This window comes from Luteimonas sp. A501 (assembly GCF_054052085.1).
In genome coordinates this window covers 278,294-503,443 of sequence record NZ_JBSVRI010000002.1, presented here as the reverse complement: position 1 = coordinate 503,443, position 225,150 = coordinate 278,294, and the positions used below count along the sequence as shown (strand labels likewise).

At 68.6% G+C, this 225,150-nt stretch carries 207 protein-coding genes, 3 tRNA genes and 2 pseudogenes (2 of these 212 only partly in view); 81 read left to right on the top strand and 131 right to left on the bottom strand.

The window, feature by feature from the left end; all coding sequences use genetic code 11:
• From smc to ACW7G5_RS08830, 3 genes are all read right to left on the bottom strand, one after another.
• On the bottom strand, positions 1-884 hold the 5' portion of the coding sequence (smc, locus tag ACW7G5_RS08840; protein ID WP_457003685.1) for a chromosome segregation protein SMC. Its footprint begins 2,629 nt before the window's first position; only the first 884 of its 3,513 coding nucleotides appear in the window; it begins with the start codon at positions 882-884; its stop codon lies beyond the left edge, outside the window.
• A gap of 143 nt (positions 885-1,027) precedes the next feature.
• Positions 1,028-3,265, bottom strand: coding sequence for an LVIVD repeat-containing protein (locus tag ACW7G5_RS08835; RefSeq protein ID WP_457003683.1), 2,238 nt, complete (start codon positions 3,263-3,265; stop codon positions 1,028-1,030).
• Between the two features lie 130 nt (positions 3,266-3,395).
• Positions 3,396-5,660, bottom strand: a complete 2,265-nt coding sequence (locus ACW7G5_RS08830; RefSeq protein ID WP_457003681.1) for a winged helix-turn-helix domain-containing protein — start codon at positions 5,658-5,660, stop codon at positions 3,396-3,398.
• 181 nt (positions 5,661-5,841) lie between these two features.
• On the opposite strand from ACW7G5_RS08830, the gene ACW7G5_RS08825 reads away from it, so the two are divergent.
• A complete protein-coding gene (locus ACW7G5_RS08825; RefSeq protein ID WP_457003680.1) occupies positions 5,842-6,783 on the top strand; it encodes a DNA ligase in 942 nt (313 codons plus the stop codon).
• Here ACW7G5_RS08825 and ACW7G5_RS08820 read toward each other — a convergent pair.
• Entirely contained in the window at positions 6,780-7,895 is a 1,116-nt protein-coding gene (locus tag ACW7G5_RS08820) for an ABC transporter ATP-binding protein (protein ID WP_457003678.1), read from the bottom strand. The two genes, ACW7G5_RS08825 and ACW7G5_RS08820, sit on opposite strands and share 4 nt — an antisense overlap.
• A gap of 110 nt (positions 7,896-8,005) precedes the next feature.
• Here ACW7G5_RS08820 and ACW7G5_RS08815 point away from each other — a divergent pair, with 110 nt between their 5' ends.
• Both ACW7G5_RS08815 and pgl read left to right on the top strand, forming a co-directional pair.
• Complete coding sequence (locus ACW7G5_RS08815; RefSeq protein ID WP_457003676.1) at positions 8,006-9,385, top strand: GH1 family beta-glucosidase; 1,380 nt, start codon at positions 8,006-8,008, stop codon at positions 9,383-9,385.
• Between the two features lie 56 nt (positions 9,386-9,441).
• The gene (pgl, locus tag ACW7G5_RS08810; protein WP_457003674.1) at positions 9,442-10,179 is read left to right on the top strand and encodes a 6-phosphogluconolactonase; all 738 of its coding nucleotides are present in this window, start codon (positions 9,442-9,444) and stop codon (positions 10,177-10,179) included.
• 30 nt (positions 10,180-10,209) lie between these two features.
• Here the strand turns inward: pgl and ACW7G5_RS08805 are convergent, their stop codons facing one another.
• The 8 genes from ACW7G5_RS08805 to ACW7G5_RS08770 form a co-directional block, all read right to left on the bottom strand.
• On the bottom strand, positions 10,210-13,320 hold the full coding sequence (locus ACW7G5_RS08805) for a discoidin domain-containing protein (RefSeq protein WP_457003672.1): 3,111 nt from the start codon (positions 13,318-13,320) through the stop codon (positions 10,210-10,212).
• Between the two features lie 101 nt (positions 13,321-13,421).
• Positions 13,422-14,258, bottom strand: coding sequence for a carbohydrate ABC transporter permease (locus ACW7G5_RS08800; RefSeq protein WP_457003670.1), 837 nt, complete (start codon positions 14,256-14,258; stop codon positions 13,422-13,424).
• On the bottom strand, positions 14,255-15,133 hold the full coding sequence (locus ACW7G5_RS08795) for a carbohydrate ABC transporter permease (RefSeq protein ID WP_457003668.1): 879 nt from the start codon (positions 15,131-15,133) through the stop codon (positions 14,255-14,257). The genes ACW7G5_RS08800 and ACW7G5_RS08795 overlap by 4 nt, the downstream gene beginning before the upstream one ends.
• The gene (locus tag ACW7G5_RS08790; protein ID WP_457003667.1) at positions 15,123-16,418 is read right to left on the bottom strand and encodes a sugar ABC transporter substrate-binding protein; all 1,296 of its coding nucleotides are present in this window, start codon (positions 16,416-16,418) and stop codon (positions 15,123-15,125) included. Before ACW7G5_RS08790 ends, ACW7G5_RS08795 begins: the two co-directional genes overlap by 11 nt.
• Before the next feature lie 6 nt (positions 16,419-16,424).
• Positions 16,425-18,116, bottom strand: a complete 1,692-nt coding sequence (locus ACW7G5_RS08785) for a glucoamylase family protein (RefSeq protein ID WP_457003665.1) — start codon at positions 18,114-18,116, stop codon at positions 16,425-16,427.
• Between the two features lie 15 nt (positions 18,117-18,131).
• Positions 18,132-21,179, bottom strand: a complete 3,048-nt coding sequence (locus ACW7G5_RS08780; protein ID WP_457003663.1) for a TonB-dependent receptor — start codon at positions 21,177-21,179, stop codon at positions 18,132-18,134.
• Between the two features lie 63 nt (positions 21,180-21,242).
• A complete protein-coding gene (locus ACW7G5_RS08775) occupies positions 21,243-22,283 on the bottom strand; it encodes a LacI family DNA-binding transcriptional regulator (protein WP_457003661.1) in 1,041 nt (346 codons plus the stop codon).
• Between the two features lie 135 nt (positions 22,284-22,418).
• The gene (locus ACW7G5_RS08770; protein WP_457003659.1) at positions 22,419-22,718 is read right to left on the bottom strand and encodes a YciI family protein; all 300 of its coding nucleotides are present in this window, start codon (positions 22,716-22,718) and stop codon (positions 22,419-22,421) included.
• Between the two features lie 426 nt (positions 22,719-23,144).
• On the opposite strand from ACW7G5_RS08770, the gene ACW7G5_RS08765 reads away from it, so the two are divergent.
• From ACW7G5_RS08765 to ACW7G5_RS08755, 3 genes and pseudogenes are all read left to right on the top strand, one after another.
• The gene (locus tag ACW7G5_RS08765) at positions 23,145-23,999 is read left to right on the top strand and encodes a segregation and condensation protein A (RefSeq protein ID WP_457003657.1); all 855 of its coding nucleotides are present in this window, start codon (positions 23,145-23,147) and stop codon (positions 23,997-23,999) included.
• A gap of 27 nt (positions 24,000-24,026) precedes the next feature.
• Positions 24,027-24,767: pseudogene (gene scpB, locus ACW7G5_RS08760) on the top strand (SMC-Scp complex subunit ScpB); the annotation flags it as partial.
• A gap of 38 nt (positions 24,768-24,805) precedes the next feature.
• Positions 24,806-26,359: a pseudouridine synthase gene (locus ACW7G5_RS08755; protein ID WP_457003655.1), complete on the top strand. Its 1,554-nt coding sequence runs from the start codon at positions 24,806-24,808 to the stop codon at positions 26,357-26,359.
• 6 nt (positions 26,360-26,365) lie between these two features.
• Here the strand turns inward: ACW7G5_RS08755 and ACW7G5_RS08750 are convergent, their stop codons facing one another.
• Both ACW7G5_RS08750 and ACW7G5_RS08745 read right to left on the bottom strand, forming a co-directional pair.
• Positions 26,366-27,163 (bottom strand): amidohydrolase, encoded by a 798-nt coding sequence (locus tag ACW7G5_RS08750; RefSeq protein ID WP_457003653.1) that lies wholly within the window; start codon positions 27,161-27,163, stop codon positions 26,366-26,368.
• A gap of 77 nt (positions 27,164-27,240) precedes the next feature.
• On the bottom strand, positions 27,241-28,386 hold the full coding sequence (locus ACW7G5_RS08745) for a pyridoxal phosphate-dependent aminotransferase (protein ID WP_457003651.1): 1,146 nt from the start codon (positions 28,384-28,386) through the stop codon (positions 27,241-27,243).
• A gap of 77 nt (positions 28,387-28,463) precedes the next feature.
• Here ACW7G5_RS08745 and ACW7G5_RS08740 point away from each other — a divergent pair, with 77 nt between their 5' ends.
• The 19 genes from ACW7G5_RS08740 (at position 28,464) to ACW7G5_RS08650 (ending at position 44,846) form a co-directional block, all read left to right on the top strand.
• Positions 28,464-28,949 (top strand): DUF3293 domain-containing protein, encoded by a 486-nt coding sequence (locus ACW7G5_RS08740; RefSeq protein WP_457003649.1) that lies wholly within the window; start codon positions 28,464-28,466, stop codon positions 28,947-28,949.
• Positions 28,950-28,985: 36 nt separating this feature from the next.
• On the top strand, positions 28,986-29,630 hold the full coding sequence (gene ccmA, locus ACW7G5_RS08735; RefSeq protein WP_457003647.1) for a heme ABC exporter ATP-binding protein CcmA: 645 nt from the start codon (positions 28,986-28,988) through the stop codon (positions 29,628-29,630).
• On the top strand, positions 29,630-30,298 hold the full coding sequence (gene ccmB / locus ACW7G5_RS08730) for a heme exporter protein CcmB (protein ID WP_457003986.1): 669 nt from the start codon (positions 29,630-29,632) through the stop codon (positions 30,296-30,298). Before ccmA ends, ccmB begins: the two co-directional genes overlap by 1 nt.
• Positions 30,299-30,323: 25 nt before the next feature.
• A complete protein-coding gene (locus tag ACW7G5_RS08725) occupies positions 30,324-30,998 on the top strand; it encodes a TetR/AcrR family transcriptional regulator C-terminal domain-containing protein (protein WP_457003645.1) in 675 nt (224 codons plus the stop codon).
• A gap of 135 nt (positions 30,999-31,133) precedes the next feature.
• Positions 31,134-32,156, top strand: a complete 1,023-nt coding sequence (locus ACW7G5_RS08720; RefSeq protein ID WP_457003643.1) for a DmsE family decaheme c-type cytochrome — start codon at positions 31,134-31,136, stop codon at positions 32,154-32,156.
• Between the two features lie 26 nt (positions 32,157-32,182).
• The gene (locus tag ACW7G5_RS08715; RefSeq protein WP_457003641.1) at positions 32,183-34,717 is read left to right on the top strand and encodes an MtrB/PioB family outer membrane beta-barrel protein; all 2,535 of its coding nucleotides are present in this window, start codon (positions 32,183-32,185) and stop codon (positions 34,715-34,717) included.
• Between the two features lie 26 nt (positions 34,718-34,743).
• On the top strand, positions 34,744-35,565 hold the full coding sequence (locus ACW7G5_RS08710) for a c-type cytochrome (protein WP_457003639.1): 822 nt from the start codon (positions 34,744-34,746) through the stop codon (positions 35,563-35,565).
• Between the two features lie 82 nt (positions 35,566-35,647).
• Positions 35,648-36,091: an azurin gene (gene azu / locus ACW7G5_RS08705; protein WP_457003637.1), complete on the top strand. Its 444-nt coding sequence runs from the start codon at positions 35,648-35,650 to the stop codon at positions 36,089-36,091.
• Between the two features lie 164 nt (positions 36,092-36,255).
• Positions 36,256-37,020: a heme ABC transporter permease gene (locus ACW7G5_RS08700; protein ID WP_457003635.1), complete on the top strand. Its 765-nt coding sequence runs from the start codon at positions 36,256-36,258 to the stop codon at positions 37,018-37,020.
• Complete coding sequence (ccmD, locus tag ACW7G5_RS08695) at positions 37,017-37,193, top strand: heme exporter protein CcmD (protein ID WP_457003633.1); 177 nt, start codon at positions 37,017-37,019, stop codon at positions 37,191-37,193. Before ACW7G5_RS08700 ends, ccmD begins: the two co-directional genes overlap by 4 nt.
• Positions 37,190-37,678, top strand: a complete 489-nt coding sequence (gene ccmE, locus ACW7G5_RS08690) for a cytochrome c maturation protein CcmE (protein ID WP_457003631.1) — start codon at positions 37,190-37,192, stop codon at positions 37,676-37,678. The genes ccmD and ccmE overlap by 4 nt, the downstream gene beginning before the upstream one ends.
• Positions 37,679-39,607 carry a heme lyase CcmF/NrfE family subunit gene (locus ACW7G5_RS08685; RefSeq protein WP_457003629.1) on the top strand — a complete coding sequence of 643 codons (1,929 nt, stop codon included), beginning with the start codon at positions 37,679-37,681 and terminating at the stop codon, positions 39,605-39,607.
• Complete coding sequence (locus tag ACW7G5_RS08680) at positions 39,604-40,194, top strand: DsbE family thiol:disulfide interchange protein (protein WP_457003627.1); 591 nt, start codon at positions 39,604-39,606, stop codon at positions 40,192-40,194. Before ACW7G5_RS08685 ends, ACW7G5_RS08680 begins: the two co-directional genes overlap by 4 nt.
• On the top strand, positions 40,191-40,670 hold the full coding sequence (locus tag ACW7G5_RS08675) for a cytochrome c-type biogenesis protein (protein ID WP_457003625.1): 480 nt from the start codon (positions 40,191-40,193) through the stop codon (positions 40,668-40,670). Before ACW7G5_RS08680 ends, ACW7G5_RS08675 begins: the two co-directional genes overlap by 4 nt.
• Complete coding sequence (locus tag ACW7G5_RS08670; protein ID WP_457003623.1) at positions 40,670-41,743, top strand: tetratricopeptide repeat protein; 1,074 nt, start codon at positions 40,670-40,672, stop codon at positions 41,741-41,743. The genes ACW7G5_RS08675 and ACW7G5_RS08670 overlap by 1 nt, the downstream gene beginning before the upstream one ends.
• A gap of 81 nt (positions 41,744-41,824) precedes the next feature.
• Positions 41,825-42,940 (top strand): homoserine O-acetyltransferase MetX, encoded by a 1,116-nt coding sequence (gene metX, locus ACW7G5_RS08665; protein ID WP_457003621.1) that lies wholly within the window; start codon positions 41,825-41,827, stop codon positions 42,938-42,940.
• 82 nt (positions 42,941-43,022) lie between these two features.
• Positions 43,023-43,634, top strand: a complete 612-nt coding sequence (locus tag ACW7G5_RS08660; RefSeq protein ID WP_457003619.1) for a cysteine dioxygenase — start codon at positions 43,023-43,025, stop codon at positions 43,632-43,634.
• A gap of 52 nt (positions 43,635-43,686) precedes the next feature.
• Positions 43,687-43,773: transfer RNA gene (locus tag ACW7G5_RS08655), tRNA-Leu, on the top strand.
• Between the two features lie 275 nt (positions 43,774-44,048).
• The gene (locus ACW7G5_RS08650) at positions 44,049-44,846 is read left to right on the top strand and encodes an NRDE family protein (protein WP_457003617.1); all 798 of its coding nucleotides are present in this window, start codon (positions 44,049-44,051) and stop codon (positions 44,844-44,846) included.
• 12 nt (positions 44,847-44,858) lie between these two features.
• Here the strand turns inward: ACW7G5_RS08650 and ACW7G5_RS08645 are convergent, their stop codons facing one another.
• The 7 genes from ACW7G5_RS08645 to ACW7G5_RS08615 form a co-directional block, all read right to left on the bottom strand.
• Positions 44,859-45,263 carry a hypothetical protein gene (locus tag ACW7G5_RS08645; protein WP_457003615.1) on the bottom strand — a complete coding sequence of 135 codons (405 nt, stop codon included), beginning with the start codon at positions 45,261-45,263 and terminating at the stop codon, positions 44,859-44,861.
• Positions 45,264-45,515: 252 nt separating this feature from the next.
• A complete protein-coding gene (locus ACW7G5_RS08640; protein WP_457003613.1) occupies positions 45,516-45,980 on the bottom strand; it encodes a hypothetical protein in 465 nt (154 codons plus the stop codon).
• 11 nt (positions 45,981-45,991) lie between these two features.
• Complete coding sequence (locus ACW7G5_RS08635; RefSeq protein WP_457003611.1) at positions 45,992-46,192, bottom strand: PspC domain-containing protein; 201 nt, start codon at positions 46,190-46,192, stop codon at positions 45,992-45,994.
• A complete protein-coding gene (phaC, locus tag ACW7G5_RS08630; protein ID WP_457003609.1) occupies positions 46,189-47,253 on the bottom strand; it encodes a class III poly(R)-hydroxyalkanoic acid synthase subunit PhaC in 1,065 nt (354 codons plus the stop codon). The genes ACW7G5_RS08635 and phaC overlap by 4 nt, the downstream gene beginning before the upstream one ends.
• Position 47,254: 1 nt before the next feature.
• On the bottom strand, positions 47,255-48,652 hold the full coding sequence (gene phaE, locus ACW7G5_RS08625; RefSeq protein ID WP_457003984.1) for a class III poly(R)-hydroxyalkanoic acid synthase subunit PhaE: 1,398 nt from the start codon (positions 48,650-48,652) through the stop codon (positions 47,255-47,257).
• Positions 48,653-48,711: 59 nt separating this feature from the next.
• Complete coding sequence (locus tag ACW7G5_RS08620) at positions 48,712-49,344, bottom strand: CDP-alcohol phosphatidyltransferase family protein (RefSeq protein ID WP_457003608.1); 633 nt, start codon at positions 49,342-49,344, stop codon at positions 48,712-48,714.
• Positions 49,345-49,584: 240 nt separating this feature from the next.
• Positions 49,585-51,459, bottom strand: coding sequence for a 3-hydroxybutyrate oligomer hydrolase family protein (locus ACW7G5_RS08615; RefSeq protein WP_457003606.1), 1,875 nt, complete (start codon positions 51,457-51,459; stop codon positions 49,585-49,587).
• Positions 51,460-51,562: 103 nt separating this feature from the next.
• On the opposite strand from ACW7G5_RS08615, the gene ACW7G5_RS08610 reads away from it, so the two are divergent.
• Together ACW7G5_RS08610 and ACW7G5_RS08605 are read left to right on the top strand one after the other, a co-directional pair.
• Entirely contained in the window at positions 51,563-52,396 is an 834-nt protein-coding gene (locus ACW7G5_RS08610; protein ID WP_457003604.1) for a 3-hydroxybutyrate dehydrogenase, read from the top strand.
• A 21-nt stretch (positions 52,397-52,417) separates the two neighbouring features.
• On the top strand, positions 52,418-53,089 hold the full coding sequence (locus ACW7G5_RS08605; RefSeq protein WP_457003603.1) for a response regulator: 672 nt from the start codon (positions 52,418-52,420) through the stop codon (positions 53,087-53,089).
• Positions 53,090-53,098: 9 nt separating this feature from the next.
• Here ACW7G5_RS08605 and ACW7G5_RS08600 read toward each other — a convergent pair whose 3' ends face one another.
• From ACW7G5_RS08600 to ACW7G5_RS08590, 3 genes are all read right to left on the bottom strand, one after another.
• On the bottom strand, positions 53,099-53,587 hold the full coding sequence (locus ACW7G5_RS08600) for an NUDIX hydrolase (RefSeq protein ID WP_457003601.1): 489 nt from the start codon (positions 53,585-53,587) through the stop codon (positions 53,099-53,101).
• A gap of 52 nt (positions 53,588-53,639) precedes the next feature.
• Positions 53,640-56,984, bottom strand: a complete 3,345-nt coding sequence (locus ACW7G5_RS08595; protein WP_457003599.1) for a hybrid sensor histidine kinase/response regulator — start codon at positions 56,982-56,984, stop codon at positions 53,640-53,642.
• A gap of 118 nt (positions 56,985-57,102) precedes the next feature.
• Positions 57,103-59,376 carry a TonB-dependent receptor gene (locus ACW7G5_RS08590; RefSeq protein ID WP_457003597.1) on the bottom strand — a complete coding sequence of 758 codons (2,274 nt, stop codon included), beginning with the start codon at positions 59,374-59,376 and terminating at the stop codon, positions 57,103-57,105.
• 168 nt (positions 59,377-59,544) lie between these two features.
• Here ACW7G5_RS08590 and ACW7G5_RS08585 point away from each other — a divergent pair, with 168 nt between their 5' ends.
• Positions 59,545-60,948, top strand: a complete 1,404-nt coding sequence (locus ACW7G5_RS08585) for a GntP family permease (protein ID WP_457003595.1) — start codon at positions 59,545-59,547, stop codon at positions 60,946-60,948.
• A 42-nt stretch (positions 60,949-60,990) separates the two neighbouring features.
• Here ACW7G5_RS08585 and ACW7G5_RS08580 read toward each other — a convergent pair whose 3' ends face one another.
• The 5 genes from ACW7G5_RS08580 to ACW7G5_RS08560 form a co-directional block, all read right to left on the bottom strand.
• Positions 60,991-61,410 carry a helix-turn-helix domain-containing protein gene (locus ACW7G5_RS08580; protein ID WP_457003593.1) on the bottom strand — a complete coding sequence of 140 codons (420 nt, stop codon included), beginning with the start codon at positions 61,408-61,410 and terminating at the stop codon, positions 60,991-60,993.
• Positions 61,411-61,532: 122 nt separating this feature from the next.
• The gene (locus ACW7G5_RS08575) at positions 61,533-63,662 is read right to left on the bottom strand and encodes a peptidase domain-containing ABC transporter (protein ID WP_457003591.1); all 2,130 of its coding nucleotides are present in this window, start codon (positions 63,660-63,662) and stop codon (positions 61,533-61,535) included.
• Entirely contained in the window at positions 63,659-64,912 is a 1,254-nt protein-coding gene (locus ACW7G5_RS08570; protein WP_457003589.1) for an HlyD family secretion protein, read from the bottom strand. The genes ACW7G5_RS08575 and ACW7G5_RS08570 overlap by 4 nt, the downstream gene beginning before the upstream one ends.
• A gap of 8 nt (positions 64,913-64,920) precedes the next feature.
• Entirely contained in the window at positions 64,921-67,653 is a 2,733-nt protein-coding gene (gene lanKC / locus ACW7G5_RS08565; protein ID WP_457003587.1) for a class III lanthionine synthetase LanKC, read from the bottom strand.
• Positions 67,654-67,747: 94 nt separating this feature from the next.
• Positions 67,748-67,933, bottom strand: a complete 186-nt coding sequence (locus ACW7G5_RS08560) for a hypothetical protein (protein ID WP_457003586.1) — start codon at positions 67,931-67,933, stop codon at positions 67,748-67,750.
• Positions 67,934-68,453: 520 nt separating this feature from the next.
• Between ACW7G5_RS08560 and ACW7G5_RS08555 the strand changes: the two genes are divergently transcribed.
• On the top strand, positions 68,454-70,223 hold the full coding sequence (locus ACW7G5_RS08555; protein WP_457003584.1) for a DUF1800 domain-containing protein: 1,770 nt from the start codon (positions 68,454-68,456) through the stop codon (positions 70,221-70,223).
• Between the two features lie 11 nt (positions 70,224-70,234).
• A complete protein-coding gene (locus tag ACW7G5_RS08550; RefSeq protein ID WP_457003582.1) occupies positions 70,235-71,794 on the top strand; it encodes a DUF1501 domain-containing protein in 1,560 nt (519 codons plus the stop codon).
• A gap of 273 nt (positions 71,795-72,067) precedes the next feature.
• On the opposite strand, the gene pnp is transcribed toward ACW7G5_RS08550, so the two are convergent.
• The 3 genes from pnp to truB all read right to left on the bottom strand — a co-directional run bounded on the left by pnp (position 72,068) and on the right by truB (position 75,737).
• A complete protein-coding gene (gene pnp / locus ACW7G5_RS08545) occupies positions 72,068-74,176 on the bottom strand; it encodes a polyribonucleotide nucleotidyltransferase (RefSeq protein WP_457003580.1) in 2,109 nt (702 codons plus the stop codon).
• Between the two features lie 125 nt (positions 74,177-74,301).
• Positions 74,302-74,562, bottom strand: a complete 261-nt coding sequence (rpsO, locus tag ACW7G5_RS08540; RefSeq protein ID WP_457003578.1) for a 30S ribosomal protein S15 — start codon at positions 74,560-74,562, stop codon at positions 74,302-74,304.
• Positions 74,563-74,747: 185 nt separating this feature from the next.
• Positions 74,748-75,737, bottom strand: coding sequence for a tRNA pseudouridine(55) synthase TruB (gene truB / locus ACW7G5_RS08535; RefSeq protein WP_457003576.1), 990 nt, complete (start codon positions 75,735-75,737; stop codon positions 74,748-74,750).
• Between the two features lie 115 nt (positions 75,738-75,852).
• Between truB and ACW7G5_RS08530 the strand changes: the two genes are divergently transcribed.
• Complete coding sequence (locus ACW7G5_RS08530; protein ID WP_457003575.1) at positions 75,853-76,185, top strand: hexameric tyrosine-coordinated heme protein; 333 nt, start codon at positions 75,853-75,855, stop codon at positions 76,183-76,185.
• 637 nt (positions 76,186-76,822) lie between these two features.
• On the opposite strand, the gene rbfA is transcribed toward ACW7G5_RS08530, so the two are convergent.
• The 4 genes from rbfA to ACW7G5_RS08510 form a co-directional block, all read right to left on the bottom strand.
• On the bottom strand, positions 76,823-77,185 hold the full coding sequence (gene rbfA, locus ACW7G5_RS08525; RefSeq protein WP_457003573.1) for a 30S ribosome-binding factor RbfA: 363 nt from the start codon (positions 77,183-77,185) through the stop codon (positions 76,823-76,825).
• Entirely contained in the window at positions 77,185-79,761 is a 2,577-nt protein-coding gene (gene infB / locus ACW7G5_RS08520; RefSeq protein ID WP_457003571.1) for a translation initiation factor IF-2, read from the bottom strand. The genes rbfA and infB overlap by 1 nt, the downstream gene beginning before the upstream one ends.
• Before the next feature lie 97 nt (positions 79,762-79,858).
• The gene (gene nusA / locus ACW7G5_RS08515; protein ID WP_457003570.1) at positions 79,859-81,370 is read right to left on the bottom strand and encodes a transcription termination factor NusA; all 1,512 of its coding nucleotides are present in this window, start codon (positions 81,368-81,370) and stop codon (positions 79,859-79,861) included.
• A gap of 8 nt (positions 81,371-81,378) precedes the next feature.
• Positions 81,379-81,993, bottom strand: a complete 615-nt coding sequence (locus tag ACW7G5_RS08510) for a ribosome maturation factor RimP (RefSeq protein WP_457003982.1) — start codon at positions 81,991-81,993, stop codon at positions 81,379-81,381.
• 373 nt (positions 81,994-82,366) lie between these two features.
• Between ACW7G5_RS08510 and ACW7G5_RS08505 the strand changes: the two genes are divergently transcribed.
• Both ACW7G5_RS08505 and ACW7G5_RS08500 read left to right on the top strand, forming a co-directional pair.
• Positions 82,367-82,930: a DUF1190 domain-containing protein gene (locus tag ACW7G5_RS08505; protein WP_457003568.1), complete on the top strand. Its 564-nt coding sequence runs from the start codon at positions 82,367-82,369 to the stop codon at positions 82,928-82,930.
• On the top strand, positions 82,930-84,117 hold the full coding sequence (locus tag ACW7G5_RS08500; RefSeq protein WP_457003566.1) for a glutathionylspermidine synthase family protein: 1,188 nt from the start codon (positions 82,930-82,932) through the stop codon (positions 84,115-84,117). The genes ACW7G5_RS08505 and ACW7G5_RS08500 overlap by 1 nt, the downstream gene beginning before the upstream one ends.
• Positions 84,118-84,191: 74 nt before the next feature.
• On the opposite strand, the gene ACW7G5_RS08495 is transcribed toward ACW7G5_RS08500, so the two are convergent.
• From ACW7G5_RS08495 to prmB, 31 genes and pseudogenes are all read right to left on the bottom strand, one after another.
• Positions 84,192-84,268: transfer RNA gene (locus ACW7G5_RS08495), tRNA-Met, on the bottom strand.
• Between the two features lie 77 nt (positions 84,269-84,345).
• Positions 84,346-85,794, bottom strand: a complete 1,449-nt coding sequence (gene nuoN, locus ACW7G5_RS08490; protein WP_457003564.1) for an NADH-quinone oxidoreductase subunit NuoN — start codon at positions 85,792-85,794, stop codon at positions 84,346-84,348.
• Positions 85,795-85,822: 28 nt separating this feature from the next.
• Entirely contained in the window at positions 85,823-87,334 is a 1,512-nt protein-coding gene (locus ACW7G5_RS08485; protein WP_457003563.1) for an NADH-quinone oxidoreductase subunit M, read from the bottom strand.
• A 13-nt stretch (positions 87,335-87,347) separates the two neighbouring features.
• Positions 87,348-89,408, bottom strand: coding sequence for an NADH-quinone oxidoreductase subunit L (nuoL, locus tag ACW7G5_RS08480; protein WP_457003561.1), 2,061 nt, complete (start codon positions 89,406-89,408; stop codon positions 87,348-87,350).
• Positions 89,409-89,421: 13 nt separating this feature from the next.
• Positions 89,422-89,745, bottom strand: coding sequence for an NADH-quinone oxidoreductase subunit NuoK (nuoK, locus tag ACW7G5_RS08475; protein ID WP_343255756.1), 324 nt, complete (start codon positions 89,743-89,745; stop codon positions 89,422-89,424).
• Positions 89,745-90,398 (bottom strand): NADH-quinone oxidoreductase subunit J, encoded by a 654-nt coding sequence (locus ACW7G5_RS08470; protein WP_457003559.1) that lies wholly within the window; start codon positions 90,396-90,398, stop codon positions 89,745-89,747. The genes nuoK and ACW7G5_RS08470 overlap by 1 nt, the downstream gene beginning before the upstream one ends.
• A 3-nt stretch (positions 90,399-90,401) precedes the next feature.
• On the bottom strand, positions 90,402-90,890 hold the full coding sequence (gene nuoI / locus ACW7G5_RS08465) for an NADH-quinone oxidoreductase subunit NuoI (protein ID WP_457003557.1): 489 nt from the start codon (positions 90,888-90,890) through the stop codon (positions 90,402-90,404).
• Positions 90,890-91,999: an NADH-quinone oxidoreductase subunit NuoH gene (gene nuoH / locus ACW7G5_RS08460; RefSeq protein WP_457003555.1), complete on the bottom strand. Its 1,110-nt coding sequence runs from the start codon at positions 91,997-91,999 to the stop codon at positions 90,890-90,892. Before nuoH ends, nuoI begins: the two co-directional genes overlap by 1 nt.
• Positions 91,996-94,242, bottom strand: a complete 2,247-nt coding sequence (gene nuoG, locus ACW7G5_RS08455) for an NADH-quinone oxidoreductase subunit NuoG (protein ID WP_457003553.1) — start codon at positions 94,240-94,242, stop codon at positions 91,996-91,998. The genes nuoH and nuoG overlap by 4 nt, the downstream gene beginning before the upstream one ends.
• The gene (gene nuoF / locus ACW7G5_RS08450; protein WP_457003551.1) at positions 94,239-95,585 is read right to left on the bottom strand and encodes an NADH-quinone oxidoreductase subunit NuoF; all 1,347 of its coding nucleotides are present in this window, start codon (positions 95,583-95,585) and stop codon (positions 94,239-94,241) included. The genes nuoG and nuoF overlap by 4 nt, the downstream gene beginning before the upstream one ends.
• A 14-nt stretch (positions 95,586-95,599) precedes the next feature.
• Positions 95,600-96,127 carry an NADH-quinone oxidoreductase subunit NuoE gene (nuoE, locus tag ACW7G5_RS08445; RefSeq protein WP_457003549.1) on the bottom strand — a complete coding sequence of 176 codons (528 nt, stop codon included), beginning with the start codon at positions 96,125-96,127 and terminating at the stop codon, positions 95,600-95,602.
• Positions 96,124-97,422, bottom strand: a complete 1,299-nt coding sequence (locus ACW7G5_RS08440) for an NADH-quinone oxidoreductase subunit D (RefSeq protein WP_457003980.1) — start codon at positions 97,420-97,422, stop codon at positions 96,124-96,126. The genes nuoE and ACW7G5_RS08440 overlap by 4 nt, the downstream gene beginning before the upstream one ends.
• A 2-nt stretch (positions 97,423-97,424) precedes the next feature.
• Positions 97,425-98,213 (bottom strand): NADH-quinone oxidoreductase subunit C, encoded by a 789-nt coding sequence (locus ACW7G5_RS08435; protein WP_457003547.1) that lies wholly within the window; start codon positions 98,211-98,213, stop codon positions 97,425-97,427.
• Complete coding sequence (locus ACW7G5_RS08430) at positions 98,206-98,793, bottom strand: NuoB/complex I 20 kDa subunit family protein (RefSeq protein WP_343278365.1); 588 nt, start codon at positions 98,791-98,793, stop codon at positions 98,206-98,208. The genes ACW7G5_RS08435 and ACW7G5_RS08430 overlap by 8 nt, the downstream gene beginning before the upstream one ends.
• A complete protein-coding gene (locus tag ACW7G5_RS08425) occupies positions 98,784-99,140 on the bottom strand; it encodes an NADH-quinone oxidoreductase subunit A (protein ID WP_343278366.1) in 357 nt (118 codons plus the stop codon). Before ACW7G5_RS08425 ends, ACW7G5_RS08430 begins: the two co-directional genes overlap by 10 nt.
• 87 nt (positions 99,141-99,227) lie before the next feature.
• Positions 99,228-99,312: transfer RNA gene (locus ACW7G5_RS08420), tRNA-Leu, on the bottom strand.
• Positions 99,313-99,367: 55 nt separating this feature from the next.
• Entirely contained in the window at positions 99,368-99,811 is a 444-nt protein-coding gene (gene secG / locus ACW7G5_RS08415; RefSeq protein WP_457003544.1) for a preprotein translocase subunit SecG, read from the bottom strand.
• A gap of 25 nt (positions 99,812-99,836) precedes the next feature.
• Entirely contained in the window at positions 99,837-100,589 is a 753-nt protein-coding gene (tpiA, locus tag ACW7G5_RS08410) for a triose-phosphate isomerase (RefSeq protein ID WP_457003543.1), read from the bottom strand.
• A gap of 79 nt (positions 100,590-100,668) precedes the next feature.
• Positions 100,669-101,622 carry an isopenicillin N synthase family dioxygenase gene (locus ACW7G5_RS08405; RefSeq protein WP_457003541.1) on the bottom strand — a complete coding sequence of 318 codons (954 nt, stop codon included), beginning with the start codon at positions 101,620-101,622 and terminating at the stop codon, positions 100,669-100,671.
• 166 nt (positions 101,623-101,788) lie between these two features.
• Complete coding sequence (gene glmM, locus ACW7G5_RS08400) at positions 101,789-103,174, bottom strand: phosphoglucosamine mutase (protein WP_457003539.1); 1,386 nt, start codon at positions 103,172-103,174, stop codon at positions 101,789-101,791.
• Positions 103,171-104,067, bottom strand: coding sequence for an acetyl-CoA carboxylase, carboxyltransferase subunit beta (gene accD, locus ACW7G5_RS08395; protein ID WP_457003538.1), 897 nt, complete (start codon positions 104,065-104,067; stop codon positions 103,171-103,173). Before accD ends, glmM begins: the two co-directional genes overlap by 4 nt.
• A gap of 46 nt (positions 104,068-104,113) precedes the next feature.
• The gene (trpA, locus tag ACW7G5_RS08390; RefSeq protein ID WP_457003536.1) at positions 104,114-104,953 is read right to left on the bottom strand and encodes a tryptophan synthase subunit alpha; all 840 of its coding nucleotides are present in this window, start codon (positions 104,951-104,953) and stop codon (positions 104,114-104,116) included.
• Positions 104,950-106,164, bottom strand: coding sequence for a tryptophan synthase subunit beta (gene trpB / locus ACW7G5_RS08385; RefSeq protein ID WP_457003534.1), 1,215 nt, complete (start codon positions 106,162-106,164; stop codon positions 104,950-104,952). The genes trpA and trpB overlap by 4 nt, the downstream gene beginning before the upstream one ends.
• A complete protein-coding gene (locus ACW7G5_RS08380; RefSeq protein ID WP_457003532.1) occupies positions 106,157-106,849 on the bottom strand; it encodes a phosphoribosylanthranilate isomerase in 693 nt (230 codons plus the stop codon). The genes trpB and ACW7G5_RS08380 overlap by 8 nt, the downstream gene beginning before the upstream one ends.
• Position 106,850: 1 nt before the next feature.
• Entirely contained in the window at positions 106,851-107,678 is an 828-nt protein-coding gene (gene truA / locus ACW7G5_RS08375) for a tRNA pseudouridine(38-40) synthase TruA (RefSeq protein ID WP_457003531.1), read from the bottom strand.
• A 51-nt stretch (positions 107,679-107,729) separates the two neighbouring features.
• Positions 107,730-109,658 (bottom strand): type IV pilus assembly protein FimV, encoded by a 1,929-nt coding sequence (locus ACW7G5_RS08370; protein WP_457003529.1) that lies wholly within the window; start codon positions 109,656-109,658, stop codon positions 107,730-107,732.
• A gap of 85 nt (positions 109,659-109,743) precedes the next feature.
• Positions 109,744-110,760, bottom strand: a complete 1,017-nt coding sequence (locus ACW7G5_RS08365) for an aspartate-semialdehyde dehydrogenase (protein ID WP_457003527.1) — start codon at positions 110,758-110,760, stop codon at positions 109,744-109,746.
• A 142-nt stretch (positions 110,761-110,902) separates the two neighbouring features.
• Entirely contained in the window at positions 110,903-111,652 is a 750-nt protein-coding gene (locus ACW7G5_RS08360; protein ID WP_457003525.1) for a sulfurtransferase, read from the bottom strand.
• A gap of 9 nt (positions 111,653-111,661) precedes the next feature.
• Positions 111,662-112,642: a 2-hydroxyacid dehydrogenase gene (locus tag ACW7G5_RS08355; RefSeq protein WP_457003523.1), complete on the bottom strand. Its 981-nt coding sequence runs from the start codon at positions 112,640-112,642 to the stop codon at positions 111,662-111,664.
• A complete protein-coding gene (gene aroC, locus ACW7G5_RS08350; protein ID WP_457003978.1) occupies positions 112,635-113,744 on the bottom strand; it encodes a chorismate synthase in 1,110 nt (369 codons plus the stop codon). The genes ACW7G5_RS08355 and aroC overlap by 8 nt, the downstream gene beginning before the upstream one ends.
• Before the next feature lie 136 nt (positions 113,745-113,880).
• A pseudogene (gene prmB, locus ACW7G5_RS08345) lies at positions 113,881-114,795 on the bottom strand (50S ribosomal protein L3 N(5)-glutamine methyltransferase); the annotation flags it as partial.
• A gap of 107 nt (positions 114,796-114,902) precedes the next feature.
• On the opposite strand from prmB, the gene ACW7G5_RS08340 reads away from it, so the two are divergent.
• The 3 genes from ACW7G5_RS08340 to ACW7G5_RS08330 all read left to right on the top strand — a co-directional run bounded on the left by ACW7G5_RS08340 (position 114,903) and on the right by ACW7G5_RS08330 (position 118,281).
• Positions 114,903-115,550 carry an SCO family protein gene (locus ACW7G5_RS08340; RefSeq protein ID WP_457003521.1) on the top strand — a complete coding sequence of 216 codons (648 nt, stop codon included), beginning with the start codon at positions 114,903-114,905 and terminating at the stop codon, positions 115,548-115,550.
• Positions 115,547-116,392 carry an archaetidylserine decarboxylase gene (asd, locus tag ACW7G5_RS08335; RefSeq protein ID WP_457003520.1) on the top strand — a complete coding sequence of 282 codons (846 nt, stop codon included), beginning with the start codon at positions 115,547-115,549 and terminating at the stop codon, positions 116,390-116,392. Before ACW7G5_RS08340 ends, asd begins: the two co-directional genes overlap by 4 nt.
• 71 nt (positions 116,393-116,463) lie before the next feature.
• On the top strand, positions 116,464-118,281 hold the full coding sequence (locus ACW7G5_RS08330; RefSeq protein WP_457003519.1) for a DEAD/DEAH box helicase: 1,818 nt from the start codon (positions 116,464-116,466) through the stop codon (positions 118,279-118,281).
• A gap of 168 nt (positions 118,282-118,449) precedes the next feature.
• Here ACW7G5_RS08330 and ACW7G5_RS08325 read toward each other — a convergent pair whose 3' ends face one another.
• Positions 118,450-118,626, bottom strand: a complete 177-nt coding sequence (locus tag ACW7G5_RS08325; protein WP_343275823.1) for a hypothetical protein — start codon at positions 118,624-118,626, stop codon at positions 118,450-118,452.
• Positions 118,627-118,982: 356 nt separating this feature from the next.
• Between ACW7G5_RS08325 and ACW7G5_RS08320 the strand changes: the two genes are divergently transcribed.
• A complete protein-coding gene (locus ACW7G5_RS08320; RefSeq protein WP_457003517.1) occupies positions 118,983-120,164 on the top strand; it encodes an NAD(P)/FAD-dependent oxidoreductase in 1,182 nt (393 codons plus the stop codon).
• Positions 120,165-120,194: 30 nt separating this feature from the next.
• Here the strand turns inward: ACW7G5_RS08320 and ACW7G5_RS08315 are convergent, their stop codons facing one another.
• The 6 genes from ACW7G5_RS08315 to ACW7G5_RS08290 all read right to left on the bottom strand — a co-directional run bounded on the left by ACW7G5_RS08315 (position 120,195) and on the right by ACW7G5_RS08290 (position 124,610).
• A complete protein-coding gene (locus tag ACW7G5_RS08315; protein ID WP_457003515.1) occupies positions 120,195-120,827 on the bottom strand; it encodes a hypothetical protein in 633 nt (210 codons plus the stop codon).
• Positions 120,828-120,878: 51 nt separating this feature from the next.
• Entirely contained in the window at positions 120,879-121,778 is a 900-nt protein-coding gene (locus ACW7G5_RS08310; RefSeq protein WP_457003514.1) for a hypothetical protein, read from the bottom strand.
• Positions 121,775-122,149, bottom strand: coding sequence for a DUF6164 family protein (locus tag ACW7G5_RS08305; protein WP_457003512.1), 375 nt, complete (start codon positions 122,147-122,149; stop codon positions 121,775-121,777). The genes ACW7G5_RS08310 and ACW7G5_RS08305 overlap by 4 nt, the downstream gene beginning before the upstream one ends.
• An 86-nt stretch (positions 122,150-122,235) precedes the next feature.
• On the bottom strand, positions 122,236-122,856 hold the full coding sequence (locus ACW7G5_RS08300) for an HD domain-containing protein (protein WP_457003510.1): 621 nt from the start codon (positions 122,854-122,856) through the stop codon (positions 122,236-122,238).
• Positions 122,844-123,695 carry a spermine/spermidine synthase domain-containing protein gene (locus ACW7G5_RS08295; protein ID WP_457003509.1) on the bottom strand — a complete coding sequence of 284 codons (852 nt, stop codon included), beginning with the start codon at positions 123,693-123,695 and terminating at the stop codon, positions 122,844-122,846. Before ACW7G5_RS08295 ends, ACW7G5_RS08300 begins: the two co-directional genes overlap by 13 nt.
• 105 nt (positions 123,696-123,800) lie before the next feature.
• On the bottom strand, positions 123,801-124,610 hold the full coding sequence (locus tag ACW7G5_RS08290; protein ID WP_457003507.1) for a hypothetical protein: 810 nt from the start codon (positions 124,608-124,610) through the stop codon (positions 123,801-123,803).
• A gap of 129 nt (positions 124,611-124,739) precedes the next feature.
• Here ACW7G5_RS08290 and ACW7G5_RS08285 point away from each other — a divergent pair, with 129 nt between their 5' ends.
• Positions 124,740-125,060: a hypothetical protein gene (locus tag ACW7G5_RS08285; protein WP_457003505.1), complete on the top strand. Its 321-nt coding sequence runs from the start codon at positions 124,740-124,742 to the stop codon at positions 125,058-125,060.
• Positions 125,061-125,070: 10 nt separating this feature from the next.
• Here the strand turns inward: ACW7G5_RS08285 and ACW7G5_RS08280 are convergent, their stop codons facing one another.
• The gene (locus tag ACW7G5_RS08280) at positions 125,071-125,334 is read right to left on the bottom strand and encodes a DksA/TraR family C4-type zinc finger protein (RefSeq protein ID WP_457003504.1); all 264 of its coding nucleotides are present in this window, start codon (positions 125,332-125,334) and stop codon (positions 125,071-125,073) included.
• Positions 125,335-125,486: 152 nt separating this feature from the next.
• Here ACW7G5_RS08280 and ACW7G5_RS08275 point away from each other — a divergent pair, with 152 nt between their 5' ends.
• Positions 125,487-126,899, top strand: a complete 1,413-nt coding sequence (locus ACW7G5_RS08275) for a mechanosensitive ion channel domain-containing protein (RefSeq protein ID WP_457003503.1) — start codon at positions 125,487-125,489, stop codon at positions 126,897-126,899.
• 232 nt (positions 126,900-127,131) lie between these two features.
• A complete protein-coding gene (locus ACW7G5_RS08270) occupies positions 127,132-127,350 on the top strand; it encodes a hypothetical protein (protein WP_457003501.1) in 219 nt (72 codons plus the stop codon).
• 25 nt (positions 127,351-127,375) lie between these two features.
• Here the strand turns inward: ACW7G5_RS08270 and ACW7G5_RS08265 are convergent, their stop codons facing one another.
• From ACW7G5_RS08265 to ACW7G5_RS08240, 6 genes are all read right to left on the bottom strand, one after another.
• Positions 127,376-127,843 (bottom strand): hypothetical protein, encoded by a 468-nt coding sequence (locus ACW7G5_RS08265; RefSeq protein ID WP_457003499.1) that lies wholly within the window; start codon positions 127,841-127,843, stop codon positions 127,376-127,378.
• A gap of 2 nt (positions 127,844-127,845) precedes the next feature.
• Complete coding sequence (locus tag ACW7G5_RS08260; RefSeq protein WP_457003497.1) at positions 127,846-129,159, bottom strand: TIGR03862 family flavoprotein; 1,314 nt, start codon at positions 129,157-129,159, stop codon at positions 127,846-127,848.
• A 5-nt stretch (positions 129,160-129,164) separates the two neighbouring features.
• Entirely contained in the window at positions 129,165-129,509 is a 345-nt protein-coding gene (locus tag ACW7G5_RS08255; protein WP_457003495.1) for a zinc ribbon domain-containing protein YjdM, read from the bottom strand.
• Positions 129,510-129,626: 117 nt separating this feature from the next.
• Entirely contained in the window at positions 129,627-130,889 is a 1,263-nt protein-coding gene (gene ubiM, locus ACW7G5_RS08250) for a 5-demethoxyubiquinol-8 5-hydroxylase UbiM (protein ID WP_457003493.1), read from the bottom strand.
• 67 nt (positions 130,890-130,956) lie between these two features.
• Positions 130,957-131,238, bottom strand: a complete 282-nt coding sequence (locus ACW7G5_RS08245; protein WP_457003492.1) for a hypothetical protein — start codon at positions 131,236-131,238, stop codon at positions 130,957-130,959.
• Positions 131,239-131,916: 678 nt separating this feature from the next.
• A complete protein-coding gene (locus ACW7G5_RS08240; RefSeq protein ID WP_457003490.1) occupies positions 131,917-134,046 on the bottom strand; it encodes a M13 family metallopeptidase in 2,130 nt (709 codons plus the stop codon).
• Between the two features lie 192 nt (positions 134,047-134,238).
• Between ACW7G5_RS08240 and ACW7G5_RS08235 the strand changes: the two genes are divergently transcribed.
• From ACW7G5_RS08235 to ACW7G5_RS08210, 6 genes are all read left to right on the top strand, one after another.
• Complete coding sequence (locus ACW7G5_RS08235; protein WP_457003488.1) at positions 134,239-134,850, top strand: mechanosensitive ion channel domain-containing protein; 612 nt, start codon at positions 134,239-134,241, stop codon at positions 134,848-134,850.
• 143 nt (positions 134,851-134,993) lie between these two features.
• Positions 134,994-135,548 carry an NADPH-dependent FMN reductase gene (locus tag ACW7G5_RS08230; RefSeq protein WP_457003486.1) on the top strand — a complete coding sequence of 185 codons (555 nt, stop codon included), beginning with the start codon at positions 134,994-134,996 and terminating at the stop codon, positions 135,546-135,548.
• A 42-nt stretch (positions 135,549-135,590) separates the two neighbouring features.
• Positions 135,591-136,142 carry a peroxiredoxin gene (locus ACW7G5_RS08225; RefSeq protein WP_457003484.1) on the top strand — a complete coding sequence of 184 codons (552 nt, stop codon included), beginning with the start codon at positions 135,591-135,593 and terminating at the stop codon, positions 136,140-136,142.
• Positions 136,143-136,467: 325 nt separating this feature from the next.
• The gene (locus ACW7G5_RS08220) at positions 136,468-138,147 is read left to right on the top strand and encodes an EAL domain-containing protein (protein WP_457003482.1); all 1,680 of its coding nucleotides are present in this window, start codon (positions 136,468-136,470) and stop codon (positions 138,145-138,147) included.
• Positions 138,148-138,283: 136 nt separating this feature from the next.
• On the top strand, positions 138,284-138,934 hold the full coding sequence (locus ACW7G5_RS08215) for a class I SAM-dependent methyltransferase (protein ID WP_457003480.1): 651 nt from the start codon (positions 138,284-138,286) through the stop codon (positions 138,932-138,934).
• 246 nt (positions 138,935-139,180) lie between these two features.
• Positions 139,181-139,489 carry a hypothetical protein gene (locus ACW7G5_RS08210; RefSeq protein WP_457003478.1) on the top strand — a complete coding sequence of 103 codons (309 nt, stop codon included), beginning with the start codon at positions 139,181-139,183 and terminating at the stop codon, positions 139,487-139,489.
• Positions 139,490-139,555: 66 nt separating this feature from the next.
• Here the strand turns inward: ACW7G5_RS08210 and sstT are convergent, their stop codons facing one another.
• Complete coding sequence (sstT, locus tag ACW7G5_RS08205; RefSeq protein ID WP_457003477.1) at positions 139,556-140,842, bottom strand: serine/threonine transporter SstT; 1,287 nt, start codon at positions 140,840-140,842, stop codon at positions 139,556-139,558.
• 138 nt (positions 140,843-140,980) lie between these two features.
• On the opposite strand from sstT, the gene ACW7G5_RS08200 reads away from it, so the two are divergent.
• The 4 genes from ACW7G5_RS08200 (at position 140,981) to ACW7G5_RS08185 (ending at position 144,106) form a co-directional block, all read left to right on the top strand.
• A complete protein-coding gene (locus tag ACW7G5_RS08200; RefSeq protein WP_457003475.1) occupies positions 140,981-141,253 on the top strand; it encodes a DUF6522 family protein in 273 nt (90 codons plus the stop codon).
• 49 nt (positions 141,254-141,302) lie between these two features.
• A complete protein-coding gene (gene azu, locus ACW7G5_RS08195) occupies positions 141,303-142,025 on the top strand; it encodes an azurin (RefSeq protein WP_457003473.1) in 723 nt (240 codons plus the stop codon).
• Between the two features lie 166 nt (positions 142,026-142,191).
• Entirely contained in the window at positions 142,192-143,259 is a 1,068-nt protein-coding gene (locus ACW7G5_RS08190) for an alpha/beta hydrolase (RefSeq protein WP_457003471.1), read from the top strand.
• Positions 143,260-143,383: 124 nt separating this feature from the next.
• Positions 143,384-144,106 (top strand): DUF1428 domain-containing protein, encoded by a 723-nt coding sequence (locus ACW7G5_RS08185; RefSeq protein ID WP_457003470.1) that lies wholly within the window; start codon positions 143,384-143,386, stop codon positions 144,104-144,106.
• A gap of 51 nt (positions 144,107-144,157) precedes the next feature.
• Here the strand turns inward: ACW7G5_RS08185 and ACW7G5_RS08180 are convergent, their stop codons facing one another.
• From ACW7G5_RS08180 to ACW7G5_RS08150, 7 genes are all read right to left on the bottom strand, one after another.
• Positions 144,158-144,685 (bottom strand): cytochrome b, encoded by a 528-nt coding sequence (locus tag ACW7G5_RS08180; protein ID WP_457003468.1) that lies wholly within the window; start codon positions 144,683-144,685, stop codon positions 144,158-144,160.
• A gap of 143 nt (positions 144,686-144,828) precedes the next feature.
• Positions 144,829-145,773, bottom strand: coding sequence for an aldo/keto reductase (locus tag ACW7G5_RS08175; protein WP_457003976.1), 945 nt, complete (start codon positions 145,771-145,773; stop codon positions 144,829-144,831).
• Between the two features lie 37 nt (positions 145,774-145,810).
• Positions 145,811-146,662, bottom strand: coding sequence for a DODA-type extradiol aromatic ring-opening family dioxygenase (locus ACW7G5_RS08170; RefSeq protein ID WP_457003466.1), 852 nt, complete (start codon positions 146,660-146,662; stop codon positions 145,811-145,813).
• Positions 146,663-146,825: 163 nt separating this feature from the next.
• A complete protein-coding gene (locus ACW7G5_RS08165) occupies positions 146,826-147,356 on the bottom strand; it encodes a hypothetical protein (RefSeq protein WP_457003464.1) in 531 nt (176 codons plus the stop codon).
• A 78-nt stretch (positions 147,357-147,434) separates the two neighbouring features.
• On the bottom strand, positions 147,435-147,986 hold the full coding sequence (locus ACW7G5_RS08160) for a YaeQ family protein (RefSeq protein ID WP_457003462.1): 552 nt from the start codon (positions 147,984-147,986) through the stop codon (positions 147,435-147,437).
• Between the two features lie 43 nt (positions 147,987-148,029).
• Positions 148,030-148,269 carry a hypothetical protein gene (locus ACW7G5_RS08155; RefSeq protein ID WP_457003461.1) on the bottom strand — a complete coding sequence of 80 codons (240 nt, stop codon included), beginning with the start codon at positions 148,267-148,269 and terminating at the stop codon, positions 148,030-148,032.
• 147 nt (positions 148,270-148,416) lie between these two features.
• Entirely contained in the window at positions 148,417-149,004 is a 588-nt protein-coding gene (locus ACW7G5_RS08150) for a lipocalin family protein (protein ID WP_457003459.1), read from the bottom strand.
• Between the two features lie 142 nt (positions 149,005-149,146).
• Between ACW7G5_RS08150 and ACW7G5_RS08145 the strand changes: the two genes are divergently transcribed.
• Positions 149,147-149,485, top strand: coding sequence for a YkgJ family cysteine cluster protein (locus ACW7G5_RS08145; RefSeq protein ID WP_457003457.1), 339 nt, complete (start codon positions 149,147-149,149; stop codon positions 149,483-149,485).
• Positions 149,486-149,528: 43 nt separating this feature from the next.
• Positions 149,529-149,672, top strand: a complete 144-nt coding sequence (locus tag ACW7G5_RS08140; protein WP_457003455.1) for a hypothetical protein — start codon at positions 149,529-149,531, stop codon at positions 149,670-149,672.
• A gap of 7 nt (positions 149,673-149,679) precedes the next feature.
• Here ACW7G5_RS08140 and ACW7G5_RS08135 read toward each other — a convergent pair whose 3' ends face one another.
• From ACW7G5_RS08135 to ACW7G5_RS08120, 4 genes are all read right to left on the bottom strand, one after another.
• Positions 149,680-150,579, bottom strand: a complete 900-nt coding sequence (locus ACW7G5_RS08135; RefSeq protein ID WP_457003453.1) for an acyltransferase — start codon at positions 150,577-150,579, stop codon at positions 149,680-149,682.
• A 325-nt stretch (positions 150,580-150,904) separates the two neighbouring features.
• On the bottom strand, positions 150,905-153,427 hold the full coding sequence (locus tag ACW7G5_RS08130) for a diguanylate cyclase (protein WP_457003451.1): 2,523 nt from the start codon (positions 153,425-153,427) through the stop codon (positions 150,905-150,907).
• A 27-nt stretch (positions 153,428-153,454) separates the two neighbouring features.
• Positions 153,455-153,673: a hypothetical protein gene (locus tag ACW7G5_RS08125; protein WP_457003449.1), complete on the bottom strand. Its 219-nt coding sequence runs from the start codon at positions 153,671-153,673 to the stop codon at positions 153,455-153,457.
• 80 nt (positions 153,674-153,753) lie between these two features.
• Entirely contained in the window at positions 153,754-154,314 is a 561-nt protein-coding gene (locus ACW7G5_RS08120; RefSeq protein WP_457003447.1) for a DUF2799 domain-containing protein, read from the bottom strand.
• Between the two features lie 208 nt (positions 154,315-154,522).
• Here ACW7G5_RS08120 and ACW7G5_RS08115 point away from each other — a divergent pair, with 208 nt between their 5' ends.
• Genes ACW7G5_RS08115 through ACW7G5_RS08105 form a run of 3 tightly spaced genes read left to right on the top strand, consistent with a single transcriptional unit; the run spans position 154,523 to position 157,619 of the window.
• Positions 154,523-155,323, top strand: a complete 801-nt coding sequence (locus ACW7G5_RS08115) for an N-formylglutamate amidohydrolase (protein WP_457003445.1) — start codon at positions 154,523-154,525, stop codon at positions 155,321-155,323.
• Entirely contained in the window at positions 155,320-156,561 is a 1,242-nt protein-coding gene (locus ACW7G5_RS08110; RefSeq protein WP_457003443.1) for a flavohemoglobin expression-modulating QEGLA motif protein, read from the top strand. The genes ACW7G5_RS08115 and ACW7G5_RS08110 overlap by 4 nt, the downstream gene beginning before the upstream one ends.
• Positions 156,558-157,619 (top strand): ATP-grasp domain-containing protein, encoded by a 1,062-nt coding sequence (locus ACW7G5_RS08105; RefSeq protein WP_457003441.1) that lies wholly within the window; start codon positions 156,558-156,560, stop codon positions 157,617-157,619. Before ACW7G5_RS08110 ends, ACW7G5_RS08105 begins: the two co-directional genes overlap by 4 nt.
• A gap of 108 nt (positions 157,620-157,727) precedes the next feature.
• Here the strand turns inward: ACW7G5_RS08105 and ACW7G5_RS08100 are convergent, their stop codons facing one another.
• From ACW7G5_RS08100 to ACW7G5_RS08090, 3 genes are all read right to left on the bottom strand, one after another.
• The gene (locus ACW7G5_RS08100) at positions 157,728-158,402 is read right to left on the bottom strand and encodes a DUF6404 family protein (RefSeq protein WP_457003439.1); all 675 of its coding nucleotides are present in this window, start codon (positions 158,400-158,402) and stop codon (positions 157,728-157,730) included.
• A gap of 33 nt (positions 158,403-158,435) precedes the next feature.
• Positions 158,436-158,903, bottom strand: a complete 468-nt coding sequence (locus ACW7G5_RS08095) for an RDD family protein (protein ID WP_457003437.1) — start codon at positions 158,901-158,903, stop codon at positions 158,436-158,438.
• A gap of 82 nt (positions 158,904-158,985) precedes the next feature.
• Positions 158,986-159,603 (bottom strand): phosphoesterase, encoded by a 618-nt coding sequence (locus ACW7G5_RS08090; protein WP_457003436.1) that lies wholly within the window; start codon positions 159,601-159,603, stop codon positions 158,986-158,988.
• A 215-nt stretch (positions 159,604-159,818) separates the two neighbouring features.
• Between ACW7G5_RS08090 and ACW7G5_RS08085 the strand changes: the two genes are divergently transcribed.
• On the top strand, positions 159,819-160,442 hold the full coding sequence (locus tag ACW7G5_RS08085) for a hypothetical protein (protein WP_457003434.1): 624 nt from the start codon (positions 159,819-159,821) through the stop codon (positions 160,440-160,442).
• On the opposite strand, the gene ACW7G5_RS08080 is transcribed toward ACW7G5_RS08085, so the two are convergent.
• Positions 160,439-162,013: an N-acyl-D-amino-acid deacylase family protein gene (locus tag ACW7G5_RS08080; protein WP_457003432.1), complete on the bottom strand. Its 1,575-nt coding sequence runs from the start codon at positions 162,011-162,013 to the stop codon at positions 160,439-160,441. The genes ACW7G5_RS08085 and ACW7G5_RS08080 overlap by 4 nt on opposite strands.
• 114 nt (positions 162,014-162,127) lie before the next feature.
• Between ACW7G5_RS08080 and ACW7G5_RS08075 the strand changes: the two genes are divergently transcribed.
• Entirely contained in the window at positions 162,128-164,059 is a 1,932-nt protein-coding gene (locus ACW7G5_RS08075; protein WP_457003430.1) for an alpha/beta hydrolase family protein, read from the top strand.
• 47 nt (positions 164,060-164,106) lie between these two features.
• Here ACW7G5_RS08075 and ACW7G5_RS08070 read toward each other — a convergent pair whose 3' ends face one another.
• From ACW7G5_RS08070 to ACW7G5_RS08055, 4 genes are read right to left on the bottom strand one after another with little or no spacing between them, the layout of a single operon-like run.
• Positions 164,107-164,667: a DUF3228 family protein gene (locus ACW7G5_RS08070; RefSeq protein WP_457003429.1), complete on the bottom strand. Its 561-nt coding sequence runs from the start codon at positions 164,665-164,667 to the stop codon at positions 164,107-164,109.
• 11 nt (positions 164,668-164,678) lie between these two features.
• Positions 164,679-165,557 (bottom strand): pseudouridine synthase, encoded by an 879-nt coding sequence (locus ACW7G5_RS08065; protein WP_457003428.1) that lies wholly within the window; start codon positions 165,555-165,557, stop codon positions 164,679-164,681.
• A 25-nt stretch (positions 165,558-165,582) separates the two neighbouring features.
• Entirely contained in the window at positions 165,583-166,626 is a 1,044-nt protein-coding gene (locus tag ACW7G5_RS08060; protein WP_457003426.1) for a S66 peptidase family protein, read from the bottom strand.
• Positions 166,627-166,642: 16 nt separating this feature from the next.
• A complete protein-coding gene (locus tag ACW7G5_RS08055) occupies positions 166,643-167,011 on the bottom strand; it encodes a hypothetical protein (protein WP_457003425.1) in 369 nt (122 codons plus the stop codon).
• A gap of 104 nt (positions 167,012-167,115) precedes the next feature.
• On the opposite strand from ACW7G5_RS08055, the gene ACW7G5_RS08050 reads away from it, so the two are divergent.
• Positions 167,116-168,276: a DUF3667 domain-containing protein gene (locus tag ACW7G5_RS08050; RefSeq protein ID WP_457003423.1), complete on the top strand. Its 1,161-nt coding sequence runs from the start codon at positions 167,116-167,118 to the stop codon at positions 168,274-168,276.
• Here the strand turns inward: ACW7G5_RS08050 and ACW7G5_RS08045 are convergent.
• From ACW7G5_RS08045 to ACW7G5_RS08035, 3 genes are all read right to left on the bottom strand, one after another.
• The gene (locus tag ACW7G5_RS08045; protein WP_457003421.1) at positions 168,213-168,872 is read right to left on the bottom strand and encodes a DUF1989 domain-containing protein; all 660 of its coding nucleotides are present in this window, start codon (positions 168,870-168,872) and stop codon (positions 168,213-168,215) included. The two genes, ACW7G5_RS08050 and ACW7G5_RS08045, sit on opposite strands and share 64 nt — an antisense overlap.
• On the bottom strand, positions 168,869-169,624 hold the full coding sequence (gene gntA / locus ACW7G5_RS08040; RefSeq protein WP_457003420.1) for a guanitoxin biosynthesis heme-dependent pre-guanitoxin N-hydroxylase GntA: 756 nt from the start codon (positions 169,622-169,624) through the stop codon (positions 168,869-168,871). The genes ACW7G5_RS08045 and gntA overlap by 4 nt, the downstream gene beginning before the upstream one ends.
• Positions 169,625-169,790: 166 nt before the next feature.
• Positions 169,791-170,534, bottom strand: a complete 744-nt coding sequence (locus ACW7G5_RS08035; protein WP_457003418.1) for an outer membrane protein — start codon at positions 170,532-170,534, stop codon at positions 169,791-169,793.
• Between the two features lie 315 nt (positions 170,535-170,849).
• On the opposite strand from ACW7G5_RS08035, the gene ACW7G5_RS08030 reads away from it, so the two are divergent.
• Positions 170,850-172,166: a M14 family zinc carboxypeptidase gene (locus tag ACW7G5_RS08030; protein WP_457003416.1), complete on the top strand. Its 1,317-nt coding sequence runs from the start codon at positions 170,850-170,852 to the stop codon at positions 172,164-172,166.
• Positions 172,167-172,179: 13 nt separating this feature from the next.
• Here the strand turns inward: ACW7G5_RS08030 and ACW7G5_RS08025 are convergent, their stop codons facing one another.
• The 5 genes from ACW7G5_RS08025 to ACW7G5_RS08005 form a co-directional block, all read right to left on the bottom strand.
• Positions 172,180-172,467: a hypothetical protein gene (locus tag ACW7G5_RS08025; RefSeq protein WP_457003414.1), complete on the bottom strand. Its 288-nt coding sequence runs from the start codon at positions 172,465-172,467 to the stop codon at positions 172,180-172,182.
• 93 nt (positions 172,468-172,560) lie between these two features.
• Positions 172,561-173,397 (bottom strand): hypothetical protein, encoded by an 837-nt coding sequence (locus ACW7G5_RS08020; protein ID WP_457003412.1) that lies wholly within the window; start codon positions 173,395-173,397, stop codon positions 172,561-172,563.
• Between the two features lie 89 nt (positions 173,398-173,486).
• Positions 173,487-174,110, bottom strand: a complete 624-nt coding sequence (locus ACW7G5_RS08015; protein ID WP_457003410.1) for a YbhB/YbcL family Raf kinase inhibitor-like protein — start codon at positions 174,108-174,110, stop codon at positions 173,487-173,489.
• A gap of 397 nt (positions 174,111-174,507) precedes the next feature.
• On the bottom strand, positions 174,508-175,296 hold the full coding sequence (locus ACW7G5_RS08010) for a lipoate--protein ligase family protein (RefSeq protein WP_457003409.1): 789 nt from the start codon (positions 175,294-175,296) through the stop codon (positions 174,508-174,510).
• Complete coding sequence (locus ACW7G5_RS08005) at positions 175,293-175,637, bottom strand: biotin--protein ligase (protein WP_457003407.1); 345 nt, start codon at positions 175,635-175,637, stop codon at positions 175,293-175,295. The genes ACW7G5_RS08010 and ACW7G5_RS08005 overlap by 4 nt, the downstream gene beginning before the upstream one ends.
• 159 nt (positions 175,638-175,796) lie before the next feature.
• Here ACW7G5_RS08005 and ACW7G5_RS08000 point away from each other — a divergent pair, with 159 nt between their 5' ends.
• The 3 genes from ACW7G5_RS08000 to trmY all read left to right on the top strand — a co-directional run bounded on the left by ACW7G5_RS08000 (position 175,797) and on the right by trmY (position 178,282).
• Positions 175,797-176,519 carry an rRNA pseudouridine synthase gene (locus tag ACW7G5_RS08000; RefSeq protein ID WP_457003405.1) on the top strand — a complete coding sequence of 241 codons (723 nt, stop codon included), beginning with the start codon at positions 175,797-175,799 and terminating at the stop codon, positions 176,517-176,519.
• 212 nt (positions 176,520-176,731) lie between these two features.
• Entirely contained in the window at positions 176,732-177,670 is a 939-nt protein-coding gene (locus tag ACW7G5_RS07995) for a PLP-dependent cysteine synthase family protein (RefSeq protein WP_457003403.1), read from the top strand.
• A gap of 18 nt (positions 177,671-177,688) precedes the next feature.
• A complete protein-coding gene (gene trmY / locus ACW7G5_RS07990; protein WP_457003401.1) occupies positions 177,689-178,282 on the top strand; it encodes a tRNA (pseudouridine(54)-N(1))-methyltransferase TrmY in 594 nt (197 codons plus the stop codon).
• A gap of 154 nt (positions 178,283-178,436) precedes the next feature.
• Here trmY and ACW7G5_RS07985 read toward each other — a convergent pair whose 3' ends face one another.
• The 4 genes from ACW7G5_RS07985 to ACW7G5_RS07970 all read right to left on the bottom strand — a co-directional run bounded on the left by ACW7G5_RS07985 (position 178,437) and on the right by ACW7G5_RS07970 (position 180,808).
• On the bottom strand, positions 178,437-178,907 hold the full coding sequence (locus tag ACW7G5_RS07985; RefSeq protein WP_457003399.1) for a DUF1456 family protein: 471 nt from the start codon (positions 178,905-178,907) through the stop codon (positions 178,437-178,439).
• A 53-nt stretch (positions 178,908-178,960) separates the two neighbouring features.
• Complete coding sequence (locus ACW7G5_RS07980; protein WP_457003397.1) at positions 178,961-179,662, bottom strand: DUF5666 domain-containing protein; 702 nt, start codon at positions 179,660-179,662, stop codon at positions 178,961-178,963.
• A gap of 81 nt (positions 179,663-179,743) precedes the next feature.
• A complete protein-coding gene (locus ACW7G5_RS07975; RefSeq protein ID WP_457003395.1) occupies positions 179,744-180,337 on the bottom strand; it encodes an extracellular catalytic domain type 1 short-chain-length polyhydroxyalkanoate depolymerase in 594 nt (197 codons plus the stop codon).
• Between the two features lie 57 nt (positions 180,338-180,394).
• Positions 180,395-180,808 carry a hypothetical protein gene (locus ACW7G5_RS07970; RefSeq protein ID WP_457003394.1) on the bottom strand — a complete coding sequence of 138 codons (414 nt, stop codon included), beginning with the start codon at positions 180,806-180,808 and terminating at the stop codon, positions 180,395-180,397.
• 172 nt (positions 180,809-180,980) lie between these two features.
• Between ACW7G5_RS07970 and rlmF the strand changes: the two genes are divergently transcribed.
• Positions 180,981-181,958, top strand: a complete 978-nt coding sequence (rlmF, locus tag ACW7G5_RS07965) for a 23S rRNA (adenine(1618)-N(6))-methyltransferase RlmF (RefSeq protein WP_457003392.1) — start codon at positions 180,981-180,983, stop codon at positions 181,956-181,958.
• A 17-nt stretch (positions 181,959-181,975) separates the two neighbouring features.
• Here rlmF and ACW7G5_RS07960 read toward each other — a convergent pair whose 3' ends face one another.
• Positions 181,976-182,353 carry a YajD family HNH nuclease gene (locus ACW7G5_RS07960; RefSeq protein WP_457003390.1) on the bottom strand — a complete coding sequence of 126 codons (378 nt, stop codon included), beginning with the start codon at positions 182,351-182,353 and terminating at the stop codon, positions 181,976-181,978.
• Positions 182,354-182,583: 230 nt separating this feature from the next.
• Here ACW7G5_RS07960 and ACW7G5_RS07955 point away from each other — a divergent pair, with 230 nt between their 5' ends.
• Together ACW7G5_RS07955 and fabR are read left to right on the top strand one after the other, a co-directional pair.
• Positions 182,584-184,134: a hypothetical protein gene (locus ACW7G5_RS07955; RefSeq protein WP_457003388.1), complete on the top strand. Its 1,551-nt coding sequence runs from the start codon at positions 182,584-182,586 to the stop codon at positions 184,132-184,134.
• A gap of 70 nt (positions 184,135-184,204) precedes the next feature.
• Complete coding sequence (gene fabR, locus ACW7G5_RS07950; protein ID WP_457003386.1) at positions 184,205-184,876, top strand: HTH-type transcriptional repressor FabR; 672 nt, start codon at positions 184,205-184,207, stop codon at positions 184,874-184,876.
• Between the two features lie 90 nt (positions 184,877-184,966).
• Here the strand turns inward: fabR and ACW7G5_RS07945 are convergent, their stop codons facing one another.
• The 7 genes from ACW7G5_RS07945 to ACW7G5_RS07915 form a co-directional block, all read right to left on the bottom strand.
• Complete coding sequence (locus ACW7G5_RS07945; protein WP_457003384.1) at positions 184,967-186,388, bottom strand: hypothetical protein; 1,422 nt, start codon at positions 186,386-186,388, stop codon at positions 184,967-184,969.
• A gap of 228 nt (positions 186,389-186,616) precedes the next feature.
• Positions 186,617-187,042: a hypothetical protein gene (locus ACW7G5_RS07940; protein ID WP_457003383.1), complete on the bottom strand. Its 426-nt coding sequence runs from the start codon at positions 187,040-187,042 to the stop codon at positions 186,617-186,619.
• A gap of 143 nt (positions 187,043-187,185) precedes the next feature.
• Entirely contained in the window at positions 187,186-188,217 is a 1,032-nt protein-coding gene (locus tag ACW7G5_RS07935) for a helix-turn-helix domain-containing protein (protein ID WP_457003381.1), read from the bottom strand.
• Positions 188,218-188,328: 111 nt separating this feature from the next.
• Positions 188,329-188,520 carry a hypothetical protein gene (locus tag ACW7G5_RS07930; RefSeq protein ID WP_457003379.1) on the bottom strand — a complete coding sequence of 64 codons (192 nt, stop codon included), beginning with the start codon at positions 188,518-188,520 and terminating at the stop codon, positions 188,329-188,331.
• Between the two features lie 89 nt (positions 188,521-188,609).
• Positions 188,610-189,563 carry a glutaminase gene (locus ACW7G5_RS07925; RefSeq protein WP_457003377.1) on the bottom strand — a complete coding sequence of 318 codons (954 nt, stop codon included), beginning with the start codon at positions 189,561-189,563 and terminating at the stop codon, positions 188,610-188,612.
• Between the two features lie 25 nt (positions 189,564-189,588).
• Positions 189,589-191,202: a hypothetical protein gene (locus ACW7G5_RS07920; protein ID WP_457003375.1), complete on the bottom strand. Its 1,614-nt coding sequence runs from the start codon at positions 191,200-191,202 to the stop codon at positions 189,589-189,591.
• Positions 191,144-191,671 (bottom strand): hypothetical protein, encoded by a 528-nt coding sequence (locus ACW7G5_RS07915; protein WP_457003374.1) that lies wholly within the window; start codon positions 191,669-191,671, stop codon positions 191,144-191,146. The genes ACW7G5_RS07920 and ACW7G5_RS07915 overlap by 59 nt, the downstream gene beginning before the upstream one ends.
• 145 nt (positions 191,672-191,816) lie before the next feature.
• Here ACW7G5_RS07915 and ACW7G5_RS07910 point away from each other — a divergent pair, with 145 nt between their 5' ends.
• A complete protein-coding gene (locus tag ACW7G5_RS07910; RefSeq protein ID WP_457003372.1) occupies positions 191,817-193,826 on the top strand; it encodes a hypothetical protein in 2,010 nt (669 codons plus the stop codon).
• A gap of 118 nt (positions 193,827-193,944) precedes the next feature.
• On the opposite strand, the gene ACW7G5_RS07905 is transcribed toward ACW7G5_RS07910, so the two are convergent.
• From ACW7G5_RS07905 to ACW7G5_RS07880, 6 genes are all read right to left on the bottom strand, one after another.
• Positions 193,945-194,784 (bottom strand): amidohydrolase family protein, encoded by an 840-nt coding sequence (locus ACW7G5_RS07905; protein ID WP_457003370.1) that lies wholly within the window; start codon positions 194,782-194,784, stop codon positions 193,945-193,947.
• A gap of 178 nt (positions 194,785-194,962) precedes the next feature.
• Positions 194,963-195,667, bottom strand: a complete 705-nt coding sequence (locus ACW7G5_RS07900; protein ID WP_457003368.1) for a class I SAM-dependent methyltransferase — start codon at positions 195,665-195,667, stop codon at positions 194,963-194,965.
• Positions 195,668-195,834: 167 nt separating this feature from the next.
• Positions 195,835-196,110, bottom strand: coding sequence for a hypothetical protein (locus tag ACW7G5_RS07895; RefSeq protein ID WP_457003366.1), 276 nt, complete (start codon positions 196,108-196,110; stop codon positions 195,835-195,837).
• Positions 196,111-196,312: 202 nt separating this feature from the next.
• Positions 196,313-196,804 (bottom strand): hypothetical protein, encoded by a 492-nt coding sequence (locus ACW7G5_RS07890; RefSeq protein WP_457003365.1) that lies wholly within the window; start codon positions 196,802-196,804, stop codon positions 196,313-196,315.
• 53 nt (positions 196,805-196,857) lie between these two features.
• Positions 196,858-197,763 (bottom strand): restriction endonuclease, encoded by a 906-nt coding sequence (locus ACW7G5_RS07885; protein ID WP_457003363.1) that lies wholly within the window; start codon positions 197,761-197,763, stop codon positions 196,858-196,860.
• A gap of 122 nt (positions 197,764-197,885) precedes the next feature.
• Entirely contained in the window at positions 197,886-198,476 is a 591-nt protein-coding gene (locus tag ACW7G5_RS07880; RefSeq protein ID WP_457003361.1) for an NADPH-dependent FMN reductase, read from the bottom strand.
• Between the two features lie 252 nt (positions 198,477-198,728).
• Here ACW7G5_RS07880 and ACW7G5_RS07875 point away from each other — a divergent pair, with 252 nt between their 5' ends.
• The 4 genes from ACW7G5_RS07875 (at position 198,729) to ACW7G5_RS07860 (ending at position 202,745) form a co-directional block, all read left to right on the top strand.
• Positions 198,729-199,892, top strand: coding sequence for a threonine aldolase family protein (locus ACW7G5_RS07875; RefSeq protein WP_457003359.1), 1,164 nt, complete (start codon positions 198,729-198,731; stop codon positions 199,890-199,892).
• A gap of 107 nt (positions 199,893-199,999) precedes the next feature.
• Positions 200,000-201,166: a Fic family protein gene (locus ACW7G5_RS07870; RefSeq protein ID WP_457003357.1), complete on the top strand. Its 1,167-nt coding sequence runs from the start codon at positions 200,000-200,002 to the stop codon at positions 201,164-201,166.
• Between the two features lie 65 nt (positions 201,167-201,231).
• Complete coding sequence (locus ACW7G5_RS07865) at positions 201,232-201,798, top strand: hypothetical protein (RefSeq protein ID WP_457003355.1); 567 nt, start codon at positions 201,232-201,234, stop codon at positions 201,796-201,798.
• Positions 201,738-202,745 carry a tetratricopeptide repeat protein gene (locus ACW7G5_RS07860; protein ID WP_457003353.1) on the top strand — a complete coding sequence of 336 codons (1,008 nt, stop codon included), beginning with the start codon at positions 201,738-201,740 and terminating at the stop codon, positions 202,743-202,745. Before ACW7G5_RS07865 ends, ACW7G5_RS07860 begins: the two co-directional genes overlap by 61 nt.
• A 139-nt stretch (positions 202,746-202,884) precedes the next feature.
• Here the strand turns inward: ACW7G5_RS07860 and ACW7G5_RS07855 are convergent, their stop codons facing one another.
• Complete coding sequence (locus ACW7G5_RS07855; protein ID WP_457003351.1) at positions 202,885-203,268, bottom strand: hypothetical protein; 384 nt, start codon at positions 203,266-203,268, stop codon at positions 202,885-202,887.
• Positions 203,269-203,529: 261 nt separating this feature from the next.
• Between ACW7G5_RS07855 and ACW7G5_RS07850 the strand changes: the two genes are divergently transcribed.
• Positions 203,530-204,489 (top strand): HNH endonuclease, encoded by a 960-nt coding sequence (locus ACW7G5_RS07850; RefSeq protein ID WP_457003345.1) that lies wholly within the window; start codon positions 203,530-203,532, stop codon positions 204,487-204,489.
• Positions 204,490-204,524: 35 nt separating this feature from the next.
• Here the strand turns inward: ACW7G5_RS07850 and ACW7G5_RS07845 are convergent, their stop codons facing one another.
• The gene (locus tag ACW7G5_RS07845) at positions 204,525-208,076 is read right to left on the bottom strand and encodes a methylmalonyl-CoA mutase family protein (RefSeq protein WP_457003343.1); all 3,552 of its coding nucleotides are present in this window, start codon (positions 208,074-208,076) and stop codon (positions 204,525-204,527) included.
• A 138-nt stretch (positions 208,077-208,214) separates the two neighbouring features.
• On the opposite strand from ACW7G5_RS07845, the gene ACW7G5_RS07840 reads away from it, so the two are divergent.
• Positions 208,215-209,582, top strand: a complete 1,368-nt coding sequence (locus tag ACW7G5_RS07840) for a serine hydrolase domain-containing protein (protein ID WP_457003342.1) — start codon at positions 208,215-208,217, stop codon at positions 209,580-209,582.
• 49 nt (positions 209,583-209,631) lie between these two features.
• Here the strand turns inward: ACW7G5_RS07840 and ACW7G5_RS07835 are convergent, their stop codons facing one another.
• Positions 209,632-211,776 carry a C1 family peptidase gene (locus ACW7G5_RS07835; protein ID WP_457003340.1) on the bottom strand — a complete coding sequence of 715 codons (2,145 nt, stop codon included), beginning with the start codon at positions 211,774-211,776 and terminating at the stop codon, positions 209,632-209,634.
• A gap of 152 nt (positions 211,777-211,928) precedes the next feature.
• Here ACW7G5_RS07835 and ACW7G5_RS07830 point away from each other — a divergent pair, with 152 nt between their 5' ends.
• The 3 genes from ACW7G5_RS07830 to ACW7G5_RS07820 all read left to right on the top strand — a co-directional run bounded on the left by ACW7G5_RS07830 (position 211,929) and on the right by ACW7G5_RS07820 (position 216,169).
• Positions 211,929-213,563 (top strand): phospholipase D family protein, encoded by a 1,635-nt coding sequence (locus ACW7G5_RS07830; protein ID WP_457003339.1) that lies wholly within the window; start codon positions 211,929-211,931, stop codon positions 213,561-213,563.
• Positions 213,564-213,802: 239 nt separating this feature from the next.
• The gene (locus ACW7G5_RS07825; protein ID WP_457003337.1) at positions 213,803-214,906 is read left to right on the top strand and encodes a Glu/Leu/Phe/Val dehydrogenase dimerization domain-containing protein; all 1,104 of its coding nucleotides are present in this window, start codon (positions 213,803-213,805) and stop codon (positions 214,904-214,906) included.
• A 105-nt stretch (positions 214,907-215,011) separates the two neighbouring features.
• Positions 215,012-216,169 (top strand): isovaleryl-CoA dehydrogenase, encoded by a 1,158-nt coding sequence (locus ACW7G5_RS07820; protein ID WP_457003335.1) that lies wholly within the window; start codon positions 215,012-215,014, stop codon positions 216,167-216,169.
• Positions 216,170-216,221: 52 nt separating this feature from the next.
• Here ACW7G5_RS07820 and ACW7G5_RS07815 read toward each other — a convergent pair whose 3' ends face one another.
• A complete protein-coding gene (locus ACW7G5_RS07815; protein WP_457003333.1) occupies positions 216,222-219,035 on the bottom strand; it encodes a S8 family serine peptidase in 2,814 nt (937 codons plus the stop codon).
• Positions 219,036-219,180: 145 nt separating this feature from the next.
• Here ACW7G5_RS07815 and ACW7G5_RS07810 point away from each other — a divergent pair, with 145 nt between their 5' ends.
• The 6 genes from ACW7G5_RS07810 to ACW7G5_RS07785 all read left to right on the top strand — a co-directional run.
• Positions 219,181-220,356 carry a thiolase family protein gene (locus ACW7G5_RS07810; protein ID WP_457003332.1) on the top strand — a complete coding sequence of 392 codons (1,176 nt, stop codon included), beginning with the start codon at positions 219,181-219,183 and terminating at the stop codon, positions 220,354-220,356.
• 136 nt (positions 220,357-220,492) lie between these two features.
• Positions 220,493-220,834 carry a hypothetical protein gene (locus ACW7G5_RS07805; protein WP_457003330.1) on the top strand — a complete coding sequence of 114 codons (342 nt, stop codon included), beginning with the start codon at positions 220,493-220,495 and terminating at the stop codon, positions 220,832-220,834.
• Between the two features lie 123 nt (positions 220,835-220,957).
• Positions 220,958-221,350 carry a hypothetical protein gene (locus ACW7G5_RS07800; protein ID WP_457003328.1) on the top strand — a complete coding sequence of 131 codons (393 nt, stop codon included), beginning with the start codon at positions 220,958-220,960 and terminating at the stop codon, positions 221,348-221,350.
• A gap of 91 nt (positions 221,351-221,441) precedes the next feature.
• Positions 221,442-223,049: a carboxyl transferase domain-containing protein gene (locus ACW7G5_RS07795; RefSeq protein WP_457003325.1), complete on the top strand. Its 1,608-nt coding sequence runs from the start codon at positions 221,442-221,444 to the stop codon at positions 223,047-223,049.
• Between the two features lie 50 nt (positions 223,050-223,099).
• Positions 223,100-224,794 (top strand): Hsp70 family protein, encoded by a 1,695-nt coding sequence (locus tag ACW7G5_RS07790; protein WP_457003323.1) that lies wholly within the window; start codon positions 223,100-223,102, stop codon positions 224,792-224,794.
• A protein-coding gene (locus ACW7G5_RS07785; protein WP_457003322.1) for a hypothetical protein crosses the window boundary here: on the top strand, positions 224,791-225,150 show its 5' portion. Its footprint extends 1,068 nt past the window's final position; the window shows 360 of its 1,428 coding nt (coding positions 1-360); it begins with the start codon at positions 224,791-224,793; its stop codon lies off the right edge, out of view. The genes ACW7G5_RS07790 and ACW7G5_RS07785 overlap by 4 nt, the downstream gene beginning before the upstream one ends.

The following is a 225,150-nucleotide window of genomic DNA, read 5'->3' as shown; positions in this document are numbered from 1 at the left end:
TCGTAGCCCGCGGCCTGGGCGCGGTTGAGGGCCTCCATCGCGTCCTCGCGCTCCACGCGGCCTTCTTCAAGCGCGCGCTCGGCCTCGCGCTGCTCGGCGATCAGCTGCTGCAGGCGGGTTTCTTCCTGCGACAGCCCCTCGCGCAGCCGCGACAGCTTCGCATCCAGCGCCCGGAATTCCAGCGCCTTCCACTCGGCCTCGCGGATCCGGCGTTCGGCCTGGATGGCGGTGTACTGCTCGGCCTGCCGCGCCTGCCGCGCGAGATGACCCAGCTGCTTGCCGACCTCCTCACGCAGGTCATTGAGACGATCGAGGTTTTCGCGGGTGTGGCGGATCCGGGTCTCGGTTTCCTTGCGCCGCTCCTTGTACTTGGAGATGCCGGCGGCCTCCTCCAGGTACACGCGCAGATCCTCGGGCCGGGCCTCGATGATCTGGCTGATCATCCCCTGCTCGATGATCGAATAGCTGCGTGGCCCCAGGCCCGTGCCCAGGAACAGGTCGGTGATGTCGCGCCGGCGGCACTTGGCGCCGTTGAGGTAGTAGTTGCTCTGGCCATCGCGCGAGACCAGGCGCTTGACCGAGATCTCGTTGAAGGCCGCGAACTCGCCGGTGATGGTGTGGTCACTGTTGTCGAAGATCAGCTCGACGGTGGCCTGCGAGACCGGCTTGCGCGAGGTCGAGCCGGAGAAGATCACGTCGGTCAGCGAATCGCCGCGCAGGCGGCTGGCCGAACTCTCGCCCATCACCCAGCGCACGGCGTCGATGATGTTCGACTTGCCGCAGCCGTTGGGGCCCACCACGCCGGTCATGTTGGTCGGCAGGTGGAGCGTGGTCGGATCGACGAATGACTTGAAGCCGGAGAGCTTGATCGTGGACAGGCGCATGCGGCGGTCGGTTGCCTCGGCGGCACACGGGCGGGCCGTGGCGGCGGTCGGTTTCGGGGAAATGCAGCGGGAATGCGGCCCGGAGGCAGCAGCACCGCAGTATAGCGGCACCCGGCTGGGCCGGATGCCGCTACCCCCAAGCCTCAGAAGACGACGTACAGGCTGACCCCGGCGAACGCCTGCAGTCCGGTGACACGGATGTAGTGGAGGCCCGGCTCCGGCGCCTGGATGCGCAGGCCACGGCCGCTGGTCGAACCATCGGCGGCGCCATCCTCCGGCACCGCCTGGTGGCGGGACTCGATGCGCAGCTGACCACTGCCACCACCACCGCCCCTGAGCACCGTCAGGTTGCGCACGCCGGCCGGCACCCGGACGGCGAACAGGAACGAATCGCCTTCCGCACCGGACAGGCCCCGCACCGTTTCCCCGGCGCGCAGCAGCCGGGCATCCGGACCCAGCACGTGGACGCCGGTGTCGCCGCCCAGGGCCAGGAGGCGCTGGTCTCCGGTGGCCAGCAGGCGCTGCGGCGCGGCACCGCCCAAGGACGTCAGCTTCCGCAGCTCCGGGCTGGTGGGATCGCTGACGTCAAGCTCATGCAGGCCTTCCGCGTCCGCGAACCACACCAGTTCGCCGGCCTGGGCCACGCGGGTGTAGTCCCCCAAGCCGCTGCCCGGGGAGTAGCGCCCGATCACCTCGGGCGCCGCCGGATTGGCGATGTCGACCACGCGCAGGCCCTCTCCGCAGGCGAGGTAGGCCAGGTCCATGGCCTCGTCGACGGCGAGATCGAAGGCCGCGCCGCAGCCGTCGTCGACGTGGGCAAGCTGCCGCGGCGCCCCACTGCCGGACACGTCGAAGACGATCATGCCGCCCGAGTATCCGGATTCGATTTGCGCGCCCTGGGCCATGTAGAGGTAGCCATTGCCGGCATGCAGGCGGTACGGCTGGTTGGCGAGCGGGATCTCCGACAGCAGCGCCGGCGCGCCGGGCTTCGCGATGTCGACCGTCGCCAGCCCGCCTTCATTGGTCCAGCGGCCGACCCAGGCACGGGTTCCTTCGATGGCGATGGTCGCGGCGAACTGGTACGGAAGCCGCGAGACCTCCTTCGGCCCACCCTGCGCGCCGAGATCCACCGCCACCAGCCCGTAGCCCCAGGCCGCCATCCAGGCGATGTCGCCCGCCATGGCCATCTGTTCGAAGCTGCGGCCCTCCAGCAATTTCGGCAGGCCGGCCTCCACGCGCGCCAGCGGCGCCAGCGTATCCGGGTCGTTGACCGTCAGGCCGTAGTTCGCCTGCAGCAGCACCGTCTTTCCGTCATGGATCGCGGCGTCCACGGCGCGGACGCCGCCGGGGAGCCAGCCGGTGGCCACCAGCTGCGGCTTGCCGGGCTGGCCGACGTCCAGCGCATGCATGAGATCGGTGCCGGTCTGCAGCAACATGCCCTGTTCGCCCAGCGGCACGGCCCGCCTGCCGGCGAAGGCATCGATCGTGGACTGTGCCACCGCCTGCGGCGCGTCCGGGTCGGCCACGTTCCAGATCCCCATCCCGGGCCCGTAGCCGAAGCTGTAGACATGGTCGCCCAGGCGGGCGCCGGCGGTAGCGGCGGGAATCTCGATCGAGCCACGCTGGGCCATGCCCGCGGCCGTGTCGAAGACCGACAGGTTGTTGCCGATGCCGACCGCGGTCTCCGGGCCGCTGACGACCCGGAATGTGTCGAGGCCGTCCAGGCCGTGGCTCGACGCCACCACCGGGGCTCCAGGCGCGGACACGTCGTACAGGGTGTAGACCGTATTGCCCAGCCAGCCACGACCGCTGGCGTGGATCGTGTCGCCGTGGACCGCCAGGTCCGTGAACTGGGCCGGGAGGCTGCCCACGGCGCTGGCCGCGAAGACCGGCGCCTCCGGATCGTCGAGCTTGCCGACCAGCAGCCCGTGGCCATCGTCGAACAGATAGAGATGGTCGTTGGCCGTGGTCAGGCCGAGGGCGCGCAGCGTGCGATCGCTGTCGAGGTAGGCCTCGTCATCGCGCACCAGGCGCGGGACCCGCGGGTCGGCCAGTGACCAGGTGGCGACGCCGCTGCGACCGTTGTCGCCGCGCCAGCTGGCATAAAGGTGGTCGCCCACGCGCACCAGGCCGTTGATGGGGCCACCCACGGCGTCCGAGGTGTCCAGCCGCACCGGTCGATCAGGTCGGGCGTAGTCCCAGGTCGCGATCACGCGGCCCGTCGGGACGTAGGCAAGCGCGCCGGAAACGACCGGGGCAGCCGCGATCCCGCCGCCGCGCAGCAGGTTGAGCGTGAGCGGCTCGGCGGCTTCGGCGCCCGCGGCAAGGGTGCAGGCCATGGCAGCCGCAAGCGCGGCAGTGAGAAACGGGTTCGGCTTCACGTACGGATCCTCTGTCTTGCTGGGGTGGATCACCGACCTTGGGACCCGACCTGCTGCCGGACACTCCAGACGCATGACTGTTACATGATCATTGCGCTTGAAATCAGACACTTGCGGGCGAAATCCACCGTCATCCGGCGATCGCGGCAGCGACCCGCACCTGCAGCTCCGCCAGCGACGGGACGGCGGGCGCCCAGATCGCCACGCGCCCCGCGAGCGCCGCGGCCTCGGCCTGCCGCCCCTGCTCCAGCAGCCAGTCGGCGTAGGCGAGTACGACGTCGGCGATGTCGGACGGCACGCCCTCGCGCTCGGCCAGTGACAGGGCGTCGGCAAATGCGGCGTCCACCTCGGCTGCTGGCCGTCCCGCCTGCTGCACGCCCAGTGCGCGCCGCAGCCGGTCGGGCACGAACGCCCCCAGATCGGCCTCCGCCGCCATGCGCACCGGCCGATCGAGACGCAGCGCGGCCTGCTCGCGGCGCAGCAGCAGCCAGGCGCGGGCCTCCGGATGCACGCCGACGGGAACGGCGGCGAGGGCCGCATCAGCCAACGCAAGGGCCTCGTCCGGCCGTTCGCGGTCGAGGGCCAGCGCAACCTCGTGCCGCGCCGCCTCGAGCTGCAGCGTGAGACCGGGGCCTGGCGGGCCACGGCTCGCGAGGATGTCCGCCGCCTCGTCCAGCCGGCCGGCGACCCGCAGCGCCCCCGCCCGCGCCTGCAGCAGCGCCCGCGCCTGCGCCGGGTCGGCGACGCGGTCGCGCAGCGCCAGGCCGCGCCCGCTTGCCGCCAGCGCCTGCTCCACCCGCAGCAGGCCGAGTTCGGCGTCGGTGCGCGCTGCCAGCACGGTCGCCAGTTCGTTCACCGCCCCCATTGCCGAAAACGCCTGTTCGGCTTCGTCCAGGAAGGCCAGGGCCTGGGCCGGCCGGCCGCGATCGGCTTCGAGGATGCCCATGTTGGCGTCGACCCTCGCGACCGCCAGGGCATCGCCGGTCCGCTGCAGCGTCACTCGGGCACGGCCGAAGTCGGCCAGGGCCGCGTCGAAGCGTTCGTCCATCGCGTACACCACCGCGCGCCCGCTGAGGGCCTGGCCGAGCTCGGCCGGGTACTCCGCGGCCAGCGCGATCGCGGTGTCATACGCCGCCTCCGCCTCGTCAAGCCGATCCAGGCGCAGCAGCATCGCGCCGCGCGCGTTGAACACCTGCGCGCGGAACACCGGATCGGGCACGGCATCCTCTTCCAGCAGGCGCTCCAGGCGCGCCAGGCCCCGCGCGTGTTCGCCGGCGCGGAAATCCACCCGCGCCAGCTGGTACTGCAGCCGCGGCTGTGCGCGCTGCAGCTCGGGCGCGGCAAGCAGGATGCCGCGTGCGGCCTCGAGCTCGTTGGCCAGCATCGCCGCTCGCGCACGCTGCAGGCGCTCGGCCAGGTCCGTGGCCTCGGCATCCGCCAGCGCCGTTCCGCCGAGCCTCGGGGCCAAGCGGTCGACCGCCAGGCGCGCGGCTTCGAGCAGGTCGCCGGCCTCTCCGGCCGCGGCGTGGGTCATGCCCCCGCCGTCCCCTGCAGTCAGGCGGACACGCCACGCCGCGCCGTTCCGCGCCACCTCGCTTTCCACCCGCCAGCCGCGTCCCATCATGGCGCGGAACTGGGCGGGCCCGTCGCCCCCCTCGCGTGCGTCCGCCGCCAGCGCCGACTCACTCGACAGCACCACGAGGCCGCTGCGCCGCAGCCGGTCGCCGAGGTAGTCCATCAGGCCAAGCCGCACCCAGGCGACATCGTCGCCGTCCTCCACGCGGGTCGGCAGCACCAGCAGCGCGTCCTGCACCGGCACCGTCGCCCCACTGCCGACGACAACCGCGTCCAGCGGTCCTGCATGAGGTCGCTGGCGCGTCGCCCACCATGCCGTGGCCGCGAAGACCGCCAACAGGAGGAGCGCGAACGATCCGACAGCCCACCGTTGGCGTAGCCGGCCGGAATCGCCCGGGCGGGGCGGGTCCGGCGGCGGAGGTCGAGGGGGCGGCTCCATGCTGGCCGGAACGGGAACGGGAACGGGAACGCGAACGGGAACGGGGGCCGGTGTCGGCGTGCCCTGTTCGACGTCCACCTGCATCATCCAGCGGAAACCGTAGCGCGGCACCGTGCGCACGGTGTGCTGGGACTGGCCGTCGTCGCCGACCGCCCGCCGCGTGCGCACCATCACCTGCCCGAGCTGGGCATCGGACACGTCGGCGCGGCGGAACACCGCCCGCACCAGTTCGTCGCGCGACACCGCGCGGTCGCGGTGGGCGATGAGGCACAGCAGGCACTCGTACACGCGCGCCTGCAGCACCACCGGCTCTCCGTCGCGCCGAAGTTCGCGCGTGGCCGTGTCCAGCAAGTGGCGCCCGAAGCGGTAGCGCGGGCTCATGGGTTCGATCGGATCTGCACGCTGCGATGATCGCCGATTCGACGCCCCTTGGCCGGATCCCGGCGCAGTACCCGGCATCGTCACGGGCAACTCACCGATGCAGGCTTGGCCGTCGCGCCGATATGCAGGGTGGGCACGAGGCGGGAGGCTGGCCTGCCTTTCCCGAGGATGGACCATACCGATGACCACGGCTCCGGCACTTAGAGCAGGCGTGTTCCTTCGCGGCGCGCTCGCCTGCGCATGCATGTCCGCACCGGCCTTCGCCCCCACGGCCATTCACGCGCAGCCAGCCGATCTCATGCACGCCGCGCCCGCGGTGCTTGCGCCCGGCGCGATACCTGCCGGGCCCATTGCGGACTACTGGCTGAGCGAAAAGCTCGACGGCGTCCGCGGGCGCTGGGACGGTCGGCGGCTGTGGACGCGCGGTGGCCTGCCGGTGGACGCGCCGCCCTGGTTCACCGCGGGCTGGCCAGAGGAGCCGATGGACGGCGAACTGTGGCTGGGCCGCGGCCGCTTCGAGGAGGCCAGCAGCCTGGTACGCAATCCGCCGGCCGATGACGCGCCGTGGCGCGCGATGCGCTTCCTCGTGTTCGACCTGCCGGCCCACGCCGGTCCCTTCGAGCAGCGGGTCCAGGCCATGCGCGCGCTCGCCGGCCCGGAAACTCCCCCTTGGCTGCGGCCGGTGGCGCAGTCAAGGGTCACTGACGACAAGCAGCTGCAGGCCCGCCTGCGCGCTGTGCTCGACGCCGGCGGCGAGGGCCTGATGCTGCAGCACCGTGACGTCCACTACATGCCCGGCCGCAGCGACGGCCTGCTGAAGCTCAAGCCGCACGACGATGCCGAAGCGCGCGTGGTCGCGCATCTGCCAGGCCGCGGCAAGTACGCCGGCATGGTCGGTGCCCTGCTGGTGGAGCGCGAAGACGGCGCGCGTTTCCGCCTCGGCAGCGGCCTCAGCGACGCCGAGCGCGACGTGCCGCCGCCACTCGGCAGCCTGGTGACCTATCGCTACAACGGCCTGACCATCAATGGATTGCCGCGCTTCGCACGCTTCATGCGGCTGCGCGAGCCGCCGCCCGATGCCGGCCCCGAGCGCCAGGCAGGCGCGCTCCCTCGACTGGATTAGCGCTGCAATCGGCGTCCGTCGCCGATATCGAAGAAGTGCAGGTGGGCGACTGCGACCCGGAGGGACAGTGACTCGCCCGGACGTGGCAGGTCGCCGGGCGGCAGCCGCGCCACCAGCGCATGCCCGCCCAGGTCCAGGTTCACGAACACCTCGCTGCCCACCGGCTCGACCACTTCCACCAGCGCTTCGAAATTGGCGTCGCCACTCCCAACGGCTTCCACGCCGGCCGGGGCGTCCGCCCGCATCAGGTGCTCGGGCCGCAGGCCCATGTCCAGTTCGCGGCCCTCCCAATCGCCGGGCACCTGCAGCCCGGGCAGCGGTACGCGCAGCTCGCCATCGGCCAGCAGCGCGGGCGCGTCGCCAACCGACACCAGCCGACCGCGAATGACGTTCATCGCCGGACTGCCCAGGAACGTGGCCACGAACAGGTTCGCCGGCCGCTCGTACAGGGCCATGGGCGTGTCGACCTGCTGGATGCGGCCGCCGTCGAGCACCACGATGCGCTGGCCCAGGGTCATCGCCTCCACCTGGTCATGGGTGACGTAGACCATGGTGGTGCCGAGGCTGCGGTGCAGCCGCGCGATCTCCACCCGCATCGCCGCGCGCAGGCGGGCGTCGAGGTTGGACAGCGGCTCGTCGAGCAGGAATACCTGCGGCTGCCGGACCAGTGCGCGCCCGAGTGCCACGCGCTGGCGCTGGCCGCCGGAAAGCGCTGCCGGCTTGCGCTCCAGCATGTCCTCCAGCCCCAGCGTCTTCGCCGCGCCCGCAACCCGCTCCGCGATCGCCGCCTTGTCCATGCCGCGCAGCTTCAGGCCGAAGGCCAGGTTCCCGGCCACGCTCATGTGCGGGTACAGGGCGTAGTTCTGGAACACCATGGCGATGTCGCGGTCGCGCGGCGCGACGTCGTTGACCACCCGCTCGCCGATGGTGATCGTTCCGCCGTCGACCGTCTCCAGGCCGGCGATCATCCGCAACAGGGTCGACTTGCCACAGCCGGAAGGTCCGACCAGCACAAGCAGCTCGCCGTCGCCGGCCTCGAAGCTTGCGTCGTGGACGGCGATGAAGCCGTCGGGATAGACCTTGCGGACGTGTTCGAGCCTGACCTGCGCCATCGTCACTCCGGGTTTCCCCGTCATGCGGCTGCGGGGCCTGTGCGTTATCCTCGCAATGTAACCGTTTTCAACGCATTCCTGCGCGCCGATCCGCCCGGAGCCCCTTGTCCATGTCCGACTCCACTGGTCCTGCAAGAGACCTCGTTTTCCCCGAAGGCTTCCTCTGGGGTGCCGCCACCGCGGCCCACCAGATCGAAGGCTCGCCGCTGGCCGACGGCGCCGGCGCCAGCATCTGGACGCGCTTCGCGCACACGCCGGGCATGACCCTCAACGGTGATACCGGCGACGTCGCCTGCGACCATTACAACCGCTGGAAGGACGACGTCGCGCTGATGCGCGAACTCGGGCTCAAGGCCTATCGCTTCAGCGTGTCGTGGTCGCGCATCCATCCCGAGGGCATCGGCCGCGTCAACCGGAAGGGCGTGGATTTCTATTCGCGCCTGGTCGACGAATTGCTGGCCCACGACATCGAGCCGCTGGCCACGCTGTTCCACTGGGACCTGCCGGCGGCGCTCGACGATCGCGGCGGCTGGCTCAATCGCGACTGCGCCGACTGGTTCGCCGAATACGGCACGACGCTCTACCGCGCGCTCGACGGCCGGGTGAAGAAGTGGGCCACGATCAACGAGCCCTGGGTGGTCACCGACGGCGGCTACCTGCACGGCGCGTTGGCGCCCGGCCACCGCAGCCGCTACGAAGCACCGATCGCCGCGCACAACCTGATGCGCGCGCACGGTGCCGCGGTGCAGGCCTATCGCGCCGAAGGCAAGCACGAGATCGGCCTGGTGGTGAACATCGAGCCCAAGTATCCGGCCAGCGATTCGCCCGAGGACGCCGCCGCCGTGCGCCGCGCGCATGCCTACATGAACGAGCAGTTCCTGCATCCCGCCCTGCTCGGCCATTACCCGCCGGAGCTGAAGGAGATCTTCGGCGACGCCTGGCCGGACTGGCCGGCTGAGGACTTCGAGCTGATCCGGCAGCCGCTGGACTTCGTCGGCATCAACTACTACACCCGCAGCGTCACCGCCGCCGGCGACAGCTACCCGCTGAAGACCGCCGTGGTGCGGCAGCCGCTGGGCACCTATACCGAGACCGGCTGGGAAGTGTTCCCCCAAGGCCTGACCGACCTGCTGCTGTGGTTCAAACAGACCTACGGCGACCTGCCCGTCTACATCACCGAAAACGGCGCCGCCTTCTTCGACCAGACGGTGGCCGAGGGCGGGCGCATCCGCGACCCGCTGCGCATCGACTACCTGCGCAAGCACATCACCGCGATCCGCGAAGCGATCGACGCCGGGGTGGACGTGCGCGGCTACATGGCGTGGTCGCTTCTGGACAACCTGGAGTGGTCGCTCGGGTATTCGAAACGCTTCGGCATCGTGCATGTGAACTACGGCACGCAGGAACGCACGCCCAAGGACAGTGCGCGCTGGTATTCCGACGTGATCGCCAGCAACGGGCGCACGCTCTCCGATCCGCTCCCTTACTAGACGACCCTGGCGCCCGGCATGCATGCATTTTCCAGCCAGCGCCACGGAGCCGCGGGATGAGTGCCACCGGCGCCAACGGAGGTATCCAGCTGCGCGCCGGGGTCGAGTTCCAGGCATTCCAGGACAGCACGCAGTGGGCGTGGGCTGCGGCCGTGACCCTTGCCGCGGCCCTGCGCCGCAGCCTGGAATCCGAACCCAGGACGCGGCTGCTGCTTTCCGGTGGCCGCACGCCGGGACCGGCCTACGCCGCGCTCGCTCGCGCGCCGCTGGACTGGGACCGGGTCGATGTCGCCCTGGTCGATGAACGCTGGCTGCTGCCCGACGAACCCGCCAGCAACGCGCGCCTGGTCCGGGAGTCGCTGCTCGTCGATCACGCCGAGGCCGCGCGCTTCGAGTCGATCACCCGGCCCGGGCGAAGCATCGAGGAAGCGGTGACGATCGCGAACATGCATGCCGCGCATCCGGCCGGCATCGTCGTGCTGGGCATGGGCGAGGACGGCCACGTCGGCTCGCTGTTCCCGAACATGATCGGGCTTGCCGACGCCCTCGCCTCGCCCCGATCCTACGTTGCCGTCGATGCCACCGGCTGCCCGGGCGCCGGTCCATGGACGCGCCGGGTGAGCCTGACGCCCGCGGGGCTGGCCCCGGCGCACACGCGGCTGTTGCTGATCCGCGGTGCCCGCAAGCGCGAGCTCCTCGACCGCGTGCTGGCCGGCGACGACCCGATGGAATTTCCGGTACGCATGGCCTTCCTCACGCCCGGCGCGACGCTGCGGATCCTCTGGTGTCCGTGAAACGTCGGGCCCTGCCGATGCCGGGCCGCTTCAGGACCCGCTACCTGCGCCGCTGATCTCGATCCGCGCCGGGACCTGCATGATGCGCAGTTCGCCGGCCTCCCACGTGGCCGGGCGTCCATCAATCGCGGTGGCTCCCGGCGCGCCATCGGCCCACGGCCAGGGCAGCACCAGCCCGCCAGGCGGCAGCTCGAGCCCGTCCTCCACCTCCAGCACCAGCACGTCCTCCGCGCGTCGCAGCGAATAGGCGAGCGTGCCCTGCGGCGTGCGCAGGCCGCGCACGGCGACGCCCTGGTCCAGCCATTCCGCGGGCACGCCGGCAGCAAGCACCAGGCTGTCATCCGACTCACGCGCATAGGCGAACATGTCCAGCGCCGAACGCACGAAGTCGGACGCCACCCACGCATGCGGCAGGTCGCCAAGGAAGAACGGCTTGCGCGGCGTCGGCGTCACCACTTCGGCCCACTGGTTCCAGGCCGGCGGCGCGCGATCGTCAAGGAACCACTGCGCAGCTTCCCAGGCACGTTCGCGCCAGCCCAGGCGCACGAAGGCGCCGACGTTGCGCCATTCGTAGGGCGTGTAGTCCTTCCATTCGCGATCGCCGTCGCGGCGCTGGACGAATTCGCGCCAGTAGCGTCCGAAGGTGTTGCGCACCCGATCGGCGGGCAGGTTGGCGAGCTCGCCGCCGGGCGCTAGCGCGATCGTGGTCGAGGTGGCATCGAAGTCGCCAAGTTCGGCCGCACCAGGCAGGAAATCGATGCCATGGCGGGTCGCGGCGGCGTCCAGTGACGCCAGCAGGTCAGCGCGGAAACGGTCGCGCGACGCCGCCATGCGCGCCGCGTCGGCATCCTTGCCCAGCGCCTGGGCTACCTGCACCGCGTCCTTGTAGCCACGCAGCGCCCAGAAATTGTCCCAGTACGAGTGCATCGGCTTGGCCGAATAGCCTTCGTGGCTGATCGAGGCCGGCATCATTCCGAAGAACGCGGGATCGAGGGCGCGGTTGGCTTCGGTGCGTTCGCTCAGGGCCAGCACCTCCATGTATTCGTAGGCGGCCAGCACGTGCGGCCACATGCGTTCGAGGAAGGCGTGGTCGCCGGTGTAGCGCCAGTACTCGGCGATGTTGAAGATCAGCTCGCCGTGGCTGTCGTTCTCCGGGACCGGGTCGCTGCCGCGGTCGTCGACGCAGCAGGGCACCTTGCCGTTGTCGAACTGGAAGGGTGCATACCACTCCACGTAATCCCGCACGGCGTCGGCGCGCCCCATCCGCAGCAGCCCTTCGGAAATCATCGCGCCGTCGCGGATCCAGCTGCGCGAGTACGAGCGCGTTCCCGGCTGCAGCCGCGGACCCACGCGCGAAATGAGCATGTGCGCGAGCGCGGTGCGCAGGCTGTCCGCCAGCGCCCGCCCCTGCGGCGGCAGGTCCAGCTGCACCTGGTCGAGCCTGCCGCGCCAGTCCGCCGCGACCCGGTGCTGCAGCTCCTCCGCATCCCACCAGCGCCGCGCCGGGCCGCTGCCGCCGGTCATCGGCACCATCACGTCGACGCTGCCGACTTCGCCCGGGCCCAGCTTCATGCGGTAGACCAGCGCCGCCGAGGCAAGGCCCGTCGGGTCGTCGACGACGCGCATGGTTGACGGCAGCTTGCCGGCGGCGAGGTGCTGCACGACATCGCCGGCGTCGAAGGCCGAGGCGAAGGAAACCGTGGGCACCTGTTTGGCGAACACCCGCGGCACGCCGGCCACCGACACCATTCCGCCGTCCACCGCGATGCCGCTGATCCGGCTGACGCCACCGAGGGTGTTGAGGAATTGCGTCGGCGGGTTCACCTGCAGTGGTCGCGCGGCGAGCGCGAGCTGAAGCTCCTGCGCACGTCCCGTGGTGTTGGCCAGGTGGTAGCGCAGCACCAGCTGCGAGCGCGCCGCATCGCCGGCAGCGAACGCGGTGACCCGCAGCGAAAAACCATCGTGCCGCCAGTCCACGCTCGGGATCGGCAGGTAGCCGTCCTGCAGCGACTGCCGTGGCGTGGCGTCCGCCCAGGAGACCAGGCGGCCGTCGGCGATCACGAAGGGCTCGATGCTGAAGCCGGCGCGGGCCACTTCAACCGCCCCGTCTTCGCCGATGAGCCCCTGCTGCAGTCCGCCGTCGAGGCCGAGGATGGTCCAGTACGGCTGCTCGCCGCTGAAGCCGCGCGGATAGCGGCCGCGCGGCAGGTCGGCGGCCACCGCGCGCACGAAATCGTTCGGATGGGCGCTGAAGTCGAGCGGCTTGAGCGTGGCTTCGGCCAGCCCGAATTCCTGGCCGGCCCCGGCCAGGAGATCCAGGGCGACATAGCGCGCTTCGGACTCCGGCAGCGCGATCCAGTCCCGGCCGCCATCGCTGCCGCTCACCTGGCGCGCTTCGTGCCAGGCCATGCCGTCGGCAGACATCTGGATGCGGTAGCGCGAAGCCTGCGCCGCAGGCAGCCAGTCCAGAACCAGGCCGCCCAACTCGCGGACGCTGCCGAGATCGAGCACCAGGCGCTGCCCGCCGGTGACCACCGGGGCGCGCCAGGCGCTGGCGGGATCGCCGTCGACCGTGGCAGCGGCGTCTCCCGCGGTGCTGAGCGCAGTCGCGGCCAGGGGGCTGTCGTCGTTTGGTGCCAGCTCGCTGAAGACGAGTTCGTCGAAGCACACTGAGCCGCGGCCGCCGACGCGGTTGTAGACCACGAACTCCAGCTTGGCGCTGGCGCGCAGCACGGGATCCGGATCCGGGCCCCAGGCTTTCACGATGTGCCGCGCCTTGTAGTGCACCGGCGTCCAGTCCGACGGCGGTTCCTGCCCGCTGTGGTTTACCCACCACACGTTGTCACCACTGGCATCGACGAGCTTGAATTGCAGGTCGTTGGCGGGCGCGTCCCCACGCAGGCGCAGGTCGAAGCGGTAGTTGCCGGGATACTCCAGCGGCAGCGCGCGCTGGATGCCGGCGTGGCCGGAGACGCCGTTGAAGTCGTAGTCAAGACACAGCCCACGACCTTCTTCGCCATCGATGGCGCGGATCTCCGCGTCGACCTGGTCGGATGCCACCACGCTCCATGCCCGCGGCTCATCGAAGCCGTCGAGCAGGCGCGTGGTCAACGCTTCCTGGGCAAACGCCGGCGTCGCCATGGACCCGCCTGCCAACGCCGCCAGCGCCATCAGCACTGCTCCGGCCGTGCCCCACCAAGGCCGCCGATTTCCGCTCCGCACCGCCATCGCGCACATCTTCCTCATCCCTTTACGCTACCCATGAGCAGCCCCTGCATGTACCAGCGCTGCAGCCCCAGGAACAGCAGCAGCACCGGCAGCACCGTGACCACGGCGCCGGCCATCATCATCTCCACGTCCATGATGTGCTCGCGCGACAGCGCTGCGAGCGCCACCGGCAGCGTGTACTGCTGCTGCTCGGCCAGCACGATCAGCGGCCACATGAAGTCGTTCCACGCCGCCATGAAGGTGAAGATCGCAAGCGTCACCAGCACCGGCTTCAGCATCGGCAGGACCACCTGCACGAAGATGCGCATCTCGCCGGCGCCGTCGATGCGCGCGGCCTCGACCAGTGCATCGGGAATCGAGCGTGCGTACTGCCGCACCAGGAAAATACCGAACACGCCCGCCAGGGCCGGCACCACCACCCCGCCCAGGCTGTTCACCAGGCCGAGCTCCTTCATCAGCAGGAACAGCGGCAGCATCGCCACCTGCGCCGGCACCACCAGCGCCGCCAGCAGTACCTGGAACAGGCGCTCGCGGCCGCGGAAGCGGAGCTTGGCGAAGGCATAGCCGGCCGCGGTGTTCACCACCAGCGAGCCGAGCGTGATCGCCAGCGACACCGCCAGGCTGTTGGCGAAGGCGCGGCCGAAGCCGGTGCGCGCGAACAGCTCGCGGTAGTTGTCGAGCGTGGTCGCGGCGGGCAGCAGCGGCGGCGGGAAGCGGCTGGCTTCGCCCATCGGCATGAACGACACCGAGACCATCCACGCCAGCGGCGCCAGCGCGAGCAGCGCGAACAGCACCAGCGCGCCGTTGACCACCAGCGTGTCCAGGCGCGTGCCGCCGACCGGCCGGCTCATACCAGGTCCCGGCGGCGCCCGGCGCGCAGCAGCAGCGTGGTCACCCCCAGGATCACCAGGAACAGCATGAACGCCACCGCCGAGGCGCGCCCGAGGTTCCACCATTTGAAGCCTTCCTCGAACATGAGGTAGAGCACGCTTACGGTCGACTGCAGCGGGTCGCCACGGGTCATCACATAAGGCTCGGCGAAGAGCTGGAAATAGCCCGACACCGTGATCACCGCCACCACCAGCAGCACCGGCCCCAGCGATGGCAGCGTGATGTGCACCAGCTGCCGCCAGGTGGAGGCGCCGTCGATGCGCGCGGCTTCGTAGAGCTCGCGCGGGATCGCCTGCAGGCCGGCGAGCAGGATCACCATGTTGTAGCCGAAGTTCTTCCAGACCGCGAAGCCGATGATCGTCGGCATCGCCCACAGCGGGTCGCCCAGCCAGTCGACCGGACCGATGCCGATGTGCCCGAGCGCCCAGTTCACCAGGCCGTAGCTGGTGTGGAACAGGTAGCGCCAGATCACCGCCACCGCGACCAGGGTGGTCACCACCGGGGCGAACAGCGCGGTGCGGAAGAACGCTTTGCCGCGCGCGAGCTGCGAGTCGAGCAGCAGGGCCGCGGCAAGCGACACCGCGATCGACAGGGGGACGCCGACCACCACGAAGTACGTCGTGTTCCACAGCGCCTTCCAGAATATCGGCGTGCGCAGCAGGTCGATGTAGTTGTCGAGCGCGACGAAGCGCAGGTTCGCCGGGTCGGCCAGTGCGTAAAGGTCGAAGTCGGTCAGGCTCAGCAGCAGTGCCGAAGCCACCGGCAGCGCGAAGAACAGGCCCAGCACCAGCAGCGCCGGCGCCACGAAGATCCAGCCCGCAGCGTCAGCGCGCATCGCCGCCCTCCTGCGCCAGGATCCAGCGGCGCTTGGCGAGGATGGCGTCGACGCTGGCATCCAGCTCGCGCACGGCCTGGTCCTGCGCCAGCCCGCCACGCACCACGCGTTCGGTCACCAGGCGCATTTCCTGCGCGATGCGCTCCCACTCCAGCACCTTGGGCGTGGGCCGCACGCGTTCGAGCTGGTCGCGGAAGGCGGCCGCCAGCGGATCGCCGGCGAGATCGGGATGCTCCCAGGCGCTGCGGCGCGGCGGCAGGTTGCCGCTGAGGGCGTGGAAGCGGCGCTGCACGTCGGGCCGCGAGAGGTATTCCACCAGCAGCCACGCGGCATCGCCATGCGTGCCGCCGCGCGGCAGCACCAGGCTGGTTCCGCCCGCGATTCCGGCACCGGGGCCATCGGGGCCCGGCAGCGGCATCGTCCCCCATTGGTCGGCAAGCTCCGCCGGCGCGCGCCTGCGGAACTCGCGGATGTTCCATGGCCCCGACAGGTAGAAGGCGTTGAAGCCGCGGAAGAACTCGTCCCAGACGTTGGAGATCTGGGTTTCCGACAGCACCGGCGCCCAGCCCTCATCGAACATCCGCACATAGAACGCCAGCGCGCTGCGGAAACCCGGGCTGTCGAAGTTGCCGCGGGTGCCCTGCTCGCGCAGCAGCGGGTCGGGCTGCTGCAGGGCAAGCGACAGCTGCGGCTCGAACTCGTTGAGCGGCAGCAGGATCGCGTAGCGCCCCGGGCCGACGTGGCGCTTCACTGCGGCCATCGCCGCGGCCCATTCATCCCAGTTGCGTGGCAAGGCGGCGACACCCGCCTCGCGCAGGATGTCCTTGCGGTAGAACAACAACCGGGTATCGACGTACCACGGCACGCCGAACACGCGGTCGTCGACCACGTTGGTGTCCCAGATACCCGGGAAGTAATCGTCAGTGACGATTGCATCGGAGGCGTCGATACGCGCCTGCAGGGGCTCCAGCGCGTCGAGCGCCGCGAACTCCGGGATCCAGGTGTTGCCCAGCTGCAGCAGGTCGGGCATGGCGTCGGCGGCATAGGCGGTCAACAGCTTTTCGTGCGCCGCGCTCCAGGGAATCGCCTGCAGCTCCACGCGTACGTGCGGATGCTCACGCCGGAAGCCGGGCAGCAGTTCCGCGACCAGCTCTGCCTCACGGCCCATCGCCCAGAAGCGGATCGTGGTCGTGTCCCCGTCGGCCGGGCGCGCGCAGCCCGTCACCAGGCTGGCCACTGCCGCCAACGACAGGACGATGGCAAGGCCGGCGCGAAGGCGTGGCATCCCCGGTCAGTCCGCGAGCGACGGAGACGGCGCACGCGCCGGCACATCGCGGCGGCCTTCCGCTGGCGCACCGGCATCCGAAGTGCTGTCGCCCACCGCGTCCCCGCCGGTGGCGCCCGCGCTGTCCCCGGCGGCCGCTTCAGGCGTCTGCGCCTGCGCGTCCTTCCGGGCCTCGGCCTCATCCTGCGCCTGCTGCTCCGCCAGCCAGCCACCGGTGAAGCCCGCGCGCTCCAGTCCGGCGCGGATATAGGGATTGCGCTTCATCACGTTCCAGACGAATTCGCGCCTGTGGTTGGCGATGCCGATCAGGATCGGCCCCTGGTCGATGCCGATGTAATCGCTGGCCACCCAGCCCTTGCCGGGGACGATGCGCCCGGTCTTGAGCGGGATGTCGTAATCGAAGCTCGGATTGAACGAGTCCAGGAAGCCGTAGCTGGAATAGAGGTACTCACCATGCTGCTCGACCAGCGCCTGCGTGGCCGGGATCACCAGCTCGGGCGCGAAGGGCAGCGAGGCGATCGCCGCGGTGGGCGCGATGGTGCCGTCGTCGAAGGCGACCGCGATGCCCGCCCCGCGGGCACTGTAATGGCGGAACTCGCGCATCACGCCCTCGTATTCCTGGTCGGTGCGCTGCGGCCCGTCGCTCGCCGTCAGGCCCCAGATGTCGGCGCCGTAGCCCTTCCAGCCCATCGGGTTCTCGATCGCGTACGAGCGCTGGGCGTAGGTCGCGCGCCGCGAATTCTCGAAATAGTCGATGCCGCGGCCGCGCATGTAGGCGTCGCGGATGCCGCGGAAGTCGATCCAGGCATGCGTGTACTGGTGGCCGAACTGCGGCGCGAAGCTGAGGTACTCCTGGCCCTGGAAGATGCCCCAGCTGTCGTCGTAGGTGCGGGTCCATGCCTCCCAGGCCTCCGGCCCGATCGGATGCGTGGGCGAGGCCAGCGCCAGGATGTAGACCAGCATCGCCTCGTCGTAGCCGGTCCAGTCGTGCTCGATGAAGCCACGTTCGGGATACCAGCCCATCGAGATCAACGGCGGGCGCTGCTGCAGCCAGGGCCACTCGATGCGCCGGTAAAGCTCGTCGGCGACCTCGCGGATCCGCTGCTCGCGCGGATCGTCGCCGTCGTAATAGCTTTGCGCGAACAGCACGCCCAGCATCATCAAGCCGGTGTCGACGCTCGACAGTTCCACCCAGGGCTCGTAGCGATGGCCGGTACGCATGTCGAGGAAGTGGTAGAAAAACCCGCGGTGCCCGATGGTGCCGGTCTCTTCCGGCCCCTGCGGCGATTCAAGCAGGAACTCCAGCGTCAGCAGGGTCCGGTCCACTGCCTGCCGCCGGCTGATCCAGCCGTTCTCGATCCCGATCGGATACGCCGTCAGCGCGAAGCCGATCGCCGCCACGCTGGCGAACGGCCGCGACGGGAAGCGGTCGGGCGTCATGCCGTTGCGCTCGTCGGTGGTATCCCAGAAGAACTGGAAGGTGCGCTTCTCGATGTCGTCGAACAACGGCGGCAGCTGTCCGGCCGCCGCCGGCGCCACGGCATCGGGTGGTGGTGCGGTCACCACCACCTCCTCGATCGGCCCCGGCCGCGGCGGTGATACCTCGGGCTCCGGCGCGTCCCGCCCGCAGCCTGCGAACAAAAGGACGGCGAGCAAGGGCCCGACGTACTTCAAACGATGGAATGAAACGGATCGCATTGCCTTGATTGGCTCCTACCAGTCGAAGCCAAGGGACAGCTTGAACATCCTCGGCGGCCACACGGTGCCGTTGCCGCTGCGCCGACCGAATTCCGGGTTCGGATTCCCCGGGTCGCCGCGGCTCGTGTTGTAGTCGAGGTAGTTCTGCCAGTTGAACACGTTGATGAAGTCGCCACGGACACGGAACCTGATGTCGGTCCCGGTCTCCCACACCTTCTGTATGGCGACATCGAACTGCTTGAAGCCGATCGAACCATCCGGGATGAACTCGTCGAAGTAGCAGTTGCCGGGAGCGTCGACGTTGTAGCAGTTGACCGAATCCTTTGGCGACGGGCTCGCCAACGTCAGCTTGCTGGAGAAGGTGACTCCGGCCCACTCCGCGATGCCGGTCGCGACCAGGCGGTGCCTGGGCACGCCGACCGCCGTCAGGAACCGCTGGCCGTCCAGGCCGGGACCATCGAAAAGGTAGTGCTCGTCCCCATTGGCCGTATTGAAGCGGTTCTCCTTCGCGTCGCTGTAGGTGTACGCAACGGTCACGCCCCAGGGCGAATCACGGCTGAATGGTTTGTCGAGCGAGAACAGCAGCGAGTTCAACTTCGTCTCGATGCCGTTGTCGGCGATGACCAGCGTGCCGTAGCCCGGGATCGGCTGGCCCCAGGGCTGGCCGCCCCAGGTCGCATCCGGATTGGCGGGGTCGCGGAAGCTGCCGTCCGGCCAGCGGTTGCCCAGGGTGAACAGGATGCCCTCGTAGCTGCGCACATGGGACAACGTGGTCGACGTGTTCCAGTCATGGCCGCCCAGCGTGAAGCTGTTGCGGATGCCGACGCTGAGCTGGTCCGAGTACGGCGTCTCCAGATCGTTGTTGATCAGGTTGACCTCGGCGCCCAGGTTGGGACTGTCCGCGACCAAGGCGTAGAGGTTCTGGATATCGTAGTAGGACGGATCCCATTCCAGGCAGGTCGGTCCGGCTGCCGAGCAGTCATGGTCCGGGGTATTGAAGAAATAGGTGTAGCCGGGAAAGGTGTTCTTGGTCTGTTCCAGCGCGAGGTAGTCGAACAGAGTGCGGTCATAGGACCGCCCGACACCGCCGAACAGCACGTGGCGCTGGTCGGCAAAGAGGTCATACGAGAATCCCAGCCGCGGCGCCCAGTTGTCCTTGTCCGGCTTCCGGTTGCGGCCGTTGCTGATGTAATCCTCGATGTCGTAATCCACGTTCGGGCCCTGCAGATTGGGCCATGCCCTGAGCGCGGCCGCAAGATCCGCGGGAGTGACGAAGTCCTCGAACGCCGGCGTTTCCTCGTAGTCGTAGCGGAGGCCCATGTTGAGTATCAGCTTGTCGTTCACCTGCCAGTCGTCCTGCAGGTAGATGCCGAACTGCCTGTTGTTCGACCTCACCGCGCGGTCCTCGCCGCCAAGTGGCGCGCCAAATTCCACTTGCCAGGGCACGAACGCATCGACACTGGTGCGTCCCGCCTCCAGGTTTTCGTAGTAGTCCATCCGGTACTGGGCGTTGTAGGGCAGCTGCTCCAGTGATTCGACATCCACCGACTTCAGCTTGATGCCTGCCTTGAGCGTGTGCGCCTCGAATCCGGTGAACGTGAAATCGTTCTGCAGCGAATAGCCCTTCTGTCCCTTGTTCTGGTAATCGCGGCCGCCCCCAAGGTTGAGGATGGTGCTGCCGTCCTCGTTGACCAGTGTGTTGCGGATGTCCAGGCCCGGGCCGATGGTGATCGGGCGCGGACTCCAGAAATCATCCTCGGACGTCAGGTGGAAATCGTTGATCCAGCTGTCACCGGTCCACTGCCAGCGCAAGTCGATGCGGGTGCTGTCGTTGGTCTTGCTGGTGCCGTACGAAGGTGTGTTCGGGCCGTCGCCGATCCCCTGCAGCTCCTCTTCGTCGCGGCGCCTGACCGACAGGTCGACCATGTGGTCGTCGTTGACGTACCAGGTGAGCTTGCCGAAGTACATGTCCTGCTGGAACGGGGCGGTGTACGACCCGAGGTTGGCCGCGAGCTCCGGCGTCAGGTGCGCGGGATTGAACGCCGTGTCGCCGATGCGAACGTCGCGCGGGCGCTCGATTTCCTTGGCTTCGTAGGTGACGAAGAAGAACAGCCGGTCCTGGATGATCGGACCGCTGAACGCGACGCCGTACTGCTCCTCGCTCGAGGGAACCTTCGCGCCGTCCGCCTCCTCGCGCAGGGTCTTCGAGCGCCAGGTGTCGGAGGTGTAGTCCCGGAAGAAGCTGCCTTCGAACTCGTTGCCGCCCGAGCGCGTCACCGCGGTGATGGCGGCGCTGCTGATCTGGTCGTACTCGGCCTTGTAGTTCGAGGTGATGACCTTGTACTCGCCGATCGCAAGCTGCGGGAACGGGTTGCCGCTGGTGGAATCCTGGCCGCTGACACCGCCCTTCAGCACATAGTTTTTCTGGCCCACGCCGTCGATGAAGACGTTGATGCCATTCGAACTCTGGGATCCGCCGCGCAACTTGCTGGAGCCATCGGAGCCGGTTTCGAAAATCATGCCCGGCACGGTGTCGGCAAAGGCGAGGAAGTTGCGCGACGCCTGGGGGAGCGCCTCGATCTGCCGCTGCGAGACGTAGGTCGCGACTTCGGAGGTGCGCGTTTCAATCATGGGCGGGGCGGTGACGACGACGGTGTCGAACTCCGTCGCCTCGCCGGAGGGGGCGGCTTCGGCCAGGCCACCGGCGCGCAGGTCCAGCGTCGCTGTCTGGCCAATGCGCAGGGACACTTCCTGGCTGCTGGCCTCGCCACCGGCGACCACGTCGACCCGGTACGGACCCGGCGGCAGGCCGCCCAGGCTGTAGCTGCCGTTGCTGGCCTGCACGCTGCGCGTCAGGCCCGTCGCGGTATTGGTGGCCGTCACCGTGGCTTCGGTCGCGGGAGCCGAATCGACCAGGACCTGGCCGCGCAGCGTGGCGCCGGTCGATTGGGCCATGGCCGGCGCGGACAGCAACATCGCGGCCGCAAGCGCGCAGCACAGCAGGCTGCGCCTCGGTGAAAGGACCGGGTGTCGGCTCCGCGGATGGTTGTGGTTCGATTTCATGCGTGTCCCCTCCCAGGGCGGTCTCACGATGGGCGGCCGGGGATCGCGGCCGTCTCCGGATGTTCAGGAACTGTCACGGGCAGCGGTGTGAATACGCGTGGTCCCGGTGGACGCGCGCACTACGAGGCTGGGCGAGAGCGCTGCCGGTGGCGGTGCCGCAGCCGTGGCCGCGGAACCCGTCTGCAGACGCCCGATCAGCGTCTCCAGCGCCCTGCCCCCAAGTTCGGCGATGTCCACCCGCATCGTGGTGAGCGCGGGCTGGACATGGCGTGCCAACGGGATATCGTCGAAGCCTGCAAGCGCAATGTCAGCAGGCACCTCCACGCCGGCATCGACGAGTCCGCGCATGCAGCCGACCGCCATTGCGTCATTGGCTGCGAACACGGCGTCGGGACGGCAGCCTCCGGCGAGCAGTTGGCCGGAAGCACGGAGCCCGGACGCCTCACTGAAGTCCCCTGCCAGCACGTGGGGCGTGCTGCCGGGAAGGCTGGCGGCCAGTTCGTCCTCGTAGCCGCGCCGGCGTTCGCGGGCATCATGGTTGTCCGCGGGGCCGGAAACGAAGGCGATCCGGCGACGGCCGCCGGCAACCAGGTGCCGGACCATGGTGCGCGCGCCGCCATAGCCGTCCACGCCCACGCCCGGCCGCGTGCCTCCGGGGTCTACGGTGTTGATCAACACGGCGGGCAGCGCCGGCGTGAGGTGACCGGCCAGGAATCGCGAGCCTTCGTCGGTCGGCGCCATCACCAGCACGCCGTCGACGCGGCCACGCATCGCCTGCAGCGCCGCGCCCTGCTCCGTCGGGTCGCCATGGTCGCTGGATACCAGCAGGTGCAGGCCGTTGGCGCGCGCCACCTGGCCAATGCCGCGGATCAGCTCGGAGAAGAACTCCCCGTGCAGGTCGGGAAGCACCACGCCCACGGTGTGCGTGCGCCGGCTGCTGAGGGCACGCGCGGCCTGGTGCGGGGCATAGTCGAGCTCTCGCGCCACCCGGAGCACGCGCTCGCGCACCGCCGCGGCAACGTTGCCGTGGCCATTGATGGCGCGCGACACGGTGGCCACCGACACCCCGGATTCGCGCGCGACGTCCTTGATCGTGACCGCCATCGATCCTCACTCTTTCCTGGACGGGATCAAATGTAAACGTTTACATCCGCTCGCCGCAAAGGCCGCGCATGCTGCGCCACGGCAGTTTTCCAATCCGGCCGCCCGCGCAGCGAACCGTGCGCACGCGGCCGTTGTTCAGGGCAGCACGCGCCGGAACGGGCGCACTTCGACGCTTTCGTAGACCCCGGCGGCGACATAGGGATCGGCATCGGCCCAGGCCCGGGCCTCCTCGAGCGACTCGAAGCCCGCGATCACGATGCTGCCGCTGAAGCCGGCGGGACCCGGATCTTCGGAATCGATCGCCGGGCACGGGCCGGCCACGAGCAGGCGGCCTTCGTCACGCAGCGCGTGCAGGCGCGCAAGGTGCGCTTCGCGCGCGGTGGCGCGCCTGTCCAGCACGTCGGGACCGTCACGCCCTTCGATCGCATACCACATCAATCCGGCTCCACTCGCGGCAATGGCCGCCATCCTAGCCGCAACCGGCGATGAAGCCACGGCATCGGCGGGCTGGACAATCGATATTCCCTGCCCGTACCCTGAGCCGCGGTTCCGGATGCCGGAACGCAGGGGCGGTGCGATCCCTGCCCGTCCTGCCCCCACCGGCCCGCCCACGACTTCACTGCCACCACGCGCCGCCACGGCCCTGCCGTCGCGCCCGGGCGGAGTGGTCGGGCTGCACTACCCGCGGCTTTCGCTGCACAGACGTATTCCGCGGTTCCATATCGGGGCCGGGTGCGTGACGTCCCACAGTTCCAGTGGCCCGGAGGGGGCCGCGACCCGATGACCCAAGCCGGTTCAGACACCGCCGCCATATCCGCGCCCGACGCCCCCGCGTCCGGGAGCCGACCGCTGCAGCAGGAAATGCCGCTGGCGATGGTGCATGGCCAGCCAGTGCTGCAGGTGCCGCAGGACCTGTACATCCCGCCGGACGCGCTCGAGGTCATCCTCGAAGCCTTCGAGGGCCCGCTCGACCTGCTGCTGTACCTGATTCGCCGCCAGAACCTCGAGATCCTCGACATCCCGGTGGCCGAGATCACCCGCCAGTACGTCGCCTACATCGACGTGATGCAGGAGCTGCGATTCGAACTGGCCGCCGAATACCTGGTCATGGCCGCGATCCTGGCCGAGATCAAGTCGCGGATGCTGCTGCCGCGGCCTCCGGCGGATGAAGGCCTGGAGGACGACCCGCGCGCGGACCTGGTCCGCCGGCTGCAGGAATACGAGCGCTTCAAGCAGGCGGCCGAGGACATCGACACCCTTCCCCGCCTGGACCGGGACACCAGCGTTGCCAGCGCGCACGTCCCCGAGCGCGCCGAAGTGCGGCTGCCGCCAGCGGTGGACCTGCGCGAGATGCTGATGGCCCTGCACGACGTGCTCAAGCGCGCCGAGCTGTTCACCGGCCACGCCATCAAGCGCGAGGCGCTGAGCGTCCGCCAGCGCATGGGCGAGCTGCTCGCCCGCCTGGAGGACGGGGCCTTCCACCGTTTCGAGCAACTGTTCGAAGCGCGCGAAGGCCGGCTGGGCGTGGTGGTCACCTTCCTGTCGATCCTCGAGCTCGCCAAGGAGCAGTTGCTCGAGGTGGTGCAGGAGGAAGCCCTCGGGCCGATCTACGTCAAATCGCTGGCCCTGGTCCGCGAGGACGACCGGCCGCTGGAGTTCTCCAGCGAGTTCGACGACGACGGCATCGCCGCGAACAATGACGACGCGGCACGCTGACACGCCGCATTCCGCAACAGGACGCACATGGATCCACAACTGATCAAACGCATCGTCGAGGCCGCGCTGCTGGCCAGCAGCCAGCCACTCACCGTGGTGCAGCTCAACGGCCTGTTCCCGCTGGACGAGCCCGCACCGGATGGTGGCGTGGCACAGGCGCTCGAGGCGCTGCGGGAAGAGTCCGCGATGCGCGGCGTGGAACTGGTCGAGGTCGCTTCGGGTTGGCGCTACCAGGTGCAGGCCGACGTCCACGCCTGGGTCGCGCGGCTGTGGACCGAGCGCCAGGTGAAATACACCCGCGCCACGCTCGAGACCCTGGCGCTGATCGCCTACCGCCAGCCGATCACCCGCGGCGAGATCGAACAGGTCCGCGGCGTGGCCACCAACAGCAATATCATCAAGGCGCTGGAAGAGCGCGAATGGATCCGCGTAGTCGGCCACCGCGACATGCCGGGCCGGCCCGAGCTCCTCGGCACCACCAAGGGCTTCCTCGACTACTTCGGCCTCAAGCGCCTGGACGAACTGCCGCCGCTGTCGGAGCTGAAGGATTTCGGCGAACTCGAGCCGCAGCTCCGCTTTGAGCCGCAAGCAAACGACGAAGACGGCGCGATGCCGGTCGGCGACATCAACGCGGGGCACGATGGTGCCGGCGCGGAAGCAACGAAAGAACAAGAAGCAGAAACACCAACCGAACCAGACGCAGACGCCGTGGACCCCACCGAATCTGCATCCTCCCTGCCGCAAGACGCGGCACAACAAGAAGATGCCCTCGCCGTTGACGGCGACAGCATCGGAGTGGAACAGGAATGACCGAAGACAAGACGGGCGGCCGCAAGCTGTCGCTCAAGCGCACCACCGACACGGCCACCGGAGCCGAAGCCCCCCGCATGGAGGAGCGCCTGCACAAGGTGCTCGCACAGGCGGGCCTGGGCTCGCGCCGCGCGCTGGAACAGCGAATCTCCGAGGGCCTGGTCAAGGTCAATGGCGAGGTTGCCCAAGTCGGCATGAGCATCGGCGGCGGTGACCGCGTCGACCTCGACGGCCGCAGCTTCGTTGCCAGCGCGCTGACCGAGCCGGCGCGCGTGCTGCTCTACAACAAGCCCGAGGGCGAAGTCACCACGCGCGAGGACCCCGAAGGCCGGCCCACGATCTTCGACTCCCTGCCCGCGCTGAAGGGCGCGCGCTGGATCGCGATCGGCCGCCTCGACATCAACACCACCGGCCTGCTGCTGCTCACCACCGACGGCGAGCTGGCCAACGCAATGATGCACCCCTCGTTCGAGATCGAGCGCGAGTATGTCTGCCGCGTGCGTGCGCCCGAAGGCCACGAGACCGTGCCGGAAAGCAGCGTCGACCAGCTGCGGCGCGGCGTCGCGCTGGAGGACGGCCCGGCGAAGTTCGATGACATCAAGCGCATCGGCGGCACCGACTCCAACGAGTGGTTCCAGGTGCTGCTGAAGGAAGGCCGCAACCGCGAAGTGCGCCGCCTGTGGGAATCGCAGGGCTGCCAGGTCAGCCGCCTCAAGCGCGTCCGCTACGGACCTGTCGAGCTGCCGCAGCCGCTGCTGCGCGGGCAGTCGCAGGAGCTGGTGGATGACAAGGTCCAGGCCCTGCGCAGCAAGCTCGGACTCGAGGACGGCGCACCGGCCGCACTGACCCTGCTGCCGGTGATCGGCCAGCGCCGGGCGGCCAAGTCCACCGTCCAAGTGGGTGGCGAGCACCGCAGCCAGGGCTATGTCGGCGGCCACAGCACGGCCGACGAAGGCCGCGAGCTGCGGCGTTTCGACAACGTGCGCGAGGACCGCGGCCGTCGTGGCGGCGGACCGCGCAAGCCATCCGGCGGCCTCACGGTCACGGGCGAGGCAGCCGCGCGACAGTCGAACAATCCGCTCAAGCAGCGCAAGGACAAGCGCGCCCTGCCCGAGGGCAACCCGGCCGCGTTCCGCAGCTGGTACGTGCCCGATGGCGTCGACACCGGCCCGACCGGGCACCGCAACGCCGGTCCGGGCGCAGGCAAGCCTGCCGGCCGCAAGCCGGCCGGCGGCGGACGCCCGGGTGGCGCGGGCAGACCAGCACGCGCGGGGAATCCCTATGGCAAGGCACCGTCGTTCCCCTCCGATCACGCAACGCCAGGCGCCGGCCCTCGTGGCCCGGGCGCAGGTCGCGCTGGACGTCCCGGCGGGGCTGCCGGTGCGGGCAGGCCTGGCGGCCCTGGCAGGCCCGGTGGCGGCAAGCCGGGCGCTGGACGGCCGGCGGGTGGACGCCCGGGCGGCGGTCGCCCCGCAGGCGCGGGTCCTGGCGGCAATCGCGGCCCCCGCGGCGGCGGCGGCGGCGGCGGTGGCGGGCGACGCGGCGCCTGAGAAAGGTCAGCCGGTCGCGAGGCTGAAGGCGTCGCCGTCAAGCAGCGCCGGGAAGTGTTCGCGATGGGCAGCCAGCGTGTCGGCAAGGAGGGTCGTGGTCACCACGACCTCCTCGTCCGCGCATTCGCTGAGCGGCGCGCCTAGGAAGTCGATTACCGCGCTGTCGCCGCTGTAGGCCAGGCCGTTGCCGTCACGCCCCACGCGGTTCAGGCCGGCCACGTAGCACAGGTTCTCGATCGCGCGCGCGCGCAGCAGCGTCTTCCAGGCATAGGCGCGCGCCGCCGGCCAGTTCGCCACGTACAGCTGCAGGTCGAACGCGGGCCGACCCTCGGCATCCAGCGTGTTGCGCGCAAACACCGGAAAGCGCAGGTCGTAGCAGACCAGCGGATTGATCCTCCAGCCTCTGAGTTCAACCACCAGGCGTTCGCGACCCGCGGCATAGCGCTCGTGTTCGCGCGCATAGGTGAACAGGTGCCGCTTGTCGTAATGCTGCAGCCCGCCGTCGGGCGCGGCCCAGATCATGCGGTTGTAGACATCGCCGCCCACGCGCAGCTGCACGCTGCCCGACACCACCGCGCCCAGCGCCTGCGCCTGGTCGCGCATCCACTGCACGGTCGGCCCGTCCATGCCTTCGGCCTGGTCGATGGCGTCGTTGCTGAAGCCGCTGGTGAAGGTTTCCGGCAGCAGCACCAGGTCGGTGATGCCGCGCAGCGATGCGATCAGACCGCCGTAATAGTCGCGGTTGCCGGCGGGGTCGTGCCAGAGCGTTTCGCCCTGGACCAGGGAAATGCGCAGGTTGTCCATGGGGCGATCTTAGTCTGCCCGGACGCCGCGGGCGACGATGGCCGCAACGTGGCCTGCGGTCGCAGCTATAGCTGCTCCTACAGCTGGGTGAGGCGTTCGATGGCCGCATCCAGCGTCGGCTGCACCTTGGCGAAGCACAGTCGCGCCAAGCGCTGCCCGGGCGGCGGGGTTTCATAGAACGGCGACAGCGGGATCGATGCCACGCCGTGCTCGATCGTCAGCCAGCGACAGAATTCGACGTCCGCAAGATCGCTGACTTCGGAGTAGTCGACCAACTGGAAGTAACCGCCGGGCACCGGCAGCGGCCGCAGACGCGTGCCCAGCAGCTGTTCGCGGAACGCGTCGCGCTTGGCCTGATAGAAATCGCCCAGTCCGAGGTGGTGCTCCGGTTCCTCGCGCAGCATCTCCGCGAACGCATGCTGCGCCGGCGCGAAGCTGCAGAACACGTTGTATTGGTGCACCTTGCGGAACTCGAGCGACAGCCCCGGCGGCGCGATGCAGTAGCCGAGCTTCCAGCCGGTGCAGTGGTAGGTCTTGCCGAAGCTCGATACCACGAAGGCGCGCTCGCGCAGCGCCGGATAGCGCAGCGCGGACTCATGGCGTGCGCCGTCGAAGACGATGTGCTCGTAGACCTCGTCGGAAATGAGCCAGACGCCGCTGTCCTCGACGATGGCCGCAAGCTCGGCCATGTCGTCGGCAGTCAGCATCGCGCCGGAAGGATTGTGCGGCGAGTTGACGATCAGCATGCGCGTCTTCGGACCGATCGCGGCCCGCACCCGCGCCCAGTCGGGGGCGAACGTGGCCGGATCAAGCGGCACGTGCACGGCGCGCCCGCCGGCCAGGTCGATCGCCGGCTCGTAGCAGTCGTAGGCCGGGTCCAGCACCACCACTTCGTCGCCGGCGCGGACCACCGCGTGGACGGCGTTGAAGATCGCCTCGGTGGCGCCGCTGGTCACGGTGACCTCGGCGTCCGGGTCCGGGCGATACCCGTACAGCGCCGCGGTCTTGTCGGCGATCGCCTCGCGCAGCGCGGCCACGCCGGTCATGGGCGGATACTGGTTGTGGCCGGCGCGCATCGCGCGGTCGACGGCATCGACCAGGCGCGCCGGGACCTCGAAATCGGGGAAGCCCTGCCCGAGATTCACGGCACCGTGTTCCGCCGCGAGCTGCGACATCAAAGTGAAAATGGTCGTCCCCACCTTCGGGAGTTTGGTGCCCGGCATCGCATCCTCCGCATCCGGCCGCCTGCCGGTGGAGCCGTGAGTTTACGCAGGCCTCCGACTCGCGTTAAATCCCGGATATGTCGAAGCCCCTGCCCCCCGTCTCCGACGCCGACGCCGAGCGCCTTGCCGTCGCGTACCTGCAGGCGGAATACCGCTGGGCGCGCGATGGTGACTGGCACGACATCCGCGTCGGCCTGCCGGCCCCGGGGCTGGAGCTGCTCCACCCCCAGGTGCGGAGCTTCGGGCTGCTGTCGGCCTGGAATCCGTTTTCGCAGCCGCGCGCCGAAGCCTCCAACCGGTTCGAGGATGCCGCACTCGAGGCCGAACTCACCGGGCGTGGCCTGGAGCACCTCCCCGCATTCTCCTCCGCGACCAACCGCAGCTGGCGCGAACCCGGCTGGGTGATCTTCGACATCGGCAGCGACGAACTCGACGCCCTCGCCCAGCGCTTCGGCCAGCTCGGCGCCCTGTGGTGGCTGCGCGGCGATCCGGTGCGCCTGCGCATGCAGGCGAAACGGCCGGCACAGCCCGGGCCCGCAGCCGCGGCCGACTGGCTAGAATAGCGACCCTCCGGTCGCCGTCGCGGCCCGTGCCGCACGATGCCCCCAGCCGCCAGCCCAGCACCCGCCCTGCTCTCCGCCCAGGCCCTGCGTTTCACGCGCAATGAGATGCCGGTGTTCGGCCCGGTCGATTTCGAGGTTGGTGTCGGTGAGGCACTCCTGGTCCAGGGCGAGAACGGCGCCGGCAAGACCACGCTGCTCAAGGTGCTGGCAGGGCTGCTGCGTGCCGACGGCGGCGCGATCCGCTTCCAGGGCCAGCCCGCGCTGCCGGCGCTGCGCGCGCGGGTGATCGGCTATCTCGGGCACCTGCCCGGGCAGAAGGCCGATCTCAGCGCGCTGGAAAACCTGCGGTTCCTGTGCGGCCTGCATGGCAGCCGCCCCGGCATGTCGCTTGAAGATGCGATGGCGACCGTCGGCCTGGCCGGTTACGAGGACGCACTCGCACGCCAGATGTCGGCCGGACAGCGCAAACGCCTGTCGCTGGCGCGGCTGTGGCTGTCGCCGGCGCCGCTGTGGCTGATGGACGAGCCCTACGCCAACCTCGACCTCGAGGGCATCGAACTGGTGAACCGGATGGTGCAGGCCCACCTGCGCGAAGGCGGCGGCGCCATGGTCACCACCCACGGTGCCTATGCCGCGCCTCCCGTACGCACCCGGCTGCTGCAGCTGGAGCGGCCGTCGTGATGTGGTCGGCCGCGCGCGCGCTTGCCAGCCGCGACCTGCAGCTGCTGTGGCGCAGGCGCGGCGATGCCCTGCAGCCGGCGCTGTTCGCGCTGCTGGTGCTGGTGCTGTTTGCGCTGGCGCTGGGCAACGACCGGGCAATGCTGGCGCGGGTGGCACCGGGCGCGCTGTGGGTGGCGGTACTGCTCTCCGGGCTGCTCGCACTGGACACCCTGTTCCGCAGCGACGCCGAGGATGGTTCGCTTGAACAATGGCTGCTGGCGCCGGTGCCGCTGGCCTGGCTGGTTCTGGTTCGCGTGGCCACGCACTGGCTGACCACGGCCCTGCCTCTGCTGCTGGCGATGCCGCTGCTGGCCGAGCTCATGGCGCTGCCGCGCGCGCACTGGCCCGTGCTGTTCGCCGCGCTCGCGCTGGGTACGCCATTGCTGGCGCTGCTGGGCGCGGTGGTCGCAGCGCTCACCGTGGGCATGCGTCGCTCCGGGATCCTGGTCGCGCTGCTGGCGCTGCCGCTGTACGTGCCGGTACTGGTGTTCGGCGCCGGCAGCGTCACTGCCGCCGCCCAGGGCTTCGATCCCGTGGGCGGCCTGTTGCTGCTTGCCGCGGGGCTCGTCGCAGCGATCGTTCTGGCCCCACTCGCCGCCGCCGCGGCGATACGGATCGCACTGGCCTAGGCATGGCGACCGGAACCAGGCCATGGTGAATCCACCGCCCCCGCCATCCGACGATGTGGCGCAGGTCCCGGGCCGCAAGCCCCGGCCGGACCGGCCGACGGGACGCGCGAAGGTACGCGCGGACCGCTTCCTCGAAGTGGGCACCGAAGTCTTCATGGAAAAGGGCTACCGCAACGCCCGCCTGTCGGACATCGTGGCCCGCGCAGGTGGTTCGCTGTCAACGCTCTATGGTGCCTTCGGCGACAAGGAGGGCCTGGCACACGCGGTCATGGAGCGCAGCATCCGCTCGTTCGGCGAAGGCCTCGACATCCTCGACGATCCCGCTCTCACGCCTGCCGACGCGCTGCCGGCTGCCGCCGAGCGCCTCGCCGTGGAAATGCTTTCGCCGGAACGCACCGTCAGCCATCGCATCATCATCGGCGAGGGCCTCGCCTTCCCGGAGCTTCGCGACTGGTTCTTCGAGCATGGCGTGGAGCCGGCGCATGCTCGCCTGGCGGATTATTTCGCCCGCCAGGCGAAGGCGGGAACGCTGGCGGTCGAATGCCCCGAGGAAGCTGCGAACCAGTTCTACATGATGGTCTTCGGCGGCACGATCATCCGCAGCATCAACGGCATGCGCACGCCCGCGGATCACTCGACGGTGCGTGCCGAGGCGCGGTCCGCTGCCCATATGTTCCTTCGCGGCGCCCTCCCCCGCTGAGTTGGTGTGCAGTGCAGCTTGACGAAAGCTGAACGCCAGACAACACTCCTGTAACGCCGGTTACACGCCAGCCGATTTCACGTCGGGCCAGCCAAAGGGAGAGAGAGGGCGATGCGGGTTTTCATCGGAAGTCTGTTGGCACTCGCTGCGGCCGTCCTGCTAGGCGCCGGTTTCCTGGCACCGGTCGCGGCACAACAGGCTCCCAAAAGCAGCCTGCCTTCGACGCATTTCGGAAGCGAGCAGCCGGTATCGCCGCACGGCTTCAACGCCGCCCCGGGCTTCGCCAACGCCCCGGTCGCGCGCAATCCCGACAGCCCGGATGCGCGTGCCGTGGGCGAGGCGGTCTGCACCGCCTGCCACACCCGGGAGACCACGAACTTCGCGCATACCGTCCACGCCTTGGGCATGAGCGCGGCCCTGGCTGCCGATCCCGGCACGGCGACCTGCGAGTCCTGCCATGGCGGCGGCTCGCGCCACATCGAATCGCCCACCACGCCGGGCTCGATCATCGCCTTCACCAAGGACGGAGGCACCGACGTCGACACCCAGGCCGCCAGCTGCCTCGGCTGCCACTCCGGCGGCCAGCGCGACCAGTGGGCGGGCTCGGTGCACCAGCGCAACGATCTGTCGTGCAGCGACTGCCACAACCCCATGGCGAAGTTCTCATCCGAAGGGCTGCTGGCCAAGCCATCGATCAGCGAGACCTGCGCCGGCTGCCACCAGGACGTGCGCCAGCAGTTCAACCGCCGCTCGCACATGCCGCTGCCCGAAGGCCAGATGAGCTGCGCCGACTGCCACAACCCGCACGGCACCATCAATGCCAGCCTGCTCAAGACCGATACGGTCAACGAGACCTGCTACCAGTGCCATGCCGAAAAGCGCGGGCCGATGTTGTTCGAGCACGCGCCGGTGCGCGACAGCTGCCTGAACTGCCACACCCCGCACGGCTCCAACCAGCAGGCGCTGCTGGTGGCACCGGTGCCCTTCCTGTGCCAGCAGTGCCACTCGCACGTGCGCCATCCGAACGACCTGCACACCGGCACCTCGCTGGCCGGCCAGCCCGGAGCGGATGAGCGCCTGATTGCGCGCGGTTGCATCAGCTGCCATTCCCAGGTCCACGGATCCAACCATCCCTCGGGTCCACGGCTGCACAAATAACGGCATCGACGCGCAGGAGGTCCGACATGAACCCAGGTAACCGCCGCATCGCACGTCACCACCCGCTATGGCTTGCCCTGCTCGGCGCGCTTGTCTTCCCTGCGCTTGCCCAGGACAGCGGCGTCGGCGTCGACCTGCAGCTCGGCAACGCCATCGATCCCGACGGCATGGCGCAGTACGGCTGCAACGCCGACGGCATGAGCTGGCTCAGCGCCGAGCGCAAGCGTACGCCGAGCGGCCACCTGTATCCCTGCGTCCCCGACTTCGGCCAGCCGCGAGAGCTTTCCGGCGGCTGGCTGTTCTCCGGCACCCTCGGCATCGGTTACATCGACATCAATGACGAGCGCAACACCAACTGGCTGCGCTTCAACAACTGGTCCGACGGACTGGTCGCCCGCCTGGCACTGGCGTATACCCGCCCGACCGACGGCAGCCACGCCGAAATCCGCGGCGCCCGCGTCAACTCCGACAACCAGTTCATCAAGGCGACCTGGGGCCGCGCCGGCCACTACCGCCTCGAAGCTTTCGCACGCAGCCAGCCCAACGTCACCAGCGGCGCGGCGCGTTCGATCTGGGACGGCGTTGGCAGCGATTACCTGGCGCTGAAACCCGGCCTGACGCCGGCGGGCAGTACCCATGCCGAAGTTGACGCGGTCTCCGCAGCTGCCATGCCGCAGGTGCTCAAGGTGGTGCGCGACAAGTTCGGCATGTCCGGCAATTACATGTTCAGCCGCCAGCTCACCGCCTATTTCGGCGCCAGCCACGAGCAGCGGGAGGGCGCGCGCCCGTTCGGCGGCGCGTTCTTCTTCGCCTTCATCTTCCCTGGTTCCGGTGGCGTGTACGAAACCCCGCGCCCGATCGACGACAGCACCTTCAACGTCAACGCCGGCCTGCGCTACGCCAGCAACGAATGGAACTTCGACGTCGGCTACAGCGGCTCGATGTTCCGCACCGGCAACCGCCGCTTCAGCTATGAAGTGCCGTTCGCGTTCCCGTCGCTGGTCCCGGGCTTCGGCAATTACCCGCTGACCGTGGGGGAGTTCGCCTACGAGCCGGAGAACGACTACCACAACCTCAAGGCAACCGCGACGCGCAAACTCGAGGGCAACGGCCAGTTCTCCGTGACCGCCTCGTTCTCGACCTCGCGGCAGGACGACCAGCTGCTGCCGCCGATGAACTGCGCCAGCGGTGACCAGTTCGGCCTGACCGTGCCACCGTTCGCCTTCAACTGCTCCGACTGGAACACGACCGCGGCGCTGTCGCAGCGCAGCGCCGACCTCAGCATCGACAGCACCCTCGTCAACGCGCGCCTGGTGATGCAGCCGGCCGAGCGCGTGACCATGCAGGGCAACCTCAAGTTCCACCGCCAGGACTACAAGGGCGACTATTTCGCCTACAACCCGCTGACCGGCCAGTACGGCTACATCGCGGAAAACGGCGCCCAGGGCAGCTCGGTGCCGCTGGAAATGGGCGTCTGGGACCCGGTGTTGTTCCCGAGCGTGATCACGCGGATCCGCAACCTGCCGCTGGACAAGGACATCCTCGAGGGCAGCTTCGGCGTCGACTGGCGGGTGAACGACAAGAACACCCTGGGCGCCTCACTCGGCTTCACGCGCACGGACCGCGATCACCGCGAGGTCGAGCGCCAGGAGGACATGCTGGTCAAACTCACCTGGAGCAGCCGCGCGATCGAGGACGTGACCCTGCGCGCCAACTATTCCTATCTTGATCGCGAGGGGCGCGACTACAACTACGACCCCTACCATTTCACCTATTCGATGGACCTGCCCGGATTCATCGACGACGGCAACATCTGGCCGCATACCCTTTCCGAACTGCGCAAGTACGACGTCGGCGGCCGCAAGCAGCACAAGGCGACCCTGATCACCACCCTGGCCCTGCCGCGCAACCACACGCTGTCAGGCACGCTGCGCGGCGACTGGAACGATTACGACGCCGAATTCGGCCGCCAGGACTACGACAGCCTCGGCGCCAGCCTGTCGTGGGACTGGCAGCCCGACGAGCGCACCACGGCGAACGTCTTCCTCGGCTACGACCGTTCCGAGCTTGGCATGGCCAACATCAACGAGATCGCGGCATTCGGCAACGACCCGGATCTTGGAGGCGACACCTACATCGACGCCGGCCGCTGGTGGGTCGACGACGACCAGCGCAACTACTACGCCGGCATCAACTTCAGCCGCCAGTTCGACCGCAGCCACCTCGAACTCGGCTGGAACTACGCCGATTCACGCGGTCAGACCGGCTATCGCTTCAACTCCCCCGATGCACTGGCCTACCCGGCCATGGCCGCGGCCGCGGGCAACGGCTTCGCGCCGATGGTGCATCGGACCAACACCTTCACCCTGTCGTGGGCGATCCCGATCAGCGAACGGGTCGGCCTGCGCCTGTTCGACACCTACGAGACCGGGCGCATGGCGGACTGGCACTACTTTGGCCTTGACCAGAGCCTTGTGAGCGCGAACCGCGTCTACCTCGACAGCGGCCCTTCAAGCTATTCCGTGAACATGGTCGGAGCCCTGCTGGAGGTGAAGCTGTGAACGCGCGCGCGAGGATGGGCGGACTGATGCTTGCAGCGGCGGTGGTGATGGCCACCGCGGCCGGCGCCCTGGCACAGGATGCGTCTGCGCCAACCGCATCGGCGCCGGCGGAACCGGTGGCGGACGAACCCGCACCGGAAGCGGTGGCCGCCGCCGTGGAGAGCATGCCGGAAGCCGTGACACCGCATTATTTCGACCTGCGGCGGATCACACCGATCAGCGGCGACCCGGCGCGCGGCCAGGCCCGTTCGGAGCTGTGCGCCGCCTGCCACGGACCGGACGGCATTTCCGTCGTGCCCCTGTACCCCGACATCGCCGGCCAGCGTGCCGACTACATGTACTGGCAGCTCGTCAAATTCAAGGACACCGGTTTCGGCGACAGCGTGATGGCGGCGATCGTGGCCGAACTCGGCGAAGAGGACATGCGTGACCTCTCGATCTACTACGCCGGGCTCCCTGCGGCAGGCCCGCCTGCGGCCGCGACCGAAGGACCCGAACCCGGGCCTGACGCCGAAGTGCCTGATCCCGCCCTGCTCGCGCGGGGCGAGCGACTCTACCTTTCCGGCGACCCGGCGGCCGGTATTCCGCCGTGCCAGGCCTGCCATGGCGAGGACGCACGCGGGCATCCGGACGCCTACAAGGTCGACGCCGCAGGCTTTACGCCCTATGCCGCCTACCCGTCCCTGCGCGGCCAGCGCAACGCCTACCTGATGGCGCGCATTGCCGAATACCAGGAAGGCAAGCACACCAGCCTGACCACCGATTTCATCATGAGCGGCGCCGCCCACCACCTCGACCAGGACAGCGTGCAGGCCGTGGCGGCATGGCTGTCATCGCTTCCGCGTTGACCCAGGTCAGGGCGCGTTCGGTGTCCGGGGGTATCATGTAATGGCAGTTACACACCATCCCCGCACTCCCTGGAGTCTCACCATGCTTCGCAAGATCCTCTTCGCTTCCGCCCTCCTCCTCGGCGCCCCCGCTGCCATGGCCGCGACCTGTGCGGTCGATATCGAAGGCAACGACGCAATGAAGTTCAACGTCGCCAACATCGACGTCAGCAAGAGCTGCAAGGACTTCACCATCAACCTCAAGCACACCGGCCAGCTGCCGAAGGTCGCCATGGGCCACAACGTGGTGATCGCCGCCACGTCGGACATGAAGGGCATCGACGCCGACGGCATCAAGGCCGGCGCGGCCGCGGACTACGTCAAGGCCGGCGACAGCCGCGTCATTGCGCACTCGAAGCTCATCGGCGGTGGCGAAAGCACTTCGGTGACCTTCCCGGTCGCCAAGCTCGGCGCCGGCCCGAATTCGTTCTTCTGCAGCTTCCCCGGCCACTCGGCGCTCATGAAGGGCACCATTACCCTGAAATAAGGCGCCGCCGGGTACCTTCGCGGAACGACGCGATGCCGTTCCGCGTGCTTGGCCCGGGGGGCCAAACCTGAAAGAATGGCCTGTCTGGCGAAGGCCCGGCAGGCCCTTTGAGCCGGCGAATCGCGGGCCAGCCCCACCTCCTCCCAGCGGAAACGATGTCCGACATGAATCCGGTGATCCGCTGGTTCCATCAACTCGGCTCACCACCCTCTTTTGACCGCTTTGCCGCCAGATGGTCTCCCTGGGGCTACGCGCTGGGCGCACTGGTGATGGCCTGGGGCGTGTACGGAGCGCTGTTCCAGGTGCCCGCCGACTACCAGCAGGGCGACAGCTTCCGCATCCTGTACATCCATGTGCCCGCGGCCTGGATGAGCCTGCTCGTGTTCGGGCTGATGGCGCTCTACTCCGCGATCGCGCTGATCTGGCGGATCAAGCTCTGCGAGATCCTGGCCATGGCCTGCGCGCCGATCGGCGCCGCCTTCACCGTCGTCACCCTTGTGACCGGTTCGATCTGGGGCAAGCCCATGTGGGGTACCTGGTGGGACTGGGATCCGCGGCTGACCAGCCAGTTGGTGCTGCTGTTCCTCTACCTGGGCGTGATCGGGCTCTACCAGGCCATCGACGACCGCCGCACCGCCGCGCGCGCCGCGGGCCTGCTGGCCCTGGTCGGCGTGGTGATGCTTCCGATCATCCGCTACTCGGTGGTGTGGTGGAACTCGCTGCACCAGGGCCAGACCATCCGCGTGTTCGGCGAGTCCTCGATGGACCCGAGCATGATGCCGCCGCTGGTGTGGATGCTGATCGGCACCAAGCTCTGGTTCGCCGGTTCGCTGCTGGCGCGCGCACGCGCCGACAACCTGCAGCGCGAGGGCGGCAAGGACTGGGTCCGCCGGCTCGCCGCGGCGGCCAAGGCCGGGGCGCACGCATGAGCTATCGAGAATATGTCATCGCCGCCTACGCGGTGTTCGCCCTGATGCTGGCCTGGGACTTCATTGCCCCGCGCCTCGCCATCGCACGCCAGCTGCGCGCCGCGCGTCGGCTTGCCGCGCGCAAGGCCGCGCGCCCCACCCGACCCGACCGTTCCACGGAGCTTGGCCGATGAACCCCACCCGCCGCCGACGCCTCTGGTTCGTGCTCGCTATCGTCGCCGCCTCCACGCTGGTCGCGGTGCTGGTGGCCATGGCCCTGCAGCGCAATGTCGCCTACCTGTTCACTCCGGCCGAAATCCTCGACGGCCGCGCCGGCACCGACGTGGCCTCGGGGCAGGCCCGCTTCCGCCTCGGCGGCATGGTTGCCGACGGCTCCCTCGAACGCACGCCCGGCTCGATGGAAGCGCGCTTCATGGTCAGCGACGGCGATGCGCTGATGCCGGTGGTGTATTCGGGGATCCTCCCGGACCTGTTCCGCGAGAACCAATCGGTGGTCGCCACCGGCCGCATGCGCGCCGACGGCACGTTCGTCGCCGAAGACGTGCTCGCCAAGCACGATGAGACCTACGTGCCCAAGGAAGTGGCCGACAAAATGGGTCTGGCGCACGAGAAGCACAACGTCGACGTGCCCGCGCAGCAGCCCGAAGGCGCCCTCTAGGTGCTGCCCGAGATCGGCCAGGCGGTTCTCGCGCTGGCGCTGGTACTCGCGGTCCTCCAGGGCATTACCGGCCTCGTCGGCGCGGCCCGCGGACGCGAGGACCTGGCCGCGGTCACGCGGCCGGCGGCGCTCGCGCAGCTGGTGCTGGTCCTGGCCGGGTATGTGCTGCTGACCCTGGCCTTCGTAATGCAGGATTTCTCGGTCAAGTACGTGGCCGACAACTCCAACTCGCTGCTGCCGCTGGTCTATCGCTATACCGCGGTCTGGGGCGCTCACGAAGGCTCGCTGCTGCTGTGGGCGCTGATGCTGGCGGTATGGAACGCGGCGGTCGCCATGGCATCGGGCCGCATCCCGTGGAGCTTCCGGGCGCGCGCGCTCGGCGTGATCGGCCTGGTCGCGGTCGGCTTCCTGTCGTTCATGGTCTTCACTTCCAATCCGTTCGAGCGCCTGCTGCCGGCGGTCGCCGAGGGGCACGACCTCAACCCGCTGCTGCAGGACCCGGGGATGATCATCCACCCGCCCCTGCTGTACATCGGCTACATCGGCTTCGTGGTGCCGTTCGCATTCGCGATCGCGGCGCTGCTGGAAGGCGCGGTGGACGCGCGCTGGCTGCGCTGGTCGCGGCCGTGGACCAACGTCGCCTGGGCCTTCCTCACCGTCGGCATCGCCATGGGCAGCTGGTGGGCCTATTACGAACTCGGCTGGGGCGGCTGGTGGTTCTGGGATCCGGTCGAGAACGCCAGCTTCATGCCCTGGCTTGTGGGCGCGGCGCTGATCCATTCGCAGGCGGTCACCGAGAAGCGCGGCAGCTTCGGCAGCTGGACGATGCTGCTTGCGATCGCGGCGTTCTCGCTGTCGCTGCTGGGCGCGTTCCTGGTGCGCTCGGGCGTGCTGACCAGCGTGCACTCCTTCGCCGCCGACCCTTCGCGCGGCCTCTTCATCCTCGTGTTCCTTGGCGTGGTGATCGGCGGCGCGCTGCTGGTCTACGTGACCCGCGCGCCGCGCCTGGCGCAGGGCAAGCCCTTCGCGGCCTCCTCCCGCGAGACCCTTCTGCTGGTGAACAACCTGCTGCTGGCATCCGCCTGCGCGATGGTGCTGCTGGGCACCCTGTACCCGCTGATCGCCGACGCGCTGGACTTGGGCAAGGTTTCGGTCGGGCCGCCCTACTTCGGCACCCTGTTCCTGGTGTTGATGGCTCCGCTGGTGATGCTGGTGCCGTTCGGGCCGCTGACGCGCTGGCAGCAGGAACAGGCCTCGAAGCCACTGGCGATGCTTGCGCCCTGGCTCGGCCTGGCCGTGCTTCTGGGCGTCATCGCCTGGTTCAAGGCGCCGCAGGGCGCTCTCAAGACCGGCCTCGGCGTGGGCGCCGCGGCCTGGGTCGCACTGGGCACTCTGCGCTTCGCGTGGACGCGCGTGCGTGCCAAGGGCCGCAGCTTCACTCCGGAAATGCTGGGCATGGTGCTGGGCCACCTCGGCGTAGCGGTGTTCGTGCTGGGCGCGATGCTGGTCGAGGCGCAGAACGTGCTGCGCGAAGTGCCGATGTCGCCGGGCGAGACCCAGACCATCGGCCGCTATGCGTTCCGCTTCGACGGCGTCGAGCAGGTGCCGGGACCGAACTACATGGCCGACCGCGGCCTGGTGCAGGTGTTCCGCGACGACAAGCCCCTGGTGCTCCTGCATCCCGAGAAGCGCGCCTACGCCAGCGGCGGCCAGGTGATGACCGATGCCGGCATCCACGCCGGCGTCCGCGCCGACATCTTCGTTGCCCTGGGTGAGCCGCTGGGCGGCGACGCCTGGGCAGTCCGCCTGCACATCAAGCCCTTCATCCGCTGGATCTGGGCGGGAGCGCTGCTGATGGCATTGGGCGGCCTGGTCACCGCCTGCGACCGACGTTTCCGACTGCCGTTGAAGAAGGAAGAGGCGCGATGAACGCGCCGCTGCCTCCCGGTGCCGATGCCGACGGCGGTAGCCGCAAGCTCCTGACCGTGGCCCTGTTCGGCGGATTCCTGCTGCTGCTGGTGTTGCTGGGCTGGGGCGTGAGCCGCTCCGATCGCCCCGATCGCGAATCCCTGCCCTCGCCGCTGATCGGCAAGCCCGCGCCCGAGTTCTCGCTGCCGGTGCTGCACGATCCCAGCTACCGCGTCGGTACCGCGGAGCTGCAGGGCAAGCCCTATCTGATGAACGTCTGGGGCAGCTGGTGCCCGGCCTGCCAGGTCGAGCACCCGGTGCTGGCGCGCTACGCGGAAACAAAGAGGATCCGCGTGGTCGGCTACAACTGGAAGGACGAGCCCGAGGACGCGCTGCGCTGGCTGGAGCAGTTCGGCAACCCGTACTGGGTCGTGGTCACCGATTACGAAAGCAACGCTGCGATCGAATGGGGCATCTATGGTGCGCCCGAGACCTTCCTGGTCGACGCCGACGGCATCGTGCGCTGGAAGCACGTGGGCCCTGTGACCGACGAAATCATCGACACCGTGGTTGCACCGATGGTCGAAGCCATGGAGGCCGGCGGATGAACATGCGCATGACGCTTGCCGGCGGGCTGCTGGCGCTGCTGCTGGTCGCACTGTCGCTGGCACTGGTGCCCGTACCCGTTTCGGCGCAGGCCACGCGCTCTGCGCAGCCCCTCGAGTTCCGCGATCGCGCCGAAGAACGGCGCTTCCACGAGCTGACCCTCGAGCTGCGCTGCGTGATGTGCCAGAACCAGTCGCTGGCCGACTCCGACGCGCCGATCGCGCACGACCTGCGCCGCGAAGTCTTCAACCTGATGCGCGAAGGCCGCAGCGACGCCGAGATCAAGACCTTCCTGGTCGATCGCTACGGCGAGTTCGTGCTCTATCGCCCGCAGTTCGGCGGCGGCACGCTGCTGCTGTGGCTGGGACCGGGGATCGTGCTGCTTGGCGGTGCCGTGGTCCTGGTGGTGGTGGTGCGCAAGCGCGCGGCCCGCAACCGCGTCGCGCTGGATCCCGTCGACGACGGACAGGAGTGGTAATGACCGTTGTCTTCATGCTTGTCGTGCTGTTCGGGTCACTCGTGGCCACCGCAATGGTCGCCGCGCCGCTGCGCCGCGATTCGCCGCGCACCTGGCTCACCGTGCTGGCCGTGGTTCCCCTGCTTTCAGTCGGCCTGTACCAGCTCCTGGGCACGCCCGCCGCGCTTGATCCGGCCGCGCGTGCGCCGGTGGCGATGGCCGGCGGCGACGCGGCCCACGCCGATCCCGCCGAATTCGCCGAAGCCGTGAACCAGCTGCGCGCCGAGCTCGAACGCAATCCCCGACAGCCGGAAGGCTGGGCGCTCCTCGCCCGCTCGCTGTCGGTGCAGGGCGATGCGGCCGGCGCGCGGGACGCGTATGCAAAGGCGCTCGAGCTGGTCCCCGACGAGCCGGCGCTGATGGTCGAGTTCGCGCAGGCCAGCGCCCAGGCCCATCCGCAGCACCTGTTCGAAGACGATGCGCTGGTCCTGCTGCAGCGCGCCGCAACGCTGCAGCCATCCAACCAGCGCGCACGCTGGTTCATAGGCGTTGCCCAGCGCCAGCGCGGCATGGACGCGGAAGCGGTCGCAACCTGGGAAGCCATGCTGGACGAGGTCGACCCCGCCACCGCCGCCAGCCTGCGCACGCAGATCGCCGATGCGCGCGCGGCAGCGGGCCTGCCCCCGGCAACCGCGGCCGCCGCCACGCCGCCAGTCGCAACTGCTGCGGGCCAAGGCTCGGAGGGGGCATCATCCGGCGGCCTGCGCGTGCGCATTTCGCTCGCCCCCGGGCTCGCGGAACGGCTCGGCGGCCAAGGCATCGTGTTCGTCATGGCGCGTGACCCCGATGGTCCGCCGATGCCGGTGGCCGCCGAACGCCATCCCGTGTCTGCGCTGCCGCTGGACATCGTGCTCGACGACGCCGACAGCCCGATGCCGACGCAGCTTCTGTCGCAGCTCGACGCCGCCCTGGTTTCAGCGCGCATCTCCGCGTCCGGCACCGTCGAACGCAGTGCCGGCGACATCGAATCCGCGCCCGTCCGCGTCTCCCTGCCAAATGCCGCGGTGATCGAGCTGGTTCTCGGCGCGGAGTGACCCGCGCTTGACGTGCCGGACATCCCTGGATGGGACCCGTACCGCCCGACACGCGCGGCGGCGGCCGTTAAACTTGCGGCCATGACCGAATTCATCCCGCCCGGCACGCGCTTCATCGACCTCCCCTCGCCATTCGCCATGAAGCGTGGGGGCGAGCTGTTGCACGGACGCATCGCCTGCGAGACCTGGGGCACCCGCAACGCCGCGGGCGACAACTCGATCCTCATCCTCGCCGGCCTGTCGCCGGACGCGCACGCAGCCGCCAGTGCCGACAACCCGGCGCCCGGCTGGTGGGAGGCCATGCTTGGGCCGGGCAAGGCGATCGACACCAACCGCTGGCACGTGGTCTGCATCAACGCGCTCGGCAGTTGCAAAGGTTCAAGCGGCCCGGCGTCGATCGATCCCGCCACCGGTCGGGCCCATGGCCTGTCGTTCCCCGACGTCGCCATCGAGGACATTGCCGACAGCGCCGCGCACGTGGTGCATGCGCTCGGCATCGAGCGCCTGGCCTGCGTAATCGGCAACTCCATGGGCGGCATGGCGTCGCTGGCGCTGCTTGCGCGCCACCCGGGCATCGCCCGCAGCCACGTCAACGTCTCCGGCGCCGCGCGCGCGCTGCCGTTTTCGATCGCGATCCGCTCCCTGCAGCGCGAGGCCATCCGCCTGGACCCGCACTGGAACAACGGCGACTACAGCGAAGAACGCTATCCCGACAGCGGCATGCGCATGGCGCGCAAGCTCGGCGTGATCACCTACCGTTCGGCGCTGGAATGGGACGGCCGCTTCGGGCGCGTGCGCCTGGATTCCGACCGCCGCGACGACGAAGACCCCTTCGGCCTCGAGTTCGAGGTCGAAAGCTACCTGGAAGCGCATGCGCGACGCTTCGTGCGCAACTTCGATCCCAACTGCTATCTGTACCTCAGCCGCTGCATGGACTGGTTCGATATCGGCGAATCCTGTGGCGGCACCACGGCGGAAGGGCTTGCGCGCATCCGCGTCGAGCGTGCGCTGGCGATCGGCGTCCACACCGACATCCTGTTCCCCCTGCAGCAACAGGAAGAGATCGCCGACGGCCTGCGCGCCGGCGGCGCCGATTCGACCCTGTTGCCGCTGGAGTCGCCGCAGGGTCACGACGCCTTCCTGGTCGACTTCGCGCGTTTCTCCCCGGCGATCGGCGACTTCCTGGGTGGGCTCTGAGCCCGCGCACCGCGCCTGCGGAACACGCCGCGCATGCTGCAGCGCGGCGACCCGCCAGCCCCGGGCGTCGTACACTCGGGCCATGACCCAGCCCAGCGAACGCGCCCCCGACGCGCTGCCCGACATCGATTTCCCCGGCCGCGAGCTGCTGGTCGCCGGCATCGACGAAGCAGTCGGCGCGGGCGACGGCCATGCGGTCACTGCCGCGCTGCGCAAGTTCATGTGCGGGGTGATCCGCGATCCCGCGGTGCGCCTGCCCGCCTTCATCCATGAACCGGTCACCGACCACTACGCCCGCCGCGAGCTGTACCGCAGCGCCAGGCACGGCTACAGCGTGGTCGCAATGACCTGGGGGCCGGGCCAGGGCACGCCGATCCATGACCATGCCGGCTGCTGGTGCGTGGAGGGCGTCTGGACAGGCGAGCTGGAGATCAACCAGTACGAGCTGCTCGAGCGCGACGGCGAACGCTTCCGCTTCCGCTCCGCGGGCGGGATCCAGGCTGGCCCGGGCAGCGCCGGCAGCCTCATTCCGCCGCACGAATACCACACCATCCGCAACGCCGACCCGGATGCGATCGCGATTTCCCTGCACGTCTACGAGGCGCCGCTGGAGCTGTGCTCGCGCTTCGAGCCTGTCGCCGGCGAGTGGTACGCGCGCCGCGACAATGCGCTGCACACCGACGTGGCCGCCTGAGCGACGCAGGCGTACCGGCAGGCGGCACGCAGCCGCTATACTTGCCGCCCGCGCCGAAGTGGCGGAATCGGTAGACGCAGCGGATTCAAAATCCGCCGGCCTTAAAACCGTGTGGGTTCGAGTCCCACCTTCGGCACCAGATACTGCTTGTGCGCGTTCCACGAGGTGCAGCCCACGGCCTTCAGGGAGGGGTAGGAATTTTCCTACCCTGATTCGGGACGCACGCCGATACCGGCAAACCTTGCTTGCGGCGATCCTGTGCTGACCGGCAGCACAGCGCACCAACGGATGGAGCGCCGCCTACACGGAGTTACGGCCGTGGCCATTGGCCACGGTGCTGGGCCGGCGCCTCTTTTCATGCCTCCCGTGGCCACGCGCCCGGCGCGGCATCCGCCAGGCCGCTACCATGGCCGCATGTGCCTGATTGCGCTCGCATGGCGCCAGCATCCCCGCTATCCGCTGGCCATCGCCGCCAACCGCGACGAGGCCCACGCGCGGCCGACTGCGGCCGCAGGCCTCGACCCTGGCGATCCCGCGGTCTACGGTGGCCGCGACCTGGTGCAGGGTGGCGGCTGGCTGCAGGTCTCCACCTCCGGCCGCCTGGCGGCGGTCACCAATGTCCGCAACGGCCTGCAAACAGAAGCGGCGCCGCGCTCGCGCGGCTGGCTGGTGCGCGACTTCGTACGTGGAACCGCGGGCGCACCGGAGTTCACCGCCGGGCTCGATGAACGCGCGGACGAGTTCGGGCCATTCAACCTGCTGGCATTCGACGGCACCCGCCTGGCCTTTGCGAGCAACCGGCCGGCGGCCGCCCATGCGCTGGTGGAACCGGGCCTGCACGCCATGTCCAACGGTCCCTTCGACGCCGCCTGGCCCAAGAGCGGGCTGGCCACGCACGCGCTGGCGTCGTGGCTGGAATCCGGACTGTCGAAGCTCGATCCGCTGTCCGCCCCCGAGTCGCTGGAACCGCTGTTCACCGCGCTCGCCGATACCACGCTGGCGCCCGACGATGCCCTGCCCGACACCGGCATCGGCCTGGAACTGGAACGGAGGCTGTCGCCGCCCTTCGTCAGCAGCGACGACTACGGGACGCGCTGCAGCACGCTGGTGCTGGTCGGCGAGGATGGCTTCGTGTTCGCGGAGCGCCGCTTCGGACCCAGGGCGATCGTGCTGGGCAGCAGCCTAGCCTTCGTGCCGCGACCGCGGTCTTGAAGGCCTGGCGCGTCAGGGCGAGCTTGCGCGGCAGCGCAGCGGCGCATTGTCTTCCAGGCCCTGTTCCCAACCATTCGGGCGGCGCATGGCGATGGTGTCGTTGATGCAGGCGCGATCGGCCCCTTCGCGCATCGCGGTCGACGGCCCGGGCAGCAGCACCACGCCACCGCCGCTGGAGGCACCGACCTCGACCCGCCCGGTTTCTTCGGAATGCATGTCGTCCTGGTCATCGCCGTCGCCTTGATCCGGCTTTGCAACGGCGGCGACCGTCGGCTGCTGCCGCTCCTCGGGACCGAAGGCGGCACCGGTGACGTGACGGACGATGTCGGCAAGCAGGATGCCGCCCGCCACCGCGAGCAGCATCGGCAGCAGGAACGACCAGGGCGTGACGTCGGCGCGCAGGCGGGCAGGACTCATGGGCGTTCGCTCTCCGGGTTCGCCAGGCCGGCCAGTCGTGCGGCCAGATCCCATTGCCACCAGACTAGCGCTTCAACCATCCCGGACGCGCCTCGGGAAAACCCGTATGGGACGTACATGTGAAAGGCTCAGTCGTCCAGGTTTCCCTGGTCGGCTGAGCCTTTCGTCGTCGAAGCGATTGCGTACGGGCCGGAGCCTTTCCGCTTTTTCTTCGACGCCTGCGACGATAGCGCAGCTCCTGTTATGGGAGCGTCAATCGAGGCGACCGTTCGTCGGCGGTGCCGGCCAAGGCCACCAGCCGCGGCCGCTGAGCGCATAGCGGTCGGCCGCGCGCTCGAAGCGGTTGCGCACGCCAATCCCGCCGCACGCGAAGTACAGCGGCAGGAACAGCGGGCCCAGCACCATGTATTGCAGCACGTGGGCGCGCTCGTGATCGGCGAGCCGCACCGCGGGCTGCTCGCACAGTCCCGCACGATGCGCGTAGGTCATGCAATCGCAGTCGATGCTGTCACCGGTATGCAGGATCACGTTGCCCAGGGTCATCGCACCGCCGGGGCCCCACGGCACGCCATCGAAGACCAGCGCGAAATCGCGACTGCGCAGGCTGCCGCGCGCGCCGAATGGAAGCGCGGCCACGCCCACCAGCAAGCCGATCATGGTGTTTGGCAGCGTCCACGCCATGCCCAGCGCGCCGGCGGTCAACCGAAGCGCGCGCATTGCGGACGCGGCTAACCGTCTTCGGGCATCAACAGCCACAGCACCAAGTACACGAGGATGCCCGGGAACGCGATCGACAGCGCCGAAAACACAACGTAAAGCACGCGCAGCAGGGTGGAATTCCAACCGAACCGGCGCGCAAGGCCGCCGATCACGCCGGCGAGCACGCGGTCATCAAGCGGACGGCTGAGGCTGGGCCGGTCCGCGCTCATCGCTGCCCCAGCCACTCGTGGATCGCGCCGGGGACTTCCTTCTGCGCGCGGCCGGAAACGTAGATGCCGATGTGGCCACCGCGGAAAGAAAGTTCGGAATAGTCGCTGGTGCCGACCAGCCCGCCGAGCGGCCTGGACGCCGACGGCGGCACCAGGTGGTCCTGTTCGGCATAGATGTTGAGCACCGGCATGTCTATCAGCCCGAGGTGTACCTCACGGCCGCCGATATCGATGCCGCCTTTGACGAACCCGTTGCCCTGGTAGAACTGCTTGATGAACTGGCGGAAGGCTTCGCCGGCCTGGTCGGGCGAATCGAAGATCCACTTCTCCATGCGCAGGAAGTCCTCCATCGCCGCCTTGTCGTCGAGGATGTCGACCATGCCCACGTACTTCTGGACGAACAGCCGCCAAGGTTTCAGCGTCAGGTAGCACATGTTCATGAGGTCGGCGGGCACGTTGCCCAGGGTGTCGACGAACAGGTCGACATCCATCCCGCGGGTCCAGTTGGACAGCATGTTGTCCGGCGTGTGGAAATCCACCGGCGTGACCATGGTGATCAGGTTGCGCACCTTGCCGGGATTGAGCGCGGCATAGCTGAGCGAGAACGCGCCGCCCTGGCAGATCCCGAGCAGGTTGACCCCATCCAGGCCGTACTCCGCGCGCAGGTGGTCCACCGCGCCACCGATGAAGCGCTCGATGTAGTCCTCCAAGGTGAGGAAGCGGTCGGAGCGGTCCGGGTAGCCCCAGTCGATGATGTAGACGTCCTCGCCGCGCGCGAGCAGCTGTCGAACCAGCGACTTGTTGTCCTGCAGGTCGACCATGTAGGGGCGGTTGACCAGCGCATAGGCAATGAGCAACGGCACCTTCGCGGTGGGTACGCGATCACCGATGAAGCGGTAGAGCACGACCTTGCCGTCGCGCCAGACCTCCTGTTTTTCGGTGGCGCCGAAGTCGACGTCATCGACCTCGCGCAGCACCTGCAGGCCGGCGGCGAGCTTCTGCTGCAGCCGCATCGCTTCTTCGGCGAGTCCCGCCGGGGTGATGTTGAGCGGACCGTACATGTCAGCGCTTCCCCTTCTTCGCAGTGCCGGTCACTGTTTTCCTGGCGACTTTTTTCGCGGACTTCTTCGCCGCCTTTTTTGCCGCCTTTTTTGCCGCCTTCTTAACGGCCTTCTTCGCCGCCTTCTTCGAGACCGTCGCCGTCGACTTTGACTCCGGCTTCGATCCGATCGGTTCCGGCGCGCGCGGCACCGCACCGGCTATCGCGCCGCCGAAGCTACCGGCAGATGACCGGAACGCCTTCTTCGCGCCCTTCGCGAGGGCGGCGGCCGCGGGACGTTTCCCGACATTGGGCTTCGTGCGCTTGGCAGCCCGCTTGGCCACGGGCGTTGCCGCACTCCTGACAACGCTGTCCGCCGCGCGCTTCACGACCGGCGACGCCGCGCTCCTGGCAGCTTGCTTCACAGTGCCTGCCGGTGCGCCGCTGCCCTGCCCCTGTGCCACCGCATCACGCAGCTTCCGCACCTCGCGCTCGAGCTGTGCGAGCTTGCGGTGCGCACCATCAAGCTCGCTGCGCGTGGGCATGCCCCACTGCGCGCAGGCTTCCTCGACCATGCGCTGCACCCCGGCGCGCACGCGCATCTGCGCGTTGACCAGGCGCCCGTAGACCTCGCGGAATTCGGGCGACAGCGCGATCACGGCATAAGCCTCCTCGGCGGCGTCGATCCACAGGTCGAACAGCGCGCGCGCGGACTGCAGCTGGCGGCCGGGCTCTTCGCGTTCGATCAGCTTCGACTCGAAGATGGCGAACGCTTCCTGCTGGGCCTTGAGCATCAACGCGCTGTAAGCGTTGGACGCTTGCTGGTATTCGGCCACGTGGGCCGCGAGCGCCTGTGCGCGCTCCTGCTTTTCCCGGTCGGCGCCGAAGGCCGGCATCCGCAGCCAGGAGAGGCCTTCGTCGCGGAGCGAATCCAGCCACGGCGACGCGTCCTCCATCCACTGCTCAAGGCCCTGCAAGCCGTTGCCGCGCAGCGTGCGCAGCATCTCCGGGAACGGGTTCCCACCGGCCGCTCCCAGCGCCTCCTTCCAGGCACGGGCCACGTCGGCCGCGCTCGATTCCTGGCCGGAAAATCGCGCCGCGACTTCCTGCATCCGCGCATACCACTGCCGCGCCTGGCTGTTGAAATGCGCGAGGGCATCGTTGGTCCCGGTGTGGTCGCCATGTGCCAGCCGCGTCCACCAGTCCAGCGATTCCTGCCACGCTTCCGCGCCCGGGGGCACGGCCTGCGGACCGCCCATGCCGGGCATGCCGCCCATGCCCTGGATGCCGCCGATGCCCGGGATTCCTCCCATGCCCGGCACTCCACCGGGACCAGGCACCGCATTCCGCAACGCGTCGCCCAACGCGGCCCAATAGCGCCGTGCCAGTGATTCGAAATCGTCCCGTGGATTCCCCGACATCACGCGCCTCCGTCTGTTCGCTCCGATCATAGCAACCGCGGATGGCGGTGCCTGCGCGGTCAGGGTTTCGGGATGCGAATGGTCTTGCTGATCATCAGCGAGCCCGACAGCGCGTACACCAGCACCAGCGGGTGCAGCTGCCACGGACCAAGCTGCCATTGCCCAAACCACACATCGCTGCCCAGTGCGCCCTGCCAGGCGGCCACGGCCAGCAGCAGGACGATGCCGACGCTGCTCGGAATCGGCGCACCTTCGAAGTACTTCACCTTGTCGCCGCCATCGGCCAGAGTCTCGGCGGTGACGTTGTAGCGTGCCAGCCGGCTGACACCGCAGCCGACGAAGTAGCTCAGGATCACCCAGTCCCAGCCGCCCTGCAGGCCGCAGGCGTAGCCGAGCGCGGCCGGGGCGACGCCGAAGGAGATCACGTCGGCCAGCGAGTCCAGCTCGCGGCCCAGGGTGGACGCGACCTTGCGCCAGCGCGCGACGCGGCCGTCCAGCGCGTCGAACACGAAGGCCAGCGGGATCAGCGCCATGCCCAGCATCAGGTCACGGATGCCGTTCGCCCCCGCGCCCTCCTGCAGGTAGCGCATGGCCGCGAAGATCGCACCGGTGCCGCAGACGGCGTTGGCGAGGGTGAACCAGTCGGCGAGGTGGAAGTCGCGGATCATCGAGAAATGGCGCTGCCGGGTCATCGCCGCTCCGTCGCGGGGAAAAGGACTGCCAGCATGCCAAATCCGCCGTTGGCGTGGAGTAGTCGCAACCGGAAGCCCCGAGTCGCGGCTATAGCCGCTCCCACACCGGCACAGGCCGCTGTGTAGGAGCAGCTATAGCTGCGACCGGCATCTGCTTCGTGTGCCCGACACCCCATCGTATGACCGGTCCGCTCATTCACCGTGACCGCACCCCGTCGTGCGTCCTGCCCCCGATCAATCTCAGCGCGGAACCGCCAGGTGCGAAGCCTCCAACACCCCTGCCCCACGCGGCATCGCCTCGACCACCGCATCCACCGGCAGCGGCGCGCCATCGAGGTGGGCGTCGACGCGGTCCAGCGCCGCGTACACATAGGGCAAGAGCGGCAGGTAGCGCGCGCCGTAGTCGGGCAGCGGCAGGAAGCCGTCGAAGTGCTGCACGTTGCGCACCTGCCAGTAGCGCACGTCGCGGCCGGCGGCGCGGGCCTGGGCGACGTAGGGTGCGCTGCTGAACGCGACCGGGATCAGGCCGTCGTCGAGGCCGTGCACCACGATCACCGGCAGCCCGGCACGCGGTGGCGCGGCACGGGTCGCCGCGATGCCGGAGCGGACCCGTTCGGCGTCCGCGCCATCACCCGTCCACAGCGCGCGCAGGCACTGCAAGCCCTTGAGCGTGAGGTCGGGCGGCGCCAGGCCGGCGTCGACCAGGCCCACGCCCGAACCCGGGGGAATGCCGCTGGCCTCGGGCCACCAGGCGGCGCGCTCGGCGGCCGTGGCCGCGCGCGGCATGAAATCGGCGCCCTGGGCCGCGAACGAGAAGCCGCATGGACCCTCGCCCACGCCGTAGCGGCCGTAGGCGCTGGCGTAGGTCGCAGCCACCGCGCGCCACAGGTCGAAGCCCGCCGACAGCGCGCCGGCGCGGAGCGCTTCATCACTCCAGCCGGCGTCGCGCAGCGCGTCATGCGCCGCACGCGCCTGGCTCGCGGTATCGGCACCCGGCAGCAGGCCCTCGGCCGCCAGCGATGCGCAGCGCGCCGCGTACAGCGGCCGGACCTGGTCGAGCAGCGGCGGCTGCGGCAGGTTCTCCATATCCAGCAGCGCGCAGGGCATCAGCAGCGCGGCCTCGGTGGTGTAGTCGTACAGAGTGCGCGCGCCGGGCGCATCGACGTGGACGTTGGGCTCGCCCGCCACCACGGCGTCGAGCCAGTCGCCCTCGATCTCGGCCGCGCGCAGCACCGCGCCGCCGCCATTCGAGATACCGACCGCGATCACCCGCGTGTTGTCGAAGGTGAAGGGCGCCTGCGCCGGCAGGGCCTCGTCCAGGGACTGCAGCGCGAACTCGGCGGCCTGCTTCACGTGCCGGCCCCAGTCGGCCTCCGGATTGTCCTTCGAATGCGCGTGCTTGAAGGCGACGCCGGTGGCGGCGCCCGCGGCATCGGGCACGAAGGCGATGTCATCGGCCGTGCCGATGGCCACCGCGCGACCATCAGCGCCGAAGCCGATGCCGGCGTCGAGGTCGAAGTAGTCGCTGCCCGCGCCCTTGTCGGTGTAGGCCACCGCGCAGCCACGCGGCAGGGCCCAGGCGCCGGCGACGGCAATCGAGCCGTAGATGCCGCGCGAACCCGAGGAGGCTGTCACCACCACGCAGCGCTTGGCGGCATCGAAGGCATCGGGCAGCTGCACCAGGACGCGGTGCGGATGCTTCGCGCCCGGAACGGTGGCGTAGCCCGAGAACTCGCGCCCGGGCACCGCCGCGACGCTGCCGTAGAGCTCGCCATAACCACCGGATGGCCCCAGGTCGGCGATGCCGCGCCAGTTGCTCCACAGCGCGCGGCGACGGAGCTCGGCGACGGTCGGCGCTTCGGCGTCGGCAAAGGCCGGAGGCACCATCTGGCGCAGGCCGTCGATGCCCAGCCCGGCGGTGAGCAGGTCGTCGCCGTCGCGATGGGTGCTGCTGCGCTGGTGTTCGAACATCAGGGTCTCCGTGGTCGCGTCGCCGGCCATGTCGCGCGTGCCGGTGGAAGCGCAGCCGGCGGTGATCACGGCGGCGGCCAGCGCCGCCAAGGCGAGCAGGCGCGTCCCGGATGCGGTCGGGGTCGGGTCCGTAGTCTTGCGCACGCGCGCCACCTTCTTGAGCAGGGAATGCAGGCACCGTAGCAGCGCCCGGTCCGACCGGCATCGTACTTTCGTACGCAGTGGAGCGGCACATGGATTTGCTACCGTGGACATCCTTCCCCCAGGCCACGCCGACATGACCGACACCTTTCTTTCCGGGCGCACGGCGCTCGTGACCGGCAGCACCTCGGGCATCGGCCTTGCCATCGCCTGCTCGCTGGCCGAAGCCGGGGCGCGGGTGGCGATCAACGGCCTCGGCGACGACGCCCAGGTCAAAGCGGCGCTCGACGCCGTGCAGGCCGCCGGTGGCAGCGACGTCCGCCACTTCGACGCCAATCTCCTCGATCCCGAAGCCATCGCCACGATGATGGCCGACATCGACGCCTGGTCGCCCATCGACGTGCTGGTCAACAACGCCGGCATCCAGCATGCGGTGCCGCTGGCCGACATGCCGATCGGCAAGTGGGACGCGATCATCGCGATCAACCTCAGCGCCGCCTTCCACACCATGCGCCTGGCCATGCCGGGGATGGCGGCGCGCGGCTTCGGGCGGGTGGTGAACATCGCCTCCGTGCACGGCCTGGTGGCCTCGAAGGACAAGGCGCCGTACGTCGCCAGCAAGCACGGCATCGTCGGCCTGTCGAAGGTGGCGGCGCTGGAATACGCCGCGACCGGCAGCCGCGACAGCGGCGGCGTGACCGTGAACTGCATCTGCCCGGGCTGGGTGGAGACGCCGCTGATCGAGCCGCAGATCGAGGCGCGCCGGAACGGCGGCAGCCGCGACGAAGGCGTGCGCGCGCTGCTGTCCGAGAAGCAGCCCAGCCTGCGCATGACCCTGCCCGCCGAGATCGGCGCGCTCGCCACCTGGCTGTGTCGCCGCGAGGCGCACAACGTCACCGGCGCCTCGTTCCCGGTCGACGGGGGCTGGACGGCGCAGTAGCAGACCCGGAACCCGCGCCCCATGGCCACCCTGCTCATCGCCGACGACCACCCGCTGTTCCGCGCCGCCATGCGTGGCGCCGCGGTCGAGGCCGAGGCCGGCACCGAAACCATCGAGGCCGGAACGCTTGACGCCACCCTGGCGGCGCTGGAATCGCGCCCCGACATCGACCTGGTGCTGCTGGACCTGCACATGCCCGGCAACCACGGGCTGGCCGGCCTGGCCGCGATCAGGGCGCAGTTCCCGGCTGTCGCGGTGGTGCTGGTCTCGGCCAACGAAGACCCGCGCGTGGTGCGCCGCGCGCTCGACCACGGCGCCGCCGGCTACATCCCCAAGAGCGCCGGCCTGGACGAAATGCGCGACGCGATCCGCAGCGTGCTGGCCTGCGAGGAATGGCTGCCGCCGGCGCTGCGCGGTGCTGTTGCGCGCGCGCAATCCACGCCTGGCGATACGGACCTTGCCGCGCGCCTGGCCAGCCTCACCGCACAGCAGTTCCGGGTACTGGCACTGGTCGCCCAGGGCCTGCTCAACAAGCAGGTCGCGGACCGCCTGGACGTGCAGGAGCGCACGGTGAAAGCACACCTGTCGGCGATCTTCGAGAAGCTCGGCGTGCGCAACCGCACCCAGGCCGGCGTGATCCTGCGCGAACTCGAGCTCAGCGACCCGTCGCGCCAGGTCGAACGCGCCGACTGAGCTGCGCGCTCAGATGCGGGAAAACGCCCAGGACTGCATGCGTCCTTCGCGATAGGGCATGACGCCGTGGAAGGCGCGCGGGTCGTTGTCGAACACCAGCGGCACGAAGTGGCGATCGCCCTCCCACAGCGGCAGCTCGAGCACGCGGTCGATGTCGATCCATTCCAGCGTGCCTTCCGGGTTCGACGCCGGCGGCGTGCCGGTGAACCCGGTGACCAGGAAGACGAAGGCGAACCAGTCCTCGCCGTGCTTGCCGAAGCCCGGCCAGCTGATGGTGCCGCGCAGCTGCAGCTGCGTGCATTCGATCGCGGCCTCCTCGCGGATCTCGCGACGCATGCCGGAAAGCGCGTCCTCGTCGGCTTCGATCTTGCCGCCCAGCCCGTTGTACTTGCCCAGATGCTGATCGCCGGGACGCGCGTTGCGATGGACCATCAGCACCCGGCGGCGGTCGGGCGAAAGCACGTAGCCAAGCGTGGCCAGGATCGGGGTATAGGGCATCGGACTGCGGAATGCGCGCTGTGGACTGTGGACAGCCGGTGATTGTAGGCGCTCAGCCCGCAGACCCGGGCCTGACCCGCATGCGGCCGAGCATCGATTTCAGCGCCAACGGCCGCACCGGCTTCTGCAGCAGGCCCAGGGCATGCTCGGCGACTTCGCGGCGCACCGCATCGGTGGCGTCGGCGCTGAGTACCAGGGTGGGCACGGCACCATGGCGCGCCGACAGCTGCAGCCAGGCGCCGATGCCGGTCTGGCCGTCATCGAGGTGGTAGTCAAGCAGCCACAGGTCGGCGGGACGCGCGGCATGCGCGGCGAGCGCCGCCCCTGCATCGGCGGCGAGGTCGACGCTGCAGCCCCAGCCGCGCAGCAGGGCTGCCAGCGACTCCAGCGCCATCGGGTCGTTGTCGAGCAGCAGCACGTGGGCGCCGCCCAGTCCCGCCCGCGTGGCCGGGACAGCGGCGGCTTCGGCCGGCGTGGCGACCGTTGGCAGCGCGATGGCGAAGACCGTGCCGACGCCTGGACGGCTGCGCAGCTCGACGCTCGAACCCAGCAGCCGCGCAATGCGTTCGGCGATCGCCAGGCCCAGACCAAGCCCCTGCCCGCCCACGCCTTCGCCACGGCGGAACTCCTCGAAAATCAGCGCCTGCTGCCCGATGTCGATGCCCGGACCGGTGTCGTGCACTTCGATCCGCAATTGGCCGCCCGCGTGGCGCACGCCCAGCAGCACGCGGCCCTGCCCCGTGTAGCGCACCGCGTTGGCAAGGAAGTTCTGCAGCACGCGGCGCAACAGCTGCGGATCGCTGTGCGTCCATGCATCGCTGGCGACGTGGTCGAAGCGCAGGCCGCGGTCTTCGGCCAGCGCGCGGAACTCCGAGGCCAGCGGCTCCAGCACTTCGGCCAGCGGGAAGTCGCGCGGCTGCGGCACCAGCCCGCCGGCCTCCAGGCGTGCCATGTCGAACAGGCCGGTGAGCAGGTCGGTGGTGGAGTCCAGTGCGCCACGGATCTGCCCCAGCGAAGCCTTCTGCCGACCTTGCACCTGCTCGGCCAGCGCGTCGGTGAACAGCTGCGCCGCGTGCAGCGGCTGCAGCAGGTCATGCCCGACCGCGGTCAGGAAGCGGCTCTTGGCCTCGTTGGCGCGCTCGGCTTCGCGCCGCGCCTGGTCGAGGCTGGCGGTGCGCTCCTCGACGCGCTGCTCCAGCGTCTCGTTGCTGCGCTTGAGCTCGGCCTCGGTGCGGCGGAAGGCGGTGACGTCGGTGAAGGTGGCGACGAAGCCGCCGCCCGGCATCGGGTTGCCGCGGATCTCGACCATGCCACCGTGCGGGAACACGCGTTCGCTGACATAGGGCGTGCCGGCCTGCATGTGCCCCAGGCGCTTTGCGGACTCGCCCTCGACACGCGCACCGACATCGCCGACAAGTCCGCGGCCCAGGTTGTGCGAGACCAGCTCCGCCACCGGCACTCCGATGCGCAGCAGCCCCGGTGGATAGCCGAACAGCTCCGCATACGGCCGGTTCCATGCCACCAGCCGCAGCTCACGATCGACCACGCTGATGCCCTGGCTCATGTTCTCCAGCGCCGCCTGCAGCACGCGCTGGTTGAAGCGCAGGTCCTGCGAGGCTTCACCGACGATCTCGGCCACGGTGTCGAGGTCGGGGCCAGCCTCGCGACGCGCGGCGTCAAGCAGCAATCGCGCCGAGGCGCTGCCCAGCACCGCGGCCAGCTCGCGCTCGAAGCGCGCCTCGATCAGCACCGGCACCGGGCCGCTGTGCGGCGCGCCGCGCAGCAACTCATCCACCGCACGCACTGGCAGGAAGCGCCGCCCGGCCTGGCGCAGCGTACGCAGGTCGGAGCCGCGCGCCACGTCGCGATCCGGCGAGGACAGCCAGGCCGACAGCACCAGCATGGTCGCCGCACCCACGAACAGGCTGGCGCCCACCGCCCGCCCCAGCCGGCTCCAGCCGGTCAGCCCGAACAGCGTGTCCGGCGCCAGCCATGCAATTCCAAAGGGACCGGCCGCCAGCCAGTCGCCACTGCCACCGGCGAGCTCGACCTGCATCGGCGCCAGCGTCACCCAGGCCCAGGCCAGGAATCCGGCCAGCACTCCCCACGTTGCCGCGACCGCCGGCGTGCGCGTGCGCCAGACGGCGCAGAACAGCGCAGGTGCCAGCGTCGCCAGCGCCGAGAACGAGACCGCGCCGACGTCGGCGAGCGACTGGTTGCCGCCGATCACCCGGCTGTAGGCCCAGGCCAGCAGCATCACGCCCAGGATGCCTGCGCGGCGCAACGCCAGCACCGCGCCGCGGCGGTCGTCGCCTCCGCGCCCGGCCGACCACGCGCCGCGCAGCAGGCCGGGCGTGAACAAGTGGTTGCCGATCATCAGGCTCAGCGCCAGCGTACTCACCACCACCATGCCGGTGGCCGCACTCAGACCGCCAAGGAACGCGAACAGCGCCAGCCCGTGGTGGCCCAGCGCGGCCGGCAGCGCCAGCGCGTACATGTCCGGCGGCACGCTGTCGCCCAGCAACGCCGTGCCCGCTCGCGCCAGCGGCAGCGTCGGCAGCGCGATCAACACCAGATACAGCGGAAACTGCCAGCGTGCGGTGAGTACGTGGCGCTCGTCGCGACATTCGACCACGCCGACGTGGAACTGGTGCGGAAGGATGAACATCGCCAGCGCGCCCAGCAGCACCAGCGGGATGAAACCTCCCACCGGCGCCGGCGGCGAAGGCACCTTCGCGACTTCGATCTCGCCCAGGCCGAACCAGACCAGCGCACCCAGCGCCAGCATCGCCACCAGCTTGAACAGCGATTCGAAAGCCATCGCCAGCACCAGGCCGCGGTTGTGCTCGGCCGCGCTTGCGCGCCGGGTGCCGAAGGCCATCGCGAACACTGCCATCGCCAGCGCCACGTACAGCGCGCCGTCGCGCCAGGGCGCGATCGCCGCACCGACTTCGCCGCCCGTGGTCAGCGTGGCGAAGCTCATCGTCACCGCCTTCAGCTGCAGCGCGATGTACGGAACCATGCCCAGCAATGCAACCAGGGTGACCACCGCGGCAAGCCACGGATCCTTGCCCAGGCGGGTGGCGATCAGGTCGGCGATCGACGTCGCATTGCTTTCGCGCGCCAGTCGCACCAGGCGCAGCATGAATGCGAAGGCCACGATGTAGAACACGATCGCGCCGAGGAAGGTCGGCGGCAGCGGCCAGCCGTAGCGCGCGGCCTGGGTGACCGTGCCGTAGAAGGTCCACGAGGTGCAGTGCACCGCCAGCGACAGTGCATAGACGTGGCGCCAGTGCCGCGCCAGCGTTCCCGGCCGGCGCTCCGCATAGACCGCGACGCCGAACAGCAGCGCAAGCCACAGCACCGCGGCCGCGACCACCACGCCGACGCTCAGCATTGCCGCCAGCCTCTCAAGCCTGTGTCCCCAAAGCGCCTGTCCCCGCTCAACCGGACCCAGAATAACGCAGCGGCGGGCCGAAGCCCGCCGCCGTGATCACCGCCTGGATACAGGGCGATCAGAAGTTGTAACGCACCGACATGTACCAGTTGCGCGGCAGGCCGTAGTAGGCGGTCTGGATGTTGCCCACGCTGGCGAACTCCTGGCCTTCGGTCTTGTAGACCTCGTCGGTCAGGTTGCGCACGCCGGCGCGGACCTGCCACACGTACTGCGGCGAGTCCCACACGCCGAACGCACCAAGCAGCGTGTACGCGCCTTGGCTCAGCACGGCGCGGTTGTCCACCGACAGCCAGGTCTTGCTGCGGTAGGAGGCATCCACGCCGACGCCGAGGTGGCCGCCATCGCCCAGCGAGAAGCCCTGCTGCAGCGCGATGCGGGCCGTCATGTCAGGCGAGAACGGCACGTGGTCGTGGTTGAGATTGGGATCGAAGCCGGGATACGTCGGATCAAGGCGGAAATCGTCGAAGCGGTCGTATTCGGCATCCAGCCAGCCGACTTGCGCGCTGAGCACGGTGGCTTCGCCGAAGCGCGCACTGCCCTCGAACTCGATGCCCATGATGTCGAGCTCGGCCGCGTTGAGCACCGGGAAGGTGCCGACGTCTTGCGAGACGCGCGCCTGGAAGTCGCTGTAGTCGCTCTTGAACGCCGCGACGCTGCCGCGCAGGCGGCCGTCACTGGAGCTCGCCTTCAGGCCGAGCTCGTAGGTCCAGACGTACTCGGGATCGAACTTCGCGTTCTGGGTGTCATAGACGGTGTTGGCGCGGCCGTTGAAGCCGCCGGACTTGAAGCCGCGGTTGGCGGACACATAGCCCATCAGGTTGTCGCTGAAAGCCTTCTGCAGGCTCACCGACGGCGTCACCGCGGTCCAGTTGGCCTTGGCCTTGAATGCCACGGTCTCGTTGATGCCCTCGAAGCCTCCGCCCCAGAAGGTGCTGGTCGTGCGGTCGTATTCCTTCTCGTCGCGCGTCCAGCGCACGCCACCGGCGAGGTTCCAGGTCGGCGCGAACTCCCAGTTGGCATGGGCGAACGCGGCGACGCTGGTGGTGGTCAGGTCATCGTCGATGGTGCGCAGGAAGGGAACCGGCGCGCCGAACAGCGCGAACAGGTCGTCGGCATAGGCTTCCTGGTAGGACGGCACGTCCTCGCGCATGTAATAGGCGCCAAACGTCGCCTGCAGATTGCCACCGTTGTCGTACTGCAGCTGGAATTCCTGGCTGGTCTGCTCCTGGTCGAGCGACACCAGCACGTCGCCCAGCTCGAACTCGCTGGCGTCGATGTCGATGAACGAGTCGGTCTTCAGGCGGCGATGCGAGGTGATGCTCTTGAGCAGCCACTGCTCGCTGACATCCCATTCCATCGACAGCGAGGCGCCCGAATGCTCAAGTTTCTGGCCGTGGCCGGGCGGCAGGAACGAGGTCTGCGAACGGTGGTTCCATTCGCCGGTCTCGCCCGGCTGCAGCACCACGGTGCCCGGGAGACCGATGAGCGGGTAGCCCAGGTCGGTCTGCAGCAGCGGCGCCATCGGCCGGCCCATGGTCGGCGCGGCGTCCTGCTCGGTGTGGTCGAACGACAGCGTGGCGCGGAAGGTGTCGCTGGGCTGGAACGCGATCTTTGCGCGGATGGCCTGGGTGTCGTCGTTGTTGTAGTGGCGGCCGGTGACCGTGTCGCGCACGTAGCCGTCGTTGCGGATCGAGGCCACGGCGACGCTCGCGGCGACGGTGTCGCTCAGCTGGCCGCTGGCGTAACCACGCACTTCCTGGCGGCCGTAGTCGCCGATCGTCAGCTCGGCCGCGCCGCCGCTGTGCTCGAAGGGATCACGGGTGGTGATCTTGATCGCGCCGCCGGTGGAGTTCTTGCCGTACAGCGTGCCCTGGGGGCCGCGCAGCACTTCGACCTGCTGGACGTCGAACAGCGAGAACATCGAGCCGTTGATGCGCGAGTAGTAGACGTCGTCGACGTACATGCCCACGCCCGGGTCGAAGCTCTGCAGCGCGTCGGGCTGGCCGATGCCGCGGATGAAGACGTTGACGCTGTTCGCCGAGCCGCGGCCCTGGACGATGTTGAGGTTGGGCACCGCGCCCTGCAGGCCGCTGACGTCGCTGGCCTGGAGGTCCTTCAGCTCTTCCTCGCCGAACGCGCTGACCGCGACCGGCACGTCCTGGATGGACTCGACGCGGCGGCGGGCGGTGACGGTGATGGTGTCGAGGTCGGTGGCGCTGCTCGCGGGCTGGGCCTGGGCCGGAACGGCGTCCTGCGCATGCAGGGTGGGCGCGGCCAGGGCCACGACGATCGCCAGGCTGAGTGAGGTGGCGCGGATCTTGGCAGGCTTCATGGGGTCCCCGGGAAATGCTGGTAGCGCGCGGCCGATTGCCGCGTGGTGCCAAGACTAGGGAGGCGGCGCACGCGGCGGCATCGTACCTTCGGACAATGGGCCGCGACCGCGGCTGGCGGGAACACTGTCGCCCGTGGAGTCGTGCGCCGCACGATCGAAGGGTTGCCGATGTCGTTCCTGATCGTGCTCGCTGCGCTGGTCTTCCTGATGTACGTCGCCTACCGCGGCCACAGCGTGATCCTGTTCGCGCCGATCGCGGCCCTGGGCGCGGTATTGCTGACCGACCCCTCGCTGGTGGCGCCGATGTTCACCGGCCTGTTCATGGACAAGATGGTCGGCTTCCTGAAGCTGTACTTCCCGGTCTTCCTGCTGGGCGCGGTATTCGGCAAGCTGATCGAGATCTCCGGCTTCTCCAAGTCGATCGTCGCCGCCACGATCAAGGTGGTCGGCGCGCAGCGGGCGATGCTGTCGATCGTGATCGTCTGTGCGCTGCTCACCTACGGCGGCGTCTCGCTGTTCGTGGTGGTGTTCGCGGTGTATCCGTTCGCCGCCGAACTGTTCCGCCAGAGCGACATCCCGAAGCGTCTGATCCCGGGCACCATCGCGCTGGGCGCCTTCACCTTCACCATGGACGCGCTGCCCGGCACGCCGCAGATCCAGAACATCATCCCGACCGCGTTCTTCGGCACCAACACCTGGGCCGCACCGATACTGGGCACGATCGGCGGCGTCTTCATCATCATCGTCGGCCTGTCCTACCTCGACTGGCGCCGACGCGTGGCGCAGCGCGCCGGCGAGGGCTACGGCGACCCGGCCACCCTGCTCAACGAACCTGCGCCCTTCGTCGGCGACCGGCTCGCACACCCGCTGATCGCGCTGCTGCCGCTGGTGATGGTGGGCGTTGCGAACCTGGTGCTGACCCGGCTGATCCCGGGCTGGTACGGCGACAGCCACAGCTTCATCCCCGCGGTGGTCGGCAACCCGGCGCCGGTGGTGCAGGAAGTGGCGAAGATCGCCGCGATCTGGGCGGTCATGGGCGCACTGCTGATCGGCATCGTGACGGTGCTGGTGTTTGCCTGGAAGACGGTGTTCAAGCACTTCGCCGAAGGCACGAAGTCCGCGATCGGCGGCGCGCTGCTGGCATCGATGAACACCGCGTCCGAATACGGCTTCGGCGCCGTGATCGCCGCGCTGCCCGGCTTCCTGCTGGTTGCCGACGCCCTCGGAGCCATCCCCGACCCCCTGGTCAACGAAGCAGTCACGGTGACCGCGCTGGCCGGCATCACCGGTTCGGCTTCGGGCGGCATGTCGATCGCGCTGGCCGCCATGGCCGACACCTTCATCGCCAACGCCAACGCCGCCGGGATCCCGATGGAAGTGCTGCACCGCGTGGCATCCATGGCCTCCGGCGGCATGGACACCCTGCCCCACAACGGCGCGGTGATCACGTTGCTTGCGGTCACCGGCCTGACCCACCGCCAGGCCTACAAGGACATCTTCGCAATCACGATCATCAAGACCATCGCTGTATTCGTGATCATCGGCGTGTTCTACGCGACCGGGCTGGTCTGAGCAGCGCCCTGCGCGCTATTGCGCCCATCCTGGCGCCGTCAGCTATCCAAAGCCCAGGTAGCGCGCCATCGCACCAGCCGCCTGTTCGCGCGAACCACACGCCTGCTCGGTCATCGAAGTGCAGATCGCACGCATCATCCCGAGCACGAGCCGGCGTGCGTCCGGAGAGAGCGTAGCCAAAGCCTCCAAAACGAACTGCTGGTCCGGAACCTCAGTGTGAGGCACACCCTCAAGGCGCGCGTGGACGCCCCCATCCGCCCGTCCGCTGATCAGCCATTCGATGCCTACCCCAAGTGTCCCGGCGAGCTGCATCACCCGCGAGAGGCAAGGTGCGTGTCCCGCGGGACGCTCCCAGTGTCCGACGGCGCTGGCTGTCACCCCGAGCCTCGCGCCCAACTCGGATTGGCTCCAACCCTTGCGTCGCCTTGCCGAGCGGATCCGGTCCGGCAGTGTTCCCCTCATGTTTCCCCCAGTGTCGTCCGTAACACCTGCTGACATCCTAGGCAGCTGCCGCGGCAGGGCCAAGTACGGGGAAGCTGCACTTTCGCGAGAGCCGTCACGGAACGGGACGCTCCCAGCTCGGTTCAAGTCGCGAATTCATGCACCAGTCGCCCTCGCGCGGCGATGTCGATGGTCGAGAGGTCGATGACGCGGTCCGCGCATGCGATGGTTTCACTGCGGTGTGCGATGACCACTCGTGTAATACGGAGTTGCCGGAGTGCAACGTTGATACCGGCTTCGGTCCGCGCATCGAGATGGCTCGTTGCTTCATCGAGGAACAGGATCGAAGGCTGCCGGTACAGGGCGCGAGCGAGGAGCAGCCGCTGCTTCTGCCCCCCCGAAAGAGAAGAGCCCATGTCACCGATCAGACTGTTGTAGCCCATTGGCATCGCCCGGATCGCCTCATCCATGGCCGCCATCCGTGCGCACGACACCGTCCTCGCCATATCGACTTTTTCATCGAAGAAAGCGATGTTGTCCACGATCGAGCCTGACAGCAGCTGGTCCTCCTGCATCACCGCCGCGACCTGCCGCCGGTACCGGTCAAGCCCGACCTGGCGGAGCGGAACACCGTCCACGAGGACCTCGCCTTCCGTCGGATCGAGGAGACCGAGCATGAGCTTCATGACCGTCGTCTTGCCGTAGCCTGACGGTCCTACAATCGCGACGAACTCCCCCGGCCGGATGTCGAGCGACAGTCCAGACACAAGGTCCCGGCCCGCCTCCGCGTAGCGAAAAGCGATGTTCCGCAGCTCCAGCGCACCCTCGACCCGATGATTGGCTGCGGCGCCACCACCAACATCTTCCCGCTTGGACAGGGCCACGTCGCCCACGCGATCGAAATGGAGCGAGAGCATCCTGAATTCGATGCCCTTCTCCACCAGCGAGGAGAACTTGCCCATGAACTGGGTCTTGTAGGCGATGAACGCGAACAGCATTCCGACGCTGAATCCACCGGCCACGACGAGCTTCGCCGCGACATACACGACCACGATGTTCTCCACGCCGAAGAGCAGCCGGTTGATTCCGCGATAGGACACGTTGAACACGCCGAGCCTGAGCTTCTTGTTGGTCGCGTTGGTGAGGAGGTTACGCCACAGCCCTTCGCGCTTCGCTTCAGCACCGAACAGCTTGATCGTCTGGATACCACGTACGGTTTCCATGAAACTGGTGTTCTCGTTCGCGCGGGCCATGATTTCAGCCATCGAGGCATCGCGCAGCGAGCGATACATGATGAGGCGAACCAGCGCATAGAGAATCGCGGCAACGACCACGATGGAGGCGAGCAAACGGCTGTAAATGAAGAGCACGACCACAACCGCAACCACCATCACTCCATCGATCAGCGCCTCCACCAAGCCCTTGGTCAGCAGGTCCTTGACGTATGACAGCGATCCGAAGCGCGAGACAATGTCACCCATGTGGCGCTTCTCGAAGTATGCGAGCGGAAGCCGGACCAGGTGGTGGAACAGATTAACGGTCATCTGGAGGCTCATGAGGCTTCCAAGATGGAGCAGTGCAAGGCCGCGAAGTCCTTCGGCGATCACCTCGAAGACAAGCAGCATCGAGAACCCTAGCGCGAGTACGAGCAACAGCTGCATGTCGGACGTCATGAGGACATCATCCACGACCAGCTGCATGTAATAGGGTCCCGCGATCATGAGCGTCTGCAACACGATCGAGAGGCACAGCACCAGCGCCAGGTAGCGCTTCAACCCCACGACGTTGGCGCAGAAGTCTGCCAGCCCCAACGCTTGGCCCGGTGCCTTGACGGAAAAGTCACGGGTCGGCGTCAGTTCCAATGCAACGCCCGTGAATCGCGCAGACAGCTCCTCGCGGCTGATCCACCTGTGGCCCGAAGCCGGGTCGAATACAAGAAAGCCACGCCGCGACACTTTGGCCAGAACCACGAAATGGTTGAGGTCCCAGTGCAGGATCGCCGGTCTGGACAACAAGGCAACCTGGTCAAGCTCGAGCCGGAGTGCGCGTGCGGCAAGGCCGAGCCTGTCGGCGAAATCCACCAGGTCAGCGAGGGTGGTCCCCGCCATGGACACGGAGAACAGCCGCCGGAGTTCAACCAGGCTGACGTGATGACCGTGGAATCCGGCCACCATGCCCAGGCAGGCAATCCCGCATTCGGCCGCTTCCGACTGCTGCAGGAGCCTGACCTCTCGCCGCGCGAAGAAGCCGATCCCGGGCACGGCCGCGCTCATTGGAATCGACCCTTGATGCTGAAGACAGGGTCGAAGAGCCAGCGCACAAGCGACCGCTTCTCGGTAATGATGTCCGCTTCAAACTCCATCCCGGGCCGGACCGTGAAACTCCGCCCGTATCCACGGACCGACGCGTCGGTGAGTTCGGCAAAGGCCCTGTACGACGGCTCCGTCTGTCCTGCATTCCCCGGGCGTTCGGCTGCTTCGGGATAGACCAGCGTGTCCCCTACCTGGACCACTCGTGCGGTTTGCGATCCGAAGCGCTGGTACGGGAAGGCGTCGAGCCGGATCCGGACCTGTTGGCCGGATTCGACGAAACCCACCGCGCTCTCGGGCAGGTGGAGGACCGCATGCAACGAGCTGTCCTCCGGAACGATATTCATCACGACCTGGGCAATCGCGAGATGCTGGCCTGCGCGTGCGACGATGCCGCTCACGCGCCCCGAAACCGAGGCCTTCAGTTCGCTCGCATGATCACCGCGCACGCGTACCAACTGGTTGGCGGTGTCCGCTTTCTGCGCCTCCAGGCGCGCAACCGCATCGCGGTGATCGCCCGGGAGCGCAGCGTACTCGTCGGCAATGGCCTGCCGCTGGTGGCGCAAATCGATTTCACGGGTCACGAGCTCCTCGCGCTGCTGCGACAGTGCCAGCGTGACATCCTCCTGTCGGCGGATCTCCAGCTGGGACGCGTAGCCCTCTCTCCCGAGCGAGGTCAGCTTCGCCAGCAGGTCCTGGTTGATCACGATCCTGCGATCGCTCGTCGCCAGCTGTCCGCCGATGGAGTCAAGCTGCCTCTCGATGAGGGCCTGCCGACCGGTGATCGCCTCGACCTGCATGACGTGGCGCCCCCGCTCGTTGTCGATCTGCTCCTCGAACCCGGCCTGCATGCGCTCAAGCTCCGCCACGATCGACTGGTTCATGTCTCCCACGCCCGGTACGAAGCTGTCGGAACGCGTCAGCATGAGCGTCTGCCCGGCGGCAACCAGGTCGCCTTCCCTCACTGCCACCCGTTCCACGACCCCGCTCCCCTGCGTGCGCACCTGGATCAGCCCCTTGACTGGCTCGATCACTCCCCGCACCCGCTCCTTCCGTGAATACTCCGAGATCGACAGGAACGTCACGGCCAAGGCGATGACCACGAACATCGACCAAGCGGCCCAGACAAACGGAAGTGGACGGGCCAGCAGGACGTTTCCCTCCAGCCCGGGCGTCCGCGCACGCTGGACCTCCTTGCGGAACAGTTCGCCCACGCCTCCTCCTAGACCTGGCTGGTCAGGGCCGGCCGTGGCGTTGGCGCGACAGTCATCGACGTGGCGCTGTCCCCGGCTGGCCGGGGGGAATCACAGCGCAATGCCTCGTCGATCATCAGGTCGAAGTTGCCGCCGCCATTGGCGAGGCGATGGAGGAACATCGCGATACCAGCCGAGCCGCTTGCGTAGTCACAGTTGAGCTTCAGCCCGTTGGCATCGGGGAACGCGATCCCATCCTCCCGCTCCACGGCAAAAACCCGGATTCCAGAGGCGCAGCGGTGCGCACGCTCTACCAGCGACGGGTCTCCAAGGAACTCGGCGGCGTCGAGCAGGTAGTTGCCCAGTCCCGCGAGGCCCAGATAGAGCCCTGCCCCGACGGCGTACTTGTTGGACACCGCCGGCAACGTGCGGCGCACCAGATCCGCATAGTCCGTACGCCCGGTCACAGCGTAATAGCGCAGCGCCACGGTCCCGACCCCTGCACTGCCGAACGCGATGTACGGATACAGGATCGACCCCTTGCTGGTGCGAGGAAAGCCCAAAGATTCTTCTGAAATCCGGCCCGCGGCGACATCGAATGCGAGCGCCGAGGCACCCGTGTCCAGATACGCCTGCTTTCCGGTCACGCAGTGCAGGTAGAGCAGGAAGAGTGCGATTCCGGCCCCACCTTCGTGGAGGCCGATGGGCGCACCATCGTCGTCATCCGGCGACGTCCAACAGACGCCGGAGTCGACCTCCATCGCGCGGCTACAAAGGACCTCACCCATTTTCTCGGCCTCCGCCAGCCAGGATGCCTCGCCGTACCTCAGCCAGAACTTCAGGCAGGTATATCCGTAACCTGCCGTGCCGTGACCTAAAGACATGTCCTCGAACAGCGACCGGTGGTGGCCAACCTTGCGAAGCTCGCGCTTGGCCTCTGCATCACGCCCGAACTCGGCAAGGACCCATGCCGTTCCACTGGCGCCGTCCAATAGCCCGACGCGTCGCTTGCCACCGCCCGCGGACATTTTCCCCAGATACCACTCTTCGAAACCCGTCGGCGCTGCGCCGGTGATCCTGGACACGGCCCTGGCGATTCCGGCCATGCCCTGATCCAGCGCGAACGCATCATCCATTCTGGAGCCCGCAGGAAAGACACGCTCGCTGCGCGAGAGGTCCATGTGCGCAAGGCAGTAGCTGGCAACACCGGATGCGGCAACCGTGCAGAAGTGCGCCAGTCCGGCCGCCGCGACCTGTGGCGGCCGCTCGAATCCCACGACACCGTCCGTGGACAGGTGTTCGAGCAGGCCTGCGGCCTCATCGAGAGACAGGCTTCCGGACAGCAGGCCGAGTGCACATTCGGCATAGCCGGTCGGCAGCCCGATGTCGCGACGCAGCTCGTCGAGCAGCTCGCGTGCGTAGCTGGGCTTGAGCGCCATGACAGCCGTGTTCGGCATCATCATCGCCACCAGGATGCATCCGACGGCATAGACGTCGTCGACAAAACCGGCTCCGGGCTGGTCGAGCCGTTCGGGGCGACCGAAGCCGGGCGTAAACAGGTTAACCGGGGGATCGACGCCAACCTCATACGCGCCCTCGAAGTCGATCAGGCGCACGCGCTGCGTTTCCGCATCGACGATTACGTTGTTCGTGGACAGATCCCCGAAAACGATGCTCCGTTCGTGGAGCCTCGCGACCACCTCGATCAGGTTCCGTGCGATCGTGGCGGTCTGGTGGATCCAATTTCGCATGGCCACGTCGGTGGTCCCGGAGTGGACCAGCTTGCTGGTGCGGGCCTGATGCTCCCGGAGCGTATGTCCCGGGATCCGCTCCTGCGCGAGGAACAGGTGCGTCCACTCCTGGAACAGCCCCAGGGGCTCGGGTGCAATGCCGCTCCCGGCGAGGAGCGTCAGCAACCGGAACTCCCTGCGCAGGCTGTCGGCCGCCGAAGGGCCCGAGGCGCTGCCGACGAAGGGGCGAGCTTCCTTGATGATGACAGGGGTACCGTCGGAGAACGATTCCCCTATGTAGACGCCGCCGAAGTTCGAGAACTTGATCGCGGCATCAATCCTGTAGGCGCCACCAAAGACGTCCGGCGTAGACTGGTCCACCGGGCTGCCTTCCCCGGTGCATGCGCCTGGTTCGTCTTCGATCCCCGGAACCGGGCCGACGAACGCGGGCGGGGTGAAGCGTGCCGAGCGCACATCCTCGATCAGCTGAAAGCGATCGTTGAGGATGCAGGCCGTCCCGTCCCGACCGTTCAATCCGGAGATGTCGATGAACCCTCCGTAGCGATAGTAGACGACGGTCGAATCCCGGTATTGACGGTCGGAGAGTACATAGGGACCCTCAATGCCGTGCGTCGCGGCGTGGAGTGCTTCCAGCATGGCGACGAACGTCGACTCCTCCTGCGGGTAGATGGTTATGAACTTGCCCGACTGGGAGCGCTTGCAGCTCTTGCCCAGCAAGTGCCGCAGGATCCCGGGGTCGCTGGCGAACTTGAACTCCGTGTCGTGGGCGATGCAGACCGGCGCCACCAGCCCCAGGGTGTCCATGGCCTGGTCGACCGTTGACGAAACGTGGATCTTCCAGCCCTGCACCGTCGTGGTCGGAACCGGGCGGATGGCCTGTGTCCAGAAGTAGTCCTGCCTGAGCCTCCAGTCATGAGGCAGGGCGGCATGTGCTCGCCGGAGATAATCGTCCGAGGGCTTGCGTGCACTGTAGGGGATGAAGAAATCCGGATGCAGGTTCAGATCGCGCATGGCGGCTCCTGGCGACGGGCTGGTTCCGTATCAAGCACCAGGGCCCTTGGGCGGGCCCTGGCGCCCATGCCCGGCAAGCCGGGGTCGGCATGGATTACAGCTGCTTCGCGGAGTCTTCCTTCGGACAGCCACCGCTGATCGTGCTCCACTCGCTGGCGCCGACGCCGCCACAGTCACGGCTCATCGTGCTCCACGCCGCCGCATCCACGTCGCCCTTGCGGCCGCCGCTGACCTGCTCGAGCTCCTGCAGGCCCAGGACCTTCATCTTGTCGTTGTTCATCGCAAATTCCTTCTCGTCTGATTGTCGATGGTGGCTTCGAAGCGTCGGTTCCCCGAGCATTGAATCCACTCGCGTATCCGCTCACACCGCTTGCCGGCACGCGTACCGGCAGTCGTCGGAGCAGGCCAGCAGGGCTGGCGGTCGAACCTTCTCCAAACGAGACAGCAGACGTCAACACACGCTTCACGCGTCAAACCGGTCACTTCCGCTCGCAGACAAAACAATATGAGCATCAGTTGTGATTCGTTGCGCGCGATTGCACTCGGGTCCGCACTTTGCAGCTCCGATGAGCGTTGCTCATCGGCCAGTTCACGAGGGATGCTCATCGCACTCGCGAAAAAAGCGGACCCGAAGGCCCGTTATCCGCCGATCGTGCCGTCGAACGGTGACTGGCGCCGACATGCGACCACGCAGCGCTGAGCCTTCCCGGGATATGGGAATGCGGTCACGGAAGCCGCCACGGGTTCGGATAACCTGAGCCCAGGGGTTGGCGGCAATCCGTGCCGCCGGGGAGCCCGGCATGAACACGAAGTTGCAGCACGCGCAGGCGGATGCCATCCGCGATGCGTTCGCCCGCCGCTACCAGTTGCGACGCCCGCCCCGCTACGGTCCTGCAGCCATTGCCCAAGCTGCCGCAGCCGCGACCGGCGCCGGCGCCGCACCGCCTAAGGGGGGCAACCAGCGACCGGGCTTCGTGCAGATGGCGAAGCCACCGTTCGCAGTCCGCGTGCTCAACAACCTCGGCTACGGAGCCACCCCCGCGTCGATTACCGCGTTCAACGCGCTTGGCGGCAGCGACACTGCCAGACTCACCGCCTACGTCGACCGCCAGCTGGCCTGGTCGACCATCGACGACAGCGCGGTCGAAGCCCGCTTGGCGGCAGCCGGCTACCAGACGCTGGGCAAGAGCCTGCCCCAGCTCTGGCAGGACCACGTGATCAACGCCACCGGCTCCAACACGCGCATGCTGCCGGCCTGGGAGGTGGAGCTTTCAGCCCTGGTACGCGCCGTGCATTCGGAGCGCCAGCTGCTGGAAGTGATGGTCACCTTCTGGCACGACCACTTCAACGTCACCCTGAGTGACTATTCCGCCGGCCCGGTGTACGTGCACTACCACCGCGATGTCATGCGCCAGCATGCGACGGGCAACTTCCGCGCCATGCTCGAGTCCGTCGCCACCAGCACGGCGATGCTGTACTACCTCGACAACCTTTCCAACAGCCGCTCCGGCCCGAACGAGAACTTCGCCCGCGAGCTGCTGGAGCTGCACACCTTCGGCGCCGAAAACTACCTGGGCTTCATGGATCCCTTCCAGGTGCCGCCCTGCCCGGAAGATCCGTCCTACCCGATCGGCTATACCGACATCGACGTCTACGAGACCGCGGCCGCATTCACCGGCTGGACGGTCCGCAACGGGCACTGGCAGTACCCGACCGAGGATGACGGCACCTTCGTCTATCGCGCCGCCTGGCACGACACCGGGCCGAAGTACGTGCTCGGCAGCTTCATCTACCCCGAGCAGCCCGCGCTCAAGGACGGCCGCGACATCCTCGACCGCATCGCCAGCCATCCGCGGGTGGCGAAGTTCATCTGCGGCAAGATCATCCGCCGCTTCTTCGCCGACACTCCACCCAGTGGCCTGGTCGACAGCGCAGCCGAGGTGTTCCGCGCGAACTGGCAGGCGCCCGACCAGATCGCACGCACCCTGCGCCACATCCTGCTGTCGGACCTCGCCCGCAACGCGTGGGGATACAAGCAGCGCCGCCCCTTCGAAGCCGTGGCAGCCGCAATGCGCGTCCTCGACATCGACTGGACCCCGCGCGTCGGACAGGCGCGCTCCGACGAACTGCTGTGGCGCCTGGGCTTCACGGGGCACTCGCCTTATGACTGGCCGGCGCCAAACGGCTATCCCGACACCGCCCGCGAATGGATGGGTGGCAACCGCTATGCGATGACCTGGGATCTCGTGAACTGGCTTACCGAGACCGGCATCGACAGCGTGCCGGTCGCGCCGGTGCTTGCCACCACGCGCGCGCAGGTGCCGGCGGCGCAGTGGACGGCGCGGCGACTGGTCGACTTCTGGGCCAGGCGCACCCTCGGCTATCTGCCCGAGCCTGCGCGCCTGCAGGTGCTGGTGGCATTCATGGCCCAGAACGGAAACCCCGACACCTACGTCATCACCGACACCGACGCGTGGGCCACGGGCGACCTCAAGCGCCACTACAACCAGCAGCGGCTGCGCAGCATGGTCTCGCTGCTGCTGATGTCACCCGAATTTCTGGCGCGTTGAGGAGTCACGGAATGCCCTCCATGGAATTCGACCGCCGCAACTTCCTCAAGGGATGTTGCGCCACCGCGGCCATCGGCGCCGTCGGCCCCGGCCTGCTGTTCTCACCCGCGGCGCGCGCCGCGGAAAACAGCCACGACACCATCGTCCACGTGTTCCTGCGCGGCGGCATCGACGGGCTCAACCTGGTGGTGCCGGTCTCCGGCGACGACCGCACGCACTACGAGCAGGCTCGCCCGAACCTGGCGATCGCGGCCAGCGGTGCCTACGGCGCCCTTCCACTTACCCTGGGAAACGGCAGCAACACCGGTTTCGGCCTGCACCCTTCGGCGTCCGGCCTGCACGAACTCTGGGACGAAGGCCGCCTGGCCATCGTGCACGGCTGCGGCATGCAGACCACGGTGACCCGCAGCCATTTCGATGCGCAGCTCTACCTCGACCTGGGCACGCCCGGGATGCAGGGTGGCGGCACCGGCTGGCTGGCACGCGCCTGGGCCAACCATCCCGGCGCCAGTGACTCGGTGCCGATCCCGGCACTTGCCGTGAACAGCCGCACGCCGGCGAACATGCTCGGTGCCACCCAGGCGCTGACCATGGGCAGCCCCGCTGAGTTCCGCCTCAACTCGGGCGCCTGGAGCTGGCAGACCTGGCGCGAGGGCATGCCGGCCGGCACCCGCGGCGTCAACGAGACCCTGGAGCTGCTGTGGAACGGACCCACCGCGCTGGAGCTGGGTGGCAGGCGCGCCGACGCGTCGCTGCGCCTGATCCGCGAGCAGGACTTCCAGTCGACGCCACCGGCCAGCTGGCCCACCAGCACCTTCGCGCGCCAGCTGTGGACCGTCGCACAATCGATCCGCTTCAACCTTGGCCTGCGCTATGCGACCGTGGACCTCGGCGGCTGGGACACCCACGACGGCCAGGGCACCGCAGGCAGCGGCTACCACTACTACCAGAACAAGATCGCCGAGCTGTCGCAGGCGCTGTCGGCGTTCTACGCCGAGATGCACGCCGGCGGCGAGGCCTCGCGGGTGACGGTGGTGGTGCAGTCCGAGTTCGGGCGCCGCGTGCGACAGAACGGCAGCGGCGGCACCGACCACGGCTATGGCAATCCGATGCTCGTGCTGGGCGGGCCGGTCAACGGCCGGCGGTTCTATGGCAGCTTCGCCGGACTGCACCCGGAGATCCTGTCGCCGCACTTCGGCGACGTCCCGGTGACCACCGATTTCCGGCGCGTGCTTTGGGACATCCTGCAGCAACGCATGGGCCACACCAGCGCCCAGGCGGTCTTCCCCGGCTACACGGGCCACGCGCCGCTGGGGATCGTGCAGGCGGCGGGCGCCGCGGCTGTCGCAGCCCTGCCGCAGCACCCACAACCGATTTACGGGTCGTCGCTGCCGCCGCGCCGCCCCGCAGGAGCGACAGCAGGGTCCCGCTTCACGTCGCCGGCGACCATTGCGACTGCCGACACGCCGGTCGTGGCCGCAAGGCCGCGGCGCCCGCCGCCGCTTCCGCTGCGAGTCGTGCGCTGGCACATGGAACTCGTGCACCGCCTGCTTTCGCGCGCGGCTCCCTGAGTCCGGCCGGCCGCCAGCCAGCCGGAGGAGTACACCTCCTGTGTGCGGGACGGGCAGCGCGCATCCCAACGGAGCAGCTCCCGGCCCCAACTGTCACGTCAGCACCGCTGAGCCTCGACAAGAACCAGCCACAGCGCCGTGCCGGCTGTACGTCTCTCCCTCAACGAGAGAGAACCAGACAAAGGGCTGCTGCCGAACGCAGGAAAGCGGGCCGAAGCCCGCTTTCCTGATGAAACGTGACGCGCCCGAAGGCGCGTCGGGTACCGTCAGCCCTTACTCGGCCGGCGTGCCCTCGCCTTCTTCGACGGCCTTCATCGACAGGCGGATGCGGCCCTGCTTGTCGACTTCCAGCACCTTGACCTTGACCACGTCGCCTTCCTTGAGCACGTCGCTGACCTTCTCGACCCGGTCGTTGGAGATCTGCGACACGTGCACCAGGCCGTCCTTGCCGGGGGAGATGGTGACGAAGGCACCGAAGTCCATCAGCTTGACGACCTTGCCCTCGTAGATCCGGCCCGGCTCGACGTCGGAGGTGATCTGCTCGATGCGCTCCTTGGCGGCCCGACCGGCGGCGGCGTCGACGGATGCAATCGTGATCGTACCGTCGTCCTGGATGTCGATCTGGGTGCCGGTTTCCTTGGTGATCGCCTGGATGACCGAACCGCCCTTGCCGATCACTTCGCGGATCTTGTCGGGGTGGATCTTGATGGTGATCAGGCGCGGAGCGAACTCGCTCAGCTCCGAACGCGGCGAGGTCAGCGCGGACTCCATCTCCTTGAGGATGTGCAGGCGGCCCTGCTTCGCCTGCGCCAGCGCGACCTTCATGATCTCTTCGGTGATGCCCTGGATCTTGATGTCCATCTGCAGCGCCGAAATACCCTTCTCGGTGCCGGCGACCTTGAAGTCCATGTCGCCCAGGTGGTCTTCGTCACCGAGGATGTCGGACAGCACGACGTAGTCGTCGCCTTCCTTCACCAGGCCCATGGCGATGCCGGCGACCGGTGCCTTGATCGGCACGCCCGCGTCCATCAGCGCCAGCGAGGAACCGCAGACCGAGGCCATCGACGAGGAACCGTTCGACTCGGTGATCTCCGACACCACGCGGATCGTGTACGGGAACGCTTCCATCGTCGGCATCACGGCAAGCACGCCGCGCTTGGCAAGGCGGCCGTGGCCGATCTCGCGACGCTTCGGGCCCATCATGCGGCCGGCTTCACCCACCGAGTACGGGGGGAAGTTGTAGTGGAACAGGAAGTGCTCCTTGTACTCGCCGGAGACCGCGTCGATGATCTGGCCGTCGCGGGCGGTGCCCAGCGTGACGGCGACGATCGCCTGGGTCTCGCCGCGGGTGAACAGCGAGGAGCCGTGGACGCGCGGCAGCACGCCGACCTTCGAGGCGATCGGGCGCACGGTGTCGGGCGCGCGGCCATCGATGCGGACCTTGGTCGTGAGGACCGAGTTGCGCATGGTCTGGTATTCCTGCTCGCTGAACTCCTTCGACAGGTCACCGGTCGCCCATGCCTTCGTCTCCGCTTCCGGGGCGATGGCGGCGAGGATCGACTTCTTGAGGTTGGAGATCGCGTCCTTGCGCTCGAGCTTGTCGCGCACTTGGAAGGCTTCGGCGAGCTTCTCGCCGACCGCGGTGCGGATCGCGCTGACGATGCCTTCGTCGGCGGCGGGCTTGCTCCAGGTCCACTTCGGCTTGCCGGCTTCGGCGACGAGCTCGTTGATGGTGTCGATCGCGACCTGCATCTGCTGGTGGCCGAACATCACCGCGCCGAGCATCACGTCCTCGGACAGCTCGTTGGCCTCGGACTCGACCATCAGCACCGCGTTCGCGGTACCGGCGACGACGAGTTCAAGGTCGGACTCCTTCAGCTCCGACACGGTCGGGTTGAGCAGGTACTGGCCGTCCTTGTAGCCGACCTTGGCGGCGCCGATCGGGCCGTCGAAGGGCGCGCCCGAGAGCGACAGCGCGGCCGAGGCGCCGATCAGGGCGAGGATGTCACCGTCGACCTCGGGGTTCATCGACATCACCGTGGCGATGATCTGCACTTCGTTGCGGAAGCCGTCGGGGAACAGCGGGCGGATCGGGCGGTCGATCAGGCGCGAAGTCAGCGTCTCCTTCTCGGTCGCGCGGCCCTCGCGCTTGAAGAAGCCGCCCGGGATGCGGCCACCGGCGTAGAACTTCTCCTGGTAGTCGACGGTGAGCGGGAAGAAGTCCTGCCCCTCGCGTGCGGTCTTGTTGGCGACCGCGCTGACCAGCAGCATGGTGCCCTCGCACGAGATCATGACCGCGCCGCCGGCCTGGCGTGCGATCTCACCGGTCTCGATGGTGACCGTGCGACTGCCGTACTCGAAGCTCTTGGTAACTTTCGCCACGTTGGTGATTCCTCGGTGTCTCTTGCGATGAACCGGCCGGGACCCTTGCCCCTTGCCGGGTGGCGCGCCCGCGGCGCGCCGGAAAAAGAACCGCGGCGCATTTCTGCGCCGCGGCGGGGTATGTATCAGCGACGCAGGCCAAGCTTCCCGATCAGCGCCTTGTAGCGCGCGATGTCCTTGCGGTGCAGGTAGTCAAGCAGGCTGCGGCGCGTGTTGACCATCTTCAGCAGGCCGCGGCGGCTGTGGTGGTCCTGCTTGTGGATCTTGAAGTGCTCGGTGAGGTGCACGATGCGTGCGGTCAGCAGGGCGACCTGGACTTCGGTGGAGCCGGTGTCGTTTTCGCCGCGCTTGTTGTCTGCAATGATGGAGCTGGTGTCGATGGACATCGTTTCATGCCTTTCTGTGATGCGTGGACCGCAGGAACGCACCCATGCCGGTTGGCACGGACGCACACCACGAGAACCGCCGCTTGCTGTGGGAACGTCTGGCGCCCGTCATCGGGCCCCCGAAGTGCTTGGAAAAAGCCGCGGAATTGTACCGCGCGGGAGGCCTCCCGGACAAGGCGCGGCCTTCAGTCCGTGCCCGGCGCCGCGGCGGGAGCGGGCTGCGCACAAGCCCATGTGAACATGCGTCGCGGCTTCAGGCCGCCCTCGCCATCGGTCGTCCCCAGGCCCAGCACCCGGGCCCCTGGTCCAAACACGGCCACTTCGCCTGCGCCCGTGAATACGCCATCCACGCCCTGCCCATGCGCCAGGCGAGCGGCGCCGGCGGCATCCACCTCGACCCGCGGCCAGGCATCCATGCCCGCTTCGACCGGCAACAGGCAGGCCTCGAGGCTGCGCTCGCCCCGTTCAGCCAGCGCCTCGAGCTCGGCGAACGTCCACATCCTCGGGTTCCTGAACGGATCCACCCACAGCCTCCGCAATTCAGCGACGTGGGCACCGCAGCCCAAGGCTTCGCCGAGATCGCGCACAAGGCTGCGCACATAGGTTCCCGATCCGCACTCCACGCGCAGGCGCAGGATGTTCCCGGGCGCCACGCCGTCGGCGGCATCCAGCAGGTCGGCCGCAGACAGCAGGCTGAATTCGTGCACGTCGACCGCGCGCGGCTCGATCTCGACGTCTTCGCCGCGGCGCGCCTTCGCATACAGCGGCTCGCCGCCGCGCTTGAGCGCGGAATAGATCGGCGGCCGCTGCATGATGGCGCCGGTAAGCCGTGCAAGGGCGGCATCGATGGTGGCGATGTCCAGCAGCGGCACCGGACGCTCGCGCAGCACCTGGCCTTCGGCGTCATCGGTATCGGTGACCTGGCCCAGGCGGGCGACGGTGTCGTAGGCCTTGCGCGCGCCGAGCAGCCCGCCGGCGATCTTGGTGGCCTCGCCGAAGCACAGCGGCAGTAGGCCGGTGGCCAGCGGATCCAGGCTGCCGGTGTGGCCACCCTTTTCCGCGCGGAACAGGTGGCGCGCACGCTGCAGCGCCTGGTTGGAACTCGGTCCACGGGGCTTGTCGAGCAGCAGGATGCCGTCAAGCCTGCGGAACTTCGTTCGCGATCGTTGCTTCATCGCGCCATTGTAGGTGGCGTGCACTTGATGTGGATCATGGCCGCCCGCCCATGCGCGGCGCAGCCTGAGGGATCCGTCCGCTGCACGTCCGATCGACCACGAACAGGAGCGTTCAATGAAGACGAAAACCCTGGCCCTTGCACTGGCGCTGTCGGCGATGGCCGTACCCGTCCATGCACAGGAAGCCGCCGCGGCCGCACCCGCCGCCGACTACGTCCCCAGCCTGGTCACCGCCACGCCGCTGCAGGGACGGCAGCTGGCGATCACCCTGGTCAGGAAGACCATCGGCAGCATCCAGAAGGACGGCGACGCCAAGCAGCGCGTGCGCGAGAAGTACGAAGAGGATCCGATGATGCTCATGCGTGCGGCCGAACTTGTCGCGATCGAGTTCAGGACGATCGCCGAAGCCAACGATTACTGGCGCGGACAGGAAGAAGGCGGCGACTGATCACGTCGTGGGAGCGGCTACAGCCGCGATCGGCGGACAGCCTGCGACGGGAGCCTCCGTTGTGGCGCGCGTTGCCCGTCCCGTGCACAGGGGGTGTGCTCCCCCGGCAGTCTCCGCGTCCTGCTACCACTGCCGGCCGCCGGCCATCCATGGCCGGCTGTACGCCCCCCCCCTGTGCACGGGACGGGCCGTGGAGTTTCTTGGCTTCGGGACGGAGATCAAGAGCGGGCGCGCTCGCGCTCGTAGGGGTCGCCCTGGCGTGGCTGTGCCGCTTGATCCAGGACGATCCACCGGGTTTCAACGTCGGCGTCGCTGCCTCCCTCCCCCGACCGCAAAGAAGGTCCGGGCCCGCCGTGGATGCAGGGGGATTCCCGAAGCCGGCCATGGATGGCCGGCGGCCGGATTTGGGAGCAGGACGCGCATAATCCGGCTGGGCATCCGCCCCTGCGTCCACGGCGGGTAGCGCGCACCCTCCCGGACTCCCTCCCGGAGCAATCGACCGAAAGCCCCCCTCAATCGGGAGAAGAGCCTTTTTCGTGGGAACGGCTATAGCCGCGATTGCGCTTACGCCCGACTGTGCCGCTGTCTGGAAAATTGATCGCGGCTATAGCCGCTCCCACAGAAGCCGGGAAGCCGCTCAGTCTTCGTTGGGGGCGTCTGGCAGGTCGCGCAGCAGGTTGTCGATGCGTTCGCCGCGATCGACCGAGTCGTCGTAGTGGAAATGCAGCTCGGGCACGTGGCGCATCTTCACCGCGCGCGCGAGCCGGTAGCGGATTTCCGGTGCCACCGCCTTCAGGCCCTTTAGCGCCTCGGCGGCGCGCTCGGACTGCAGGGCGGTCACGAACACCTTGGCGTGCGCCATGTCGCGCGTGACCTCGACGTCGGACACGCTCACCGACGGCAGGCCGTGCTCGGCCACCGCCTCTCGCACCAGGGTGCCCAGCTCCCTGCGAAGCTGGGCGGAGACGCGATCGGTGCGATGGAAGGTCTTCTGCGACATCAGAGCGTGCGCTGCACTTCGACGCGCTCGAAGCACTCGATCTTGTCGCCCGGCTTGATGTCGTTGTAGGCCTTCACGCCGATGCCGCACTCGGTGTTGACGCGCACCTCATCGACGTTCTCCTTGAAGCGGCGCAGCGATTCCAGCTCGCCCTCGAAGATGACGACTTCGTCGCGCAGCACGCGGATCGGCTTGTTGCGACGGACCACGCCCTCGATGACCATGCTGCCGGCGACGGCACCGAACTTGGAGCTGCGGAACACCTCGCGGACCTCGGCGGTGCCGATGATCTCTTCACGGATCTCCACGCCAAGGATGCCGGACGCGACCTGCTTCACCTGGTCGATGACGTCATAGATGATCGAGAAGTAGCGCAGGTCGAGGCCGCTGCCTTCGATCACCTTGCGTGCCGACGCGTCGGCACGGACGTTGAAGCCGATGATCGTCGCCTTGGAGGTGGCGGCGGAGTTCGCATCGGACTCGGTGATGCCACCCACGCCCGAGCGGATGATGTTCACCCGGATGTCGTCGTTGGACAGCGCCACCAGGGCTTGGCGCAGTGCTTCCACCGAACCCTGGACGTCGGCCTTGATGACCAGCGGCAGCTCGAGCTGCTGGCCGCCGCCCATCTGCGCCATGATGTCTTCCATGCGGTTGCCCGCGGCCTGCACCAGGCGCAGCTCGCGACGCTTGGACTCGCGCTGCTGCGCAACTTCCTTGGCCAGGCGCTCGTCGTCGACGACCACGAAATCGTCGCCGGCATCGGGCACGCCCGACAGGCCGACCACCTGCACCGGAATGGATGGGCCCGCCGAAGGCACCTGGCCACCGGTTTCGTCGAACAGTGCGCGCACGCGACCGTATTCCACGCCGCAGACCAGGAAGTCACCCTTGTTGAGCAGGCCCTGCTGCACCAGCACCGTGGCCACCGGGCCGCGGCCCTTGTCGAGCGAGGACTCGATGACCGTGCCGCTGGCACGTCCTTCGCCGATCGCCTTGAGCTCCAGCACTTCGGACTGCAGGTTGATCGCATCGAGCAGGTCGTCGACGCCGTCGCCGGTCTTGGCGGACAGTTCGACCATCTGCGTGTCACCGCCGAACTCTTCGGCCACGACGTCATGGGACAGCAGTTCGTTCTTGATCCGCGAAGGATCGGCCTCGGACTTGTCGATCTTGTTGATCGCCACGATCAGGGGCACATTCGCCGCCTTCGCGTGCTGGATCGCTTCGATCGTCTGCGGCATCACGCCGTCATCGGCGGCCACCACCAGCACCACGAGGTCGGTGATCTTGGCGCCGCGTGCACGCATCGAAGTGAATGCGGCGTGGCCCGGGGTGTCGAGGAAGCTGATGACACCCTTGGGCGTTTCGACGTGGTACGCGCCGATGTGCTGGGTGATGCCACCGGCCTCGCCCGTGGCGATCTTGGTACGGCGGATGTAGTCGAGCAGCGAAGTCTTGCCGTGGTCGACGTGACCCATGATGGTCACGACCGGCGGACGCGGCGTCTGGTCGCCGGTGATCTCTTCGACGTGTGCGAGCAGCTCGCTCTCGGCGTCGTCGGCATCGGCACGCACGGCCTGGTGGCCGAGTTCCTCGGTGACCAGCGCCGCGGTGTCGTGGTCGATGGACTGGGTGATGGTGGCCATCACGCCCATCTTGAACAGCGCCTTGACCACGTCGCCGCCCTTCATTGCCAGCTTCTGGGCAAGATCGGCGACGGTGATCGCCTCGCCGATCGCGACCTCGCGCACGACAGGCGCGGTCGGACGGGTGAAGCCGGTGCCGGTGCGCGACTGGTCGCGCTGCTGGCCACGCTGCGCGCCACGCTTGGGGCGTGCGGTGCTGCGGCGCGCGCGGTCGGCGGGCGACAGGTGCATCTGCCCGGCGAAGCGTGCGGCGGCGCCTTCCTCATCCTCGGGGCCGGCAGCCATCGCATGCGAACCCCGGTGCTTGCCCTTGGCCGCGCTGCGATCGTCGCGCGCCGGAGCCGGCTTGGGATGGCCATGGCCGTGTGCCTTGCGCGGAGCAGCCTCTTCCGTCGCGACCGCGGCGACCGCGGCGACCGCGGCCTCGGCCTCGGTACGCACGCGCTCGGCCTCTTCGGCCTCGCGACGCTTGGCTGCCTCGGCCTCCTCCACGCGACGACGGTCGACGTCGGCGAGGCGCTGCTGCTCGTCGAGGTTGCGCTGGCGCGACTCCTCGAGCTTGCGCAGGATCTCGGCGCGCTCGTCGTCCTCTCCGCCGCCCACGGCACCGCCGGCCTGGGGCTTGACCAGCGTGACCTTCTTGCGCACGACCACGTCGACGGTCGGCTTGTTGCGGCCGCCGCCCACGGTGAGCGTGCTCTTGCGCTGGAGGGTGATCTTCTTGGGTGCGACCGGATCCACGGCGCCCTTCTCGGCACGGCCATGGGTGCGGCGCAGGAAGCCCAGGAGCTTCACCTTTTCGGTACTGGTCACGACCTGGTCGGGATCGTTGAACGGCATGCCCGCTTCGGACAGCTGTTCAAGCAGTTTCTCGACCGGCGTGTTCACCAGTGCGGCCAGCTTGCGGATGGTGGTTTGCTGCGACATTCGGATTCCGGTTCCTCTGGCGTCGGCACATGCCGCGCTATGGATGGATCAATTCTGGGTGCTTGCCATGCTCGGGGGCCGTGATGGCCCCAGCCTGTCAGCCTTCGCTTTCCAGGCGCGCGATCTCACCCGCGCGCGCGGCCAGCACGAGGGCTGCGGCACGCTCCTGGTCAAGGCCTTCGATGCCGAACTCCAGCACCTCGTCGACCGCGAGGTCCGACAGGTCCTCGGCGGTGCACACGCCGTTGGCGGCCAGCGCGAAGGCGGTTTCGTCATCCATGCCTTCAAGCGCCAGCATGTCGTCGGCCGGAACGTTGTCACCGAGCTCCTCTTCGACCGCGAGCGCGTCGTTGAGCAGCGCATCGCGGGCGCGGGCGCGAAGTTCCTCGACGATGTCCTCGTCGAAGCCCTCCACCGCCAGCAGCTCGCCAACCGGCACGTAGGCGATTTCCTCGACCGTGCTGAAGCCCTCGGCCACCAGGATGCCGGCAATCTCATCGTCGACCTCCAGCTTCTCCTGGAACAGGGCGCGCGCCGTGGCCTGCTCGGCGTCCGACTTCGCGGTGACCTGGTCCTGGGTCATGACGTTGAGCTGCCAGCCCGAGAGGCGGCTGGCGAGGCGCACGTTCTGGCCGCCCTTGCCGATCGCCTGCGCCAGGCGGTCCTCGGCGACCGCGAGATCCATCGAGTGCTTGTCCTCGTCGACCACGATCGACTGCACCTCGGCCGGCGCCATCGCGTTGATCACGAACTGCGCCGGGTTGTCCGACCACAGCACGATGTCGACGCGCTCGCCGTTGAGCTCGTTCGACACCGCCTGCACGCGCGAACCACGCATGCCGATGCAGGCGCCGATCGGATCGGTGCGGGTGTCGTAGGCGACCACGGCGATCTTGGCGCGGTCGCCCGGATCACGCGCACAGGCCTTGATCTCGACCAGGCCCTGGCCGACTTCCGGCACTTCGAGCTTGAACAGTTCGACCATGAACTCCGGCGCGGCGCGGCTGATGAACAGCTGCGGGCCACGCGGCTCGGTGCGCACGTCATAGAGATAGCCGCGGATGCGGTCGCCGGCGCGCACGACGTCGCGCGGGATCGCCTTGTCCTTGGGGATGAAAGCTTCTGCGTTGCCGCCGAGGTCGACGAAGACGTTGCCGCGCTCGACGCGCTTGACCACGCCGGTGACCAGCTCGCCCACGCGGTCCTTCCACGCGTCCACGACCTGCTGGCGCTCGGCCTCGCGCACGCGCTGCACGATCACCTGCTTGGCGGCCTGGGCGGCGATGCGGCCGAAGTCGACGTTCTCGATCTGCTCTTCGATGTAGTCGCCGATCTCGACGCCTTCGGCCTCGTCGACCGCGTCCATCATGCGGATCTGGCGGTCCGGCGACTCCATCACCACGTCGTCGGCCACGACCTCCCAGCGGCGGAAGGTCTCGTAATTGCCGTCCTTGGAATCGATGGCAACGCGGGTCAGCACGTCCTGCTCGAGATAGCGCTTCTTGGCCGCGGTGGCCAGGGCCGCCTCGAGGGCTTCAAGGATCACCGACTCCGGCACGCCCTTCTCATGGGCGACCGCATCGACGACCAGCAACAGTTCCTTGCTCATCTTCTCTATTACTCCGCACGGGACGGCTTCGACGCCGCCGGCTTGTTGTTGGTTGTTTGTTTGCCACCGGGCTTGCCCTTGCCCTTGCCCGGGCGCGCATCGCGCCCGGAGGCGTCCTTCGCCGGCCCGTAGCCAAGCGCCACCCAGTCGGGCACCAGGCGCGCCTTGTCGATGTTGTCGCCAGCGACCGTGAACGGCCGGCCGTCGATGTCGAACGTGACTGTTTCGCCCTCCACCGCGACGATCCGCCCCAGCAGCCTGCGCCGGCCGTCCTGCGGCAGCTTCAGGCCGACCTTCGCCTGCTCGCCGATGAAGCGCTCGAAGTGCGCCAGCGTGAACAGCATCCGGTCGACGCCGGGCGACGACACCTCGAGGGTGTAGTTGCTGCTGATCGGATCCTCGACGTCGAGCTGGGCGGAGACCTCGCGGCTGACCGCCTCGCAGTCCTCGATGCCGACGCCCTGGCCATCGGCGGCCGGATCCGCACCCGGACGGTCGATGTACAGGCGCAGCATCGCGCCGCCGCCGGGCGACGGCAGGTATTCCACGCCCAGCAGCTCCAGGCCGAGGGCGGCAACGGTCGGCGAAAGGAGATCCGCGATGTCGGTCGACTTGTCGGCCACGATGCCTCCTCTGTCCTGGTCCATTGCCTGCCGCGCCGGGCGCAAAAAATAAAAAAGGGCCCGGCGGGCCCCTTGTCCGATGCTGCTGGATCCGGTGCCGGCGCGCCTCGTTGCGCACCGCGCGAGCCCGATTCCCGCAATCGAAAAAAGCCTCCTGGGAGGCTCTCCGTCGACCGCGAAAAGCTTGCAGCGGTGCCGGACCGGCGCCGAAGGCGCATGCGATGGTCCTGCAGGTTCCGCTGAGCCGCTGGAGTATATGCCCAGGCCCGGCGTATCGCAAGCCGGGCGCCGCCTCCAGCCCTGAGCGGCGGGTCCGGCCCGGCTGCGCATCGGGTAATCTTGCCGCAGTCTCCCGCAACAGGTACCAGGCTTGATGAAACGCTCCAGAAAGACCGCCCTTGTGCTGATGGGCTCGGCACCGCTGCTCCTGGTCGCCTGCGCGCAGCAGCCCGAAGTGCAGACGTCGGAAGGGCTGTTCACGTCCGTCGAGGCCTGCGCCACCGAAACCATGAACCCGTCGATGTGCCGCCAGGCCTTCGACCAGGCGCAGGCGCAGGCCGACGCGGTGGCACCGCGCTATGCCTCGACCGCCGAGTGCGAGGCCGAGTTCGGAGAAGGACAGTGCGCCACCCGGCAGCAGGCCGGCGGCGGCAGCTTCGTCGGCCCGATGATGGCCGGCTTCGTGCTCTCGCAGATGCTGAACAGCCGCGGCGGCGCCATGGCACCGGCACCCGGCGCAGGTCCGGCTGCGGCCACAGCCGGTGCCGCGCGCACGTCGCCCGCGTTCCTCTCCAACCAGTCCGGATGGCTGCGCCCGCAGCCCGGTGCCGGCGGCGCCACCGCACTGGCCCGCACCGAGCTCCAGCCCAACCGTGCGCCCACCGTGCGCCGCGGCGGCTTCGGTCGCGCCGGCGCCGGCCGCAGCGCCGGCGGCTGATGCGCCGCGTCGCAATCGAGCCGCGCCCGGAGTGGCGGCGGCGCGCGGAGGACTGCGGCTTCGCCTTCCACACCATCGACGGCGCCGCCTACTGGGACGAGAGCGTGTACTACGCCTTCACCCTGCAACAGGTCGAGGACGATATCGAGGATCCCACCGCCGAGCTGCACGCGATGGCGATGGACCTCGCCGGTGAAGCCGCCGGGAGCCAGGAACTGATGGAGCGGCTCGCGATTCCCGCCGACGCGCAGGACCAGGTCGCCGAAAGCTGGCGACGGCGCGATCCGCACCTCTACGGCAGGATCGACCTCGCGTACGACGGCCGCGGGCCGGCAAAGCTGTACGAATTCAACTACGACACGCCGACATCCCTGTTCGAGGCCGCGTTCTTCCAGTGGGACTGGCTGGAGCACCAGCGCGAGACCGGCGCCCTGCCCCCCGGTGCCGACCAGTTCAATGCGATCCATGAAGCGCTGGTCGCGCGTTTCATCGAGGTCGGCGACCGCCTTCCAAGGCCGCTGTACTTCGCGGCCTCGCAGGGCAGCCCCGAGGACCAGGGCACCGTCGATTACCTGCGCGACTGCGCCGCCCAGGCCGGGATCGAATCCGGCTCGGTGGCGATGGAGGACATCGGCCTTTCCGCCGACGGGCGCTTCACCGCCGGTGACGACGTGCTGATCGCCAGCCTGTTCAAGCTGTATCCGCTCGAGGACCTGTTCGCCGACGAGTTCGCGCAGGCCCTGCCGGGCTCCGGCCTGCGGCTGCTGGAGCCGGCGTGGAAGCTGCTGCTCAGCAACAAGGGCGCGCTGCCGCTGTTGTGGGAACGCCATCGCGGCCACCCCAACCTGCTGCCGGCGGAATTCGACGACGGCGGCGCGTTGCCGCCGGGCTGGGTTCGCAAACCGCTGTTCTCGCGCGAGGGCGCGAACATCGAGATGCACTACGCCGACGGCCGCACCCTGCAGCAGCCGGGACCCTACGGAGGTCCTTCGATCCGCCAGGCGCTGCATCCACTGCCCGAACACGGCGCTGCGTATCCGCTGGTCGGCAGCTGGGTGGTTGGCGACCTTGCCTGCGGCATGGGTATCCGCGAAGACGACTCACCGATCACGCGCGACAGCGCGCGCTTCGTACCCCATGCCATCGTCGGCGAGGGTCGCGGACAGCGGATGGTGCTGGAAGCCTGAGGCTTCCAGCAGGAACCGGGACGCACAAAAGCAAACGGCGTCCCTGTTTCCAGGAACGCCGCCGCAGGTGTAAATGGTAGCGGGGGCAGGATTTGAACCTGCGACCTTCGGGTTATGAGCCCGACGAGCTGCCAGACTGCTCCACCCCGCACCAGAGCCGACTATTATGGAGCAGAGTCGGATTACTTGCAAGCCTTGCCGCACTTCGCGGCAGGGCCCTGCGTTCGATCAGGCAAACGCCGCCTGGCACCACGCCATGAGCGGGTTCCAGGCAATGCCCAGCACCAGCAACGCGATCGCATTGGCACCGAACAGAAGCTTCAGCGGGCCGTTGTCACGCACTTCGATGGCCACGCCCTCGGGCTCGTCGAAGTACATCACCTTGATCACGCGCAGGTAGTAGAACGCGCCAACCACCGCGAACACGATGCCGACGATCGCCAGCCACAGCATGTCGCCGCCGATCGCCGCGCGCAGCACCACCAGCTTCGCCCAGAAGCCGAGGAATGGCGGAACGCCCGCCAGCGAGGCCATGATCACCAGCACCATCGCCGCCATCCACGGGCTGCGGGCGTTGAGGCCCTTGAAGTCGCTGATGCGATCGGCTTCGAAGCCGCGCCTGGACAGCATCACGATCGCGCCGAAGCCCGCGGTCGCCATGATCGCGTAGCTGATGGCGTAGAACATCGCAGCGGCATAGCCTTCGGCGCCGCCACCGGCCAGGCCGAGCAGCAGGAAGCCGACGTGCGACACCGTCGAATACGCGAGCATGCGCTTGAGGTTGGTCTGCGCGATCGCGAACACGTTGCCGACCACCAGCGACAGCGCCGCAAGCAGGGCCAGCATCACCTGCCACTGGTCCTGCAGCGGACCAAGCCCGGATTCGAGCAGCCGGTAGGCCATGCCGAACACGGCAAGCTTGGGCGCGGAGCCGATGAACAGGGTCATCGGCGTGGGCGCGCCGTGGTAGGCGTCGGGCAGCCACATGTGGAACGGCGCGGCGCCGAACTTGAAGCACACGCCCACCACCAGGAACACCGTGCCCGTCAGCAACAGGGTGCGGGTGCCGCCGTCGACGACGGTCGCAGCGCTGCTGATCGTGGCCAGGTCGAGGCTGCCGGTGGCGCCGTAAACCAGCGACATGCCGAACAGCAGCAGACCCGAGGCCAGCGAGCCGAGCACGAAGTACTTCATCGCGGCTTCGGAGCCGGTCGCGTTGTCGCGGTCGAAGGCGACCAGTGCGTACTGGCACAGCGCCAGCAGCTCGAGGCCGACGTAGATCGTGGTCAGGTTCGGCGCCGAGACCAGCAGCATCATGCCCAGCGTGGCGAACAGCATCAGCACCGGCAACTCGCCCTTGTACAGGCCGCGCTCGCGCATGAACGGCCAGGCATAGCCCAGCGCCACGGCCGTCAGCACCAGGATCAGCACCTTCAGCACATCGGCCATCGTGTCGCGCACGAACATGTCGGCCAGCACCATGCCGTGGCCGCCCACGCCCATCACGATCATCGCCGCGGCGCCAAGCAGCACCACCACGGCAAGGCCGTGGGTCACCACGCGGCGGCGCTCGCCCATGAACAGGTCCAGCATCAGCAGCGCGAACGCGCCGATCACCACCACGAACTCGGGCGCCAGCGGCGCGAGGTCGGCCAGTGTCCGGACGGGAGGGGTCATAGCTCCAGGCATCATCGCGTCGTGTTCCTCAAAGCTTGCTGTTGGCGAGCATGCCCGCCAGCTGCGCGATGGACGGTTCCATCAGGTCGGTCAGGGGCCTGGGCCAGAGGCCGATAAGGAGCACGCCGGCGGCAAACACGCCCAGTACCAGGGCCTCGCGGCCGGTGATGTCCTTCATCGCGGCGACGTGCGAGTTGCCGACCTCGCCGTACAGCACGCGCTTGACCAGCCACAGCGTATAGCCGGCACCCAGGATCAGGGTCAGGGCGGCCACGAAGGCGATCAACGGATGGCTCTGGAACGAGGCCAGGATGACCATGAACTCGCCAACAAAGCCCGAGGTACCCGGCAGGCCCGAGTTGGCGAAGGCAAACAGCACGAAAAACGCTGCAAACCAGGGCATCACGTTGGCCACGCCGCCGTAGTCGCTGATCCTGCGCGTGTGCATGCGGTCGTACAGCACGCCCACGCAGGTGAACATGGCGCCTGAAACAAAACCATGCGAAACCATCTGCACCATCGCGCCCTGCAGGCCGAGTCGCGCGGCCTCCGGGTTGCTGTCACGCACCAGCGCGAAAGCAATGAAGATGCCCAGGGTAACGAAGCCCATATGCGAGACCGACGAGTAGGCGATCAGCTTCTTCATGTCCTGCTGGACCAGTGCCACCAGGCCGACGTAGATCACCGCCACCAGCGACAGCGCGATCACCAGCCATGCCCACTCGTGGCCGGCGTCGGGGACGATCGGCAGGCTGAAGCGCAGGAAGCCGTAACCGCCGATCTTCAGCATGATCGCCGCCAGGATCACCGAGCCGCCGGTCGGCGCCTCGACGTGCGCGTCCGGGAGCCACGTGTGCACCGGGAACATCGGCACCTTGACCGCGAACGCGAGCAGGAAGGCGAAGAACAGCCACATCTGCTCGGTGGCATTGAGCGGCAGCGCGTACAGGTCGGCCAGCTGCCAGCTGCCGGCCTGCAGGTACAGGTAGACCAGGCCGACCAGCATGAACACCGAGCCGAGGAAGGTGTACAGGAAGAATTTCACCGAGGCGTATACGCGCCGCGGGCCGCCCCAGACGCCAATGATGATGAACATCGGGATCAGCATGCCTTCGAAGAAGACATAGAAAAGCATCGCGTCCATCGCCGAGAACACGCCGATCATCAGGCCTTCGAGGATCAGCATCGCCGCGTAGTACTGGCTGACGCGCTTGTCGATCGAGGTCCAGGAACTGATGACCACCAGCGTGGTGACCAGCGTGGTGAGCAGGATCAGCGCGACCGAGATGCCGTCGGCACCCAGGTGGTACTGGATGTCATAGGCCGGGATCCACTCCCTGGCCTCGACGAACTGCATCGTTGCCACCGCCGCCGAAGCGTCGTAGCCGGTGAGCAGCGGGATGCTGATGACGAACACCACCAGGGCGATCGCCAGCGACAGCCAGCGCGCGGCGCCGGCACGGTTACCAAGCGCGAGCACCAGCGCGCCGCCGAAGATCGGCAGCCAGATGAGGATGCTGAGGAGAGGCAAATTCGACACGTATCGTCTTCCGTCAGGTCCAGTAGTGGATGAGCACGGCCAGGAGCACGATCAGGCCGAGAATCATCGCGAATGCATAGTCGTACATGCGGCCGGATTGCAGGCGGCGGACAACGCCCGACAGCAGACCGACGAAGCCGGCAGTACCGTTCACCGCAACGCCATCGATCACGCGGTTGTCGACCACGCTCGACGCCTTGCCAAGCTGCAGGCTGCCGCCTGCGAGGCCGCCGATCCAGAAATCGTCGGCCCAGTACTTGTTTTCCAACACCTTCACCGGCAGCGCGAACACGCGGCGGGCACTGGTGGCCAGCTCCGGACGCCACCAGTACATGACGGTCGCGAGCACGAAGCCGGCGAAGGTCAGCCAGAAGGCAGGCGTCAGGAAACCGTGCAGTGCGAACGCGACCGGGCCATGCCACAGCTCGGAAGCAACGCGCGCGAGCGTATCGTTCTCCGGCAGCAGGTCGATCGCGCCGGTGAAGAACGGCATCACCTGCCCGCTGCCGCTCCAGCTCGTGCCGAACAGCATCGGGCCGGCGGTGAAGAAGCCGATCGCGATCGACGGGATCGCCAGCAGCACCAGCGGCAGGGTCACCACCCAGGGCGACTCCTTCGGCTCGTGCGCGCCATGGTCGTGCGCGTGGCTGCCATGCGCAGCTTCGCCATGCGCCTCCTCGCGGAAACGCTCGCGCCCGAAGAACGTCATGTACAGCAGGCGGAAGCTGTAGAACGAGGTCACGAACGCGCCCAGCAGCACGGCCCAATAGCCGTAGGTGCCGACCCAGCCCATGCCCTCGGCACCGAACTTCGCCGCCTCGATGATCGTGTCCTTGGAGTAGAAGCCGCTGAAGAACGGCGTCGCCACCAGGGCCAGGGTGCCGACCAGCATGGTGATGAAGGTCACCGGCATGTACTTGCGCAGGCCACCCATGCGGCGCATGTCCTGCTCGTGGTGCATGGCGATGATCACCGAGCCCGCGCCCAGGAACAGCAGCGCCTTGAAGAAGGCATGGGTCATCAGGTGGAACACAGCCGCCGAGTAAGCCGACACGCCCAGGGCCACGGTCATGTAGCCCAGCTGCGACAGCGTGGAGTACGCGACCACGCGCTTGATGTCGTTCTGCACGATGCCGATCAGGCCGGTGAAGAAGGCCGTCGTGGCGCCGATGAACAGGATGAACTGCAGCGTGGTCTGGCTGAGTTCGAACAGCGGCGACATGCGCGCCACCATGAAGATGCCGGCGGTGACCATGGTCGCGGCGTGGATCAGCGCCGAAATCGGGGTCGGGCCTTCCATCGAGTCCGGCAGCCACACGTGCAGCGGCACCTGCGCCGACTTGCCCATGGCGCCCACGAACAGGCAGATGCAGATCAGGGTCGCGACCGACCAGGCATGGCCTTCGAAGACCTCGACCACCTGGCCGCCGCCGATGGTGGGGCCGGCATTGGCGAACACGGTCGCGTAGTCGAGCGTGCCGAACCAGTACGCGACGCCGGCGATGCCCAGCAGCATGCCGAAATCGCCGACGCGGTTTACCAGGAAGGCCTTGAGGTTGGCGACCACCGCGGTCGGGCGCTTGAACCAGAAGCCGATCAGCAGGTACGACACCACGCCCACCGCTTCCCAGCCGAAAAACAGCTGCAGGAAGTTGTTGGCCATCACCAGCGCCAGCATCGAGAAGGTGAACAGGCTGATGTAGCTGAAGAAGCGCTGGTAGCCCGGGTCGTCGGCCATGTAGCCGATGGTGTAGATGTGCACCAGCAGCGACACGAAGGTCACCACCACCATCATCATCGCCGTCAGCCGGTCGACCAGGAATCCGATGTGGATCTCGTAGCCCGCGACCTGGAACCAGGTGTAGAGGTTTTCGTTGAAGGGCGATGCGCCCTGCGCCATCAGCTGCCAGAGCACGTAGCACGACAGCGCGCAGCTGATCGCCACGCCGAGGATCGTGACCGACTGCGCCCCGACGCGCCCCACCTGGCGGCCGAACAGGCCGGCGACGATGGCGCCCAGCAGCGGCGCCAGGACGATCGCGAGCAGTACGGTCTTGGAGAGAACGATTTCCATGCCAGGCATTCCGTCAGCCCTTCAGCGTGTCGAGTTCGGCGACGTTGATCGTGCGCCGGTTACGGAACAGGGTGACCAGGATCGCGAGGCCGATCGCGGCCTCGGCCGCTGCCACCGTGAGGATGAAGAACACGAACACCTGCCCGGCGGCGTCGCCGAACTCGCGCGAGAACGCGACGAAGTTGATGTTCACCGAGAGCAGCATCAGTTCGATGCACATCAACAGGATGATCACGTTCTTGCGGTTGAGGAAGATGCCCGCGACGCTGATGCAGAACAGCGCGGCGGCGAGCGCGAGATAGTGTCCGAGGGCGAGGCCCTGGCCGAGGAACTCCATTACTTCTCCTCCCCGTCGGTGCTGGCACCGGCAGCCGGTGCGTCGTCGGCGACGTGCACCGAACTCGGCATGTCCACCATGCGCAGGCGGTCGCCGGGGCGCGTGCGCACCTGCTCACCGGGAACCTGGTGCTTGGTGCCCTCGCGACGGCGCAGGGTCAGCGTGACCGCGGCGATGACGGCCACGGTCAGGATCACCGCGGCAACCTCGAACGGCAGCAGGAAATCGGTGAACAGCCGTCGCGCGATCCATGCGGTGTTGGACGCGCCCTCGGCGTCGATCGGATCCGCCGCGAACGGAGTCTCCACGAAGGCCATGATCCCGATCAGCGACAGCAGCTCCAGCAGCATCACCACCGCCACGACCAGCCCGACCGGCAGGTAACGCACGTAGCCCTCGTTGATCGGCGCCAGGTCGACGTCGATCATCATCACCACGAACAGGAACAGGACCATCACCGCGCCGACGTAGACCAGCACCAGCGCCACGCCCAGGAACTCGGCACCGGCGATGATCCAGGTGACCGCCACGCTGAAGAACGTCAGCACCAGGAACAGGGCCGAATGCACCGGGTTGCGCGCGCCGATCACGCCGACCGCGGCGGCCACCGCGACGGCCGCGAATGCAAGGAATGCGAGCTGTACGAAGTCCATGGCTTACCTGTATGCGGCGTCGGCGGCGCGACGCTCTGCGATTTCCGCCTCGAGGCGATCGCCCAGCGCCAGCAGCTGCGGCTTGGTGACGATGTTCTCGCCACGGTTCTCGAAGTGGTATTCGTGGATGTGGGTCTCGACGATGGAGTCCACGGGACACGACTCCTCGCAGAAGCCGCAGAAAATGCACTTGAACAGGTCGATCTCGTAGCGCGTGGTGCGCCGCGTGTTGTCCTCGCGCTGCTCGGAGTCGATGGTGATCGCCAGCGCCGGGCACACCGCCTCGCACAGCTTGCACGCGATGCAGCGCTCTTCGCCGTTGGGGTAGCGGCGCAGCGCGTGCAGCCCGCGGAAGCGCGCCGACTGCGGGATCTTCTCCATCGGGTACATCATCGTGTACTTCGGACGCCAGAGGTACTGGAACGTCAGCTTCAGGCCGCTGATGATCTCGATCAGCAGCAGGCTCCTGGCCCAGGAAACGAATTTGCCCATCACGCACCTGCCTCGAAGACGCCGAAGTACGCCATCAATGCCGTCACCGCAATCCAGGCGATGGACAGCGGAATGAACACCTTCCAGCCGAGGCGCATGATCTGGTCATAGCGGTAGCGCGGGAATGTCGCCCGGGACCAGACGAAGCAGCTGGCGAAGAAGAACGTCTTGGCCAACAGCCACCACCAGCCGTCCCCCAGCAGCACCGAAAGCACCGGGATGTCCGGGATCCACGCCGCCGGGATCGGCGACAGCCAGCCACCGAGGAAGAAGGTCGCGGTGAGGATGCTGACCAGCAGCATGTTCGCGTACTCGGCCAGGAAGAACAGCGCGAACACCGCACCCGAGTATTCCACCATGTGGCCCGCGACGATCTCGCTCTCGCCCTCGACCACGTCGAAGGGCGCGCGGTTGGTCTCGGCCACGCCGGATACGAAGTAGATGATGAACAGCGGCAGCAGCGGCAGCCAGAACCACTCGAGGAAGCCCGAGTTGCCCGACTGCGCCATCACGATCTCGCTGAGGTTGAGGCTGCCGGCGGCAACCATCACACCGACCAGGGCGAAGCCCATCGCGATCTCGTAGCTCACCACCTGCGCTGCCGAACGCATCGCGCCCAGGAACGCGTACTTCGAGTTCGAGGCCCAGCCGGCGATGATCACGCCGTACACGCCCAGCGAAACCATGGCCAGCAGGTACAGGATGCCGGCGTTGGCATTGGAGAGCACCAGCTGTGCATCGAAGGGCACGACCGCCCAGGCCGCGAACGCGGGGGCCAGGGTGATCAGCGGTGCCAGGAAGTACAGCACCTTGTGCGCGGCGCTTGGCCGGATGACTTCCTTGAACAGCAGCTTGAAGACGTCGGCGAAGGCCTGCAGTACGCCGAAGCCGACGTACATCGGCCCGTGGCGCACGTGCATCCAGGCGATCAGCTTGCGCTCCCAGACCACGTAGAAGGCGACGGTGATGATCACCGGCATCGCGATCGTCAGGATCAGCAACACCAGCCAGATGACCGTGCCGATGGGGCCAAGCGAGTCCAGCCAGGCGCGGAAGGGCTCGAGCCAGCCGAGGAGCACGGTGCTCGTATTGGTCGTCGTCGTGCTCATGCGGCCTCCACCCGCACCGCGCCGGCGCCGAGCGCCGCGGTGGCGCCATAGCCGGATTCGATCAGGGCGGCGCCGCGGGCCACGCCCGTGCTGACGGCCACCAGCAGGGTTCCCGTGCCGGCGCCGTTGGATACGCGCGCCATGGCGCCTTCGCGCAGGCCGGCGGCGGAAGCGTCGTCGGCGTTGAGCGTGATGCGCGGGCCGACCGTGAGCGGGTGCGCCTGCAGGGCGGCCGCACGGCGGGTCACGCCGTCGACGCGGTAGATCGCCTGCGACACCGCCAGCTCGAGGCCTTCGCCCGCGATTGCAACGGCTTCGCTGCGCGCGACGTCGACCTGGCGCGGCACCATCAGCGCACGTGCACCGGCGAAATCGGTGAAGTCGAAGCCCTCGAGGCCGAGGAGCCCGCCAAGCGCGCGCAGCGCCTTCCAGCCCGGGCGTGCTTCGCCCGGGAGCTTGCCGCCGGCGACGGTGCGCTGGTCGCGGCCGTCGAGGTTGGTCAGGGTAGCGTCGAGCTCGGGCAGCAGGCCGATCGGCAGGATCACGTCGGCAACGCGACGCGTGGATTCGCACGCGAAGTGGCTGAAGGCCACCACCTGCGCACCACCCAGAGCCTGCATCGCCTTCGCCTGGTCGGCGAAGTCCAGCCCCGGCTCGATGCCGTAGATGACGTAGCCGGCGCGCGGCTGGGCCAGCATGGCAGCGGCGTCACGCGAGGCCGGCAGCACGCCGTGGCGGGCAAGCCCGACCGCGTTCGCGCCCTGCGGCACGCGGCACAGCGCGGCGTTGATGCGACCGGCGAAACCGGCTGCGGCGGCGCGGATCGCCGCGGCGTGAATGCCGCACTCGGCAACCGCGCCCACGATGACGACCGGCCGCGAAGCGCCCTGCAGCGCATCGGCCAGCTCGGCGGACGCCAGCGCATCGGCGATCTTCGACGGCGCGACGATCGACCTGTGGCTGATGTCGAAGGTGAACTCGAAGTCCACCGGATTGACCACGTGCACCTTCGCGCCCGCGAGCCAGGCCTTGCGCACGCGCTGGTTGACCAGCGGCAGCTCGGTGCGCAGGTTGCTGCCGACAATGACGATGGCGTCGGCCTTCTCGATGTCTTCAACCGGCATGCCGAAGACCTCGGCCACTGCGCCGTCGGAAAGGTCGTGCTGGGCGATGCGATGGTCGAGGTTGCCGGTGCCCAGGGCCTCGGCCAGGCGGGCGACAAGGGCACCCTCCTCGTTCGAGGTCGCCGGGTGTACCAGGATGCCGAGGTCGTCGGCGGCGTTGTCGCGCAGGATCTGCGCGGCCTTCGCCAGCGCTTCGTCCCAGCTCGCCTCGCGCCAGTCGGCGTCGTCACCGTTGCCTGCAACGCGCAGCAGTGGACGCATCGCGCGATCCTCGGCGTACAGGCCCTGGTGCGAATAGCGGTCGCGGTCGGACAGCCAGCACTCGTTGACCGCCTCGTTGTCGCGCGGCACGGTGCGCATCACTTCGCCGCGGCGGGTGTGCAGGAACAGGTTGCTGCCGAGCGCGTCGTGGTAGCCCAGCGACTCGCGCGCGATCAGCTCCCAGGGACGCGCGCGGAAGCGGAACACCTTGTTGGTCAGCGCGCCCACCGGGCAGACGTCGATCACGTTGCCCGAGAGCTCGGTGGTCAGCGGCTTGCCATCGTAGGTGCCGATTTCGAGGCTTTCGCCGCGCTGCATGCCGCCCAGTTCGTAGGTGCCGGCGATTTCCGCGGTGACGCGGATGCAGCGCGTGCAGTGGATGCAGCGGGTCATCTCGGTGGCCACCAGCGGGCCGAGGTCCTCGTCGGCGACCGAACGCTTGCGCTCGACGAAGCGGCTCACCGAGCGGCCATAGCCCAGCGACAGGTCCTGCAGCTCGCACTCGCCTCCCTGGTCGCAGACCGGGCAGTCGAGCGGATGGTTGATCAGCAGGAACTCCATCACGTTGCGCTGCGACCTCAGCGCCTTCTCGCTGCGCGTCTGCACGCGCATGCCGTCCATCACCGGCGTGGCGCAGGCCGGCGCGGGCTTGCCCATCTTCTCCACGTCGACCAGGCACATGCGGCAGTTCGCCGCGATCGCGAGCTTGTCGTGGTAGCAGAAGCGCGGGATCGGGATGCCGGCCTTGTCGGCGGCCTGGATGATCATCGAGCCCTTGGGCGCGGCCATTTCCACGTCGTCGATGAAGACGGTGACGTGGTCGGGCGGCAGGTTTGGGTTCACCGGCTGCGCGCTCATGCGGCGATCTCCGGGTTGGCGTCGACGATCGAGCGGCCGTGCTCGATGAAGTATTCGAATTCGTGCCAGAAGTGGCGCAGGAAGCCCTGCACCGGCCATGCGGCCGCTTCACCGAAGGCGCAGATGGTGTGGCCTTCGATCTGGCCGGCGGACTCGCGCAGCATCTCGACGTCGGCCATCGTGGCCTTGCCCTCGACCATGCGCGACACCATGCGGTACATCCAGCCCGTGCCTTCGCGGCAGGGCGTGCACTGGCCGCAGGATTCCTGCCAGTAGAAGCGCGAGATGCGCTGGCAGGCGCGGACCATGCAGGTGCTGTCGTCCATCACGATCACGGCACCCGAACCCAGTCCGGAACCCGCCTTCTGCAGCGCGTCATAGTCCATGGTCAGGCCCATCATGGTGTCGCCCGGAAGCACCGGCATCGACGAGCCGCCCGGGATCACGCCCTTGAGCGTGCGCCCCGGCCGCAGGCCGCCGGCCATTTCAAGCAGGTCCGCGAACGAGGTTCCAAGGCGGACTTCGTAGTTGCCCGGCTTCATCACGTGGCCGGACACCGAAAAGATCTTGCAGCCGCCGTTGTTCGGCTTGCCCAGGCCCGCGAACCACTCGGGGCCGTTGCGGATGATCGCCGGCACCGAGGCATAGGTCTCGGTATTGTTGATCGTGGTCGGCTTGCCGTACAGGCCGAAGTTGGCCGGGAACGGCGGCTTGTAGCGCGGCTGGCCCTTCTTGCCTTCCAGCGACTCCATCAGCGCGGTCTCTTCGCCGCAGATGTAGGCTCCGGCGCCCAGCGCGTTGTGGATGTCGATGTCGACGCCGCTGCCGAGGATGTCACGGCCCAGCCAGCCGTGCGCATAGGCCTCGGCCAGCGCTTCCTCGAGGTGCTCGAAGGGCTCGTGGTGGAACTCGCCGCGCAGGTAGTTGTAAGCGACCGTGGACCCGGTGGCGTAGCAGGCGATTGCCATGCCCTCGATCACCGAATGCGGGTTGTAGCGCAGGATGTCGCGATCCTTGCAGGTGCCCGGCTCCGACTCGTCGGAGTTGCAGAGGATGTACTTCTGCACGTCGCCCTTGGGCATGAAGCTCCACTTCAGGCCGGTCGGGAAGCCCGCGCCGCCGCGGCCGCGAAGGCCCGACTGCTTGACCATCTCGACGACATCGGCCGGCGGGATCTTCTCGCCCAGGACCTTGCGCAGCGCCTGGTAGCCGCCGGTCTTCAGGTAGTTCTCGTACGACCACGGCTTGTCGAAATGCAACGTGGTGTAGACGGCCTGGTGTTCCTTCGGCGCAGGGCCGACGGGGCCGTAGCCTTCCGAGACGTGGGTGTTGTGATGCGCCATGCCTGCGTCCAGCCTCACTTCAATCCGTCGAGCAGCTCGTCCACCTTCGCGGTGTCCAGCTTCTCGTGGTAATGGCCGTTGATCACGACCACGGGAGCGCCGCAGCACGCGGCCACGCACTCTTCCTCGCGCTTGAGGTAGACGCGGCCGTCGGCGGTGGATTCACCCACCTTGCAGCCGAGTTTCTTCTCGGCGTGCGCGACCAGGTCCTCGGCGCCGTTCAGCCAGCAGCTGATGTTGGTGCAGAAGGCGACGTTGTGGCGGCCGACTTCCTTCGTCTCGAACATCGAGTAGAAGGTCGCGACCTCGTACGCCCACACCGGCGGGATGCCGAGGTAACCGGCCACGCCGGCGATCAGCTCGTCGGTCAGGAAACCGCCGTTCTGCTGCTGGGTGGCGAACAGGCCCTGGATCACGGCCGAACGCTTGCGATCAGGCGGGAACTTGGCCACCCAATGGTCGATGTGCGCGCGCGTCTCGTCGCTGAGCACGACCATCGGGTCGACATTGCGCGCGTTCTCGAAGTTGCCGGTTGCTTTCATCGGTCCACTTCTCCGAAGACGAGGTCATAGGTGCCAACCATCGCCACCACGTCGGACAGCATGTGTCCCTTCACCACTGCATCCATCGACGACAGGTGCGCGAAGCCGGGTGCGCGCAGGTGGACGCGGAAGGGCTTGTTGGCACCGTCCGAGACCAGGTAGCAGCCGAACTCGCCCTTGGGCGCCTCGACGGCCTGGTAGGTCTGCCCGGCGGGCACGCAATACCCTTCCGAGAACAGCTTGAAGTGATGGATCAGGGCTTCCATGTCGTCCTTCATCTCCTCGCGGGAGGGAGGCGCGACCTTGAAATTGTCGACCATGACCAGGCCGGGGTTGGCGCGCAGCCAGTCCACGCACTGGGCGATGATCCGGTTGGACTCGCGCATCTCGGCAACACGCACGAGATACCGGTCGTAGCAGTCACCGTTGGTGCCCACGGGGATCTTGAAATCGACCTGGTCGTACTTCGCGTAGGGCTGCTTCTTGCGCAGGTCCCACTCGATGCCCGAGCCGCGCAGCATCACGCCCGACATGCCCAGGGCCATGGCCTGCTCCGGCGGAACCACGCCGATGCCGACCGTGCGCTGCTTCCAGATGCGGTTCTCGGTCAGCAGGGTCTCGTATTCGTCGATGCGCGACGGGAAGTCCCTGGTGAAGGCTTCCAGGAAGTCCAGCATCGAACCTTCGCGCCACTCGTTGAAGCGCTTGAGCTTGTTGCCCTTGCGCCACGGCGACTCGCGGTACTTCGGCATCTGGTCGGGCAGGTCCCGGTACACGCCGCCGGGGCGGTAATAGGTCGCGTGCATGCGCGCGCCGCTGACCGCCTCGTAGACGTCCATCAGCTCTTCGCGCTCGCGGAACGAGTACAGCATCACCGCCATCGCGCCGAGGTCGAGGCCGTTGGAACCGATCCACATCAGGTGGTTCAGCAGCCGCGTGATCTCGTCGAACATCGTGCGGATCCACTGCGCGCGCTCGGGCGCCTGGATGCCGAGGAGGTTCTCGATCGCGAGCACGTAGGCGTGCTCGTTGCACATCATCGACACGTAGTCGAGGCGATCCATGTAGCCGATCGACTGGTTGAACGGCTTGGACTCCGCCAGCTTCTCCGTGCCGCGGTGGAGCAGGCCCACGTGCGGATCGACGCGCTGCACGACTTCGCCGTCCATTTCCAGGATCAGGCGCAGCACGCCGTGCGCGGCCGGGTGCTGGGGACCGAAGTTCAGCGTGTAGTTGCGGATTTCCTGGCGCGCTTCCGCCTGGTTGCTGGCCAGCAGTTCGCTTGGGGGCTGCATGCTCACTTGGCGTCTCCTGCCGGCGCGACACCGCGCACGGGACCGACCTTCAGGTCGCGCGCCTCGCCGCGCGCGGTCGCAAGATGGGCGTCGTCGCGGATCACGCGGGGCACCAGCACGCGCGGCTCGACCGAGGTCACCGGCTCATAGATCACGCGCTGCTTCTCGGCGTCGTAGCGGACTTCGACATTGCCGATCAGCGGGAAATCCTTGCGGAACGGGTGGCCGATGAAGCCGTAGTCGGTGAGCAGCCGGCGCAGGTCCGGGTGGCCGGGGAACACGATGCCGAACAGGTCGAAGGTCTCGCGTTCGAACCAGTTCACGCCCTCCCAGACATCGCACAGCGAATCGACGATCGGCAGCGCATCATCCGGCGCATGGCAGGTCACGCGCAGGCGGCGGTTGTTGGCGATCGAAAGCAGCTGTACCACGACCGAAAAGCGATTCTCGGGCAGCGGGATCGCGCCAACGCCATCGGGGTCGTCGAGCTGCTGGCTGGGCGTCTCGCCGTAGCGGAAGCGGCCGGGACCCTTGCCCTCGACGCCGCGGCTGAAGCCCTCCGACGAGGCGTTGGTGTCCCACTCGTCGGTGCCGTAGCCCAGGTGGTCGACGCCGCAGAGGTCGATCAGGACCTCGAAGCCGAACTCGTCGCGCAGCACGCGGCAGCCTTCGCGCCATTCGGCGGCACCCAGCACCAGGCCGACTTCGCCGCGCGGCAGCGCGACCTCGACGAAACCCTGCGGGAAGCGCGCGTGCAGGCGCGTGGCAAACGCCGTCGCGGACTCAGACATTGCGCTGTCCCGTCTTTTCATCGCCGAAGTTGCTGGAACGGCGGATCTTGCGCTGCAGCTGCAGGATGCCGTGCACCAGGGCCTCGGCCGTCGGCGGGCAGCCCGGCACGTAGATGTCGACCGGCACCACGCGGTCGCAGCCGCGCACCACCGCGTACGAGTAGTGGTAATAGCCGCCGCCGTTGGCGCAGCTGCCCATGGAGATCACCCACTTGGGGTTGGGCATCTGGTCGTAGACCTTGCGCAGCGCCGGGGCCATCTTGTTGACCAGGGTGCCGGCCACGATCATCACGTCCGACTGGCGCGGCGACGGGCGGAACACCACGCCGTAGCGGTCGAGGTCCATGCGCGCCGCACCGGCGTGCATCATCTCCACCGCGCAGCAGGCCAGGCCGAAGGTCACCGGCCACATCGAGCCGGTACGCGCCCAGTTGAGCAGGATGTCCGAGCTTGTGGTGACGAAGCCCTGTTCCAGCAGCGGGTTGTCGCCTTCCGGACGCAGGATGTCGTCGACGCGCCCCTCGGGCAGCGGGTTGCTTGCGGCATTCGCAAGGCTGCGGGCCGCCTGGATCACTCCCATTCGAGCGCTCCCTTCTTCCACACGTAAATGAAGCCGATCAGCAACATGCCGACGAAGATGCCCATCTCGACCAGGCCGAGCACGCCCAGCTCGCGGAACACGGTGGCCCACGGGACGATGAAGATGATCTCCAGGTCGAAGACGATGAACTGGATGGCGATGAGGTAGTAGCGGATGTCGAACTGCATCCGCGAATCTTCGAACGGGGCGAAGCCGCATTCGTAGGCCGTGAGCTTCTCGGCGTTGTAGAACTTCGGGCCCAGGGCATTGCCTATTACGACCAGGGCAATGCCGATTCCGGTTGCGACAAACAGAAACAGCAGGGTCGGCAGATATTCGGCCAGCACGGTGTTCCCTCGGCTACGGGGCACATGCACGCCCCTTTGCTAGCTGGTGCCAGGCGCGACCGTGACCGGCCGCGCCTGACGCTTGTATGGTGCCCAAGGGGGGACTCGAACCCCCACGACCTAAGCCGCTACCACCTCAAGGTAGTGCGTCTACCAATTCCGCCACCTGGGCAAATTTTTACACTCTCTCCGTACGCTTGTACGAAGGCGCGACATTGTAATCGCTATCAGCCGCCCTGCGGGACTTCCTGCCCCGTTTCCCCCTGTGCGGGGGGCGGTGCGGCGGGCGGTTGGGCCTCGGGCGCAGCCGGGACCGCGGAGCCGGGCGCCGCGGGCGCCGTGCCCGGAGCCGCAGGCACTTCGCCGGGGGCCGCGGGCGCGGCCGGGATTTCGGACATCACGCCCAGGTCCACCGCGGATGGACCGACCTCGCGTGCCATGTTCGTGGCCTGCCAGGCCATGAACAGGGTCAGCGCAAAGAACACGATGGCCAGCCACTTGGTGGACTTGCTGAGGAAGTTGGACGCGCCACGCGCGCCGAAGACGGTGGCGGATGCGCCGCCGCCGAAACCCGATCCGGCCTGTGCGCCCGCACCGCGCTGCATGAGGATCAGCGCGATCAGCGAGAGGGCAACGAGCACGAAGGCGATGTTGAGGATGAGTTGCAGCATGGTTCCGTTCTCTTGAGCCGGGCGGTCAGTGCGCCGCCGCGGCTACGATGGCCATGAAGTCCGTGGCCACCAGCGAGGCTCCGCCGATAAGGCCTCCATCGACGTCGGCCATGGCGAACAGCTCGGCGGCGTTGGCGGGCTTCACACTGCCGCCGTAGAGGATCGGCAGTGAATTTCCAATGGTAGCACCCCGCGCGGCAACCTCGCTACGGATGAACGCATGGACATCCTGCGCCTGCTGCGGCGTGGCGGTCAGGCCGGTGCCAATGGCCCACACCGGCTCGTAGGCGACCACGGCGGTCTCGAAGCCTTCCGCGCCCACGAGATCGAGCACCGGGCGCAGCTGGCCGGCGATCACCGACTCGGTCGAGCCGCCTTCGCGGTCCTCGCGCGACTCGCCGACGCAAAGGATCGGGCGCAGGCCGGCAGCCAGCGCCGCGGCGAATTTGCGCGCTACCAGCGCGCTGTCTTCGGCGTGGTACTGGCGGCGCTCGGAATGACCGACCAGCGCGAAGCGCGCGCCGACGTCGGCCAGCATCGCGGCCGAGATTTCGCCGGTGTATGCGCCTTCGGCATGGGCACTCACGTCCTGTCCGCCGAAGCCGATGCCACGCGCGCCCCAGGCGGACACGAGGCCTTCCAGATGGGTCGCCGGCGGCAGCACCACCACATCCACGCCAGCTGCCGGCAGGCCCGCGGCCATGTCGGCCAGCAGGGTTGCGGCGGAGCTGCGACTGCCGTTGAGCTTCCAGTTGCCGGCGACGATGCGTGCGCGCATTTTCAAACCTCGGGATATGGCGGGGCCGCAGAGTCTAGGCGTTCGCGCGCGTTCCTGCATGCGCGCGCAGCGCCCGCACTCAGGCCAGTTTGATCTCGCGCAGCCGCTCTTCCAGGTAGCCGTGGGCGGTGATCGGCTCCGGGTAGCGGCTGGGATTGTCGGCGGTCACGCAGGAAGGCAGCACGTCGATCAGGAAGTCCGGGTTCGGATGCAGGAAGAACGGCACCGAATAGCGCGGCTGGCGCGCGAGCTCGCCCGGAGGATTGACCACGCGGTGGATCGTGGACGGATACACGTGGTTGGTCAGGCGTTGCAGCATGTCGCCGATGTTGACCACGATGGTGTCGGCGTCGGCGGTGAACGGCACCCACTCGCCCTCGTGCGAACGCACCTCGAGCCCGGCGGCGCTGGCCCCGACCAGCAGCGTGATCAAATTGATGTCGCCATGGGCGCCGGCGCGCACGTTGGGGATGTCGTCGGCGGTAATCGGCGGATAGTGGATCGGGCGCAGGATCGAATTGCCGAAATCGGTCTTGTCGGCGAACCAGTGCTCGGGCAGGTCGATGTGCAGGGCCAGCGCGCGCAGCACCTGCGAGCCCAGGCCGTCCAGCGCCTGGTAGAGCGCATAGCCTTTCTCGCGGAACGTCGGCACTTCGGCCGGCCACTGGTTGGGCGGCATCACGTCGCGGTAGCCGGAGTCGTCGGCGATCTCGCGGCCGATGTGCCAGAACTCCTTCAGGTCGAAGTGCTTCGAGTCCTTCGCCGTCTCCACGCCAAAGGGCGTGTAGCCGCGGGCGCCGCCGCCACCTGGCACGTGGTAGGCCTTCTTGGCCTCCTCGGGCAGCGCGAAGAAGGCCTTGAAGGCCTCGTAGGCCTCTTCGATCAAGCCCTGCGGGATGCCGTGGTTGCGGATTCCGGCGAAACCCCACTCGCGGTACGCGGCGCCCAGCTCGTCAACGAAGGCCTGGCGGTCTTCGGGGCTGGCGGGATCTGTGAAGCGGCGGATGTCGAGGGTCGGGATTCGCGGTGCCATGGCTCACTCGGAAGCGCATTGTCCCCGGGGCGGGGATGCTGGACGGGCATGATAGCGCCCGCGCACGCAGTAGCGGATCGGGCGGGCGTGGGCGCGGTCATGCGCGGTTGGGAGGCGGTTGTGGAGTGATCGGTCGCAGCTATAGCTGTTCCCACATGTGCACTGCTCAGGCGACGGCGCGCACCGCGGCGGCGAGCTGTTCCAGGGTCGCCGTCACCAGCGCCTCGTCGTCGGCCTCGACGGTCACGCGGACCACGGGCTCGGTGCCCGAGGGGCGCAGGAATGCCCTGCCCCGCCCCTCCACCGCGCGCTGGGCCTCTGCCAGCGCCGCCTTGACGCTGTCGACCTCCACCGGCCGCGAACCGCTGGCGACGCGCACGTTGATCGTGCGCTGGGGCACCTTGCGCAGTTCGCGCAGTGCATAGGCCAGGGACATGCCGCGCCGGTGCAGCACTTCCAGCACCTGCAGGGCGCTGACGATGCCGTCGCCGGTGGTGGACCTGTCCAGGCACAGCAGGTGGCCGGACGCCTCGCCGCCCAGGACGCCACCGCGCTCCACCAGCGCCTTGTGGACGTAACGGTCGCCGACCTTCGTGCGGATGAAGCCGATGTCGCGGGCGGCAAGTGCCTGCTCAAGCGCGAAGTTCGTCATCAGCGTGCCTGCCACGGGGCCGCGCAGGCGGCCACTTTCCTTCCAGTCGCAGGCCAGCAGGTAGACCAGGTCATCGCCGTCGCGCACCTGGCCGTCGGCATCGACGAACACCACCCGGTCGCCGTCGCCATCGAAAGCGATGCCGAGTTCGGCGCCGGACTCGCGCACGCGTGCGGCCAAGCCTTCGGGCCAGGTGGAGCCGACGCCATCGTTGATGTTGAGGCCGTTGGGGTCGACGCCGATGGCTTCGACCCGCGCGCCCAACTCGCGCAGCACCATCGGTCCGATCTGGTACGTGGCTCCGTGCGCGCAGTCGACCACGATGCGCATGCCGTCGAGATCGAAGCTGCGCGGCACCGAACCCTTGCAGGCCTCGACATAGCGGCCGACCGCATCGCGGGTGCGGATCGCCTTGCCGAGCCTGTCGGAAGCCACGGTGCGGAAGGGCTGGTCAAGCGCCGACTCGATGGCGAGTTCGGTGGCGTCGTCGAGCTTCTCGCCCATGGCCGAGAAGAACTTGATGCCGTTGTCGTGGTGCGGATTGTGCGATGCCGAGATCACGATGCCGCCGTCGGCCCGCATCGAGTGCGTGAGGTGCGCGACCGCCGGCGTCGGCATCGGTCCCATCAGCTGCACGTCGACGCCTGCAGCGACCAGGCCGGCCTCCAGCGCGGCCTCGAACATGTAGTTCGAGATCCGGGTGTCCTTGCCGATGATCACCATCGGCTTGCGCCACTCGCCGCCGTCCTTGACGCGCGCGGTCAGCGCGTGGCCGTAGGCATTGCCCAGGCGCAGCATGAAGTCGGCCGAGATCGGGCCTTCGCCCACCCGCCCGCGGATGCCGTCGGTGCCGAACCAGCGGCGCACGCCGCCGGCAGTCGCGCTGCGCTGGGTGCTCATGACGCGACCTCGTCGGCCTGCTCCGCGGGCGGCGCGGGTTGGCGCATCAATATCGCCAGCAGCGAGGCGATGCGTCCGCGCAGCTCGCGGCGGTCGCAGATCTGGTCGATGGCGCCGTGCTCGACCAGGAACTCGGAGCGCTGGAAGCCTTCGGGCAGGGTCTCGCGCACGGTCTGCTCGATCACCCGCGGGCCGGCGAAGCCGATCAGGGCCTTGGGCTCGGCGAGGTTGATGTCGCCGAGCATCGCGAACGAGGCCGAGACGCCGCCGGTGGTCGGATGGGTCATCACCGAAATATAGGGCAGCCCCGCCGCGCGCAGGCGGCCGAGCGCGGCCGAGGTCTTGGCCATCTGCATCAGCGAAAACAGGCTTTCCTGCATGCGCGCGCCGCCGCTGGCGGAGAAGTTCACGAAGGGCGAGCCGATCTCGAGCGCGCGTTCGGCAGCCAGCGTGAAGCGCTCGCCCACGACCGAACCCATCGAGCCGCCCATGTAGGCGAAGTCGAATGCGCTGGCAACGATCGGGCTGCCTTTCAGCCGGCCTTCCATCGCGATCAGCGCGTCGCGCTCGCCGGTGGATTTCTGCGCGGCCTTGATGCGGTCGGCATAGCGCTTCTGGTCACGGAAGCGGAGCACGTCGACCGGGCCGAGCGCGGCGCCGATCTCGCGGCCGCTGCCGGCATCGAGGAAGGCCGCCAGGCGCGCACGGGCGCGGATCGGCATGTGGTGGGCGCACTTCGGACAGACCTCGAGGTTTTCCTCGAGCTCCGGGCGGTAAAGCACCACCCCGCAGCTGTCGCACTTCTCCCACAGCCCCTCGGGCACGCTGCGCTTGCGTGCGGGGCTGCCCTCGGTGCGGATGCGGGCGGGCATGATTTTCTTCAGCCAGGACATGCGTTTGCTGTGATCCTTTGCGGACTGGGCCGCGAACCCGTGGAGTTTAGCCCACTGCCCCGCCGGCGCCGGCATCCAGGGCCCGGCGCAGGGGCGCCAGGAAGGCGGCCGCCGCCGCCGCGGCCGCGCCGCTGCCGGCAGCCTCCATCACCTTGACCAGGGCGCTGCCGACCACGACGCCGTCGGCATCCACTGCCATGGCCGCGGCGCTGGCGGCGTCGTGGATGCCGAAGCCGGCCACCACCGGCACCGGACTGCGGGCGCGGATGGCGCGCAGGTGCGCGGCCGCGGCAGCAGAGTCCAGGCGTGCGGAATCGCCGGTCACGCCGGCAAAGCTGACGTAGTACAGATAGCCCTGCGCGAGTGAGCAGAGCATCTCCACGCGCTCGGGATCCGTGGTGGGCGATGCCAGGAGCACCAGCGCCACGCCGCGGGCGGAGAACGCATCGCGGAACTCCGCGGCCTCCTCCGGGGGCAGGTCGACCAGCAGCACGCCGTCCACCCCGGCATCGGCGGCGGCGGCGGCAAAGGCCGCGGCACCGCGGATCTCCACCGGGTTCAGATAACCCATCAGCGTTACGGGGGTGTCGTCGTCGCGCTCGCGGAACTCGCGCACGCGCTCCAGCACCCAGGCCATGCCGGCGCCGCGCGCCAGCGCGCGCTCGGAGCTGCGCTGGATGGTCGGGCCGTCCGCCATCGGGTCGGAGAACGGCACGCCGAGCTCTATCGCATCGGCACCGGCCTCGACCATCGCGTGCATCACCGGCACCGTGTCCTTCAGCCCCGGATCGCCTGCGGTGATGAAGGGCACCAGGGCCTTGCGTCCGGCTGTGCGCAACGCGGCGAAGCGGCGCGCGATTCGCGGCGCGACCTCGACGGCGCTCATACCTCCACTCCTTCGCGCGCGGCGATGGTGTGCACGTCCTTGTCGCCGCGACCCGACAGGTTGCACAGCACCAGCGCGTCCTTCGGCATGTCGCGTGCGAGCTTGATCGCCTGCGCCACCGCGTGGCTGGATTCCAGCGCGGCGAGGATGCCTTCGGTGCGCGCCAGCAGATGGAATGCCTCCAGCGCCTCGTCGTCGCTCACGCCGACGTACGTGGCGCGGCCGGTATCGGCGAGGAAGGCGTGTTCAGGACCGACGCCGGGATAGTCCAGGCCGGCGGAGACGGAGTGGGTTTCGATCACCTGGCCATCGTCGTCGCAGAGCACATAGGTACGGTTGCCGTGCAGCACGCCCACGCGCCCGGCCGAGATCGAGGCCGCGTGCCGGCCGCTGTCCATGCCCTCCCCCGCGGCCTCGGCGCCGACCAGGCCCACGTCGCGGTCGTTGAGGAAGGCGTGGAAGATGCCGATCGCGTTGCTGCCGCCGCCGACGCAGGCGGTGACCACGTCCGGCAGGCGGCCGTGGCGCTTCAGCATCTGCGCGCGCGCCTCCTTGCCGACCACCGCGTTGAAGTCGCGCACCATGCGCGGATACGGATCCGGGCCCGCCACCGTGCCGATGATGTAGAAGGTGTCGCGGACGTTGGTCACCCAGTCGCGCATCGCCTCGTTGAGCGCGTCCTTGAGCGTCGCCGAGCCGCTGGTCACCGGCACCACCGTCGCGCCCAGCAGTTTCATGCGGTAGACGTTGATCTTCTGGCGCTCGATGTCGGTCGCGCCCATGTAGACCACGCACTCCAGGCCCAGCCGCGCTGCGACCGTGGCGCTGGCCACGCCGTGCTGGCCGGCGCCGGTCTCGGCGATGATCCGGGTCTTGCCCATGCGGCTGGCGAGCAGCGCCTGGCCGATGGTGTTGTTGATCTTGTGCGCGCCGGTGTGGTTCAGGTCCTCGCGCTTGAGCAGGATGCGCGCGCCACCGACGTGGCGCGACAGGCCCACGGCCTCGTAGATCGGGCTCGGCCGGCCGACGTAGTCGGCGAGGTCGGCTTCGAACGCGGCGATGAAGGCCGGATCGCCGCGCGCCGCGTCGTAGGCCGCGGCCAGCTCCTGAAGCGGCCCGGCCAGGGTCTCGGCGACGAAGCGGCCGCCGTGGCGACCGAAGTGGCCGCGGGCGTCGGGGAAGGCGTGGAAATCGGCCGGCATGTCACTCATCGCGCATCTCCTCCAGAACTGCTGCTTCATCATCATCCGTACGGCAATCGCTGCGGCGCACCTCGGCCACGAAGGCGCGCATCAGGTCACCGTCCTTCTGACCGGGGGCGGACTCGATGCCGCTGCTCACGTCCACGCCCCACGGCATGGTCGCGGCCACGGCATCATGGACGTTGCCGGGCGAAAGCCCACCGGACAACAGCAGCGGCCGGGTCAGCGTGCGCGGCAGGGCCGACCAGTCGAATGCGCGCCCGCTGCCGCCGTCATGGCCGCCGCCATGGCTGTCGAATAGGAACGCCGACGCGCCCGGGAACGCGGCCGCCAGGGCCGGCCCCTCCACCGGGGTCCCGGCGCCCATGCCCACCGCCTTGAGGTAGGGCAGCCCGAAGCGGCGGCAGAAGGCATCGTCTTCATCGCCGTGGAACTGCAGCAGGCTCGGCCGCACCTGCTTCACCACCTCGCGGACCTCGTCGGCGGAGTTGTCCCGGAACACGGCGATCGCATCGACCAGCGGCGCCAGCGCCTCGCGCAGGACGCGGGCCTCGGCGACGTGGAGCCGGCGCGTGCTGCCCCGTGCGAAGACGAAGCCGATTGCGTCGACACCGAGCTCGCTCGCGAGGCGGACGTCGCCGGCGCGGGTCAGGCCGCAGAATTTGATGCGCGTACGGAAGAGGGTGCGTGGCATGTCAGGGGCGTGGCAGGGGAAGGGGTCCGGACGCAGCGCCGGGGCAATCCAGCGTGACTTCCGGAGGGAGGCCGCAGTCCGCGGGATACAGGGGGCCGAGGAACACCAGGCCGCCCGAGGGCGCGGTCGGGCCGGCATGCCGGCGGTCGCGCGCGGCCAGCACCTCGGCGACCCACTGCTCCGGACGGCGACCGCCGCCCACTTCCAGCAGCGATCCGACGATGTTGCGGACCATATGATGCAGGAACGCGTTGGCCTGGACGTCGACCACGATGACGTCGCCCTCGCGCGTCACGCTGATCCGCTGCAGGTCGCGGCGGGCGTGTGGCGCCTGGCAATGCACGGTGCGGAACGACGTGAAGTCGAGCTCGCCGACCAGGGCCTGGGCGGCGCGGTGCATGGCATCGGCGTCCAGCGGGTGCCGGCTCCAGGCCAGGTACTGGTGGCCGAGCGCGGGCCGGACCGGGCGGTTGAGGATGCTGTAGCGGTAGCGGCGCGCGCGCGCGGAGAACCGCGCGCTGAAGTCGTCGTCAACCTCGCGACACCAGCGCACCGCCATCGACGGCGGCAGCAGCGAAGTCGTGCCCAGCATCCAGCTGCGCGGATCGCGCAGGGCGTCGCTGTCGAAATGCACGACCTGGCAGCGCGCGTGGACCCCGGAATCGGTACGGCCGGAACAGATGGTGGCCACCGGCGCATCCGCCACTTTCGACAGCGCCGCCTCCAGCGTCGCCTGCAGGGTCCGCGCGTTCCCGGCGCCGGCGCCACCCAGTCGCTGCCAACCCAGGAAGTCGCTGCCGTCGTATTCGGTGCCCAGTGCGTAGCGCATGGTGTGCAATGACCGGCCGCGCCGCGCACAGTCGCGGCGGCGGCACAGGCGTCAGGCGATTCCTTCCAGCAGGCGCGAGGCCTCCGCACGCGCGGCATGGTCGCCGGCATCGACGACTTCCTGCAGCAGGTCGCGGGCGGTGGCGACGTCGCCGAGGTCGAGGTAGGCGCGGGCCAGCTCGATGCGCTCCGCACCACCGGGCGCCGGATTGAGCGATGCGATCACCGCCGCATCGTCGGCATCCACGTCGGTGCCGGTGCCGGTGCCGGTGCTGATGTCGGTGCCGGCGCGCGCGGGCACGCGCTCCGGCGCGACCTGGGCCACGGGCACGGCTGCGTCGGTGCCTGCAGCGCCCGCATGCCATGCCGGCGTTGCGGGAAGCGGCGCGGCCCGCACCTGCTGCGGCGCGTCGGCAAGCGACTCGCCTTCCGCTGGCGACGACGATTCGGCCGCCAGGGTGGACGCGTCGAAGCGCGGCCGGGGCGTGGCCTTCGGTGCGCGGCGGATCAGCAGCCAGGCGACCGCGGCGACCAGCAGCAGAGCCAGGCCGATCCACGCCCACGGCAGGCCGCCAGCCTCGGTCGCGGCCGGCGGTGGTGGCTCCGCGGCAGGTTCGGACGAGGTCGCAAGGCGCTCCTGGACCGCGGCCAGTTCGCTGTCCTTCATCGTGATGAGCTGTGCCTGCTGCGCCTGCAGGCGCTCGAGGTCCGCGACGCGGGCCTTGAGTTCGTCCACTTCGGCCTCGCGTGCAGCCAGGGTTTCCTGGCTCTGGTGCAACTCCTGTTGCATTTCCTGTCGCAGCATTTCGCCCTCGCCACCGGCTTGGATGCCGGATCGTATGCCTGCCTGAAGCCCGCCGGCCGCCGACGGCGGCACGATTTCCAGGCGTGCGTCCGCGGTCCGTGCCACCGTCGCCGGTTGCGTCTCCGCTTCGCCCTCACCCGCCTGCGCGGGCGCGGCGTCGGCGGTCGCACCCTCGGCAACGTCGGCAACGTCGGGCTGCGGTGCCGGACTCGTCATGTCGCGCCAGGCCGCCACCTGCTCGCGCATCAGCGCCCGTGACTCGCGCAGGTCCAGCCCGGCGATCTCGCTGCGATCCGGGATACGCAGCACTGCGCCCTGGCGCACCAGGTTGAGGTTGCTGGCGATGAAGGCTTCGGGATTGGCGCGGAACAGCGCCACGATGGCCTGCTCGCGGGTGACGCCATCGCCGACAAGCCGGGCCGCGATCGCGCCCAGCGTCTCGCCGGCCTGCACGGGGCCATATTCGCCGGAGGGCGTGGATGCCTGCGCAGGTGGTGCCGCCGGCATTGGGGCCTGCGTCGCCACCGGTGCGGGCGCGATGGCGGCAGTGGGCGCAGGTTCGTCGGCTGCGGCGGCGTCAGCGCGTTCGGCGACAGCGCCGTCTTCATCGGCAACGGCGCCATCAGCCGCGACCGCGTCGTCGGTTGCGTCGGCTTCATCGGCCGATGCGGCGGCGCCCGCTGGCACGGCGGCGGCCTCGGGCGCGCGCAGGACGGTGTTCGCAGGCGCGGCCACCGGCGCCTCGATGACCGGCTGTGCCGGCGCCGCCACGGTCTGCGGCGCATCGACCAGCGCGGAGTATTCGCGTACCAGGCGCCCCTGCCCCCAGTCGACCTCGACCAGGAAGGTCAGCATCGGCTGGGTGACCGGCTCGCGCGTGGTGACGCGGATCACCGGTTCACCGCGGGCGTCGAGCGCGACCCTGAACTCCAGCCCCGCGACCACGCTGTCGGGCGCCGGAAGGCCGATGCGCCGGAACGTGTCCGGCGACGCCAGGCCCGCGCGCAGCTGGTCGAGTTCGGCGGAATCGTTGGAAATCACCTGGATCTCGGCCAGCAGCGGCTGGCCGGCGCGCGACTTGACCTCGATCCGGCCCAGGCCCAGCGCAAGCACCTGGCCCGCGAACAGCGCCAACAGCACGCCGCACATGGCGGCCCAGCGGATTGCTCGCATCATTCGCGGTGTCGTGTGCACTCGTTCCCCCGTTGCATCGCGTGGACTCTAGCGGCCCGTGGCCTCGAATGGCAACGCGGGAGCTGCATCAGCGCTCGCCGACCACCAGTTCCGCGACCTGCACCGCATTCAAGGCCGCGCCCTTGCGGATGTTGTCGGCCACCACCCACAGGTCGAGCCCGCGCGGGTGCGAAAGGTCCTCGCGGATGCGGCCGACGAAGACCGCGTCGCTGCCCGAAGCGTGCGTGACCGGCGTCGGATAGCCGCCGGCAACGCGTTCATCGACTACCTCGACCCCCGGCGCGGCTTCCAGCAGCGCGCGCGCCTCGGCGGCGCTGATCTTTTCCCTGGTTTCGATGTGCAGCGCCTCGGCATGGCCGTAGAACACCGGCACCCGCACCGCGGTCGGGTTCACCTGGATGCTGTCGTCGCCCAGGATCCTGCGTGTCTCCCAGACCAGCTTCATCTCCTCGCGGGTGAAGCCGTTGTCCATGAACTCGTCGATCTGCGGGATCAGGTTGAAGGCGATCTGCACCGGGAAATGCGCAGGCTCGGCGCCCCGGAAGCCCAGCAGCGACGCGGTCTGGCGGCCGAGCTCCTCGAGCGCCACGCGGCCCGCGCCCGACACCGACTGGTAGGTCGCGACGTTGATGCGCTCGATCCCGACCTTGCGGTGGATCGGCGCCAGCGCCACCAGCATCTGCATGGTCGAGCAGTTGGGGTTGGCGATGATCCCGCGCGGGCGCGGCTTCACCGCCTCGGGGTTGACCTCGCTGACCACCAGCGGCACGTCGTCGTCCTGGCGGAAGGCCGAGGAATTGTCGATCACCACGGCGCCGGCGGCGGCGAATTTCGGCGCGTACTCCCTGGACACCGCTGCACCCGCGGAGAACAGGGCGATGTCGACGCCAGCCGGGTCGAAGGTCGCCAGGTCGCGGACCACCACCTCGTCGTCGCCGAAAGCCACCGTCCCGCCTGCCGAGCGGTCGCTGGCCAGCGCCACCAGCTCGCTGACCGGAAACTCGCGCTCGGCAAGGATCGAGAGCATCGCTTCGCCCACCGCGCCGGTTGCGCCGACCACGGCCACCTTGTACTGCCTGCCCATGGGGGACTCCGTTCGTTGAGGGCGCGACCGGTGCCGCGCAGCGGGGCATTATCGCGCGTGGCCGGCGGGAATGGTTGCGGCGCGGGGCGGCGGCCGCTGACGCGGTTCACCCCGAGTCCGCGGCGGCACCGCGGCGCGGGGCTCAGGCCGACGTCGCGTCGTCGTCCGCGGCGGCGCGCAGCCCCGGGTCCAGCGCGATGCGCCCGTCGAAGACGAAGCAGCGGCCTTCGTAGCCGGCGCCGCCCATGGCCTCGAAGTAGCCGAGGATCCCGCCATCGAGCTGCAGTGCGTGCTCGAAGCCCTCCGCGCGCATCCAGCGCACCGCCTTCTCGCAGCGGATGCCGCCGGTGCAGAAGCCGACCACGGTGGCGTCTGCGAGCGCTTCGCGGTGCGGTTCGAGGGCGGCCGGCAGCTCGGTGAAGTTGTCGATCGGCAGCGTGAGCGCGCCCGCGAACGTGCCGTGGCCGACCTCCTCGCGGTTGCGGGTGTCGAGCAGCACCAGGCGCCGGCCATCGTCGTCGCAGCCGCGCTCGATCCAGCGTGCCAGGTCCTCGGGCGCCACCGCCGGCGCGCGACCGTCCAGGGGCGAGATCCCGTCGCGGCGGAAGCTGATGATCTCCGGCTTGTGCTTGACCTTCAGGCGCGCGAACGGCTGCGCGAGGCTGTGGCTGACCTTGGCCTGCAGGCCAGCGAAGCGCGCATCGCCGCGCAGCAGCGCGAGGAAGGCGTCGATGCCGGCGCCGCTGCCGGCCAGGAACAGGTTGATGCCTTCGTCCGCGACCAGGACGGTGCCGAGGAGCGCATGTGCTTCGGCCCAGGCGCGGACACGCGCGACGGCGGCGGCGGGGTCGTCGATGGCGACGAAGTGATAGGCGGCGATGCTGGTGTACATGGCCGCATTCTACGGAAGCGGGTTGGGTGGCCGTCCGGCGTCGGGACCGCGGCCCAGCGCCGCGACCAGGTTGTCCACCGCCAGCGACACCATCGCGCGCCGCGTGGGCAGGCTGGCGCTGGCGATGTGAGGGGTCAGCACCACGTTGCGGCAGGCGGCGAGTCGCGGATCCACCGCGGGCTCGCCCTCGAAGACATCCAGTCCGGCGGCGGCCAGGCGCCCGCCCTGCAGCGCTTCCGCCAGCGCGCCCTCGTCGACCAGCCCGCCGCGGGCGATGTTGGTCAGCGTGGCCCCGGGCTTCATCCGCGCCAGCGCGGCGGCGTCGATGATGTGGTGGTTGGCCGCCGTGTACGGCAGGACCAGAACCAGGTGGTCGGCTGCCTCCAGCAGCGCGTCACGCTCCACCCAGGTGGCGGCGCAGTCGCGCTCGACCGCGTCCGGCAGGCGGCCGCGGTTGTGGTACAGCACGCGCATGTCGAAGCCGCGGGCGCGGCGCGCAATGCCCTGCCCGATCCGGCCCATGCCGAGGATGCCGAGCGTGCTGCCGTGGATTTCCGCGCCGAGCAGCTCGTGGAAGCCCCAGCCCTGCCAGTTCCCCGCGCGCAGCCAGTGCTCGGCCTCGGTGATCCGCCGCGCCGCAGCCATCATCAGCGCGAAACCGAAATCGGCGGTGGTTTCGGTGAGCACGTCCGGGGTGTTGGTGGCGACGATGCCGCGCGCGGCCAGCGCCGCGACGTCGAGGTTGTTGTAGCCCACGCCGACGTTGGCGACGGCGCGCAGCTTCGGGGCGCCGGCGATTTCGGCCTCGCCGATGCGGTCGTTGAGCGTGACCAGCGCGCCGTCGGCGTCCGCCAGCGCGGCCGCGATCGCCTCCGGGGCGTGGTCGCTGATGGCGGGCGTCCGGGTGACGTCGAACCACTGCTCCAGCCGCGCCTCGATGTCGCGGTACAGGGGCTGCGATACCCACACCCGCGGCCGTGCGTCAGCCATGGCCGCTCCCGCCGGGCGACGCCGGGATGCGCGGCGCGACCGCAGCGACGTCGCCGCACTGGGCGCGATGGCGCAGCGCCTGGTCCATCAGCTCCAGGGCCAGCATCGCCTCGCAGATCGGGGTGGCGCGGATGCCCACGCAGGGGTCGTGGCGGCCGGTGGTGACGATGTCGACAACTTCGCCCCCGACGTCCATGCCCGGCACCGGCAGGCGCAGGCTGGAGGTCGGCTTGAAGGCCACCGAGCAGACCAGCTGCTGGCCGCTGCTGATCCCGCCCAGCACGCCGCCGGCGTGGTTGGACAGGAAGCCGTCCGGGGTCATCGTGTCGCGGTGCTCGCTGCCCTTCTGCGCCACGCTCGCGAAGCCGGCGCCGATTTCGACGCCCTTGACCGCATTGATCGACATCATCGCCGCGGCGATGCCGGCGTCGAGCTTGCCGTAGACCGGCTCGCCCCAGCCGGGCGGCACACCGTCGGCGACCACGGCAACCCGTGCGCCGACGGAATCCCCGGACTTGCGCAGCGCATCCATGTACGCCTCGAGTTCCGCAACCTGCGCCGCGTCGGGCCAGAAGAAGGCGTTGTCCTCCACCGCGCCCCAGTCATGGGCCTGCGGCACGAGGTCGCCGATCTGCGCGAGGTGGCCGCGCACGGTGACGCCGTGGCGTTCGGCCAGCCACTTCTTCGCGATCACGCCCGCGGCCACGCGCATCGTGGTTTCGCGCGCGGAGCTGCGGCCACCGCCGCGCGGGTCGCGGATGCCGTATTTCTGCCAATAGGTGTAATCGGCGTGGCCGGGGCGGAACTGCGTCGCGATGCGCGCGTAGTCCCTGCTGCGCGCATCCGAATTGCGTATCAGCAGCGCGATCGGAGTGCCCGTCGCCAGGCCGTCGTACACGCCCGACAGGATCTCGACCACGTCGTCCTCGCGGCGGGCGGAGGTATGCCGCGACCGCCCGGTGGCGCGACGCACCAGGTCGTGCGCGAAGTCTTCCGGTGCCAGCGCGATGCCCGGCGGGCAACCATCGACCACGCAGCCGATCGCCGGACCGTGGGATTCGCCGAAGGTGGTGACGCGCAGCAGCTGGCCGAAGGTGTTCAGGGCCGCGCCCCGCAAGGATCCCGCTGGCCCGCTGGCGCGCGCATCAGAACAGGCTGTCCGGCTCGCTGCCGGTGCCGCCCGCGTCCGCTGCAGGCGCGCCCGCGGCCATCGCGGGAGCCGCGGCCACGCCGCCCTCGCGCTCCGCCGCCAGCGCGGTGATGCGCGCGCTGTGGCTCACCAGGTCATGGCGCTCGACCACGAACACGCCCATCTGCCCGACCTTGAACTCCACCCACATCAGCGGCAGCTCGGGCAGGAGCTTCGTCAACGCGCGCTCGGCCTCGCCGACCTCGCAGATCAGCACGCCCTCATCGGAGAGGTGCAGCGGCGCGTCGCGCATGATCTTCAGCACCAGGTCCAGCCCGTCGTCACCCGCGCGCAGGCCCATTTCGGGCTCGTGGGCGTACTCGCGCGGCAGCGCGTCGGTCTCGTCGTTGGTGACGTAGGGCGGGTTGCTGACGATCAGGTCGTAGTGCTCGCCCTGCAGGGCCGAGAACAGGTCGGACCTGAGCAGGCGGACGTTGTCGGCCATCAGCCGGCGCTCGTTCTCTCCTGCCAGTGACAGGGCTTCGTCGCTCAGGTCGACGCCGTCGACGTGCCAGTCCGGGTTGTAATGCGCCATGGCGATCGCGATGCACCCGGAGCCGGTGCACAGGTCCAGCGCGCGACGCACCTCGCGGCCGGCAAGCCAGGGCTCGAAGCCGGATTCGATCAGCTCGGCGATCGGCGAACGCGGCACCAGGGCGCGGCTGTCGCTCTTGAAGCTCAGGCCCGCGAACCAGGCTTCGCCGCACAGGTAGGCCGCGGGCACGCGCTCCTCGATCCGGCGGATGAACAGCGCAAGCACGTCTTCCTTCTCGGCCTCGGTCACCCGCGCGGTGCCGTACACCGGGCTCAGGTCGTGCGGCAGGTGCAGCGCATGCAGGGTGAGCTGGGTCGCTTCGTCCAGGGCGTTGTCGTAGCTGTGGCCGAAGGTCAGGCCGGCCGCGTTGAAACGGCTGGCGCCGTAGCGGATCAGGTCGATGATGGTCTGGAGCTGTTGGGTCGTCATGGCGCGCGTTCACGGCGCTTTCGCCGGGGCGGGCAGTATAGCGAAGCGGCCGCGGACTCCGGCGCGGCCCGTTATCATGTCCGGTCACTCCCGGCGTCCGAGGCACCATGTTCAACCGCACCGTCCTGATCGTGCTCGTGGCCGCGCTTGCCGCAGGCCTCGGCCTCGTCGCCTCGCAGAAATGGTTCGGCCGCGACCGCGCCCCGGCCCATCCGGAACTGGAGACCGTGCGCCTGTTCCCGCAGGCCCGCGAGCTGCCGCCGTTCGCACTGCAGCAGTCCGACGGCACCCAGCTGGTTCCCGGCGAGCTGCACGGCCACTGGACCCTGGTGTTCCTCGGCTTCACCCACTGCCCGGACGTCTGCCCGACCACGCTGGCCGACCTGGCGCGCGCGCAGAAGGAATGGGAGCCGCTGCCCGAGGCCAAGCGGCCGCGGGTCCTGTTCGTCTCGGTCGACCCGGAGCGCGACAGCCCCGACCGCATCGGCGAATACGCGGCCTTCTTCCATCGCGACACGCTCGCTGCAACCGCCGACATCCCCGCGCTGGAGGAATTCGCGCGCTCGCTGTCGCTGGTGTTCATGAAGGTCCCGGCCGCCGACGACGCGCCCGCGGACCAGTACACGATCGATCACTCGGCCGCGCTGGCCCTGCTCGATCCCGCCGGACGGATGGCGGGCGTGATCCAGGGGCCGCTCGACCCGGCGGCGATCGCCGCCGATCTGGCCACCCTGACCGCGGCATCGCCACAGTGAGCCTGGTCACCCGGCTCAGCCATGTCCTGCCCCACCGCCTGCTGTCGGGGGCCGCGCGCCGTCTCGCCTATTCGGACAATCCACGGCTGCGCCGCTGGCTGATCGACACGGTGGTGCGCCGTTTCGGCGTGGACCTGTCGGAAGCGGCGAATGCCGATGCCGCCTCCTATCCGACCTTCAACGCCTTCTTCACCCGGGCGCTGCGCCCGGATGCGCGCGTGGCCGACCCCGACCCGGCCGCCATCCTGATGCCGGCCGACGGCCGCATCAGCCAGTGCGGCCCGATCCGCGACGGGCGGATCTTCCAGGCCAAGGGCCAGTCCTTCACCGCCGCCGAACTGCTGGCCGACGAAACCGCCGCCGCGCCCTACGCCGATGGCCTGTTCGCCACCGTCTACCTCTCGCCGCGCGACTACCACCGGGTGCACATGCCCTGGGACGGTCGCCTCCTGCGCACGGTCCACGTTCCCGGTCGCCTGTTCAGCGTCGGCCCGGCGGCCGTGGCCCGCGTGCCGCGGCTGTTCGCGCGCAACGAGCGCCTGGTCTGCCACTTCGCCACCGACTTCGGGCCGATGGCCGTGGTGATGGTCGGCGCGCTGTTGGTATCGGGCGTGGAAACCGTCTGGAGCGGCGAGGAAATCCCGGCCTATGGCGACCGCGTGGCCAGCAAGGACTACGTGGGCGAGACGGTGGATCTCGCGCGGTTCGCGGAAATGGCGCGCTTCAACTACGGCTCCACCGTGATCGTGCTGCTGCCGCCGGGCGTGGCCGAACTGGCGCCCACGCTCGGTGCCGAAGCCCCGGTACGGCTCGGCCAGCGGCTGGCCACGCGCACGTCCTGACGCCGCGAAGGCGCTGCGGAGCGTAGAATCCCACACCCCACCAGGCCATCCGGCCCGCCAGAGGCCGCTTGATGAGTTCCGACGCCCCCACTCCGCTATTCACCGATCTCGGCCTGCCGCAGCCGCTGCTGCAGGCATTGACCGCCGTTGGCTACGAAGCCCCCTCGCCGATCCAGGCCGCGACCATCCCGCCGCTGATGGCCGGCCGCGACGTGCTCGGCCAGGCCCAGACCGGCACCGGCAAGACCGCCGCCTTCGCCCTGCCGGCGATGGCGCGCCTTGACCCGGCCGCGCGCAAGCCGCAGGTACTGGTGCTGGCACCGACCCGCGAGCTCGCGATCCAGGTCGCCGAAGCGTTCCAGACCTACGCCGCCTTCCTGCCCGGCTTCCAGGTGCTGCCGATCTACGGCGGCCAGGGTTACGGCCCGCAGCTGCAGGCCCTGCGCCGCGGCGTGCAGGTGATCGTGGGCACGCCCGGCCGCGTGATCGATCACATGGAGAAGGGATCGCTGGACCTGTCCGAACTGCGCATGCTGGTCCTCGACGAGGCCGACGAGATGCTGCGCATGGGCTTCATCGACGACGTCGAGGCGGTACTTGCCCGCACCCCCGAGACGCGCCAGGTGGCATTGTTCTCGGCCACCATGCCCCCGCCGATCCGGCGCATCGCGCAGAAATACCTGCGCGACCCGGTCGAGGTCGCAATCAAGTCGTCCACCAGCACGGCGCGCAACATCCGCCAGCGCTACTGGATGGTGAGCGGCACCAACAAGCTCGACGCCGTGACCCGGATCCTCGAGGCCGAACCCTTCGACGGCATGATCGTGTTCACGCGCACCAAGCTCGCCACCGAAGACCTGGCTTCGCGGCTGCAGGCGCGGGGTTTCTCCGCCGCGGCCATCAACGGCGACATCGTCCAGGCCCAGCGCGAGCGCACCATCGCCCAGCTGAAGGACGGCAAGATCGACATCCTGGTGGCGACCGACGTCGCCGCGCGGGGGCTCGACGTCGACCGCATCAGCCACGTGCTGAACTACGACGTGCCCTACGACACCGAGAGCTACGTCCACCGCATCGGCCGCACCGGCCGCGCCGGGCGCAGCGGCGAGGCGATCCTGTTCATCGCCCCGCGCGAACGCAACATGCTGCGCTCGATCGAGCGCGCCACGCGCCAGCCGATCGAACAGATGGAACTGCCGAGCGTGGAGACCGTCAACGACGCCCGCATCGGCAAGTTCAAGCAGTCGATCACCGATACCCTCGCGGCCGGCGAGCTCGGCCTGTTCCAGTCGCTGGTCGAGGACTACGAGCGCGAATTCAACGTACCCGCGATCGAAGTCGCCGCGGCGCTGGCGAAGATGGCGCGCGGCGACGTGCCGCTGCTGCTCGATCCGCCGCGGGCGAAGCCTGCGCCCGCCCCGACGGCCTTCGGCCAGGATCGCGAATACCGCGAGCGCCCTGCCCGCCACGAGCGCGCGGACCGCGGCGAGCGCCCCGCGTTCCCGAAGAAGGAGCGCGTCGCACGCGCGCCGTCGCCGGGCATGCAGACCTTCCGCGTCGAAGTCGGCTACGACCACGGCGTGAAGCCGGGCAACATCGTCGGCGCGATCGCCAACGAGGCCGCGCTCGAATCGAAGCACATCGGCCGCATCGAGATCTTCGAGGACCACAGCCTGATCGAGCTGCCCGAAGGCATGCCCGAGCAGACCATGACCCACCTCAAGGGCGTCTGGTGCGCCGGCCAGCAGCTGCGCATCACCCGCGACGGCGAAGCGCCGGACACCGCGGGCGGCAAGGGCGCCGGCCGCAAGCCGTTCGAGAAGAAGCCCTTCGCGAAGAAGCCGTTCCCGCCGCGCAAGCCGCACCGCAAGGGCCCGCAGCCGGAGTAACGCGGCCGGATACGCGCTTGGAGTCGCTGTCCTCGCCGCTGCCTGTGCCGCCCGCTGCATTTGCCGCTGTGGGAGCCGCCATAGCGGCGATCGCGGCCATGGCCGCTCCCACGAAAGCACAGCTTGGTCGCAACGGTGGACGCTTCTGCCGTCGACAGCTGGGACCCCTCAGGGGCCGAGGACGTGGATCACTTCCTCCAGCGGTGGCCAGCCCAGCATCGGCGCCAGCCACCAGTAGGCAGCCACCACGATCAGCAGCCACAGGGCGATCTTCAGCACCACGCCTGCGACCTTGAACGCGAGGTACAGGCCGATGACGATCGCGACCAGGCCGAGCCAGGTCACGGTCGCACCCGGGCACGCGCCGCGGCGTTGGACGGAAGATGGCAAGGATTGAGGGTCTGGTCACGCATCCGCACATTCTACGTGGGCGGTGCGCTCCCGCACGAACGCACGCGCGATGTCGGGGCTTCGTGGGGGAGCGTGTCGCTTCGGCGGGTTGGAGTCTGTTGGCTTCGGGGCACAGCACTTCCCCCGCCAGCCGCCTCCCGCGGCGCGGGCCATCCGGGTGAAACCGCCTTGCACCGCGCGAGCCTTTGCGGAGCCATCTCTCGGGGCACGGACTCTCCCGGACGCCGCTTTCACGCCTTCATGCCGGTGCCATGCCTCGCCACGCAAAGCCCCCGGGCTATCCTGTCGCGATGACGATTTCCTGTGACGTGCTGGTCATCGGGGCCGGCGCCGCCGGGCTGATGTGTGCGATGACCGCGGGCCAGCGTGGCCGGCGCGTGCGCGTGGTCGAGCGCGCCAACAAGCCCGGCAAGAAGATCCTGATGTCGGGCGGCGGCCGCTGCAACTTCACCAATACCGGCACCGGGCCCGCGAACTTCATCTCGGCCAACCCGCACTTCTGCAAGTCGGCGCTGGCGCGCTACACGCCCGCCGACTTCATCGAACTGGTCGACCGCCATGGCATCGCCTGGCATGAAAAGGAACTCGGCCAGCTGTTCTGCGACGACTCGGCCAAGCTCATCGTGCGCATGCTGCTGGACGAGTGCGCCGATGCCGGCGTCGACGTCGACATCGGCTGCGATGTCCAGAGCGTCACCCGCTCGGACACGGGGTTCCTGGTGGACACCGCGCGCGGACAGGTCGCCGCCGGATCGCTCGTGGTCGCCAGCGGCGGCCTCTCGATCCCCAGCCTCGGCGGCAGCGGCCTGGGCTATGCGCTGGCGCGGCAGTTCGGGCACGCGGTGCTTCCCACGCGCGCCGGGCTGGCGCCGCTGGTGCTCACCGGCAGCCATTCCGAGCGCCTGCAGGGCCTGAGCGGCGTGGCGCTGGAGGTGGAGGCCTCAAGCCGTGGGCAATCGTTCCGCAACGCCATGCTGGTCACCCATCGCGGCCTCAGCGGTCCCGCGATCCTGCAGGTCTCGTCCTACTGGGATGCCGGCGAACCGCTGTCGATCGACCTGCTTCCCGGCACCGACGCACTGGCGTTCCTGCGCGAACAGCGCGCGGCGCACCCCGCCACCGAGCTGCGCAACGTGCTGGCCGAGCGCATGCCGCGCCGCTTCGCCCAGCGCCTGTGCGAACACTGGCTGGGCGACCGGCCGCTCCGGCAGTTCGATGAGCCGGCGCTGGCGCGCGCCGCGGCCGCGCTGTCGGCGTGGCCGGTGGTGGCCAGCGGCACCGAGGGCTATCGCACCGCCGAAGTCACCCTGGGCGGCGTCGACACCGACGGCCTGTCGTCGTCGACGATGATGTCGCGCCAGGTGCCGGGGCTGTTCTTCATCGGCGAAGTCGTGGATGTCACCGGCTGGCTGGGCGGCTACAACTTCCAGTGGGCCTGGGCATCGGGCCGCGCAGCCGGTGGCGTGGCCTGACCAGGCTTGGCCGCCCGCGGGTTTCCAGGCTCAGGCCTCGGCCTCGTAGCTGGCCGCAGCGCACAGTTGCGTGTCCTGGGCCGCAGCGGCCGGAATGCCGTCCCCCTGCAGGGCGATCAGCTTGACCACCCGCAGGTCCTGCTCGACGTAGCTGGCCAGCGCCAGGAAGCCGGTCTTCATGCTGCCGCAGAACGCCTGGCCATCATCGGCGCGGGTTTCGTCGAGCACCCGACGGAGCTCCACTGGATGCCGGGCGTCGATCATCATCACGTCCGCGTAGCGCTGGCCGGCGCTGAACTCGTCGCCACCGTGGACGATGGCAACGCGTTCGGTGACGAAGACGACGCCGTCGGCGCCACTGATCCGGGAGTCCTCGATCTCGAGCGTACCGGTCATGGCGGCGCCCACGCGGTCGGCCGCGACGAAACGACCGATCGCCACCGGCTGCAGGGTGGGAGGTGCGGCGCGTTCGATGGGCGCGTTGGCGGTATCCGGCTCCAGCGATGCGCGGGGCGCCGGCGGCGGCGCGCTGGTGGCCGGTGGCTGGGCGTCGCCCGTTGCCGCGGCAGCACCGTCGTCTCGCGCGCAGCCGACCGCCGCGAAGCCCGCGGAGCAGGCGAACAGGGTCCAGGCGATGGCGGAGCGGCAGGTGCGAAGGTTCAATCGGGGATCCGGCGTTCAGAAGCACAGGAGCCAATGATAATCGCCCGGCGTTCAGTGCGCGTCAGGGGCTGACCCGAGGTCGGGCGGTGGAGACGGAAGCTCGGGCGTGCTGTCGCTGAGGATGCGCAGGCTCTCCTCTTCGCGGCGACGGCGCTCGGCGACAGCATCGGGATCCTCCGCTTCCTGCGCGCCATAGGCGTCGGCAGGAGAGAGTGGCTGCATCGATGTGCCTGAAAACCAACGCTGCGGCCCGGCTTCGGCCGTGGCCATGTCCTGCCTGCATTCAACCTGGATCGAACCGGCTGCAACGCTGCCGCCGGCAACTTCCTGCACCCTCACGGCGAGCCCGGACACGTCGCCGTGCTTGGCCAGTTGCCGACAGGCCGATGCCACCGTGGAATGCCCCGCCCCGCGCCCGGACACCACCAGCAGCATGGTCATGCGATCGACCCAGCCCGCACCACTCACGCCTGGCATCGCCGCGACATCGCGGCGCGCAGCCTCGCGGCGCACGGCGCTGCCGCGGTCGGCCAGCAGGATTTCGCGATGCACCTGGGCACCGAGATCCGCGAGCCGCGCAGCCGCACGCTCGCCGTCGCCGGCGCGTGCGTCGCGGCCGATGGCTTCGACTTCATCGGCCGCGGCCGCTTCCGCATGGCGGTCAGCGGCGGCCGGCGGAGCCGCCACCAGCGATCGCGGGCGCTCCTGCGGCAAGGTGGCGGCGGCAGGGACAGGTGCCGCTGTCGGCACCGTCGGTGCGTCGGTCGCCTGCGAAAGCCCTGCGGACGGTCCTGCCTCCGGACCCAGCCAGTCGCGGACCTGCCGGTATCCGAACCACGGCAGCACCAGCACCAGCACCACCGCGATCCGGAAGACGAGGCGGCCCTGGCGCTTCCTGCGATGCGCCGAACGATCCGGCCAGCGTGCCTTCGCGGGGCGTTCCGGATTCACGTCCAGGCTTGCCACAGCAGCACCACGGGCAGCGCCGCCAGTGCAAGCAACAGCACGATGCCCGCGGCCGCGCGCGCCACGCGACCCGGTTCGTTGCGCAGCACGTCGGCAAAGGTCTCGCCGCTGCCCGTGCGCAATGCGTCGGCCCGCTCGGCGCGGGCGCGGGCCTGGCGCGCGGCCTGGTATTCGTCCATCAGCCGGCGCGCGCGCGGATAGTCCGCATCGTCGCTGACCCAGATGCCGCCGTATGAAATGCCCCAGCGGCTGGGCCGGGTCTCATGGAACCCGATGTCGTTGGCGCCCAGGAACTCGCGGACCTCGTCCGCCTCGTCCTCCGGGACCATCCTCATGTTGAGCAGCAGCTTGGCCATAGTGTCGAAGGATACCCGCCGCCCTTGACCGTGGTACGAAAACGATGGCCCCGGCGCAGACGGCCACGCCGGCCGGCTGCCGCGGCTCAGCCAGCCACGCCCAGGCGGCGGCGCAGGTTCGCGCGTGCCGCGGCATCAAGGCGCTCGTGGAAGAACGCGCTGAGGTAGATGCGATCGCAGCGCACCAGGCCACGCAGGAAGCGCCGTCGATTGATGCGATACAGCACGCCCGGCACGGCGTCGCTGTATTCCTCGGCGATAGCCCGGTCATAGGCGTCAAAGGCAGCGGCGTCGGCACCAAGGATGGCCATGTCGCAATCCAGGAAGTGGCGGCGGTCGTCGCCATCCGGGCCTTCGCCAAGCGCTTCCGGACGCAGGCTCCCGTGGCGGGCGGTCAATTCAATCAGATCGACGACGTGGCCCACGTCGATCCCGGCATCGGGCAGCCAGCGTGCGATCTCCTGCGCGGCCAAGCGTGCCGAACGGGCCTCGTTGTCCCTGCGCCCGGCGTCGTAGATGGCGTCGTGGTAGAGCATGGCGAGCCAGGTTTCGTGCGGGCGCGCCCAGCCCGGTCCCGCGGCGACCTCGTCGAAATGGCCAAGCACCGCCTCGACGTGGCCGAAGTGGTGGTAGGCGCGCGGCGGAGTCGCATAGGCGGCATGCAGCCGCTCGAGCATCGCCGGCGGCAGCGGGATCACCTGGCGCATGCCATCTCCGACCCCAGCCGCAGTTCCCGCGCCACCTGCTCGAAGGCCGGGGCAAGCTCCTGCCAGGCCTCGTCGCCGAGCACCGCGCGCGCGGCATCCAGGGTGGCGCTGTCGCCGCACGGTTCGTCGCCGGTCCACGCGAACACCACGCGGTTGCTCATCTCCGCCTCCTGCACCACCCGCACCCGGTCGCCGCCGAACGCCTCCCGGAGCTGCATGATGTACGGCGCGCAGCCGTCGCCGTGCAGGTTCGCGGCCATCACGCCGCCCGCGGCCAAGGCATCGCGGCAGGCGCGGAGGAAAGCCGGCGTCGACAGGGCTTCGGGAATGCCGGCGGCGTCGTAGCCGTCGACCAGGAGCAGGTCGTAGCGTCCGGGCCGTGCGGCGATGAAGCGGGCGCCGTCGTCGAACGCAACTTCCAGCCGCGCATCGTCATCGGGAATCCCGAAGCTGCGACGCAGCGCGATCACGCCCGGATGGTTCTCCACCACCTCCAGCCGCGCTCCGGGCAATTGGCGGTGCAGGAATTTCACCTGCGAGCCACCACCCAGGCCGACGATCCCGATGCGTCGCGGCCGCGGCTGCCACAACAGCGCTGCCAGCATGGTCCTGGTGTAGTCGATCAGCAGCCGATCGGGCGTGTCGCCGCGCATCCGGCTCTGCGTCTGGCCGCGCCGGAAGTGCAGCGAGACATAGCCCTTGTACTGGTGCAGCCGTGCCGGCGGAAGCCGCAGCCCGGTGGGGTCGAGCGGCCCTGCCCCGCGCAGCCGGGCGAACGCCTCCGCCAGCCTTCCGAACCAGCCCCTGTCGCCTTCCACCCGCACCTCCACCTTGTACATTCATGGGCGTTGCGCACCGTAGCGGTTGCGCCGGCGCGGTTGAAACCGTTTACAGCGTACGCCGCCTGAACAGCTGTCGCCCGGAAGCGTCATTCTCAGAGCGCGTTAAGCGTGCGCACCGTGAAGTGGAGGCGAACGACTCCAGGGAGCACCACAATGACCTTGCATCCAGTCCCCATGTTCCTCGCGATCATGCTGTCGATCGGGATCGCGCTTCCGGCAACGGCCGACGCGCTGGAGCGTCCGCGCGAGGCGCGCACGCATCAGAACGATGACAACCGCCCCCGAAGGCAGGAGGCGGCTCGCGAGGCGCGCAAGCGCCCGGACGAACAGCGCCAGCGCAACCAGGCCGCGCGTGGCGGCGATCGCGCCGGCAAGGGCCAGGGTGGCCCAGAACAGGCATCCCGGCAGCGCCGTGATACGCCGGCGCGGCAGCGCGATGCCGGGCAGCAGAGGCCGTCGGCTGCGCGCGAACACCCGCAGCAGCGCCAGGCCGCACAGCGCCAGGCACAGCAACGCCAGGTGCCGCAACGGGAAGCCGCGGGGCGCCGCGAAGCAGCGCAGGGCCGCGCCACGGATCAACGCGACAATGCCGGACGGAGCCGCATTGCGGAGCAGCGCCAGCGCATTGCGGAACAGCGTCGGGATGCCGGACAGCGCCACATTGCGGACCAGCCCCGCGCCCCGGACCAGCGTCGCAATGCCGACCAGCGTCGCAGTGCCGACCAGCGTCGCAATGCCGACCAGCGTCGCCAGGCCGACCGGCGCCAGGGCCGGGGCGTCGACCAGCGCGAACGCGAACGGCGCGTCGCCCAGCAGCGCCAGCGCGAAGCCCAGCACCAGCGTCATCGACGCGAGCTGCGTGATGCCCAGCGTCGCCACGAGCAGCGCCTTGCCCAGCAACGCCGCGTCCACCAGCAGCGCTACCTGCGCAACTACTACTCCCGTGTCCACGCGCGCGACCCGCGCTGGAGCAGCTACAACGCCGCCTGGTACAGCGCGCCCGCCAGCTATCGCTACCAGCGCGCAGGCCACTACTACAGCGTGAACCAGTACGGCGCCGACCTGCTGCAGCAGGCCGTCGACCTCGGCTACAGGGAAGGCCGCGAGGCCGGCCGCGCCGACTACGACGATGGCTGGCAGCCCGACTACCGCAACAGCCACGCCTGGGAGGACGCCAGCTACGGCTACAACGGCTGGTACGTCGACCGCTCGGAGTACATCCACTATTTCCGCCAAGGGTTCCAGCGCGGATATGAAGACGGCTACTACGGACGCAGCCAGTACGGGCAGCGGAACGACAAGGGCGAGTACCTGATCCTGGCCGCTGTGCTGTCCGCAATCCTCGCTTTCCAGCACCTCTGATCCGCCTGTTTCAGCGCAGCTGGCTGTCCTTGCTGCCTCGCCGGTTATAGCCGGCGAGGCCCGCTTCCTCGTCCTGCGCGGCCTGGCACGGCATGCAAAGGCGGACGCCGGGCACGACCTTGCGTCGCGCTTCCGGAATCGGCTCGCCACATTCTTCGCAGTCCTCGCGCCCCGGTCCGGTGCCCAGCCGGCTGCGTGCACGCTCGATCGCGTCCTTCACGGTTGCGTCGATCTGGTCCTGTACGGCGCCGTCGCCGGCCCAGCCGGTGGCCATGCTGTTTCTCCGCGGATGCTGGATACCGCCTGTTATCGGGGTCCGCCCCCTGCCTTGCAAGCCCTGCCGCCGGCCCATACGCCACACCATCGGACTTGCACGCCGATTCGCGGCGTTGCGCGGGTTTCACCGCGCCGTGCGACCATTGCGGCATGCGCGTGAACACGATTGCTCCACTCGCCGCCCTGTTGTCGCTGTTGCTGTCACTGGCAGCCGTCGCTGGCGCTCCGGCCCACGCTCAGGCAAGCGCTCCGGCCGCGGCACCCACGGCCGCTGAGAGCGTCACCTCGCCCGTTACCGCCGAAGGCGTGGACACCGCGGACGCCGGACGCGACCTTGCCGACAGTCGGCGCGTTGCCGAGCGCCTGCAGGAGACCGATGGGCTGGCCGACGTCACCGTGACCGTGCGTGACGGCGTGGCCGAACTGCAGGGCGTGGTCCTCGCACCCGAGGACCGCGAGCGCGCCGTCCAGGTGGCCGAACAGCAGCCCGGGATCACCCGGGTCGACAACCGCGTGATGGTGAGCACCCGCATCTCCGACCGCATCGGCACCGCGTCCACGCTCGCGCTGGACAAGATCGTGCGCCTGGTGGCCGCCCTGCCGCTGCTCATCGTGGCGATGCTGGTGGTCGCCCTGGCGTGGTGGCTGGGGAAATGGCTGGGGCGGCGCTTCGGACAACGCATCCAGCGGCGCAACTGGCAGTCCGAGAACCCTTATTTCGCAAGCCTGGTGCAGCAGCTGGTGCAGTGGCTGGTGCTCCTGGGCGGGGTCCTGGTGGCACTCGACCTGCTGGGGGCGACCGCCCTGGTGGGCGCGGTCATGGGTTCGGCAGGCGTGATCGGGCTCGCGCTTGGCTTCGCGTTCAAGGACATCGCCGAAAACTACGTGGCCGGCGTGCTGCTGAGCATCCGCCGCCCGTTCGCGCCGGGCGACTCCCTGCGCATCGACGGCAGCCATGAAGGCAAGGTCGCGGCGCTGACGCCGCGCGCCACCGTACTCGTGACCTTTGATGGCAACCGCCTCACCCTGCCCAACGCGCTGGTGTTCAAGTCGGTGGTGCTGAACTTCTCCAGCAACGCGCGGCGGCGGCTGGAATTCACGATCCCGGTCGACGTGGCGGAATCGATCCGCTGCGTGCAGGACGTCGCCCTGGCGGCGATTCGCGGGGTCGATGGCGTGCTGGCGGATCCCGGGCCCTCCTGGACGGTGGACGCCTATGACGCGTCGGGGATCACGCTGCGCTTCTTCGCCTGGGTCGACCAGCGCAGCAGTGACCTTGGCAAGGTGCGCAGCGAGGCTATCCATTCGGTGCGTACGCGCCTGGCCGAGGCCGGAGTGAACACACCGCGCGTGATCCAATATGCCGCCACGCTCCCGGAAGAAGGTCCCCCGGCCAGGGCGGCCGAGCTTGCCGTGCAGGCGCCACCCGCCGAGGAGGCAACGGCCGACACCTCGGTCAACCGCGACCTTGACGAGCACATTGCCGCCGAGCAGCAGGCTCACGCCAGCGAAGACCTGCTTCCGGTGGAACCCGAAGCCTCGCCGGCGCACACGGCGCCCTGAAAGGCCTTGCTGCTGTCCGCCCGGGCTCCGGCCAGCCGGCGTTTCGGATTTTCCCTACCCTCGAACCGCCAAGTCACTGACAGGCAGCCAAGCCATCCCAGCGCATGATATCGGGGCCCCGGCAGCACGGCCCTGCACCGGTCACGGATGCCGCTCAGCAACGGAACTGGCCGCGACCTTGAGCAAGTCGTGAAGCTGGGCCGGGGCACACCTACACCACCAAGGCGCGCCAATGGTCGAGATCAAACAGGTCGCGGCGGGGTTCCGGGTCTCGGGCGCGAGCTTCGACGAGGTCTTCCACAGCCGCTTCAAGGCCACCATGGCGGCGCACGCCGTCGCACTCGGTGATGCCACCCTGTCCGGCCGGGCCGTCACCATCACCATGCCCACCGGCTGGGGCGACACGCTGCTCGTGGAGCCCGGCCCGGCGCTTCACTCCTCGCGCGCCTGACCCTCGCCACGGGCCCCGTGGCCGGTCAGAGGCCCGACGGTGCGGGCGGCGGCGTGCCAGCGGGGCGCGCACAGCCGGACACCGGCCCGATCCCGTCGATGACCAGCTCGGCCACCTGGGGGAATACGGCACCCGACATGGTGTCCTCGCACGGTCCCGGCGTCAGCGTCACCGAGATCGTCCCGGCATCGTCGCTGGCGTGCACCAGCCTGGCGCCTTCGACCTCGTTTTCAGTATCGATGCCAAACCGCCGGCCTTCGAGGTCGGGTCCGCTGAGCACCACCGCGCCCGCTTCCACGCTCGCCTGCCAGAAAGGCTCGTTGGTCAGGACCACGAACTCGGCCGGGAGGCTGGCCTCGCCGGCCGGCGGGGCCTGCTCCGCAGCCGCGGCGTTCGTGCCGTCATCGGCCGCGTCCGGCGACGGCGCGCTTTGCTCGCAGGCCGCCAACGGCAGGGCCAGCACGAGCAGCATCGAGATCAGTCTGGAATCCATCGTTATCCGTGCTCCGGGGAAGTGAGGGCGACAGCATGCCGCATGCCGGCTGACGGGACGCTATCCAGCCAGCGCAGCGCGCCTTCGGCGGCCACGCATCCACTGGCGAAGCAGGCGGTCAGCAGGTACCCGCCAGTCGGCGCTTCCCAGTCGAGCATCTCCCCCGCAGCGAAGACGCCCGGCCGCGCCCGAAGCATCAGCCCGTCGTCCAGAGCCTCGAGGCGGACGCCACCGGCGCTGCTGATCGCCTCCGCCAGGGGGCGCGTCGCGACCAGCCGCAGAGCCAGGCGCTTGGTGGCGACTGCCACGGCTGCCGGGTCATGCAAGGCGTCGGCATCGAGGACTTCGCGCAGCAGGCCGGCCTTGGCGCCGTCGAGCCCCGCTGCACGCCGCAGGTGCTCAGACAGGCTGCGCTTGCCACGCGGCCGCGACAGCTCGGCCTGCAGCCGCGCAAGCTCGCGTCCGGGCGCCAGGTCGAGCTCGAGGACCGCATGCCCGTCGCGGGCGACGAGTTCGCGCAGGTCGGCGGAGATCGCATAGACCAGGCTGCCTTCGATCCCGTGTTCCGAAACCACGCACTCGCCCTGCAGTGCATGCGCGCGGCCGTCCGCACCGCGCCAATGCGCAACGACCGGCTTCAGCGGGGCACCCGCATGGCGCCCTGCGAAATGCGTGGACCAGGCGATGTCGAAGCCGCAATTGGATGATTGCAGCGGCGCGACCTCAATGCCGGCATCGCGCAGGAGGTCCTGCCATGCGCCATCCGAACCCAGCTGCGGCCAGCTGCCTCCGCCCAGCGCGAGCAAGGTGGCGTCGGCTTCGAATCCGGTTTCGCCATCCGGCGTCGCAAACCGCAATGCACCACTGTCGTTCCATCCCAGCCAGCGATGGTGGACGTGGATGTCCACGCCCTGCGCGCGCAGCCTGCGGACCCAGCCGCGCAGCAGCGGGGCGGCCTTGAGGTCCACGGGAAAGACCCGTCCGGAGCTGCCGACGAAGGTCTCGATGCCAAGCCCGCGCGCCCATGCGCGCAGCGCATCGGCATCGAACGCGGACAGCCAGCGACCGACCTCGGCGTTGCGTTCGCGATAGCGGCTGGCGAACAGGGCCGGCGGGTCGGAGTGGGTGAGGTTCAGGCCGCCCTTGCCCGCGACCAGGAACTTGCGCCCGACCGAGCCCTTGGCCTCGAAGACATGGACCTCGCAGCCGGCCGCGCGCAGCAGTTCGGCGGCGAACAGCCCGGCCGGGCCGCCGCCGACGACAGCGACGCGGCGGGCGCCGGTCGGCAAGGTTCCAGCGGCGGGCGCCGCGGTCATCGCTCTCAGGCCTTGCGCAGGAAGCAGGTCTTCAGCACGAGGTCGCGGATCTTGTCCGAATGCCCCTCGATATTCTCCGCGTCGTCCTCGATCAGGCGGATGTTGCGGATCATCGTGCCCTGCTTGAGCGGGATCGACGAGCCCTTGACCTTGAGGTCCTTGATCACCACCACGGTGTCGCCCGCTTCCAGCGGATTGCCGTTGACGTCGCGCACCACCATGGCCTTGCCGTCGGCGGTCTCACCGTCCCCGGCGGCCCATTCGTGGCCGCAGTCCGGGCACACGTACAGCGCTCCATCGGGATAGGTGTTTTCCAGCCCGCATTGCGGACAGGCGGGAATGGCGGACATGGCGACTCCAAGGACTTGCGTGGGCTGCGTATTGTAGCGACCGGCGCTCGAACGGGCCGCCCGCTGCAGCCTCGGGTTCCCAAAGCCCTGTGGCAGCCCTCCGGAAGCCCGGGCGCGTCAGCGAACGTGCACGCCGTCTCCAACCGTCGCCGGCTTCAACAACGCCAGACCCCGGCGCAGCCGATGCAACGGAGACGGGTCGACCGGTCCGTCGTCGAGCAGGGTGTCGGCCAGCGCGCGCCTGAGCGGCGGCAGCATCCTGCCGGCCTGCATGATCGCGCGCCTCAGCGGCTGCATCGGCCGGCCGTCGTCGGTGAACATCCGGACCACCAGCGCGGTGCCGAGGAACAGCGGCAGGGAGCCGGCGCGATGGCGGCGCTGGTAGCGCGCCAGCAGCGCGGGGTGCCCCGGGTCATCGTGCACCGCGACCGAGTCGGCCACCGCCGAAGCCAGTCGCTCGACGCTGGCCAAGCCCAGGTTGAAGCCGTGCGCGGTGACCGGATGCATGCCCACCGCGGCGTCGCCGAGCAGCGCGAAGCGCGTGCCGACGAACCGGTGCGCCCAGGTCGCCACCAGCGGATACGCATGCACTTCGCCTTCCAGCGCCATCGTGCCGAAGCGGTCGCGGTAGCGCGACTGCAGTTCGCGCGAAAACGCATCGGCGTCCAGCGACTCCAGCTGCTCCGCCTCGGCGCCGGTGACCGTGACCACCGCCGAAGCCAGCTGCCCACGCAGCGGCAGCAGTGCCCGCGTCTGGCCCTTGCCGAACCACTCCCAGGCGATGCCATCGTGCGGCTTCTCCAGACGCACGCGGCATACCAGCATGGTCTTGCCGAAATCGTGCATGGCCACGGGGATGCCCATCGCGCGGCGGGTGGATGAGAAGCGGCTGTCGGCCGCCACCAGCAGCGGGGCCTGGAAACGGCGGCCGTCCTCCAGCACCACCTTGGCCTGCCGCGCGTCCGACGCCACCGAGGCAACCACGGCGTCGAAGTGAACTCGGATGCGCGGATCGCCTTCGACCAGCTGCCATGCGGCCGCGCGGATGTCGCGGTTCGCGACCAGCGCGCCCAGGGCCGGATGCCCGAGGGGCGCGGCGTCGACCTCGAATCCGTGCCCGGCATCGCCGTCGGCCACGCGCGCGCCCACCAGCGGCGACACCGCGTCTTCTGCGATCCGCTGCCATGCGCCAAGCTCGCGCAGGATGCGCATCGAGGCCTGGGTCAGCGCGATCTCGCGGCCGTCGAACGTGGGCCTGGCAACGGATCCACGCGACTGGCGCTCGAACACCTCGACGCGCAGGCCACGCTGCGACAGCGCGCGCGCCAGGCAAAGGCCGGCGGGACCGGCACCGATGACGAGGACCGACGGCTCGGACATTGCACTTCCTGATTCGACTGGAACGCCCAAGCCTGCGCTGTCCGGGCGGCGGGCGCCCTGACCGGAATCAAGTGCTGGAACAGCTCCGCGCCGCGGCGTGCACCGCCGGCTCCGCCAGGAAGCGCCCGACCTGGAACCAGACCAGCAGCGCGCCGCCGGCGATCAGCAGCGCACACAGCCCGTTGCCCGGCTGGGCCAGGTGCAACACCAGTGCCACTCCCAGTGTCAGTGCGAGCCAGGCCCAGGCCTGCCAGCGCCCGAACAGCGCACGCCTGGTTTCACGCCCGATGATCTCCCGTGCCTGCGCCGGGGGAATTCCATACTCCTCGCTGATCACTTGCGGCTGCATTGCGTGCCTGGCTCCTGTGGACGTGCGGAATTGCGTACCTCGTGGATACATGGGCGACGTGGGGTGCGTCGATTACGCCACGGATCGGCGCGCGAATAAAGAGGTTCTTCTCCCGACTGGGGGAGAGACGTACGGCCGGCCCGGCTGGTTCTTCTCGAGGCTCCGGGGTGATGACGTGACAAAGAGCCAAAGAAAAGGTTCTTCTCCCGATTGAGGGGGGCGGGTGATTGCTCCGGGAGGGTGCGCGCTGCCCGCCGTGGATGCACGGCGGGCCGGGACCTTCGTCGCGGTCGGGGGCGAAGGCCTCCGTCACCAGCGAAACCGCTCGGATCGTCACCGGACAAGCGGCAACGGCGACGAGCGCGACGCTCTTGATCTTCGTCCCGAAGCCGGAAAACGTCCGGGCCCGTCCCGTGCACAGGGGGTGTGCGGACAGCCGGCCATGGATGGCCGGCGGCCGGCCTTGGGAGCAGGACGCGGACAGGCCGGGGGAGCACACCCCCTGTGTGCGGGACGGGCAGCGCGCACCGGGACGGAGCAGCTCCCGGCCCCAACTGTCACGTCATCACCCGGAGCCTCGAGAAGAACCAGCCACTCCGCCGGTCGGCTGTACATCTCTCCCTCAATCAGGAGAAGAACCAAAGAAAAGGGGGCGGAAATCCGCCCCCTCTTTTCTGCTTACCAGATGCGGACCCGGTCTTCGGGCGCGATCCAGAGCGCGTCGGCATCGGTCACGCCAAATGCCTCGTACCAGGCATCGATGTTGCGCAGCGGCGCGAACGCACGGATATGGCCCGGCGAATGCGTGCCGTTGACCAGCTGCTGGCGCAGTGCATCGTCGCGCCACAGCGTGCGCCAGACCTGCGACCAGCCCATGAAGAAGCGCTGTTCGCCGCTGAAGCCGTCGATCACCGGCGCCTCCGTGCCGTCTAGCGAACGGCGGTAGGCCTCCAGCGCGATCGTCAGGCCGCCAAGGTCACCGATGTTCTCGCCCATCGCCACCTTGCCGTTGATGTGCATGCCCGGCAGCTGCGGGAACTCGTAGGCCTCGTACTGCGCGCCAAGCTTCGCGGCCTGGACCTCGAACTTGGCGGCGTCGTCGGCGGTCCACCAGTCGCGCAGCAGGCCGGCGCCGTCGGACTTGCGGCCCTGGTCGTCGAAGCCGTGGATGATCTCGTGGCCGATCACGCCGCCGATTCCGCCGTAGTTCACCGCCGGATCGGCGTCGGGATCGAAGAACGGCGGTTGCAGGATGGCGGCCGGGAACACGATCTCGTTCTTCACCGACGAGTAGTACGCATTGACCGTCTGCGGGGTCATGCCCCACTCGGCCTTGTCGACCTGCTTGCCGATGCGCGCACGGTCGTAATCCCATTCGAACGCCGCCGAACGCAGGGCATTGCCGAGCACGTCGCCGTCCTTGACCTCGAGCGCCGCGTAGTCGCGCCACTCCTCCGGGTGGCCGATCTTCAGGCCGAAGCCGGCCAGCTTGGCGCGGGCTTCCTTCTTGGTGTCCTCGCCCATCCATTCCAGCTGGTCCAGGCGCGCGCCCATGGCCGCCTTCACGTTGGCCACCAAGTCGTCCATCTTGGCCTTGGCGTCCGGCGGGAAGTACTGCGCCACGTAGTCGCGACCGATCGCCTCGCCCATCGCGCCCTCGGCGTAGGCCACGCCGCGCTTCCAGCGCTCGCGCTGCTCGGGCTGGCCGGAGAGGAACTTCGAGCGGAAGTCGAAGTGCGCGTCGACGAAGTCCTTCGACAGCAGCGGCGCGGCCTGGTCGGTGACGTGGAAGGCCTGCCAGGCCTTCAGCGTATCGAGGTCGGCCCCGGCGAAGATCGCAGCCAGCTTCGGGATCGCCGTGCCCTGGCGGACCACGGCGCGCGGCGCATCGCCGACACCGGACGCGGCGAAATAACGCTCCCAGGGGAAGCCCGGTGCGGTGGTCGCGAACGCGGCGCGCTCGACCGGGTTGTAGGTGCGGCTGCGGTCGCGGCTTTCGGCGCGGGTCCAGTGCGCTTCGGCCACCGCCTTCTCGAAGTCGAACACGCGCTGCGCGTTCGCCTGCGCCTGGTCCCAGCCGGCCAGTTCCAGCAGCTGGGCGATGTAGGCGACGTAGCGCTCGCGCTGCGGCTCGAACTTCTCGTCCAGGTACATCTGGCGATCGCCAAGGCCGAGGCCGGACTGGCTCATGTACAGGGTGTAGCGATCGGGATCGCGCTGGTCGTCGGAGACGCCCACGCGGAACAGGGTCGCGCCCGGACCGCCGGCCGCGCGGCCCATCAGATCGGCCAGCGCATCCTTGTCGGCCGCTGCGCGGACAGCGTCGAGGTGCGGTGCCAGCGGGGCGGCGCCCAGGGCTTCGATCGTGGCCTCGTCCATGAAACTGCGGTAGAGGGTCGCGACCTTGGCGGTGTCGCCGGTGGCGGCGTCGCCGAGCGCGGCATAGCCGTCCACCAGGCCGCGCACGCGCGCCTCGGACAGGTCGCGCAGGACCAGGAACGAGCCGTACATCGACTTGTCGGAAGGGATTTCGGTGTTGTCCGCCCAGGTGCCGCTGACGTAGCGGAAGAAGTCGGCGCCCGGCTGCACGTCCCGGTCCATGCCCGCGGTGTCGATGCCCCAGGTGCCGTAGCGCGTGGCAGCCACGGTGTCGCCGGCACCAGCGGCGGAGTCGTCCGCTTCGAACAGCAGGCTGGCGTCGCAGGCGATGTCGATGCAGTCGGCCGCGGCGCGGACGTCATGGGCGGATACGGGGGCGGCAAGCGACAGCGCGAGCGCGGTCGCCGCGGTGAGAAGGCTGATCTTCAAGTTGGAAATCTCCGGACTGGATGCGATGGATGGGCGCCGTGCGGACGCCAACCCTGCAAGCATACCCAACACCGCCGGGTCGCCTGCGATCAGGCAGCCGACCCGGTCGGGGCAGCCATCGTACTGCCCGCCCCGACCGCGCGATCTGGGACAATCGCGACCACGCCGGCATGGTGCCGTCAGGGAGCCGTGATGAGGGAGCAATTGCCTGTGTGGGTCCAGGAATGGCTGGGCGTGATCGTGCCGTTCGGGCAGGTGGCGCTGATCATCCTCGGGGCCTGGCTGCTGCGCCTGCTCGCGCGCCGCATCGGCGACCGGATCTGGAAGCGCTATGACGCGCCGCAGGAGCTGGTGATCGGATCGCAGCGCGTGGTCACCTTCCTGATTTCGGCCGCGGCCCTGCTGCTCGTGCTGCAGCGGCTTGGCGTATCCGGCACGGTGCTGTGGACGGCGTTCACCGGGTTTGCCGCGGTGGCGGCGGTGGCCTTCTTCGCCGCATGGAGCGTGCTGTCGAACATCTTCTGCACGATGCTGATCCTGGCCACGCGCCCGTTCCGGCTGCACGACCACGTCGAACTCCTCGAAAGTGGCGACAAGCCGGGGCTCGGCGGTCGGGTCACCGACATCAACCTCGTCTACACCACGCTGCAGGAAACCGACGACGCCGGCGAGCCGCGCGGCAGCGTGCTGCGCGTGCCCAACAGCCTGTTCTTCCAGCGCAGCGTACGCCGCTGGCGCAGCGCCGAGGACCGGCGCCTGGCACTGCAGGCGCGCAAGCGGCCCGGGCAGATCCTGGACGTCTGAGACCGCCCTGGACCCGCGCGGACGGCCATCACGCCGCGCGCCCGTCCCGCAACGCATCGTTGCGGCCAGCCATGCTTCCAACCGGCGCGCCTGCCCCTACGCTGGCCGACAGACGCTTCCATCCATCCCCAAGGACACCCGCCATGGCCAAGTACCGTCTCGCCATCATCGTCGGCAGCAATCGCCGCGACTCCATCAACCGCAAGCTTGCCGAAGCCATGGCCCGGCTGCTGCCCGATACCTTTGAAGTCAGCTGGCCACGCATCGACGACCTGCCGATGTACAACATGGACCTGGAAGGCGCGCGCCCGGCCGAAGTGGCCCGCTTCACCGATGAAGTCGCCGCCGCCGATGCCATCGCCGTGGTCATGCCCGAACACAATCGCTCGCTGCCGGCGGTATTGAAGAACGCCATCGACTGGGGCTCCAAGCCGATGGACAGGAACGTCTGGCGCGGCAAGCCGGCCTCGATCACAGGCACCACGCCGGGGGCGATCGGCACCGCGGTGGGCCAGCAGCACCTGCGCCAGATCCTCGGCATCCTCGGTGCGGTGGTCCAGGGCGGCGAAGCCTACATCCAGTTCAAACCCGACCTCATCGGCGCTGACGGTGACTTCGCCAGCGCCGACACCCGTGCCTTCCTGCAGGCCTACGTCGACGGCTTTGTCGATCTGGTCGCCCGGCTGGTGCCACGCTGAAGCGTGCCCGCCGCTGGAATCGCCGCAACCCAGGAGCCTTCAATGCACCCCATCAAGCGCAGCATCGTACTCGCCGCCCTCGCCGTGGCATCGGCCTGTTCACCACAGGCGCGCGCCACGCTCCAGCCCGGGGACGCGGCACCCGACTTCACCGCACCAGCGTGGCTTGCCGGAGAAGCCTTCGAATACTCGCTCGCCGATGCCCTGCGCGACGGGCCGGTGGTGCTGTACTTCTTCCCGGCCGCGAACACTCCGGGCTGCAACATCGAGGCTTCGCTGTTCTCGCAGGCCGTCGATGACTTCAAGGCGCGCGGCGTTTCCGTGATCGGCGTGACTGCAGGCAACACCGGGCAGCTGCGCGAATTTTCCGCCGACAAGGCGACCTGCGCCGGGAAATTCCCGGTGGCCGCCGACGAGGGCGCGAAGATCGCCGCGGATTACCACGCGGCGCTCGAGCGCAAGCCGGAGATGTCCAGCCGCACCTCCTACCTGATTGGCAGCGACGGCCGCATCCTTGCCGTGCATTCGGACATGAATCCCGCGCAGCACGTCAAGCACATGCTCGAAAGCATCCCCGGCGACGCCGGCGGCTGAACACGCAAGCTGACCACGGCGGCCGCGACGCCGCAGCGGCCGCTGCCCCACGACCACCAACGCCGCGACCGGGATCGTCACGCCGGGAGGCACGACCGCCACCGCCGGCATCGTCGCCGGAACGCACACCGCGGTGATCGAAAAGGTCATTGTTGTCCGCATGCGGAGAGCGTGAAGCGTCTCCGGCCTCCCAAAACCGCGCGGCAACGTGCTAATAGTCCATGCAGGTGGCCACCGGACGGGAAGGATGGAAACGGAAGGCCGGGGCGGAAGACGGGTTCACGCGGTACGGCTGGCGGTGGCGGCAGCGACGCTTGCAGTCACGTTGGCCATCGCTGCTCCCGCTGCAGCCGATACCTCCACCAACAACGACGCCTCCCGCAACAGCCTGCGTTTCGGCGGCGACGCCGACTACCCGCCCTATCACTTCATCGACGCCAACGGTCAGGCCGACGGCTTCGACGTCGAGCTCGCCCGCGGGATCGCCGCCGACTTGGGCTTTGATCCGGTGTTCGAACTCGGGGAATGGGACACTGCGCTCGAGCGCTTGTCGCGCGGTGAACTCGATGTCGTGCCGATGTTCTGGTCGGCGGAGCGCGAGCGCCGGTATGGACTGAGCGAGCCGATCCTGCTCCGTCACCATGCCCTGTTCGGGCAGTACGAAACCCCGACCGTCACCTCGCTGGAGACGCTTGCCAACGTTCGGGTGGCAGTGCAGCACGCCGGCCTGGCATGGGAGACGATGCGCGAACTCGCCCGCCCCGGCGTCAGGCTGGTCGCCATCGACAACGAGTCCGAAACGCTGGCGCTTGTCACGAGTGGCCAGGTCGACTACGCCCTGGTGCCCACCGGCATCGGCTATTACGCGATCCAGCACTCCGGCCTGCAAGACATCGTCGCGCTCAGCCCGCCGCTGCTGGAGCGCAAGTATGTGTTCGCAATCAGGCCCGGGCAGCCGGCGCTGGTGGCCAGGTTCAACGAGTCGCTTGTACGCCTGCGCAGGAACGGGGAGCAGAACCGCCTGTACATCGAATGGCTCGGCAATCCCGCCGCCACCGGTGGGGAACCGCGTCGACACGCGGTGCCCTCCCCGGCTGCGTCCCCGGCGGCCCTGCCCGCGCGCGCGGCATTCGCCCTGCTTGCCGCGCTGCTGGTTGCCGGCATCGTGCTGTTCGCCTGGCGCCGCAGGAGGCGACCGACGACCGGGCGCGCAATCGCCCCCAGGGCCGCCGGCGTGCCGGGCACCGACGACGCCCTGATCCTTGCCGAACTGCGCGATGCGATCGCCAGGCAGGAGCTCGATTTCGCCCTGCAGCCAAAGATCGATCTTCGCAGCAGCCGGGTGCTTGGCGCCGAACTGCTGGTGCGCTGGCAGCACCCGCGCCTGGGAGCGCTGGCGCCGGATGACTTCGTGCCGATCCTGGAACGGGCGCACGCCATTGGCGAAATGACCCTCTACCTGGTGCGCCACGGCGTCGCCAAGTGCCACAGCTGGCCCGACACCGGCGACCCGCTGCACATCGCGATCAACGTATCGGCCAACGACCTCGCCGATCCGCGCCTCGTCGATGCGATCATCGAAGCCAGTGGCGAACAGGGCCATTGCCTGATGCTGGAAATCACCGAAACTGAAGTGATGCGCGAACCCGAACGCGTCGCCGAAGCCCTTCCGCGGCTCCGCAGGCACGGGATCGGGATCTCCGTCGACGACTTCGGCGCCGGCCACTCTTCGCTGCTGAACCTGCGCCGGCTGGCGCCGGAGGAGCTCAAGATCGATCGCTCCTTCGTGCATGCGCTGCGGGCGTCGCGCTCCGACCGCGCGATCGTCCGCGCCACGATCGACCTGGGCCACGAACTCGGCGCCAGCGTGGCCGCCGAGGGCATCGAGGACGAAGCCACGCGGCGATGGCTCCTCGAGGCAGGCTGCGACATCGGCCAGGGGTTCGTCATCGCCCGCCCCATGCCGCCCGCCGAATTCCTGGCACTGCTGCGCGCGCAGGACTGAGCCGACGGGTTGCTTCCTGCTACGCTGGGGAAGGCCCGCGGCCAGCTGCGTGCCCTGCGCGCATCGGCCCCGGCCGGTACGCACCCTCCCTCGCGCACGACTCCGCAAGGAGCGACGCCCCTCCCGGGAGGCCTCCGTGCCCGGCTATTCCACCCGCACCCTCACGGTGGCGATCGGCGCCCATCGCTATCGCCTGCGCGTGCTCAGCGATCGCCAGCAGTTCGCGGACCCGGACGGCCACGGCGAGCGCCTGGGGATCTCCTCGGCCCAGTGGAGCCATTTCGGCCAGCTCTGGCCGTCGGGACGCCTCCTGGCCACGGCCATGGACATGCTCCCTGTCAAAGGCAAGCGCATCCTCGAGGCCGGCTGCGGCATCGGCCTCGCGAGCCTCGTGCTGCAGCGCCGCGGTGCCGACGTGGTCGCGTCCGACATCCACCCGCTCGCCGAAGCCTTCCTGGCCTACAACTCGGCGCTCAACGAGCTGCCCGCCGTGCATTACCGGCAGTTGGATTGGGAGAATGAACTGCCGACCCTGGGCAGCTTCGACATGATTGTCGCCAGCGACGTGCTGTACGAGCGGGACCACGCGGCCCTCCTCGCCGGGGTCGTGGAGCGGCATGCGCACGAACGCGCCGAGGTCGTGGTCGCCGACCCCGGTCGCGGCAACAGCGCAGTGCTGGCCAGGCTGCTGGACGCCCTGGGCTTCACGCTCTCGCGATCGCGCGGGGCGCTGGAAGGCGATGCAGCCGGTGTCCAGACCGGGCGCCTGCTGCATTTCCGGCGCTGAGGGCTGACACGGCGTTAAGGGCGCGTCAAGTACCTGCAAACACTTTGTTAATGTGGGATTTGTATAATGGATGCAAGGACTCGCGTCCAGTCATGGTATGTCGCGTCCCGATCCGGCAGTCCTTTCTCCGTCGCGCGTGCACAAGCAAGCACGTGGAGTAAGCCGTCCACTGCCCACGACCGCCCTCCGCCGGTCCACCGCCAAGCGCCGCCGGCGCTGGCCGGGCCACAAACGACAGGAGTCGAGATGTCTCGCAGCAGCACCCAGAAGACCCCCGCCACCGCTTCCACCGCCGCCACTCCCGCGCGCGCCAGGACCTCCGCGCCGCTCCGCCGGACCTCCAGCAGCCGCGCCAACAGCACGACCGCGCACCTGACCAGCCAGCGCATCGCTGCCGACCTTGCCTCGTTCAAGAAGTCCGGCGGGCGCATCGAGGTGCTGGGCAACACACCACTGCGCCCCTATACCTCGCGCACGACCAGCCGCAAGACCACGGCAGCTGTGCCTGCGGCGCCGGCACCGGCGGCACCTGTGGCGAAGGCCAAGAAGTCCTGACCGGTCCATCCGGCCTCCCGGACCGTCGGACCATGCGGCGCGCGACTTTCGCGCGCCGCTTTCATATCAAGCGTCCGGGCCGCTCCCCGTAACCACGCCGCCACCGATGATCGCGGCCGGGTCGACATCGTCCCCGGCCACCGCGTCACGGCCCGAAGTCGCGTCGCAGGCCGCAGCGATGAACACCACGTCGGTGGACGAGTTCAGCGCCGTCTCCGCCGAATCCTGGACCACCCCCACGATGAAGCCGATCGCCACCACCTGCATCGCGATGTCGGCGCTGATCCCGAACAGTCCGCAGGCCAGAGGAATCAGCAGCAGTGAGCCACCCGGCACGCCCGAGGCGCCGCAGGCACCGATCGCGGCGACCATGCTCAGCAGCAGCGCCGTTGGCAGGTCCACGGGGATGCCCAGCGTGTGCACCGCGGCCAGCGACAGCACCGAAATCGTGATCGCCGCGCCCGCCATGTTGACCGTCGCGCCCAGCGGCACCGCGATCGAACAGGTTTCACGATGCAGCCCCAGCTTGCGGCAGAGTTCCAGGTTGATCGGGATGTTGGCCGCCGACGAGCGGGTGAAGAACGCCGTGATCCCGCTCTCCCGCAAGCAGCGCAGCACCAGAGGATAGGGGTTGCGCCGCGTCACCGCGAACACGATCAGCGGATTGGCCAGCAGTGCCATGAACAGCATCGCCCCGAGCAGCACTGCAAGCAGGTGCGCGTAATCGAGCAGCGCCACCAACCCGCTTTCAGCGAGGACCGAGGCGACGATGCCGAACACGCCCAGCGGTGCCAGCCGGATCACCATGCGCACCACGCGCGTGATCGCGTCCGAGAAGTCGGACAGCACCTGCTTCGTGTTTTCGCCGGCGTGGCGCAGCGCCGTGCCGGTGACGACGCCCCAGGCCAGCAGGCCGATGTAGTTGGCGTCGACCAGCGCGTTGAAGGGATTGTCGAACACCTGCAGCACCAGCGTCCGCAGCACCTCGCCGAAGCCGCCCGGCGCGCTGAGCGCAATGTCGGCAGGCACATCGAGCCTGAGCGTGGTCGGGAACAGGAAGCTGGCCAACACGCCCACCAGCGCCGCCAGTGCGGTGCCGGCCAGGTACAGCCCGAGGATGGGTCGCATGCGCGTGTCCTGTCCCTGGCGATGGTTGGCGATCGACGCGGCCACCAGCACAAGGACCAGCACCGGCGCCACGGCCTTCAGCGCCGACACGAACACCGTCCCCAACAGGCCCACTGTCGCGCCCGCGCGGGGCGAGACCAGGGCGAGCACAACGCCGGCCACGAGGCCGATCACGATCTGGGTGACCAGGCTCGGACGGCGCAGGAAAGACGGGAGGATGGACATGGACTCGAGGATTCCGGAAAGCGGCAGCGCGCCATGATAGGGGTCCCGCGGCGCGAGTGCGCCGGTCTGACCCAGGTCAATGCGCACGCTGCGTGCCAATGGGAGCCTGACGGCTGTTTCCGACGCATGGAGGACACCATGGGCGATGCCATCTCCCTTCAGCTTGCCGACCAGCCTGACATCGAAGTCGACGGCGCCATGGTGGCGCAAGGTCTTGGCCTGGACGTGGAGCGCTTCCGCGAACTGATGTCCACCCGCAAGATCCGCGTGCTCTGCGAGCGCGGTACCGGCGAGGACGCCGGCCTTTACCGCGCCAGCTTCTACCACGAGGGCCGGCGGATGCGGCTGGTGGTGGATGCGGAGGGACGTCCCGTCGACCACACTTCGCAGGCCACCCTTCACGCACGCTGAAGGACACTGCAGTCCATCATCAACCAGATCCCACACAATGAGGTGCAAGATGAAACTCCACGCTTCCCTGCTCGCGGCCGCCTGCGCCCTGGCCCTGTCCGCCTGCGGCGGCGAGTCCCCGCAGTCACAGGACACCGCCGCCAGCACTCCGACCCAGGCACCAGCCGCCTCTGCCGACGAAGACGCCAAGGTCGATCCGGCGTCCGAGCCCGAAGCGCCGTGGGGGCAGGTGCCGGCGTCCGGCTCGCTGGCTGGCACCGGCGACTCTGGCGATTCGGCCGGCAACGGCGGTGACGGCCAGGGTGCGGAGACCGGCGACGTCGCGACCCCCGCTGACAGCGCCACTGACGCCACCGCCGATGCCGGTGCCATGGCGGCCGGCAGTTCCGGCTGCGCGGTCGCCATCGAAGGCAACGACATGATGAAGTTCAACCTGTCGTCGGTCAGCGTGCCGTCGACTTGCAGCGAATTCACCATCAGCCTCACCCATACCGGCCAGCTGCCTGAGGCCGCGATGGGCCACAACGTGGTCGTGACCGCATCCTCGGACATGGCCGGCGTCGCGGCCGACGGGATCTCCGCCGGCGCCTCGGCGGGCTACCTGAAGGCAGGCGACGACCGCATCATCGCCGCGACCGAAATGATCGGCGGCGGTGAAAGCACTTCGGTCACCTTCGACGTCTCGAAGATCAAGGACGGCGGCCCCTACCAGTTCTTCTGCAGCTTCCCCGGCCACGCCGCGCTGATGAAGGGCACGATCAGCGTCAACTGAACCACGCGCATCCGCGCCGGGCCGACGCGCCCGGCGCGTTGCCCGGCGCCGACGCTGCAGTCCCGGCCTGAACGGTCGGGCAACTGTCATCACTGCGTCATATCCATGCGGTAGCAGGCACCGCCAGGCGACGATAGCCTGAAGGGCCAAAGTCCACCGGTCCCTCATGATCCGTTTGGCCGCACTGCTCGCCACCGCATGCCTGCTGTTCGCAGGCTTCTTCTGGCCCGGTATCGCGGACGCCCTCGCCACGCAGCTGGTCGCGCCCGGCGGCACGTCGTCGCTGCTCCCGCCTGGACCGATCAACGCTGCGCTCGCGCGCCTGCATGACCGCGACGGCCACGTCACCACGGGCGACGGCGTCGATGTGTTCTGGCGCGCGATCGACCCCGGCGACTACCGCCTGCGCATGTCCTGGCCCGAAGGCACGACGGTGGCCGACACCTTCCCGACCCTCGATTTCCTGGCGCCGTCCAGCCCTGCACCGGAACCACGCGGCACCGTGGTGCTGCTCCACGGCTGGATGATGCATGGCGATTCCATGCTGCCCTGGGCACTGCGCCTGGGCGAGGCCGGCTACCGGACGATCGCCATCGACCTGCGCAATCATGGCCGCTCGGGCGACGCACCGTCGGGCTACGGCACGCGCGAGGCGGACGACGTGGTGGACGTGGTCGCCGCACTGCGCGAACGCGGCGAGATCACCGGTCCGCTGCACGTGCTCGGCGTGTCCTACGGCGCGGCCACCGCGATCTTCGCCGGCGCGGACCCGCGCCTCGGCGCAGAGAGTGTGGTGGCGATGGAGTCCTTCGCCATCGCCGACGACGCGATCCGCGACATGGTCCCCTACATGCTCGGCGATGCCCCGGCCCCACCGTCGGCGTGGCTGCCCCGGCAGTGGATGCGATGGCGGCTGAGCGACGCCGTGCTGGAGGCTGCGATCGCCGAGGCCGGTACCCGCCTTGATCTTCCGCTCGGCGGCGTCGACGTGGTGGCCGCGCTCGCCGACGTGCCCTGCCCGCTGCTGGTGCACGGCGACGCCGACCGCCACGTGCCGGTCGCGCATGGCCGCGCCCTTGCCGCCTCGGCCCCGCATGCCCGCTACATCGAGATGCCGGGCGAAGACCACCTCAGCCTGCCGATGCGGCTCGACGCGCTGGCGCCGGTGGTGCTGGACTGGTTCGAGGGCCCGGGCTGCGCGCGGGACGCAAGCTGGAGCGCAAGCGTCCACTGAATCCGCCCGTTGTGCTGCCGACGGACGGCGGGGCGCGTGGTCGCATGGCGACGCCGCCAGGCGTATGTTCGGACCTCCCAAGGGCGGGCCGCCACCTGCCCCCCTGCGACCCACGGAGGTGCCCATGACCTACTACACCGGTTTGATCGCGGCCGTCCCGACTGCCCGCAAGCAGGACTACATCGACCACGCCACAGCAACGTGGCCCGTATTCCGGAAATACGGCGCCACCCGCATGATCGAAACCTGGGGCGTCGACGTGCCCAGGGGCAAGGTCACCGATTTCCATCGCGCAGTGGATGCGGAGGACGACGAAAGCATCGTTTTTTCGTGGATCACATGGCCCGACCGCGCGACCTGCGACTCCGCTTGGCAGAAGATGGAAACCGACGAGGCGATGCAGCAGATGGGCGAAATGCCCTTCGACGGCAGCCGCATGGTCTACGGCGGCTTCGCGCCCCTGTTCGAGCCGGGTGAGCCGGCCGGCGCCGACTGGTACCAGGGTTTCGTGCTTGCAGTACCGGCGGCGAACAAGACCGCGTACATCGACATGGCGAAGCAAGGCTGGGACATGTTCGCCAAGGGCAGCGCGCTCGGCATGGTCGAGGCCTGGGGCGAAGACGTCCCGCACGGCAAACGCACCGACTTCTATCGCGCCGCCAAGGCAGTCGAAGGCGAGGTGCCGGTGTTCAGCTGGATCGCCTGGCCGGACCAGGCTACGTGCGACGCAGCGGCCAAGGCCATGGAGGCGGAAATGGCGGCCGGGAGCAAGACGCCCGAGATGCCGTTCGACGGCATGCGGATGATGTGGGCGGGCTTCGAGCCGGTGTTCGATTCCGGCGACTGAAGCAGGCGTGCCGCAGCCCCGGGCCGGCGTGCCGGCCCGGGGTGCAACGCGTCAGAGCATGCGCCGCAGGACGCCGTCCTTCTTGACGAAGTGATGCACCAGGGCCATGCCGCCATGGCCGATGATCATGAGCAGCAACAGCCAGGCGATCGGCGGGTGCAGGGTGCCGATGGTGGCGAGCCATGGAATCTCCTCACCGCTCGCCGCGAGCTCGATGCCGAAAGCGGTCAGCCCGTAGCCGTTGCCGATCATCAGGCTGATCCCGGTGAGCGGCATCAGCAGCATCGCCACGTAAAGCAGCACGTGCCCGGCCTTGGCCACGAAGCCGAGCAGCGGCGGCTGCGGCGCTTCGGGACGGCTGCTGAAGTTGCGCGCCGTCCACACCATGCGGAGCAGCACCAGCAGAAGCAACAGCGTGCCGATCGAGATGTGCCATGGCACCAGCGTTTGCCCGACCCAGTGTTCGCCATCGTCGATGCGGTCGAACAGCTTGAGGGCCTGCCAGAAGATCAGGCCGGCCATCGTCCAGTGCAGGACCCGGGACACGGTGCCATAGCGCTCTTTGGTGTCTTTGCTCACTTGTTGCTCCCTGGCTGGCTGGACAGTACCGGCCGCTGGAATGACAGCCGGTCCGGATCCCGCTGGCGGTATATTGACGACGACATGATGCCATCGGCCATCCCGGGGTGCGTGCGAATTGCGGCCTGGCGGCGGGATTTGCGTCAGCGGCCGGCGGCCCCCAGCTCGGCGAGCGCCACCTGTGGAAGCGAAAGCCCGGCGGCGGCGGCCAGCTCGTCAAGCTGCTCCAGGCTCGTGGCGCTGGCGATCGGCGCGGTGACCGCCGGCTGCGCCATCAGCCACGCAAGCGCGACCTGCGCCGGCGTGGCGCGGACATCGGTGGCGACTTTGCGAAGCACGTCCAGCAGCTCCAGGCCGCGATCGTCGAAATAGCCCTCCAGGAAGCCGGCACGCGCCTTGCCCTGCAGGTCCTCGACCCCCTTGTACTTGCCGCTCAGGAAGCCGCTGGCCAGGGAGAAATAGCTCACCACGCCCAGCTGGTTTTCGTCGGCGACGACGGCCAGGTCCGATTCGAAAGCGGCACGGTCGTACAGGTTGTAGAGCGGCTGCATCACCTCGTAGCGTGGCAGGCCCTGCGCCTCCGAGATCGCCAGCGCCTCGCGCAGGCGGCCGGCGTCGTAGTTGGATGCACCCAGCGCGCGCACCTTGCCGGCCTCGACAAGCTTCGCGAACGCGCCCAGGGTTTCCTCCAGCGGTACGTCCTGGTCATCGAAGTGGGCGAAATAGACGTCGAGGTAATCGGTACCAAGCCGCTTGAGCGAATCGTCCACGGCCGCGGCGATATTGTCCGCCGACAGCCCCTTGCGCGGCTCCCATTTGCCGACCTTGGTCATCAGCACCACGTCGTCGCGGCGACCGCGGCGGGCCAGCCATTTGCCGATGACGGCTTCGGATTCGCCGCCGCACAGACCCGGCCCCCAGGCCGAGTAGACATCGGCGGTGTCGATGGCGTTGAAGCCTTGTTCGACGAAACGGTCGAGCAGCGCGAACGAGCGGGCCTCGTCGGCGGTCCAGCCGAAGACGTTGCCGCCGAAGACCAGCGGCGCGATTTCAATGCCGGAACGGCCAAGCTGACGTTTTTTCATGATTCCTTCCTCCTGGAAGTCTGTTGGGTCCGCCGTGTTCTCAGGCGATGCTTTCCACGATGCCGCCCTCGACGCGCAGCGCGGCGCCGGTGGTGGCATCGGCCTGCGGCGAGAAGCGGAACGCGGAAATGGTGGTCTCCATGATTTTTTCCGAGTACGCCTTGCGGCCTTCGGAGTTGCCCGCGGCGCCTGCGGCCACCAGCAGCGGGAGCAGGTGTTCTTCAGCACCGGGCGGATGGCAGAGGCGCGCATGGGGCGCCCGGGCCCAGTCCGCAAGCAGCGCATCGCGGCCGGCCGGCGCGCTTTCCACCGCGGCGGTCAACCAGTCGTCGAACTCGGCGGAGATCGGCGTGAAACGCGGATCGCCATAGCCGCGCATGTTGTGGAAGCTCATCCCGCTGCCGACCACCAGCACGCCCTGGTCGCGCAGCGGCACCAGCGCACGACCGGCGGCGATATGTGCGGCCGGGTCGAGGTCGCGGCGCAGGGACAGCTGCACCACGGGGATGTCGGCATCGGGGAACATCATCTTCAAGGGGATGAAGACGCCGTGGTCGAAGCCGCGCTCGCCGTCAACGCCCGCCGCCAGGCCGCCCTGCTCCAGCAGCTGCGCCACCCCTGCAGCCAGCTCCGGATCACCGGGCGCCGGATATGTCAGCTCGTAGGTGTGCGGCGGGAAACCGCTGTAGTCGTAGATCAGCGGCGGGCGCGGGTGGCCGCCAAGACGGAACTCCGGCTCCAGCCAGTGGCCCGAGACCAGGACGATGGCACGCGGCCGCGCCGGCAGGGTTCCGGCAACGCCCTTGAGCCAGGCGCCCAGGCGCTGCCAGGTGTCGGCGGGACTCCACTCCATGAAGAAGCAGGGACCCGCTCCGTGGGGAACGAACAGCACGGGCATCCGGGATCCGTGTCCGCTGCCTGCTTGCGCCTGGCCCATGTCAAAGCCCTCGTGGAATGCGTGGGGGCCACTATGATCCAACTCCAATGCACTGGAGGCACGACTGGGGGGATCACGCTGTTCCATCGCCCGCACGGGGCGACCACGGACACCCCGCTCACAGCGTGCTCGTAACCTCGGCACCGCGTCCGGAAAGGAACTCGCTCGCGCGCGACTGCTCCTCCCGGGACAGGGCGTGCACGATCACCGTCGTGCGCCGCGCATCCATCGCGTCGTGGGTTGCCTGTATATAGCGATCATGATCGGGCCGGATCGACACCAGGCCGCCCAGGAACAGCCCGCCAACCGCGCCGAAGGAGATCGTCACCAGGCCGGCGGCCACCGGCGAGCGGGCCACGAAGGGGACGCCCATCCACATCATGATGCCGAATGCGAGCGCACCCGCGACCGCGCCGGCGATGCCCAGGCGCACGTGCGCCAGGATGATCGTGTGCCAGATGCCGCGGCCTTCGGGTTCAAGCTTGATGTTCGCGTCAGGCTCACCGGGTTCGATCACCTTGACCTGGGCTGGCTGCAGGCCGGTTTCGGCGACCAGCGCCGCCGCGGCGTCGCGGGCCGCGGAAGCAGTGTCGAACACCGCCGCAAGCTTGCTGTTCGACACTTCGCCGGTGATTGGATTGTCGGACATGGTGCAGGCTCCAGGTGGCCGGCATTCATCATTCCAGACCGCGCGTCCTTCGCACGTGAGCGATCGGCGCCCCGTCGCTCAGGCGCCTGGCTGTCCCATCCGCCAGCGCGGCCTGATCGCGACGGTGCCACGACTACCGAGCAGCTGCAGCTCGCCGTCTTCAATCATCGCCGTCAGGCTCATGCTGCGCTCCAGCAGGTCGGCCGACGCCTCCACCGCTGCGGCATCCAGGTCCACCACCGCCAGGTTCTTCAGCCGCGACAGGCCGCTCCCGACCTTGCTCCACCAGACCTCGGCGGCGCCGCCGGCGTAGTTCACCACCGTGACTTCCCGGGCGCGGCCACAGGCCTTGCGGATGCGGCTTTCATCGGGTTGGCCGAGGTCGATCCAGTGCTCGATGTCGCCGGTATAGTCGCGCCGCCACAGGTCGGGTTCTTCCTCGTTGCTGAGGCCGCGGCCGAACTCCAGCTTTTCGTGCGCGTTCAGGGCAAACGCCATCACGCGCGCCATCAGCCGCACCGGTGTTTCCGACGGATGCTGGGCGAGCGTCAGCGCGTGGCCGGCGTAATAGTGCCGGTCCATGTCGCTGACCTGGAGGTCGAGCCGGTAGATCGTGGCATTGGGGGCCATGTGCGCGCCATTTCAGTAAAGGCGCGATTGTAGACCCGTGTGCTCAGCTGCACCCGCCGCAGCAGGTGCTGCCGCCGCTGACGTGCAGTTCGTGCACCGCCGGTTCGGCCTGGCAACCGACCTTCTTCAGGGCTTCCAGGATCTGCTCCTGGCTCGCGACGGACACCACGTCCAGGCGCCCGCTGCCGCTGTCGAGGGTGATCTTCGCATCCGGATCAAGCGGTCGAAGCGCGGTGGTGAGCATGGCGACGTCGAACTTTCCGGCGGACAGGTCGAACTGCATTGCGGTCTCCTCAGGCAAGTGCCGGCACGCCCGGCCCAACCATGATGTCGGCCGCCCCCGCCGCCTTCCTTGATGCCGGTCAAGCAGGTCCGGATTGCGCCCTCTCCGGTCGGTACCTGGCCTGGGCGGCGCCAGGCGCGTCAACCATCAGTTCGACCGCGGTCCGGCCTGGCGCTGGGGTGTCGCCACCAGGTCCTGTACCGGATAGCCCATGTCGCTGGCCTGGGTGACCAACCGGTCACGCACCGCATCATCAAGCTTCGGCGTGCGCGACAGGATCCAGAGGTAGTCGGCATCGGGGGCACCCACCATGGCCCATTCGTATTCGGGGTCGAGCGCGATCACCCAGTAATCCCCCCAGACCACGGGCAACCACGACAGCCAGGCCGGCGCAAAACGCACTTCGAGCATCGAGGTGCTGCCATCCACCTTGCGTGCAATGCCCCGGGACTCCTCGAAGCTGCCGTCGTCGGTGCGGCAGCGGTTGACCACGCTGATGGTGCCGTCCGGATTGCCGCCGTACTCCGCCGTGGTATCACCCACGCATTTGCGCTGGAACGACATCGGCAGCCGCATCTGTTCGTACCACGTGCCGGCGTAGCGCTCCAGGTCGACGGCGTCCACGGCAATGTTCAGGCGACTCCCGGGACCGGTCTGCGCATGGGCGGCTGTCGCAGGAACCAGAGCGGCGGCAAGGATCACGGACAAAACGGAAAGCGGACGTGCGGCAATCATGCATGGCTCCATAGCAAGGTGGGGATCGTTCGGGACAATTCCGGCATGGAGCACGGCACGGAGACGTGAGGGCCAGGCGACACCGAGCCGCGGCCGTTCATGCGTCGCACGCTAAGATGGAGTTCCCTGAGCGTGCGAATCCATGCCCTCCAGTATCCAGACCGGGACGCCGGAACCCGCGGGCGGCGCGATCGATTGCGCATCCTGCGATGCCGTCTGCTGTCGAATGACGGTCGTGCTGCAGGCGGGTGACAGGGTCGCCGAACACCTCACCGACTACACCGCTGCCGGGCTTCACGTGATGGCGCGCGACGAATTCGGCTGGTGCGTTGCGGTTGATCCGGCCGGGGGTGGCTGCTCGATCTACGAGTCCCGCCCGGACGTCTGCCGCCGCTTTCCAATGGGCGGCCCCTACTGTCGCGCGGTGCGTGAAGATTACGCCGACCGCAACGCGCGCGGGATCCCGCTGCAGATGTTCTGACCCGGGGCGTTACACTGGGGCTTCCATAACTGACCGGTGACCCATGGCCAAGCCCAATTACTCATTTGAAAAGCGCCAGCGCGAGCTCGCGAAGAAGAAGAAGCAGGACGAGAAGGACGCCAAGAAGCGCGCCGAGCGCGAAGCCGCCAAGGCCGCTGCCGAGCCTGCACCGCCGCCCGGCGAATAAAGCCGCCTCAGCTGCGCCCGTCGGGCTCCAGCAGGCGCTGCATGTCGGCATCCTTGTCCTGCCACAGCCCGTTCATCCATTGCTGGAAACGGGCGCGGACGGCTCGATCATCCTGGTAGCGCCCCCCCATCACCTCGGTCGGGATCGGCCGCTGCCGCACCAGTACGCGCACTTCGGGGATCCGCCCCGCCATGAGGTCGACCATGGTCGGGCGTCCGGCGGGATAGGCGATGGTGACGTCCAGCACCGCGTGCAGCGCATCTCCCATCGCATCGATCACGAAGGCCACGCCCCCGGACTTCGGTTTGAGCAGGTGCGCGTAGGGCGATGACTGCACGGCATGCTTCTCCACCGTGAACCGCGTGCCTTCCACGAAGTTCATCACCGCGACCGGCATCGCCCGGAATTTATCGCAAGCGCGTCGCGTGGCTTCCATGTCGCGCTTGCCGAGCTCTGGATTCTTCGCGATCTCGCGCCGGGTATAGCGGCCCATGAATGGAAAATCCAACGCCCACCACGCGAGGCCGAGCACCGGCACCCAGAACAGCTGCCGTTTGAGGAAGAACCTCAGCAGCGGGATGCGCCGGTTGAACACCTTCTGCAACACCACGATGTCCACCCAGCTCTGGTGGTTGGCGAGCACCAGGTAGTGTCCGTCGGCATGCAGCGCCGCTTCGCCCTGCAGCTGCAGGTGGACGCGGGTACCGGTAAACCGGTCGATCATCGCGGAGTTGGCACCGATCCAGCTTTCCGCCAGGACGGCAAGCATCCGGTTGCAGCCCCGCCGCACGCGAGCGATGGGCAACAGCGCCTTGAACAGGGCCACCATCAGCAGCGGCAGCGCATGCAGCAGGGTGTTGAGGACGATCAGCAACAGGATCAAGCCCGCGCGCAGCGTGTGGATCATCGAAACACCTCCTTGCCACCCGCGGCCGCCGGCATCGCCGTCCATCCGGTGGTTGCCGACGCCCGAACCGCCTCCAACGGCACTGCCCTGCTGCCCGTCATTGTCCCGTTTCCGATCCGTGGGCCACGCCCGGAATGCCTGCTGTCCTGGAGTCCAATTCGATTCGCCCGTGTGGTTGCCTGTTCACCAGCGAAGTCTATCTTGCGTCCCGGAGTTCCACGCGCAAAGCACGGCGTGGCATCCCGGCACGACAGGCCCGCGATCCGATGCAGGATCGCGCCGGGCATGCTGGCCGACGGTGCGGAGCCACGCAGGTCGCGGTGAGCTAGGCCCGCGGCCGGCTGTGGGCGTCCCCGGCCACTACGTGGTGCTCGCAGACCAGACCCTGGCCGTCGCGCAGCTCGCCCAGCGGTGGGATGACCAGGGTGGTGTATTCCTCGTAGCGCGCCCCCGGGAGGTCGGCCAGGCGCAGCCGCTCGACCCGCGGCTGCTCGATCGGCAGCCGGGCCGCTTCGTACAGCACCACCTCGTGGTCCGCGGGGTACCAGCGCAGCAGCCTGTCGACCAGCGCCTGCAGCCCCTCGCGCTCCGCATGCAGGCGGGTGCAGCTGAGGTCCCCGGACAGTGCCACCTGCCACAGCAGCACCAGGCCGGCAGTGTCGGGCGTGCGGTCGTAGACAAGGAAGTGGGTCGCTTCCAGCGACTGCACGCCACGCCGGCCGGGGTCGATGCCGAGGTCCGCGTACAGGCAGGCCTCGGCGGAAACGCCGGGCTCCATGCGCGCCGGGATGCCCTCGGCGCGCGCCTTGCGGATCACCGCGTGCGGCACGTCGGCGAACACGCCGGGGTGGCCATAGAACACAGCGCACACCTGCTTGCCGGCGCGCACCTCGGCCATGATCGCGGCGTCGATCTCGCGATAGATCTCGCGCCGGTCCTTGCCCGGCAGGTAGTGCGCACCCAGGTTGATGGCGTCGGGGCGGAAGCTGGAGATCATCGCCAGCGCGAAGGGATCGGTCAGGCAGAACACCACCTGCGCTTCGCGGATCTCCGACAGGCAGCGTTCGCTGACGTGGCGCCCGAACTCGATGCCGCTGCCGACCACCACCAGGCCGGGCATGGAGGGCGTGGCCATGTCCGTGCGCACCACCCGGTCCCGGCCATCGTGCTTGGCGCGGTACAGCGCCTGGTCGGCCTGGTGGATCAGCTGCTCCAGCGAATCGATGCGGCCGTCGTCCTGGCAGATCCCGGAGCTGAGGTTGAAGCGGAAGGTCTGCCCGAACACCGTGATCGCCTCGATGCGCTCGCCCAGGCGCTGCAGCAGCGCTTCGGCTTCGTTCGCGTCGGCATCGAGCAGGACAGTGAATTCGTCGCCGCCACTGCGTCCGGCGATGCCCTGCCCGCCCACGACCTCGCTGATCCAGCACCCCAGTGAACGCAGCGCCTCGTCCCCGGCCGCGTGGCCGTGGCTGTCGTTGACCTGCTTGAACCTGTCGATGTCGGCGACGATCGCCGTGAACGGCCGCCTTGCGCTGCGGGCGGACGCGAACGCCGCCTCGCCGAGCTTGCGGATCTGCTGGTAGTTGTACAGCCGGGTGAGGCTGTCGTGCTCCGACTGCCAGCGGTAGCGGCGGCGCTCACGAGCGGAACGGCGCAGCAGGCCCCACAGCAGGATGGCCGTGACCAGCAACCCGGCCATGCCCACGGCAAGCAGCAGTTGCGTGCGCTTGGTGGCGGTGACCTGCACCGCCGCAAGCTCCCTCCCGGCTTCCAGCAGGGCGATCTGGTGCTCCTTCAAGCGGGTATCGAACTCCACCTGCAGGTACGCCAGCCGGCGCTCGCGACCGTCGCGCTCCGCGGCTTCCGAGGCCCCCATCGCAGTCCTGAAGTGGACCAGCGCCTGGGCAAGCTCACCGCGCTGTTCCGCCAGCCTGGCCAGCAGGCCCTCGGTCTCGGCAATCGCGAAGTGGGACTCCTGCTTGCGGTAATAGTCGAGGGTGTCACCGAGCAGCGCCTGTGCCTGATCGAGTCCCCGGTTGGACTCGATCAGGCTTTCCGCCACCACAAGCTTGGCACTCCATGCACCGGCGGCAAAGCCTGCGGCCTGGAATTCCGCCAGCGCCTCGCGCGCCCAGTCCAGGGCCTCATCGTGGCGGCCCTGGCCGGCCAGCATCTTGCCCACCCCATATTTGCCGTTGGCCACGAACACCCGCTCGCCGGCGCGGGTGCAGGCGTCTATCTGGCGACGTCGCCAGGTTTCGGCTTCGCGGAAGTTGTGCGCGTGGTCTTCGGCGAGCGCCATGTCGGCCAGGGCCAGGCACAGGGCGCGGGCGTCGGTCCCGGTTTCGACGACTTCCAGCGCGCGCAGCGCCAACTCGCGCGCCTTGCCGGTTTCACCGACCAGGGTGTGCAGGTAGCTGGCCACGCCAAGCAGGCCGGCCGCCTCGCTGGGCGCCTCGGGCAAGTACGAGAGCCCCTCGCCCAGCCAGGCGAATGCCCGCGGCCAGTCCTCGACGTTTGCCGCCATGCTGATGGCCGTGATGTAGACGCGCATGCGCAGTCGCGGCACCAGTTCCTGCTGCAGCAGGTCGGCCAGGCCCTCGATCGCGGGCGCCTGGTCGCCGGCCAGTCCGAGGTTGCGCAGGCGGACGAAGTCCAGGCGCTGGCGCTGCCCTGGCGTGAGTTCGTCAATCCGCGGGGCAAGGCCCTGGATGCGTGCGTTGGACTGCTCCCAGTGCTCGGTGACCGCCAGCCGCTCGATCTCCGCGACGTCGGCTTCGAGCACATCGGAAAAGGCCGGCGCGCTGAAGGCCAGCCACAGGAACGCGATGGAAACCAACCGGTACATGCACGGGCGATGACTAGGGCGGCACGCCTACTTTTCGTACGATTTGATGATGTGGTTGGTGGCGAACTGCCCGGCCTGCAGGCCTGTCAGGCGCTGCACTGCAGCATAGTCGCAGTCCAGCATCGCCTTGCACTCTTCGTCGGACAGGCCGGCACGCTTGACCACCGTACCCGGGTCCTTGGCGTAGTCCATGGCCAGCGCGGCATCGCTGCCAAGGTTCCTCATCAGTTCAAGCAGTTTGGACATGTCCCCTCTCCCTTTGAACAGCCACCACCCCGAAGCGACGGACATTAACACAGGGCCGTTGCACACCCATGGCTGGACTGCTACCAGCCCCCGCCGCGATATACCGACGGAACCCTGCGCATGACGTGGTCCAGGTCACGCTCGGCGAGGCCGTGGCGGCGGTGAGCATGCCCAAGTTCATCCTCTGCACGCCGCGTGTCGTCGCGCAGCCGGCGGAGCTCCCGCTCGAGTTCCTTGCGCTCCTCGGAGGAGACCCCGTCACGACCCATCCGGTCGCGCGTCTTGTCGGTGTCCTTGCGCAGCTGGCGGATCCTGTTTTCCTGCGTCGAGATATCCGAACGTGCCCGTTCGACGTACTGCCGGGCGTCGTGGACCACGCGGCCATCGGCATAGCCGGCGAGGAAATCCGCCTCGGCGTAGGCCGGACAGACGCCGGCATAGCTGCGGCCATTGCTTCCGGCCTCGAAGCCCCGGTACGGCGTGCAGTACTCCTCCAGCCCGCGTTCCCGCGCCGCCAGGTACAGGCGCGCGTCCACGCCGACGCCATGGGCCATGCAGGCCGCTTCATGGTTGGCCAGCCGCGAAGGCGCATGGCCGGCGGCACCGTCCTGGTAACCGACCCGCTCCCAGTTCCCCGCCATGCATTGATCCCGGGTCATCGTGGCGCAGCCCGAGAGCAGCGCCAGCACTACGCACATCGCGACACGTCCAATTCCCTGCATGTACCGCTCCCCGGTTATCGATGGGACAGCCGCGGCTGGTTCCCCAACCATCCATAGACGATGTCCGGGGATTGAAACGGACATCCATCACGGGCCGGTCATTGCACGCTTGCGAGCATCACTTCGCATGCAGACAGCCCCCAACCCCGCATCATGGGACATCACGGCGAGCGAGGGCCCCGTGATCGCGACCGCCATCCACGACGGCCATGCCGTCCGGCCCGAATTGCAGCCTCTGCTGGCCCTGCCCGACGACGAACGACTGCGCGAAGAGGATCCGCTCACCGGTCTGTTCACGACCGTCGGTGACGTGCGCATCCGGGTGCCGACCTCGCGTTTCGAAGTCGACCTCAACCGCCCCCGCGACGGCGCAGTGTATGCACGGCCGGAGGACTGCTGGGGCCTGGACGTCTGGAACGCGCCGCTCCCCGAGGCTGGAATCGCCCGCTCGCTGGATGCCTGGGACCGCTTCTACGGCATGGTCGCCCAGCGCATCGAACGCATGCTCGAGCGCTGGGAGGCGGTGCTGCTGATCGACCTGCACAGCTACAACCACCGCCGTGACGGGCCCGACGCCGAACCGGCGCCGCAGGCCGGCAATCCCGACATCGAGCTTGGCCTGACCACCGCGGATCCCGATCGCTGGAGCGACGTCACGGCGCGCTTCGCCGACGCCCTGCGTGCTGCTCCGCTTGATGGCCGTGCGCTGGACGTACGCGCCAACGTGCGCTTTCCCACCGGCGGCCACTTCCCGGAATGGGTGTATGCACGCTGGGGCGCCCGGGTGTGCACGATCTCGCCCGAGTACAAGAAGATCTTCATGGACGAGTGGACGGGCCAGGCCGACATCGCCGCCCTGTATGCACTCCGGGACGGGCTGCAGGCGGCGGTCGACGCCGTTCGCCCGGCATTCGAGGCGCGGCGATGAGCGCCGGGACACCCGCGCCGAGCACGACCCGGACGCCTGCGCTGCAGCCGCTGCCGCCGGTCGCCGCCGAGGTCGACGCCGCGCTTGTCGCGATCGATGCCGAGCTCGACTGGCTGCTTGCACTGAATCCACTCGACAGCGACGCCCTGTGGGACCACTTCGACGCCAGCGGTCGCACGGACGTGCCGGCCCTGCGCTATGCCGAGCCTGCGAGCGACCTGGAGGCGATGCGCAAGCAGCTGTTCGCGCTGCCCACGGAGCGGATCGAGTCCCCGCTGCTGGCCGGCGTGCTGGCGGAAAAGCAGCGCGACCTCGACCGCACCATCGAGCTGGTTCGCCTGCGCGGCACCGAGGGCTTCCTCGGCGCCAGCATCGAACTGTTCGGCAGCGTCGAGGCCGGGCTGCTGGAGCTTGCCAACGGCATCCTCGCCACGGTGGACGTGGGCGACCCGCTGCCGGGCGACATCGGCGTGGACGCGGTGCTCGCGGCTGTCGAGGACGAAGTCGCGTGGTATCGCGGGCAGGCTCCGGACTTCGACCTGCAGGTCGTGGTCGATGCCGACGTCGGCTCGTTGATGATGGTCTCGCACGGCACGCTGTACCTCGACGCCCAGTTGCGCCTGCCCGAGGCGCGGCTGCAGCCGCTGGTGCAGCACGAGGTCGGCACCCACGTCGTCACCCGATACAACGGCCTGCGCCAGCCCCTGCGCCAGCTCGCGGTCGGCCTGGCGCAATACGACCCGCTGCAGGAGGGCCTTGGCGTATTGGCCGAATTCCTGTCCGGCTACCTGCCGGGTGAACGCCTGCGCATCCTTGCCGCACGCGTGGTCGCCGCTGACATGGCGATCCGCAATGAGGACATTCCGGCCATCTTCGCCTGCCTGCACGGGCAGCACGACCTGCCCACCGACGACGCCTTCGACATCGCGGTGCGCGCGCGGCGCGGCGGCGGCTTGACCAAGGATGCGGTGTACCTGCGCGGCCTGCGCGACCTGCTCGACCATCTCCGCGGTGGCGGCGCCTTCGAGGCCCTGTTTGCGGGCAAGTTCGCGCTGGCGCACCTGCCCGTACTCGAGCAACTGGCCGACTCCGGCTGGGCGGCACCGCCGGCATTGCTGCCGCGGTACGCCAGCGCCGACGGCTTCGACGACGCGCTGGCGCACTGCCGCACGCTGGGCGTCGACGCCCTCTACCACCCCCACCTCCCCCCGACCTCCCTCCAGGAGCAAGCACCATGAGCGGCCGGCCGATGCGCCTGGGCTTCGTCGTCAACGACGTCGCGACCGAGAAGAACAACTACACCACCATCCGCCTGGCGCGGCGGGCGGCGAACATGGGCCACCAGGTGGCGCTGATCGGCCTGGGCGACTTCCTGTACGACGCCAACGGCACGGTGCGCGCGAAGGCGCATGTACCACGCGGCGACAGCTATGCCGACGACGACGCCCTGCTGGCGGAAATCCAGGGCGAAGGCGCCGACACCGACCGCATCAACGTCGAGGAGCTCGACGTGCTGATGCTGCGCAGCGACCCCGCCGAAGAGCTGGTGGACCGCCCCTGGGCGCCCAACAGCGCGCTTCTGTTCGCGCAGCTTGTGACCCATCGCGGCGTGATCGTGCTCAACGATCCAGCCCATCTGACCGACGCTTCCAACAAGACCTATTTCCAGCACTTCCCGGAAGCGGTGCGTCCGGTCACCTGCATCAGCCGCGACGCCGACGAGCTCAAGTCCTTCATCACCTCGCACCAGGGCCGCGGGGTGATCAAGCCGCTGCAGGGCTCCGGCGGCCAGGGCGTGTTCGTGCTCGACGGCGACGACGGCGCGAACCTCAACCAGATGATCGACGCGGTGATCCGCGACGGGTACGCCATCGCGCAGGAGTACCTGCCCAAGGCCGCCGACGGCGACCTGCGGCTGATCACCCTCAACGCCCGGCCGCTGAAGGTCGAGGGCCAGTACGCCTGCTTCCGCCGCTACAACGACAGCGGCGACGCGCGCAGCAACATCAGCGCCGGCGGCAAGATCGAGCTCGTCGAGCCCGATGCCGACGCCCTGCGGCTGGCGGAGCTGGTCGCGCCCAAGCTCATCCGCGACGGCATGTACATGACCGGCCTCGACATCGTCGGCGACAAGCTGATGGAAGTGAACGTCGACACGCCCGGCGGCATCAACATGGCCGAAGAGCTGACCGGCGTGGACTTCAGCGGCCACATCATCAGCGACCTCGCGCGCAAGGTCCGCCTGCGCGACCAGTACGGTGGCAGCCTGCGCAACGTCGAGCTCGCGATGCTGTAACGGTGTCTACTTCGGCGCGCCGACCTCCAACCAGGTCGGCGCGTGGTCGCTGGCCACGATGGTGCCGTGCACGGCGGCCTCGCGCTTTGTTGAGTCCGGAATCCGGACTCAGCGGGTGCTGTCCCGCGCCCAGTCGCGGCGGAACTCACGCCAGGTCGGCAGCCCCAGGCGGCGGCGTTCGCTGGCGCGATGCGCGGCCAGCAGCACCGCGAACATGGCAAACAGCACGGTGCACACTCCGACGGACACACGCAGCGTCTCGCCGCCGAAGCCCGGGTTCCACCACAGTTGGACCTGCAGCCAAAGTGGTACGACCGCGTACATCGTTGCGAACAGGATCAGCGCGTCCAGCCAGGCCGGCGAAAACGCCACTGGTGGCATGGGCAGTCCAAGCCGCCAAAGCAGGCGGTGCGTCAGCGGAAGCAGTGAACCCTTGGCGGCGCCCGCCTCCGTCGCGTGCAGCAGCGCCGCTTGCACCACCGGCGGATAGCGCTCGACCACGCTGCGGTCACCGGCAAGATATCCCGCCAGCAAATAGTACGTGCCGCCGCCACGCGCATGCCGGCCGGTCACCAGCATGCTGCCGAAAATGAGTACCACGGGCATGAGCATCGGCCAGTTGGCGCGCGAGAGCATGCCGTCGCCAGGTTCCTCGTAGTCAAGCAACCAGAGCAGGGCGAAGGCCAGAACGATGATGCCCAGGTTCACCCATCGCTGCCGCCGCGCCATCGCCCGCCAGTTTCGCGCGAGGTCTTCGCCGGAGTCAGGTGCGGAGGACCGCATGTCGCACTCCGGAAAAACCGATGCAAACCATGCTTACTGCTCGAAGCTCACGGACTCGGGGCCGCTGTGCTTCGGACGGATCACCACCGTTCCGGCGATCTTGTCGTGCCAGCCCTGCTTGCGCGGGTCGAATGCGACCCAGATGATGCCGATCAGCAGCGGCAGCGTCGCCACGAAGTACGCCACATAGCGAAGGATGGCCTGGCCAACGGTGAGGCTGCTGCCGGTCCTCGCATCGACCACCTGGGCCTTGACCGCCATCTTGCCTGGAGTGGCCCGCTTGTAGAGCCAGAACAGGACGACGGCAATCGCGGGCAGCACCCAGGAGATCAGGAAGTCCGCCGGGCCCGCGATCAAAGGCCCATCCTCGACAGTGAAGTATCCCCACCCGTATATCGAGACCAGAAGAGGGACCGACACCAGCATCAGCAGGATCCAGTCGATGATCGTCGCGCCGACGCGCGGCCAGAAACCCACGTATTCGAAGTCGTTGTCCTGCATGAATCCCCCTGGATGAATGACCCGAACGTGGTTCGGCTGCAAGCAATAATTGTAGGACACCTGCCGGACGCGCATCACCTGCCTAATGGCGCCACATAAACCCCAGCACAAGAAACCCCGTGCCCGCCGCCGCGCCCAGCGCGACACCGGCCACCACATCCCGGACGGTATGACGGTGCAGCGCCAGGCGTGACCACGACACGATTGCCGCCAGCACCAGAAGGGTCGCCGCGACCCAAGCCAAGGGCCACGCCAGGAAGGCGGAGAACACGATGAAGCCAACGTGCAGCGACGCTTTGGCGTGGGCGCGCAGCACATGGCCGGCCATGACCATAGCGGCTGCCATTGCGAACCCCAGAAAGACCTGCGCGTCCTGGCCGGTCGCAAGCAGCGCCACGGCAACGACCATGAGCATCAAGGCGAGCAAGGGGTTGAGCTGGCTGCGCTCGCTCGGGACGGACGCATCGATATGGGTCCACTTCCCCGACCGTACCTGCGCGAAACTGTAGGCGAGGACGCCAGCAGCGATCGCCAATGCCGCGAGCATGGCGACCCAAACCGTTGCTGGTGCGGAATCCCCCCGGGCTGCAGCCAGCGTGATGATGGCCGGAACAATGATGGCGGGATGACCAACGATGGACACCGCACGCGCCAGGATGATCCGTGACGCCTGGCTGCCGGAACCTGTCGATGGGGACACGCCGGCACTCCGGTTCAAGGATCAGGAACACCCGAGTGTTCGTCAGGGCTCACGCGGGCCGATCGCATTGGACGTACTGGTCCATTCGGTCACCATCAACAGCGCACCGAGCCTAGCACCGCCCACGGCCGGATTCTAAATCAGGGATGGCCGCGACCGTTGGCGGTTCCCGTCACCTTCCTTCGACATGTTCCGTAACCACCACGAGACACGCCATGGACAGCCAGACAGTCACAGCCGCGGCACTTCTTTCCGCCACTCTTGCGATCGCGCTGGCGACCGGATGCAGCAACGACACCAGCGACAGCCGTCATTCCAACCTTGTCGACGCTGCCACCGCTCCGACCGCTGCAAGCCGCCACGCCACTCCCACCACCGAACCTGGCACCCGGCCCGCCAGCGAGCCGGAAGCGCAGGAAGACGTCCAGCCACTGGTGCTTACCGACGCCGTGCTCGAGCGCTACGCGCGCGGGCTGGTCAAGGAGGCCGAGATCATCCGCCGGCCTGGCCGCGGCACGCACTACGGCGTCACTGTCACCGGCAGCGTGAGCGGCGGCGAATCAGGCGAGGTCCTGGAAGCCGCCGGCATGACCGCACGCCAGTACCTTGAAGTGCGGACGCTGGTGGATCCGGTGTTCACCACCCTCAACTTCCAGGGCAAGATCGGCCCGCCGCGCAGCATCGACCTGGACGCGGCCAGCCCTGAATTCCGCCAGCGGATGGCAAGCGACCCGCTGGATCAGCTGCCGCCGGAGTCGGCCGATGTGCTGCGCCGGAACATGGATCGACTGGTGCCGCTCTGGAGCGACATCGTCGGCCTGACCGCCCAGCACGGCTAGCGTCTGCGCAGCAGCCGCCCCGGGCGGTGTTGCTGCACTTCGCCGTCCTCCAGCGCGGGCTGGCCGTTCACCATCACCAGATCGAAGCCTTCGGCCATCGCGGTCGGGTTCACGTAATCCGCACGCGCCCGCACGCGCGCCGGATCGAACAGCACCAGGTCGGCCTTTGCGCCGGTGCGGATGGTGCCGCGATCGGCAAGACCCAGGATCGAGGCCGGCAGCGAGGTCGCCCTGCGCACCGCTTCTTCCAGCGTGACGCGCGGCTGCCTGACCACGAAGTCCTCGATCCACTTGGCAAAGGTGCCGGCACCACGGGGGTGGCTGCCGCCCGGCGAGCCGTCGCTGGCCACCGCTACCCGCGAGTCCAGCAGCAGCCGGTCCTGCAGCGCCCGATCCATGACGAAGTGCGCGGCCTGGCCACCGCCGGGGCCGATATCGATCAGGACATCGGCGAACGGCATGTCGCGGGCTTCGGCCACCTGCAGCAGCGTCCTGCCGGCGTGCGGGCCCTCGCCGAACAGCAAGGCCCCGGGGCCGCCGCGCTGCGTCATGCGCTGCTGCAGGTATGCGCGCAGTTCGTCGCGCCTCGCCTCCAGCACGGCGGCGTAGTCGCTCGGCGGCAGCGCCCATTCCGGGAACAGGATCGAGACCCCGGTGTAGCTGGCCTCGTAGGGATAGGCGTCGGCGGTCAGCGGCTGGCCGGGCCCGCGCAGCGACTCCAGGAACGCGAGCAGCTCTACCGCGGCGGCCTCGCCTTTGCCATAGACCATCTTGAGGTGCGAAACGTGGGCGCGCGCAGGGCCGGCGGCGGCGACCAGCTCGCGGATGGACGCACGCACCTCGTCGACGTCCTCGGAGCGCATATGGCTCATGGCCACGCCGTTGTAGCGGGCGATCACCGGGCCCAGGCCGACGAGCTCGCGCTGTTCGGCATAGCGGCCGGGTACGTACTCGAGCCCCGTGGACATGCCGAAGGCACCGGCGCGCAGGTCGGCTTCAAGGATGGCCTGCATGCGCGCCAGCTGCGCGTCGGAAGGCTGGCGCGTGCCGTCGTCGATGCCGGCGCGGCGGCGCAGCGTGCCGTGGCCGGACAGGGTGGCGATGTTGATATCCGATGCCGCGCGCTCCACCGCGTCCATCCAGGATGGCAGGCCGCCGGCATCGTGGCGCGTACCCGGCAGCGCGGGGCTGCCGCCGTCCTGGCCCAACACCACGGTCGTCACGCCCATGGCGAGGAAAGGCGTGAACACGGTCTTGAGCGGATCGCCGTGCGTATGCAGGTCGATGAAGCCCGGCGCCAGCACGCGGCCACCACCGTCGACCACGCGCAGGCCGCGCGCGTCAGTGTCTGACAGGCGGCCGATGTGGTCGATGCGATCGCCGCGAACCCGCACGTCGGTGCGTTGCCCCCGTGCGCCGCTGCCGTCTACCAGCAGCACGTCGCGCAGCACCCAGCCCGGTACGTGCCCGCCGGATGCCGCGCGCAGGTGATGCAGCGGCAACATCGCGCAGGCAGCGCCCGCCGCCATTGCGCCCAGGAACCTGCGCCGGGAGTCTTTCGATTCAAGCATGGTCATTCCAGTCGAGCATGGCGGCAGCCAACAGTACCCGGTCGGATGGCGCCCCGGCGCCCACGAGTTGGATTACGCTGTGCCGGCAGACCGGGGGGTCTGGGGGAGCAACGCATGAAGCATGCAATCACGGCGACGATCGCAGTGGCAATGGGCCTGGCCGCAACATGTGTCCAGGCGGCCGAACCGGTCCCGATCGAAGCCTTCGCAGTGGCGGACAGGACCAGCGCGCCGCGCCTGTCGCCGGACGGACTGCACGTGGCGGCGACCGCCCACCTGGGTGAAGGCAGCTATGCCATCGAGGTGCGCCGGGTATCCGACCTGGTGCAGACGGCGCAGCTGACGCTGCCGCGTTACGAATTGCCATCGCAGATTTATTGGGTCAGTAACAAGCGGCTTCTGGTGGCCAAGGGACGGTTGATCGGCGCGCGCGAGGCACCGATCCCCATGGGCGAAATCATCGCCACCGACTACGACGGCGGCAACCAGAAGTACGTGTATGGATACCAGCAGTCCACGCGCATGCCCGGCATCGACCGCGGCTACGGCTACATCGAAGGCTTGCCGCCAACGCCCAACGGCCACTTCTACATGCGCAGGCTGTCCAACGACACCAGCCGCTCGATGCTCTACGACGTGGATGCCGAGCGGGCGACGCACCGGCTGATCGCCGACATCGGCGTCAAGGACCTCGGCTTCGTGCTCGATCCCGCCGGCGTGCCGCGCTTTGCCGGCGGCTACGACGATAACGACGACTACCGTTTGTACGAAGCCGATGCCCGCGGCAAGGACTGGCAGCCCGTGGCCACGGAACGCACCGGCGGCCACTTCCGGCCACTCGCCTTCACCGCCGACGCCGGTGGGGTGTTTGCGCGGCACAACATCGGCGACGGGCCTTCCACGGTGGTGAAGTCGGACCCGACCGGCGCCTCGCGCGTGACCCTTGCCAGCGACAGCTTCGGCAGCGTTGGCGGAATGGAATGGAACGCTTCCTGGCAGCCTTTTGCCGCCACCCTGGTGCATGGCCGGCCACGCGTGGTCTATTTCGACGAACACTCCAGCGATGCGCAGGAGCACCGCGCGCTCAGCGGCCTGTTCCCCGGGCACCACATGAGCTACGCCAACCACAGCGTGGACGGCCAGCTGTCACTGCTGCGCGTGGTCAGTGACCGCGATCCCGGCATGTGGTACCTGTACGACCGGACGCAGGCCACGGCCAAGCTGCTGTTCGCATCGCGCGAGGGAATCGACCCCGAACGCATGGGCGAGCGGCGCTACTTCCGCTTCAAGGCCAGCGATGGCATGGAACTCGATGGCTACCTCACCATTCCCGCGGGGCAAGAGCCGGCTGGACTGCCGATGGTGCTGCTGCCCCACGGCGGCCCGCACGTCGGGGGCGACGACTGGACCTTCGACACCGATGCCCAGTTCCTCGCCAGCCGCGGATACCTGGTGCTCCAGGTCAACTTCCGCGGCACCCTCGGGCGCGGCGACCGGTTCACGGTGGCCGGCTACCGCAGTTGGGGCACGCGCATCCAGGACGACCTGATCGACGGCGTGCGCTGGGCGATCGCCCAGGGGCATGCCGATCCACAGCGCGTGTGCGCCTATGGCGCGAGCTTTGGAGCCTACTCGGCAATGATGACCGCGATCCGCGCGCCAGAGCTCATCAAGTGCGTAGCGGGCCTGGCCGGCCTGTACGACCTGAAGGTCTTCGCCGGCAAGAGCGATGTCGCATCCAGGGCCTCCGGGCGCAGGTACATTTCGCGCGTCATAGGCGACAGCGACGAAGCCATGCGGGCCAATTCACCGGTCGCGCTGGCCGCGCAGCTCAAGGCACCGGTGTTCATGGCCCACGGCGAGATCGACGAACGCACGCCCTATTCGCAGGCGCTTGCGATGAAGCGGGCGCTCGAGGCCGCGGGGGCGTCACCGGAGTGGATGTCGGTGCCACGGGAAGGACACGGCTTCTACAAGGATGAGAACAACATCGCCTTCTACCGTCGCCTGGAAGCGTTCCTGGCACGACACATCGGAACCGAATAAGCACGACGCGCGGTGCCGCCTGCCGCATCGAAGGCGGAATGTGCGTGTTACAGCGCGCCCCGCCAGTTGGCATGCGTGCGCCAGAACTCCACGCTGCGCCGATAGGCCTCGCGGTCCACCGGCACGCCCGAGCCGCCCTCCTCCACGCCCAGCGCGTTGCGCATCATCGTGATCGGCGCCATCGGCGTTTCCTCCGGCTCCGCGGTGTACATGCAGCCGACGACGCCCCAGTCGGCGTCGATCACCGTGCCTTCCTTCGCCAGCTGTTCACGGCTGTAGAGGATGGCGACCAGATAGTCGGCAACCGGCGGCTCGAGGCCTTCGAACCAGCGCACCAGCACCGGCAGTTCGTCGCGGGTACGGGCCTCGTAGTCCGACCGCAGCAGGTGGCGGTTGGCATCGGTGACGGGCACCGCCAGGCAGCGGGTCGAGGTCCAGTTGCGGTGCACGTGCAGCTTGCAGAACGGCGCGTAGCCGTCGAGCACCTTGAGCGGCGGCACTGCGTTCAGATGCTGCTCGAACGCCTCGGGCGTCACGTCCTGGATGGTGTTGCGGCGCCGTTCGCGGAACAGCCGGCTGCGTGCGAATTCGGTGAGGGCGACTGACATGGGGCGGCAGTCTAGCAGCGGTGCGTGCTGACGTACCGGCGCGGGCCGCCGTCGATCGGATCATCGAATTCCAGCGCATGCGCGAACAGCTGCAGCGCGCGTGCCGGATCATCGGCGCCGCGTTCGAGCACCTGCGGATAGAAGGGATCGTTGAGGATCGGTGCGCCCAGCGCCGCCATGTGCACGCGCAGCTGGTGCTTGCGTCCGGTGACCGGCTGCAGGCGATAGCACCACGCTGCGGCACCGCGTTCGACCACGTCGACATGCGTTTCGCTGTTGGCTTCGCCCGACGCTTCATGCATGCGGAAGAACGGCTCTCCGCGTTCGAGCCGGCTGCGGTGTACGTGCGGGAACGCCAGCCCAGGCAGCGGCGGCGCCAGGGCCAGGTATTCCTTGTCGATGCGGCGCTCCCGGAACAGTGCCTGGTAGCGGGCGCGGCTGTCGCGGCGTGCGGAGAACAACACCAGTCCCGCAGTGTCGCGGTCGATGCGGTGCAGTGGCACCAGATCGGGATTGCCCAGGCGTTCGACCAGGCGGGTCAGCAGGGTCTCGCGCACAAAGGCACCGGTGGGCGCGACGGGCAGGAAGTGCGGCTTGTCCGCCACCACCAGGTGCTCGTCGGCGTGGATCACGGATTCGAGGAATGGAATGGGCGCTTCGTCGGCCACTTCGCGGAAATAGTGGATCTCCGCGCCGGGCCGGCAGGCCGCGGCGGCATTCAGTGGGCGGCCATCGGCATCCAGCACCATCCCGCGCGCGAAACGCTGCCGCCAGGTGTCGCGATCGATCGCCGGGAAGCGGGCGCACAGCGCGTCCAGCAGCGTCGCCCAGGGGCCGGGCGACAGCTGCAGGCGGCTTGCGGGGACTCCGCTGCGAACCGGGCGTGGCATGCGGGACATTCGGTGCGACGGCCGGCTATGCCCGGAACACCGGCTCCAGCAGGCGGAAGGTGCCGGCATCGGCGTCCATCTCCACGCGGCCGCCCACGGGCACGATGAACTGCTGCCGGATATGCCCGATCATCGCGCCGCGATAGGCCGGGATGCCAAGCGGCTTGATGTAGTCGTCGAGGATCTGCCCCAGCGTCAATGATCCATAGCCGTCGCCCGGCTCGCAGTCGGTGCACTCGCCGAAGATGACGCCGGCCACCTTGTCCAGCGCGCCCATCAGCTTCAGCGTGCTGAGCATGCGGTCGATGCGGTACGGCGCCTCGGACACGTCCTCGAGGAACAGGATCCTGCCGCTGAAATCCGGCAGGTAGGGCGAGCCGGCCAGCGCGCTCAGCACCGCCAGGTTGCCCCCCACCAGCTCGCCGCGGGCGGTGCCGCCGGCGATGGTCACGGTGCGGTTGCGGCGCTGCACCAGTTCGTCGCCGGCATCGGCCACGTTGCGGTACCGCATCAGCTCGCGGTCGAAGAACAGGCGCCTGAACTGGTCGGCGTTGAAGCTGTTCCAGCTGCCGGAGCCGTTGGGTCCGTGGAAGGTGACCAGGCCGGTCTGCGCGTGGATGGCGTTGTGCAGCGCGGTGATGTCGGAATAGCCGAGCAGCACCTTGGGGTTGGCGCGGATGGCGTCGTAGTCCAGCAGCGGCAACAGGCGCGCGGCCCCGGAGCCGCCGCGCACCGCGATGATCGCCTTGACCTCGCTGTCGGCGAACATCGCATTGAGGTCGCCGGCGCGCTCCTGGTCGGTACCCGCCAGATGGCCGCGCCGGGCCGCGTAGTGCGCCCCGGTCCGGACCTTGAAGCCGAGCGCCTCCATCACCTCTTGGGCAAGCTGAAGCGTGAACTCGTCCTCGACCGGCGATGACGGGCTGACCAGCCCCACGGTGTCGCCGGCCTTGATCGCCATCGGCAGCAGGCGCCCGCCGGCGGCTGCCGCCATCGCCCCGCGGCCACCCGCCAGCGGAAGCAGCAAGGCCATCAATGCGGCGCGTTCGATGAATGTCCGTCTGTCCACGTTGTCCTCCGATCAACTAAAGCAGGGGCACCAGGCGGTGCGACGGGTCCTGGCAAACCACCAGGCGGCGTTCCCCGGCCGCGGCGCCCACAGCGCGCACGCGCAGGCCCACGGCCAATGCTTCCACGTCCACGGGCGTCGCCTGGCACAGGTTCCAGCGCGCTGGCAGCTGCACGGCCACGCGGCCGCGGTCAGCCGTGTCGACCTCGATCACGGCATTGCCGTCGTAGGTCCATGGCTGGGTGTCGATGGAGGCGATCGCACCTTCGATCGAAATCGCCCCCATCCCGGAGGATGTCGCCGGCACTGGAACACCGGCACAGCCGGCGCTGGCCAGGGCCAGGCCCAGCACCACGGGCATCATCGAAAATCGCGGTCTGGACATGCTCACCTCGCTCTGATGGGGAATCACGGACGAAAGCGCGCGCGCACCTGGCCGTGACCCGTTATCGTAACGCCCGCCGTGACCACTCCGTACGAGGCGCCAGCGTGAGCAAGCCAGCAACCGGTACCGACGCGCATGCCACGCCGGCACGGTGCGAGAACTGCGCCGCCGAACTGCACGGCGAGTTCTGCCACGCCTGCGGGCAGTCCGTGCACAACCCGATCCGCCACGCGGCGCACGCCGTGGAGGAATTCTTCGAGGCGTTCTGGCATCTCGACGGGCGCGTCTTCCGCACCCTGCGCGACCTGATGTCGCCAGGGCGGGTCGCGATCAACTACCTGGCCGGGCATCGTGCGCGCTACATCGCGCCCCTGCGCCTGTTCGTGATCCTGAGCCTGCTCACGTTCTTCATCGGTGCGCTGGCGGTGCACGTGGAGGAGAGCCCCGTCAGCGCCAGCGGGCTCAGCGAAATCAACGCCGCGGGCACGGTGGACGAGGTCGAACGCATCCGCGACCAGGCGGTTGCCGACATCGAGCAGGCGCGTGCCGATGCCGGCAACACGCCCGGGGTAGATCCCTCGCTGGTAGCGGCGGAGGCGCGGATACGTGGTGCCGCCGCCAGCCGCGTGGTCGAGCTGACCGGCAGGCCGGCATCCGAGCGCGCGGCAGGCGCGCCAGCGGAGGCCGAGCGCCGGCGCATGCAGATCAACCTGTTCGGCCACAAGGGCGAATGGGACGCAAAAACCAACCCGCTGGTGATCGGCTGGTGGCCGCAGTTCGCAAATGACTGGCTCAACCGCAAGGTCGGCAACCTCGAGACCAACATGCAGTCCTTCGACGGCGCCGCCATCGACGCATGGCTGCAGGGGGCGATGGCGGCGGCGCCCTCGGCGCTGTTCCTGCTGGTGCCGGTGTTCGCGCTGCTGCTGAAGCTGGCCTATCTGTTCACGGGGCGCCTGTACCTCGAGCACCTGGTGGTCGCCCTCTACAGCCACACCTTCCTGCTGATCATGCTGACGCTGGCATTCCTGCTGTCGGCGCTCGACGGCCTGGTCACGTCCAGGCCGCTTGGCATCCTGCTTGATCTCGCCTTCGCCGCCGTGGTGCTGTGGATGCCGGTCTACCTGCTGCTGATGCAAAAGCGCGTATACCGGCAGGCCTGGTGGCTGACCGTGCTCAAGTACCTGGTGATCGGCAACACCTATTTCGTGATGCTGACGTTCGCCACGCTGCTGGTGTTCCTGGCCCGGCTCACTTCGGCCTGACGCTCCACCCTGAAGTCGATCGGTTTGTAGCTGAAGTTGTTCGACTGCCCGGCCGAGCACGCCGTCATCGCCACCACCAGCGGCATCTCCGCACGCAGGCGCACGAAGTCGCCGGCGCGGCTCAACGGTGGAAGCACGGCGACCGCACCGGTGTCGCCGTCCACCGTCACGTTCATGAAAATGTTGAAGGCGACGGGAATGCGGTCGATGCCGATGCCATAGGGCTCCAGCGCCCCGGCCAGGTTGCCCTCGCAGCCGGGCCGGCCCTCGGCCTCGCCATAGAGGATCTCGAACATCCGCTTCGAACACGGCGTGAGTGTGAAGTCGTGCCGCCCGCAGGTGTCATCGATGATGGTGAACATCGGTCGGCTGCGGTTGGAATGCAGCACGTCGCCGGTACTCAACCAAAGCTTCGATGCGTAGTCGATCGAGCGGCCGGACGAGAGGTACTCCGCCAAGTCGTCGCGGGCGAACGCCGTCAGGTCGCTGACCTGCTGGCCCATCGGGTCGATGACGATGAGCTCATCACCCGCGTCGAGTTCGATCGCACGCCCCGAGCATGGCGGGATGCGCTGCGTGGCCTGGTCTATGGTCAACGCGATCCCCTTACTCGAAGTGGACAGGTCCAGTTTGGCTCCACCTCGCGGCCGCTGTACTGGCGCGTCTCGCTGGCCATGCCGAAATCAGCCAGGTTCGGATTGATGGTTCCCTGCAGCGCGATGTCCCGCTCGCGCGTTGCCGCTTGCATCTTCTGGTAGCGGCCATCGGCGCGCAGGCGCTCGAACTGTCGATGCGAATTAAAGACCAGTGCCGGCCAGCCGAACCTGCGCGCGGTGCGCGAAGCGCCGGGATGCAGCCCGATCAGGAAGAACGGATGCCCGGCAAGGCTGAGGCTGAACTTCGGGCTGTCGGGGCTGCGGCTGACGTCATCGGCCCAACGCGCGCCGCGACGCACGTCAAGGTCGTGCAGGCGCTGCAGCTGGGCCCACAGTAGGGCTTCAAAGCGGCGCTCGTCGGTATCGCGCGGGCCTTCGAACACAGCCACGAACGAGTGGACCGTGGGATCCTCGGGGTCGGCCGCGTCCAGCATCGCCGCGAAGGCACTGAGTCCATCCAGCAGCGGCGCGTCATTGGCGCGATCACCGAGCGACCTGAATTCGTGCGCCTGGATCGCGTCGCGCGCCAGCGCGGCCTTGGACCCGACGCAGGGGAATGACGCCTCGCCCACGTATTCAAGGAATGCGGCGGCAAGGCGGCCGCCGCTTCCTGCAGGTGCTTGGGGGCACCGGGAATCGGCGGGCGAGGAGTTTGCATCGGTGGCGCTTCGCGCAGCGGCGAGGGACTTCATTGGACGGCATGCTCCTGTCAGCGGGCGTCTTTGGCCAGGTTCGGCCATGACCCCAACCCTACAGATCCGTCCGACAAAGCCGCGTGCACGCGCGGCCCCTGCGCTGCGGCAGAGGCCGAGTCGCGGCATCGGGCAGTCGCTTGTCCGGGCGACTGCGCGATGTCACTCAGAACCGGACTTCGGCGCCCAGCATCAGCGTGTCGGCGCTGTTGATGTCTTCGTACCGGTAGCCGTAGCCATTGAAGTAGGCATAGTTCGTGTAGACCAGGTTCATGTTGAAGTGGCGGTTGAAGTCCACGCCCAGGCCCACGCCGAAATAGCCGCCATCGGCATCAGCGTAGCCCGACTCTTCGGCGTTGAAGTAACCCGCGCGGACCAGGGCATACACCGGACTGCTGCGGCCAAAGTTGAAGCGCGCGTTCGCGCCGATGCTGGCGTAGTCGACCTTGGCATAGTGCCAGCCGCCGTCGGTGGTGCTGTCCAGCTTGCCGCCGGCCACTTCGATCCCCACCAGCGTCACCGCGCCGGCCTGCCAGCGGTAACCGGCGTTCACCGCAAGCGCGGACTGGTCGACATCGTCATACACCCAGCCCTTGCCACCCTGCACGCCGATGAAGAAGCCACCGCGGCCGTCTTCATGGGACGCGCGGGCCGGCTGCGGTCCGGAGTTCGGCTGCGGCGCCGCGTACGACTGCGCCTGTGCAGCTGGCTGCGACTGGGCGGGCTGCGGGGCCGTCTGCGGCGCGTGCTGATGGCCGGCCGGGGGTGGCACGCGCTTGGCCGGATCCAGCTCGCGCGGCTGCGGCGGCGCGGTGTTGACCGGCTTGGTCTGTGCGTGTGCAGCGGTGGATGCCAATACGGCACTCGCGATCACGGCAGCCATTGCAACCGTCGACAGGGTCTTGCTCATGTGTCCTCCTTGATGGACGTGATGGGCGCGCTCCTGCACGCCTTCGATCCGGGAAACAGTGAGCAGGTTGCGTGCCACATCCACGGGCCGCGCGGGCGGCTGGATGACGCACGCGCGCAGGGCCTTTCAAAGGCAAAGCGTGACGCTTGGCGTCGCAACTGCGCCCCAAGACCTGCAAATCGGCTTGCCGCGGGGTTGGCGTGATCCCCATGCAGCGCGAACCCGGGTCGATTTCCGTCTTGCCGCTGCCCGCTGCCCGCTCCCGGGTTGCCGTTGCCATACCATGCGGCGTGCCCTCCACGAAGCATCGCCACCATGCGTCGATTCCCTGCCCTGTTCCTGCTTCTCTTCCCGCTCCTGCTGCTGTCGCCACCGCTCACCGCGTCCGCGATGCCGCCTCCGCCCACGTGGCTGGACGAACTGGACGCGCTGTACGACAGCCACATCCGCGTGCCGGGACTGGAAGACCGCAGGTTTTCGCCAGAGCACTGGTGGGATGTGGCAGGGCCGCTGGCCTCCGGCGCGGCCGGCTTCCGGACCGAAGCCCTTGGCAACAGCGCGGAGGGCCGGCCCCTGCGCCACGTGTCATGGGGCAAGGGCGACACCCGCGTGCTGCTGTGGTCGCAGATGCACGGCGACGAGAGCACCGCGTCGATGGCGCTCGCCGACCTGTTCAACTTTCTCGGCGGGCAACCCGCGCATCCGCTGGTGCAGCGCCTGCGCCAGGGCACCACGCTGCACGTCCTGCCGCTCGTGAACCCCGACGGCGCGGCGCGCTTCCAGCGCCGCAACGCGCAGGGCATCGACATCAACCGCGACGCACGCGCACTCGCCAGCCCCGAGGCGCGCGCCCTGCATGCGCTGCGCGAGCGGGTGAAGCCCGCGTTCGGCTTCAACCTGCACGACCAGCGGGTGGGCTACCGCGCCGGCGATTCCGATCGCGGCACCGCCATCGCCCTGCTCGCCCCCGCCTTCAACGCATCCCGCGAGGTGGACGCCACTCGCGCCCGCGCCATCGAAGTAAGCGTGGCCATCCGCGCGGTGCTCGAGCCCTACATCGCCGGCCATATCGCCAAGTGGGACGACACCTTCAACCCGCGCGCTTTCGGCGACCTGACGGCGAAGTCAGGCGTATCGACCGTGCTGATCGAATCCGGCGGCATCGAGGGCGACCTGCAGAAGCAGCAGCTGCGCAAGCTGAATTTCCTTGCCCTGGTCGGGGCGCTGGACGCCATCGCCACCGGAGCGCATGCCGGCCTGCCGCGCGAGCACTACGACGAGCTGCCGGAAAACGGCAGGGTCTGGCCGGACCTGCTGGTCGCCGGCGGCACGCTTGCACTGCCCGGGCAGCCGCAGGCGCGGGTGGACCTGCTGGTGGACTTCGAACAGCCGCTGCTCGAACGCGGCGGCACCATCGCGGACATCGGCGACCTGGATGGCGTGCAAGCACGGCGGAGCATCGATGCGTCGGGGCTGTACATCGTGCCGTTCGACCCGTCGGGTGAAGCCGCGGGCCAGGCGCGCAGGTCGCTGGCGCCGGACATGCCGGCGTACTTCCACCTCAGCCGCGACCCGCAGGGCCGCGACGTGGTCTGGACCCTGGCGGGCGACGTGGATGCGGCAGGGCCCTGAGCCCAGCGCCACCCTATTCGCGGAACAGCGGGACCAGGCTCTCGCGCGACAGCGGCACGAACACGTGGCTGCGCTCGCCGAAGCGCAGCGTCACCTCATAGCGGTCGGGCTGCTGCCACAGGGCGTCGTCGATGGCGGCCTTGGCGCCAGTATCGCGGTGGGCGACCGACACCTGCAGCGCCGGCGCGCCGGCCTGTTCGTTGCGGCGCAGGAACGCGATCACTTCATCGCGCTGCGCCTGTGCATCGGATGCCTCGCGCACCCGCTCCCATGCGCTGTCGAACTCACTGGCTGTGGTCATGCTGCCTCCGGCTGCCTGGTTCCCGCAGGCTAGCAGCAGGGCCAGTGCGCAGGCGAGTGCGATCGATTTCATGCGTTGCGTCCGCGACGTGCGTCAGGTGTTGTCCTCCACCCAGTCCTCAACGAGGTCAAGGTGGCGGTCGCGCACTTCCATGCCCGAGTTCATGATGCTGTTGTCGTCACCCTGGTGTTCGTGCCCGTCGTGATATTCGTCGGGCAGGCCGATCATGTGGCCGAACTCGTGCGCGGTGCCGACCTGCGGCATGTCCGCGCCCTTGTTGACGGCGCGGTTGTCCTCGCTGTCGAGGTGCGAGATGTTGCCCGGGCCGACCGAGCTACGATGGAAGTCGCCATCGGGGATCCGCAGCACGTTGATGTTGTAGTTCTCGCTCGGGTCCATCATGTCGCGGAAGCGGCCCATGAACCCGCTTTCCTGCTCGCTGACGTCGAGCTTCACGTCCAGGGTGACGTCCATGCCGTCATCGGTGGTGAAGGTGCGCCCGCTCCAGGCCTTCTCAACCTCGGCCACGTAGTCGTCCATGAAGGCCTGCTTTTCCTCGGGGGTCCAGTTCAGACCGTCCGCCCCATCCTCGAAGTTGAACTCGATCTTCATGTGCAGCTCGAGCGTGTAGCTGCCGTCCGACTCGCGGTACAGGTGCAGCTCGTATGCATCGCGATGCCCGCCAACGTCGACGCTGTCCTCGGTCGCCACCAGTTCGCGCTCACCGGACGCGCCGCTCTTGCCACCAAACCGCTCGGGGCCCAGGGCATCGGCGACGGCCTTGCCGGCCTCGCGGACCGTGTCGAACATGCGTTCGACGCCATCGGCCACCGGCGCGCGCTGCAAATTGGTCTGCATCGCGTCCGGGCGCCCGTTCGCCGCGTCAAGCGCGGCATGGGAGATGCGGCTGGAAATGTCGACGAAGGTCATGGCGGGCCACGCAGGTGAGGAGACGACCCGAAACTAGGAGTGACCGGAGGAGCGGGCAATCCGGGGCCGACCCTAGCCCGCCCTGATCCTCATTCGCCTTGCGCAGCCCCTTCCGGGCCCGCATAGGTCCCCACCAGCACGCCCTTGTCCACCACGTGCTCCCGCATCGCTCCGAGCAGGGCATCGCGGCCTGCACCGGGGTCGACCTCGAGCATGGTGTCCAGGGCGAAGACCTGGACGTGATAGTGGTGTATGCCGCTTCCAGCCGGCGGCCTCGGCCCGAAATAGCCGACCGATCCGCGGTCGTTGGTCCCCTGCAGCATGCCATCCGGTTCGGCCAGGCGCGGGTCGGTCGCGAGGCCTTCCGGCAGCGAGGTCACGCCGGCCGGGATGTTCCAGGCCAGCCAGTGCAGATAGGGCTCGGGCCGATCGGCATCGGGATCCTCCATGAGCAGGGCGTACGACTTCGCGCCCTCCACCGGCTGCCAGGCCAGCGGCGGCGACACGTCGTCGCCATAGGCGCTGTAGCGCAGCGGGATCGGCTGGCCGTCCGCGAACGCCTGCGATTGCAGCGCCAGGGCGGCGGCAGTGGCTGTACGGGTTTCCGCGCGTTCGAAGGCGACCGGCGAGTCACCGGCGCGGCAGGCTGCGAAGGTTGTCGCGACAAGCGCGAGCGTGATCAGGAAGGTGCTGCGCTGGAGCAGGGTAGCCATGGCGTGATCCTCTGGAGATGCAGGTTTGGCACGGAGCCATGGTGTCCGGATGCGGGCACGCTGTCGACAGACCGGGGCCAGCCGCGAACCTGAACCCGCCCGCAGCCCGGAAGGCCGCGGCTGGCGCATACTGCCCGGGCCGACTGCAGCCGCAGTCCAACGCTGAGGCGCCGAGGAGACCGGGATGAGCAAGGGACTGGACAAGAAGAAGGAACAGAAAAAGAAGCCGCTCAAGACCATGAAGGAAAAAAAGGCCGAGAAGCGTGACAAAAACGCCTCCAAGCCATTTGCACCGACGTGAGCGCGCGCCACCCGAAGGACGAGAAAAGGCCCGGCATTGCCCGGGCCTTTTTCATTGGATGACCAGCGCCACTGACGCCGCCGGCCCGCCCCGCGCTTACGGCAGCAGCGCAGTCCATTCGGCGGTGGCGAATTTTTCGCGCGCCAGCGCCTCGGCGCGTGCCAGCTCATCCGCGCGCAGCACGTCCGGCACCAGGCCGCCGTGGCGGCTGCGGAAGGTTTCGATCATGTGTTCGATCACGGCGCTGCGCGGCAGCCCCGTCTGCCGGCGCAGGGGATCGACGCGCTTCGCCGCGCTGGTCGTCCCCTTGTCGGACAGCTTCTCGCGGCCGATGCGCAGCACATCGAGCATCCTGTTCGCATCGATGTCGTAGGCCATCGTGACGTGGTGCAGCACCGCGCCGCGGCGCCTGGTCTGGGCCGCACCGGCAATCTTGCCGTCGCTTGAGGTGATGTCATTCAGGGGCTGGTACCAGGCCTTGACCCCCAGGCCGGCAAGCGCCTCGATCACCCACTGGTCCATGTGCGCATAGGCCTGCTCAAACGTCATGCCCGCCACCAGCGTTTCCGGCGCAATGATCGAATAGGTGATGGTGTTGCCAGGCTCGATGAACATCGCACCGCCACCGCTGATCCGGCGCACCACCTGGATGCCATGGCGATGCGCGGCCTCGGCATCGACCTCGTTGCGCAGCGACTGGAAGCGGCCCATCACCACCGCGGACCCGCCCCACTCCCAGATCCGCAGCGTGGGCGGGCGGCGTCCGGCGGCCACGTCGTCAAGCATCACATCGTCCAGCGCCATGTGCAGCGCGGGCGCTTGGGGTTCGGCATGGACCAGGTGCCAGGCGTGGTCGTCCCAGCCGGTGCGATCCGACCCGTTCAAGGTGCGTCGCCTTCGCCTGCATCCATGGCGGCATCCGTGGCCACGGAATCCAGCGCGCGGCGCACCGCGATCGCGACGCCTTCGGGCGTGATGCCGAACAGCTGCGGCGCCGGCCCCAGCGCCGCGGTCACCGCAGCGGCCAGCGCGGCCTCGCCGGTATCGATGGGCTGGCCTTCAAGGGCTGCATCAATGGCATCCAGCGCGCTGGCCGGTTCCAGGAAGAAGTCTCCGCTGACCTGCACAGCCGCCATCCGGCCGTCGACGATGGCCAGATCCACCACCACCAGCTTGCCGCCGGGGACCTTGTATTCGCCGTGCGCGGTGTTGCCTGTCGTATCCATGCGCGCAGTCTATCCAAACTTCCCGCGTCTACTGCAGCCGCCTGGCGTTCGAGCAGGCCGAATCTTGCAATCTGCGGATGCGCGACGGGACGAGTGCGGCAGGCAGCCCGGCGCGGTCAACCGGTACACTGCATTCCTTATTTTCCGCGGCGCTGATCCATGTCCGAACCGGTTCGCCTGGCCAAACGTGTCACTGACCTCGCCCGCTGCTCACGCACCGACGCGGAGCAGTACATCAAGGGTGGCTGGGTCTCGGTCGACGGACGCGTAGTCGAGGATCCGGCGTATCCAGTGTCGACCGAGGCCGTCGAAATCGATCCCGCTGCACGGCTGGAAGCCGTCGAACCAGCCACCGTCCTGCTGCACAAGCCGGTGGGCTACGACGCGATCAGCGGCCCCGGCCCCGCCGCGGACCTGGTGTATCCCGAGACCCGATGGCCCGGGGATTCCTCGGGCGTGCGCATGTTGGAGCGGCACTTCAACCGCCTGACGCCGCTGGTGCCGCTGGATGCCGAAGCCAGCGGCCTGATGGTGCTGACCCAGGACGGCCGCGTGTGGCGACGGCTGACCGAGGACCGCGACGAGATCGAGCAGGAATACGTGGTCGAGGTCAGCGGCGAGATCGCGCCCTACGGCCTGCAGAAGCTCAACCACGGCCTGTCCTATGGCGGCCGGGCGTTGCCGCCGTGCAAGGTCAGCTGGCAGAACGAGGTCCGCCTGCGCTTCGCCCTGAAGGGCGTGCAGGGCGGACAGCTGCGCGACGTGTGCGCCCAGGTCGGCCTGGACGTGGTCGCGATCCGGCGCATCCGCATCGGCAAGGTTCCCTTGGCGAAGATGCCCGTCGGCAGCTGGCGCTACCTGCCAGTCGGCGAACGCTTCTGAGCCCTGGACACCCGGCATAGCCGCCCTTTTTTGTGGGAGCGGCTATAGCCGCTCCCACAAAATGTCCGGTGACCCGTTCTCCACTGCGGCTGCGGCTGCGGCTGCGCTCACGGCTGCGCGCTTGACCTGGCTCAAGCACACGCCCTTTCGTGCTGGAGCCCCGCGATGCAATGGCGTATCTATGATGTCCCCGCGCCAGAGGTGCCCTGACCATGCGCTACACCGGCATTTCCAAGTCGATTCTCGACGCCATCGGCGACACGCCCCTGCTCGAGATCGACGGTGTGTTTGCCAAGCTCGAGTTCATGAATCCCTCCGGCTCGATCAAGGCGCGCATCGCCTGGTACATGGTCGAGAAGGCCGAGCAGCAGGGCCTGCTCAAGCCCGGCGACACCATCGTTGAAGCCACCAGTGGCAACACCGGCAACGCGCTGTCGATGGTCGCCGCTGTAAAGGGTTACCGGATGCTGGTCGTGATGCCCGAAGGGCTGTCGAACGAGCGCGTGGCGATTTCGCGCGCCTATGGCGCCGAAGTGAAGTTCGTCGGCCACTTCCACGTCAACGGCGCGCTGGATGAAGCGAAGCGCCTCGGCGCGCAGCCGGGATACTTCGCGCCCAGCCAGTTCGAATCCGAATATAACGTCGAGGAAAACCGGGAGATCCTGGGGCCGGAGATCCTGGCGCAGCTGCAGGGCCGCCTGCCCGATGCGCTGGTGATGGGCGTGGGCACCGGCGGCACCCTGATCGGCGTCGGCCAGGCCTTCCGCGCGGTCAACCCGAAGGTGCGCCTGTTCGCGATGGAGCCTTCGGAATCACAGACCATCCTCTGCGGCGAGATCAGCACCCACCACATCGAAGGCATCTCCGACGGCTTCGTGCCCGGCATCTTCGCCCGGCACTCCGAGCTCGTGGACTCGACGCTGTCGGTTTCCAGCGAGGATGCCATCACCGAGATGCGGCAGCTGGCGCGCAAACACGGCCTGCTCTGCGGCCCGAGCTCGGGCGCGCACCTGCTTGCGGCGCGCCGCGTACGCGAGCAGCATCCCGAGTTCGCCACCGTCGTGACCCTGTTCTGCGACGAGGGCGAAAAGTACCTGCAGGACCACTTCAGCCAGCCGGCGGCTGATATCGTCGCCGACGCGTTCAACTAGCCACCTACCGGGCGATACATGCGGACATTCGTACTCAGGGCGCGCGCGGCGCCCACCGACAGCCAGGCACTATTGGCGTCAGTCGGCAAGGCCGCGCATACGGAAATCCTTGCGCACACGCTGATGAACGCCATCTTCGTGGCCCAGTCGCACCGGCCGGACGTGGTCGTGTACCTGGTGCTGGAAAGCACGCAGGACTTCTCGCGCACCATCCGCTTCGATGCCAACGCGATGACCGACATCGGCGGCTTTGACGAGCGCGCCCTGCTGGGCAAGGTCGCGGCCGCGCTGGACGCGTCCCGCGGCATGGGCAAGGAAGACTCGCGGCCGGTCGAGCCCGGCGTCACCGTGCAGACGCTGAGCTTCGAGCGCCTGGTGCAGGCGCTGGCCGAAGACCACCAGCTCTACATCATGGACAGGAAGGGCGCGCCGATCCGCGAGCAGGCCTTCGAGGGCAATCCCTGCTTCCTGCTGACCGACCACATCCCGATGCCGAAGAAGGCCCTGCCGGGCCTCGAGCGCATGGGCGCCAGGAAGATCACCCTGGGCCGCACGATGCTGTTCGCATCGCAGTGCGTCGTGCTGATCCACCACGAGCTGGACCAGCGCTGAGGGATCCTGGAGCCCTAACCCTGCAGGAGCCATTGTAGGAGCAGCTATAGCTGCGACCGACCCTCTATCGCTGCGACCAACCGTCTATCGCGGCTATAGCCGCTCCTACAAGGTCGGGCGGCGGTGCTGGTGCGGTTCCACCAGCGCGCTCGCCTCAACCGCCACGCACGCGCAGCGTCAGCCCCTTCAGGAAATTGCGCAGCAACTGGTCGCCACAGGCGCGGAAGTTCTTGTGCCCCGGCTGCCGGAACAGGGCCGACAGCTCCGGCTTGGATACCGGGAAACCCGCGTCCGCGAACACCTGGTGCATGTCCACGTCTTTCAGCTCAAACGCGACACGCAGCTTCTTCAGCACCACGTTGTTGCTGATGCGCTTCTCCACCGGTCGCGACGGCACGCTCTCGTCCCTGCCGCGCAGGTGGACGATCAGCCCGTCCAGGAAATGCGCCAGCACGGTGTCGCTGCAGGCCAGGTAGTCGGGCTCCTCCTCTTTCAGCAGGAAGGCGCGCACGTCATCCTTTTCGATGACGAAGGCCGGATCGGCCAACTGGGCGATCTCGACCACCTTGTTGTCACTCAGGTCGAGCATGTAGCGGATGCTGCGCAGGACGTCGTTGTTGATCATGGATCCATCATGCGACCAAGGGGCCTGCAATTCTACCGCTGCCGCCGCCCTGCCTACCGCCCGACCGAGCGCTCGACGATGATGCGTTCGGCCAGCCACTGGTTGTTTCCCACCTGCCGCGCCTGGACCCGCACCAGGTCGCCACGCTCCAGGTCCTCCGGGCGATAGCTACGGCCCTGGTACTCGACCGTGGTGCGGCCGTCGTAGGCCAACTGCACGCTGTTGCCGTACCCATCGGCGTCAAGGCGTATCAACCGCGACCGGGTGTCGACATGAGCAACCGGACCGCGCAGGTCATTGCCGTAATCGTTGCCGTAATCGTTGCCGTAGCCATTGCCGTAGCCGCCTCCGTAGCCGCTCTCGCGGACGTTGCGCACGACCTCGATCGAACGCGCCCAGAGCTCGCGTCCTGACTCCGCCACGTCGATCCGGATCACGTCGCCACGCTCCAGGCCTTCCACCGCACTCTCGCGTCCCTGGTAGAACAGCCGCGTGCGCTGGTCGTAACGCACCTCCGTCTGCTGCGTGCGGCCGCTGCGCGGGTCGTCCACGACCACGAGGATGCGTTGATAGCCGCGATCAAGGCCGTTCACCGTGCCCTGCAGCTGGCTGCCGTACTGCGCCGGATAGCCTTGATCGGGCTGCCCATAGCCGCCGGCATACCCGCCATGGCCGCCCGGACTGACACAGCCGGCGAGCAGCAGCAGGACGCCTGTGGCAAGCACCATTGCGATGCCGCGGATCGTGTGGCGCATGGGACGCTCCCAAGGTCGTTGGAGAGTTCCATATGCCTCCGCGCCCGTGAACGCAGGATCAGTGGGCGATGAAGCCCGACGTCAGGAGCGCCTGCAACCTGCGAAGAACCGCAGCATCTGTGCCGATGCGCCGGGCCCCTGCGGATCGGTGTAACTGCCACCAGCATCGCCGCCGGACCAGGCGTGGCCGGCACCGTGGATGGCCCAGTGTTCGGCCAGGATGCGGCCATCGCCGGTGCGGTGCACGGTGCGGGTCGCGCTGCGCACGCCCGGACTTGTGTCGCGCTCGACGGTGCTGGACGTGGCAACGCCCTCCGTCCCGCTACCGTTGCCGAGGCTCTGTTCGACCACCCCTCGGCCGTTGTCCGGGTGCACGGTGGTGTCGCTGTCGCCATGGAACACGATCGCAGGCACGGAAGCAGCGTCGGTGGCGTGCGGACGCCGCCGTCGCACACCGCCCTTGCGCATGGCAGAGAAGGCCGAAGGCACGTCGCTGGCCAGTCCGGTCGGAAGGCCCGAGTGCACGCCGATCGCGGCGTAGACATCCGGATGGGTGCTTGCGAGCACCGCGGCCATCGCGCCACCGGCGGACAGACCGGCCACATACACGCGCGTGGCGTCCAGTCGGTGGCTGGCCACCAGCTGCCGGGTCAGCGCAGCCAGGATCGCCGGCATGCATCAGGCGCATCGCCTGGCGCATGGTGTCGTTGTCGGGGTTCATGGGTGTCCTGATCAGTGGATGCGGCCGGCCAGCGCGGCCTTGACCTTCGGGCTTGCCTGGAGCACGCCGAGCACGGTGATCGACTCGATCGCCTCCAGCGCCAGCTCCGGCGTGACGTCTTCGGCGATACGCACCAGGCCCAGGGCCTGGATCCGCAGGCGCTCGCCGGCATCGCGCGCGGCCTCGAGCTCGCGGCAACCGTAATGCTGCAGTCCCATCACCAGGGTGCGGCGGGCGACCGTATGCCGCAGCGTGTCCCCATGCGCCGTGAGCTGGTTGCGGATGGCGGTGCGGATAAGGTCGGTGCGGTTGGAATAGAAGCCCTCCTGCACCAGCAGGTCGATCTGGCCCAGGTCGACGACCCCGAGGTTGATGGTGATTTTCTCGCTGTCGGCAATGGCACGGGCGCGGGGGTCGGCGGTCACAGGATGCGGTCCTTGAAGGCGTGCGCCATCCTAGCACCATCCACATGGATGGCGGCAATGCGCTTTCAGTCCGAGATCGCCATGAAGCCGTTTACATGGCGCCGGCGGCCCAGCCCGGGATCCGTTGTACCTTGCTCCGCCCCGATCCCCTGGCACCGAGCACGCCGCGTCCATGAAGTCCACGCCGCCCATCCACGCACGCCCTGCCAAGGCGCAGGCACGCCCCCAGCTCCACTCGCGCAACCGGCACCAGGGCCACTACGACTTCGCGCGCCTGGTGGGGGCGTGCCCTGCCCTCTCTTCGCATCTGCTGACCACGCCGCGCGGCGATACCAGCATCGATTTCAGCGACCCCGCCGCGGTACGCGAACTCAACCGCGCCATCCTCCACTGTGACTACGGCGTCGCCCACTGGGACCTGCCCGACGGTGCGCTTTGCCCGCCGATTCCCGGGCGCGCCGACTACCTGCACGGACTGGCCGACCTGCTCGCCGAATCCGCCGGCGGTGTAATCCCGCGCAGCGCCTCGATCCGCGTGCTCGATGTCGGCGTCGGCGCCAGCTGCATCTATCCGCTGCTCGGCCATGCCGAGTACGGATGGCGCTTCGTCGGGTCCGACATCGATGCCACATCGCTGCAGGTCGCCGCGGCCATCGTCCACGCAAACAGGCTCGACAAGGCAATCGCACTGCGCCACCAGCCGCGGCCCGGCAACGTGTTCCGCGGCGTGGTGCGCGAGGACGACCGCTTCGACATGACCATGTGCAATCCACCCTTCCACGCGTCGGCCCGCGAGGCCGCAAGCGCCAACCAGCGCAAGCAGCGCCAGCTCGGCGTGGCATCCGCGCCGGCCTCCCGACCGACGCCGGCACCAGCGCTGGCGTCCAACTTCGGCGGCCACGACCACGAACTGTGGTGCCGCGGCGGCGAATCCGAATTCCTGCGCCGGATGATCCGCGAAAGCGCCGAAGTCCAGCATCAGGTGCGCTGGTTCAGCAGCCTCGTCGCCCGATCAGAACACTTGCCTGCACTGCGCAGGCAGCTGCGCCAGGTGGAGGCCGTCGAGGTCCGCGAGGTGCCCATGGCCCAGGGCAGCAAGCAGAGCCGGTTCGTCGCCTGGACGTTTCAGCGCGGCGCTCCAGACGCCTGACGATCGACGGGCTGGCGTCAGCTGCCCGTCGGCCCCTTCTGCAGCATCGATTTCAGGCTGGCGAATGGATTGGACGTGGCCGAAGCGGGAGCATCTTCCACGTCCAGGGCACTGACCCCGGTGTGGTCGAGCTGGCGCGAGTGCTCGTTGTCGTGGCAGTACACGCACAACAGCTCCCAGTTGCTGCCGTCGGCCGGATTGTCGGAGTGGTTGTGGTTGCGGTGGTGGACCGTCAGCTCCTGCAGGTTGGCGCGGGTGAACTCACGCGCGCAGCGGCCGCAGATCCACGGGTACATCTTCAGCGCACGCTCGCGGTACCCCTTGTCGCGCTGATCTGCACTGCGCCGCGCGTCGGCAACGATGCGGTCGAGCCGGTTGTTGTCCAAGGTGGCCATGGTCTCTTCCCCCTTTGCGAAGACTGCGGCGCTCCCCCGACGCCTGCGGCAAGCATAGCCCTCCAACCCCGGCCCTGGCAGCCCGACCGGGCCCCGACCGCGGTCTGATCGAGGTCCGTCGCAGCGCACGACCACCCACGGGTTTACCTCAGGTCAGGGTCGCCCCCAATGGCCGGCGCCCCTCCACGGCGCCAAAAATGAGGCACCGTCCACGGATCGCGAGACCGCGCATGCCCATCTCCCCTGCTTCCGGCTTCATGAGCCCCGCTGCCCGCTATACCTTCGAGATCGCCTCCGGCGGTGCCAGCCGCACCGGCGCATGCTCCAGCAACGATCCCCAGGTCCAGGAAGCGCTCGACCGCACGATCGCCGTGAGCAGCGGCGGCCCGGAGCCGGACAAGGCCGTCGCTTACCAGATCAGCCAGACGATGAACGATCCTTCGCTCACGCAGGAGCAGAAGGACGAGTACATCGCCGCTCTGATCGGCATGGCGAACGGGGCCGACGGCTGCGAGACCATTTCGGGCGACCAGGCGGGATCGATCAACAGCGCCTTCAACCAGATCGGCACTGCCAATAACGGCGACAACGGACTGCGCCAGCAGGTGACGGACTCCATCGCCCGCGGCGTCGCCGATGGGCGCCTTGGCAGCGACGAAATCTACGGCCTGGTCAAGGAACCCGGCGCCGCCGGCGCGCGGGAACTGCTGACCGGGATCGGCGACGGCAGCCTTCTTTCAGACGTCTCCCAGCGCCTGGTCGATGATGCGAGTGGCGAAGGCTACGACATCAACAAGCACCAAAGGGGCCCGGAACTGCTGACCGCAGCGGTCGACATCGCGAACATGGCGGCCGCGCACGGTGACAGCCGCGCCGCCGACGTCGTGCTCGCCGAGATCGACCGGGTCATGACGGCGGGGCCCGTGGCCGCCGACATGACCCTGGTGCAGGCGATGATGGCCACCAGCGCGGACGGCCAGACCAACCTGTCCGGACGCGACGGCTTCAGCGCCCTGGCCGCCCTGCTCAACTCCAGCAGCACCACCGCGGGCAACCAGGAAGCCCAGGACCGCCTGTTCGCCGCGCTCGTGCGCTCAGGCGACGACGGCTATATCGGCGGGATCGACCAGAACGGCGGCGAGCGTGCCCCGGCGCTGAACGAAATTGGCGAGTATTTCGAGGACAACTTCTCCCGCCTGGCGGAAACCGACTGGCGCAAGGACAACACCGGCGACTTCCACCATGGCCTGGTCAAGGACTTCATGCGCCACGTGCTGCTTGATTCCGACTACGGTCGCGTTGACCGGACCAACGAGGTGATGGCGGAGACGATGTACGACCTGACGGTGGAGATCGGCAATACCGACTTGTCACCGGACGCGCACGAGAACGCCGCCAGCACGCTGGGCACGATCATGGGATCGCTGCAGTGGGCCACCGCCGACTTCATCGCCAACGCCCAGGGCAGCGCCGCTGCCAAGATCGAGTTCATCCGCTTCTTCACCGACAAGCTCACCGACAAGCTGATCAGCAGGGGCGCGGAAGGCCTGCCGGCGGGCGATGTCCGCAGCACGGGCACGCAGGCAGGGAAGAACTTCGTGGACCAGATCTGGGGTGAGATCACGGACTGGCTGTCTTCGGGCGAGATCGCGCGCGGCGACGAAGTGACCGGCGGCACGCTCGACCTCAGCCGCATCTTCCGCAACGCCATGTCCGACGGTGACGCCTCGCTGCTCAATGCCTTCGATCTGCGGGTCGAGCTGTACTACGATCCGGATTGAGCTGCGCGCACGCGCCGGACCACGGTTTGAGCGATGATGGCAGCTCCCCGCCCGAGCTGCCGTCCGCGCCGTGCCCCCTTCCAATCCGTCACAACGCCGCGGCCTTGGCCGCAGGCCTTCGATCACCCGCGAGGACCTGATCGCCGCGGCGCTTGCGCTTCTTGGTCCCAACCGCAGCGTGTCCACCCTGGGCCTGCGCGAGGTCACCCGCGAGGCTGGGATCGCACCCAACAGTTTCTATCGCCACTTCCGCGACATCGACGAGCTGGCGGTCACCCTCATCGATCGCGCCGGCAGTTCGCTGCGCACGATCATCGGCCAGGCACGCCACCGCGCAAGCACCGGGCGCGGTGTCGTTCGCAGCTCCGTGGAAGCGTTCTTCGACCGGCTGCGCGCCGACGACAAGTTCCTGAACCTCCTGTTGCGCGAAGGCCTGGCCGGGTCGGACGCCTACAAGCAGGCGGTGGACGCGCAGCTCCGTTTCTTCGAAGAAGAGCTGCACGCGGATCTCATCCGGCTTGCCAAAACCACCGGTATCCCGCTGCACGCACCGGAGCTGGTGGCGCGCGCGATCACCCGCCTGGTGTTCGCGGTCGGTGCCAGCGCGATGGATCTCCCGCCCGAACGCGATGCGGAACAGATCGACGAGTTGACGTCGATGGTCAAGATGATCGTCATCGGTGCACGCGGGATGCACGCCAGCGCCAGCACCAGCACCGGCGCGTCCGCGACTATCGGTTGATCCCCCGACGCAACAGCGCCGGACCCTCGTCCGGCGCTGTCGTCCCGCCGCGATATCCCGGCGCAATCGCGGCCGGGAGTGCCGCGCTGCTTACTGCGCGCTGCAGGTCGGCGCGTACGTCCAGCTCGACCAGTCATTGCAGCGGCCGGAACTGACCGAATAGGCCTGCCCCCGCACCGCCCTGACCTGGACCGATGAATCGTCATGGCAGTTGTGGCGCCCGCCCATCGCGACTGCCCAATACCCCGTGGAACACGTGTGCCCGCCAGCATCGGATCGACGCGAGGGCACGCGGTAGTACGTCAGGCGCGGCCCGGTGAACGTGCACTTGTGGGTCATGGGGCTGGACGCTGCGCAGGTGCCGTGGTTGCAGTAGCTGGTCCAGCCCTGGTGGGTCTTCACGCTGGACGTCGCGCTGTTGTAGCGCCACTTGCCCACCCGGGTGCCCGAATGCTCGGCGATGACGACGAAGGGCTTGCGCCACACCTGGATGTAGGTCTGGTAGCGGCCGCCGGCCGCGCGCGCGACATCCCTGTCTGTCGCCTCGTCACGCACCGGCAGCAGATGCGTGGCCAGCCCCTGCGCCAGGCGCTGCATCGAGGCCTGTTCGTCGTCCTCGCTGAGCGCCGTGCCTTCGCTCATGGCGCCGTAGGCCAGCGCATTCAAGGCCGATGCCGCGCGGCCGAAGTCCGCGGCCAACGCATTGTGCTCGCGGCGGTTATCGAGCTCCATGGCCTTCGACCAGTCCTCGGGAATCGCGTCGCCGCCCAGCTCGGTCGCCATGACGTAGCCATCGCTCGCCGTCACCATCGAGTAGGTATCGAAGCGACCCATGCGGCCCTCGGCGTCGGGTTCGTCGGCGACGAACTGCTGCGAAGCCTGCAGCTCGATGCCGTTGCCAAGGCTTGCCACCAGCACGCCGTCCTTCTGGCGATCAAGCTTCACGTCCCTGGCCGACTGCAGGTAGAAATCGGACACCTGCGCCGCATCGGGCGCGGCGTATGTCGTGGCATCGACGGTGACGCGCAGCGGGAGGTCCGATGCACCGGCGGCCTGCCTGGCCAACGCGGCAAGCGCCGACCGCTCGGCTGACAACGAGGCATGCAGGTCGGATGTCCCCAGGGCCTCGCCCAGCCCGGACAACAGCTGCATATGGGCGGAACCCTCCTTGTCCGTGAACTCGCCCGCCTGCGGCACCCAGTGCTTCGCGTACGGCTCGCCGCCCAGCGCCAGGGTGCGCGCCTCGGCGTCGATGACGCGAACGCTCAATGCGCCGGGCGCACCGGTCTTCTCGTCCAGCGACCTGCGCGCTTCGAAATACAGCTCGGTGCCGTTGACGTTGTAGACGCCAACCAGGCCCAACTCCGGATCGGCCAGGAAGAACTTGACGTTCCCCCGGGAAGACGCGGTGTCGATGCCGCCGCTGCCGACGTTGCCGGCGCCGGCGGAACCGGCCAGGGCCATGCCCGTGGCCAGCGTGATGCAGACTGCGATCCTGCCAATGCGATTCATGTGTGTTTCCCCAAGAGTGTGTTGTTGGACCACTGGAACGCGGACAACCAAGCAGCAACTCGACTTCGAGCTCCCGACACATGTCCCCGGACTGGCGTCCCACGGGGGGACTCACGGGCAGCTCATGAACGACTGTACACAAACTGCACAAGTGTGCATTTTGCACTGCAGCAGGCACGCGGCGCGGTCACCTTGCACACACCGCCGACGACGGTCTCCGAGGTTTCGCTACTCGGAGACCCGCTGCAGGCCGGCGTCCAGCCTGGCGTCGGCATCGGCGCCGCCATCCCGCGCCCACGCCTTCACCGCCCGGCCGAAGCGCGCGATCAGGACCATGTTGAAGAAGTGCATCACTCCCAGCACCAGCACGCTGATGCCCACGCGGGAGCCGACTTCGGGAATCAGGGCCACGGTGTCGACCTGCCAGTCGCCCAGCCGATAGCTGATGAAGCCCAGGTTGACCAGGTAGAAGCCGATGACCAGCAGGCGATTGGTGGAGGCGGCCAACTCCGTGTCCTGGCCGAAGCAACGGACCAGGAAGACCTCTCCGTTGGTGGACAGCGCGCGCGCCACCCAGATGGTCATTCCGATGGAGAGGGTGAGGTAGAGGCCGTAGGCAAGGTGGGTCATGACGAAGTCTCCGAGTTCAAGCATGGGTGTCGCTCCGGGTCTGGAACGACGCCAGCTTCAACCGGGCACCCGTCTCCGGGCCTCCTGAAAGATCATTCCGGAGCAGATCATCCGGAAAGAGCCGCCGGAACCACGCAGGATCAATGACTTGCCACTGTCCCGGATGATCAATCCGGAACGCCGCGCGCGCCCCCGCCCGCCAGCATCCGTTGCCGGTACGCGCCCGGCACCTCGCCCACCTGCTCCTTGAACGCCACGTAGAAGCTCGATTGCGAGTTGAAGCCCGAGGCCATGCCCACCGACAGCACCGACGCACGCGGCTCCTCCACCAGCATGCGTTGCGCGGTCTCCACCCGGTACCTGCGCACGAGCCGGGGGAAGCCCATGCCGAACTCGGTGTTGACCAGTTCCGACAGCTGGTGCGGGCTCAGGCCTAGCAGGTCGGCCACGGCAGCCAGGCTGAGCGCCTCGGCGCGGTGCACCTGGTCCTGCTCGAACACCTGCCGCAGCCGCGCGGCCATCGCCTCGCGGTCCACGCGGGCGAGCGTGGACTGGGCGTAGGCCACCGCCACCGCCTCGCGCGCCTTGGGCACCACGTCCGGCACCGCCAGCAGCAGCCAGCCGACCAGGCCGAAGCCGAGGGCGATCAGCGTCGCGTACGTGCGGGCGTAGATATCCCAGCCCAGCCCCCAGGGCGCCAGCACGCCCGCCGCCGCGACCACCACCGCCATCACCGCGAACAGCCCCAGCACCTTCAGCTCCAGCGCGAACCAGCGCCGCAGCGCGCGCAGGCGGTAGACGAGCGAGGACAGGTGCAGCGCGGCGGCGGCGCCCATCAGCAGCGCCGCCGGGATGGCCCAGGCAAGCGGCACCACGAGCGCGACCGCCAACACCAGCACCGGCTGTGCCCATTCGATGCGATGCCAGGCGCCGTCAGGTCGCAGCACACCCAGCAGCAGCCAGTAGAACCCCAGCGACTGCACGAACAGGACGACCACGTAGCGGCGCGCAGGCAGCGCCATACCCGCCTGCGCGACCATGTCCACGTGTCCCCACTGGGTCAGCGCGAGTCCTGCCAACATCACGAACCCGGCCACCCTCGACTGCCAGGGCAACGGCACGTCCCGGTAGCCACTGGCGAATGCGGCGGCGAGCAGCAGCGCCATGCCGAGCGAGAAGCCCACCATCATCTGCAGCATCGCAGTCCTGCCAGGACGGTCTGCACAAGGGATTGCTTCATTGTGCCGGTCCTTGAAGTCGGTCGCGGGAAGCGCCGGTGGGCGTCGCGACAGCCTAGCGGACCGTCATGCTTATGCCAGCACGCGATGATTCTCCAGCGTCACGACCCGATCGGGGCGACCGCCGCGCTGGATCAGTGCGGCCGTGCTGTCGCCCTTGACCACGACGCCGCGGGGGAACGCATAGCTGTCAAACGCAGTTGCGGGCGGCGACAGCATTGCAAGGGCGAACAACGCCATGAAGATCGGGATGCGCAAGGACATCAGTGCTTCCTTATCGGAACGGAGCAGCCTGCAGCATGACGGTCTCATCGCGCGAGACGCCGGCTGGACGACCCCTTCCGTTTCCGGTTTCAGAACATCGACAGTCCTGTCATTCGCGTGAAGCGATGCAGCGCATAGCGCCCAAGCAGTGAATTGCCCTTCTCGTCCAGACCAGGCGACCACACGCACAGGCCCATCACGCGTGGCACCACGGCGACGATGCCGCCGCCGACCCCACTCTTCGCGGGCAGGCCGACATAGAAGGCGAAATCCCCGGCGGCGTCGTACGTGCCCGCCGTCATCATCACCGAGTTGATGCGCGTGGCGCCTTCGGACGTGGTCACCTGCTCGCCCGACGCCCCGCAGCGGCCGCCATCGACCAGGAACTGCACGCTGCGCGCCAGGTCCACGCAGTCCATGCACAGCGAACACTGCAGGTAGTAGAAATCCAGCACGTCCTGCACGCTGTTGTGCAGGTTGTCGTAGCTGCGGATGAAGTTGGCCATCGCCACGTTGCGGTAGCCGCTCTCGCGCTCCGACTTCGCGACCACCTCGTCGGTACCGACTTGCGGATTGCCCGAGCGCGCCCGCATGAATTCCAGCAGCGTGCGCTCCGCATCCTTGAAGCTCGACAGGACCACGTCCGCGGTCACCAGGGCGCCGGCGTTCATGAACGGATTGCGCGGGATGCCCTTTTCGAGTTCCAGCTGGATCAGCGAGTTGTAGGGATCACCGGAGGGCTCACGATCCACCCGTGTCCACAGCTCGTCGCCGATCGCTTCCAGCGCCAGCGTCAGCGTGTACACCTTGGAAATGCTCTGGATCGAGAAGCGCTCGCGGGCATCGCCCACCTCGTGGACCTGGCCATCGAGCATCGCCAGCGCCATGCCGAAGCGGTCCTTCGGCACGTCGGCCAGCGGCGCGATGTAGTCCGCCACCTCACCCTCGCCAAAGCGTTTCCGCACCTCCTCGTTGATGGTGCCGAGGATGTCGTCCAGGTCGAGGCGACCGAGCTCGTCGGGATTCGGTGGAAGCTTGCGCATACGGTGTCCGGTGGGTGCGGATCAACTAATGTACGGCAACGTGCCAGGCCGCATGCCGCGTGGACACGCGTGACCCAAGTCCGCGGAATACCACTGCCCTGCCGTCGGCATCCCATTCGAAGGGCGCTTCGTCATAGGGACTGCGCAATGACGCGTCGCGCACGGCGGCCGCCATGTCGTCGCGCTGGATGCCGGCGCCGCGCAGGTTCGCGGCCAGCAGCACGGCGCGCCGTTCGCCTTCGAGATCTGATGTCCGCGCGATGTAGTTCGCATAGGTCGGCGGCGCCACGGAGGCCAGGACGACACCGACCAGGTTGTATGGCCGCAACCACTGCATCCCGCCCTCCTCCGGCTCGGGCAGGCGCTCGAGGGCCTGGCCGACTTCCAGGTACGGTAGCTCGGACATCGCGCCCAGGTGCACCATGCGCGCGGCGAACAGGTTGAGCGTCGCCTGCTCCTGGAACAACGGGCGCTGCAAGCGCTCGGCCAGCTCCCCCGACGCACCAGCCTGCGCTTCGGGCGACATGGCCATCCGCAGCGCGGCGCCGATGACCTGCCACTCGCCGCCAAGAGGGCGCGCAAGGGAGCGCTCGGCCAACGTCAGCGGCTGTCGCCAGGACCGCGGCACGGCCGCGTTGGCGAGATCCTGCGGAAGTTCGCGCAGGGCGAGATTGCCGAACGCGAAATTGCGCCTTACCGCGGCCACGGCAACCATCTTCGAAACCAACAGGTCCGACGAGGCCAGCACCTCGCGCCAGAACACAAGATCCCGCTCCAGGAGATCCCGCACCGCCGCCGGGTCCCGCGCCTGTGCCGGTTGCGACGCTGCGAGCAGGTGCAGCTTCTGGCCTTCCAACACGTGCTGATAGCCCGCCAGTGGCGTGTTCGCATCACCCGGAATCGCCTCCCGCCAGGCCACGGTGGCGAGCATCCGGCGATACCGGTCCAGCAGCCACTGCTCCGACGCCAGCCACTGCGCCAACGCGCCCGGATCGGCGTCCAACGCCTCCGCGCATGCCGGGAAGTCGTCTCCGCATGCCGCGGCCAGAGCGACGACCGCCGGGCTCCGGGCTGCGCGGTATTCCGCATTCCTGCCGGGCAACGCGGGATACCCGTCCGGGGCCGATGTTGAAACGAAGGTTTCGATGTATGCATTGCGGGCGCTGCCCAGCGCCACCGGATCCACGTCCGCCGTGGCGGCGATACCCAGCGCATGGATGTATCCGTTCGCGGCGTTGGCCAGCGGCGGGCGATCGCGCTTCATGGCGACCAGTTGCGCCGCATCCGCCGATGGCGGCTCGTCGTTCCAGTTGATGGCAAGCAGTGCCAGGTACGCGATGACCGGGAGCGCCACCAGCGCCGCCACCGCCCACGCAATCGACTGCATCATCCCTCTCGTCTTCATTCGCCGCTCCTTTGCGTCGTGCCATGTCAAGGACGCCAACCGATCGCCATTCGTGACCCGCGGGTTGTATTCTTGCCCAAAGGACAGGGGAGCCAAAGATGACGGACTGCTGTCCCTGCACCTCGCCAACCTGGGCGAATGAAGCGCCGAAGCGGTCGCGACCCTCGTGCTGGCTTCAGGGACCGCACTGCCACTGGCCGTCGAAGTCGCGACGGGCGCCGTCGGCGCGGTCATAGGTCAGCGTGGCGGGCCTGGGTGGCGACTCGCCGCCGGCCGTCGCAGGGCCCGTGGGCGTGATGCGCACGGTCTTGCCCGCGCCGCTGAAGCTCGCACCTTCGATCATGGCGTCGTAGCCACCGGGCGCGGCCACGGCCTCCACGTAGCTGCCAACCTTCACCACGCCGCGGCTCGGCGCGTCAGAAGCCACGTTGCCCTTCGCCAACAGCAGCGGCTCGCCTTCGATGAAGAAGCTGCAGCCAAGTTCACCGGCAAGCGCGGCCTCTTCGATCTCCGCAGCCGAAAGCGGGGTCAGCACGATGTCGGAGCCATCGCCCCCGACCGTCGCGTCGCCAGGCAGGGGCGTCGGCTGGCTGGCCGTGGTGTCGGCTCCGGAACAGCCGGCCATGAGCACTGCGAACACCGCGGCAAGCAGGGCGCTGCGCGACGCCTTGCCCACGCCGATCAATCGCTGCACGTCTGACATCGGGCGATCCGCTTCAGTACCTGGGGCATGGGAAGCTATCGCGCCATTCATTCCGGGAACGTGACGGCAGCTGTGCCGTCCACGATGTGTCAGACCGGTATGATGCCCACCGGCGCGGGACGCCATCATCGTCAGGGGGACTTCCATGTTGAGATCGATCGTATGGCTGGGGCTGGCCGGTGTCATCGTGGTCGGAACCTCGATGGGACGCGCGAAGACCGAGGCGCCACCGCCCGCGACGCAGCCGGCGACGCAGCAGGCAACGCTTCCGCAAACGCTCCGGAGGCGTCCGCCGGTGACGCCTGTCATCCGCATCGACGGGGACGTGGTTGGCGTGGCGGCCGGAGAGAGCGGAACGCTGACAGTGCATGTCGACGGACAGGTCGTAGGACAGGTCGCGGCGACAGCCGACGGCTTTGTCGTCGACGTGCCGGCATCGCCGTCGGGCATGGTCACGCTCGAGTATGCCCAGCCTGGCATCCACTTCATCTCGCCGCTGGGCTCGTATGCCCGGCTGGTCCGCATGGCAGGCGCCGATGGCAGGCTCACGCGGGACGAGTGCGAATGCACGCGCATCTCCGCGTTCAGCACCGCCCTGCAGCACGCCGCCGACATCGTGCTCGGCCATCCGCCGCGCAATGATGCGGAGTTCCGCAGGGCGGCGCGCCAGGTCGGGAATGACCTGACCAATGCGACGACCGCCCTGGCCCGCCTGGCCGCGGACCCCTCGCAGCTTCCGCCCACCCACGGCACCGGACTCGCCCTCCTGCGCGACCGGCCCGCCTTCGTGGAGTTTCTGTACGGCACGCACTTCATGCTGATCGATGACCCGGCGACCGCGCTGGAGTCGCTGCCGACCGCGGCGGTGAGCGGCCCCGACCTGCCCGAGCGCTTCGCGCTGCTGGGGCCGGCGCTGGACGTCGGCAGGCCGACAGCAACCACCGCCGTCGTGCTCGAGCGCGAAGGCAACGCGTTCCGGATGCACGCCGCCTCGGGCAGTTTTGGCGTCTCGCACGTGGGCACCGTGGACGACAATGCCCTGGTGATGGTGCCTGACGGCGAGATCGCCCTGGTCAACCCGAATTACATATGCCCCACTACGGGTGAAAGGACTGATCGACACTGGAAAGCAACCAGGGATGTCCTGCAGCGCCAGTGGGCGAGCGAAGGCCTGGAGATCTGGCGCCGGGTCGGCGAGAGCGAGGTCAGCTTCCCCGATTGTCCCGACATGCCGGGCTACGTCGAACGCTGGGCAAGCTTCATGCCGGCCTTCGACCTGGCCGACACCGGCGTCCTGACCAACGCACGCCGCTTCCTTGGCGACCGGGCCCTGCCCATGTTCTGCAGCACCGCGGGCGAGCACAACGGTGTTCCGCTGGGCGACTGCGGCTATGCCGTGCACCGCTTCTCGCGCGATGGCAGCGGCGAGGTCGTCGAACTGGGCAACAAGGTCGACTTCCACCTGCAGCCCGTCCAGGCCCACGGGCGGATGCCGTTCTCGTGGACGATGGGGACCGATGGCGCCATGCACGTCCAGGCCGGTGACGAACGCACGCGCTACTGGGTGCTCGATGGCGGTGACCGCACGGCGCTGGGCGTGGTCCATGTCGCCGATGCCGAACGCGAGACCGGCCACGCGAGCCTTGCCGGCTACAGCCCGATGATCCGCGTTGGCGTGACGGACAGCTACAACGCGGCCAACGTGCCAGGCGCATGGGGCTATGCCTCCTACGATCGCCTCACCACGCCGCATATCGACAGCGAGGCGAGCGAGGTGCGCATCCTGCGCGATGCTTCGGGCAGCTCCGTGCAATGGGAGGCCGGCTACACCGGATCGCTTGAGCGCTGGACGACCGCGGGGGGCCGCCTGTATTCCACCCGGTACTCCAGCTCGAACTGCCAGGCGCCGTCCGACGAGTGCCAACCGCAGATGGTGCGCTACTTCCGGCCGCTCGCGCGGGTCGGCGACCGCATCCATGGCATCGAAGAGATGTACTACTACGGCGGTACCGATAGCTCCGGCAACGCACTCCCTCCCACCGTCGTGTCGCGGCCGCAGTTCCACGAGCGCAGGGAGATGCCGGAAGACATGCCGGGCGACGGCGTGGTGACTCCGCGACCCGCGGCCGACAGGCGCGCGGTTCTGGCGAGGTAGCTGTGACCGCGGCTCGAACGGCGCGGTGCGAGCCCATGCGCTGGCCGTTTTCGGACCTGGAGTTGCCTACTGACAGTGGAGGACGTCGCCGGCGGCGGCGTCGATGGCAGGTTGCGGTTCACAGCCCGAACAGGCGGGCCGCGTTGCCGTGACGAACCTGCTCCTTCTCCGCGCTGGTCAGATCCAGCCGCTCCAGCGCATCCACCGCCGCGCCCAGGCCCATCTGCGGATAGTCGGAGCCCAGCAGCACGTGGTCGATGCCCACGTTGCGCAGGGTCCAGACGAACTCGTCCTCGATCGGCGAGCCCGGCGCCAGCAGCACCGGCCCGGAGATGTCGAAATACAGGTTGTCCATCGCGAACCCGTCGGCGGTCCGCGCCAGCGCCACGATGTTCCAGTAGCGGAAGTTCATCCCGCCGATGTGGGCGAGGATGAACTTCGTGCCCGAGACCCGCAGCACCAGGTTGAACAGCTTTTCGCTGTCGCCGGGCAGGATGTTGGCGTTGTCCGTCAGCACGACCATGTCCAGCTCCCCGGCCCGCCGTACCAACGTCTCAACCCTGGGATCGGAGACGTCGAAGTCCTGCGTGTGCGCGTGCAGCTTCAGCACCCGTACGCCTGCGGCGGCGACGCGCTCCAGCTCGGCGATCGCCGCGGCTTCGTCGTAGGGATGGACGGTGGCGATGGGCACCACCTGCGCATGCGCCTTGGCCAGTGCGATGACGCTGTCGTTGCCGGCGCGGATCGCGTCGAGATCGCCCTGGCGGGCCTGGTGGGGTCCGCCGAACCACATCGCACCGAGGCCGGCCAGCTCCAGTCCGGACGCCTCGACGCCCGCCAGGTATTCTTGGAGCGACGCTTCGCCATTGCGAAGGTGCACGTGTACGTCGAAGACGGGGCCTGACGCGGCCGCGCCACCAGTCAGCAGTATCAGCAAGAACAGCAGCACTCTTGGCATGGGTTTCTCCGGGATGGTCACGGGACGATACCGCAGGGCCGGCGCCCCTGATTTCACTGATTCGCGCCAAGACCTACAGCGAATCGCCCACAGATAGCCGCTTCCCAGCGTCTGCAATCAGTGGGCCGGCATATCGACTCAAGCCTCGCCGGGTTGGCTGGCGAAGCAGAAGCAGCGATCAGGCGACCGCGCCGCGCCGCGAGACCCAGGCATGGATCAGCCCGGCCTGGAAGAACTGGACCGGCGTGTCGAAGCCGCCGGAAGCGATGATGGATGCCACCTCCGCCGGCGGCAGGACCGCCACGTCCCGGGTGTAGGCGACGCGGGCGCGTTCGATGGCCTCTGCCGGCACCTCCGCCGCGGACATCATCCGCAGCCAGGCCGGCAGCAGCACCCCGTAAGCGGGCGAAGCCACGTCGGAGGCGAGGTCCGAACTCGCCAGCAGGCCGCCGGTGCGCAGGCGGGCGGCGATGTCGGCGAAGAAGCGCACGCGCTGCACGCGGTCGACAAGGAACTGCGACACCAGGAAACAGGTGGCGGCGTCGTAGTCCGCCCCGGCCGGCAGCGAGTCGACGAAGCCTTCGTGGAAGTGGCAGCGATCGGCAAACCCTTCCTCCGCGGCGCGCGCACGGCAGGCCTCGAGCATCCGACCCGATGGCTCCAGCGCGGTAAAGGTCCACTTCGGGAACGCCCGCGCCAGGTGCGCCATTTCCACGCCCGTGCCCACGCCCACGCACAGCACCCGTGCATCGGCAGGCAGCCCGGCGAGCATGGGATCGAGCAGGAAGTAGAGGCAGTCGCGGATGGCGGCGGTGCGCGACCACTGCTGGTCGTAGCCCGGCGCCTGCTGGTCGAACAGTTCGACGATCTGGGTAGCATCCATGCAGGCGATGTTAACCGCCCGCAGGCTACAGCCGGAACCGACCGGGGGGCGGGCTGGGCTATTCTCCAGTCGGGGAACGGGGTGTCGGCGGTGTTCGAAATCTCGCGGTGAGGCCGGGTGCAGGCGCGGGGGCAAGGCGGGCCGATGCCCGCCCTCCCCGGTGACGGTCAGTCGTCCTGCGTGCAGCCCAGCGAGACCCGGGCATGCGGATAGCCGGTCGCCGGGTCGATCCATTCATCGAGGACGGTGATGTCCTGGTCGGACTGGCCCCAGCTCAGGTAGCACTTCCTGTCGGCGTCGCGCCACGCGTTGTCGACCGCCTCTTCGGCGCTGCGACCGTAGGACTCGCCGATCACCTGGATGTAGTGCCGCGCAGCCATCGCGTCCGCGCTGTAGCCGGCGGCCATCAGGACGACCGCCGCAGAAAGGGTCCACTTGTTCATCGCACTCTCCTTGCTTGGTTGGGAGCCCCCACCCTAATCCAGCGCCAATGGCGCGAACCGTGCACAACGCATGAAATATCGATGACAAGCATGACCCGGATCCCGTTTCCGGCTTCCGACACCAACACACTGGATCGATGCCGGCATATAGCTTAATGACGCTCCGGCCTCCTTACACTCCGCGCCGGGCTAGCTCGGGCAATCAATCGTCATCCGGCTCCTGCCCGAGGACCGAATACTCGGCATCGCGCACGCACTTCTGCGCCTCATCAAGGCTGTCGAAGTCGTCGACGGTCAAAACGCCCCAGCCGTTGCCTGTCACCCCGACCCACAAGTAGCGGACTTCGCCCGGCTCGGTGTTGATGGTCATGAAGCCGCCGCTGCCCGAGCTCATTCCGTCATGACGCAGGAGCACGCCCTGCTGTCCCGGCTCGAGCTCGGCATGCACGAAGCTGTTCGTCTTCAAGGTGCCGATCGGGGTGTTGTTGACAAACACCACAGTCTTCACGCCGCGCGCTACCAGCAGCGCCGACTCGCGGCACACGTACAGGCTGGTCTTGCCGGCCACGGGCTCGAAACGCTTCAGGTGATCGGAACGACTGGCGTCGCCCGGCTGGTATGTCGCACAGGCAGACAGGGCAAGCGCGGCCGTCGTCACGGTGGCAATAGCAAGATATCGCATGATTTTCCCCATTGAGAATTGAAAGAGCCCGCGTAGAGGCAGAAGCAACAAAATCAATCACGTCGCTATGGCGTGCCATGCACACGCCGCCGCGGATCCACCGGCAGCTCGGGCGTGGTTTCGCCAAGTATCTCCATGGACTCGGCATTCCGCCGACGCCACTCTTGAACATCCCGCGGAGCCGGCTGATGAACAATCGCCGCTTGCGCCTCCCGCTGCTGCATCCTTTGCCTGTCCGCCCTTGGCGGAGCTGACTCCTGCGGTGCAGAGCGGCTTGTGGCAGCGTGCGACGCCGGCGCCATGTTCCGAACCGCCCGCTGCAGATACATGGTCCCGAAGTAGATGAGCGCCAATGCCAGAACGAATTTGATCAGGATCGCCCCCAGCCCCGCCCATGCACTGGCGGCAACAATTGACCTTCCACGTCCCTTTCCGCCGTGCCGGACGCGATCCTCGGCGGCCGAGATCAACCGCTCGGCGGCGTAGGAACCAAATGTGGCGGGCGAAGCCCGCCATCCATCGAGCTGCCCCCGTTCCTGTCCGGGCGCGCCTCGGCCATCTCCGTAAAGCGGCCCCAACATCTCGCGCAAGTCGTCGCCGTCGATCAGCTGGACGTGACCGTGGCGACTTGCTGCCTCGATGGCGGCCTTTGTGAATTCGCCACTGGTCACCAGGATCGCGCCAGTGGCCTGCTCGTTCACCATGATGCCGAGCAGCTGGTGGACCTCGTTGTGCGGCACCTTGTACGCGTTCCAATGCTTGCACTGGACAACGATGATGTCCGTGTCCCGGCGCAGCCGGAGGTCCACCCCACCGTCGAAGCGCGTGCGCCGCGCCCCCGTGCCGCAGTGATCGACCGCGTAGCCCTGGCCGCGGTAATAGTCCGCCAACAGCTGTTCGATCCGCTCCCAGGCTTCCCCTGCCAGAGCATCCTTGCGGCGCGCTTTGACGCGCTTCAGCCCGATGTCCATGCTTCCCCCCCGGTCTTCCCTTAGCGGGAAGCAGGCAACGTGCCAATGAGAGGGCCAGCAGAGTCGGAATCTCCCGCGCGCTCCAAGTCACGCCAGTGATGTCCGGCACCGTGGTTTCCTGCTCAATAAGGTGTCGCCCTGCGCTCCCTCTGCAGCCGCGCGGCCTCGGTCCACCACGCCAGGTCATCCGCGAAGCGGGCAAAGCTCCTTTCAAGCGACTTGCCGGCCGCATCGACTGGTTGCCCTTGATCGTCCAGGGTCTTTGCAATCGGTCCGACTTCCACGGTGCTTGAGATCACCACCATGCCCATTTCCGACAAGGTGCCGTGCCAGGCGACGTTCGCGCGCGCACCGGCCAGACGCCCCGCCGAATAGCTGACCACGCCGGCGGGACGCCAGAACCACTCCTCCAGGAAATGATCGGTCAGGTTCTTCAGGCCCGGCTGCATGCCCCAGTTGTACTCACCGGTGACGAACACGAAGCCGTCGGCGCCGCGGATCTTGCCGGCCAGCGCCTCCATCGCCTCCGGCGCCTGGCCCTTCGGATACTCCTTGTACATGCGGTCGAGCATCGGCAGACCCACCGCCTTGGCGTCGATCAGCTCGGCGTCGATGCCGCGCGCCTGCAGCGTGCGCACGCAGTAGTGAGCCAGGCGGATGCCCATGCGGTCGCTGCGGTAGGAGCCGTAGAACACCAGGATGCCTTCGGACATGACCTTGCCTTGGGGGTAGTGAAAGCGTCCCGAAGCATGCCTGATGCGCGACGCCCGGGCGCGCCTTCAATCCAACACCCCCGCAAACGGCTCCCGGCGAAGTCGATGCTGCCGGCGTCATCAGATAGCGCTGCGCCGTGGCCCGTTTGAATCACGCGAGAACACGGCAACGTTGCCGGTGAGGTGACCACGGCGTTGGCTATGCTTCATGGGAGGCGTCGCTGCCGCCACGCCCTGCCCTGAGGACTACACATGGATCGTCGCCGCTTCCTTGGCGTGAGTGGAGCTGCCGCCGCGTCGCCGATGTTGGCCGCACTCGGCACACCCGCCACGGCAAGCGCCACCGCGACATTGTTCAAGCGCGTGAACTTCGCGTCCGACGGGCTTGGGCTCAGCCCCGCCGAGTACGCAGCACTGTTGGGCGAGGTCGTGGCGGAGGACGGCTTCAAACCCGACTACTACTCCCAAGGCGGCGTCATCCGTGAACTGGAGCGCAAGTTCGCCCGGCTGCTCAGCAAGGAAGACGCGATCTACCTGCCCACCGGAACGCTGGCGAACCACCTCGCGGTGCGCAAGCTCGCCGGGGACGATCGTCGCGTGCTCGTGCAGGCGGAAAGCCACTTCTACAACGACAGCGGCGACTGCGCGCAGACCCTGAGCGGGCTGAACCTCGTGCCCCTGGCCGAAGGAGGCAGCACCCTTCCCATCGAGGAAGTGGAGCGCTGGCTGGCGCGCTCCGATACCGGTCGGGTCGAGACCCGCGTCGGCGTCATCGCTATCGAGTCGCCGGTGCGTCGGCGCCATCACGAAATGGCCGACTTCGATGAACTCCGCCGCGTCAGCAGCCTCGCCCGCGAGCGCGGCATCCGCCTGCACCTGGACGGGGCGCGGATGTTCAACCTGCCACTCCACTCGGGCAAGAGTCTCCACGAGTACAGCGCGCTGTTCGACACCGTGTACGTCTCGCTGTGGAAGCACTTCAACGCCGCCTCCGGCGCGATCCTCGCAGGGGATGCCGGGTTCATCGACGGCTTGCACCACCAGCGGCGCATGTTCGGCGGCGCCCTGCCGCATGCTTGGCCTGCGGCCGCGGTGGCATTGCGGTTCGTCGACGGCTACGTGGAGGACTACGCGAAGTCCTGGCAGGTCGCTGACCGGCTGATCGCACTGCTGCAGGACGACAGCCGGTTCTCGTTCGAAAAGCTCCCACAGGGCACCAGCCGCTTCTTCATGACAGCGACAGGTATCACGCCGGACCTCTTCCGCGAACGTCTCGCAAAGCAGGGCGTTGTCCTGTCCCGCGGCCATCCGGACACCGGTCGGTTTGCGATGGAGGTCAATGCGTCGCTGCTGCGGGTATCAGCGGAATCCCTGGCCGGGAAGTTCATTGAAGCGACTGGTGGTCGGACAGATTGATCAGAGCCGGAATGCGCCTCACAAGGTTGAACAAGCGGTATCGTTGTTGAACGATGCCCGCATATAGTTTAATAACGCCTTGGCCTATTAAACATTGGCCCACCCTCATGCGCAGATCCGACTTCGCCCCAAAGCTGCATCCCCACCTGGTCAAGTGCGACGACCTTCCGCACTGCCACGCGCTGGTCGCCCCGCCCACCCCGCGCCGGTTGCCCGAGGGGGCCGCGGTCGGTCGGGAGCTTTCAGAAGCGATGCTGGCGCTGGAACGGCTGAAGGCCACCGTCCGCCACCTGCCCAACGTGGACATGATCACGCGCACCCTGGCCCGTCGCGAAGCGGTGCAGAGCTCCCAGATCGAAGGCACGCGCACGCAGCTGCAGGAGCTGTTCGAGTACGAGGCCACGCACTCCAGCGACGGGCTGCCCGCCGACACCACGGTGACGGAACGCTACGTACAGGCACTGGATCTCGGCCTCGGCGCCGTCCGCCGGGCCGGCGCCCGCCAGGCGCTGGATCTGGACCTGGTGCGGGCGATGCACCGCACCTTGATGCAGGACGCGCCCGCAGCCGTGCGTCCCGGCCAGTTCCGGGACATCCAGGCATGGATCGGCAGCGGGCGGATCGAGAACGCCACGTTCGTTCCCGCACCGCCCTCGCGAATCACCGCGTGCATGGAAGAGCTTGAAGCCTCGATGCTCCAGTACGCACCCCGGGAGGATGAACAGTGGACCCTGTCGCCGGTGGCGCAGATCGCCATCGCGCACGCACAGTTCGAGACCATCCACCCCTTTGCCGACGGCAACGGCCGCACCGGGCGCCTGCTCATGCCGGTCATGCTGGCAGCCGAGGGATACCCGCCGCTGTACCTGTCCGGCACCCTGCTGCGACACAGGCGCGCGTACTACGATGCCCTGGCGGACATCCAGCTGCGCTGGGACTGGACGCCTTGGCTGAGGCTGCTCGGCCGCGCCGTGCTCGAGTCCTGCGACAGCGCGATCACGATCGCCAACGACCTCGAATTGATCCGGGCAGACTGGGCGGGCCGACTCAGCGGGCTGCGAGCCGATGCCACCGCGCACCGGTTGCCCACGTACCTGCTGGGCCACCCGGTCGTCACCGTCAACAAGGTGGCCGATGCGCACGGCATCTCGTTCGTGGCAGCCAGCCGCGCCATCAACCAGCTGGTGGAACGGAAGATCCTGAGGGAACCGACACAGCGCAGGAACCGGGTGTTCCATGCGGCGGAGGTGCTTGCGCGGTTGGAGCGCGAGTAGGCCCTCAATCCGCCACACCTCCAAACGGCTCCGGCCCATCGATATCCACCCCCAGCACCCGCGCCATGCCCTCCTCGCTGCGGTCGGTCGCGAACTCCACCCACAGCGGCAGGTGGTCGCTGATGCGCGGTGAGACCTGGCTTCTCCTGCGCGGTGAAGCGGGCGATGCGCCGCAGCTCGGGCAGGCGGTCGGCGGGGACGTCGGTGAGCAGCACCGCCCAGTGCGGCCCGAGGAAGTGCGTCATCAGATGGTGCAGCGCGGTGGTGTCGCGCAGCACCTCCTGCAGCGCGATCACGTCGAAGCAGCGGACCACCTCGGCGATGAGGGCCAGCGCCCGCAAGTTGCGCTTGGGGCTGTCGGGGTTCTCCGACCAGTCGGGATGGAAGCCGCCGAACTTCTGGATGTTCCAGGTGCCGACGATGATGTTGGCATCGGTGCGGCGTGGGGGCAGCAGCGCTCGGCTTGGACAACGTGCCGGCGGACGGAAAGTGGCCGCGCTACGGACAGGCGGACAGTGCCGCCAGCGGACGCCCCATCGAAGGGCGGTATCCTTCCCGCAGGATCAGGGGAGTGGACGATGTCGATGAAGAACACCAATGCCCTCAGTGGCGCGTACGCGGCGATAGCATGACGGATGATGACTTCAAGGCGCTGCACGAGCGCGCCTACGCGGCGATGGACCGCGGAGCGCTGGTCGACGCATCGCGCGACTTCGACGCCCTGCTGCAGCTTGAGCCCAGCGACGTCCACTACCACTACATGCGCGGGCTCGCACACAAGTACATGCTGGATTGGGCGATATCGCTCAGGCACAACCTGCGTTCGATCGAACTGGCCGATGAGGCGAACCAAGCGCCGCTCTGGAACGCAGCGATCGCAGCCACAGGCCTTGGCGACTGGCCCGAGGCGCGAAAGCTCTGGGCTGCGTGCGGCATCAATGTTCCCGAGGGCGTAGGGCCCATCGAAGACGACTACGGCATCGCCGTGGTCCGGCTCAATCCATGGCACGGCGGAGAAACCGTGTTTGCCCGCCGGATCGACCCGGCGCGCGCGCGGCTGCTGAACGTGCCGCTCCAGGAGAGCGGCCACCGCTTCGGCGACATCGTATTGCACGACGGCGCGACCACCGGCCATCGTTTCGATGGACAACACCAGGTCCCCGTGTTCAATGAACTCTCTCGCCTGATCCCGTCTGATTTCCAGACATTCGTGGCGTTCGTCAACTGTGAAAGCAGTCAGGAGCTGCGCCCGCTGCTGGAAGCCACTGCTCCCGGCATCGGGTACACGGAGGACTGGACGGAAACCGTGCGCCATTACTGCATGCGCTGCAGCTACGGTGCCCCGCATCGACACGACAGAGACGACGAGAAGGACTGGCAGCCCGACCGGAACCTCGGTATCGCCTCGCAGAGCCGGAAATCGGTGGAGAAGCTGCTTGGAGACTGGGCCGCGTCGGGCCGGAACCGCTACATCCAGGGCATCGAGACTCGTGAAGTCGAGCCCCCATCGCGTGAGGACGGACATGTGTGGTGGCGCGGACCAGAAGAAGAAGATGAAGAAGAAGCTACGGACGCCTAAACACGGGGCAAGCCTCGCGTGACACACGAAGCCACCACACTGAGCGAAGCTCCAGTCTCCTAGGCACGCAATGCCTTATGAAATGCGCAGCACCGCCCGGATGCGTGCGGGAAAAGCGACAGGACAACGTGTAATCCCGCTACAACTCACAGTTCGGCGAAAGGGAGGCGTCCCAGCGGCCGGCGGCGATGCGCATCCGCGCCACCAGCACCTCGAGCGAGCCCCACGGCGGCGGCTTCGCCTCTCCCGCGTGGATCGCCCGCAGCCCAACGAACTCATGGAAGGCATGGTCGAGCTCCGACGGCCCCTCGCCCACCGCCTCCCAGTGCTCACCGCACAGCGACGGCACCCGCACCTGCTCCGCGACGAACTGGTCGCCCCATTCCAGGCAGCCGCGGATGGCGGCCTCTGCCTCATCGCTGGCCCCGGCCAGCAGCAGCCGTCCGTGCGTCTTGAAGTTGCCGGCGTCGCGGTACATGTATTCGAAGATGCTGAAACTCGCTGTCCCGATGACACCGCTCATTTCCATCCCCTTTGTCAGAACGGGCAAGCTTGGGCAGGTGCGGTCGCAGAACGTGCGACCCGGGGCTCGGCCCCGGGCCTTTTTCTATCCGCCGATCGGTGTACCCTGGCGCGGCGGCAAAAGGGGAGCGCCATGGGGTATTGGTGGATCAACCACAAGCAGACGCGCGAGCACGAAGCGCAAGGCGGCATTTGCCATGCCCAGCGCCCCCTGCGCGAAACACCTACCGATTCAAATCAGCAGTAGGACCTTCGCAGCGCCATGCAACGGCTTCAACCGCTCTTAGACCTGCCTTATGAAGTTGGCGCTCTCTACAACCGCCAACAGGAGATCCATGGCCGCCTTGGCGGGCAGATGCAGGGCGGAATCTCAACGCCTGCAAACTCACCGTTTGTCATCCTGTTCACCGGCGAGGCGGGCGCCCAACATGGGTACCGCGACCACTGGGAGGACGAATCGGGCGAGAACATTCTCCACTACTACGGCGAGGGCCAAGAGGGAGATATGCAGGATACGCGCGGCAACCGCGCGATCCGTCAGCATGTGGAGAAGAACCAAAGGCTGCTCATCTTCCAGAGCCTCGGGAAAGGACAGCCCTACCGATTCCTCGGCGAATTTCGTTGCATCCATACCTACGTGGAAGACAACGTCCCGGCGACCCGGGGTCCTCCGCGCAAAGCCATCGTTTTCAAACTGAAACCCGTAGAGGCGGATTTCAGCCCATTCCTGGACGTTGTGGCGGAGCAATCCCGAACTGGCATCGACCTCTCGGCAACCGTCTCCGTCCAGCTGAGCGCGATCAGAGTGAAGCAATCACTTTTCAAACGACGGCTTTTGGACGTTGAAAAGCGATGCCGTCTTACTGGCGTTGCAGACCTTCGCTTTCTCCGCGCGAGCCACATCAAGCCCTGGTCGAAATGCACAAGCGGGGACGAACGTGTGGATGGTGCCAATGGGCTGCTGCTAACCCCGCACGCAGATCTGCTTTTCGACCGGGGCTGGATCACCTTCGAGGACAGTGGCGCGCTTGTGCGTTCAGATCACCTTCCCAAAGAGGTGATTGAGCGCATCGGACTGGACCTGAACAAAGGTCGCCGCTGCGGCGGTTTCAGCGGCGAACAAAGGTCCTATCTCGACTATCACCGGAATGCGGTGTTTGAGAAGAACTTCAAGGAACCGCACGACGCTCTGTCGAACCTACTATCGTCGGAAGGGTACTAGTTAGTGGATTGATGCGGTGGCTACCGCGCTTTGGGCTACATATTCCGCCGATACTCCCCACCCACGTCATACAGCGCATGGCTGATCTGCCCCAGGCTATGCGTCTTCACCGCTTCCATCAGCGCCTCGAACACATTGCGCCTCTCCCGCGCCGTGTTCTGAAGGTACGCGAGGCCATGGCCGTCATGCACCACCTCCGGCTCTTCATCCGCCGCCGCCTGATGCGCATGTGACGTTTCGCCGGCCGGCGCCAGGGCGTTGCGCCCCTGCTGCCACAGCTCCACGTTGGCGATCTGCTGGCCCTTCTCTTCTTCCGTGCTGCGGATCAGTTCGATCTCGGTGGCGATCTCGCCGGCGTGCTCCTTCGGCAGGAACGTGTTCACGCCCACCAGCGGCAGGCTGCCGTCGTGCTTCTTGTGTTCGTAGTACAGGCTCTCTTCCTGGATCTTGCCGCGCTGGTACATGGTGTCCATGGCGCCCAGCACGCCGCCGCGCTCGCTGATGGCTTCGAACTCCTTGTACACGGCCTCTTCCACCATGCCGGTCAGGTAGTCGACGGCAAAGCTGCCCTGCCAGGGGTTCTCGTTGAAGTTGAGCCCCAGCTCCTTGTTGATGATCATCTGGATGGCCACGGCGCGGCGCACGCTCTCTTCGGTGGGCGTGGTGATGGCTTCGTCGTAGGCGTTGGTGTGCAGGGAGTTGCAGTTGTCGAACAGCGCGTACAGCGCCTGCAGCGTGGTGCGGATGTCGTTGAACTGGATCTCCTGCGCGTGCAGGCTGCGGCCGCTGGTCTGGATGTGGTACTTCATCATCTGGCTGCGCTCGTTGGCGCCATAGCGCTCGCGCATGGCGCGCGCCCAGATGCGGCGGGCCACGCGGCCGATCACGGTGTACTCGGGGTCCATGCCGTTGGAGAAGAAGAACGACAGGTTGGGCGCAAAGTCGTCGATCTTCATGCCGCGCGCCAGGTAGTACTCGACGATGGTGAAGCCGTTGCTGAGCGTAAAGGCGAGCTGGCTGATCGGGTTCGCGCCGGCTTCGGCGATGTGGTACCCGCTGATGCTCACCGAGTAGAAGTTGCGCACGCCGTTGTCGACGAAGTACTGCTGGATGTCGCCCATCATGCGCAGGGCGAACTCGGTGCTGAAGATGCAGGTGTTCTGCGCCTGGTCCTCTTTCAGGATGTCGGCCTGCACGGTGCCGCGCACGGTCTTGAGCGTTTCGGCCTTGATGCGGGCGTAGGTTTCGGCATCCACCATCTCGTTGCCGGTGACGCCCAGCAAGCCCAGGCCGAGGCCGTCGTTGGTGGGCGGCAGTTCGCCGTGGTAGCGCGGGCGCTCCTTGCCTTCAAACACCTTTGCGAGCTTCTGTTCGGCGGCGGCCCAGCGCGCGGGGTCGGCCTTCAGATGCTTCTCCACCTGCTGGTCGACGGCGCAGTTCATGAACATCGCCAGGATCATCGGCGCGGGGCCGTTGATGGTCATCGACACGCTGGTGGTCGGCGCGCACAGGTCGAAGCCGGAATACAGCTTCTTCATGTCGTCGAGCGTGGGCACGTTGACGCCGGAGTTGCCGATCTTGCCGTAGATGTCCGGGCGCGGCGCGGGGTCTTCGCCGTACAGCGTGACCGAGTCGAAGGCGGTGGACAGGCGCGCGGCGGGCTGGCCGACGGAGAGGTAATGGAAGCGACGGTTGGTGCGCTCGGGCGTGCCTTCGCCGGCGAACATGCGGATCGGGTCCTCGCCAACGCGGCGGTACGGGTAGACGCCGCCGGTGTAGGGGTAGCTGCCGGGCAGGTTCTCCTTGCCCAGGAAGGTCAGCAGCTCGCCCCAGCTCTTGTAGGTGGGCGCGGCGATCTTGGGGATCTTCTGGTGGCTCAGGGACTCGCGGTAATTCTCGACGCGGATCGCTTTGCCGCGCACTTCGTATTCGGTGACCTCGTCGGTGATCGACTTCAGCCGCTGCGGCCAGGCGCGCAGCAGGTTCAACGAATCCGGCGTGAGCGACTGCAGCGCGTCGTTGTAGCGCTGGCGGAGCGTCAGGAGGCTGCGGTCACTCGCGCCTTCGGGCGCCACGTCGGCGGCGGCGTAAAGGTCCAGCGCGTTCGGCAGCCTCTCATCGCCGAGCTCGTGCAGCGACTGCCAGAACGCCTGCGCGCGGTCCGCAGCCTCGGCCTGCTTCTCGATGCTGGCGTTGATGGCCCTGCCCTGCTCGGCGATTTCGGCCAGGTAGCGCACGCGGGCGCCGGGAATCAGCACGGTGGCGCGCGGCTCTTTCAGCGTTGTGTCGAGGTTCGGGGTCCAGCGTTCGGCCGGCAGCGACAGCTTCTCGCGCAGAAGGCGGCACAGGTTGGCGAACATCCAGCTGATGCCGGGGTCGTTGAATTGGCTGGCGATGGTGGGATAGACCGGGACGTCCTCGTCGGCGGTCTTGAACGCGACGCGGTTGCGCTTCCACTGCTTGCGGATGTCGCGCAGGGCGTCTTCGGCGCCGCGCTTGTCGTACTTGTTGAGCACGATCAGCTCGGCGAAGTCGATCATGTCGATCTTCTCGAGCTGGCTGGCGGCGCCGTAGTCCGAGGTCATGACGTACATCGGGAAGTCGACCATGTCGACGATCTCCGAGTCCGACTGGCCGATGCCGGCGGTCTCCACGATCACCAGGCCAAAGCCCAGGCCCCTCAGGTAGGCGATGCAGTCCTTGAGCACGGCGTTGGTGGCCACGTTCTGGCGGCGCGTGGCCATCGAGCGCATGTACACGCGATGGGACCGCAAGGAGTTCATGCGGATGCGGTCGCCGAGCAGCGCGCCGCCGGTGCGGCGGCGGGTCGGGTCCACCGAGACCACGGCGATGCGCAGCTCGGGGAAACTGGCCAGGAACCGGTTCAGCAGTTCATCCGTCACCGACGACTTGCCGGCGCCGCCGGTGCCGGTGATGCCGATCACCGGCGCGTGCGTGCCGACGTCCCACTGCTTGCGCAGGGCGGTCAATTCGGACTCGCTGTAGGTGCCGGCCTCGATCGCCGACAGCGCATGGCCGATGGCGACCTGGTCCGGGTCCGCGTGCGACGGGCCGATGCGGGCGACAACGTCGCTTACCGGTGGCAGGTGCGCCTGCCCGCGCTGCTCGCGGGCGGCGGTGACGCGCGCCACCACGTCCTCGATCATCTCCACCAGGCCCAGCTTCATGCCGTCGTTGGGGTGATAGATGCGCTCGACGCCGTAGTCCTGCAGCTCGCGGATCTCTTCCGGGGTGATGGTGCCGCCGCCGCCGGCGACCACGCGGATGTGGCCGGCGCCGTGCTCGCGCAGCATGTCGACCATGTACTTCATGTACTCGACGTGCCCGCCCTGGTAGCTGGACAGCGCGATGGCGTCGGCATCCTCCTGCAGCGCAGCGCGCACCACGTCTTCCACCGAGCGGTTGTGGCCAAGGTGGATGACCTCCGCGCCCTGGGACTGGATCAGGCGCCGCATGATGTTGATCGCGGCGTCGTGGCCGTCGAACAGGCTGGCGGCGGTGACAAAGCGCAGCGGTGCGGCTTCGGCGCGGGCGGTGGCGATCGGGTGGCTGGCGGGGACGCTCATGAGGCAGTTCCAGGGGCGAAAACGGATTCATTCGATTGTAACCCGCGCCCCTGCAGGCGCTTCCGCGTGACGATCGGCCCGGGAAACGGCCTGCCCCGCCTGCCTAGAGTGGCGCCTGCTCCCGTCCGGAACATGCCGATGACCCTCACGTCGCTCCTGCGCTCCCTTGCCGTAGCCGGCGCGCTCGTCACGGCCGCCTTTCCGGCGTCCGCCGCCCCGCCCGAGCCCCTGTCCGTGGAAGCCACCGAGGCGCTCGCCGCCATCGAACGCGCCGGGCGCGACAGCCACAGCGATGCGCTGCTGGTGATGCGCGATGGCGACGTCCTGCTCGAGCAGTACGGCGAAGGCAAGCGCGGGCCGATCGAGCTGATGTCGGCCACCAAGTCGGTGGTGGCGCTGGGCATCGGCCTGCTGCTGGCCGATGGCCATCTGGACTCGCTCGATGCGCCGGTGTCCACCTGGTATCCGGAGTGGCGCCAGGGCCGCAAGGCCGACATCACCGTGCGCATGCTGCTCGACCACACCTCGGGCCTGCAGAACAGCCCCAACGCCGGCGCCGAGATCTATCCCGCGCCGGACGTGGTGCAGCTTGCGCTCGCTGCCGAGCTCACCACCGCGCCAGGCGAGGCGTTCGCCTACAACAACAAGGCCACCAACCTGTTTGCCGGGGTGATCCACCGCGCTTCCGGGCAGCCGATGGACCAGTACCTGGGATCGCGCCTGTTCGCGCCGCTGGGCATGCAGGCCGGTGAGTGGCATCGCGACGACGCAGGCAACCCGCATGCCATGGCCGGCCTGCCCCTGAGCGCGCGCGATGCGGCGAGGCTCGGCCAGCTGCTGCTCGATGGCGGCCGACTTGCCGATGGCACGCGACTGCTGCCGGAAGGATTCGTGGACGACCTGTTCGCACCGTCCGCCCACTCCCAGCGCGTGGGCCTGTTGTGGTGGCGCCTGCCGGAATGGGAGCGCGTCACCCTGCGCGACGACGCCGCCGATCGCATGGCCGCGAAAGGCGTGGATGCCGGACTCATCACGGCCCTGGAAACGCTCGACGGCCGCATCTTCGGCAGCGTGACTGACGCCCTGCAGGCCGCGCTTGGGGACGACTACGCCGATCGCTACATGCCCGGTATCGCCGCGCGCGACCTGAAGCGGGCGGACCTGTTCGACGAGACCCTGGGCCCGGTGGTGGCGTACGAGGCCAATGGCTACCTGGGCCAGTACATCGTGGTGGTGCCGGAGCAACGCCTGGTCGCGGTGCGGCAGATCCGCAGCCGCGAAGCCAAGGGCACGCACCCGGCCGACAGCGGCTACGCACGCTTCTCCCGCGATGTGATCGCGCTGGGGCAGGCGCTGGCCGGCGACACGCTCAATGAGCTTGCCCAGGCCATGGGCGCTGACCTGCACCTGCCGGCGATCGCCCACGACGAGCACGACCGTGTCTACGCGATGCCGCTGGGCAAAGCCGCGACAGCGCGGGCGCAGGACGCGCCCGACGCTCGGTAGCCGCCGGCGCCGGCCAGAGCGCCCCTGACTGCACCCAACCCCGCCCCGCCTACGAACCCACCTCCACCGACCCCTCCAGCACCCGATTGCGATGCCCTTCCAGCGCACCCGCCGTGCGCTTCACGCCCACATCCGCACCCCCCGCCGCCCGGCCGAGGATGAACGCGATCAAGGCCTGCACCGTCGCCGGGTCATCATCGAAACCGCCGTGCGTGGTGGCGCGCGATGCACCGGCATCCCCCAGCGGCCGGTCGTTCGGCGCCTGCACCCACGCCAGCCGCCCGCGCGCGATCAGGTCCCCCACGCGCTCGTGGCCCCAGGCCTGGTCGGCGGGTGTCGCGGCCTCGATGAAGCGCGCCATGCCGGCGATCGGCGTGCCCTGGCGCAGGCGGCTGTCGATCCAGCTGCGCGGCTGCTTCTCGAACGCGCGCGCCACCAGGTACAGCAGCGACTTGTTGTAGATGCGCAGGCAGTGGTCGTCCTGCTCGGCGCTGTCGGTGAGGGTGAAGAGCGACGCCCGCGCCACCGCGCGTGATGAGATCGCCGGGACATAGGCCTGGATGAAGGTGTCCATGTCGACCGCCGGCGCCCACAGGGTGAGGCTGGCCAACCGCCCGCCCATGCCGAGCATGCCGCGCGCGGGGCCACCGATGACCTGGCCGGGGCGCGTGAACAGCTGCACCAGCGGCGCCATCAGGATGCTGCCGGCGCTGTGGGCTGCGACGTGGATCTCCACCGAGGGATCTTCGCGCCGCCATTCGTCGAGCAGGCGCGCGACCTGCGCCGCGCCACCGTGCTCGATGGTGCCGCCGCCGGCCTGCAGGCGCACGGCGGTGGTGGCCAGCAGCGCGTTCTCCTTCATCTCGTCCCACACCGCCTTGCCGCCGATGGCGCGCGCCAGCGGCTCGATGGTGTCGTCGAGGCGGTCGAGCAGCAGGTCGCGGGCCGTGTCGAACAGGCCTTCGCTGCGCGGGCGCGCGGCGTCTTTCAGGATGTTGCCGAGCGTGGTCCAGAGATCGGTCTTCCAGACGAAGCACAGCGGGTAGATCTCCTCGCGCAGCATGGCTTCGCGGTAATCGGCCACGCGCTGGATGGCGGCGTCCTCGGGCACCAGGCCGCCGTGGGCGTACAGCAGCACGCGCTTCTTCTTCCAGCCGGCGGTGGCCGCGCGCATGTCGCGGCGCACGATGTTGCGCACGTCGTCCTGGGTGCAGGCGAAGCGGCCCTCGCAGCGCAGCGCGCCGTTGTTGCCCAGGCTGATGATGTGCGGGCGCAGGTCGGGCTGGGAATAACCCACCGACTGCCGGCCCAGCGGCGAGTTGCTGACCGCGGCGGAACTCGCGCGGTCGAGCTCTACCGGCACCGCCAGCCGCGCCACCCAGACGTCGCTGCCGCGCTCCAGCCACTCGTCGTAGCTGACGTGGCCGTAGCCGGCGTGGCCCCAGCCGGTGCCCCAGGAATTCTGGATCCAGAAGCCGCTGCGGTCGTAGCCGACCACGGCGAACGCGTGCCAGCCCACCACCGGCTGCCGCGCCCACGCGATGCGGCCGCTGTCGGGCGGCGCGTGCCAGCCTTCGTGCACGGCGGCCGATGCGTACAGCACGCCGGTCTCGGCGAAGGCGGCGTGCATCGCGACCAGGTCGCGGTGGTTGACGCGCGCATAGGCGCCCAGCGGGTTGCGCAGGGCGTCGCGCGCGCGTTCGTCGGTATACGGCTCGACGTGCAGGCCCGGGGTCCAGGGCCAGAGGTCTTCGGCGCAGACACCATGGCGGTGCCAGGCCTTCATCGCGCCGCGGCAGCTGGAGCCGGAATAGCCTTCGCCCTCCCATTCGTCGTAGCGGCGGGCCATGTCATAGAACATGCGGGTGCTGACGATGCCGGGATCGGCCTGGGGGCGGCGGCGGCGCAGCAGCGCGTGGGCGACGGTGGCCAGGCCGAAGGCGGTGCAGGCGCCGTCGTCGCCCTGGTCGAGCACCGGCACCCCCTGGGCGATGAAGTCGTCCAGCGGCGCGGCGGTCGGCACGTCGACCAGGGTCGGCTCGAACATGCGGTCGCGGAAGTCCGCGGTGTCCGGCCGGGCGTCGAACAGCCGGCGGGTGCCGGTGTCGAAGCCGGCGATCGCCGGCGGCGGCGGAGCGCGGGGCGCGGCCTTGGTCGCGGCCTTGGTTGCGGTGTCGGTATTGGTCGCAGCCATGCTGTAGATCCTCCATCGGTTCCCGAAAACAACGCGCCCCCAGGCCCCCGAGGGCCACTCCCCCAGTAGGAGCAGCTATATAGCTGCTCCTACAATAGGGCGGCAGGCCGACGGCATCCACGGGGGATTACGGGCATGCAGGAGGTCAACGGATGATCAGCCGCGCGCGGCGCATCGTGCTGTGGGGCGCGTTCTCGGCGCTGGCGCTGGTCGGCAGCGGCCTGCTGCTGGCCGATCACCTGACCCCGCCCAACACGGGCGCGCCTTCATACGCGCTTCCGCTGGCGGCCGACCACACCGCGCTCGACCGCGAGCTGGTGCCGCTGCTGGCGCGCAACCCGGGCGAGACCGGCGCGCTGATGCTCATCGACGGCATCGACGCCTTTGCCGCGCGCGCGATGTCGGCGCGCCAGGCCGGGCGCAGCCTGGACCTGCAGTACTACATCTGGCACGACGACCTCACCGGCCGCCTGCTGGCGCGCGAGGCCTGGCTTGCCGCCGAGCGCGGCGTGCGCGTGCGCCTGCTCCTGGACGACATCAACGCCGGCGGCAAGGACACGCCGCTGCTGGTGCTGGACGGGCACCCCAACATCGAGGTGCGGCTGTACAACCCCTTCCGCAACCGCGATGGCATCGCGCGCCTGCTGGAGCTGCTGCAGCGCGGCTTCAGCCTCAACCACCGCATGCACAACAAGGCCTGGATTGCCGATGGCCGGGTGGCGATCGTGGGCGGGCGCAATATCGGCCTGGAATATTTCAGCGCATCGGCGGCCAGCAACTTCCACGACCTCGACCTGCTGCTGTTCGGGCCGGAGGTGGCGCAGGCGAGCCGGATCTTCGACGGGTTCTGGAACAGCGAGGCGGTGGTGCCGCTGTCGGACCTCGGCCGGCTGGGCATGCAGGACATCCGCGACATGCTCGGCCTGATCGGTACCGAGGCCCGCACCGCGGAGGCGCAGCGCTACCTGCAGCGCGTGGAGGCCTCGCCCAGCGTCCGCGCCTACCTGGGCCAGGCGCTGTCGCCGTTCTGGAGCGACCGCATCCACATCGTGTCCGATCCGCCGGTCAAGCGCCGGGGCGACGACACCTCGGGCTGGCTGGTCGACCTGGTCGACGCGGCGCTGCGCGACACGCGCGAGGCGGCGCTGCTGGTCTCGCCCTATTTCGTGCCCGGCGACGACACCGCCGACCTCCTGACCGGACTGGCGGCCGGCGGCATGCACGTGGGCGTGGTCACCAATTCGCTGGCCGCCAACGACGTGGCCGCCGTGCACGGAGGTTATTCCGGCTATCGCAAGCGGCTGCTGGCCGGCGGCGTACACCTGTACGAGCTGCGCCCGGACGCGGTGGCCGGCCCCGGTGGAGGCGGCGATGCCCGCGGCGACGGCAGCGACGGCAGCGACGGCGACGGCGCCGTCAACGTGCGCCCGCGCACCGGGCCCGCGGGCAGCAGCGGCGCCAGCCTGCACACCAAGGCGTTCCTGGTCGATGGCAGCCGGGGCTTCATCGGCTCGTACAACCTCGACCCGCGCTCGGCCTACCTGAATACCGAGATGGGCGTGTTTTTCGACGACCCCGGCCTGGCGGCCGCGCTGCGTGCGGAATACCTGCACCTGGCCGGACCGGGGCTGAGCTGGAAGGTGGGCCTGGACGACGCGGGCGATCTGTATTGGCTGGATGCCGCCGGGCCGGAGCCACGGCTGCTGCGCAACGAACCCGAGGCCAGCCGCTGGCGGCGGATCCAGGCCACGGTGTTTCGCTGGCTGCCGGTGGAGTCGCAGCTATAGCTGCGATTGAAATCCCAACCCCACCGTCAACCCCGGCCGTGCCCGGATGCTGCACCGCGGCATCCGATTCCGCCGCCGTGGCGCGGGCAAATGCGGCGGCGGCGGCGTAGAATGCCGCGCCTGTCGCCCCCTGCCTGTGTGTCCTGCGGCCCGGCGACTGGAAAACCAGCCATTTACCCCTAACCACCGGCAGTCGCCCGCGTCCAGCGCGGCAGCGCGCGCCGGCTGCGGAGTCCGGAATGATCTTCGAGCACCTCGATACCTACGGCCACGAGCAGGTCGTGTTCTGCCACAACAAGGACGCGGGCCTGAAGGCCATCATCGCGATCCACAACACCGTGCTCGGGCCGGCGCTGGGCGGCACCCGCATGTGGCCCTACAAGACCGAGGCCGACGCGCTCAACGACGTGCTGCGCCTGTCGCGCGGCATGACCTACAAGAACGCGGTCGCCGGCCTCGATATCGGCGGCGGCAAGGCCGTGATCATCGGCAACCCGGCCACCGACAAGTCCGAAGCGCTGTTCCGCGCCTTCGGCCAGGCCGTGCAGTCGCTGGGCGGGCGCTACATCACCGCCGAAGACGTCGGCATCGACGTCAACGACATGGAATACGTGTACCGCGAGACCGAGTTCGTCACCGGCGTGCACCAGGTGCACGGTGGTTCGGGCGATCCCTCGCCGTTCACCGCCTACGGCACGCTGCAGGGCCTGATGGCCGCGCTGAACGCGAAGTTCGGCGACGAGGAAGTCGGCAAGTACAGCCACGCCGTGCAGGGCCTCGGCCACGTCGGCATGGAGTACGTGAAGCTGCTCAAGGAGCGCGGCGCGAAGATCTTCGTCACCGACATCAACCAGGCGCTGGTCGACAAGGCCGTGAACGAATACGGCTGCGAGGCCGTGGGCCTGGACGAGATCTACGACGTCGACGCCGATGTGTACTCGCCCTGCGCGCTGGGCGGCACCGTCAACGAAGAGACCCTGCCGCGCCTGAAGGCCAAGATCATCTGCGGCTCGGCCAACAACCAGCTGGCCAACAACGCGATCGGCGACGAAGTCGAGAAGCGCGGCATCCTGTACGCGCCGGACTACGCGGTGAACGCGGGCGGCGTGATGAACGTGGCGCTGGAAATGACCGGCTACAACCGCGAGCGCGCGATGCGCCAGATGCGTTCGATCTATCACAACGTGTCGCGCATCTTCGAGATCGCCAAGCGCGACGGCATCCCGACCTACAAGGCCGCCGACCGCATGGCCGAAGAGCGCATCGATGTCATGGGCAAGCTCAAGCTGCCGATGGGTCGCACCACGCCGCGCTTCCACGGCCGCATCCGCGGCGGCGCGTAAGCAGCTGCGGTTTAGACAAGACGACGGGGCCTGGTGCCCCGTCGTTGTTTCAGCACACCGCGCCGTGCGCAGGACGCGCCGGTCGCAACATATGGAGTGACCGACATGCGCACCTTCCCGCTGGGTGAGGAACTTGACGCACTGCGCGACGCCGTGCGCCGCTTCGCCGAGGCGGAAATCGCCCCGATTGCGGAGAAGGTCGACCACGACAACGCCTTCCCGCAGGAGCTGTGGCCGAAGCTCGGCGAGATGGGCCTGCTGGGCCTGACCGTGCCGGGCGAATACGGCGGCAGCGAAATGGGCTACCTGGCCCATCTGGTGGCGATGGAGGAGATCTCGCGCGCCTCGGGCTCGATCGGCCTGAGCTACGGCGCGCACTCGAACCTGTGCGTCAACAACCTGCACCACAACGGCAGCGAAGCGCAGCGCGCGAAGTACCTGCCGAAGCTGTGCAGCGGCGAGTGGAAGGGCGCGCTGGCGATGAGCGAGCCGGGCGCCGGCTCCGACGTGGTCGGCTCGATGGCCTGCCGCGCCGAGCTGCGCGACGGCGCCTGGATCGCCAACGGCAACAAGATGTGGATCACCAACGGCCCCGAGGCCGATGTGCTGATCGTCTACATGCGCACCGCGGGCAAGGAGGCCGGCAGCCGCGGCATGACCGCCTTCATCGTCGAAAAGGGCATGAAGGGCTTCAGCACTGCGCAGAAGCTGGACAAGCTGGGCATGCGCGGTTCCAACACCTGCGAGCTGGTGTTCGAAAACTGCGAAATACCGGCCGAAAACGTGCTGGGCGAGGTCAACCAGGGCGTCAAGGTGCTGATGTCCGGCCTGGACACCGAGCGCCTGGTGCTCAGCGGCGGGCCGATCGGCCTGATGCAGGCCGCGCTTGATGCCGCCCTGCCCTACGTGCGCGAGCGCAAGCAGTTCGACGTGGCCATCGGCACCTTCGGCATCATGCAGGCCAAGATCGCCGACATGTACACCGCGCTGCAGTCCAGCCGCGCTTATGCCTACCAGGTCGCCCGCGACTACGACGCCGGCCACCGCTCGCGCATCGACCCGGCCAGCTGCCTGCTGCACGCCTCCGAAGCCGCGGTACAAGTGGCGCTGGAAGGCATCCAGGCCCTGGGTGGAAACGGTTACATCAACGAATACCCGACCGGCCGCATCCTGCGCGATGCCAAGCTGTACGCCATCGGCGCCGGCACCAACGAGATCCGCCGGATGCTGATCGGCCGGGAGCTCTTCGAAGGCCGCAGCTGAGCGGGGAGGCTTCGCTCCCACAGGGTTCCAGTTCCGCTCCTGCAGGGCTCCCTCAGAACCCCTGCACGTAGCGAAGCGAGAGCATGCGGTCCTGGCCGCGAGGCCCGAAGCGCTGGTCGTAACCGAAGCCCAACGTTGCGCTCCGTCCCAGCCACGACTGCACGCCCAGGCCCACCACGCCGCCCGAGCGTGCCGGCGAGCGCCCGGCCAGCGGGGCCCATGCGTCCAGGCCTACGAAGCTTGCTTCCACGTCGAAGCCGCTCGTCGCCAGGGTCTGCTGCCATTCGCCGTAGCCCTGCAGTTCCAGGCCGTTCCACTCGCGCTGCAGGCGCAGGCCGGCGATAACCTGGCTGCGTTCGGCACTCCAGGCCTCGGTACGCAGGCCGAAGCCTTCGGCGCCGCCCTCGTTGAAGCCGTCGCTGCGCAGGCGCACGTGCTCGGCACCCAGGTAGGGCGACAGCGCGAAGCCGCCGGCGTGGAACCGGTAGCCGGCCTCCACGCTGGCCATCGTGTAATCCCCCGAATATCGGCTGGAGACCCCCGAAGTCCGGTCACCGCCAAACAGCCGGCGCTCGATATCGCGCTGGAAACGGCCGCCGCCGGCCTGGCCGACCAGCCAGGCATCGCCCAGCACCCGGCCGACATAGGCCGTGCCCGAAGTCTGGCGATCGTGCGAGCGATCGCCAAGGCCGGCGACGCGGCCATGGGCGCGCACCTCGCCAAAGGAGAAGCCGGCCACGTGGCCATTGCCGAGCTCGCTGTCGCGGCCGATCACCCAGCCGTCCAGCGCGAAGCCGTTGCCGGCGAAGCCCACCCGGCCGCCACCGCCCAGCGCGCGCTTCCACGCACCGGCGCCGTGGACGCCACCGTCGAAGTCCCCGAAGCGTGCCGACAGCGCGCGCCGGCCCATGTCGATCGTATCCAGCGTCATCGCGACCGAAGCCGCATGCAGTTCGCCCGACAGGCTTGACAGCGCCCCCGCCGCAGCCGCCTGGGTATCGATGCGCTGCAGCTGGCCCGCAACCCGGATGAAGCCCTCGGCGACCGCGCCATCGCCGCCGCCATGCCGCTGGTCGATGACCTGGAAGGCCTGCTCGACGCGCCTGGCGGACGCCATCGCCGCCGGCGTGATCCGGCCGAAGGCCGCGGCAGTGGCGGCGACGTCCAGCCGCGTGATGTCCAGCCAGACCTCCTGCAGGTCGTAATCAAGACTGCCCTCCAGGAACACACCATCGGCCCAGGTCAAGTCGTCGAACTCGCCGCTGACTCCTTCCAGGGCGAACATCAGCAGTTCGCGGCTCGTGGTGGTGTAACCCGCCTTCACGCCTGCAACGTGTACATCGCCCCCCTCGATGTCGGCACGGCCACCGACATTGAGGTGCTGCCCCAGGTCGATCGCGAACCTTGCGCCGTCGCGATGCAGGTAGTTGCCACCCACCGCCACGTAATCGGGCTCGCTTCCGCCGTACAGCCCGCGCACGTGCAGCGTTCCGGCATTGTCCAGGTCGCCCCCGACCAGGCCGGTGACGCCGAAGTATCCATCCGCATCCACGCGTACGTTCGAATAGACGGTGCCGGCCTCCACCCGGCCCTCTTCAATGCGCAGGCCGCCATGATTGTGTGCGCTGCCCGCAAGGACCAGCGTGCCGCCGCCCCGCTTGACCACGGTGCCATCGCCCGAGAGGTCGTTGCGCCAGGTCGACGTGCCACCGTCGAAATCCGCAACAATCTCACCCCAGTCCAGGCGCTTGGGCCCACGGACCGCCTGGCCCACGTCAAGGCTGCCATGGCCGAAGACCTCGTCCACTCCGGACGCCCCGAGATCGATCGCGGTGCCCAGCAGGGTCTGGCGCACGGCATCGTTGTCGAAATACGGGAACGCTTCCCACACCAGCGCCGCCGCACCCGAGACCAGCGGCGCGGCCAGCGACGTGCCGGCCCACTGCCAGTACTCCGGACTGTCGGGCGCGTCGTCGGTCCCGGTAACCACCACGGTGCCCGGCGCGACCATGCAGTAGTCCATGGCGATGCCACAGGCATTGGAATAGTCGGCAAGCTTTCCCGGGTCATCGGCGTCGAGCGCGCCGACGGTGATCCAGCCCCGGACCAGGTCCGCCGCAGGCGTGCTTCCGTTCGGCCCCACCTGGCTCGGCAGCGCGGCCATGTTGGACGGATCGGCGAAGCTGGAGTTGCCGCTGGCGAATACCACCAGCCCGCCATGCCCGACGATGAAGGGGCGGTATTCGGCAGCGATGCCGGAGGTGGCGTCGGGGTTGGTCCAGTACAGGCCACCCCAGGAATTGTTCATGACATCGACGCCGCGGTTGATCAGCTCCTGGTGGATGCCCGCAAGCCCCAGCGGACCATCAACCTCGTTGCCTTCGCCCGAACCGTCGTCTTCGGGCGGATTGTCGCTGATGATTCGCGCGGAGACGATTTCGGCGCCCGGGGCGATGCCTCCGGGCCACTTGCCGAAGGGCTGGCCCGCCGCCGCCTGCGCCACCGCCGTGCCGTGGCCCACCACATCGTCCACCGACAGGTTGTTGCTGCCGCCGCTGATGTAGTTGAAGTTCGACACCACGCGGTTGCCGAAAGCGGGGTGGTTGCGATTGACGCCGCTGTCGATGATGCCTATGCGGATCCCGGCGCCGGTCAGGCCCTCCGCGTGCGCAGTGCCGGCAGAGGTGTTGAACAGGTGCGCGCTGTAGGCGGGATCCGGCGCCTCCACCACCGGTGGCGAGGGCGGCGGGGGCGGCGGCGCCAATGGCGGCGGATCAGGCCTTGTATTGCCCCCGCCGCCGCCACACGCCGCCAGTACTGCAGCGGCCAGCACGCCGGTCACACCGGACTTCACATTCCGCGCCATCGCAGTCTCCCCGACTGTTTCCCCAACGCCCTGATTACGCGAAAACCGGCGCCGGGCCAAGCCTTGGGGGGCCGGACCAATGGCGGATGGCGGCGGCATGCTGCAGTGCGATAATGGCGGCACCCATCCTCTCTGGAGTCTTCCCATGACCGACGTCGTCATCGTGGGTGCCAAGCGCACCGCCATCGGGTCCATGCTTGGCCAGTTCACCGGCGTCCCCACGCCCACCCTCGGCGCCGCGGCGATCGAAGGCGCGCTCGGCCACGGCGGCGTGGCTGCCGACCAGGTCGACGAAGTGATCATGGGCTGCGTGCTGCCTGCCGGCCTCGGCCAGGCGCCCGCGCGCCAGGCATCGCGTGCGGCCGGCATCCCGGACGCCGCCGGCGCAACCACCATCAACAAGGTCTGCGGCTCGGGCATGAAGGCGATCATGCTCGCCACCGACATCATCAAGGCCGGCTCCGCAAAGGTCGTCGTGGCCGGCGGCATGGAGTCGATGACCAACGCGCCGCACCTGCTCAACGGTTCGCGCACCGGCATCCGCTACGGCACCGCGCAGTTCCTCGACCACATGGCCCACGACGGCCTGACCAACCCCGACGACGGCCAGGCCATGGGCGTGTTCGGCGACGCCACCTGCGTCAAGTACGGCTACACGCGCGAGGCCGTCGACGCGTTCTCGGCCGAGAGCGCACGCCGCGCGCAGAAGGCCATCGCCGACGGCGCGTTCAAGGACGAGATCGCCCCGGTGACGGTCAAGACCCGCAAGGGCGAGGTCGTGGCCGACACCGACGAGGAGCCCGGCAAGGCCAACCTGGAGAAGATTCCCGGCCTCCGCGCAGCCTTCGGCAAGGAGGGCGTGCTGACCGCGGCCTCATCATCGAAGATCTCCGACGGCGCCGCCGCCACGGTGCTGATGTCGGCCGACGAGGCCGCAAGCCGCGGCCTGCAGCCGCTGGCCCGCATCGTCGCCCACGCCACCCATGCCCAGGCCCCGGAGTGGTTCACCACCGCGCCGATCCAGGCGATCGCCAACGTGCTGGACAAGGCGGGCTGGAAGGTCGAAGACGTGGACCTGTTCGAGATCAACGAAGCCTTTTCGGTGGTGGCCATGGCGCCGATGCAGGAGCTGGGCATTCCCCACGAGCGCTTGAACGTCAACGGCGGCGCGGTCGCGCTGGGCCACCCGATCGGAGCCAGCGGCGCCCGCCTGGTGGTGACCCTCCTGCACGCCCTGAAGGCCCGCGGCGGCAAGCGCGGCGTGGCAGCGCTGTGCATCGGCGGCGGCGAGGCCACGGCGATCGCGGTCGAGCTGGCCTGAACACCGGCCATGGCCGTTAACGCGCTCTTTACAAGTCCGGATTCAAACTATCGCTTGACAGTCGTTTGAGGCTTGTCATCATGCTATCCGGCGCACTTGTGTGCGTTCGCCAATTTCACGACGAGGAATGTATCCAATGAGCATCAACAAGCTGCTGATCGCGCTGACGCTGGGCCTGGGTCTGGCCGCCTGCTCGAACACCGACCAGGCTGCCAACGCTGCCGCCGACGCCGCCGAGGCCGCTGACCAGGCTGCCGCAGACGCCGCCCTGGCCGGTACCACTGCCGCCGACGCCGCTGCCGAAAGCGCCGCCGCTGCTGCCGACGCCGCCGCCGACGCCGCTGCCGACGCCGCTGTTGCGGTCGACGGTGAGGTTGCCGACGCCGCTGCCGACGTTGCCGGCGCCGCCGCCGACGCCGCCGACGAAGCTGCCGAAGCCACTGAAGAAGCTGCCGACGAGGCCGTGGACGGCCAGTAATACCGGCTGCTCCACTGTTCCAAGGCACCATGCAAGATCGGAGAGCCGCTGGATTCCAGCGGCTTTTCCGTATCCAACACCGGCTGCGACGCCGGTCCCTTCGATGACAAGGACATACCAATCATGAAGATGAAGACCGCACTTCTCGTTGCCGCCTGCACGCTGGTCCTGGCCGCGTGCCAGAACGAAACCGCCACCGCGCAGCAGGAGGCCAACGAAGCCGAAGCCGCCGTGGAACGCGCCGGCGACGCCACCCGTGACGCCGTGTCCGCCGCAGGCGATGCCGCTTCCGAAGGTTGGGACGCCGCCGCCGCCGCGACCGGCGAAGCCGCCGCCGAAGCCGAGGCCGCCGCCGACGAGGCCGCCGCCGACGCCGAAGCCGCCGCGCGCAACATGACCGAAGAGGCGCGTGCCGCCGCCGCCGAGGCCGAGGCCGCTTCGCGCGAAGCGACCGCCGACGCCCTGGAGAACACCTCCGAGGCCGCCGACAACGCCGCGGACGACATCCGCAACTGATCCACGCGCAATGCCCGGCAGGCCCGCTCCGGCGGGCCTGTCGCCACTCCCGGTATGCTTGGCGGCTTCCCCACAGTTCGCCGGCCACCGCATGCCCGTACTCGATTCCAGCCTGGATCCGCGCTCGCAGGAGTTCCAGGACACCGTCGCCTACCACCGCGCCCTGGTCGCCGAACTCGACCGCCGGCTCGCGCGTGCCGCTGACGGCGGTGGCGAGAAGGCACTTCAGAAACACGTCGCCCGCGGCAAGCTGCCGGCGCGCGAACGCATCGCCGCCCTGCTTGACCCGGGCTCGCCCTTCCTCGAGATCGCACCGCTTGCCGCCGAAGGCATGTACGACGACGCCGCGCCCGCGGCCGGCATGGTCTGCGGCATCGGCCGCGTGATGGGCCAGGAAGTCGTGGTCGTGGCCAACGACGCCACGGTCAAGGGCGGCACTTATTTCCCGATGACGGTGAAGAAGCACCTGCGCGCGCAGGAAATCGCGCGCGAGAACCAGCTTCCCTGCGTCTACCTGGTCGACTCCGGCGGCGCCTTCCTGCCGCTGCAGGACGAGGTGTTCCCCGACCGCGAGCACTTCGGCCGCATCTTCTACAACCAGGCGCGGATGAGCGCCGAGAACATCCCGCAGGTGGCGGTGGTGATGGGCTCGTGCACCGCCGGCGGCGCCTACGTGCCGGCGATGTGCGACGAGAGCATCATCGTCAAGGAACAGGGCACGATTTTCCTGGGCGGCCCGCCGCTGGTGAAGGCGGCGACCGGCGAAGTGGTGGATGCCGAATCGCTGGGCGGTGCCGACGTGCATACCTCGGTCTCGGGCGTGGCCGACCATTTCGCCGAGGACGACCGGCACGCGCTGCAGATCGCGCGCGACATCGTCGGCACCTTCAACCGTCGCAAGATCCTTCCGGTGGCGACGCGGCCGGTGGTCGAGCCGCGGTTCGCGGCCGAAGAGCTGTACGGCATCGTGCCGAAGGACACCCGCCGCCCGTTCGACATCCGCGAGGTGATCGCGCGCATCGTCGACGGCAGCGAGTTCCAGGAGTTCAAGGCGCGCTATGGCAAGACGCTCGTCACCGGCTTCGCGCACCTGCACGGCTATCCGGTGGGCATCGTCGCCAACAACGGCATCCTGTTCGGCGAGAGCGCGCTCAAGGGCGCGCACTTCATCGAGCTGTGCAACCAGCGCGGCATCCCGCTGGTGTTCCTGCAGAACATCACCGGCTTCATGGTCGGCCGCAAGTACGAGAACGCCGGCATCGCCAAGGACGGGGCCAAGATGGTCACCGCCGTGGCGTGCTCGAGCGTGCCCAAGTTCACCATGGTCATCGGCGGCAGCTTCGGCGCCGGCAACTACGCGATGTGCGGCCGCGCCTATGGCGCCCGCTTCCTGTGGATGTGGCCGAACGCGCGCATCAGCGTGATGGGCGGCGAGCAGGCGGCAAGCGTGCTGGCGACCGTGAAGCGCGACGGCATCGAAGCCCGCGGCGGCGAATGGAGCGCCGGCGACGAAGACGCCTTCAAGACCCCGATCCGCGATCAGTACGAGCACCAGGGCAGCCCGTGGTATTCCACCGCCCGCCTCTGGGACGACGGCATCATCGACCCCGCCGATACACGCCGCGTCCTCGGCCTCGCCGTCTCCGCCTCCCTCAACGCCCCGATCGAGCCGGCGCGCTTCGGCGTCTTCCGGATGTAGGAGCCAGCCCGGCGTTTCCTGGACACCAAAGCAGGCAGGGGGCTTGCAGCATGACGATCGTTGGAATCGACCTGGGGACCACGCATTCGCTGGTCGGCCAGTACGGGGAGTCGGGCGCGCAGCTGTTTCCAACCGCACTCGGAAGCAGGCTGACGCCTTCGGTGGTCAGCGTCGGCGACGATGGCGGCATCCTCGTCGGCGAGGCCGCGCGCGAGCGGCTGGTCTCGCACCCGCAGCGCAGCGTTTCATCCTTCAAACGCTGGATGGGCACCGACCGCAACACCCGACTCGGCGACCACGAGTTCCGCCCCGAGGAGCTTTCGGCCTTGGTGCTGAAGTCGCTGCTGGCCGACGCCGAGGCGGCGCTCGGCGCGCCGGTGACCGAGGCCGTGGTCAGCGTGCCCGCCTACTTCTCCGACGCCCAGCGCAAGGCTACTCGGATCGCAGGCGAGCTGGCGGGCATCCGGGTGGAGAGGCTGGTCAACGAGCCGACCGCGGCGGCGCTGGCCTACGGCCTGCAGCAGCGCGAGGGTGGCCGCTTCCTGGTCTTCGACCTCGGCGGCGGGACCTTCGATGTCTCGATCTTGGAGCTGTTCGACGGCGTCATGGAGGTGCATGCCAGCGCCGGCGACAACTTCCTGGGCGGCGACGACTTCCTGCAGGCGATGGCCAACGCCTGCCTGCGCGACCTGGGCATGCGCCGCGAGGCCCTGTCGGCGACCGGGCTTGCCGGGCTGATGCGACGGCTGGAGCTGGCCAAGCGCGACCTGTCCTCGCGCGACTCCGTGGAGATCGAACTCCAGGCCGGCGACGACATCCACCGCTGGACGCTGGACGCGGCGCGCTTCGAATCGATCTGCGAACCGCTGGTGCAACGCCTCCGCGCCCCGCTGGAGCGCGCGATGCGAGATGCCCGGCTGCGGCCCGCCCAGCTCGACGAAGTGGTGCTGATCGGCGGGGCGTCGCGGATGCCGGCGTGCGCGAAGCTGGTGTCGCGCATGTTCGGCCGGCTTCCCATGCGCCACGTCGACCCGGACGAGGCCGTTGCCGCAGGGGCATGCGTCGCCGCCGGGATGAAGGCGCGGAACCAGCAGCTCGAGGAGATCGTGCTGACCGACGTCTGCCCGTACACCCTGGGCGTCGACACCTCGCGCGAAATCACTCCCGAACGCTTCGAGGAAGGGCTGTTCTCGCCGATCATCGACCGCAACAGCACGGTGCCGGTCAGCCGGGTGGAGCGCTACTACCCGGTCCGCGACGGCCAGCGCGAAGTCCAGTTCACGATCTACCAGGGCGAGAGCCCGCTGGTCTCCGGCAATGTCCGCCTCGGCAGCATCACGGTGCCGGTGCCGCCCAGGCGGCGGGAGGACAACCCGGTCGATGTCCGGTTCACCTACGACATCAACGGGCTGCTGCAGGTCGAGGCCAGGGTGGTCTCCACCGGCGCCATCCGCGAGGTCGTCCTGGAAAGGAACCCGGGCGTGCTCGGCCCCGACGAGATCCGCACTCGGCTGGCCGCCCTCGCCGCCCTGAGGATCCATCCGCGCGACCAGCAGGAGAACATCGCCCTGATCGCGCGCGCCGAGCGCCTCTACGAAGAGCTGCTGTGGGCGCGCGGGTCGCTGCAGGAGGCGCTTGCGAGGTTTCGGCACGTACTGGACGGCCAGGACCTGCGCCAGATCGCCGAACACCGCAACCACTTCGGCAGTTTCCTCGACGAAGTCGAACGTGAGGGGCACGCGTGAGCCCGTTCCACCGGCTTGGCCTTGGCCCGGAGGCAGGCGAGCGAGAGATCAAGCGCGCCTATGCCAAGGCACTCAAGCAGACCCGCCCCGACGAGGACCCGGTCGCGTTCCAGGACCTCAACGAGGCCTACCAGGCGGCGCTGGCGATGGCACGGGCGCAAGGAACGGAGGATGGCGCCGGGCCGTGGACGGCGGCGACCGGGCGGCCGGTGGTGCAGGTGCAGTTCCAGATGCAGGTGCCGGAACAGGGGCCGATATCGGTGCCGGTGGCGATGCCTGTGACCGCTTCGGCGACCCGGACGGCCCCCGGACCCGCGCGCGACTTCGACATCGACGCCTTCCTCCGCGAGTTCGCC

Excerpts from the sequence above, each read along its gene's own strand:
- ACW7G5_RS08830 (WP_457003681.1), bottom strand. The coding sequence starts at position 5,660 with ATGAGCCCGCGCTACCGCTTCGGGCGCCACTTGCTGGACACGGCCACG.
- ACW7G5_RS08825 (WP_457003680.1), top strand. The coding sequence starts at position 5,842 with ATGACCACGGCTCCGGCACTTAGAGCAGGCGTGTTCCTTCGCGGCGCG.
- ACW7G5_RS08820 (WP_457003678.1), bottom strand. The coding sequence starts at position 7,895 with ATGGCGCAGGTCAGGCTCGAACACGTCCGCAAGGTCTATCCCGACGGC.
- ACW7G5_RS08815 (WP_457003676.1), top strand. The coding sequence starts at position 8,006 with ATGTCCGACTCCACTGGTCCTGCAAGAGACCTCGTTTTCCCCGAAGGC.
- pgl (WP_457003674.1), top strand. The coding sequence starts at position 9,442 with ATGAGTGCCACCGGCGCCAACGGAGGTATCCAGCTGCGCGCCGGGGTC.
- ACW7G5_RS08805 (WP_457003672.1), bottom strand. The coding sequence starts at position 13,320 with ATGGCGACGCCGGCGTTTGCCCAGGAAGCGTTGACCACGCGCCTGCTC.
- ACW7G5_RS08800 (WP_457003670.1), bottom strand. The coding sequence starts at position 14,258 with ATGAGCCGGCCGGTCGGCGGCACGCGCCTGGACACGCTGGTGGTCAAC.
- ACW7G5_RS08795 (WP_457003668.1), bottom strand. The coding sequence starts at position 15,133 with ATGCGCGCTGACGCTGCGGGCTGGATCTTCGTGGCGCCGGCGCTGCTG.
- ACW7G5_RS08790 (WP_457003667.1), bottom strand. The coding sequence starts at position 16,418 with ATGCCACGCCTTCGCGCCGGCCTTGCCATCGTCCTGTCGTTGGCGGCA.
- ACW7G5_RS08785 (WP_457003665.1), bottom strand. The coding sequence starts at position 18,116 with ATGCGATCCGTTTCATTCCATCGTTTGAAGTACGTCGGGCCCTTGCTC.
- ACW7G5_RS08780 (WP_457003663.1), bottom strand. The coding sequence starts at position 21,179 with ATGAAATCGAACCACAACCATCCGCGGAGCCGACACCCGGTCCTTTCA.
- ACW7G5_RS08775 (WP_457003661.1), bottom strand. The coding sequence starts at position 22,283 with ATGGCGGTCACGATCAAGGACGTCGCGCGCGAATCCGGGGTGTCGGTG.
- ACW7G5_RS08770 (WP_457003659.1), bottom strand. The coding sequence starts at position 22,718 with ATGTGGTATGCGATCGAAGGGCGTGACGGTCCCGACGTGCTGGACAGG.
- ACW7G5_RS08765 (WP_457003657.1), top strand. The coding sequence starts at position 23,145 with ATGCCGCTGGCGATGGTGCATGGCCAGCCAGTGCTGCAGGTGCCGCAG.
- ACW7G5_RS08755 (WP_457003655.1), top strand. The coding sequence starts at position 24,806 with ATGACCGAAGACAAGACGGGCGGCCGCAAGCTGTCGCTCAAGCGCACC.
- ACW7G5_RS08750 (WP_457003653.1), bottom strand. The coding sequence starts at position 27,163 with ATGGACAACCTGCGCATTTCCCTGGTCCAGGGCGAAACGCTCTGGCAC.
- ACW7G5_RS08745 (WP_457003651.1), bottom strand. The coding sequence starts at position 28,386 with ATGCCGGGCACCAAACTCCCGAAGGTGGGGACGACCATTTTCACTTTG.
- ACW7G5_RS08740 (WP_457003649.1), top strand. The coding sequence starts at position 28,464 with ATGTCGAAGCCCCTGCCCCCCGTCTCCGACGCCGACGCCGAGCGCCTT.
- ccmA (WP_457003647.1), top strand. The coding sequence starts at position 28,986 with ATGCCCCCAGCCGCCAGCCCAGCACCCGCCCTGCTCTCCGCCCAGGCC.
- ccmB (WP_457003986.1), top strand. The coding sequence starts at position 29,630 with ATGTGGTCGGCCGCGCGCGCGCTTGCCAGCCGCGACCTGCAGCTGCTG.
- ACW7G5_RS08715 (WP_457003641.1), top strand. The coding sequence starts at position 32,183 with ATGAACCCAGGTAACCGCCGCATCGCACGTCACCACCCGCTATGGCTT.
- ACW7G5_RS08710 (WP_457003639.1), top strand. The coding sequence starts at position 34,744 with ATGCTTGCAGCGGCGGTGGTGATGGCCACCGCGGCCGGCGCCCTGGCA.
- azu (WP_457003637.1), top strand. The coding sequence starts at position 35,648 with ATGCTTCGCAAGATCCTCTTCGCTTCCGCCCTCCTCCTCGGCGCCCCC.
- ACW7G5_RS08700 (WP_457003635.1), top strand. The coding sequence starts at position 36,256 with ATGAATCCGGTGATCCGCTGGTTCCATCAACTCGGCTCACCACCCTCT.
- ccmD (WP_457003633.1), top strand. The coding sequence starts at position 37,017 with ATGAGCTATCGAGAATATGTCATCGCCGCCTACGCGGTGTTCGCCCTG.
- ccmE (WP_457003631.1), top strand. The coding sequence starts at position 37,190 with ATGAACCCCACCCGCCGCCGACGCCTCTGGTTCGTGCTCGCTATCGTC.
- ACW7G5_RS08680 (WP_457003627.1), top strand. The coding sequence starts at position 39,604 with ATGAACGCGCCGCTGCCTCCCGGTGCCGATGCCGACGGCGGTAGCCGC.
- ACW7G5_RS08675 (WP_457003625.1), top strand. The coding sequence starts at position 40,191 with ATGAACATGCGCATGACGCTTGCCGGCGGGCTGCTGGCGCTGCTGCTG.
- ACW7G5_RS08670 (WP_457003623.1), top strand. The coding sequence starts at position 40,670 with ATGACCGTTGTCTTCATGCTTGTCGTGCTGTTCGGGTCACTCGTGGCC.
- metX (WP_457003621.1), top strand. The coding sequence starts at position 41,825 with ATGACCGAATTCATCCCGCCCGGCACGCGCTTCATCGACCTCCCCTCG.
- ACW7G5_RS08660 (WP_457003619.1), top strand. The coding sequence starts at position 43,023 with ATGACCCAGCCCAGCGAACGCGCCCCCGACGCGCTGCCCGACATCGAT.
- ACW7G5_RS08650 (WP_457003617.1), top strand. The coding sequence starts at position 44,049 with ATGTGCCTGATTGCGCTCGCATGGCGCCAGCATCCCCGCTATCCGCTG.
- ACW7G5_RS08645 (WP_457003615.1), bottom strand. The coding sequence starts at position 45,263 with ATGAGTCCTGCCCGCCTGCGCGCCGACGTCACGCCCTGGTCGTTCCTG.
- ACW7G5_RS08640 (WP_457003613.1), bottom strand. The coding sequence starts at position 45,980 with ATGCGCGCGCTTCGGTTGACCGCCGGCGCGCTGGGCATGGCGTGGACG.
- ACW7G5_RS08635 (WP_457003611.1), bottom strand. The coding sequence starts at position 46,192 with ATGAGCGCGGACCGGCCCAGCCTCAGCCGTCCGCTTGATGACCGCGTG.
- phaC (WP_457003609.1), bottom strand. The coding sequence starts at position 47,253 with ATGTACGGTCCGCTCAACATCACCCCGGCGGGACTCGCCGAAGAAGCG.
- phaE (WP_457003984.1), bottom strand. The coding sequence starts at position 48,652 with ATGTCGGGGAATCCACGGGACGATTTCGAATCACTGGCACGGCGCTAT.
- ACW7G5_RS08620 (WP_457003608.1), bottom strand. The coding sequence starts at position 49,344 with ATGACCCGGCAGCGCCATTTCTCGATGATCCGCGACTTCCACCTCGCC.
- ACW7G5_RS08605 (WP_457003603.1), top strand. The coding sequence starts at position 52,418 with ATGGCCACCCTGCTCATCGCCGACGACCACCCGCTGTTCCGCGCCGCC.
- ACW7G5_RS08600 (WP_457003601.1), bottom strand. The coding sequence starts at position 53,587 with ATGCCCTATACCCCGATCCTGGCCACGCTTGGCTACGTGCTTTCGCCC.
- ACW7G5_RS08595 (WP_457003599.1), bottom strand. The coding sequence starts at position 56,984 with ATGCTGAGCGTCGGCGTGGTGGTCGCGGCCGCGGTGCTGTGGCTTGCG.
- ACW7G5_RS08590 (WP_457003597.1), bottom strand. The coding sequence starts at position 59,376 with ATGAAGCCTGCCAAGATCCGCGCCACCTCACTCAGCCTGGCGATCGTC.
- ACW7G5_RS08585 (WP_457003595.1), top strand. The coding sequence starts at position 59,545 with ATGTCGTTCCTGATCGTGCTCGCTGCGCTGGTCTTCCTGATGTACGTC.
- ACW7G5_RS08580 (WP_457003593.1), bottom strand. The coding sequence starts at position 61,410 with ATGAGGGGAACACTGCCGGACCGGATCCGCTCGGCAAGGCGACGCAAG.
- ACW7G5_RS08575 (WP_457003591.1), bottom strand. The coding sequence starts at position 63,662 with ATGAGCGCGGCCGTGCCCGGGATCGGCTTCTTCGCGCGGCGAGAGGTC.
- lanKC (WP_457003587.1), bottom strand. The coding sequence starts at position 67,653 with ATGCGCGATCTGAACCTGCATCCGGATTTCTTCATCCCCTACAGTGCA.
- ACW7G5_RS08560 (WP_457003586.1), bottom strand. The coding sequence starts at position 67,933 with ATGAACAACGACAAGATGAAGGTCCTGGGCCTGCAGGAGCTCGAGCAG.
- ACW7G5_RS08555 (WP_457003584.1), top strand. The coding sequence starts at position 68,454 with ATGAACACGAAGTTGCAGCACGCGCAGGCGGATGCCATCCGCGATGCG.
- ACW7G5_RS08550 (WP_457003582.1), top strand. The coding sequence starts at position 70,235 with ATGCCCTCCATGGAATTCGACCGCCGCAACTTCCTCAAGGGATGTTGC.
- rpsO (WP_457003578.1), bottom strand. The coding sequence starts at position 74,562 with ATGTCCATCGACACCAGCTCCATCATTGCAGACAACAAGCGCGGCGAA.
- truB (WP_457003576.1), bottom strand. The coding sequence starts at position 75,737 with ATGAAGCAACGATCGCGAACGAAGTTCCGCAGGCTTGACGGCATCCTG.
- ACW7G5_RS08530 (WP_457003575.1), top strand. The coding sequence starts at position 75,853 with ATGAAGACGAAAACCCTGGCCCTTGCACTGGCGCTGTCGGCGATGGCC.
- rbfA (WP_457003573.1), bottom strand. The coding sequence starts at position 77,185 with ATGTCGCAGAAGACCTTCCATCGCACCGATCGCGTCTCCGCCCAGCTT.
- infB (WP_457003571.1), bottom strand. The coding sequence starts at position 79,761 with ATGTCGCAGCAAACCACCATCCGCAAGCTGGCCGCACTGGTGAACACG.
- nusA (WP_457003570.1), bottom strand. The coding sequence starts at position 81,370 with ATGAGCAAGGAACTGTTGCTGGTCGTCGATGCGGTCGCCCATGAGAAG.
- ACW7G5_RS08505 (WP_457003568.1), top strand. The coding sequence starts at position 82,367 with ATGAAACGCTCCAGAAAGACCGCCCTTGTGCTGATGGGCTCGGCACCG.
- ACW7G5_RS08500 (WP_457003566.1), top strand. The coding sequence starts at position 82,930 with ATGCGCCGCGTCGCAATCGAGCCGCGCCCGGAGTGGCGGCGGCGCGCG.
- nuoN (WP_457003564.1), bottom strand. The coding sequence starts at position 85,794 with ATGACCCCTCCCGTCCGGACACTGGCCGACCTCGCGCCGCTGGCGCCC.
- nuoL (WP_457003561.1), bottom strand. The coding sequence starts at position 89,408 with ATGGAAATCGTTCTCTCCAAGACCGTACTGCTCGCGATCGTCCTGGCG.
- nuoK (WP_343255756.1), bottom strand. The coding sequence starts at position 89,745 with ATGGAGTTCCTCGGCCAGGGCCTCGCCCTCGGACACTATCTCGCGCTC.
- ACW7G5_RS08470 (WP_457003559.1), bottom strand. The coding sequence starts at position 90,398 with ATGGACTTCGTACAGCTCGCATTCCTTGCATTCGCGGCCGTCGCGGTG.
- nuoI (WP_457003557.1), bottom strand. The coding sequence starts at position 90,890 with ATGGGCAAATTCGTTTCCTGGGCCAGGAGCCTGCTGCTGATCGAGATC.
- nuoH (WP_457003555.1), bottom strand. The coding sequence starts at position 91,999 with ATGAGCACGACGACGACCAATACGAGCACCGTGCTCCTCGGCTGGCTC.
- nuoG (WP_457003553.1), bottom strand. The coding sequence starts at position 94,242 with ATGAGCGCGCAGCCGGTGAACCCAAACCTGCCGCCCGACCACGTCACC.
- nuoF (WP_457003551.1), bottom strand. The coding sequence starts at position 95,585 with ATGGCGCATCACAACACCCACGTCTCGGAAGGCTACGGCCCCGTCGGC.
- nuoE (WP_457003549.1), bottom strand. The coding sequence starts at position 96,127 with ATGAAAGCAACCGGCAACTTCGAGAACGCGCGCAATGTCGACCCGATG.
- ACW7G5_RS08440 (WP_457003980.1), bottom strand. The coding sequence starts at position 97,422 with ATGCAGCCCCCAAGCGAACTGCTGGCCAGCAACCAGGCGGAAGCGCGC.
- ACW7G5_RS08435 (WP_457003547.1), bottom strand. The coding sequence starts at position 98,213 with ATGTCTGAGTCCGCGACGGCGTTTGCCACGCGCCTGCACGCGCGCTTC.
- ACW7G5_RS08430 (WP_343278365.1), bottom strand. The coding sequence starts at position 98,793 with ATGGGAGTGATCCAGGCGGCCCGCAGCCTTGCGAATGCCGCAAGCAAC.
- secG (WP_457003544.1), bottom strand. The coding sequence starts at position 99,811 with ATGCTGCAACTCATCCTCAACATCGCCTTCGTGCTCGTTGCCCTCTCG.
- tpiA (WP_457003543.1), bottom strand. The coding sequence starts at position 100,589 with ATGCGCGCACGCATCGTCGCCGGCAACTGGAAGCTCAACGGCAGTCGC.
- ACW7G5_RS08405 (WP_457003541.1), bottom strand. The coding sequence starts at position 101,622 with ATGGCACCGCGAATCCCGACCCTCGACATCCGCCGCTTCACAGATCCC.
- glmM (WP_457003539.1), bottom strand. The coding sequence starts at position 103,174 with ATGAGCACCCAGCGCAGCGCGACTGCCGGCGGCGTGCGCCGCTGGTTC.
- accD (WP_457003538.1), bottom strand. The coding sequence starts at position 104,067 with ATGTCCTGGCTGAAGAAAATCATGCCCGCCCGCATCCGCACCGAGGGC.
- trpA (WP_457003536.1), bottom strand. The coding sequence starts at position 104,953 with ATGAGCGCCGTCGAGGTCGCGCCGCGAATCGCGCGCCGCTTCGCCGCG.
- trpB (WP_457003534.1), bottom strand. The coding sequence starts at position 106,164 with ATGAGTGACATGCCGGCCGATTTCCACGCCTTCCCCGACGCCCGCGGC.
- ACW7G5_RS08380 (WP_457003532.1), bottom strand. The coding sequence starts at position 106,849 with ATGCCACGCACCCTCTTCCGTACGCGCATCAAATTCTGCGGCCTGACC.
- truA (WP_457003531.1), bottom strand. The coding sequence starts at position 107,678 with ATGCGCTACGCACTGGGCACCGAATACGACGGCAGCGACTTCCTGGGT.
- ACW7G5_RS08370 (WP_457003529.1), bottom strand. The coding sequence starts at position 109,658 with ATGATGCGAGCAATCCGCTGGGCCGCCATGTGCGGCGTGCTGTTGGCG.
- ACW7G5_RS08365 (WP_457003527.1), bottom strand. The coding sequence starts at position 110,760 with ATGGGCAGGCAGTACAAGGTGGCCGTGGTCGGCGCAACCGGCGCGGTG.
- ACW7G5_RS08360 (WP_457003525.1), bottom strand. The coding sequence starts at position 111,652 with ATGTACACCAGCATCGCCGCCTATCACTTCGTCGCCATCGACGACCCC.
- ACW7G5_RS08355 (WP_457003523.1), bottom strand. The coding sequence starts at position 112,642 with ATGGCTGACGCACGGCCGCGGGTGTGGGTATCGCAGCCCCTGTACCGC.
- ACW7G5_RS08340 (WP_457003521.1), top strand. The coding sequence starts at position 114,903 with ATGTTCAACCGCACCGTCCTGATCGTGCTCGTGGCCGCGCTTGCCGCA.
- ACW7G5_RS08330 (WP_457003519.1), top strand. The coding sequence starts at position 116,464 with ATGAGTTCCGACGCCCCCACTCCGCTATTCACCGATCTCGGCCTGCCG.
- ACW7G5_RS08320 (WP_457003517.1), top strand. The coding sequence starts at position 118,983 with ATGACGATTTCCTGTGACGTGCTGGTCATCGGGGCCGGCGCCGCCGGG.
- ACW7G5_RS08305 (WP_457003512.1), bottom strand. The coding sequence starts at position 122,149 with ATGGCCAAGCTGCTGCTCAACATGAGGATGGTCCCGGAGGACGAGGCG.
- ACW7G5_RS08300 (WP_457003510.1), bottom strand. The coding sequence starts at position 122,856 with ATGCGCCAGGTGATCCCGCTGCCGCCGGCGATGCTCGAGCGGCTGCAT.
- ACW7G5_RS08295 (WP_457003509.1), bottom strand. The coding sequence starts at position 123,695 with ATGTACAAGGTGGAGGTGCGGGTGGAAGGCGACAGGGGCTGGTTCGGA.
- ACW7G5_RS08280 (WP_457003504.1), bottom strand. The coding sequence starts at position 125,334 with ATGGCCACCGGCTGGGCCGGCGACGGCGCCGTACAGGACCAGATCGAC.
- ACW7G5_RS08275 (WP_457003503.1), top strand. The coding sequence starts at position 125,487 with ATGCGCGTGAACACGATTGCTCCACTCGCCGCCCTGTTGTCGCTGTTG.
- ACW7G5_RS08270 (WP_457003501.1), top strand. The coding sequence starts at position 127,132 with ATGGTCGAGATCAAACAGGTCGCGGCGGGGTTCCGGGTCTCGGGCGCG.
- ACW7G5_RS08265 (WP_457003499.1), bottom strand. The coding sequence starts at position 127,843 with ATGGATTCCAGACTGATCTCGATGCTGCTCGTGCTGGCCCTGCCGTTG.
- ACW7G5_RS08260 (WP_457003497.1), bottom strand. The coding sequence starts at position 129,159 with ATGACCGCGGCGCCCGCCGCTGGAACCTTGCCGACCGGCGCCCGCCGC.
- ACW7G5_RS08255 (WP_457003495.1), bottom strand. The coding sequence starts at position 129,509 with ATGTCCGCCATTCCCGCCTGTCCGCAATGCGGGCTGGAAAACACCTAT.
- ubiM (WP_457003493.1), bottom strand. The coding sequence starts at position 130,889 with ATGTCCGAGCCGTCGGTCCTCGTCATCGGTGCCGGTCCCGCCGGCCTT.
- ACW7G5_RS08245 (WP_457003492.1), bottom strand. The coding sequence starts at position 131,238 with ATGCAGCCGCAAGTGATCAGCGAGGAGTATGGAATTCCCCCGGCGCAG.
- ACW7G5_RS08235 (WP_457003488.1), top strand. The coding sequence starts at position 134,239 with ATGAGGGAGCAATTGCCTGTGTGGGTCCAGGAATGGCTGGGCGTGATC.
- ACW7G5_RS08230 (WP_457003486.1), top strand. The coding sequence starts at position 134,994 with ATGGCCAAGTACCGTCTCGCCATCATCGTCGGCAGCAATCGCCGCGAC.
- ACW7G5_RS08225 (WP_457003484.1), top strand. The coding sequence starts at position 135,591 with ATGCACCCCATCAAGCGCAGCATCGTACTCGCCGCCCTCGCCGTGGCA.
- ACW7G5_RS08210 (WP_457003478.1), top strand. The coding sequence starts at position 139,181 with ATGTCTCGCAGCAGCACCCAGAAGACCCCCGCCACCGCTTCCACCGCC.
- sstT (WP_457003477.1), bottom strand. The coding sequence starts at position 140,842 with ATGTCCATCCTCCCGTCTTTCCTGCGCCGTCCGAGCCTGGTCACCCAG.
- ACW7G5_RS08200 (WP_457003475.1), top strand. The coding sequence starts at position 140,981 with ATGGGCGATGCCATCTCCCTTCAGCTTGCCGACCAGCCTGACATCGAA.
- azu (WP_457003473.1), top strand. The coding sequence starts at position 141,303 with ATGAAACTCCACGCTTCCCTGCTCGCGGCCGCCTGCGCCCTGGCCCTG.
- ACW7G5_RS08190 (WP_457003471.1), top strand. The coding sequence starts at position 142,192 with ATGATCCGTTTGGCCGCACTGCTCGCCACCGCATGCCTGCTGTTCGCA.
- ACW7G5_RS08185 (WP_457003470.1), top strand. The coding sequence starts at position 143,384 with ATGACCTACTACACCGGTTTGATCGCGGCCGTCCCGACTGCCCGCAAG.
- ACW7G5_RS08165 (WP_457003464.1), bottom strand. The coding sequence starts at position 147,356 with ATGTCCGACAATCCAATCACCGGCGAAGTGTCGAACAGCAAGCTTGCG.
- ACW7G5_RS08160 (WP_457003462.1), bottom strand. The coding sequence starts at position 147,986 with ATGGCCCCCAATGCCACGATCTACCGGCTCGACCTCCAGGTCAGCGAC.
- ACW7G5_RS08155 (WP_457003461.1), bottom strand. The coding sequence starts at position 148,269 with ATGCAGTTCGACCTGTCCGCCGGAAAGTTCGACGTCGCCATGCTCACC.
- ACW7G5_RS08150 (WP_457003459.1), bottom strand. The coding sequence starts at position 149,004 with ATGATTGCCGCACGTCCGCTTTCCGTTTTGTCCGTGATCCTTGCCGCC.
- ACW7G5_RS08145 (WP_457003457.1), top strand. The coding sequence starts at position 149,147 with ATGCCCTCCAGTATCCAGACCGGGACGCCGGAACCCGCGGGCGGCGCG.
- ACW7G5_RS08140 (WP_457003455.1), top strand. The coding sequence starts at position 149,529 with ATGGCCAAGCCCAATTACTCATTTGAAAAGCGCCAGCGCGAGCTCGCG.
- ACW7G5_RS08135 (WP_457003453.1), bottom strand. The coding sequence starts at position 150,579 with ATGATCCACACGCTGCGCGCGGGCTTGATCCTGTTGCTGATCGTCCTC.
- ACW7G5_RS08130 (WP_457003451.1), bottom strand. The coding sequence starts at position 153,427 with ATGTACCGGTTGGTTTCCATCGCGTTCCTGTGGCTGGCCTTCAGCGCG.
- ACW7G5_RS08125 (WP_457003449.1), bottom strand. The coding sequence starts at position 153,673 with ATGTCCAAACTGCTTGAACTGATGAGGAACCTTGGCAGCGATGCCGCG.
- ACW7G5_RS08120 (WP_457003447.1), bottom strand. The coding sequence starts at position 154,314 with ATGGCGGGGAACTGGGAGCGGGTCGGTTACCAGGACGGTGCCGCCGGC.
- ACW7G5_RS08115 (WP_457003445.1), top strand. The coding sequence starts at position 154,523 with ATGCAGACAGCCCCCAACCCCGCATCATGGGACATCACGGCGAGCGAG.
- ACW7G5_RS08110 (WP_457003443.1), top strand. The coding sequence starts at position 155,320 with ATGAGCGCCGGGACACCCGCGCCGAGCACGACCCGGACGCCTGCGCTG.
- ACW7G5_RS08105 (WP_457003441.1), top strand. The coding sequence starts at position 156,558 with ATGAGCGGCCGGCCGATGCGCCTGGGCTTCGTCGTCAACGACGTCGCG.
- ACW7G5_RS08100 (WP_457003439.1), bottom strand. The coding sequence starts at position 158,402 with ATGCGGTCCTCCGCACCTGACTCCGGCGAAGACCTCGCGCGAAACTGG.
- ACW7G5_RS08095 (WP_457003437.1), bottom strand. The coding sequence starts at position 158,903 with ATGCAGGACAACGACTTCGAATACGTGGGTTTCTGGCCGCGCGTCGGC.
- ACW7G5_RS08085 (WP_457003434.1), top strand. The coding sequence starts at position 159,819 with ATGGACAGCCAGACAGTCACAGCCGCGGCACTTCTTTCCGCCACTCTT.
- ACW7G5_RS08080 (WP_457003432.1), bottom strand. The coding sequence starts at position 162,013 with ATGCTTGAATCGAAAGACTCCCGGCGCAGGTTCCTGGGCGCAATGGCG.
- ACW7G5_RS08075 (WP_457003430.1), top strand. The coding sequence starts at position 162,128 with ATGAAGCATGCAATCACGGCGACGATCGCAGTGGCAATGGGCCTGGCC.
- ACW7G5_RS08070 (WP_457003429.1), bottom strand. The coding sequence starts at position 164,667 with ATGTCAGTCGCCCTCACCGAATTCGCACGCAGCCGGCTGTTCCGCGAA.
- ACW7G5_RS08065 (WP_457003428.1), bottom strand. The coding sequence starts at position 165,557 with ATGCCACGCCCGGTTCGCAGCGGAGTCCCCGCAAGCCGCCTGCAGCTG.
- ACW7G5_RS08055 (WP_457003425.1), bottom strand. The coding sequence starts at position 167,011 with ATGTCCAGACCGCGATTTTCGATGATGCCCGTGGTGCTGGGCCTGGCC.
- gntA (WP_457003420.1), bottom strand. The coding sequence starts at position 169,624 with ATGAAGTCCCTCGCCGCTGCGCGAAGCGCCACCGATGCAAACTCCTCG.
- ACW7G5_RS08035 (WP_457003418.1), bottom strand. The coding sequence starts at position 170,534 with ATGAGCAAGACCCTGTCGACGGTTGCAATGGCTGCCGTGATCGCGAGT.
- ACW7G5_RS08030 (WP_457003416.1), top strand. The coding sequence starts at position 170,850 with ATGCGTCGATTCCCTGCCCTGTTCCTGCTTCTCTTCCCGCTCCTGCTG.
- ACW7G5_RS08025 (WP_457003414.1), bottom strand. The coding sequence starts at position 172,467 with ATGACCACAGCCAGTGAGTTCGACAGCGCATGGGAGCGGGTGCGCGAG.
- ACW7G5_RS08020 (WP_457003412.1), bottom strand. The coding sequence starts at position 173,397 with ATGACCTTCGTCGACATTTCCAGCCGCATCTCCCATGCCGCGCTTGAC.
- ACW7G5_RS08015 (WP_457003410.1), bottom strand. The coding sequence starts at position 174,110 with ATGGCTACCCTGCTCCAGCGCAGCACCTTCCTGATCACGCTCGCGCTT.
- ACW7G5_RS08005 (WP_457003407.1), bottom strand. The coding sequence starts at position 175,637 with ATGGATACGACAGGCAACACCGCGCACGGCGAATACAAGGTCCCCGGC.
- ACW7G5_RS08000 (WP_457003405.1), top strand. The coding sequence starts at position 175,797 with ATGTCCGAACCGGTTCGCCTGGCCAAACGTGTCACTGACCTCGCCCGC.
- ACW7G5_RS07995 (WP_457003403.1), top strand. The coding sequence starts at position 176,732 with ATGCGCTACACCGGCATTTCCAAGTCGATTCTCGACGCCATCGGCGAC.
- trmY (WP_457003401.1), top strand. The coding sequence starts at position 177,689 with ATGCGGACATTCGTACTCAGGGCGCGCGCGGCGCCCACCGACAGCCAG.
- ACW7G5_RS07985 (WP_457003399.1), bottom strand. The coding sequence starts at position 178,907 with ATGATCAACAACGACGTCCTGCGCAGCATCCGCTACATGCTCGACCTG.
- ACW7G5_RS07980 (WP_457003397.1), bottom strand. The coding sequence starts at position 179,662 with ATGCGCCACACGATCCGCGGCATCGCAATGGTGCTTGCCACAGGCGTC.
- ACW7G5_RS07975 (WP_457003395.1), bottom strand. The coding sequence starts at position 180,337 with ATGCCGGCGATCCTGGCTGCGCTGACCCGGCAGCTGGTGGCCAGCCAC.
- rlmF (WP_457003392.1), top strand. The coding sequence starts at position 180,981 with ATGAAGTCCACGCCGCCCATCCACGCACGCCCTGCCAAGGCGCAGGCA.
- ACW7G5_RS07960 (WP_457003390.1), bottom strand. The coding sequence starts at position 182,353 with ATGGCCACCTTGGACAACAACCGGCTCGACCGCATCGTTGCCGACGCG.
- ACW7G5_RS07955 (WP_457003388.1), top strand. The coding sequence starts at position 182,584 with ATGCCCATCTCCCCTGCTTCCGGCTTCATGAGCCCCGCTGCCCGCTAT.
- ACW7G5_RS07945 (WP_457003384.1), bottom strand. The coding sequence starts at position 186,388 with ATGAATCGCATTGGCAGGATCGCAGTCTGCATCACGCTGGCCACGGGC.
- ACW7G5_RS07940 (WP_457003383.1), bottom strand. The coding sequence starts at position 187,042 with ATGCTTGAACTCGGAGACTTCGTCATGACCCACCTTGCCTACGGCCTC.
- ACW7G5_RS07935 (WP_457003381.1), bottom strand. The coding sequence starts at position 188,217 with ATGCTGCAGATGATGGTGGGCTTCTCGCTCGGCATGGCGCTGCTGCTC.
- ACW7G5_RS07930 (WP_457003379.1), bottom strand. The coding sequence starts at position 188,520 with ATGTCCTTGCGCATCCCGATCTTCATGGCGTTGTTCGCCCTTGCAATG.
- ACW7G5_RS07925 (WP_457003377.1), bottom strand. The coding sequence starts at position 189,563 with ATGCGCAAGCTTCCACCGAATCCCGACGAGCTCGGTCGCCTCGACCTG.
- ACW7G5_RS07920 (WP_457003375.1), bottom strand. The coding sequence starts at position 191,202 with ATGACCGCGCCGACGGCGCCCGTCGCGACTTCGACGGCCAGTGGCAGT.
- ACW7G5_RS07915 (WP_457003374.1), bottom strand. The coding sequence starts at position 191,671 with ATGTCAGACGTGCAGCGATTGATCGGCGTGGGCAAGGCGTCGCGCAGC.
- ACW7G5_RS07910 (WP_457003372.1), top strand. The coding sequence starts at position 191,817 with ATGTTGAGATCGATCGTATGGCTGGGGCTGGCCGGTGTCATCGTGGTC.
- ACW7G5_RS07905 (WP_457003370.1), bottom strand. The coding sequence starts at position 194,784 with ATGCCAAGAGTGCTGCTGTTCTTGCTGATACTGCTGACTGGTGGCGCG.
- ACW7G5_RS07900 (WP_457003368.1), bottom strand. The coding sequence starts at position 195,667 with ATGGATGCTACCCAGATCGTCGAACTGTTCGACCAGCAGGCGCCGGGC.
- ACW7G5_RS07895 (WP_457003366.1), bottom strand. The coding sequence starts at position 196,110 with ATGAACAAGTGGACCCTTTCTGCGGCGGTCGTCCTGATGGCCGCCGGC.
- ACW7G5_RS07890 (WP_457003365.1), bottom strand. The coding sequence starts at position 196,804 with ATGGGGAAAATCATGCGATATCTTGCTATTGCCACCGTGACGACGGCC.
- ACW7G5_RS07885 (WP_457003363.1), bottom strand. The coding sequence starts at position 197,763 with ATGGACATCGGGCTGAAGCGCGTCAAAGCGCGCCGCAAGGATGCTCTG.
- ACW7G5_RS07880 (WP_457003361.1), bottom strand. The coding sequence starts at position 198,476 with ATGTCCGAAGGCATCCTGGTGTTCTACGGCTCCTACCGCAGCGACCGC.
- ACW7G5_RS07875 (WP_457003359.1), top strand. The coding sequence starts at position 198,729 with ATGGATCGTCGCCGCTTCCTTGGCGTGAGTGGAGCTGCCGCCGCGTCG.
- ACW7G5_RS07870 (WP_457003357.1), top strand. The coding sequence starts at position 200,000 with ATGCGCAGATCCGACTTCGCCCCAAAGCTGCATCCCCACCTGGTCAAG.
- ACW7G5_RS07865 (WP_457003355.1), top strand. The coding sequence starts at position 201,232 with ATGCCCTCCTCGCTGCGGTCGGTCGCGAACTCCACCCACAGCGGCAGG.
- ACW7G5_RS07855 (WP_457003351.1), bottom strand. The coding sequence starts at position 203,268 with ATGAGCGGTGTCATCGGGACAGCGAGTTTCAGCATCTTCGAATACATG.
- ACW7G5_RS07850 (WP_457003345.1), top strand. The coding sequence starts at position 203,530 with ATGCAACGGCTTCAACCGCTCTTAGACCTGCCTTATGAAGTTGGCGCT.
- ACW7G5_RS07845 (WP_457003343.1), bottom strand. The coding sequence starts at position 208,076 with ATGAGCGTCCCCGCCAGCCACCCGATCGCCACCGCCCGCGCCGAAGCC.
- ACW7G5_RS07840 (WP_457003342.1), top strand. The coding sequence starts at position 208,215 with ATGACCCTCACGTCGCTCCTGCGCTCCCTTGCCGTAGCCGGCGCGCTC.
- ACW7G5_RS07835 (WP_457003340.1), bottom strand. The coding sequence starts at position 211,776 with ATGGCTGCGACCAATACCGACACCGCAACCAAGGCCGCGACCAAGGCC.
- ACW7G5_RS07830 (WP_457003339.1), top strand. The coding sequence starts at position 211,929 with ATGATCAGCCGCGCGCGGCGCATCGTGCTGTGGGGCGCGTTCTCGGCG.
- ACW7G5_RS07825 (WP_457003337.1), top strand. The coding sequence starts at position 213,803 with ATGATCTTCGAGCACCTCGATACCTACGGCCACGAGCAGGTCGTGTTC.
- ACW7G5_RS07820 (WP_457003335.1), top strand. The coding sequence starts at position 215,012 with ATGCGCACCTTCCCGCTGGGTGAGGAACTTGACGCACTGCGCGACGCC.
- ACW7G5_RS07815 (WP_457003333.1), bottom strand. The coding sequence starts at position 219,035 with ATGGCGCGGAATGTGAAGTCCGGTGTGACCGGCGTGCTGGCCGCTGCA.
- ACW7G5_RS07810 (WP_457003332.1), top strand. The coding sequence starts at position 219,181 with ATGACCGACGTCGTCATCGTGGGTGCCAAGCGCACCGCCATCGGGTCC.
- ACW7G5_RS07805 (WP_457003330.1), top strand. The coding sequence starts at position 220,493 with ATGAGCATCAACAAGCTGCTGATCGCGCTGACGCTGGGCCTGGGTCTG.
- ACW7G5_RS07800 (WP_457003328.1), top strand. The coding sequence starts at position 220,958 with ATGAAGATGAAGACCGCACTTCTCGTTGCCGCCTGCACGCTGGTCCTG.
- ACW7G5_RS07795 (WP_457003325.1), top strand. The coding sequence starts at position 221,442 with ATGCCCGTACTCGATTCCAGCCTGGATCCGCGCTCGCAGGAGTTCCAG.
- ACW7G5_RS07790 (WP_457003323.1), top strand. The coding sequence starts at position 223,100 with ATGACGATCGTTGGAATCGACCTGGGGACCACGCATTCGCTGGTCGGC.